This is a genomic window from Anabaena sp. 90 (assembly GCF_000312705.1).
In the GTDB taxonomy this organism is placed as follows: domain Bacteria; phylum Cyanobacteriota; class Cyanobacteriia; order Cyanobacteriales; family Nostocaceae; genus Dolichospermum; species Dolichospermum lemmermannii.
Genome location: NC_019427.1, coordinates 1,490,515 through 1,721,200 on the forward strand (window position 1 = coordinate 1,490,515; position 230,686 = coordinate 1,721,200).

A 230,686-nucleotide genomic window follows, 5' to 3' on the forward strand; every position below is an offset into this window, starting at 1 on the left:
ACTTTACAAGCGGCAATTAATCGTCTATTTATAATTGTTCCCAGCATCGTTTTTAGTTTAGCAATTGTGGCAACTGCAGGGGTTGAAAACAAATATTCCCGTTTCTTGAATCGTGCCAATAAAGGAAATCGGGAAGATGGTATCACCTTAAAAGGTGCTTGGAAAATTTTAACAGCTAGTCCCCAAACAGGCTTGTTTTTCACCTTTTTATTAGTGATGACTATTAGCTTGTTTATGCAAGATCCCATTTTAGAACCTTATGCGGGGCAAGTCTTTAAAATGCCCTTAGCAGAAAGTACCAAACTCAACGTTTTTTATGGTACAGGGATATTAATTTCCTATGGTATCACGGGTTTTTTCATTGTTCCCCGTTTAGGTAAAGCTCGAACTATCAAATTAGGTTGTATTTTAGTAGCATTTGCCGCTTTATTCATAGGTTTTTCGGGATTTTCTGCAAATCCATCTCTACTAAAATCAACTTTAGTTTTATTTGGTTTAGCTACTGGTTTTGTGACCACCGCAGCAGTAACTTTAATGTTAGACTTAACAATTGCCGAAGCCGCAGGTACATTTATTGGTGCTTGGGGACTTGCCCAATCTTTATCTAGAGGCATTGCTACGGTAATTGGTGGTACTGTTTTAGATTTGGGACGTAAGTTTTTACCAGATAATTTAGTATTAGCTTATGGTTTGGTATTTGTCTTAGAAGCTTTAGGAATGTTACTATCAATTTGGTTTTTGAATCGTGTTAATGTCAAAGAATTTCAAACTAATACCAGACAAGTTCTAGCCTCTGTTCTCGAAAGTGACTTAGATAATTAACAACTAACAACTGACAACTGTACGGGCGAAGCATTTGGAGAACTATTTTTGGCAATGACCGATAATTTATCTTCCAAATGCTTCGCCCCTACTAACAACTGACAACTGTACGGGCGAAGCATTTGGAGAACTATTTTTGGCAATGACCGATAATTTATCTTCCAAATGCTTCGCCCCTACTAACAACTAACAACTGTACGGGCGAAGCATTTGGAGAACTATTTTTGGCAATGACCGATAATTTATCTTCCAAATGCTTCGCCCCTACTAACAACTGACAACTGACAACTAACCAGGGATACATTCTATGAGTTACTACATTGCGCCTAGTTTTCTTGATAAACTTGCAGTTCATATCACCAAAAATTTCTTAAATATTCCTGGGATTCGCGTTCCTTTAATTTTAGGAATTCATGGCCGCAAAGGTGAGGGAAAAACTTTTCAATGCGAGTTGGTTTTTGAGAAAATGGGTATCGAAGTCACCTTGATATCTGGAGGAGAATTAGAAAGTCCAGACGCGGGAGATCCTGCGCGGTTAATTCGGTTACGTTATCGGGAAACAGCAGAATTAATCAAGGTACGGGGGAAAATGTGCGTACTGATGATTAATGATTTAGATGCGGGTGCAGGACGTTTTGATGAAGGAACTCAATATACAGTAAATACTCAGTTGGTAAATGCCACATTGATGAATATTGCTGATAATCCCACAGATGTGCAATTACCGGGAAGTTATGACTCCAATCCTTTATGTCGTGTCCCGATTATTGTCACCGGAAATGATTTTTCTACTCTCTATGCACCATTAATTCGTGATGGGAGAATGGATAAATTTTACTGGGAACCAAACCGCGATGATAAGGTAGGAATTGTGGGAGGAATTTTTGCAGAAGATGGTCTTTCACAAAAAGAAATTGCACAATTTGTTGATACTTTCCCTCATCAATCTATTGACTTTTTTAGTGCTTTGCGTTCTCGGATTTATGATGAACAAATCCGTCATTTTATCCATAAAATTGGTTTTGAAAATGTCTCTTTGCGAGTTGTCAATAGTTTGGAGGGTCCACCAGCATTTAAAAAGCCAGATTTTACTTTATCGCATTTAATTGAGTCGGGTAAATTTATGGTTGGTGAACAAAAACGGGTGGAAACTTCTCATTTAGTGGATGAATATAATCGTTTAAATCGAGGTAAAGGTTATCAAGCAACTTCACCTATTGCGGAAGTTCCTGTGAGTAAACCTGCGATTAATCAACCTACTCATTTAAGTTTAGAAACTCAAGCACAAGTTCGACAAATTTTAGCTCAAGGTTATAAAATTGGTATTGAACACATTGATGAAAGACGTTTTCGCACAGGTTCTTGGCAAAGTTGCGGTTCTTTTCAAATTGATGCCCATTCCGATGCTATTTCTACCTTAGAAGCTTGTTTATCTGAATATAGCGGTGAATATGTGCGTTTGGTAGGAATTGATCCACAAGCAAAACGACGAGTAGTAGAGACAATTATTCAGCGTCCCAATGGTAATTAAATAGGATTCTTGTCATGTAAAGAGGTTTCGTTAAACCTCTTTGCAAGGATTGAATTATTAACTAAACAGGAGTTAAAAATAGTTTAGCCTCTGCTTGTCTTCTCCGTTTCAATCCTGCTTCTACATTGCTACCAGGATTTCTGTATTTTAGAAAAGTTTCTTCAATTTCATCCCACTTTTTATCTCTCAACACTCTAGTCATACTTTTGAAATTGGAACTACCGTAAAAGTTAGCACCCAAGTTATAACCAAAGCTTAATAAAGCACCCTGTTGATTGGCGTTTAACTCATTCCAAACCGGAATTTTTTGCAGAGGTGGTAGATAGCTATTCTCTAGCTGAAGCATCAACAAATCATCTGCTTCTTGTTGAGTGATGCTTTCACCTAATTCCCAGTTACTACCATCTCTTTTTTTAGTAGTACCCCAACCAATAGTGATAGGTAAATTACCACTGAGAGGATCTCGATAAGCATTTAAATAACAACCTTCAAATTCTTTGATGAGAGGAACACCTGGAAGTGGTAGTTTTCCAGTTATCCCACCAAAACCTTTTGTAGGGGTGTTTAAAGTTGGAGATGATATAGATGATGCTGCGCTTGTTGTTGCTTGTCCAAGAGCATTATTTAAAGCATTTTGAGTATTTTTTCCGACTACACCATCTGCTTCAAGCCCTTTTTGACTTTGAAATTGTTTAACGGCTTTGACAGTATTATTGCCAAAATCACCATCTATTATTCCTGGATCTAGATTGAGTGCTTTTAAGATTTCTTGTAGTTGTTGAACTTTTTGTCCTTTCGCACCTTGTTTGAGAGTTTCGTTGCTATCGAGATTTAATTTGCTAGGCATGATGATATCCTGGTGACATTGATTTAATCAGTTTGGTAATTAGGAAAAAAGCCAATGCGAAATTTCCTGTTTACCTCTGGCAACAAGTAAATAATCCTCATACAATTAAATGTTCCTGCTCGATTTCCACAGTGCATTTCTTGTATATGAGTTTTTTATTTACTAGTTGTCTGTTTTCAGACTCATTTTATTCTTAACTTTTACTAACTAAGTATACAGTATAGATGTGTAAACAGATAGCGGTTTGTTCTGAAATATTACATAAATCACAAAAATATATGAATTAGCGGGAATACGATAACAAATCATGATATTTTAGACTAAATGAAACATTGCTAATCTAAAAATCCCGATCTGAAATATGCCTTGGTTTGTTAAAATTGAAACTGGTAAGCTTGATAAACCCACCTTTGACCAATATGTACCCGCTCACAGAGCCTATGTTCAAGAGTTGATTACTAAAGGACACAAAGCTAAAACAGGTTATTGGGCGCAAAAGGGTGGTGGAATGATGTTATTTGAGGCGGCATCAATGGATGAAGCACAAGCAATAGTATTGGCTGATCCCTTGGTACAGAACGATTGTGTCAGCTACCAATTATTTGAATGGCGAATTGTTGTGGAATAGTACACAAATTTTGAATTTTAGTGTTATGATGATGGAAGACCTGGATCTATGCAACTTCAACGCCCAAATCTTGTCAGGACCGGAAGGTAGCAGCAATAAGGGATGCTTGTGGTAGGCGTAGTCTCCGGGTCGCCTTATTTGTAGGAGCTTTCAGCAGCAATGCCTGGTTTTGGAGATATTGTACAAAAAGCTTTTTATCTCGGCGTTGGGTTAGCTTCTTACGCTGGCGAAAAAGCTGGCGGAAAATTAGCCGAACTGCGATCGCAAGTCCAGAAATTAGCAGATGAAATGGTGGCTAAAGGCGAGATGAACACAGAAGAGGCTCGTCGCTTCGTTGAAGATATGATGAAGCAAGCTCAACAGCAACCAACTTCTGGACAAACGCCTGAAAAAACACCCCCTTCCGAACCTCGTCGGATAAATATCATAGATGATGACGAAGAGCCTAGTGTGAAAGAGGCGAAAAAAGAAAATAAAGAAAATGGCGATAACGTAGATCATCTCCGCGATCAAGTGCTAGAACTACAGGAAGAGTTAAAACGGCTGCAACGCAAACCGTAAAGATAAAATTTTCACCTTGGGTATCAGTAACTTTTAATTCTAGAAAAATGACGCTATACCCAAGATGGTTTTAGTTGCAATTACTAACCGTAGACTCTATAACTTTCAGTCAGACGGCGTTTAGCATCATGTTTTCAGCCTTTGAGAGTATAAGTTATGGAAGAGTGGCAAAAAGACTTAATAGACATGATCGAAACCGTGGCTGATGAAGTAGAGCAGTTCTTCCTCGGAGTGAATGACATGATAGACGCTTTTTTTGAGGTTACGGAACAGATTACTGAAGAAGTACAAAGCGCATTTGAGGCTGATATTGATACTTTAGCTACGTTGCACGAACAGTTTTTACAAGATTTAGCCGAACCAATTTTGGAGATTTACTGGGAACTGGAAGATATCACCGAAGATATAGATCCTGGTTTTCCATATCAAGTAGAAGCTACACTAGAAAAAAATGCTGCTTGTATTGGTTGTAGTAACTATCATGGCCAGGTTTATAGCGGTAATTTGTTAGTCTGTGCTATGCACCCTCATGGTTGGGATGATAAAAATTGTCCTGACTGGGAAAAAGAAATTGAGTAGACCTCTCCGAAAATGAATGTAAAGACGTTCTATAGAACGTCTCTACAAGGGTTTCAAACCACGCACAATTACCGGAGATGCCTAGTAAATAACTCATTAAGCTGGAGAGAAATGTTAAAAACTGTTAAGTTAATAATTGTGAATCTCTGCATTTCTTTTTACTAATATAATGAGTAACTTTGCACCTGAAACTGTATCTCCAGTAAGTCAAGAAATGAAATATGGTGAACGCGAAATTGCGGAAGGGAAATTAATTACATTTCCGAACCCCCGCATTGGGCGACGCTATGACGTTAATATTACTTTACCGGAATTTACTTGTAAATGTCCTTTTTCCGGTTATCCTGACTTTGCGACCATTTATATTACATACATTCCAGATGAAAGGGTAGTAGAGTTGAAGGCACTCAAGCTTTATATTAACAGCTACCGCGATCGCTATATCTCCCATGAAGAAACAGCCAATCAAATTTTAGATGATTTTGTCGCTGCTTGTGATCCTTTAGAAGTCACCGTGAAAACAGATTTTACCCCTCGTGGGAATGTGCATACAGTAGTTGAAGTTAGACATCAGAAAGGTGTTTATAGCAGGAGTCAGGAGTCAGGAGTCAGGAGTCAGGAGTAAGAAAGGCAGTTAGAAAGAAGTTCTCTGGGTGGGGAAACCCCACCCCTACTAACTCACTAAAGCAGTGCGAGAAAAACCATTTTGTCGCGCTAATTTTTCTGCAATTAGCTTTTGATAAACTGCTTCATAACCATCAGTCATTTGCTGAACACTAAAATGTTCTTCCACATATTGACGACAAGCGTAACGATTTAAACTCCTGACTTGATCAATAGCATTAATACATTCTTCGACATTATCACAGAGAAAACCTGTTTCCCCGTTAACAATCACTTCTGCTGTTGAACCCATTCGCATGGCAATTACAGGCGTACCTGATGCCATTGATTCTACCATGACTAAACCAAAAGGTTCTCGCCAAGTAATTGGGAATAAAGTTGCATAAGCACCACCCATAAGGGCATTTTTTTGGAGATGATTGGCTTCACCTAAATATTCAATTTGCTGACCATCAATATGCGGTTTAACTTTTTGTTCAAAATATTCCCAATCTACCAAATCTACTTTACCTGCAAGTTTTAACTTCCGTCCAGTTTTTTTAGCAATTTCAATTGCTAAATGTGGTCCTTTTTCTGGAGACATTCTGCCTAAAAAAGCTAAATAAGATGGTTCTGTTGGTTGAGGATAAAATTCATAACTACTAACATCAATGCCATTATAAACAGTGTCTACATAGTTTAATCCTAATCTGGGTTCTTTTTGAGAATTAGAGATACTAATATAAGGCTGTTTTCGACAATGTTTAAATATTTTTTCATTGTCTGGTGTGAAAATGCCATGTAAGGTATGCACCGTAGGAGTTGTTACCAGGTTTGCAGATGTTAATGTTGCGACTCCCATGTGGGAATGAATAATATCGAAATCTGCGGCTTTTTCATAGACTGATGCTATTTGTAGAAATTCATAAATACTTGAATCTCTGATAGTAGAATCTAGCCTTAAAGCGCGGGGATGAACTGATATTAATTTGGCTAAAGTTAAAGAATCTCCTGATGCAAATAATGTCACTTCGTGTCCTCGACGGACTAATTCATCAGTTAATAACCCCACTACCAATTCTATTCCACCATAAGCTGGTGGTGGTACTCTCTCCCACAGTGGAGCGATTTGAGCAATTTTCATTATCAATCTCCTAAAATATCCGATTTCTATTTCCAGTTATTTGAAAATAAATTGAATAGCTAACAGGAAATAGCTAAAAGTAAAAAAACCGCCCTTATTCATGATTGTACTACCAAATCTTATGCTTTATATTTGATATATTTTGTCTATCTGAGGTAATGTCAATGTCTGATCCTTAAGAAATAAATTAGACAAAATATAATTGTTATATTTTGGATTTTGAACTTGACTTAAAAGACAAAAATAAGTATAATATATAACGATAAATAAATAGTTGCATATATTAGGTAAAATGAATATATACAAACAAATAAATAAACCGCGTGTTTCCTGGCAGGCAGTTTTTGCACTAGTTATATTTGTGTTTATGTACCTACCTATTTTGGTACTGGCTTTTTATAGTTTTAATCAGTCACCTTACAGTGCGAAATGGCAAGGATTTACCTTAGAATGGTATGGAAAACTGTTTAATGACGAACGGATTTTATCCGGGTTATATAATAGTTTGTTGGTGGCTTTTTGTGCAGTAGGAGTTTCCGCAGTGTTCGGAACATTAATGGCTGTGGGGTTGGCACGTTATGACTTTCTTGGTAAGAAATTATATCAGGGAATTGCCTATTTACCCTTATTAATTCCTGATATTGCGATCGCTGTTTCGACACTAGTATGTTTAGCAGCTTTTGCTATTCCTTTGAGTATCTGGACTATTATCGCTGCCCATATTGTTTTTTGTCTATCCTATGTGGGTTTGGTGGTTTCTTCGCGCATGAATAATATTAATCCTCATTTAGAAGAAGCAGCATTAGATTTAGGTGCAACCCCCATACAAGCCTTTATTTTAGTTTTATTACCGCAATTAATGCCGGGGATTATTTCTGGGTGTTTATTGGCTTTTGTATTGAGTTTGGATGATTTTTTAATTGCTAGTTTTACTGCGGGAAGTGGGACTAATACCTTACCAATGGAAATTTTTAGCCGCATTAGAACGGGAGTCAAACCGGATATTAATGCTTTAAGTGTGATGTTAATTTCTATGACTGCTATTGTGGCTTTGATAGGGGAATTGATTAGAACTGCGGGGGAAAGGAGAGAATAGGTTGAAATTAATTCAAAGTAGAAAAATGTTTTAAAAATTGCATAAAAGCAGGAATATGATATTTAGCATAATTACTCTGCTCTGAGTAAAATTTAGCTATTTGCCTTAATAATTCATCCCTAAATACCTCCTCTGTATTAGTCCAATCACTTGGTGGTTTAATGTCTTCCCAATAATCCTCTTGAGTTTTGTTATCCTTAACTTTTTTAAGCATTAATAAGGCATAAATTAACTCATTTTTGTGTGTTTCATCTGGAGAATTTTCAAACTGTTCTTTCCAGGAATCACGTAACTTTTCTAAATCTGTACAATCTAATCCTGAGCAATGACTAATGCGATTAGAGACGGTTGACAAGTTATTTTCTAAATCATTACTATTAATAATAGCATCTGCCATAGTAATATAAATATCTTCAAGAATAACTTTTTTACCATTATACTGTGGAGAATATATTGAAGTATTAAAAATTTCTTGCAGTTCAGGTATGATAAAATATGCTTCTTTGTGAATTAATCCTGTTACCCAAATGCGATGATTTCTGGTATTTTCTTCATTAACTTGACCTTGCTGATAAAGATTTGAGAAAATTTCTTCTGTATTAGAGAAACCGTAATTATCAATATTTTGGGACTGTAAATCTAAATCAACTATAGCAAACAGCTTATCAGGATTTAAGTATGACTCTCTACTACCTTCTTCATGTAATTCTAAAAGCTTAAAATAAGTATCTATAACACCTGTTCTACCTTGACAATTAAAAAATTCTGGTTTGTATGTTTTCCATGTCTTTGGAATGCATTTTATATAAAAATCTGCATCTGGCATTTGCTTCATTTTTCCGTAATTTACTGTTGTTTCGTCACTTAAGTTTAAAATACTACCTTGACCCTCGCACAAAACAACAATTCTCTGTCTAATGTTTGGATTTCCCAGAATTTCGTTACAATGTTGCATTAGTTTTTTTTGATAAGTATTCATAGTGGAATATTATTATCTGATTTGATAAGTTTTGGTTCTATTTCCCTGACATGAGCCGGTGTAAGCGCTCGACATAATTGATAAGAATGAGTTGCTAGAATATATTGATTACTAGGAGACCATTCTTCTAAATCTCTAATTATTTCATATTGCCAATCTGGATGAAATCCTATTTCAATTTCATCCATGAGAACAATAGCATCTTCGATTTTATTATATTTTAGCCACAGATAAATGCTCAATCTTTTTAACTCACCATGACTTAAATCTTCAGGATAAAGTTCAATATTTTCATTATTGGTATCTAACTTGAATGTGATTTTAGAGAAATCTGTAGAGATATTCACTTTTTTATTAGCTAACAATAAATTCAACTCAGCTAATAATTCTTTATATCTCTTACCATACTCACCTTCAGTTTCAATAGCAGTTATAAAATCTTCATCTCTAGCACTTGTGAATGCTTTAATTAATAAATCTACCGGAGCAAAATCATAAGTGAAAAATCCTGGTAGTTTTGATTTAGATAATTTTAAATCTGAATCGTAATTTCCACCACCATTTTTTGCAAATAATCGGTATCTGGACTCTCGAGAAATAAATAAGAAAACTTGAGTAATAGGAGCAGCTAAGAATATTTTATTTGATATTTCGTCTAACAAATCTTTTGCTTGATATCTATATAAATTACCACTAACTCGACATAATAAACGGTTTTCACCCATACCCACCGATAAAAAATAAGAACATATATATATTATGTGTTCTTGACGCAAAACGGGAGGATGTATCCCATTTCTATCATGGTATTCATCATCTAAATCTACTGCTATATCTTCAATAGGATAATCACCAACCAGAAATTTAATTTCAACTTCTTTTTCACCATCCCAAATATTGATAATAGCTAATACTCTGTCACTACCATCATTATTAAATGTAAACCCATGTAGTAAATTTTCTATATAATGGTGTCTTTCTGGATTTGTGCAGCAATGTAATAACACAAAAACTAATTGTAAAAGTGTACTTTTACCACCTCCATTGAGACTTCCTAAAGGAAAGATATTAGGGACAAACCTTCTATCAAACTTAATATCAACATCTTTCAAAACGCGGAAATCGGGTACTTGAACTTGTAGTAACTTCATGTGAATTTTCTTCCTTGAGAAATATTACATATTTGAATTATACCGTTAACACTGAATCACGGCTAACTTAATCATAATTTATTTAGGGTGGGCATTACCCACCACCATATTCTACACCTTAAACTTAGCGGTAATCCGTTTCATGGCTTCTTCCACATTTACCCGACTATTAAACGCAGAAATACGGAAATAACCCTCACCCGCAGCACCGAAACCAGAACCGGGAGTTCCCACAACATTCACGGTTTCTAATAACTTATCGAAAAATTCCCAACTGGATAAACCATGAGGAGTTTGCACCCATACATAAGGTGCATTTACGCCACCATAAACTTTTAAACCTGCGTTTGTGAGTTCTTCACGGATGATTTTGGCATTGTCTAAATAGAAGTTTACCAAAGCTTTGATTTGTGCTTGTCCTGCTTCTGAATAAACTGCTTCTGCACCCCGTTGAATAATGTAGGAAACGCCATTAAATTTGGTAGATTGACGACGATTCCAGAGTTTCCAAATTTCCACATTAGAACCATCAGCGGCTTTAGCTGTGAGAGTTTTAGGAACAACAGTTAAAGCGCAACGAGTTCCAGTAAACCCGGCATTTTTGGAGAAAGAACGAAATTCAATTGCACAATCTCTAGCACCTTCGATTTCAAAAATAGAATGAGGTAAACTAGGATCAGTAATAAATGCTTCATAAGCGGCATCAAAAAAGATAATTGAACCGTTAGCTTTGGCATAATTTACCCATGCTTGCAAATGTTCTTTGGTTGCAGTTGCACCGGTGGGATTATTAGGAAAGCAAAGATAAATTAAATCAACTTTTTGACTGGGAATTTCAGCGGTAAAATTGTTTTCAGCAGTGACAGGTAAATAAACTAAACCACCATATTCACCTTTTTCATTAGCATCTCCCGTGTTACCCGCCATAACGTTGGTATCTACGTAAACGGGGTACACTGGGTCTGTAACGGCGATGATGTTATTTTTGCCAAAAATATCGAGAATGTTGCCGGAATCGCACTTAGAACCGTCGGAAATGAAGATTTCATCGGCTTCTATGGCTGCTCCCCGTGCCTGGAAGTCGTGGGTGGCGATTTTCTCCCTTAACCAATTATAACCTTGTTCTGGGCCATATCCTTTGAAAGATGAGCGATCGCCCATATCTTCTACAGCTTTAATCATGGCTGTGCGACAAGCTTCTGGTAAGGGTTCGGTGACATCACCAATCCCCAGACGGATAATTTTAGCATCAGGGTTAGCTTGGGCAAAGGCATTTACCCGACGCGCAATTTCTGGAAACAGATAACCAGCTTTGAGTTTCAGGTAGTTGTCGTTAATTGTAGCCATAGTAAATTTTGAGAAAAAAGACAATCATACACTATCTTACTTTGAAGATAGCAAGTCTGAATCAGGATTTATAGGATTAGAGGATTTACAGGATTTGTAATTGGAAATTAATCAATCATATTAATATGATCTGATCATAAATAATAATTAAAAAACTTCATCCTGGACATCCTTAAATCTTGAAAATCCTGATTCTGACAAATAATAAATTAATAACTTTTTACCAATCCCCAATCATCTAATTTACAACTTGGCTACCATGACTGCGAGGATCATCTTGATTTCCATCTGTGGCGACTGAGGCGGAAAATTGCGAAGTTTTACCATTACCTTGAATATGGGGAAGGGTAGAACCAGTAATTAAAGCTTCTAAATTACTAGCCATAATGGTGCGGGGAATATCACCAATGGTTTCAGCGATGGTTTCTCCTTGTTTACCCAAAAATACAAAGTGCGGAATGCCATCTACTCGATATTTGAGCATTTCTGGCAACCATTTGGTATTATCAACATTCAACATCACAAAATTCAGGTTGTTATTGTACTTTTCTCTGAGTTTGGCCATGTCGGGAGTCATTTTCTGACAAACTGTACACCAATCGGCATAAAACTCGACTAGAGAAGGTTTTCCGTTGCTGAGGGCTACTTCTAAGGGAATAGCAGTTTTACCCAATTCCGCCAGGGAAACTGAGGTAGAATCAGTTTTAAGTCCCAGGAAGAGGGCAACTCCCAAAGCGATCGCTACAATGGCAATTAAGAAGTTTTTGATGCGGTTACTAGAATTTACAGGGGCTTGGGTACTCATAATCAATTTATTAAGACTTATTAACTTAGTTCATCTTACTGTTTTCTCACATAATGAAAAAAAGAGTTACCCTGACTTTTCCCAAACGGGCGATTCAAATGCCTGTTACCTACCGACTAGCAAAGGATTTTAATGTCGCTGCGAATATTATTCGCGCCCAAGTTGCCCCGAATCAAATTGGTAAACTGGTAGTAGAATTATTGGGAGACATTGATCAGTTAGATGCAGCAATTGAATGGATGCGATCGCAACATATTCATGTTTCCCTGGGTTTAGGTGAAATTATCATTGATGAGGATGTATGCGTTCACTGTGGTTTATGTACGGGGGTTTGTCCGACTGAAGCCTTGGCTATTAATCCAGAGACATATAAACTCACTTTTGTGCGATCACGCTGTATTGTTTGCGAACAATGTATTCCTACTTGTCCGGTACAAGCTATTTCCACTAATCTTTAGATATTATGAGCAATTCTATTTGATTTGTGTATCCCTTACGGGAAATGGAGGTAACGAACCACAGAGACGCAGAGAGCGCAGAGGAAGAGAGGGAAGAGAAATACCTGTATCTTATTTGGGATTGCTATATTGCTAATTTTTTTTATTTATGAAAATTCCTTCAGAAACATCTATCAAAACTCTTGGTGAAACTGCACATCAAGCCATTGAAAACCATTTTGAAAAAACCATAAAATGGGAAAAAGCAGTTAAAAAAGACGAAGATCCAGAACCACTCCACCAAATGCGTGTGGGAATGCGGCGCTTACGAACTGCTGTTAGTAGATTCGAGAGATATTTATTTTTACCAAAATTAGTTAGTGATAAAAATATTGGTAAACTTGCTAGAATTTTGGGTGGTCTCAGAGATTTAGATGTGCTTGCAGAAATTCTGGAAAAGAATTACAAACCGCATTTACTTGAAAAAGAACAAAAATCTCTAGAAACCGCTTTTAAGGAATTGCATAAACAACGAGAAATTGCCGTTTCTCATGTGCAGAATATATTTCAAGATGAAGTTTATAAATCTTTTAAAAATGAATGTGAACATTGGTTAAAAAATCCCAGTTATCAAAGTTTTTCATCAGTACCAATTTATCATGTGTTACCAGATTTACTCTCACCAGAAGTTAGTGAATTTTGCTTACATCCAGGATGGTTAATTGGGACTAAAATTGTTAAATCAGAAATAGTAGTGCAAACAAAATGGACACCCAAGCAATTAGAAGAACATCTGAAAATAGAAGGTAAAACTTTGCATAGTTTACGGAAACAAGCCAAAGGTCTCCGCTACCAAATGGAGTTATTTACTGAATTATATGGTGAGTCTTTTACCGCACATCTTCATGATATTAAAAGCATCCAAGAAATCTTGGGAATGATGCAAGATAATATGGTTTTACATGAATGGTTAGAAAATATATTCAAATCAGAACTGGATACTCAATTACGTGGGTTAACGACCCTATTAGCCGCAAATCGTTATCAATTATGGCAAGAATGGCAACCACTTCAACAACGTTATTTGCAAGCAGATACTAGACATAATTTGCATTTGGTGGTATTATAACCGACGTTGGTAAATCTTAAACAAGAAGAAAGAGATTAATTCATGGTATGTTTAAATATATAATAATCGGCATTCCGCACTTCAAAATGTCACATATTTATGCTTCAAAAATGTCACCAAATTAGGATAGTTTTATTAAGTATTAATCCTGATTTTTCCTGGTGGTAATGCGATCGCGAAGCGCGACCTAGGAATCGCTATCTGACCATTATTAGCCCGATATTGGTAATCTTGATGTATACTCAAAACGGCTTGATTGTTTGATTCTAAACGTAGGGGTTTAGCACTGCTAAACCCCTACACATCTGGGTTCTTTATCATTTGGCAAAAGTTTAAATCTCACCCGTGTTTAGTATATTACAAAATGAAGTGCGAAATGTGGGTTTTAACGCCAAGCTTGAGATAATATCCTGAATGCAGAGGATCTAAATTTGCTTCAACTTTATAATAAAATCTCTAATGGCTATAAGGATAGGTATGAAGCTCTTATTGATGATGAATCCGACAGAATAACGGAATTTATCCTGTGGGCGTTCCATCATTCTGAAACCGTAGCTAAATTTTGAACTAGCTTCAAAAATCAAACTGTCATGAAAAAGTCCCTGGCGCACTTGCATAGCCAATAATTTACTTGTTGGATTTGCCTCAATGCTTTGATGAATGGGTTCTGGTAGATCAATACCTAAAAGTTGTTGTGCAAGCAATAGACCCATCAAAAGCATTCGTTCACAACCGAGGGTTTTTGCTTGCTCGATTAGGAGTTTCCACTCCATCTGCTGATAGACTAGAACAAACTCAGCAACATCACAGATCCATCCCAGTCTTTCCCAGCCATGTTTGGAACCATGTACACAGAGAATTAACAACAAATCTTCGGGATGCAAGTTAGGTACTTCTGTGCCAAAAAGAGAAATTGGCTCAAGACGCTTCCATAGATATTCAAAATCAAGTTGAAATAGGAAAAAGCTTTTGCTGGTAATACTTTTGTGAATATCAATGTGGACTCGATTATCGATGCTGTTGAGGGGATACTCGTGGGCATTGTATTCAATATAGAGTTTGTATAGCGCAAGTCTCCTTAGCCCTGTTTGTATTAATGATGTTTTGGATGTTTGGTATCCCTGAGCAGTAAGGAGGTCAATCGCTGTCAGAAAATCTTTGCTGTCAACCCAAATATCTAAATCGCCGAATTGTCGTAGAGCCAAATTACCATAAATTGCAGCCGCTAGAACAGGTCCTTTAAAAGGAATAGCAGGGATATCATTATCTTGAAATAGTTTAAGAATTTTGAGAAGTTCTTGGGTAAGGAAAAGGTTGCGAGCCGCGTTGGTATGAAAGAAATTGCGGAGTTCGGACAGGACGGGTTTGGGGACGGCTTCTGGACAGAGGGTTTTAAGGTTTTGATAGAGGAGAGGGAGAACACTATGACGAGCTGCGATTTGGATAAGGTATGGCCAGTCGAGGGTTTGCTGAACTAGGGTTTGGATTTGTTGGCTGATTTCGGAAGAGGGTTGAGTTCTGGCACAGCAGAGCAGTAACTCGATTTCGGGCTGAGTGTCAGTTGCGGTTAGATTGAGAGATGAATGGTCAGTCATCTTATCATTTTTAGGTTAGTGTCTTAATTTAGGTACTGTCCTGAGTCAGTGGATAAGATACGTCAGAATGAATAGACTGACTGCCTTACAGAAATACGTCCACAGGTCTAGAACATTACTTGGGAATTGATCCTGATTCCCTTTGAGTTAAGGTTTTACTCAAAGATCTAACCTTTATTGGATCTTACCCATACTAACTTTGGCATCGATATCTGAAGCGATAAACTTAATTCCTGCTTGCTGTGCCAAACCTGCTAAGTTTTCATATCGGGTAAGCCAATCACCATAGGCATATATTAGAAGATTCTCGCAGTGTTTTTCAATTCGTTCTTTTAGTTTTGCTACTTTTTCAGCATCTTCTGCTTCAATTATTCTTCCAGGCATTAAAATGGCTAGGGCGTAATGACGATCATCAGCCCAAATGGAATCTTCTTCAAACACATCGCCACAAACAAGATTACTGACAAATTGAGGTAAAAGTTCTTGTCCATGTTGGATTTTACTAGGCTCAATTTCAATTCCAAATGGTATAGCTTGAGGATTGGCTTCATAAATTTTCTTCAATAAGGCTCCATTACCACATCCGATATCTAAAATATTGCCTTCCCTATTAGACAGTGTGGCTACTACGAGGGCAAGAATAGGGTTGTGGGCGTTATCCATACTAAAGCGAGAGCTAAAACCGTTATCGATAGCGTACCACTCTGGATATTTGATCGCCGTTGAGATGGGATTGTCTAAACCACGTTGAAATCCTGAAGAACCTGTCAAAAGTGGTTTTGGGGGAGTGCTGTAAGGAAAATTTAACCCTTTAGCACCTTCTAATGGGGCTGTTTCTCCCTTTCGCTTAACTACGTATTTGGTTGGTGTAGCGTCAGTACGGGTAGATACTTTTAAAATAGAGGTCTTAATTTCGGCAATTCCGTGTAGTGCAGACCACTCAACTGACCAACTTAAAATTTCTAGAAGCCAGTCCATTTCGGCATTGTAGCCAGCTTTTCTGCCAACTTCTATCAATTTTTTACCAAATTCTATGGTGGCCTGACAATTAAAGCTACAGGGTAAATGAGGAACTGCTCGAATCCCCATCCAACGCCATAAAATGTTGGCTTCTGGAGAACCAGTAATCTCAATATTTTTGACTTTTTCTGAGGTTAATGCGGTGTTGACTGCCATTGGCCAAGTTGTATCGACTAATTCCTGTTCTACCCAAGTTTCTTGGAAAAATTTGTTACAGCAAGAGGGAAAACCAAGTAGTCTGCCTATTTCTTGATCGTCGCTGGTATCAAACGCTTTTTGGAAAGCTGAAACATCTTGGGGAGTTCCTATTACAATACGAAATGCAAAGGGTTTACCTAACTCGGCTTTTATACTGGTACTTGAATAAGAATAATTAGATAGTCCCTGAATTTGCAAGGGAAGCGCATTTAGTCCTTGTTTTGCCCATTCTCCTGCTTTTGCGACAAATTCTTCGGGCGTTACAATTGTCAAACAGCAAGGACGTACTCCAGAGACAACTGACAACCATTCAATTTCTAGGAATGCCTTGGTAATTTGACTTATTCTTGGTTCCCAGACTTCTCTGGCATTATCGCTGACCCAACTTAGTCTAGTAAAGTCGGGTAGTACAAAGTCAAGCCGCTCCATTAGTTCCATAACAACCTCTTGTAATATAGTTAGTTTTCTGTGGATGATAGAGCTAATTCAGCTACACCATTATCTGTGTGATCTCCATTAGAGTTTCCGTGAGGGATGTCTTCATGAGAAGAATTTTGTGCTGAGTTGGATTGGCCTTGACTTAACCGTTGCAAAGCAGAGGAGATATTGATATTTTGTCCTTTTGCCCAAGTATCCAGGAAAATTTTTTCTAATTGTTTACGATCTGAACGAATCGAGATAGGAATCGATCCCTGAAGAATAGTCTCTTCTTCAAGATGCCGAAACAAACTCTTCCAAACCTCACAGTCTTGAGTACGATTGCGCCAATCCCCATCAATAGATGTGCCAGGACACTCTCCTTTACACATAAGAAAAAAGCGACAACCTTTGCACCCGCCGTACTCTTGAGGGGTATGATAGAGAGCTAAATATCTCTCAAAACCTTGGGTATTGGCTTTGGTAAAATCAATGCCGTCTTTATTAGTACGACCACAGTTACTACTTTGTCCGTTGCCTTCAACCCCTCTAACTGCTCTAGTAGTATAAGGGTCGCAAGCATTCCAAACACAAGTTGTATTATTATCCTTTCCAAGCAGTAAGTTACGCATATCTTGGAAAACATCAAATCTAAGCCGAGTCAGTTCTTGTTCTAACTTGGCAAAGCTAAAAAATGCCTCAATGTTTTCCTCAACGCTAAGTGTGTATTTGTCTTGAATTGACTTATTTTCTACTTCTAGAATATGTAACCGCACTGACGTAATCCCGATGCTTTCTAGGTGTTTAAACCAATCGTGCATTGCAGGTAATTTGTCCTTGGTAGCGTTACAACGATGGAGAGTCACAATTAAGCTTGGGGATATTCCTTCTTGGCAAAGTCGTTCAATTGCGGCTTCAGTTTTAGCGGTTGCTTTACGAGTACGTTCTAGACTGCCTACCCAGCGCACGTCGTTAAATTCTCCTGGACCGTCGATAGAAATACCAACACCAACCTTATATTGCTTGAACATATGGATGTGGTTGTCGTTGATGAGCGTTCCGTTGGTTTGAATTCCGTTATAGCCATATTTCTGAAATCCCCAAGACCAAAGTTCCTCTAAATCTGATTCTGGGACTAGCAACGCCTCTCCACCAAATAAACTGAAAGAGCCTCCTTCTTTTTCTATGGCAGATTTCATACTTTCCATATTGTAAGAATGGGGAATATTGCCCGCGTCTCGCTGAGGATTTTGGTAGCAATATTGGCATTGGATATTGCATTTTACGCCTAGCGGTCTAAGTTCTATGGTCACGTCACTTTGTTCCCATTCAAAATTATCAATTCAAAATTCAAAATTATTACTTCTGCCTAAAGTCAGAGGCTTGTATCCTTAATTAAACAATTATTAAATTAAATTATTAAATTTTTAATTCAAAAAATTGTCATTGATAATTCTTAAAGCTGGATATTGATTTGTTAAATCGCATTACTTTTTAGTTGATGTCTTTAGATTAAAAGAATTTGGGCGAACATTACCGCCATTCTTAGAAATGGTATTCTGGAGTCCATTTGACCATGCTGTCCAAGTTTCTTTTTGAATACTATTTCCAATAGTATGAAGAAGGTCAGTAGCTTTTGAAGTTCCTCTTGTGTAGAAAGTAACAGAACCATCAGTATTTTGATTAAAACCAAATTCTCTAGATCCGTTTTCTGGGTGTGTACCTTTTGTTTTAGTTGTAACAGTTGAAAATGTGAATGCACTTGAATATTTCTCAGTAAGCATTACAGAACCATTATCAAACCCATAGAAGATGTGTATATCAAAAATATCGCCTTTTTGTGGGTTTGCTTTTTTATCAAATTCACTGTTTTTGTTAAAAGTTTCATTGTTGACCGTTCCATTCATATCTCCTAACAGCTTAGAAAGAAAATTTTCTGGTGTTTCGCCTGGAGGCATTTTGTCAATAACAAAGGAGTATTCATCGAGTTTAGTGTCTCCATATCCATCAGCCAATTTCTGTAACGTTGCGTCATTATCTTTAAGGGCTTTTTCAATCTCTGAATCCTTAACCCAAGGTTCATCCTCCAGTCTTGTGTAAGTCTGTTGAGCTTGGGGAGAAAAACCATCTTGACCAGTAGAATCACTATGATTATCACTATGATTATCACTATGATCACTATAATTATCATTATGATCATTATGACCAGAACCAGCAGCTACTGCCTTCTGCTGTAATCCCACCGACAAAACCACAGGAACTGCCCATCCTGCCGCAATTAAGGCACGTCGAGAAAACTGTTTTTGCCGCCTTGCTTTAGTTCTTGTCTCAACAGACTCTAAATAATCAGCCTCCTGTTGATCTCCCTCTACCAAATTCTCTAAAGCCCATTCGTAGCAGTCAACAGAAAGAAATCTAGCATAGACAACAGCTAACTCTTCTGTCGCGTAAGTCCGAAGTTCATCTTCTTCTTGAGTGACCTCCAGAACTCCTGGAACCTCAGCGATAAGCGGTTCATTGGCACTTGATTGACCTTTTGCTTCGGATTCAGACCAAACCACAACTGTCTCATTTGGCTCAACCAAGCCTTTTAAAAGCTTTTGTGTAGTCTTTAAACGCACCCAATCCAAAGGAGCTTTTGCAAAAATACTGCCTTGAACTTGCCATAAATCAGTCAAACAAATTAAACCTGTTTTAGATTGACGATGAACAGTTTCTCCCTGATACAGAAAACTATTTGAATTAGTCATAATACAATCTCCATTTTTTCTATTAGATCGGTAGCACAACTACCATCATTAAAAACAAGGGTAAAAGTCGGTGTGGACTTTACTAACTCTGCGACATAAGATAACGCCTTTTCTTGATGCTCTAGAAAATTCAAACAATTTTGAAGTAAATCTAAGGCGGCATTAGCACGAGAGAAAGATAAAAGCTCAGTCGGAGAATTGTAACAATAATACGGAAAAATAATCGCCTTAACGGACATTGGCTTTCGACAGATTATTTCTGATTTAAGCTGAATATCAACTTGTTTCAGTTCATCAAGACAATCCGAAGATAACTGTTGATTGACATTCTCTCGTACCTTGGGCATTTGCGGAAAAGGAAGAAACTGACTCGTATCAATATTTAAAGGAAGAATATCATCCGATAAATAATTCCAGCCGCGATCGCATAGATTGACTACAAGCGTACTCTTTCCACGCCCCGAAAGTCCAGAAAACATAATTGCCGTATCCCCAAGAGCAACGGCTCCCGCATGAAACCACAAAAGGTTAGATCGTGCTTCCATGAGATGTCGAATAACTTCATATTTGATCTGGTAAATAAGATTGGACAAGGGCAACTCTTGTGCTGTAATTTGACCGTTCACCAAAAGTAGAAAAACATTGTTTTGCGAATAAACCTCCAAATAGGCTAAAGGTATCCCAGGTTCAGTGCTTAACATTTCTCGAAAGTAACGCTCTACTTGCCATAGGACTTCAGGACTCCTTGAAGAAATAGCGATTTGCTGACCGTCAAAGGTGATGTACAAAGTGCGCTGGTTCATTATGCCTTTAAATCTAGAATTTATAGGTTCACATTTGTGATGGATTCCTCCTTTAAGCCTAAAATACCGAGATCTTGTAACTGAAATATAGTCGAGACGATGTCAGAAAGTAACTCGTTAAAAACCAATTGATCCAGAGTAATGCCAAAAAGCTGAGCTACTTCCTGAGTAATGTCAATAACCCTTCGCTTACCATCACACAGTTGCCATATCGTTTTGGCAGAGTTGTTAAGCGAGAAGGCCATCTTGGATTCGGAATCATAAAGCAGTATTTCATCCAATAAATCAACGTCTGAAATACCATTTAATCGATAAGGTTTTAAATCAGGATCAATCAATTGTTCTGAACCTTGCTTATTATTCATAAGGTTTCTAGCTCCTAGACTTCAACCGAACCAACCCCAACTAAACAAACGCCGCCATTAACAGCGATCGCTCCTATTCAGACTGAAAAATTTACGGAACTTTCTCATTAATTTGTAAATTGGCCAATAAATTCCATACCTAGGCAACCCGATAGAAGAAATTTGCAGTTAACCCCCTTAATTCTTGGTATTTATTTGAATGCCTGGGTAGAAGTGAATATTTGAATTGAGTAATAGTTAAATACTATAATTAAGTATGGTACGTACTATGTTCATAAATATTGATTGCGTAACAAAACGTTACAAACCTGATTTTGGAATTCAAAATATAGTACAAAATAACTATTTTCTAGCCATTACCTCTGGCTAAAAAACAGCCGGTTGGGAAAATAAGTATAAATACTCAATAAAATAGAGGATTCCCTGACAAAGAAGGGGGGAAATCCAGTTCATCGTTCAGGTTTTAGAATATCTGTTTTTTCGGCATTGGTGAATGAAAGTATGAATTTGCCTCACACAAAGGCGCAAAGGCGCAAAGTTTAAGAGTTTCAGACATGGAATTTTTGCTTTTCATCCCTCAATTCAGCAACGCCGTTTTTTCTAGACAATACATTTGTCTGATATTTTCTGGTAATTTATCCAAATCATAATATTGTAAATAACCGATTTCTCGATTTTGATAAGAGAAAATACAGTAAATTAGAGATTCTTCTCCTTTGATTCTAGGTTGATAAGTTTCTATTACTTTTTCTAAATCATAAGGATTATCTGTACCACCATAAAATTGTAATACTTTTTCATCACTACGCCATTTTTCTATTAATTGATAATCATGGATATCATCTTTCATAGGACGAATGGTAATTTCATTTTTAAGAATCAACATTTGAACGCAGATAAACGCAAATAAACGCAGATGAATTAATAGATTTAATAATTCTGTGTTAAATGTTTTCCATGACAAACTACATGGTCGCTAATACAAATTCTCCCTCGTTAACAGAGTTATTTATTGATATATCATAAACCAAGCCTGTTTTCTCAGCATAAACATGAATAGTTGTGGGTAATTCACCGATTTTATTGAATGTCAGAACTTGATATAGCAAATCTCCCTGATTTACTGAAGTACCTAATGCAGCTTTAGATAAAATCATTCCTCCTACGGGACTCCAATATTTTTTTAGTTGACTAAGTGAACGAAAATTTGTTTGATGATATATAGTTTTTGATTGGGTTAAATCCTGTATTTCTAAAATACTTTTTTGAGTTAAATAATTTTTAATTCCGCTCACTCCTTTAGTTACTGAATCTGCATTCATTTGCATTCCCGTTCCTAATTCTAATGTCCATGCTTCTTTATCAAATCTCATTTTTTGTCCGGTTAATTTTAACAAAGCATTCTCTAAAGCTAACCAGGGTTTGATAAATGATTCATCAAAAGCATCACCATCATATTCATCGAATAAAATGCTATAATCTAGAAGAAATAAATTAGCACTATCTTCTCGATTTCGGAAATAATAAAGGTATTCTATTCCTTCTCCAGTGTGACTATGTAAATCAATTACGTAGTCTGCATCTAAATACAGAGATTGCAGCTTATAACGATATTTATCAGTTAATTGGACACTGCTAGGGGCATTTATTTTATCTAAAAGACTATTGAAACTAGTTTGAATTTTTTGGGAAAAGTTATATTTAATTGTATCTATATCTAAACCAATTTGAGAACGAGCAAATTCTTCTATATCATCATGTTTTTTTTCATAATCCCAAAAAATTCTATTCCAATTTTGACTATCGTAAACATTGAATCTACCTGTTGAAAAATTATGAGTTCGTTGGTTAACAGCTAAGGGATTACAAACAGGTACAAGCCAAATTTCTCCTATTATCTGAGTATTATTTAATGTCGTTAAGAAATCAATAATTTGGTAAATGACAGCATTACCAACAATTTCCGCACCGTGTAAGTTAGATTGGATATATACTTTTTTACCAGATTTAGCACCAACAAATTTATATACTTGAAGAGAAAGAAACTCACCAGAAGCAAGTTGAAAAAGGGGAATAGTGGAAATAGTAGGAATCATCAATCAAATCCCTAGTCAAACTAATAAACAGTTTACTACAAAATCCTAATTATTGAATTATTTTTGTATCACTATCTTGAGAATAAATGTCTAATTTATTTCAGATAAAGTTTTAAATTGTTCCTCACTAATACGTCCTGCTGCATATAAAGTTTCTGTAATTTCAGAAATTGTTAAAACTGCGTGTGCTTGATAACCATTTTCTCGCAATCTGTCTTTTACACCTTGTTCATGGTCCATAAATACTACAATATCATTGACATTTAATCCTGCATATTTTAACTTTTCTGCTCCTTCCATTACGCTTTTACCACTGATCAAAATATCATCAACAATGACAACAACTTCTCCAGGATTAAAATTACCTTCTATTACCTTGCGGGTTCCGTGTGCTTTTACTTCTTTGCGGGGAAAAATCATCGGGGAATTTAGATGTAATGATAATCCAGTAGCAGTAGGTAAAGAACCATAAGGAATACCGGCTATTCTATCATAAGTTAGGTCTTTAAGAATCCCTGCATAAGCAATTACTATCTGATGAAATATTTGGGGATTGGAAATGATTTTGCGGAGGTCTATATAATAGGGAAAGGTAGCACCAGAAGCTTGGACAAATTCACCAAACATGATACAACCAATGTCATAAAGTTGTAAAATTAAATCTAAAAGCGGGTGTTTATTTAACAAACAAACATCGGAAAACCAGACGGAACAAGTGGAGTTTTCTTGGGAAATTTCAGTTCTGAGATGATTAATTTCCGCCCTTAAAGATTGCAGTTGTGTACATAGATTTTCACTCCCTAACATATCTTGAGAAACGGGAAGAAGTAACCCATCACCATTATAATTTAATCCCGCTGATAGCAAATTTTTAAGATTACCACCTTCAGACCAAATACTGCGGGCTAAAATTACTCTTTCTGGTGCTTCTTTGCGAATTTTTGCTAAAATATCTGGTTGAATAGTTCCTACTTCTAAACCCAGTTGTTCAGGTGTTCCCCAATTTTTTGCTTCTTTGACTACTTGTAAATAAAAAGGGGATTCCGCTGTAGGGTATTGCTGCAAAATCACTGCACCTGGATTAGAAGTTGTACACAAAATAAAAACGGCTTTATCGGGATAAACTAAAAAGGGTGCTACGTGATCTTGTCCTGCATAAGGACTCAATGTAATCGCATCAATTTGCCATTCTTCAAAAACAGTTTTAGCGAAAATTGTACTAGTATTAAGATCGCTATGTTTGGCATCTAATATAATCGGAATATGGGCAGGAATAGCGTTTAAAGTTTTTTCTAATAATTCCCATCCCGGAATACCTAAAGCTGCGTAAAATCCCAGAGTTGGTTTATAGGCACATACTAAATCACTGGTTTGGGAAATAGTAAATTCTAACCAATCCCACAGACTATCAATCATACTTTTGGGATCTGATTTCTGGGAATATCGTTCAGGGAGCATTTCTGGATTAGGATCTAGTCCTACAAATAGTAAACTCTGATTTTGAGCGATCGCCCCATTCAATTTATCGTAAAATTTCATAAGTTCTCCTAGCAATATTTTAACTTTAAGGCATTTACTAAAATACTAACCCGTTTTCTCTACCATCATATCATTAATGGTAACACAATTATCCGTATATGCGTTAATCTGAGGTTAATATTATCATTCCCTCCCATTTTGCTAAAATCTTATCACTAATTCCTGGTACTTTATCAACATCTTGTAAAGAAGTAAATTTTTGCTGTTGACGCGCTATAATTATCCTTTGGGCTAACTTCTTACCCACACCAGGCAGAGTTTCTAGTTCTGCTTGACTTGCTGTATTGAGATTAATTTTAGTGTTAATCGAATTTACGAAAGATGATGGTTGTTTAATTTGGGGACATTTTTTAACTTCCGTATCAATTTTAGATTTAATATTTGCTGGTAGTCCAGGTTTTATTTTACCATAAAGTCGGTTAAATTCCCGTTGAAAATGATTCGCAACTGTAGGATTTTCAATCACTATTAATGTTTCATCATTACCATGATTAGCAGCTTCTGACCAATTATGTGAACCTGTAATAACAGTTTTGTTATCAATAACTGCAAATTTATCATGTAATAAATCTCCTTTAGGTAAAATTGGCACTCCCACAGTAGAAATGGGATTTTTCCAAGGACGGTTATCAACTTCATATTTACAGTTATCACTTAAAGCAAATCCCATCATATCTAACGCTTCACTGTAGGGACGATAGGCAAATTGTGGTGCAATTAAAGCCCGAATTTGCACATTTTGATGATGACGTTCTTCAAGAATATTGGCAAGTTGTTGATCTGAAAATACAAATAATGCTAAATCAACAGTTTTTGTACTTTTAGATAAAGTTTTAGCAATTAATCCATTACTGCTAATACTCCCAGGTTGAGTGGGAGAAGTTGGAGAAAAATGAACTGTGATTTTGCTTTTACCTAATATGATTGTTTGTGGGTTACGAACAGGTTTCTTAACACCAAATTTACTATCTAGTTTTCCTCCTATTCCGTCACCCCACATAATATTAAATTCTTCCGTGAGTAAACTTGCTAATTCAGAACTATCAATTTTTAGTAAATTATTGGCATTTCCTAAACTACTAGAATTACTAAAATCTCCAGACGTATCACTCAAAGTAAAATTGGCAGAAGTAATAATCACAAACCGATGATCAACAATGACAAACTTATGGTGCATTAAACTGCTACCCTTTGAACCATCAGCAGTATCATCAATCCAAGGAATATTGGCATTTTGAACAATAGCTAAACCATCCCGTTGACTAATTTCCTCCGGTGTGATTTGATGATCTTGATTAATATCCACAAATTTCCGAAATTCTTGATATCGTTCCTGTTCTTTTTTTCCTAACCTAGTTATTTCCGCAGCAGTAAAACTACTCCAAGTCCGAGAATAATTACTTTCTAAAATCAACCTTATTTTTACGCCATCCTTTTGTTTTTGTGCTAATATTTGAGCAACTTTTGGTAAACGTAACTCTTGGACAGCTATATCCACAGTAGATTTAGCTTGGGAAATAGTGTCAACAATCTGCTTTTCTAAATCATCCCCCAAGCGGGTTTGCTGACGATAAGTCTCTTGATATTCCGAAGATTGGGAATTATTGAAGTAAACTTGAATTAAAGAATCTTGAGGTAAAGGTGCTAAACGCTGATTTGATGATTGCACTTGTTGACAACCACCTAAAGTGAATAGCAATAAAAAGATATAAGAAAAATAGCGGATTTGTGGGAAAATAAACACAGTAATCTGATCAAAGTAAATTACAGCGATTTTAATGTATTTATATCACACCCTGCATTAACTTCTTTCTTCCTTTGCGTCTTTGCCCCTTTGCGTCTCTGCGCGAAACTCTTATTTATTAATTTTTATGCAAATATATCTAGATTACAGTGCAACTACCCCAACTCGTCCAGAAGCGATCGCAATTATCCAAAAAATCTTAACACAACAGTGGGGTAATCCTTCCAGTTTACATGAATGGGGCAACCGTGCCGCCTTGGTTGTGGAAACAGCCAGAATCCAAGTTGCAGGATTAATTAACGCAGTTCCCGAATCTATTATTTTCACGTCTGGGGGAACAGAAGCGGATAATTTAGCGATTATGGGAGTGGCACGATGTTACACTACTCCCCAACATATGATCATTTCCAGTGTAGAACATTCCGCCATTTCAGAACCGGCGAAAATGTTAGAAAATTGGGGTTGGGAAATTACCCGTTTAGGTGTAAATCATCAAGGAAGAGTCAACCCCGAAGACTTAAAAGCAGCTTTACGAGATAACACCGTGTTGGTATCTGTGATTTATGGACAAAGTGAAATAGGAACAGTTCAACCAATTGCTGAATTGGGGAAAATCACAAAAACACACGGCGCTTTATTTCACACAGATGCAGTGCAAGTTGCTGGACGTTTATCGCTAGATGTGCAGACTTTACCCGTAGATTTATTGAGTCTATCCAGTCATAAAATCTATGGCGGTTTAGGTGCAGGGGCGTTATATGTGCGGACTGGAGTGGAATTAATGCCGCTACTGGGTGGGGGTGGACAGGAGAACGGACTGCGTTCAGGGACGCAAGCAACGCCCGCTATTGCTGGATTTGGAGTAGCTGCGGAGTTAGCAGCCCAGGAATTGGAGACGGAAACAGGGAGATTAATCCTATTGCGCGATCGCCTCTTTGCCATTCTAGCAGATGTTCCCGGTTTAATGCCCACAGGTGACAAAATTCATCGTTTACCCCATCATCTCAGTTTTTATTTAAAACCAGCAGACGGGGAAAAAATTAGCGGCAAAACTTTGGTAAGACAGTTAAATTTAGCCGGAATTGGTATTAGTGCAGGTGCGGCTTGCAATAGTGGAAAATTAAGCCCTAGTCCCATTTTATTAGCAATGGGATATTCTCAAACAGCGGCTTTATGTGGAATTAGATTAACTTTAGGGAAACAGACAACGGCAGCCGATATTGATTGGACTGGGATAGTTTTGAAACAGATTTTGCAGAGATTAATCCCAGATTGATTTTTGGGATTCGTATTGATAATATAACGAATAGGTGATAGTAAGCAATTACCAATTACCAATTACCAATCACCAATCACCAATTACCAATCACCAATTACCAATTACCAATTAAACACCTAATAATTTGTAGATAATGTTATTGACAAGAGTAAGCGCAAAAGCACCTAAAATTGCGCTCCAAATGCCATAACGTAACCGGAAACCATCTACTAACCAAGCAGCAATACTAAAACAAGCAACAGCAATCATGAAAGTGAAGATACCAGATAATAAGTCAAAGGTGGCTAAATTTGGTATCACAAATAAAACTTTGAGAACTGGCTTAACTAGTGCTGTAATAATACCTAAAACTGCGGCGGAAAAAATTGCCTTTTCTGGAGTATCAATTTCCACTCCTAAAGGTAATTTACTAATAATCCACAAGCTAACAGCCGTGACTAACCAAACAATTAACAGCGTCGTAATATCCATTACCAGAACCCCACAAAACGTGAATGTTGATATGACGATAAATACCTGGTTGACTTGGTTTCTTGATCTAAAAATCTTTGTAGCTTAACCAATTATTTATAAATTAGCAGCATTTTTGATGAGAACTTAAATTTATTCTAGATATCTTTAGGTTTACTATAAACCACCAGATCCCCGACTTCTCTAAGAAGTCGGGGATCTGACTTTTGCACGGAATTCTTTGTCTTTTATTTACCACCGTAGAAAAAAGCAATTTCCTTTTCTTTTAAAGGTGCAAAACCAGCAGCAACTAGCTTTTGATCAAGTTCAGTTTGGGGAATATGTTTAGCACCAATCCGAACAATGCGAGAACGCATGGTATTGGATACACCGCTGCGTTGTCTGCTTGATTCTAAACCCATAACTTGTTCATATAGGTCTAATTTAACTATGGGAATAGGAGAACCATCAAAATCAATTCCCCTTGATATCGCTCTATCAATAGCATCAGCACCTGTGGTATTTTCAGTAGTCATGGTAACGTATTTTCAAAGATGTTGAAATATTTTACCAGGGAATAGGGAACAGGGACGGTTCAGCTAGAATAAATTTTTCCGCTAGTTCTGATATATAATTAACTTATCGCTTGATTAATTTACATTAATTTGCTATGGATTCTTTAAACCTACGCACAAAAGTTATTACAGAATTGACACTCCCCGGTCTAAAGACACGGGGATTCTACATTCATCGTCAGAATTTGCTCTAGCAGGTTTTCACCCTTACGGGTTCCTCAGTCGCTCATGGGGGAAACCCCCAAGACCGCGCTGAGTCACCAACTAGAGTAGAGATTCCAACTCCTGTAGCGTTAATTTGGGGATGCCCTCCCCTATTTTTTGCCAGATTAAGAATGTTAATTGCAGCATTTGTATCTCTGTGCAATTCGCAGCCACAAACACAATTATGGGTACGAGTTGATAGAGATTTTTTGACAATTACGCCACAGCTAGAACACTTTTGAGAAGTATAATGTGGTGCTACGGCCATAGCAATTTTGTCAAATTTAATCGCAAAATATTCTAGCCATTGCCTAAACAAATACCAACTAGCGTCACTAATTGATTTTGCTAAACAATGATTTTTCACCATATTTGAAACACGTAAATCTTCATAGGCCACTAAGTCGTTAGACTTGCATACGTTACGCGCTATTTTCTTAGCGTGTTCAATCCGTTGCCGTACGGGCGAAGCATTCGCGCTGTTGAGTCGTCGGTTGGTCGCATAATTTTTATAAGCGAATGCTTCACCCCTACCTTTTAAGTGTTTTTTAGCGTAAAGTTTTCTAGCTTTTTTTCTACAACTAGAACCTTTGACTTTTTTGTAAATCCGTCTTTGAGAATGTTTGATTGATTTTTCAGCCTTTCTCAAAAACTGAGGGTTAGGTTCATGATGTCCGTTAGAGTCAGTGTAAAACGACTCAATACCAACATCCAACCCGATTTCTTTACCTGTTTTTGGTTGAATATCTACAATATCAATGCCGATACAAAACTGAGCATAATATCCATCAGCACGACGGATTAAACGTACTCGTTTAATATCTTTAAGTTCGTAGGATTGAATATCCCATTTACCTAATAATTTGAGTTCACCAATCCCTTTTTTATCGGTAAAAGTGATGCGTCGCTTAGTTTTGTGTAATTTCCATCCTGATGTTTTATATTCAACAGAACGGCAATCTTTTTGAAAACGAGGAAACCCCTTCTTGCCAGATTTATTAGATTGACAATTGTTGTAAAACCTTCATATAGCAGACCATCCACGTTCTGCGGCTGATTGTACTGCCATTGAATTTAATTCAGCAGCAAAGCTAAATTCTTGGCGTAGTTCTGTTGAATACTTGTTAAGAGAAAACTTATCAATTTTGAGTTCCCGCGGGGCATCCATCCAATATCTAATCACTTTATTGCGAATGAATTGGGTGGTACGAATTGCATCGTCTATGGCGTTGTATTGATCTTGTTTACCTTTAACTTTGTATTCTAGAACTAGCATTGATTTAACCTTGAACAATCAACTTGATTTGGTTTCGACCTGCGTTTATTATACAATATATACAAAATGTCAGTGCAGGATAGATCCTGCAACTAGCCTTCATCCCGCAGCTGTTGCACAGGTGTGTCCTCCTGAGTCGGACACGCCTTCAAGGGTTTTCGGCATTCTCCTTATAAATTATAATGATGATATCTGTTACAAGGCTTGCTATAAATGGGCGGAGAATCATAGCTATAAAAATTGATCCTCAACATAGACTTTTTAAAAGACAATATGGCGGAAAACCCTACAGCCTAACTGCCAACAACGACTTTCATAGATTTGTTAGACTAAACACACCAGGATTATTTCAGTTACATCTATAGATAACGCCAGCAGACGAGGCACTTCATGCTTACAAACACCCTACTTCTCTCGAATCAACTCCCCAGTTTACAATATTCATCCACCACAGAACGCTTCGATGACACTTGGGAAGCCCCCCTGGCAACCCTTTTAGGACTAGGACGCGCCGCTGGGGCAGATTTTGTGGAATACTTCCTAGAACGCCGCAACTACATCAGTTGTTTAGCGGAAGATGACACCATTACCAGCATTTCCCCCAGTTTAGCCACTGGTGCGGGAGTGCGCGTATTTCGCGGTAAAGCTGACTGCTACGTTAGCACCAATAACCTCACATTTGCGGGTTTAAAGGCAGCTTTAGAAAAAGCGCTTTCCATTTTAGGACTACAATTACCCGGCCCTAGTGGTTTCATTCCCGAAATCAACCTGGAATTACTCAGGGACTACGCCAGCAAACGCGGTAAAGACGCTTGGCTACCCTTATGTAGTTCTATCCGGGAAATGGGAGAAGTTCTCCTTGATGGTACAGCCCAACTGAACAAAAAAGCTACCCACGTCCAATCTCGCCGCGCTTCCTACTTCCGTGATTGGCAAGAAGTATTAGTTGCTGCCAGTGATGGTACATTTGCCCGTGATATTCGCCTCACTCAGTCCGTGGGCTTTAATCTGCTTTGTGCTGACGGCGCTAACCGTTCCTCCATTGCTGAACGGGCGGGTAATACCAGTGACGCTAACTTCCTGAGAACCTGGGATTATCAACAAGCCTCCGAACAAATCGCCGAATCTGCTGGTAAAATGCTGTACGCAGATTACGTAGAATCAGGAACTTACCCCATTATCATGGCCAATCATTTTGGCGGTGTAATTTTCCATGAAGCTTGCGGACACCTTTTAGAAACCACCCAAATTGAACGCAAAACCACACCATTTGCTGATAAAAAAGGTGAAAAAATCGCCCATGAAAGCCTGACGGCTTGGGACGAAGGACGGGCAGAAAATGCCTTTGGGACTATTGACATGGACGATGAAGGAATGCCCGCTCAAAGAACATTATTAATTGAAAAAGGCATTCTCAAAAACTTCTTAGCTGATAGAACCGGTTCAGTGCGGACTGGACACCCTAGAACAGGTAGTGGCCGCCGTCAAAATTACACCTTTGCTGCTGCTAGTCGGATGCGAAATACATATATTGATTGTGGTGAACACACAACAGAAGACCTATTTGCCTCCGTTGATAAAGGTATTTACTGTAAGAAAATGGGTGGCGGAAGTGTGGGCGCAACAGGTCAATTTAACTTTAGCGTTGATGAAGCTTACTTAATAGAAAATGGCAAAATTACCAAACCATTAAAAGGTGCTACCCTCATCGGAGAAGCCAAGGAAATCATGAATAAAATTTCCCTATGTTCCCAAGATTTAGAACTAGCTCCCGGCTTCTGTGGTTCAGTCAGCGGCAGTATTTACACCACCGTTGGACAACCCCATATTAAGGTTGATTCTATTACTGTTGGTGGCAGATAAAAATCATCAGATGAAAAACAGATAAACCATACATATTATCTGTTCTCATCATTAATTCTTTTCTTCCTTTGCGCCTTTGCTCCTTTGTACCTTTGCGCGAAACTTTCATCTTAAAATGTAATCATGTCTAACATTCAAGAAATCGCAACCTACGCCCAAGAAAATGCTGCCAAACTTGGCATTAAAAAATTCGATATTTATGGCTCAACTGTAGATGATACCAGCGTTCAAGTTGACCAAGGTGAACCCAAACAAGTCAAAGCTTCCAATCGTTCTGGGGTAACTGTTCGAGTTTGGAATGAAGAAAATACAATGGGTGTTACCAGCACCACAGATGTAGATGCTCAAGGATTAGAATTAGCTTTAAAAACTGCTTACGAAGCCAGCTTTTTTGGAGTCAAAGAAAATGTTCCTGATTTTAGTCCAGAAGCAACTATTCCTATTCCTAATACACATCAAAAGAAAGCCCTACAAGCACCTGTTTCTGAACTAATAGAAAAACTATTAGTAGCAGAAAAAGAATTAATGGCAAAACATCCTGCGATTACAAGTGTGCCTTATAATGGTTTAGCACAAAGAGATATTGACAGATTTTATCTCAATAGTGATGGTGCTGTGAGAACTGAATCTCATTCTTTAGCTTCTATTTATTTGTACAGCAAAACTGAAGAGGAAAATAAAAAACCCCGCAGTGCTGGTGCTTATCGAGTTAAGGAAAGTGTAGCCGATTTAGATATTGCAGGTTGTATTCAAGAAACTGCTGATAAAACCATCAGTCATTTGCATTATGAAAAAATCAAAACTGGTAAATATCAAGTAGTTTTCTCTGCTGAAGCTTTTTTAAGTTTGTTGGGGGCTTTTTCCAATTTATTTAACGCCCAAAGTATTCTGGATAATCAAAGTTTATCGAAAACTGATGATATCGGTAAAGAACTGGCTTCACCTTTACTTTCAGTTTATGATGATGCTTTACACCCCGCTAATATTGGGGCTGAAAGTTTTGATGGTGAAGGGACTCCCACCCGGCAAATTAAGTTAATAGAAAAGGGCATTTTAACCAGCTTTTTGCATAGTGCGGGAACTGCAAAACGGTTAAATGCTCAACCTACAGGTAATGCTAGTATTGGCGCAAAAGTGAGTGTCAGTCCCAATTTTTATCACGTTTTTGCAGCAGGAACTCCAGAGAAAGAATTGAGTTTGGAAACTGCGGAAAATGTGATTTTAATTGATGATTTACAAGCTCTTCATGCGGGTGTTAAGGCTTTACAAGGTTCTTTTTCTTTACCTTTTGATGGTTGGTTAATTAATAAGGGTGAAAAAACCAGTATTGAGTCGGCAACTGTAGCTGGTGATTTCTTAGAACTTTTGAAATCAATTGTTTATGTAGAAAAAGAAGTTGAGTTAACACCAGGAGGAGTTGCACCGAGAGTCTGGGTGAGTGAACTTTCTATTACTGGAGATTAATATCTTTTTTTACTCTGTGCGTCTGCATGAATCTGTTGAAAACATGAAAATTTCTCCCAAACTTTGACATCATGGCCTCAAATTAATCAATTTGAGGCTTTTCATTGACATCAAACTTAGAGGATGTTTGAAAAGTTTTTAATGTATCAATAAACCCCTCTCCAAACCTCTCCCCGACGCGGGGAGAGGCTTTGAAACCCCCATTCCCTTGTAGGGAAGGGGGGAAGGGGGGTTAGGTTTCGGAGATTGTTGGTTTCATCTAATACTTTTCAAACAACCTCTTAGTCCAGGTTCTATCAATTTGCAGGTCTTGTTCTAGTTGCAATGCTTCATTTAATACTGCATTGGTGAAGTTTATACTTTTCAAGTAAGTTTGGCAAGCTGCTACTGGTATTGTCAATACATCACTCCAGGCTTGTTCTGCTTTGTGAAAATCTTGAATCTTTAAGCTATTTGCAAAAGATAAGCTACTATTTATTAAACCTAATTCCTGGATTTCTGATATTACTGATGGTTCTTTACCTAACCCATAATGATAGTCTCTAACGGTCAGAAGACAGTCATAAATTTGGCGCGATAGTCTGTTACCAACTGGCTGTAGCAATTTACAAGCTAACGCTGGGATAATGTGCCATGTTTCAGCTAATAAATCTTTTTCTAGTCCAGATATTTTCGCAGGAATTAGCAAATCTACATCACTGAGAAAATCTGTTTCTCCTGATAGCAACATGACAGAAAAAATTAGCCACTCCTCATTTGTATCTAGAATTGCTTCAGGTTCTTTGACAATCATTACATAGCGCGGTGGTGAGTTGCCTGCCAAAAAACTTTGTGCTGAGGAAGAGTAAAAAGTTTCTTGTTCTTGAGAGAATTTCAAAGGACTTCTTATTAAGCGACTCACTTCCCAAATTTCTCCAGGTTGTGGGATTGGCATATTAGACGCTTGCCTGTTTAAAAATGTGGATTTACTCAAGTTTACACGCATATATTTAGTTTCCCGACAAAAATTAACAATGAGCCGGGATTCTGGGTGTAGTCGCATCCAATCCCATATATTATGTAACGTTCGGACGCTTCTAAATATCAGGATTTACTCTCATTTCAATCAATTTGAGTATTTTATTCACTTACCACTGCTTTGTTGACCGATTGTATTCTCTCTTTTGCTGGCGATTTTCTTGCAGTTTGCCCTTGAAATCTTCAACTTTAAGTAGTCCTAAAGAATCAGCAATCCGTCCTAAAAGTTCCTGCCATCGTTTGGATATTTCACTCTGACTAACTCTCAATTCTCCAGCTAGTTGAGTTTGTGTTTTTCCATCAATTTTACCTTGCCATAATTTCAGATAGTTTTGGCGTGGATATTGTTGATCTAGTTGATAAATTTTCTCTATCGCTTTAAGAATTAAATCTGCCCTTTCTGTTGCTTCCAAAATATTAAATTCATCAGTAATTGTATCTAACAGGGCTATATCTGTTCCAGGGATATTGCAATCTAAACTTTGGCATTTTCGCAGATTTTCTTGACGGACAAAATCAATAATCGCACAGCGGGCTACTGTAGCAGCCCAGCGATAAAATTCTTCTAATCCTCCTTCTCTGAACTTGCCAGATTGCAGACCCTGAAATATTTTTAAATGGGCATTTTGAACCGCATCTTCCCAAGATATGCCTGTACCCCTAGTGTATTTGTTAGCAATTTTTTTTAATCTCTGGCGATAGTTTGAGTCAAGCCAAGTCTCTGAAGAATAAGACCATGATTCCTGCGCTGATAACATACAATATGTCCTTGATAAATAGGCTATTAACTAGGAAATAAATAATCTTTCCAATTCGCAAATTGCTGAATAACAGGATTATTTTTGTGAAAATTAGAGCGTAAATTCAACTTGATTGAATAACGCCTTCACCAACAAATATATAAATTCAGCATTTAGACTTTTTTCTCACATAAGGAAATGTAGAGAATGTTGATTAATACCATATAAATTTATGGGTTTGAAACCAAATCTTTTTTCTCTATATTTTCTTATTTACATTCCATGTCTCACACTAGCTGCATAGACGGGTCACAGCTTGGTCATCATAAAATATTCGATGATTGCAATTACCCGGATTTGATATCACCGCATTTTTATTTCGATTCTCCCTATTTAAGTCTCAATGCCAATCTATCCAACATCGTCTAAACAGTAGAGATAGAATTTAGCTTTTTTTATTACTCTAGATAGAGGAAAAATATAAAATTTATAATTATGCAACAGAAAAAAATATAGCAGTTCTTGATTGATAAAAACCTAAATACCATTAGTTGCGCTTGCTCAATACCTATTCAGCAAGGCTTCCAAATTTTCTTGCCAACTTCGGAATATTTTGTTTTGGGTGTTCGTTATAGAAAGTAAGGACAGTTCACCATCAAGTTCACAAAGAGGCAAGGAAGTTTGACCATTAGTAAATATTTTACTTTGGCTCTAAACTACACCTGCTAGTGAAGTTATCCTCCGGGAAATTGTTTCCTAGTTCTCAAATTTTTGAGTGCCTTTTTAATTGTGGAATTTAATCTTTTTCGTGAACTGTGCGAGCAATGTGTGTACCTTTCTGCTTGAGAAAAGTGCCACTTCATTCTTTATCTTCATTCTGTTAATTAAGGAAAAAACATCATGCAAGTTATCGAAAATAATGAATTGTTTAGCGAACTTTCCAATGAAGAATCTGCTAACGTTAGTGGTGGCACTGCTGTTGGTGGGGCGCAGGCACTTGCGGGATTTCTGGCAGCCCGTCCATTAGCCGCATTAAGGAATGAGGATGCAGTTGCATCAATAGTGACAACATTAGCTCCGTAGTATCTTTGTAGCTTTCCGTGAGTTTGTTCCATCAAATGAGGTCAAGAATGCGCCCCAGATTCCCAGAAATTCAAGCAGATACTCTCTACTTTAAATTGAGATGGGCGCATTTCTTAGACTTAGTAAAACCATAGACAATTTCCTCCTTAACTGTTCACTTCCCTACCCTTCAATTAATTTTTTCATAAGTTTTTCGGAAACTTTTCAGAGAGTAGGGGAGTGAATAATTACTTGGTTTTCTGATTAGATGTGCCTAATTAAGAAGAACACAATTATGTCAAAAATTAATAATCTCGAACATAAGGAACTGTTTACTGAACTCTCTTTGGAAGAATCCGCTACTGTTAGTGGTGGTGATGCTGCTGCTGCTGCTACCGCCCTCGCTGGATTCTTAGCTGCCAACGGTTCAGCACGTCTAACTCCTGCTCAAGCAGTGATGGTTATAGCAACAGCATTAGTATAATTTCTCTCTATTTAGGAATATTTAACTCTTGCAAAATAGCTATTTTGACTCACTTAAATATAAAGCCTCACTTACTAGAAACTTCTCTGGCTGAACAAATTTTGCTTTGCTTATTTGTTTGTCAGGGAACTTTTATATCAAGCCTGATATCTTCACTCATTCCCTCATTGCCTTTCTAATTGTCCTTCTAGTATTTGCCCGATTTTATTTCACCAAAATTATAACATCAAATCTCGGTGACTCCTAAATGAGCATAGATATAAAATTGATTAAATCCTTTCAAATAGCCAAGCTAGGGCTGCTCCGGTGGTTTCTGCTAAGATACTAATGAGACGATAAAGAGCGATCGCACTAATCACCAAAGCCGCCGGAAAATGATATTGTAACAGTAACATCGCTGTGGTTTCAAATACTCCTAAACCACCAGGCGCACCAGGAACAATTAACCCCAATACCCAAGCACAACTAAAAGCTCCCACTAATAAGGGTATTTGCTCCCAATTTACAGAAGTTAAAGCCAACATAGTTAAAATAAATCCAGCACACCTCAACCCTAAAAAAACTAATTCTCCTAATAATGGTTTCACCGGGTAACGTTTAATTATAAAACTATTAATTAATTGATTTTCTCCATGAGATTTTTTATTTTTCCACCGTTCTAAAAGTTTAATAGCTGGATTTAAAAATCGAGGATGAAGTATACCCAAGACAATTATTAAACTCAGAAATTGCAGAATCATGAAATTAAATTTCAGATTATTAACAACAAGTTCACTACCAAATAAAACAATAATAATTAAAGCTGCTGCTAACATTAATAATGGTTCTAATAAAACACTTAAAGTAGCAATATTAGTAGGAATATTAGCATTTTTAGCCGCCATAATTCGCCCGTAATAATGCCAAATATTCCCAGGTAAATATTTAGCAATATTCGTTTTTAAATAAACTTGAATAAATTCAATAGCAGATACAGATTGATTTAACTCCCTTAATACCCAAGTCCAAATCCAACCCGCCCAAATATGTGCCAGTAAAGTTATAAATGTAGCAGCTACTAATATTAACCATCCATTTGCACTAATCCGAATAGCACTAACTCCCAACCAATTATCTTTTAACGCTTTCAACAAAAAAAATAGCGTACCACCTAAAATCAACCACCGGACAATTTTCTTCATTTTAGATTTATTGAAATATTCAGATCCCCGACTTCTTGAAGAAGTCGGGGATCTGGTTAATTGTGCCAACTTTCTAACGCTAACCGATGAATTTCTCGCCAAGGAATATTATTTTGTCTTGCTAATTCTGCACAATCTTCATATTCTGGCTGCACATTAGTAATCACCTTTTCTGTAGCTTTTCCTGTCCAGGCAACTTTTACAGATATTGTCCCATAAACAGTTTCCACCTTTTGCATTTCCCTTTGTAAAAATGACCGTTTTTGAGTAGTACGACGAATCCCTAAAGTGCTAGTTTCTCGAAATAACACATCCTCACAACTAGCTAAATTTTCAGGATGACAAATCACAGTTAATAAAATTCCAGTTCGTGACTTTTTCATCCCTATGGGTTGAGTAAAAACATCCACCGCACCCGCAGCAAATAAAGCCTCAAACACATAACCGAATACTTGCGGATTTAAATCATCTATTTGAGTTTCGAGGACAGTAATAGTTTCTAGATTTGGAGAATATTCCCCTAAATCAGAGTTATCAGTCTGTAAAGATTCATTTTCACCGTACCAGAGCCGTAGTATATTAGAAATGGGTAAATCTAGAGAACCCGCCCCTAATCCTATCTGTTTGATAGTCATTGGTGGTGGAGAACCAAAGTCTTGTACTAAGGTAGTAGCGATCGCCGCCCCCGTTGGTGTTACCAATTCTCTGTCAATACCATTGCTATAAACTGGACAACCCCGCATTTCCCACAACTTTAACACCGCTGGTACTGGTACAGCCATTCTTCCATGTGCCGCATTAACAGTACCACCTCCCGTTGGAAATGCAGAACAGTATAGCAAAGGCAACCCTGAGCGATCGCAATCAATACCCAACCAATCCAACCCTAAGCAAGTACCAACAATATCCACAATGGCATCCACAGCCCCCACTTCATGAAAATGAACTTTTTCCGGTGCGATGCCATGAACAGCCCCCTCTGCCACTGCCAACTGTCGGAAAACAGCTAAACTCCAAGCTTCCGCCCGCACTGGCAAATTCCCCTTGAGAATCATCTCCTCTATTTCTGGCAAATGACGGGTGTGGTGGTGATCATGTTCATTATGAGAATGATGATGATGGTGATGAACCAAATCCACATCAACCTTAGTCGCTTGTTGACCTTGACGGTGAACCAATTCCGCCCGTAATCGGTATTCTGCCTCAATTCCCAAGCCATTGAGTTTTTCCACCAAATACTCCACAGGCACACCGAGACTGACTAACGCCCCCAAGCACATATCACCAGAAATCCCTGTTGGGCATTGAAGATAAGCGATTTTATTCATAAATTTATTTGTTAGTTGTCAGTTGTCAGTAGGGGCGAAGCATTTGGAAGATAAATTATCAGTCATTGCCAAAAATAGTTCTCCAAATGCTTCGCCCGTACAGTTGTTAGTAGGGGCGAAGCATTTGGAAGATAAATTATCAGTCATTGCCAAAAATAGTTCTCCAAATGCTTCGCCCGTACAGTTGTCAGTTGTTAGTAGGGGCGAAGCATTTGGAAGATAAATTATCGGTCATTGCCAAAAATAGTTCTCCAAATGCTTCGCCCGTACAGTTGTCAGTGGTAAAACTATTACCAATTACCAATTACCAATTACCCATTACCCATTACCCATTACCCATTACCCATTACCCATTACCAATAATCATTATGGCCAAAATATTCACCATTCATCCTGATAATCCTCAAAGCCGCCGAATAGAGGAAATAAAGTTAGCGCTATTAGGTGGCGCTATCATGCTCTACCCTACAGATACAGTTTACGCAATTGGTTGTGATTTGAATTCCAAGTCGGCGGTGGAAAGAGTGCGGCAAATCAAACAGTTAGCAAATGATAAACCACTGACATTTTTATGTCCCTCACTCTCCAATGTGGCGACTTATGCCTCCGTAAGTGATACAGCCTACCGGATTATGAAGCGGTTAATACCAGGACCCTACACATTTTTGCTCCCTGCTACCAAACTCGTACCACGACTAGTACAAAGTCCCAAACGCAAAACCACAGGAATTCGAGTGCCAAATCATCAGGTTTGTTTGGCATTAATGGAAGCATTAGGAAACCCGATTATTTCTACTTCGGCTCATATTAGAGCAAATGACGAAGACCAGGAAATAGTTGAGAACGGAAAACAACCAATTTTGACAAGGGTAGATTTATATGACCATTTGGATAAATTGGTAGATATCATTATTGACACTGCCGAAGAACCTACATATCAAGTGTCTACCATTTTAGATTTGACCGATGAAGAACCAGTTATTATTCGGAGAGGTTTAGGTTGGGAAGCCGTAGCTACTTGGGTTTAAGAATAAAGCTTTACAAGTGCAACCCCTTGTTTTGGACTCCGTTGCGCTAATTATATGATCACCTTACGCCAATTTTGAAATTGTCATCCTTCCAGGTGCTGTCATCCTTAGTCATGTAATCATGGCTACGCCATACAGGCTATCAGCCAATCTTACTATGACTAGGCTTTTGGCAATTTGGCAATTTGCCCTCACAGTGAATATCTTATATGCCATCTTTGATTTAGTTGCTAAAAACAAACCGACACAATTAACAAGCCCTTAACTTTGGAAATTTCCTACAGTATTTACATATCAGCAATCTAGTTGGTGAATTTTGAGGAATAAATCTCCAAAGATTTTCCCTCCTGAGACTGGCATTAAATACCGTATCTGCATTTGAGTTAAGGTGCAATACCAATTTTATAGAAAAGTCATGAAAGCTAACATCGCCAATCTGCCTAATTCTACATCTGCTTTTGATAGCTATATTTCTCTTGAAGAATTGTCTATTCCCACCAGTGATACATTGGTGCAACTTTTATCCCATGAGATGCAATCTCAAGTTAAATCCGCCACTTCAGGTGTACAAGATGTCGTTGGCCGCATAGCCAAAGAAGTAGAACGGATATGTGATAAAAGCTCTCGCATTCAAAACTCAGGACAAATTCAGTCTTGGCAAATTACTTTAGGAAGACATCGTTTACAAAAGTGTTTACGTTACTATCAACTTGGTTCTAAACAAGGACGGGTAGAATTACACAGCAGTTTGGGTGCAATTGTTTATCGTCACGTTACTGTTGCCGGCTCAGATTTAGGGTTTGAGGCTCGTTACAATCTGATTGAAGATTTTTTACAAGCTTTTTATATCGAAGCTATTAAAGCTTTTCGTCGAGAAACTGAATTACCTGAAAATTACACCCCTCGGACTCAGTTACAAGTAGCTGAGTATATGGCGTTTACAGAACAATATGCCAAACGTCGGATTAATTTACCTGGTGGTGCTAATCAGCAATTAATTGTTTTACGCGCTCAAGGTTTTGCCCGTCGTCAACCCCAAGAAACTACTGTAGATATTGAAATGGCTGTGGATTCTGCGAAAACGGAAGAAGCAGAATCTTATCAACGCAATGTGGCAGTGCAGCAAATTCGCTCACAAATGATTGCTAAACCTGGTTTTGACCCTTCTGAAGAGTCGGAACGCAATCGCGTGATTACCGAATTAATGAAATATCTGGAGTCTCAAGGACAATCTGATTGTATGAATTACTTGACTCTCAAACTCCAGGATCTTTCTGCACCGGAAATTGATCAAATTCTGGGTTTAACTAGTCGTCAACGCGATTATTTGCAGCAAAGATTTAAATATCACGTTGAGAAGTTTGCCAAACAGCACCAATGGCAATTAGTTCATCAATGGTTAGGTGCTGGTTTAGAACATAAGTTAGGTTTATCTTCCCAGCAATGGGATATTTTTTGGCATCAACTTACACCACAGCAACAGCAAATTTTTGAATTAAAAACTGCCTGTCAAAGTGATCTACTTATTTCTAAAGCTGTTCAATGTACTCCTAAACAACTCCAAAAACGCTGGACACAAATGTTGGAATTAGCATGGTCTATTCGTAACGGTCATGCTGAAGCTAAAAACAATTAAAGTCAATTCCGTAGGTTGGGTTGACGCAAGGAAACCCAACATTTTTATGGAAATGTTAGATTTTAGAATGTTGGGTTTTACCGTTTTTAACAATGTTGGGTTTTACCGTTTTTAACAATGTTGGGTTTTACCGTTTTTAACAATGTTGGGTTTCACTGTTTTTCACAATGTTGGATTTCACTGTTTTTAACAATGTTGGGTTTTACCATTTTAACAATGTTGGGTTTCACCGTTTTTAAGAATGTTGGGTTTCACCGTTTTTAAGAATGTTGGGTTTTACTTCGTTCTACCCAACCTACAATTTTTTATAAGAAGTTACTAATACTTCAGTAATTTTCCCTCGCTTTTGAGCATTAGAATTAATTGACCTCGCTGCTGATATGGTGTGAATATTAAAATCACTATAAAGATCACGAATAAATGGACAATCTGAATTAGATAGCATGACCTTTACACCTTTATTAGCTAATTTAATAAAAATATCTCTGAGTTTGATTTGCTGATTCTCGTCAAAACAAAAATTACTATAAGCTGTAAAATTGCTAGTTTTATTTAGAGGATAATAGGGAGGATCAAAATAAACAAATTCATTACTACCAGTTGCATAATTTAGCACTTCCTCAAAATTAGCTTGTTTAATTTCTACCTTCTTGAGTGCGACCGATGCCACTTTCAAAATTTCTTCTTGACAAATACCCGGATTTTTATATTTTCCCACAGGGACATTAAATTTACCCTGAGAATTAACCCGATAAAGTCCATTAAAACAAGTTTTATTCAGATAAATAAACCGAGCCGCTTTTTCTAAATCTGTCCCAGGATAAGAATTTCTGACATCATAATAATACTCTGAATTATGTCTTTGCTTATGTGCTTGCAGCAAAGTTATTAAGTCCTCAAGATCATCTCTAACGCACCGATAAGTAAGAATCAAATCTGCATTAATATCAGTTAAAACTGCTTTGGATGGTTGCAAATAGAAAAAAACTGCTCCCCCACCTAAAAATGGTTCATAATAAGTCTGATAATGCTGAGGAAAATAGTCTTTATATTGCGAAATTAATCTAGTCTTACCCCCAGCCCACTTTAAAAATGGCCGTGGGTAAGTTTGTTTAGGGATTTGACTTACCATCTACTTACGATTAAACTAAAAACTAACTAATCAATAAAGTTTATAATAAGGCAGTCTAAATTCAAATGTTTGATGGATTTTGGGATAACGTCTTTCGCTACCCTCGGTACTTGATTAGTATCGTCTTGGGTATTTTTCTAAACACCCTTGAGCCGCTGTTTCCATTCTTGAAACGTCCTGTGACGCTGATTGCTATTTTAGGCTTTTTTGCCGGTGGTCTTTTTTTCGTAACGCTTACCGTGCGGGCTATGCTGGGATTGAATCCAATCTAAACCAAAAGCCAGGAAAGGGTTGAGCTTATTGGACTGTTGCTGTTGATTTTATCACCTCAAGCACCGTCCACTCTAATTTGCATTTAGAATCATGTTATTAAACCTCTGTGAGAAGGCGGAATTTATATGGCTACAAATCGCCGCGTTTCCCGCGTTGCTGAATTAATTAAACGGGAAGTTAGCCAAATGCTATTCAACGGTATTAAAGATGACCGTGTGGGTATGGGAATGGTCAGTGTTACTGATGTGGATGTTTCTGGGGATCTACAACACGCTACCATCTTTGTAAGCATCTATGGAACTGAGGAAGCGAAGACGGAAACAATGGCTGGTTTAAAGTCAGCTACAGGTTACGTTCGCAGTGAGCTTGGCTCTAGGGTCAGATTAAGACGGACTCCAGAAGTAATTTTTGTGGAAGATCGTTCTATAGAACGAGGTACTAAAGTGCTGAGTTTGTTAAACCAACTGGAGGAAAAACGAACATTGTCAAGTATGGATGAGGGAGCAGAAGAGATTACCGAATGATTGATCTAAAGTTTCCCAAAATATCCATAAATCTGGAACTTGTTGCTTGTTAAAGCCATCTAGATGGGGATAATGGGCAATGCCTTGATTCCCTATTTTTAGAGAATTATGGGTATTACAAATCCTGTGTCTGAGGGTAGAGGTCAAACGCCATAAGCCTATATATACTAATACAGTTAACGTCACAGCAAATCTAGTATAACTTTAATAGTTTTTATACAAATTAATGTTAAAAAATGTTAAAAATAGAAATATCTAGGTTTGATTAGTAAACTTAACTGCTGTTATCTTAGGAATATCAAATTCAATTACCATGAATGTCACGCTTTCTTGACAAACTTAACATTTCTTTAGATAATTTAGAGGTGTATAGCGTCAAAATGATAATAGTTCCGTATAGCAAACTACAAAACCCCGAACACAGGTTTAATTATTGCCATCTTTGTTCCTCGTGCATAACAGGAACGCTATCTAAATGTATTTTTGATGTAATTTTGTGAGAAAAAAACCATGAGTGTGAATACGGTGCCTTCTATCAATTACAATTACTACTCTCTGAATGTTATTCAGGACGAAGCACGCCGACTGGTGGAAAGGGGAATGGTTGGCCGTCAGCAACCAATATATACACTTTGCCAGTTCATTCCAGCTAGAGAGTGGGTTTGTGTAGAATGTGAATTAGAGAAATGTGATTTTTTACTCCGCGATCGCATTGGTGATTTAATCGGACGTGAAGAGTGGGATAACGACTAATAATTTTGTTTTTTTAATAAACTACTGTTATTTTTAATTGTACTTGTTTGTAGTTTTTGGCTATAGACAGGTATATTTTTTTCTATTTTACTTAATTAATTTTATTTCGCAGGCGCTAAGGAGCAAAGGCGCAAAGAGGAAGAGAGAGAATTATTATTAGTCGGTTTTAACCGACTTTGGCTATTAGACAGGGAATTTATTCCCTGGATATCTGCTTTAACAATAAATATAGATTATGTAGGGATACGAATAGCTGTTATCCCTACATAAACACTTTTTAACGCAAAATACAGCTATACGTCAGCTGTAAGAGAATCATTTTCGCTTGCTAGTGCTACGTCGGGCTTCGCGGGTTTCGTCTTCGAGACGACGGCGATCGCGCCAATCTGCTAATGTTAGATAAACAACACCACCAGTGACTCCTACTAGCAGCACTACACCAAATACGGCTAAAATACCCAAAAATGGACTTTCCACGATGCCTCTATAGTCCGTTGCGTCCCCAAACTACCATAGAAATAGACCAAGTAAACACAACTAACAGCGATACCCAACCCAGTGTCAAAATCATAGTTCTACTTTTCAAATAATTACAAAACGGCTCTAATATTCATCATACTGGGAAAACGCAGTGGATTTATTAACTATATTGGTAGGAGAGTTAGAAAAATTATGGAATTAATGGCAGAACGGTTAGAATCCCTCAAAGCGGGAGCAATTGGTAGCGTATCTTTAGGTTTAGCTTTCCTTAGCACTAGCTTTATTAATGTTTTATGGCTGGATAAGTATTTTCCCTTGGTTATTTATGATAAAATTGATATAGTGAATTTACAGATATTATTAAATGGTGTTATCGCCGGGTTTTCTGGGTTTCTATTTGGTGTCACCTATCGCTATATTATCCGCGTAGATACCAATTCTCATCTCAAAACTGGTGGAGTTTGGGCTTTTGGTTTGGTGCGAGGTTTAACTCAAATAGAAGTTGGTTGGCATATAAATAATCCGGTTTTGCCTTTTTTAATCTTAGCAGGAGAAAGTATATTGTGGTTTGCCTTTGCTGCTTTTGCTTTAGATATTGCTATTTTACGAAAATGGCTCAAACCTTTTTCATGAATTTGTAAATAACATAAAAATCATATCCCCGACTTCTCAAAGAAGTCGGGGATATAATAAATTTACCAATTACCTATGAATCACTACTTTTTGATCATTGATCTTGAAGCTACTTGTTGTAATCAAAAGAGCATTCCCCGTCATCAGATGGAAATTATTGAAATTGGTGCGGTAATGCTAAATCGTCAAACTTGGGAAATTGATGATGAGTTTCAACAATTTATTAAACCTGTGAGAAATCCCCAACTTACAGCTTTTTGCACAGAATTGACTAGCATTTCTCAGCAACAAGTTGACGCAGCACAAAGTTTCCCAGAAGTGATGTCAAAATTAACTGATTGGATGAATTTATTTCCTAATAATATATTTTGTTCTTGGGGTAATTACGATAAATCGCAATTTTTACAAGATTGTAAATTTCATCATATTCCTTATCCGTTTGGTGCAGAACACAGAAATATTAAAACGGAATTTTCAGAATATTTGGGTGTGTCTCATAAGTTTGGTATGGCACAAGCTTTGGAACGTTTGGGAATGGAATTACAGGGTACACATCATAGAGGTATTGATGATGCTCGAAATATTACGGCAATTTATCGTTATATGCAAACTACTCATACTAAGTTAATATGAAGCTGACTAAAATAGGATTTCGATAATAATTAAACGCAGATGCACGCCGATAAACGCAGATGAATGAGGATGATTATTATTCTGTGCAAGCTTACATAAAGTTGGTACATAGCATTTCCTAGTCTAATGATGTACAAAATTATCTGTGTTCATCTGCGTTTAATTCTGATTTCTGTCATTCACGAAAAGACTGTTTAAGCAAGCCCTAATTAGGATTTGGGAATAGCATTGATAGTTTTTTCTAATGACTGTAATGATGCTAATAACTTGTCTTTTTGGGGTTTAGCAGCTTTGAGTTCGTCTGAAATCTCATCCATGCTTTTTTCGACAACTTCATAATTATCACGAGATTTAGCTTTAATGCCATCTTCTACTTCTTTCCAAGCATCTTCAAACTTGTCAAATTCTTTTTTGGCTTGAACAAAATTGCCAGCTTTAACTGCGGTTTTTGTTTTGGAGACTACAGCGAGTAAACCTGCATTACTTACTGTGGATTTTTGTCCTGGGACTTTTTCTGTAGAATTGGAAGTTGTGGCTGGGGTAGTTTCGGTGGCAGCTTGTTCGGGATTGTTACAACCTACTAAAGTCAGTAAGCTAATACTTGCAATAATTAACATTGGTTGGAAATTCTTCATTGTCAACTCCTAATGGATATTTTGATTTGTACCGCTAATATTTCCTAGATAAAACAGCAAATGTCAAGAACTTGGAAAGTGCAACTTGGCAATTTGCTGGGAAATACTTTGCAATATCAGTCTAATGATGGTCTGGTCAGGATAAAAATCGTTAAATGGGATGATTTTGTAGTTATGGAAGTGGCGGATACTGGTATTGGTGTCGCCTCTAATAGTGCAGCATGGTCATAAGCCTATGAGTGGGAATGCTCTGCTCAGAATAACAGTTTTAAGAGATTTTTAAGATAAATTTTGGGGATTTATTGGCGATCGCTATATGTACTCTGCACGCTACGTGGACGTGAAAACAAAACTTTTATCATGACTCATAAAATTGCACTCCAATCTATTACGGGGTTATCTGCATTAACCGCAGGTGATCGCCTCCAACAAGAAGGATATAATGAGTTACCATCTAGCAAACATCGTCAAATCTGGGAAATTGCCTTAGAAATCTTCAAAGAGCCAATTTTTCTCCTGTTATTAGGTTGTGGTATCATTTACTTGTTTTTGGGTGATGCTCAGGAAGCGTTGATTTTGTTAGGTTTCATCTTTTTTATTGTCGGCATCAACTTATACCAAGAACAAAAAACAGAAAAATCCCTGGAAGCATTACGGGATCTTTCTAGTCCCCGTGCATTGGTGATTCGTGATGGTGAACGTCAACGGATTGCGGGACGGGAAGTAGTTCGAGAAGATGTGATTGTTTTGTCAGAGGGTGATAGAGTTCCTGCGGATGCTGTGGTGATGTGGTCTACCCATTTGAGCGTGGATGAGTCTCTATTAACCGGTGAATCTTTACCTGTTCGCAAGCAATCAGTAGAAGATAGCACCGATTTAGAAAACACCATGAGAACAGCCACCCAGCACCGTCCTGGTGGTGAAGATCTACCTTTTGTCTATTCAGGAACGTTGATAGTTCAAGGTCAGGGAATTGCCCAAGTCTATGCCACAGGTATGCAGACGGAAATGGGTAAAATTGGGAAAGCCTTGCAAACTGTGGAACAGGAGGACACGGTTTTGCAACGGGAAACTCGAAAAATTGTCAGTAAATTGACCTTTGTAGCGATCGCTATTTGCGTGGCTGTCATCGTTATTTACGGTGCAACTAGGAACGATTGGCTACAAGGAATTTTAGCAGGTTTGGCGCTGGCAATGGCGATTTTGCCCAATGAAATTCCTGTGGTCTTGGCAATTTTCCTGGCTTTAGGTGCTTGGAGATTTTCCCAGGCTAGGGTGTTAACTCGGCGTGTTCCCGTAGTAGAAACATTGGGTTCAGCGACCGTTCTCTGTGTAGATAAAACTGGAACGCTGACTTTTAACCGGATGTCAGTGCAGCAATTATTTGTGTATCAACCGACAACCTTAATACCGCAATTTTACGATGTCGCCTTGCATGAACGGGAAGCCCTGCCCGAAACTTTCCATGAATTAATCGAATTTGGGATTTTAGCCAGTCGCAAAGACCCTTTCGACCCCATGGAAAAAGCCTTGAAACAGGTTGGTGATGACTATTTAGCCAGAACCGAACATTTACATCAAGATTGGGAAATACTGCGAGAATATCCCCTCACCGGTCAATTATTAGCCATGTCCTGTGTGTGGCAATCTCCAGAAGATAAATTAGTAGTTGCTACCAAAGGAGCGCCAGAAGCGATCGCTGATCTTTGTCATTTTAACACCCAACAAAGACAAAATTTAGAACAACAAATTAATAAAATGGCTGCTGCTGGTTTGCGTGTTTTAGGTGTAGCCAAAGTCATTGGCCAACATCAAAAAAATAAAACCCTCAAATCTCTTCCTGAAGCCCAACATGACTTTGAATTTGCCTTTTTAGGAATGCTAGGCATGGCTGACCCCGTGCGCCCAACTGTTGCCCCAGCTATTGCCGAATGTTACACTGCTGGTATTCGGGTAGTAATGATTACAGGTGATTATCCTGCCACAGCCCAAAATATTGCCCGCCAAATCGGTCTAAAACCCGCCACAGAAGTAATTACCGGGGCAGAACTGGAAACAATGCCAGAAGGTGAATTACTGTCTCGCATTCAAACCGTGAATATCTTCGCGCGGGTTGTTCCCGAACAAAAATTACTGATTGTGAACGCCCTCAAACGCTGCGGTGAAATCGTGGCTATGACTGGAGATGGTGTCAATGATGCCCCAGCTTTGAAAGCCGCAAATATCGGTATTGCTATGGGGGAAAGGGGTACAGATGTTGCCCGTGAAGCTGCGGATTTAGTTTTGTTAGATGATGATTTTTCTGCCATTGTCCAATCTGTGAGGCTGGGACGACGAGTATTTGATAACCTCAAAAAAGGGATGGCTTATACTTTGGCGGTTCACATTCCGATTGCGGGAATGTCCTTGATTCCGGTAATATTTCACTGGCCGCTGGTGCTACTGCCGATTCACATTGCTTTTTTACATTTAATTATTGACCCGGCTTGTACTGTAGTATTTGAGGCTGAACCAGAAGAAAGCAATATCATGAACCGTCCACCCCGCAACCCTAGAGAGTCATTATTCAGCCGTCAGACTTTGAAATTAGCACTGCTGCAAGGGGTAGGTGTGTTGGTGGTGCTGGTGGTTGTATTTGGTGTGGCTTTTTACTCTGGACATGGAGAATTTGATGCTCGCGCTTTGGCTTTTACTACTTTAATTGTCTCGAATTTGAGTATGATTTTGAGTAATCGTTCTTGGTCGCGGACTATTCCTGAAATGTTACGCACTCCTAATGCAGCACTTTGGTGGGTATTAGGTGGTGGTGTGGTGTTTATGGGACTGGTGCTTTATGTTCCTGTGTTACGCCATTTATTCCGGTTCTCTTTTCTGCATTTTGATGATTTGTTAGTTAGTCTCACTTCTGGGGTTTTTAGTATTTTGTGGTTTGAAGGATTGAAGGTTTGGCGACGTAGATAATTAAGATGTTTCGCGCAAAGAGGCAAAGGAGCAAAGGCGCAAAGGTAATAATAATCTCTTAATTCATCTGCGTTTATCTGCGTTCATCTGCGTTTAATAATTTTATTCTATTTCGGAGGATTACTGTGAAAAAAGCATTTCGTAAATATCATCGGATTATTGGCATTATTGTTTGTGTCCCACTTTTATTAACTGTGTTGACGGGAATGTTAGCTACTGTTGTTAAGGAATGGCCGATTAATATTGGACTTTCTTCTCGATTAATGTTGGAAATTCATACTGGGGAAATTTTTCATTTACAGGCAATTTATCCGATTTTGAATGGTTTTGGATTAATCGGTTTGTTGGTGACGGGTATGAGTATGTCGGGTTTGTTTAATCAAAGGACTAATACAATTAAACGCAGATAAACGCGGATAAACGCGGATGAATTAATGGATTTATTTGACTTCTGTGACTCGCCAGCTTAGTTTTAGGTTAACCCAAAAGTTCCAAATTGTGGCAACTGCGATCGCTATTAATTTGGCTATATACTGATTCATACCTAAGTTATTAAATAGGAAATTGACTACTAAGGTTTGGATGATTATCCCAGCTAAACAGACCATATTGAATTTTAAGAATCTTTTGAAACGCTGGCGTTTTCCTGTCTGTTTTCGGGAAATATCCCCAAATGTCCACAAATCATTCCAAAGAAAATTATTGAGAATTGCTACTTCGGCCGAAAAAATTGTACTGCGAGTTAAACCCATGTTAATCACGGTACGCATGATATGAAATATGGTTAAATCTACAAATACGCCACTAAGTCCCACTGCACCAAATCTGAGAAATCGTCCCATAGGGAAGTTAACTTTTTGACGAATTTTTCCTATTCTTCCAGTAGATAACCGTAATCTGATTAAGTGTTGAATATAGTCTACATATTGTTTCCACGTCACTTTGCTTTCTCCTTCTGTTCGTTCGCGGAACACATAACCAGCTTCGGCAATTTCTCCTACCTGTCCCCGACCAATGACTTCTAAAAGAATTTTGTACCCTATGGGGTTAAGTGTGGTATTGGCGATCGCACTTCGTCGTACCATAAAATAACCACTCATTGGGTCACTAACTCTCCCTAAAACTCCCGGTAAAATCACTAATCCTAATACCTGCGCCCCCCGCGATAAAAAGCGTCTAATTACACTCCAGCTACTCACACCACCACCGTCTACATGACGACTAGCTAAGGCTAAATCAGCCCCTTCTTCGATTTTCTGTAATAGTTGTGTTAATACTTCTGGAGGATGCTGCAAATCGCCATCAATCACGCCTAATACCCGCCCTGTGGCCGCTTGCCAGCCACGAATTACGGCTGAAGATAGTCCCCGTTCTTCTTGACGACGCATGACCCGTAATTGGGGATAATCTGATATGAGAGATTGTGCTATTTCCCAAGTTCGGTCAGGGCTATCATCATCTACTATAATGAGTTCATAATTACCAGGAATAGCTTTATCCAATAAGCCACTTAATATATTGACTACATTTTCGATATTGTCACGTTCTTTATAAGTAGGAATTACTAAAGAGAGGAGAATGGGATTGTTTTCAGCTATTTCCTGGGGTGTAAATTCAGAAATCCTCAATGCACCAATAGGAACTGTTAATAAAGAATTGGATGAGCTTGTCTTCATAAGGTACGTGATAAATCTTAAATTGCCAAATTGTCTGTATAAAGGTTGATTTTCCATAGAGTATCATACACTTAGTATGATCAAAACAATTAGTCAATATTTCCTTTGCTCAAAGGTGTCTCTCAAGCTCGTTGCTCTACTACTCCACTACCAATACCAATGGTTGTTTGACCTCCTCTCCGGTCTTCCTAAAAGAGCCGTACCCAAATTTAATCAAGCTAGTTTAAAAATACAAAATCCGGTTGATGTTGTCATAAATAATTCTAGCGTAGCTAAAACTTCGGGAGTACGTAATGGTAAAGTAACAGTTAGAGGTTGTTTGAAAAGTATTAGATGAAACCGATAATCTCCAAAAACCTAACCCCCCAGCCCCCCTTCCCTACGAGGGAAGGGGGGTTTCAAAGCCTCTCCCCGCTTAGGGGAGAGGTTTGGAGAGGGGTTTGTTTGTACATTAAAAACTTTTCAAACATCCTCCAAGGGTAAAGATGCACCTATTCCGTGAAAAGTATACTGCTATAACTAAAGAAGTTTTAAATTTTAGATAAACTGTTGAAAATAATAAGGTAAGAGCAATGGCTTATAGTGATTTTAGCTTAACTAAGTTTAAGAAAAATTTTAACATTACAATTGATGAAGAAGCTGATTTATTTGCGACTGTAGAACCTATAGAAATCAGCGAAAAGTTAATTAACACTTTAGAAGAAACTACAGAACTCGCGTTAGCAATAAATACGGAAAAAGCCCGCTCAGAAATGATTATTACGCCAATTTTATTAGAAGTTAGACGTAAAGCTAATTATCAAATTAGTTTATTTTCTGGTACGGATTTTAATGTTGATGTTGAGAGAGGTTTAAATGGTTATTGTGATTTTGTTATCAGTCGTTCTAGAGAACAGTTAACAATTAATGCTCCTGTACTAATTATTGTAGAAGCTAAAAATGAAAATATTAAAGGTGGTTTGGGTCAATGTGCAGCAGCAATGTTAGCAGCACAATTGTTTAATGAACAGGAAGGTAATGAAATTAAAACTATTTATGGGGCTGTGACAACAGGAGATATTTGGAAGTTCTTGAAGTTGGAAGGGACTGATATATTTATTGATTTGAATAATTATTATATTAAGGAGTTAAACAAGATTTTAGGTATTTTATGTCAAGGGGTTGAGGGTTAAAAGTTATTTAAACTAATTATTTTTAACAGCATATATGGGTTAGTTACATAAATCCCTTCCCTTTCGGTAGGTGTGGTGAGCGATTATCTCTTATCAAAAATTCTTTTAAATTGCTATAGTTAGTAACCACTTTTTTATAATTATTTAAAACTTGTCTATCAATTAAATTTAATGCTTTTTTTGCTTGCTTTATACTAAAGTATTTTGCTTCTAAATTATTATCCATTGAACCCCCCTGTATAAAAAAATTATTAGATGCCACATCAACAAACATAGCTTGTATATTATCTTTTCGTTCATAACCATCAATATATAAATTTAGCTCAAAATACTCTTTTATAGATAATAGAAACATAAATACTAACTCCGATGATAAACCTTTGGGAAGCTTGCCCGGTTTAAGTGAAGAACCATAATGTGCATTTATTTCAGCTACTAAATTAGTTCTTGTTTCAAAAGTATTACGGAAATCATAGTTTATCTGCTGAAGCAGTGCTTCACGTACAGATATTTTTGTAACTGAAGCATTATTTAAAATCTCCAAGTATTTAGTTATTCTGTCCTTGTAACTTTTATGAATAAAATCAAAGCTATCCCAGAAATATTTTATCCTATTAACAAAATATTCTTCAAGTTCTAAACTACCATTTAGCCATAACACAAAGTTTTTTAAAAACTCTCGGATTTCATTAAAATTTTCATTAATTGTTAGAATTTTCTCTTGTGGTGTAATGCAGAAATTACCTTGCATATTTTCAATATTGAATTGATCTCTTCCATTATTTTCATACTGAGGATTCATAACTTATCCTTTATGCGAATTAGAATATTATATTTTTTATTGTTTCCTAAATTAGAAACTTTAATTTTAAATACAGCACTTTGCAGAAAAGTTAGTATATCAACTGAAAAATTAATACGTAAGCTGTGCCAGATAGACGTGTAAAGTTCTATATGTAATTAAGTAATTTATTAACCTCCTAATTTCTGATTACCTTGCATATTTTCAATATTGAATTGATCTCTTCCGTTATTGATATAGCTTGAAGTAGATTTATTCTGCGTATAAATATTCGTAACTTGTTGAGCTATTTGGCGTATTTCAGTAGCGAAGTCATCATCTTCATTCATTTCTAAATCTAAATGCTTTGCAAACTTATCTAGTGCTTGTGTAGTTCCATGCTCCTTTACTTCTGCTAATGCTTTCTCTGCTCGTTCATTCCCTTTTAATTTACTCTCAATCTTATTGCGTAGATTTTTGACCAAATCAATAACACTGCCGATTGATTGTTTTGCTATTTCTCCTGCTCCAGATTTTACAAATTCACCTAATGCAAGTTTAGCAATTGCAAGTGCAGTTAATGAAGTTAAAGGTTCAAGCGACATAAGTATATTTCAAGGTTTAATAGTCAATATTAATTCTTTTAGTTTATTAAAACCTTCTTGTCAACTAGTAATTTTGTATTGAATTAACGAATGTATTATTTGACACTACACCAACGCAAAGAGCGATCGCTAAATTCCCCACTTGTGATAAATATCCAGCTTATTCACAATATAAAGCCCAGAGATTCTGAAGCGTTTAGCTGTATATCAAGGTGGCATTCTTTTGCTTAAAGGTGTCTCTCAAGCTCGTTGCTCTACTACTCCAGCACCAATACCAATGGTTGTTTGACCTCCTCTCCCGTCTTCCTAAAAGAGCCGCACCCAAATAATATTTAAAGGTTGCAAATTTCAATTTATTATGAAACTTAAATAAGTCTTTTATATTTGATTGATCACCAATGACTAATATAACTGTTGATTCTATTCTTGAGTCTGCTTTAACAGATAAAGATATAACCCCGGATGATGCGGTTTTTTTATTAAAACAGACCACTCCAGAAGCAGTTACACAAATTCAGTCTACAGCGGACCAATTAAGGCAAAAACAGGCTGGAAATACGGTTACTTACGTTATTAACCGAAATATTAATTTTACTAACATTTGTGAGCAACATTGCAGTTTTTGTGCTTTCCGCCGGGATGACGGTGATCCAGATGCTTACTGGTTAAATTCGGCGCAGATTTTGGAAAAAGCTACAGATGCAGTGCGTCGAGGAGCAACGGAAATATGTATGCAAGGGGGATTACACCCACAAGCGCAAATTAATGGTAAGTCTTTACCCTATTATCTCAAACTGGTAAAAACCATTAAGGACGAATTTCCTCACTTACATTTACACGCTTTTTCGCCCCAAGAAGTCCAATTTATTGCCAGATTAGATGGAATTTCTTATACAGATGTGATTACAGCTTTGCGAGATGCTGGTGTCGGTTCTATGCCCGGAACAGCCGCAGAAGTGTTAGATGATGACGTGAGACGGGTATTGTGTCCAGAAAAGATTAATACAGAGACTTGGCTAGAAATTGTCAGTACAGCCCATCAATTAGGTGTACCTACTACCAGCACAATGTTATCTGGACATATTGAAACTCCAGAACAGCAAATTGGCCATTTAGAAAAATTGCGATCGCTCCAACAAACAGCCATAGAAAAAGGTTATCCTGCAAGAATTACCGAATTTATTGTCTTACCCTTCGTTGGACAAGAAGCCCCCAAATCCCTCCGCAAAAAGGTAGGAAGAGACCAACCTGTTTTAGCTGATTCCCTGTTATTAACGGCTGTAGCCAGAATTTATCTCGGAAATTATATCCCTAATCATCAACCAAGCTGGGTAAAATTAGGGCTAGATGGTGCTACAGAAGCCTTAAATTGGGGTTGTAATGATATCGGTGGCACGTTAATGGAAGAACACATTACCACCATGGCCGGGGCTGTGGGTGGGACTTGTATGGAAGTGGAAACTTTACAAAGGGCGATCGCATCTTTAGAAAGACCTTACCAACAACGGGATACTTTGTATCGGGTAATGGGTGATTGGTAATGGGTGATTGGTAATGGGTAGGAGTTTTCTTGAAGTTTTAAGTTTTAACTCCTATCCCCCATATACCAATCCAAGATAGGATGGATTTTGATTTACTTGTTTTTTTACTTAATGCTTATGAAAAGCTATTGGTCGCGTCTGCTTTCTCTAGTTTTAGTGTTAGTTGTCGGTTTGGTTGGCTGTGGTGGTGGTAGTCCAGATAGTTTAACTGGGGATTATCGTCAAGATACCTTAGCTGTAGTCAATACTTTGAAACAAGCCCTAGAATTACCACAAGATTCTCCCGATAAAGCCGCCCTTCAAGCAGAAGCCCGTCTAAAAATCAATGACTTTTCGGCTCGCTACCAGCGGAATACTTCTGTTGCAACTCTTGGCTCTTTTACAACTATGCGAACAGCCCTAAATTCCCTTGCAGGACACTACAGTTCTTATCCTAATCGTCCCGTTCCTGAAAAGCTGAAAAAACGTCTAGATGCAGAATTTAAACAAGTAGAAGCATCGTTACGACGTGGTGCTTAATCTATTTTTCAAGGATTGTTTTTTAATAACTACAATTAAATACAAACTTCCTTGAAAGCAGGAATTAACAAAGTCAGAATGCGAATCAGGGGATCTCTCAAACCCAAAGATCCCCAACTTTAGTTATCTTGAATTAAACTGTTAGAAAAGCGCAGTCAAAGTGGTGATATGGCAATTCAGTCAACAGCAGAAATTTTATTTCAAACTGCTTATGAAAGTCGTTACACTTGGGATGAACACTTTCCTGGTTATGCTGCCGATGTGCAACTGTTACAGGAAGATGAAGTTTATACTGGTAAAATTCAGATTAATCGTAACTTGAATGTAGAAATTACAGGAGTTGCAGATAAACAAATAGAAGCCGGAATTGATATTCAGTTACAGGAAATAATTACCCGCTGTCAAAGAAGCGATTTTCAAAGTTTTTACCGTCAACATGAGTTTAGTTTGGGTGAAATAGCCGAAAAAGATGCAGTTACGGTTTTTGTAAAAAGTGAAAATACTGATTCTCACTATCAAATCCGTAACCAAAAAATATATCAGGAAGTTCGGGTAATGAGTCGGATGGCTTTGGAGATTAATTCTGGGGAATTCCTAGATACAGACTCCGGTTATATCCCTTCTGCTTATGATGTGGTTTTTCGTAACTCGCATACAGGTGATATTAATAGCATTCTCAAATTTACAGATACATATCAAAAATTTGGTAATCATTACATTTTAACGAAGCAGGTGGTCGCAGAATATGAAGATGGAAAAACTACAACTCCTCAATCAATTACTGAGTTTGTTTATTCCCATATTCAGCTACTGGAATAGGCAAGAGGCAAGAGGCAAGAGGCAAGAGGCAAGAGGCAAGAGGCAAGAGGCAGGGGAGAAAAATATTCTTTTGCAACTGACAACTGTACGGGCGAAGCATTTGGAGAACTATTTTTGGCAATGACCGATAATTTATCTTCCAAATGCTAACAACTGTACGGGCGAAGCATTTGGAGAACTATTTTTGGCAATGACCGATAATTTATCTTCCAAATGCTAACAACTGTACGGGCGAAGCATTTGGAGAACTATTTTTGGCAATGACCGATAATTTATCTTCCAAATGCTAACAACTGTACGGGCGAAGCATTTGGAGAACTATTTTTGGCAATGACCGATAATTTATCTTCCAAATGCTAACAACTGTACGGGCGAAGCATTTGGAGAACTATTTTTGGCAATGACCGATAATTTATCTTCCAAATGCTTCGCCCCTACTAACAACTAACCAATTATCCATTTCCAGCCTAAACTAGATAATTAGCAACTTGGATAATTACCAATTTATTTACTAAGCAGGTCTAAAAGAATGGAACTAACGCTAGAAAATGTAGAAACCGTATTAGACGAGATGCGCCCTTATCTCATTTCTGATGGTGGTAACGTGGAAATTGTAGAATTGGATGGACCAATTGTTAAGCTCCGATTACAGGGTGCTTGTGGTTCTTGTCCTAGTTCTACTATGACTCTGAGAATGGGAATTGAACGCCGTCTCAAAGAAATGATTCCCGAAATTTCTGAGATAGAACAAATCATCTAAATCACTGGTAATGGGGACTGGGGATTGGGGACTGGGTAATTGGGACTGGGGACTGAGCAATAGGAAAGATAAATATTCTCCCTACCTCCCCTACCTCCCCTACCTCCCCTACCTCCCCTACCTCCCCTACCTCCCCTACCTCCCCTACCTTCCTATACCTTCCCTACCTCTTCCCTGTTCCCTATTCTTTAAAAAACTCTATGTCTCATCCTTTGCACGTTGCGGTTATCTGGCATCAACATCAACCGTTGTACAAGTCTCCTGAAAATGGTAGTTCTTTGGTGACTAGTCAGCAATATCGCTTGCCTTGGGTACGGTTACATGGAACTAAGGATTATTTGGATTTAGTATTATTGTTAGAGAAGTATCCTAAGTTGCACCAAACTGTGAATTTAGTGCCTTCATTAATCTTGCAAATAGAAGATTATGTTGCAGGTACGGCTTTTGACCCTTATTTAACTGCTAGTTTAACGCCGGTAGAAAAGTTGACTCGTGAACAAAAGGAGTTTATTGTTCAACATTTCTTTGATGCTAACCATCATACTTTGATTGATCCTCATCCTCGTTATGCCGAATTATATTATCAAAGACAGGAACAAGGACAAAGTTGGTGTTTAGCAAATTGGCAGTTGTCAGATTATGGTGATTTATTAGCTTGGCATAATTTAGCTTGGATTGATCCTTTATTCTGGAATGATCCAGAAATTGCTGCATGGTTAGCACAAGGACGTAATTTTAGTTTAGGCGATCGCCAGCGCATTTATTCCAAACAACGGCAAATTCTCAGCCAGATTATTCCCCAACATCGGAAAATGCAGGACAGTGGACAATTAGAAGTTACCACGACTCCCTACACTCACCCGATTTTACCTTTATTGGCTGATACTAACGCCGGACGGGTAGCTGTGCCACAAATGACATTACCTAAACAGCGGTTTCAGTGGGTGGAAGATATTCCTCGACATTTACAAAAATCCTGGGATTTATATATAGATAGGTTTGGACAAGATCCTAGAGGTTTATGGCCTTCCGAACAGTCCGTTAGTCCAGAAATCTTACCGTATATTATTAAACAAGGCTTTAAATGGATTTGTTCAGATGAAGCCGTTTTAGGTTGGTCATTAAAACACTTTTTTCATCGTGACGCTGCGGGAAATGTCCAAGAACCAGAATTACTTTATCGTCCCTATCGTCTGCAAACTCCAGCAGGTGAAGTGGCGATTGTTTTCCGTGATCATAGACTATCAGATTTAATTGGCTTTACCTACGGGTCTATGCCAGCAAAAAAAGCCGCAGCAGATTTAGTGGGACATTTGCAAGCTATTGCTAAACAACAAAAAGAAAGTAACGACGATCAACCTTGGTTAGTTACAATTGCCCTAGATGGGGAAAATTGTTGGGAATTTTATCCCCAAGATGGGAAAGAATTCCTAGAAACATTATACGAAAGTTTGAGTAATCAATCCAATATCAAACTTGTCACTGTTTCCGAATTCATTGAAAAACACCCACCCACCGCAACTATTCCCGCTGCACAACTCCATAGCGGTTCTTGGGTAGATGGCAATTTTACCACATGGATCGGCGATCCAGTTAAAAACCGCGCCTGGGACTATCTCACCGCAGCCAGACAAGTCTTAGCAAATCATCCCGAAGCCACAGAAGAAAACAATCCCGCAGCTTGGGAAGCATTATACGCTGCTGAAGGTTCAGACTGGTTTTGGTGGTTTGGAGAAGGACATTCTTCCAATCAAGATGCCATTTTTGACCAATTATTTCGGGAACATCTCTATGGCATTTACAAAGCCTTAAATGAACCCATACCCCCATATCTGCACACTCCGCTGGAAATCCATGAAGCCCGTGCAGACCATAAACCACAAGGCTTTATTCATCCGATCATAGATGGTAAAGGTGATGAACAGGATTGGGATAAAGCCGGACGCATTGAAGTTGGTGGTGCAAGGGGAACAATGCACAATAGCAGCACTATTCAACGTTTATGGTATGGGGTAGACCATTTGAATTTTTATGTGCGAGTAGATTTTAAAACTGGCGCTGTTCCCGGTCAGGATTTACCACCAGATTTACACCTACTTTGGTATTATCCAGATAGAACAATGGTGAATAGTTCCATACCTCTAGCAGAAGTACCGGACAGCGCACCTTTAAATTATCTATTTCACCATCATTTAGAAGTGAATTTACTCAGTCAATCTGTGCAGTTTCGAGCAGCAGGAGACGATCATTTATGGTATCCTCGTGCTACTCGCGCCCAAGTTGCGTTAGGTTCTTGTTTAGAAATAGCAGTACCCTGGGCTGATTTGCAAGTCCCTCCAGATTATCCTCTGCGGTTGATTTTGGTGTCTTCTGATGATGGTTGTTTTTCTGGTTATGTGCCGGAAAATGGTTTGATTCCGATTGATGTTCCTTAGTGGAGATGATTCCCGGTTTTTTTGATCGGGAGTCTAAATTTTTTATCTCACGCGAAGGCGCAAAGGCGCAAAGGAAGAGTTATATTTTGTATTTTTGGTGAAAGTTGGACTAGAATCTTTGTTCAGCCGTCTTCATGCGGATTTTTTCTTGGCCATTTTCGGGCAGTTTTTGGGTTTTGTACAAGATGATTTATAATAATGATTATCATTTTTGGTGAGTTATATTATGTCGTCTGAAAACTCGTCTACGGATAACCTCTTGCATCTTTCTCAGCGTCCTCGTCGTCTCCGTCGGACTGAAACTTTACGGAAAATGGTACGGGAAACTACTTTAAGTGTGGATGATCTGATTTATCCCATGTTTGTTATGGAGGGGGAAGAAGAAAAAGTAGAAATTGCTTCTATGCCAGGATGTTATCGCTATTCTCTAGATTTACTCCTGGAAGCAATTGCGGAAGTGTCACAGTTAGGAATTAATGCTGTTGCGCTTTTCCCGGTTATCCCAGAAGATAAAAAGGACGACACAGGTACAGAAAGCTACAACCCAGAGGGATTAATCCAGGAAACTGTTAAAGCTATTAAAAAAGCAGTCCCGGAAATCTTGATTATTACTGATGTAGCTCTTGACCCTTTTACTACTCATGGTCATGATGGTTTGGTTGATGAAAATGGCAAAATTCTCAATGATCCAACTTTAGAAGTGTTAGTAAAAATGGCACTTTCCCAAGCAGAAGCGGGAACTGATTTTGTTGCCCCTTCTGATATGATGGATGGTAGAATTGGGGAAATTCGCACGGCTTTAGATGCTGAAGGTTATATCAATGTAGGGATTTTGGCATACTCCGCAAAATATGCCTCTGCCTATTATGGACCATTCCGGGATGCTTTGGATTCTGCCCCCAAATTTGGCGATAAAAAAACCTATCAAATGGACGCAGCTAACGCGAAAGAAGCTTTAAAGGAAATTGAATTGGATATTGCTGAAGGTGCAGACATCATTATGGTCAAACCCGCATTAGCTTATCTAGATATAATCTGTCAGGTAAAAGCAGCTACAAATTTACCAGTCGCAGCTTATAACGTGAGTGGTGAATACGCCATGATTAAAGCGGCTGCTCAATATGGTTGGATTGATGAGAAAAAGGTGATTTTAGAGACTTTAACCAGTATGAAGCGGGCTGGTGCTGATTTAATTTTAACTTATTTTGCCAAAGAAGTGGCTTTGATGTTGAGTTAAGGTTCTATTCAGGAAGTGGCAAAGATTTTTTGGCAAATAAATGACAAAATCATTTACATTCAGACTTTTTTTGTGTTAACTTGATAACGGTTATCATTTTTGTTAGCTATGGTCAGTTTATTCAGTATGACAAGGAAAAACTTGTCTTAAAAATTCACTTTTACCGTACTTTTTTTGTCAAGTAAAACCCAGATTTTCAGATGAATACAATCAGTTTAAACGCAAAAAATGCAATTCCTGAAATACCCAAACGCGGAATGCCAGTAAGTATAATTACAGGGTTTTTAGGAAGTGGTAAAACTACGCTTTTAAATCAGATTCTTCAAAACAAACAAGATTTAAAAGTCGCTGTCCTCGTCAATGAGTTTGGTGATATTAACATTGATAGTCAATTACTAATTTCTGTAGATGAAGCTATGATGGAACTTAGTAATGGCTGTATATGTTGTACAATTAATGATGGTTTAGTTGATGCAGTTTATCGAGTTCTAGAAAGAGAAGATCCCATTGATTATCTAGTTATTGAAACTACAGGTGTTGCTGATCCTTTACCAATCATTTTAACTTTTCTGGGAACAGAATTGAGGGATTTAACTAACCTAGATTCAATTATTACAGTGGTAGATGCTGAAGCCTTTGATGAAAAACATTTCGATAGTGAAGCAGCTTTAAGACAGATTACCTATGGAGATATTATTCTCCTCAATAAAATAGACCTTGTGAAGCCAGAAAAAATACAAGAATTAGAAGATTTTATCCATGATGTCAAAAGCGGAGCGAAAATTTTACATACTCAATATGGTGAAGTTGCTTTACCATTGATTTTAGATGTGAGTTTAACACCAATACATAAGTATATTGTCACTGATGATGAAGATCGTCATAACCATGAACATGAACATGAACATGAACATGAACATGACCATAAACATGACCATAAACATGAACATCATCATCACTCCGATCATTTAGATAATGATGGGTTTGTTTCAATTTCTTTCCAAAGTAATAAACCATTTAATGTCCATAAATTTGAGCATTTTTTGACTGAAGAAATACCGAAAAATGTATTTCGTGCTAAAGGAATTTTATGGTTTAGTGATAGTGAGTTGCGTCATATCTTTCAACTCAGTGGACCTCGTTACACTTTGCACGCTGACGAATGGCCTAATCAACCTAAAAATCAGGTAGTTTTTATTGGTAGAAAATTGGAGGCTAGTGAGATTCATACAAAACTTAACGAATGTTTGTTATTTTAGTTTAAAAGTCTTCATTAATTCTCAAATTCATCAAATCAAATTTAGTTAATAGCTATTTATAGATATAGTTTATGAAACTATTAACTTTGCTCATAAATCATCCCAATTAACCTAAAAAAATGACTTTATCTATTCGTCCAGAGCTAAATTCTACTGCTGACATTTCATCCTTATATCAGCAAGAATTACCAACTGTAACAGAAGCTGATATGAGACAAGCTGTACGCACTTTGTTGATTGGATTGGGAGAAAATCCAGACCGTGAGGGATTAAAAGATACTCCCAAAAGAGTTGTTAAAGCGTTAAAATTTCTTACAAGTGGATATGATCAATCTATAGATGAACTGCTAAATGGAGCAGTATTTACAGAAGATGCAAATGAAATGGTTTTAGTCCGGGATATTGATCTTTTCAGTTCCTGTGAACACCACATATTACCAATCATTGGCCGCGCTCATATCGCTTATATTCCTAATGGTAAAGTCATAGGATTATCAAAAATTGCCCGCATTTGTGAAATGTATGCTCGACGTTTACAAGTGCAAGAACGGCTGACTTTACAAATTGCTAATGCACTGCAAGGTTTACTCAAACCTCAAGGGGTTGCAGTGGTAATTGAAGCAACTCATATGTGTATGGTGATGAGAGGAGTGCAAAAACCAGGTTCTTGGACTGTTACCAGTGCTATGCGTGGTGTGTTTTCTGAAGACGCACGCACTCGTGAAGAATTTATGAATTTAATTCGCCACAGTGCTAATTTTAAATAGGCTTTGTGTGATGTAGAGATAAGAGATTTTTTATCTCTACATTATATTGATATTTGAACGCAGATAAACGCAGATAAACGCAGATAAAAAGGGATAAGTTATCATGATTGGAAATTTGAAATTTAATGAGCAAGGGTTAATTCCAGCTATAGCTCAAGATTATCTCGATGGTACTGTTTTAATGATGGCTTGGATGAATGCAGAATCAATTCAAAAAACCCTGGCTACAGGTGAAGTTTATTATTGGAGTCGTTCCCGTTCTCAGTTGTGGCATAAGGGGGCAACATCTACACATATTCAAAAGGTAAAAGAGCTTTTTTATGATTGTGATGGTGATACAATTCTCATCAAAATTGAGCAAGTTGGTGATATTGCCTGTCATACTGGAGTAAGAAGTTGTTTTTTTAATTCTGTGGGAATTTTACCTCATAAATTATAATTTATATTGATTATGACTTTACCAATTATTACCGTTGTCGCTGGATTATTTGGATCTGGAAAAACTACCTGGATCTGTCAACAAATTCGAGATATTAAATCTATTGAAAAAGTAATTTATTTTTCTCCAGGAACGGGGAATATTCCCATTGATCAAACTAAAATAGCTACTGAATTTCCTGATCTGAAAATATTTGGTGATGGTCAAGAAATTGAATTTCTATATCACATTCCCACAGCAGATAGTGTTTATGTTGAATTAGGTTCTTATCTAGAGTTAAATAGGATATCAAAAATATTAGATCATCTCACTTACCACGCTATAGCAATTATTCCAGAGGAGTTAAAAAACTCTGAATATGATAGTTGGGCAGATGAAATTATCTATGGCGCACCAGTTCCAACTATAATTGTAGAAAATTTATGGCGGGTAGAAACTACGGGGCAAGTAATTGATGAAAATAGTTTAGATGAATTTTGGTATGAAATAACTCACGGCGCTTATGGGATTGTTACCCGTGCTAAGGCAATTTTCGATGTTAATGATGGACGTTCTCTTTCCTGTGATTTTGTCTCTGGTGTTCCCCAAACAGACTTTTTAGAATTAAACGTACCAAGGTATTTAGAAGGTAGACCTCAGCGATTTAGTGGCATAGAAATAGCCGGAAAAAACTTAAATGAAACCGCTTTAAAAGCAACATTATCAGATTGCTGTTTATCTGAGTCCATGATTTTTCAATATCAACAACAAGTACAACAAATTTTATTAGAAGGTCAACAAGTATGAAAATAGCTGTCATGTCATGTATTCATGGTAATTACGAAGCCTTAGATGCTGTATTATTAGATATTGACAATCAAAAAGCTGAAAAAATATTTTGTGTTGGTGATTTAGTGGGATATGGACCCCACCCTAATGCGGTAATTAACCAAATTCGCTCCTTGGATATTCCTACCTGCGCTGGTTGTTGGGATAAAGATATTGTGGAAGGATTGAATGCTTGTGATTGTAGTTATCCTTCAATATTGGCAGAAAAAAGAGGACTAAAGGCTCACCAATGGACAAATCAGGAAATCCACCCGGAAAACCGGGAATTTTTGGCCAATTTACCCCATAGTCTCCAATGGCAAAACTTAGCCTTTGTTCACGGTAGTCCCCATAGCAACCATGAATATTTATTACCTGAATTGGATGCTTTTGTCGCTTTAGAAAGGGTACTTTCCACAGGTGCAGATGTGCTATTTTGTGGACATACTCACGTTCCCTATACTCGTAATCTTAATGCTGGTGAGTTACAAGTTCAGGTTAATAATCCAGCAGAATCACGGAAAATTAACTTTTCATCTGCGCTGAAAAAGATTGTTAATGTTGGTTCTGTTGGAGAACCTCGACATGGACGACCAAATGCAACTTATGTAATTTATGAAACTGATACTCAAGGGGTAACTTTGCGGGAAGTTACCTATGATTATCAAAAAACCTGTGCAGCAATTATCGAAAAGGGATTACCAGAAATCTTTGCTTGGCGTTTAGCGCATGGCTTAGAGTATGCTGAACGGGCAGAAGATCCAACTCATGTTTGTACCAGATAAAAGAACTAATCCAAAATCTAAAATCTAAAATCCAAAATTGACTATGTGGGCAATATTGAGTGGAATTGAAGGAAATTTGCCAGCCTATGAAGCTGTGATAGCTGATATTAAGCTGCAAAGCCGTTACATAGAGGTATTATATATTATCGGTGATTTAGTCGGTCCAAGGCGAGAATGTGAACAGTTAGTGGAAAGGGTAAAATCACCGCGACGGGGTGAATTAGAACCAATGGTTTGTAAGGGATGGTGGGAAGAACAGTGTTTGATTTTACATGGTTTAGGTCCGACTGGAGACGCACCGGAATTACTGGCAAAATATGGTGGTGATACTGTGCAGATGTTGTGGGATTGTGTTTCCCGTCAGACAGTACAATGGTTGAGAAACTTGGATTTTGGTTTTTTTGAATTAGATTGTTTATTAATACACGGTTCGACAGCAGGTGTAAATGATGAACTTACTCCCGATACTCTCCCTATTCAAATGCTAGATAGATTATCAAGAATGCAAGCAAATAACCTATTTTGTGGTCGTTCTGGGTTAACTTTTCAGTATCAGTTACAAGCTGGTTCTATTAGCAGTGAAATCACTACTCTTGATCATCAATTGTCTCCACAAACTGTCAATATTAACCCTCGTCAAGTGATTGGTGTGGGAAATGTAGGACGGACTCCAGGAGAAGCAACATATACTCTCTACAATCCTGGGACAAATCAGGTGAAGTTTAAAACCGTGTATTACGGACAAGCTAAGGGTTTTCAAAAGCGGCAGATTTGTAACTAAGGTCTAGAAAGACCTAATACTCGCCATTTTTCCCGACTGAGAAAAAAGCCAATCCCATTACTATTAGTACAAGTTAAACCAGTTTTTTGGGAAACACACTTAAAACCACCATTGTTCCAAGTCCGTCCATAAGCCAAAACGGGTTTATTTTTATCAGCGACAGTATCACTAATACACAAAATTTCTGGTCTAGCATCAGCAGGTAACAAAAAACCCATTCCCCAATCAAACCCGCAATATCCAGGGTAAGGTTGAGGCGGTTTGGGTTTTAGCGAAGTATTGATTTCACACCTTAAACTATTCTTTGCTCCTGGAATTAGCTCACAAAACATATTACCACTGGGGGATTGAAACCCTTTTGGTGCAGCAATACTTACCTGTGGCAAGACAGTTACTATGCTGGTAACTACAAAGATAATTGGTTTGATCAATTGTTTATACATAATTGGATCATATCTGAAAAGGTTGGGTTGGGAAACGGTTACATTCGCACGGCAAATGGTACGGAGGCGTTAGCCATAGTGTGGCAAAGCCATAACCCCACAAATGCGTATTTGTTGCGCTGTCGCTTAATCCAACAAAGCAAAAAATGGCGAAGGTATTGAGAATAATAAGATTATTTCTATAACTGTGAAAACGGGTCTTTAGATATGATATGTGTAAGTTGGAGTAAATTCCGTGCCAATGGATATTTAAAGGTGTTTTGACGGATAATAGCAAACTTCTTTGGCAGATTAAGCCGGATTTGTGACTTTCGCTGCTGAGAAGTTTTGACAACAAAAATTTGTAATTGTTTAGAAATTGTAATTTTAGGTTCGGGAATCTATGTTAACCAACGCGCAAACCCCCACTATCTCAAAAGATTCATCTGATGTTCTCCCTGGTGTGAATGCCCAGGCTAGAGTCAGTCAGTTTATGCAGAATCTGCAGGATGAAATTACCCAAGGTTTAGAGAAATTAGATGGTCTGGGGACGTTTCAGGAAGATAGTTGGCAGCGTCCAGAAGGGGGTGGTGGGCGATCGCGTGTCCTGCGGGATGGGGCGATCTTTGAACAAGCAGGGGTAAATTTTTCTGAAGTTTGGGGTTCTCATTTACCTCCTTCAATTTTAGCCCAACGTCCAGAAGCAGCAGGACATGGATTTTATGCAACGGGTACTTCTTTGGTGTTGCACCCACGAAATCCTTATGTACCTACAGTCCATTTAAATTACCGCTATTTTGAAGCAGGTCCAGTTTGGTGGTTTGGTGGAGGTGCGGATTTAACACCTTATTACCCCTTTGCTGAAGATGCAAAACATTTTCATAACACTTTTAAACAAGCTTGTGATCAACACCATCCTGAGTATTATCCTGTGTTTAAGCGGTGGTGCGATGAATATTTTTATCTGAAACATCGGGATGAAACACGAGGAATTGGTGGTTTATTTTTAGATTACCAAGATGGTCAAGGTTCTATCTATCGCGGCCCGGATCCTCATGGGGACGCAGCTATTTATAGTAATCAGGTAGGTCAATTACCGTCACGGAGTTGGGAAGATATATTTGCTTTAGTTCAAGACTGTGCTGGGGCATTTTTACCTGCTTATGCGCCAATTGCGGAACGCCGACAGGGGATGGAATACGGCGATCGCCAACGTAATTTCCAATTATACCGTCGTGGTAGATATGTAGAATTTAACTTGGTTTATGACCGAGGGACAATTTTTGGACTGCAAACCAACGGCCGCACAGAATCAATTCTCATGTCTCTACCACCTTTAGTTCGTTGGGAATATGGCTACAAACCAGAACCTAATTCTCCTGAAGCTGAGTTGTATGAGACTTTTCTAAAACCGCAAGATTGGATAAACTGGAAACCAAGTCAAGCATAAGCAGAGGTACAGGGGAGCAGAGGTGCAGAGGAGAATATTTTTCTTCCCCATCCCCCATCCCCAATCCTCAGTTATTTTCGTCAAATACTATGAATTTAAGTTACACTAAGGATGAGGTATCATCCTCTGTATATGGATTGATAGTTCCTGACTTTGTGAGTGTGTTGATTAGCAAATCTTAGCAAAAAAGTATCGGTTCAGTGATTAATATAGATCAAAAAACCTTTACAACTGAAGACGGTCATACCGTTATGGTATTGACACCCGCTGGTCGCTTAGATATTACTACTGCTTGGCAATTTCGTCTCAAGCTACAGGAATGTATTTCTAAACACAGTCCTCATGTTGTTGTCAATCTCGGCCAAGTAAATTTTATTGATAGTTCTGGGCTGACTTCTTTATTAGCTGGGATGCGTGAAGCTGATAGGGTTAATGGTAGTTTTCGGATTTGTAATGTTCATCCAGAAGCCAAGCTGGTGTTTGAAGTCACAATGATGGATACTGTATTTGAAATCTTTGAGACGGAAAAACAGGTTTTAGAGACTCGGCACCAGATTTTCACTGGTCCATAGGATTTATCAACTCCTTTTTGATCTGACTTTCGCTAATTAGCTCTGATTAGTTCATACTAGATAACAGGAATACGTCTTTACTAAAATTTTCTTTGTGAATAACGTCCGTACAGTATCTGATACAAAAAGAACCTTTTACACTCTTCATACCAGGCCGATTAATACTATTTACCGCCGGGTAGTGGAAGAGTTGATGGTAGAAATGCACCTACTATCAGTCAATGTTGATTTTAGCTACGATGCGATTTATGCCTTGGGCGTTGTCACAACTTTTGACCGCTTCATGGATGGCTACCAACCAGAACAGGACAAAGAGTCAATTTTCCGAGCAATCTGTCAGGCTGTGGAACAAGACCCCCAGAGCTACCGACAAGATGCCTCCAGATTGCAAGCTTTAGCTGCCAGTTTACCAGCTAAGGATTTGATTGCTAGTTTAAGTCAAGCAAGTCCCCTCAATCAAGATGCAGATTTGCAAAAGCAACTAGAAGCGGTGGCCGCAAATTCCAACTTTAAATATAGTCGTTTATTTGGCGTTGGTTTATTTGCATTATTAGTCCAGTCAGATCCTGAACTTGTCAAAAAAGATGAGCAAAGGGCTGAAGCACTAAAAGCAATCTCTAACGGGTTACATATCTCTGAAGATAAACTCATCAAAGATTTAGAACTATACAGTTCTAACCTGGAAAAAATGGCGCAAGCACTCATAGTCATGGCAGATATTTTGACAGCAGATCGGAAAAAACGCGATGCTTTAAAGCAAGCCTAACTATCAGCGCTATCCCGTACTAATAAATAATTTGGGAACGGGATATCCATGTTGAGAAATCCCCCAAATAGCAAAAAGCCCGCCTAACATCAAAGTGTTTAGCGGGCTTAAAAATTATTGAAAATTGAAAATGGAGCTTATGGGAGTCGAACCCATGTCCAAATTGGGTATTAACCCTCCACTCGTTCACAGGTTTAGCCTCTCTGACCCTCAAGGCGGGAATCGTTCATTATCCCGAACGTAGGATGCTCTGATTTAATCTTAGCCTTCAAGCCAACCAGAGAACGCTTGTTGGAGCATCCGTTGGGGGTTAGGTCTTTAATCCTTAACGGAGTCAAATTAAAGACGCTCGAACCTATTAGAGGTTTCTTAGGCAGCTACTAGAGCTTCCCGACGAGCAAATTTTACGATATTGTTCGCATTTACTTTTTTTTTGAGTCTTTGATTTGCGAGAGATGACTCGCTCTCGACCTGAATCACAGAGTAGCTTTCGCCAACCTGTCGAAACCGTTAAAGCCCCATGTACTTCACACTTTTATTATAGTACAGAATTTTGCAATTTGACAAATAAGTTGATTACCATTCCTGTTGCTGAAAACTGGCGTTGCTGATTAAGGGTATGAATTTTAGTCTATCCTAATTATGTAGATGCCGCTACACAACCAACTTCTTTTAAAGTTTATCCTCATTTTTATCGCCGGCTGCAATTAAATCGCAATAATCCTATTCATACTTTTTTGTGGTTAACCAGTGCTATTACTTGAGAAAAGATATATCAATATAGTCCCTATAAATTGCGGGTAAATCCGTCTGCGGGGGCTTTATACCCGACAGGAATTTATGTACAAATACGTGGGTTAGAAGGCATAATAAATGGCATCTACCATATAGAAGTTGAGAATAATTGTCTGACCTTAATTTATGAATTAGGCGATGATGGATTGGATAATTATGTTATACCAAATAAATGTATTAACGGATTCATCTTTTTAGTTAGTTGTGTTTATCATAGGTCTAGCTGGAAATATCAAGACAGGAGTTTGAGATATTGTTTGTTGGATAGCGGACACCATTTAGGTGCTATCGCTGCTTTTTGCATATCTTCATGAAAACAACATACAACTAGGCTTTGATTTTGATAAACTTATTCTCAATGCAGATTTGGGATTTGAGAATAAGGAGTTTATTACTAGTTGTGTGATATCACCAGAAGCGCAAGAAAAACCAGTCAGACGCTTAAGGCTACCTATTCCTTTTGTCTGTGGTACTGACTATTTTCAAGTTAATCAATGTGTTGAAGATGCCTATCAAACAACGTCTTTACAGCCTAGTCACCAGCAGCAGCTAGAACATCCTCAATTTAATTCTGACCGAGAACGGTTTTTGGAGAACGTTTGGAATAGGTGTCCGACTATTTGAGTTATCAAACGGCTATGCAATTAGCCGGATTTGTCGGACAGAGAGTGTATTTATTTAGCAACTATTGGGGAATAGATTGTAGTGGTATTGGTGCTTTCTATGATGATGAAACCCAAGCCTTTCTAGAAACCAATAAGGACGTATTGTATGCAATGGCAATTGGTAAATAAATAGGAAAATAACTGGAAATGGCGAGAAGAGAACATCAATTCCATGCTGATGATAAGCACCCTATACAGCCAACATCAGCAGATATTATGCTTCGACAACAATTGGAGCATTCAATTAGCAAATACTTTTATGAAGGATGCGATCGCATTATTCATAGTTTGTTGTCTAATTGTCGTTGGTATGCCACAACTCATGCGAGTATTTTGACTTTAGTAATTGAATGCCCTGACCAAGTTACTAACTGGCAAATTTTGCAACAAATTGTCCCTATGGCAAATGTTCTTTATGGCATTGTTAGCAGTGCCAAAATCCGGGTTTGTCCTCCCGATAGTCAAACTGTACCTTTTGAAATGAGAGTAGATGAGTTGCCAGTTTATCGTGATTGGATCTGATGCAATTGGGGATTTGAGATTGTTGATTAAGCCATCACATTCTGTTGGATAACTGTAATTAGTTCGGCAAAAACTAAATCAGCAGAACGTTGAACAACAGGACTTAATTCCAGTCCAAAATCCAGATTTGCAGCTTCAATTAAATAGACTGTCACCTCTTGGGGAAAATCATCTAAAAAGATTTTTCTCCCAGCAGCCAAGGCATGATCCCAACGAAAATCATGTAAGTTGTAACTAGGTTCGGGCAGTGCTTCTAGTTCTTTCCCTGGGACTTTAAATATAGCACCTGGTTCTGAACCTGTGCAACTAGCATCAAGAATAATTAATTTTTCGCTACCTCTCGCTTGAAACATCACTTCCATGCCCGCAGTTCCACTATCGAAAATGCGGATGTTGGAGTGAGGATTTTGGGCGAGATATTGCTGTAAACGTTGGGCGATAATTACGCCGACAGCATCATCATTCCGATTCAGATTGCCACAACCAATGATAGTTAGCATGGGATATTTATAATAACATGAATATTATCAACTTTGCACAAAAAATTAAAATTTACGGAAATTTTGACTACATCTTTGATCATTGACTTTATAGTAGCTATAGCGCACAAGATCCCCGACTTCTTGTGTAATCGTCTCCATAAACTATCAAGCAATGCTCAGAAGTCGGGGATCTGATGTTTATTTTCTCTGCGTTTATCTGTAGTGGTTAGTCAAAAATCATTCTTACCCATCAGATATAATTGCAATATGCTAGTATTTCGTGATACAGATACTAAAGGTAGAGGGATATTTGCCCAGCAAGATTTTGCTACAGGAGATTTAATTGAAAGAGCCGCTGTGATTGTTATTCCTAAACAGCAAGTTAAGTTAATTACTAAAACGGTGTTATTAAATTATTATTTTGGTTGGCATGGAGAAAGCGGGGCAATAGGTTTAGGTTTTGCTTCTCTTTTTAATCATTCTTATCATCCCAATGCGGTTTATATTAAGAATTTTGCTAAAAATGTAATTGATATTGTTGCTCATCAATATATTTGGGAAGGGCAGGAAATTACGATTAATTATAATGGGCAGGTTGATGATATTTCCCCTGTTTGGTTTGATGTAGAAGAGTAGGTTGGGTTGAGGTAAGGAAACCCAACATTTATTTTTATGATGTTTCCCCAAAATTTCATCTTTAGCAACCGCCAGGGAATGAATTCCCAGTCTCATAGCGAAAGTCGGCTCAAGCCGACTATATTTTTATGATGCTTTCCCAAAATTTCATCTTTAGCAACCGCTGGGAATGAATTCCCAGTCTCATATTGTCAGAATCAGGATGCTCAAGATTAAAGGATTAACAGGATTATTTATTGACGATTTATTCATGTTAAGTACATAAATTCCCATTTCTAATATTAACAATAAACATCCTGTAAATCCTTAAATCCTGTAAATCCTGATTCAGACAAAAGTTTATAATTCACTTACCTAAAAATCACTTTAACTTCCGCGTTTTTCTGGGTGGGAATTACCCACCCTACAAATCTATACACTCACACCATGTTTTTTAGCAATTTCCACAAGTTGCTCATATTGATGTTGTGATGCTTTAGCTAAAATTGCATCAGCTTCTTCTGGATTACTACCATCTTTAGGAATTAAATACTTAACATAAAGAGAAACAAAATCAACCACAGCAGCTAAACCTGTTAATTCGTGTTTATCGGCTTGTTTCCCTGCAATTACAGCCACCAAACCTGCTCTAATGGGGTCAGGTCTTACCTTCATAAATTGGTCAACTAATTGCTTAGAATAATCCGCTGGTGCTAAATTCTTTAACTTACTTTGATCGGGTTTAAATTCTAATCCTGCGGCTGTTGACTGATCCAACATACACCATTCTATAAATTCTTGCAATGCAGCTTCAGGAAGTTGAGGAAGATATTGATGTAGTTCTAAATTAGACACAATTAGTTACCATTTTTAGTATTTAGTAATTCCTAATTGATAATTCTTCATCTGATAATTAGGAATTATCAATTATTCCTTAAAATTCAGACTAACCCACTGATTTGGGAACTTTTGTACTGCACATAACAATTATATAGAACCCTGACTTATCGAAAAATAGATCCCCGACTTCTTGAAGAAATCGGGGATCTTAAGTAACATAAATTAAGCTGTTCTAAAACGAGCTAATTCTTCCCCAGTTTTCGCGTCATGGGCGTGAACAGTACACACTAAACATGAATCAAAAGAACGGGCGACATGACCCACTTCTACGGGGTCTTTAGGGTCTTGAATTGGTGTTCCAATTAATGCTTTTTCGATTGGTCCGAGTTGTCCTTCACCGTCACGGGGTCCGATATTCCAAGTACCGGGAGCGATAACTTGATAATTCTTAATTTTACCTTTTTCGATTTCTACCCAGTGACATAATGCACCTCTAGCGGCTTCCGTTGCACCCCAACCTTTACCATCTTTTTCTTCTGGTTTAATATACCAAGGATCGTTTAATTTGAACTCTCTTAAACAGCGTTCAGCTTGGCGATATAGTTTAACTATTTCGTGAACTCTTCCTAATTGCCGAAGATGAACACTAGCACCACCCATTTGCTTGAATGTGTCGAGAATAAATGGGTCATAATGTTGCCAAGATTCCCCATGATTTCCCCCGGCAACTAATTGACGGGCTAGGGGTCCGGCTTCTAAACGTCCTAAGTCTTGGTGAAGGACAGCACTTGACCAAGAATATGCCCCAGTAAAGTCTTTTTGGTTGTTATTAATTGGGTTAGTAGTGCGATCGCTTGGATGCCAATCTTCTGTACCCTCATCATACCAAGAATGGGTTAAATTCTCACGGGCAAATGCTTGATTCATCAAGGCATGAGTATCCGTGAAGCTATCATAAACACCGCTTTTCATAATCACAGCAGCGTTACGTCCTTCAATGGTGGGATGATTATATTTATCTTCATGGGGAATATAACCCCAAGTCACATATTTACCCACACCAGCACCATATCGATCTAAACCGATATCTAACCCCATGCGCCAATATAAACCCAAGTCAGATTCTCGATGTTTAACATCTTCATTTAACCACTTTTGAAAGTCTTCATAGGATTGAATTTCTTCATATCTTTCTAAAGAACAACCTAACCAAACTGGTTCTAACCAATTGGTGCGGAAATATTCCAAAATTGCCCAGGCGCGGGTAATATCAGTTAAAGTGGGGGCGCACATCACACCACCAGGCACCATATAACTGCTATGACAACAGGTGATATGCTGTAAATGTTCCTGAGTAACTTATTTTTAAAGTAATTTTGCTCAATCAGAACATTTTATTTTCACCATTTCAGCTTTTATAAATAAGGGAATATTTAGGGATTGACACTCTCATGTCTAAGAGGTTGTTTGAAAAGTTTTAGGTTGTGATTTTAGGCACTTACAGATCCCCCCTAACCCCCCTTAGCAAGGGGGGAACTAGAGTCAAAGTCCCCCTTTTTAAGGGGGATTTAGGGGGATCTGAAAATATTTGATACACCATGAGGGACTTTTCAAACACCCTCTAAAGACACTGAGATTCTGCGGACAGAGTAAAACTTTCGCTACGACCGTCAAACTTCGTCTACTTAGTCACTCTAAGTCAAGCTTAGGTTTCTATCTACTTTTTTGTTTCTAATACTTTCGGAGTCCATCACTAAGCCAAAACGCGGTACGCTCCGCAACCTGCCTTTGTTTGCTCCTTGCTCGTCATACTGTCGTTAGGACTTAAACCTAACCGTTGTTTCAGGGGAGCCGGGATTTCTCCGATACTAGGATGCTTCAACACGTAGATAGTTATTTCTACTCGTAATTTAATTGTACCACAAAAACCACAGCGATTTTAATCGCACGTGCCGTTTTCCTCTCAGGGCTAAAGCCGCTGAGTTTCCCACTTACCGCGAGGTTCTATGAGTCAAGGTAATTTTTATCCCTAACACTTACAGCAGTTTTCTTGTATTTGAACTACTATTATTAGACCTAATCCCCAGCCCCTTCCCTACCTCTCCCTAACCCTCTCCTAAGAGGAGAGGGAAAAAGAAAAACCTTTGTTGCTGGAAGGGGGGTAAATCAAAGCCTCTCTCCTTGCAGGAGAGAGGTTTGGAGAGAGGTCGGTTTGTGGTCTATTTACCTGAAAATAGCTGTACTGTAATATCGGAAACCTATCCCCCATCTCTACATGAGGATGCAAATGCAGACTCAAGGGACTGGTTCGCAGATATGTTTGCAGACTTTGAGCCGCAGAACACCACAGATGGCAGCTATAGAGGAACAATGGCGAAAATAAAGGCAACGGAATTACAGTATCAAGCAGTTTTTGAACAGAAGTTAATTGCAGCTAATAATAATTTAAAAAGAGAGAGAATAAGAGTTAGTATTAAACAAACTGGCAATTCTCTCCAATTACGAGCTACCTTACCTTTAAAACCAGGAGATTACAGTTTAGGTAAGACAAAAAAGCAGTATGATTTATCTCTAGGAATACCCGCAAATTTAGAGGGATTAAAAACAGCAATTGAAGAAAGTTATGAATTGGGTAAATTAATTGCTCGTCATACTTTTGAGTGGAATGAGAAGTATTTAGGAATTAAATCGAGAGAAAAGCAAGAAATCAAAACAATTGGGGAATTATTAGATACATTTGACGAAAAATATTATCAAACCCGTCAGAAAACTATCACTAGTCAAAATACTTTTGCTAACTATATATCTGTGATTAAAAGAAATTTGACTCTTACCCATTTAGCGACAAAAGAAAATTTTGAGGAAGTTATTAATTCATTTCAGGGTAATAAAAAAAATGAACTGATTGCGGTAAGTTCTGTTTTGATTAAAACCTTTAATTTAGGATTTCAACTTGATGTTAAACGAGATCATGTCACTCCTGCTTATCGAGAAATTCCTGAAGATGAAAAAATCATATCTGCTTTTGACCTTTTTGAAAAATTCGCCCTCAGCCGCAAAAATACAAATATTAGTGATGAGATAGACACCTGGGAAATGTGGCGTTGGGTATATGGAATGTTGGCGACTTATGGATTAAGACCAAGGGAACTATTTGTCCAACCAGATATTAATTGGTGGATGTCTCCGCAAAATATAGATCATACTTGGAAGGTGAATAAAAATACTAAAACTGGATATCGAGAAGTTATTCCTTTTGTTCCTGAATGGATAGAATTATTTGATTTACATAATCCCAAACCATTAAATATTTTAGAACAAAAGGTGGCAAAAATTGCATCTGTACAAAATATTAATTGGATGCGAAGAGATATATCGAGATGGTTTAGAAAGGTGGGAATTGAGTTTCAACCTTATGATTTACGGCATGGTTGCGCGATTCGAGCGCATCTTCAGGGAATACCAATTAAAGCCGCAGCAGATAATTTAGGTCATACTGTTGATGAACATACAAAAACCTATCAAAGATGGTTTGGGATTGAAAACCGGAAAAAAGCCTTTGGTGAGGTAATTAGTCAAAGGTCGTTAATTGAGTTGCAGAAGAATGAAATATTGGCGTTAAGGATGGAGAATGAAAGGTTAAGAAAAATTCTGGATATCAGCAAGAAATAAGCTCAAATTATTGGTGTTTTACAAAGTATAAGTAATTGTGAAGCGATCGCTGCATAACAAATCATTGGAGCGGACAATATTATGATATTTTAGTTTTGAGTTGGGGGTGATGTTTTATCGCTCAATTCAGCCGTTATGCCGCTCAGGTTGTCTGTGATAACGTTAGGTGAAAGCCTGTCTGTTGACATTTATGGGTCAGTTGCGTTGAAATTATTGATAGACCGATCTGTTTATGGTGGGATAAAATATCAGTGGATAAAGTAAATGAATAACAATGAGACAGAAGCCCGCGAACTCACGACATCTCCTGAACGGTTACGAGAATTATATCGATCTGCTATAGAAGTTCACCGTACTGTAGCTGCTAGAGAAGTTCACCGTACTCTAGCAAATAACCCAAATACACCGATCGATATCCTACAACTTCTTGCATGCGACCGTGACGAGTATATTCGTTTCTTTGTAGCAAGAAATCCCAGTACACCTGCTGACACGCTTGAGATGCTGGCTCATGACCATGCATTTGTTGGATCTTCCAGAACATCTTATGTTCGCGGTAATGTTGGTCTGAATCCAAATACACCTAATAGAATACTAGAGTTACTCGCTCAAGATATTGAATGTAGTGTTCGGAGGTGTGTGGCACAAAATCCTAATTTACCCATTGCTCTTCTAAGAACTCTTGCCCAAGACGAATCTGTTCGCTCTAGTGTGGCGAGCAATCTCAGTACACCCGTTGATCTCTTAAGGCTTTTCGCGTCGGATAAATGCGAATTTACTCGCCGTTATGTAGCAGAAAATCCAAGTACATCTGCTGATATTTTAGAAATCCTATCTCAAGATCGACTTCATACAGTTCGCACTGCGGTAGCTGGTAATTTTCATACTTCGGCTAGCACACTTGAAAGACTCTTTTCCAACTGTCAAGCGATTGGCAACTCCTTTAAGAATAGAGGTACTATGATTTCTGATTTAGCTAAAGTCAACTTCCAAGCTACAGGTTTCTTCGACCCTGATATTTGGTTTCAAGAATACGAAAACTTTATCCTAGCAATTGCCAAAAATCCTAATACTCCTCTTCATATTTTAAGAATTCTTAATTGTTATCCGACTGGACCTATGTTAGCAGAAGCACTTCAAAATTGTGTCGCACGAAATCCTAACTGGAATTCAAACTAAGTGCGATCGCTCAAAATCCATTGTTTTGTGATTCTTTAACTGCGATTAAGTGCGATCTCATGGGTAAGCGATTCCTACGGAGCGCTTCGCTATCGCTTAAAATCCATTTTTTTGTGCTTCCTTAACTGCGATAGTGCGATCGCTAATATTGGGGAAATGCGATCGCTAATATTGAGTTAGTGCGATTCCTACGGAGCGCTTCGCTATCGCTCAAAATCCATTGTTTTGTGTTTTCTTAACTGGGATTAACTGCGATCGCTAATATTGAGTTAATGCGATTCCTACGGAGCGCTTCGCTATCGCTCAATATCCATTTTATTGCGCTTCCTTAACTATGATTAAGTGCGATCGCCGATCTTGTAGGGTGCGTTAACGGAGTGTAACGCACCTTATGTATAATTATTTACTGATTTTCGGTGCGTTACGCTGTCGCTAACGCACCCTACTAATCGTCCCAATATCCTTGAGGTTTTTCCTTTCTGCTATCTTTACCCCAATCGGTTGGATAAATTCCCTGAGCGATAAACCGATGAATACTGGAATACTGCCAATCTTGGGGATTTTCACACAATCCATGTCGAGCCGGATTATCATGAATATAATCACAATGGAGCGCAAAATCCCGTTCATCCCGAATTAAATGCTCCCAAAACCGACGTTGCCAAAGATTACTTTCTCCTCGCTTTTGTCGTGATTGAGAAACCTCCCGATTAACCCCTAATGCTTGTCCATAATGTTTAGTAACATAGGTTTTAATTAGGCGCAATCTCACCGACAAATATTTATCATCAGGGGGTAAAGTCCACAAACAATGAAAATGATCAGGTAATAAAACAAAAGCATCAATACAAAAAGGATATTTTTCCCTTACTTTTTCTATTGCTTCTCGGAGAGATTTTCTCCCTATATCAGTACAGAGCCAAGATTCTCTTTGATAAGTGACTTGTGTGATGAAATATGTACCTCCAGAAACATTAGGTCTTCTATAATTAGGCATTATGGAGTTAGTATGGGTGAAATTAAATTTATTTTTTATTTATTGTATTGTCATATTGCAAGCAGTTCGCTCAAAATCCATTATCTTGTGCTTCCTTAACTGTGATTAACTGCGATCTTATGGGTAAGTGCGATTCCTACGGAGCGCTTCGCTATCGCTCAAAATTCATTGTCTTGTGCTTTCTTAACTGCGATTAACTGCGATCTTATGGGTAAGCGATTCCTAGGTCGCGCTTCGCTATCGCTCAAAATTCATTTTATTGTGTTTCCTTAACTGTGATTAACTGCGATCGTTCATGTTGGGTTAGTGCGATTCCTAGGTCGCGCTTCGCTATCGCTTAAAATCCATTTTTTTGTGCTTCCTTAACTGCGATTAATTGCGATCTCATGGGTAAGCGATAGCGAAGCGCTGCTGCAAGCAGTTCGCTTGTGCTAAAGTAGTTCTCAAGTTAATTCAAGATTGTGATGAGCCTGAGAAAGATATTGAAACAATTCTTAATAAAACTACCTTTGACTAATCTCGAATACCAAGTCAGATCTGTAAAAACACACATCAAACGCAAGAAAAAAGTTCATGTGTCCTAGTATTAACGGTGCATACTTATCTTGTGTCCAAGCAAAAGCCAAATCCACAGCAGGAAATTGTTCAACAGTGGCTTTCACAACTAATGCACGAGCTTCAAATCTAGCTAAATTACCGCCTAATGGCAAAGACAACCTTTGATTTTCCCAGACTGCGCCTAATGCTAATCCCATTTCATAAGGCAAGACATTAACACTAGAACCAGTATCCAACAGTCCCGAAACATTCAAAGATTGATTTTGATACGTTAATGTCAGTGGTAAATAAGGAAGTGTACTTAATGCTCCAAGACTGGGATCTACCTCAGTGAAGGCAAATCTTACTTTATTAACCATGAGTCAATTCTTGTGTCTCTTTTAATGCTTGAGCTAAAATGGCAGCAGCCTCAAAAGAGTCATGTAAACCTTGTCTATGGACATCATCTTGAATAGACATCGGTACAATACCAGACTCCCTGAGCAACTCAGCTACAAGGAAATTAAGTAATAAAAGCTTATCGGAGTGAGATAATTGCCTAAGTATGGGAGCGAACTGAGTGGTTGTTAGCATAAGTTCAACGACAGATACAGATTCTAGTTTTTTGCACTCTGTCTCATTGTAACACTCTCTTAGGGGCAAATTTTCTTGTGCTTCCTTAACTGGGATTAACTGCGATAGCGTAAGCGCTGACTTGTCAGTTCGCTAATATTGGGTTAGTGCGATAGCGAAGCGCCCCGCAGGAATCGCTCAAAATCCATTTTCTTGATCAACCAGGAGGAAATTTAACTTAAATAGAAATATGGGGACTTGATTAACTGATGTAAAAAACAAAGGAGGCTTTATGAAAGCTGTTGAGTTAGTAGGGACAGTAAACACAAATGGGCAGATTAATTTAGACCAAGCATTAACATTTCCTTACGGCAGTCGTGTTAAGGTTATTGTCTTATTACCTGAGTTGATTGATCAGGTAGACGGTGATCAGGAGATATTCCAACCAATAAGCCTAAACGACCCTAAACTAATTAATACATTAAAAATGCGGACTTTGATTGAGACAAGCTTAACTGATATGGCAAATGATCCAGAGATCCAAAGAGAGATAGGTCTAATTAATGCTGAGTTTGAAATCTCTGAACTGGATGGAATAGAAAGGTTATGAGCGTTCAGCGATCTGAAATTTACTTCGTCAATCTTATCCAGTTCAAGGTAGAGAACAAGCAGGAGAGCGTCCTGTTTTAGTGCTTTCTGTAGATGCTATTAATCAATTACCATTAGTTGTTACAGTAGTTGTTGGTACAAAAGGAACAAATATCACCAAAAACTATCCAACAAATGTGAGGTGTCTACCTGAAGAAACTAGATTATTAATCGAGACAGTATTTCTTTGCTTTCAAATTCGTTCACTTGATTTAAAGCGTTTTCCTAGCCAGCCTTCTGGCAAACTCTCAGATGCTAAAATGCAGGACATAGAAACCGTAGTTCGCTATTGTTTGGGACTTTAGTCTCGTTTCAACAGCAGTCTGTGAGGTACAGTCTAACGGGGCTGTTAAACATCTTTGAGAAAAGCGATCAAAGCGATCGCTCAAAATCCATTGTCTTGTGCTTCCTTAACTTCGATTAATTGCGATCTCATGGGTAAGCGATTCCTACGGAGCGCTTCGCTATCGCTCAAAATCCATTTCCTTGTGCTTCCTTAACTGCGATTAATTGTGATCTCATGGGTAAGCGATCGCGAAGCGCTGCTGCAAGCAGATCGCCGATCTTGTATTTACCGTCTTGATTATCAAGTGATAGAATAAAAAAAGGAATAACAACTACTCACCCCAAGAACATCTTTTAGACTGCACAGTATCAGAAGAGAAAAAATAATGGCTGAACTCAAACTAAGATCAAAAGATCCAGATTCCCTCAGACGAATTATTGAAAGTGCTTTATCAGAAAGATTACAAAGTGTAATAGCAGGAATAAAAAGAACAGAAGAACGAATTATAGAATTGGAAACCAAGTATCAATTATCAACAAAGGAATTTATAACCCGTTTTAATAATGATGAATTATCCCATAATTTTGATTTTGATGAATGGATTGGCGAATCTCGAATGTTGACACATTTACAACAAATGAAAGAGTCTATAGAGGAGATTGATTTTGTTAATTGAAAATTATTTTCAACAGATTCAGCTTTTAATTGAATCTTCAGAAATTGTCAAAATATTCAAGATTGAAAGTGAAAAAAGAGGAATATATGAAGGATTGATCAAAGGAAAAATTGATTTTGAAGATAATTCTTTGCTGCATTTACGAGAATTTGTCTATGTTGAAATCTCCATAGATCGAAAAATGTATAGTTATCAATATATGGATTCAGAAAATAAACTAATTTTTCGTTATGACAATACTGAACATCATCGAAAATTAAATCTCCCTACTTTTCCTCATCATAAACATGATGGAAGTGAGGATAATGTGATTAAATCAGATGCTCCTTTTTTAAATGAGGTACTCAATGAGGTTAAAAAAATATTAGGATAGTGCGATAGTGAATAGTGAAGCGCGACATAGGAATCGCTCAATATCCATTTCCTTGTGCTTCCTTAACTGGGATTAACTGCGATAGCGAAGCGCTGACTTGTCAGTTCGCTAATATTGGGGAAATGCGATAGCGAAGCGCGACCTAGGAATCGCTTAAAATCCATTGTCTTGTGCTTCCTTAACTGTGATTAAGTGCGATAGCGTAAGCGCTGACTTGTCAGTTCGCTAATATTGAGTTAATGCGATCGCTCTTACGTTTCCTTAACTGGGATTAACTGCGATCTCATGGGTAAGCGATTCCTAGGTCGCGCTTCGCGATCGCTAGTTGTGGTTTGAGTGCGATCGCTCTACTTCCTTTTTTTGTACTTCCTTAAATATTATTAAATGCGATCGCTAATATTGAATTAATGCGATAGCGAAGCGCTCCGTAGGAATCGCTCAATATCCAAACAAATCAATAATAAAGATGTGTGCAGAGTGTGTTTTATATTCAGTGGCAGGGTAAAAATTAGAATTGCTCCTCTATGCAAAGCTATAATGTGATTGAAGTCAAAAAACTATAATCAGATATGTCAACCATTGAACAAATTGAAGCAGCTATTTTAACGCTTACACCAGAACAATTTCAGCGACTTAGGCAATGGATCTTAGACGTAGACTACCAACATTGGGACGAGCAACTAGAACAAGACATCGCAGACGGCAAATTGGAGGCTTTAGCAGAAGAAGCGATAGCGAAGCGCGACCTAGGAATCGCTGAGTTTAAAGCGGGACATTGCCGAGAACTCTGATGCACTACACAACGCGAAGATTTTGGAAATGCTATGACGAGTTATCCCCTCAAGTTCAGGAAACAGCAGATCAGTGTTACGAACTTTTGAAAGCTGATCCATTTCATCCATCATTACACTTCAAGAAGATTGGTAAAAAATACTGGTCAGTTCGAGCAGGATTAGACTATCGGGCTTTAGGAGTTGAGGTAGAAAGCGGTATTTCTTGGTTTTGGATTCCTACGGAGCGCTTCGCTATCGGAACTCACGCAGAATATGACAAGCTCATTGGTAAGCTTTAACCAGCAGGCCAGCCGATTTTGTAGGGTGCGTTAATAGAATGTAAAGCACCTTATAACTTCACCGTTGAACATCTTTGAGAAAAGCAATATCGCTCAAAATCCATTGTCTTGTGCTTCCTTAACTGTGATTAATTGCGATAGCGTAAGCGCTGACTTGTCAGTTCGCTAATATTGGGTTAGTGCGATAGCGAAGCGCTCCGTAGGAATCGCTCAAAATCCATTGTCTTGTACTTCTTTAACTGGATTAACTGCGATCGCTCTTGAGGCTTATTGAACTCTCACATATCAATTTAGGATTGCTATACTAGCTTTTTGGAGATGTCTATTGTTCCATTGGGAGTTTTATAGAAAATTCCGTTTAATACACTAAATATGGATGTTATACGGAAAAATTATGTATTACAATACAATAGCGACATGAAAAAGAAGTGTGAAAGGTAGTTGAGCATTCATTTCATTACCCGCTAGTTATACTTGGAAAATCATACTTAGCCTGAGTCATATGGAAAACCTTGAAGAAAAAATAGCCTTGCTCGAACAAGCAGTTTCAGATGAGAGAAGAAGACTTTCGTCAGATAGGCTCGACATTTCTTTTGGAGAGTTGATCAACCTATACAAAAATGATGAATTAATAATTAGACCAGAGTATCAAAGGTTGTTTCGATGGTCAGAAACACAAAAAACTGCACTTATAGAATCCATTCTACTCTCGATTCCAATTCCTCCAATATTCGTAGCTGAAGATAAAAATGGTGTATGGGAGTTAGTTGATGGATTGCAACGTGTTTCTACTTTTATAAGTTTCTTTGGTGAGCTAAAAGGTGATGGATGGGAAATCAATCATCCAGAAGAGGATGTTAACTCATCAGTGGAAGAGAGAGAAGAAATTGAAGAAGAAAACGGGGAAGAAACTGAAGAGGGAAAAACTATAAATAAATGGATTTTGCAAGAAGGAGGATTAGTTAACAGCTTACAAGGTTTTAATGTTGATACTCTTCCAACTAATTTAAAAATAAATCTAAAAAGGGCTGTTTGTAGAGTCGAAATTTTGAGAGGGGAAAGCAGCACTTCTATGAAATATGAGTTGTTCAAACGACTCAACTCTGGAGGTTCAAAATTAACTCCACAGGAAATAAGAAATGCAATTTATCGAGGAGTAGATCCTCGGCTTAATGAGCTTTTACTAAAAATTAGTCAAAACGAGGTTTTCAAAACACTTACCCAATTAAGTCGTGGCAAACTTAATGAATTATATGATCAAGAACTAGTTCTTAGGTTTTTCGCTTTCTATCAAAATGCTGAAAACGTAAATGAAAACATGGAGAAATTCTTAAATAAATTTATGGAGGAAACCGTCAAAAATGCTGATTTTGACTACAATAATTATGAATTTCTTATCATAAGAGTCTTAGAATTAATTAACCAAATAGGAGATAATAAGATATTCAGAAACGAGGGTAACTTATTTGTTCCAGCTTATTTTGAAGGCATATTAATCGGAGTTGCTCAAAATATTGATAAATACGCTGAAGACATTGAACTTTTAAAATCAAAAATAACACAATTGAAAAGTGATACAGATTTCAAGAGATATTCTGGTACTGCTTCTAATAGCAGAAGCCGGATTAGAAATCGTCTTAAAAGAGCAGATGAGATTTTTCAATAAACTTAGCAATCAATTATGCATGATTTTGATATAGCATTGCAAGAAATTATTGAGGAGCGAGTATCTGTTCTTTTTGAAATTGAGAGAGCAATTTTCACGAAAAGATACTCTTTATCTTCAAGACATAAAGATATTTTCTCAACCCAATCAATAGCGATGATTTATTCCTAAGATTACGCAATTCTGTAGCTCATGGAGGTGATTTAGTTTCCCCTGATAGGATTGATCAGGCAGTCTATACCAGATTCAAGAAATTGCTGACAGATTTAATGTACGAAATCCGATTGAAGATGTTGTACGGTCTTGAACATCAAACATTCTTAAAGTTACGGCAAAATAGTTTAACAAATGACTAGTAATCTTTTTAAATTAAAAGAGTTCCTTTCCATATTTCTAGTGCGATCGCGCGATCCCTGCTGCAAGCAATTCGCTCAATATCCATTTTCTTATGTTTCCTTAACTACTATTAACTGCGATAGCGTAAGCGCTGACTTGTCAGTTCGCTGATATTGGGGAAATGCGATAGCGAAGCGCTCCGTAGGAATCGCTCAATATCCAAATAAATCAATACTTATATACTCAAGCCAAGCTGTAAATATTCTAACTTTTATACTAAAAATTACGTATTTATATTGAGAAAAAACCGGGTTTATATTTCAATAAAAAGAAAAAATTATACTTAACTATTTGCCTTTAACTTCCTGAACAGCGATTAAGGGAAAAATTAGGTAACGTCTGAAAACACCAAATAACTAAAATAAATGGACTTATGATATGGATGGGGTGGATTTATGGCCTCATTTAAGGAAAAACCAGGGAATAATTAAATCTAATCTGAATAATCCTGACTATATAAGCAATTCCCTAATTTATTGCCATATAACTGCTGTGCGGCCATTGTCCACCTAATAAAGCGTAGATTTCTACAGGCTTACTGGAAATTGTAATGCCGATTTCATAGGATTTACCTGTGAAGGCAGCAAAACGCCGACAAGCCTCATCATAAAAATGACTCCGGCGATAATTTTTATTAGTTAAATCAATGGCAAACAAGCCATAAAAGTAGCGGGGAATACTTTGGATTGTTTCGACAATTTGACCTAAGTTTCTCGCTAAAATTGCATTTCTAGGAACTTCTGTTCCCCAAGCTGTATCCAACGCCCAAGAGGCAGAACTCAGGTGAGAACCGCCACAAATTCCACAAATTCTAGGAGTAACAATTAAGCCGGCTTGAGGGTCTTTTCCGCGTAAAATTATTTCAAAGCCGCGAAAAAGTTCAGCGTGAGTCCAAGCGTTTGTGACATATCCATTTTCGATTTCGACACGCACATCTAAATCACCCTCGACTCTACCGACAGGTGAAATATCTAAGGTTTGAATTGGCATATTTGTCCTTTGTTAGTTGTCATTAGAATTTTTGTTTCGCGCAAAGACGCAAAGGGGCAAAGGCGCAAAGAATATAATTGTGGCAATAATTCTCTTAACCACTGACTAATGACTAAGTGGGTGAACACAATAGAACCAATCTGTGTAAAGAAAAGTAAAATCCCCCAAACCCTCTTCACTATTGCCTATTGCCTCTTACCTTGCCATAAGGACGATTTTCAATGCTAACCTACTTACTGACCAATGACTAAACTGTAAAAAAGTCTTCGTCTGCCCATTTTGGGGCTGTGTTTTTGGCAACAACGGTGAGGACGGCGTAATCTTTGTGGTTGACTCCAGGGGGTATTTCTTTGGGTACTCCCATGACGGTTTGGGTTTTAAAGACTGTTCCGGGTTTGAGGTCGAAAAAGGGAAATTCGGGTTCTGTGCAGCCTAAACAGGGCATTCCGGCGCGGGTTTTGGAGGAGACGCGATTCCAGAGAATGCGGTTACAGGAGGCATGAGTCATGGGACCACGACAACCTAAGTCGTAAAATAGACAACCTTTGCGTTGTCCAAATTCGGTGGTTGTGGCTTTGTATGCAAAGTGAATGTTGCGGGTACAACCGGTTTCGGCGTAGGTGTTGAAGAAGGTTTGGGGACGGTGCAGTTCATCAAGAACTATATCATCAATTCGTCCAGTGGCGATCGCTACTAATATCTGCGTTATCCAGTCGGGGTGTGCGGGACAACCAGGAATATTAATTATCGGTAAGCCGGCTTGACTGACAAAATCTTTACCTAAAAAACCGCCTTCTTCCCGTTTGAGAAATTGCAGTCCTTTGGAGTCGCTGGGGTTGGGTGACATAGCGGGAATTCCTCCCCAACTTGCACAGTCTCCCACAGCGACAATAAATTTCGCAACTTTGGCTAAATCGTTTAACCAATCTTTCATGGGACGGTCGGCAAATCGGTTCCATTCTCCTGTACCATTAGGGGCGTTAACTACGCTACCTTCAAATACCAAAATATCTACAGGAATTTTACCAGAAATACAGTCCCATAAAAGGGTTTTGACGTTTTCACCTAATTCTACACCCAAGGAAGGATGCCAAAGTATTTTCATCCCAAAATCAGCAATTAAATCACAAGCTGTTGGTTCTTCGGCATTCAGAAACGACATGGTGTCACCCGAACAAGCACCACCTTGTAACCAGAGTACATTAGTCATTAGCTATGTCTTTTTATATATGTTGACAATGCACAATTAAAGAAGTTCTGTAGGGGTATAATTCCCCTTTTGAGAGGATTTACTTGTAGAGAATGACCTATTGATCAATATTTATTATTTTAAATCAAGGTGTTATTTAAAGCAATTAATTTTTTGGAAATAAAAATTAAGAATTAGCATAATTGGATGTTATGGTCGGAAAAGTAGTGAGGGCAAAATCATAGATATCGAAATTAATCAACGGTATCTGATAGTATTTCCCCAACTTTTAAAGTTTTTCCTGCTACTGTTACTTGATCATCATCTCCTAATTTTCGTCCTCTGCGCGTTTCCACTACACCATTAACTTTAACCTCACCATCAACAATCATCCATTTAGCTTGACCTCCGGTAGAGGTGATACCGGAAAACTTTAAAAACTGGTCGAGTTTAATCATTTGCTTTTACCCACTACTTAAAAAGTATTATTTATAGCAATATATCAGAATTTAGGATTTTGGCAACAATTTAAATTCTTGCAAAGCCGGTAAGAAGTTTTTATTTTCATGGCTAGGACGACTCAGTTTAATCAAGGCAAAACGCTGTAAAATAGTTAAGCTTGCCCATGCCTCAGTTGTGATAATCACACCTATTTCCTGGGCTTTTTCCTGAATACTGCTGGGAATAGCGGTATTATCCATCCATGCTGGATGAGTTTCAATGGGTAATTCGGCTACTGGTTTACCAGTGAGTTGCAATACCAACTCTTGAATATAATGTCTGTAATCATGAATTTGACCATCTGTATCGCAAGGTAATATCGCTAAATTTTGACGTGATTCTTGATTCATCTGATTCCATTCTGCTAATTTTAGCTTAATACCGCAAGTGTCTAATTTATAGCGCACTTGCATAGGAATACAACGCCAGGAATTAACAAAATCTGCTTCAAATTCAAAAAAAATTGTCATAAAATTGATAATATTTATAAATTATAGATTTATATAATTATTGTAACCGATTTATGAGAAAATACAGTTAATTTTTATTAAATAGAATCCAAATATTATGAATATTGATTTAAAGCGTGATGTTACTACTATTGTTTTAGCAGGTGGTAAAAGCACTCGCATGGGTAGAGATAAAGCCTTAATTCCTATTCGAGGTGTACCCATGTTGCAATTAATTTGTACTATTGCTGAAGCTTGCACTGATAAAGTTTATATAGTAACTCCCTGGCCAGAACGTTATCAAGAATTACTCACATCTAAAAGTCAATTTATTCGAGAAGTTCCTTTATCTGGGGAAACTGGAAATGAACCCCGCACCCATGGACCCCTTGTAGGTTTTATGCAAGGTTTAGCAGCAGTAGAAACAAATTGGGTACTTTTATTGGCTTGTGATTTACCAAATTTGCGGCTAGAAATATTACAAGATTGGATATCTAAATTAGATACAATTCCCGAAAATAAAATGGCGGCTTTGGTCCAAAATAATCAAATCTGGCAACCTTTATGTGGTTTTTATCGCCGTCGTTGTTTACCGGAATTAAGTCAGTATGTTGAACAAGGTGGACGTTCTTTTCAACAGTGGTTAAAATCTTATTCTGTAGAAGTATTACCTTTGGAAGATTCACAAATGTTATTTAATTTTAACAAGAATATCCCCGAATAATAAAGCACCACTGCCTAGTACACTGGCAACAGTGAGTCCGGTTAAAAGGGCAATTTTCTGCAAATTCATAATAATACTCTGAAAAACAAGGTAAATTTGAGAGCAGCAAGCTTGAATGAAAGCTACAGTCAAAAAAAATTATTATTGAAAATAGTAACATTATATAGTAGGATTGGTCAAGTAATTTTACTGCATGGCTATAGTCTATTACCTTTATGTAATCTCCTTGATTATACTCAAGATGGCTGAATCCTTGGCTTCTATACAGGTAGGGATTTAGCAATGCTAAACCCCTACACATCTGGATTTTTCGTAATCTTGTAAAAATTCAAATCTCAGCCGTCATGAGGATAAATTCCAGTAAATTGCAGGTAAATGAGGTACAAATCTTAATCACAAAGCCTTGCACTTAGAGGGCTTTACCGCTGATAGCTGCTGTAATTATAAACTTTGCATTGAAAAGGAAGACTAGCATCAATGAATTTTAGAGGTATCAAAAAAGGTATTAATTACTTTATTTTCTCTTCTGTCAAGAACTTCAGGGCATTTTTCGGTCGAGTTAACTGGGAAGGTCTTTTATCAAATACTAGTGACTTGACTGGTCTATTACCGATTATTGGCTATGGAATTGTGATGATGTCATTCATAGATTTTATCTATGTGATTGTCCCACCTCAACTCCAAAACCCTGAATGGGAACTCAATGCCATTAGTCTCTTCACTGAGCATAGTTGGATTTTTTTGATTGGCTTAGGGTTTATTTTTACTCGTTACTTTCGTGAAAATAAAAATGATATGCGCTTCCTAGAAATTGTTTTTTTGAGATTTATCCGCTGGGTGATTCTGCTCATGGGAATCGCCTTTTTTGCCTTAATTCCCCTGACTTTATTAGATACGCAACGAGTCCTAAAAGTGGTCAATGATCAAATCACCCAACAGAAAAATAACAGTGTTGAACAAATAACCCAAATCGAAAAGCGTCTTGCTTCAGGGGTTAGCGCAGAACAGATCAAGCTGTTCGCTAAAAATATCAACATGAGTCCAGATGACTTAAATTTACCAACTCCTCAGCTTAAAAATACAATTCAAAAAAACTTAGCCAGTGCAAAAAAGAGAGTCTCCCAAGAAGCAGCCAAAAACCAGCAAGAGCAGTGGAAGAATAGATGGAAAAGTAGCTTGAGAACAGTTATTGCTCTCCTAATTATTGGTGTTACCTTTGTGATTGTTTGGCTTCAAATAGGACGGGCTTGTATTTAGAATGTTGAAAACGATATTAGCAATGACAGGTAAAATGGAAAAGTTTAGGGAAGTTAATTTTCTGAATTATACTTTCCTCATTCTATTTATTTTTGGGTTAGTAACTTCAACTCACCTAACACTCCACTGGCGAGTTGAACAAAATCTTAATGACTCGTTTTTCCAACTATTGTTATATGCAAGTGTCATATTCCACATTTACGAGAGACGGAATAACCTTGTTTTTGCGAGCCAGTTTCCTGCTAATTTTGTTGGTTGTTGTTTAATTATTATTCCCTACATCAATGCGAAATTTTCAGTTCAAGAAATCTCTATTTTTTGGTACTGTCTCCCTTTGGTTAGTGCTATTGGGTTGGCTTTATTAGCATCAGGATTTCCAGGAATTAAACAATTTAAGCGAGAATTAGCAGTAATTGCGATATTTCCCTTAATTTTCGTCTTTGTCAAATTATTGGGAATGCTGATTCGGATTACGGTAATCTCCGCCAAACTTACTTCTTATCTTTTATGGTACTTGGGCTTTAATTCCGCTACTCAAGGCTCTCTTGTTTCTGTTAATAATGGGGTAATTGATATTTTATCAGAATGCACGGCGATACCACTTCTAATCATCCTATTAAAATTTTCTTTCGTGCTGGCCATTCTTTTTCCCTCTTATCTGAAAAATATTTATTTGCCTTTTATTCTTTCAGTGCTTATTAGTGTTATTTTGTCCGTGATCCGATTGGTTGTTATAGCGCTAGTGGTGACAGATAAACCTGCATTTAGTTATTGGCATGGTTCTCAAGGTGGTGATATTTTTGCTTTACTTTCGTTCCTATCCTTTGGGGCGGTGATTCTTTTCCTATCACCCAGTCAAATTCCATCGTCACTGACAAAAGCCCCCCCTCAAAAGTCTCAGCCAGTATCCTGGTTAATTGTACTAACAGGTATCGGTTTGATCATCATTTTATTTAATTTTTGTATCCATCCCAACGCGGGCTTGAGTCAAACCGCCGTCTATCGTTTTCCGTCACAAATTCCTCTCCCTGGTTGGCAATTCACGGCTAGTGAACCTCTATCTTTATCGTCAAAGCAACTAGCCCAGGAGAATAATCGTCCTCTACTAAACACAGATATCGAAACCGATAAGACGAAGGATATCTTGTCAGGACAAATTTATCATTACCAAAAAGCCGGTCAGGGCTTAACTGCTAACTTTTACTATGTCCCTTCTAGCTTAGGTGATGTCAAGGACTACTATCAGCAATTTAGTTATCTACCTAATTTACCTAAGCTGATAAAGCCCGTTGAAAAAGTGAACCTCAAAGGTGATCATTTAGAGTTTTTTGATCAACAAAACCGCTATTTGACAGCCTGCATTAATTCTCTGGGAAAAAGTACAGTGACAGTATCTCAATTCGCTGCCCATTTTTATCGTCCTTACCTAAATCCCTCTCAATGGTTGAATCTATTTAACGGTAAACAAACTCTCCGTGACCGTCGCTGTATCTGGGGGCAACTTTCGTTAACTAAGGCTGATACTAGTGATGTTGAATTAGAAACTGCTTGGCAGGCTTTATTATCTTATTGGCAGGATAATTTTCCTAAGTTGAAACTCTAGTAATTAGACATCTCCAAAAATTAAATATGCGTGACCTGTAGAGACGTTCCATGGAACGTCTCTACAATCTTTACGGGAGATGTCTATTACCCATATATGAGTGGGTTTTTTATTCTGGTTTTAATTTTATGCCAATTTTGACAACTGTTAGATAAATCACGAAGTTGAGGATAGAAAGGAAACTCCTTTTATTGGTAAATTCACTCTAGATTTTTATAACCCAATTGTTTTATATTGGAGAGTATTAATGTTATTGCCTTCTCATGTAGTTCACCTCCAAATGAGAGCGTAGCCTGGCGTAAGCCGTATTCACAAGTCTAATAGCCAAATTAGCTCGCCTCCGAATTCATTCGGAGTCTCATAGCGAAAGTTGTCTAAAGACGACTAAAAGAAAATTCTAGTCCGTTTTAACGGAATTTAGTTATTAGCCCTGATAGCGAAGCGTGGCGTAAGCCATACTAAAGTTCAGGGTGGGGGGTTATATCTAGAACGAAATTGGGGAATCTGTATCAACTCGAAAACTGCGTAAATCGGCTTAGTTAATAACCCTAATATATGGGTGATCATAACTCCATTCCCCAGGCAAATTTATGACTTCTAGTATTACAGATTCATTTGTGAAAGCTGCTATTGCGTCCATATCTTCAGAGTCAGCAACAACAGCCGAAAAAATCCAAATGCTGATAGAAATAGCACAAGGTTTTCAGAAAAAGCCGAAAACAGCCCAAGATTTACACAATGCAATTGGGCTATTTGACCGCGCTTATCAAATGTGTGGGGATGACTATGTTTTACTGAAAGCACGGGCTAAGGTGGGCATGGCAGGGTCATTACAGATGATTCCTGATGGGGGTTCTCAATTTTTGCAACAAGCACGGGCAGATTATCAGGAAGCTTTGCCGATTTTACAACAATTGGCAACGGCGGAGGAAGTAGCCGCAGTGCAGATGAATTTGGGGTTAGTTTTCCAATCTTTAGTTCCCTATAATTTAGCCCAGATAACTGAGAGTATTCATGCTTATCATGAGGCTTTGCGGGTGTTTACTTGGGAAGATTACCCCCAGGAATATGCGATTTTACATAATAACATAGCGATCGCTTATCTTTCCATGCCCATGTCGTCGGCACAGGAATCTTTGCGTCAAGGTTTAGCGGTTCAGTCTTTTGAAATTGCCCTCAAACATATTAACTTAATTGACCATCCTAGAGAATATGCAATGTTGCAAAATAATTTAGGAAATGCTTTACAATATTTAGTAAGTTCTCATCCTATCGAAAATAATTTACGGGCTGTTTTAGCTTACAATGAAGCTTTAAAAGTGCGTAATTTGCAAGATACACCGTTAGAATATGCCAATACAATTTCTAACAAAGCTAACCTTCTCTTCAACTTACCTGACGACCCCGAAAAACCAGAATTAGGGAATCCCCAAAATCTCTTAAAAGCAGAAGAATACTATCAAGAAGCTTGGCGAATATTTACAGAACATCAGCAATTAGAACAAGCCGAAATAGTAGCCAAAGCCCTCCAAGATTTAACTGCGGAAATTCAAGCATTTTCATTAAATTAAACCCTAAATAGGAGAATATCTATGTTTGAATTAGTAAATGATCCAGTATTTCTCAAATTTCTGCATAGTTTAAATACAGAATTAAATCTCACTACAGGATTTACTTGGTTAATCATTGCTGTGATTTTATCAATGATTGGTGGTGCAATAGGAGGAATTATCCTTGCGGGTAAAGATATCGGATACCAATTTGCAGCCATAATTGGTAGTTTATTTGCACCAGCAGGGGTAATTCCTGCGGTAATTTTAGGGTTATTTGTCCTGAATTTATTAGCCAATCATTAGGAGCATATATGTTAGCATTAACTTGGTTTTCTATGCAGTTATTTTTCAAGGGTAAACTATTCCGTGACCCTATATATTTTCTGCGTCAAATTATTATTGCTAGTGGTATTGGTACGGTTATATTAGTATTATTAGCACAAGCGTCAATTCCTCTTTGTATTCCCGTTACTGTGGCTAGTTTGACGACAGGTGCAATTATGCCTTTTTTGTTGCAAGATTTTAGAATGAAATGATTTACAGTAGGTTGGGTTGACCCCAGGAAACCCAACATAATCATAATGTAAATTCACATTTGGGTTTTCCGATAAACAAGTAGGTTGGTTTGACCCCAGGAAACCCAACATGATCATAACATAAATTCACATTTGGGTTTTCCAATAAACAAGTAGGTTACAACATTTTCAGGAATTTGTTGGGTTTCGCTGTCGCTTAACCCAACCTACAAATATCTTACGATTATATGCTATTATGAAAAGAAGATTAATAAATAATTTCCAGGGATTATGTCTGATTTTAATAACTACATCCAAGATTTACAAGAAAATATTAAACGCGGTGGAGAACGCAGTCATTACCCCAGCCTACAACGTCTAATTGAGGGTTTAATGATTGGTGTTAATGCCAGAATTGAAGAAAAAGGCAACCAAGCAGGAATCCCTGATTTAACTATCAGAAAAAATGATCGAATTTTGGGATATATAGAAGCTAAGGATATTAATATTGACTTAAGTAAAATTGGAAAAACTCCACAACTTAAACGTTATTTAGAATCAAATATTGGTTATAACTTGATTTTAACTAATTATCTAGAATTTCATTGGTATGTCGACGGAGAATGTGAAAAAACTGCTAAACTAGCTGATTTAGAACAAGGTGAAATTATTCTGGTTAATGATTTACAACCTATTACAGAATTACTCCAATCATTTCTGAATCAAAAAGCCAAAGATATTAATAACTATTATGATTTGGCTAAAGAAATGGCAGCTTATACTAAAACCATTAGAAACGCAATTCAATCATCTTTAGAAATAGAAACAACTACAGAAGAATTAAATCAATTAAAATCAACATTTAAGAAATTACTACTTTTAGATATAGATAATGATAAATTTGCAGATATGTATGCCCAAACTATTGCTTATGGGCTATTTACTGCGAAAATTGGTCATGCACAAAACCCTGGACAATTTGCATTTAATCGCACAACCGCAAGTATTTATATTACTGATAGAATCCCTTTTTTGAAAGGGTTATTTGATTTGGTTTTAGGAACTGATAGCGTTAGTAAAATTCACAAATCAATCGAAAATTTAATAGACTTATTTAACACAATAGACATGACCAATATTTTAGAAAATTTTGGTCAGGAAACCCGCACGGAAGACCCAGTTATTCACTTTTATGAAACATTTTTAGCTGCTTATGAATCTTCATTAAGGAAAAGTAGAGGAGTTTATTATACTCCTGAACCTGTAGTTAATTTTATTGTTCGTTCTGTTGATGATATTTTAGATAAAGTCTTTGATTTAGAATATGGTTTAGGAAATCGCAAAGTCACAATTCTTGACCCCGCAACTGGAACAGGAACATTTTTATATGCAGTTATTAAACAAATTCGTGATAATGTTGCTAAATTTGATATCCGTCAATGGAATAATTTTTTAAGAGGTGCAAGACTTTTAAACCGTCTATTTGGATTTGAATTATTAATGACTCCTTATACTATAGCGCATTTAAAGTTAGGTTTATTATTAGGAGATTTAGGTTATAAATTTGTACCAGAAGAAAGATTAAAAGTTTATTTAACCAATGCGTTAGAAGCAGGAATCAAAGAAGGTGATTTAATTCCTGGTATTACTCAAATTATTGCGGAAGAATCCAGTCAAGCAGGAAAAGTAAAAACGGAAATTCCCGTAATGGTGGTATTAGGAAATCCTCCTTATTCTGTCAGTTCTCAAAATGCTAGTAAACGCAAAAGAGTTTTAAATCAAGATGAAAGATATTTAGCAGATATTGAATATACTGGTTCAGCTTGGAATCGGATTTATAAAACAGGAAAAGCGGGGAAAACCATTACGGAATTAACCCATATTGGGGAACTTTTAGAATTATATAAAGGTAGAGTCAGATTAGAAAAAGAAAAGAATATTCAACCTTTAGATGATGATTATATTAAATTTATTCGTTTTGCTCAATATCAAATTCAAAAAACACCTAAAGGTTATGGTATTATTGGTTTTATTACTAATCATTCCTATCTCAATGGTTTAATTCATCGAGGTATGAGAGAAGAATTATTAAAGTATTTTGATACTTTATATATCATGGATTTACATGGTAATTCTTTATTAAAAGAAACCACACCAGAGGGAAATGTTGATCAAAATGTTTTTGATATTCAACAAGGTGTAGCGATTTTAATTGCTGTGCGCGAAAAAAGCGAACCTGATTATTTTTCTACGGCTTATAAATCCAGAGATGGAATGAAGGAAATGGCTAAGGTGTTATATTATGATCTGTGGGGAAGTCGTGAGGATAAATATAAGTTTTTAGAATCTGCAAGTTTAGATAATGTTAATTGGATAGAGTTACAACCAACTGAACCTAATTACTTTTTTACAGCTATAAATTATTCTTTGGATATAGAAAAAGAATATAAAAATTCATGGAATCTTCAGGATATATTTTTAGTATATTCTAATGTAATAGAAACAGGAAAAGATGATGTTTTAATTTCTTTTGGTAAAAATGGAATTCAAAAATTTATTGAACAATTATCCAATCCTGATATTTCTGAGAAAAATATAGCTGATATTTATAAAATTGCAGATTCTCCTAACTGGAATTTCTTTAAATCTCGATTATTGATTATCAAAGATGGTATACAAGAACATCTAATTCAACCGATATATTATAGACCATTTGATATAAGATTTACATACTATCATAGTATTCTTAGAAGAATGCAAGAAAAGGTTTTAACAAATTTAACTCAAGATAACCTGGGACTATTAGCAATGCGACAAGTAGCTTCAGGAGATAATCAATATACACATTTTATGGTCTGTAATCAAATAGTTGATAATCGTAGTTTTTTTAGTAATAGAGGAAGACCAAGTGTTTTTCCTCTCTACACATACCCAAATACAGAAAATGATCAAACAAATCTTTTTCTGGAAAAAACTCCCAACCTATCCCCAAAATTCCTAGAAGCTATCAAAGAAAAACTTGGTAAAATACCAACTCCAGAAAAAATATTTTACTATGCTTATGCTATATTTCACAGTCCAACCTATCGTACTAGATACGCTGAATTTCTAAAGATAGATTTTCCGCGTCTTCCCTTAACCAGTAATCAAAAACTCTTTCATGAATTAGCTATCAAAGGAGAAGAATTAGTTAATTTACATTTAATGAAATCTGATAAACTCAATACCTTAATCACAACATACCAAGCAATAGGAGATAATCAAGTTACTGAAGTTACCTATAATTCCGAATTACAAAGAGTTTATATCAATAAACAGAGTTATTTTACCGATATTCCTCCACATATTTGGGAATTTAAAATAGGAGGATATCAAGTATTAGATAAATGGTTAAAAGACCGAAAAAATGCTAATAGAAAATTATCTGTTGAGGAAATTAACCATTATCAAAAAATTGTCATTGCTTTAACAGACACTTTACGATTAATGCAAGAAATTGATAAAATTATTCCAGGTTTCCCCATAGAGTAAAAAAATGTTATAATTAATATGTATTGTCTTGTAAAAACCCAAGCAGTAAAATTACTATAGTCCTTCTATTTGAGGTAAAACTTATGTTACAGCTACAAATTAAATCCGATTCTCCTGACGTTGAAATCGTACAAAACCTGGTTCAGTCAGCCATTGATTCCGAGATTAAAAACTTAAAACGTTCAATAGAAAAAACCAATAAATTACTAATGGAATTTGAAGCAAAATATCAAGTTTCATCAGAGTTTTTTTTCGCCAATTGGACAGCAGAAGACCTTACAGGTGGTGACGAAGAATATGTAAGTTGGGCTGGAGAGATAAAAATTAAAAAAAAATTAACTAATTCTCTACAAAAGTTAGAAGCAATTGAATATGTTATAAATGATTAATATAATTTAATATCAAAAAAATAGAGAATTATAAGTTATTTTATCAAATAAATAAACATCCTGTAAATCCTTAAATCCTATAAATCCTGATATGGCTACGCCACGCTACGCTATCAGACAAAAATTATTAAGGATTTTGTTGGGTTTCCTTGCGTCAACCCAACCTACGAAATGTTTAACTCATTAAATCTTGAAACATGGCGGTACTTAAATAGCGTTCACCAAAGGAAGGTTGAATCATGACTATTAATTTATCCGCATTTTCTGGGCGTTTTCCTACTTCAATAGCAGCAGCTAAAGCCGCACCCGAAGATATTCCTGATAATAAACCTTCTTCTCTGGCTAATCTCCGTCCATAGTCCATTGCTGCTGCGTCGTCAATTTGCACTATTTCATCAATTAAATCTTGACGCAAAACATCAGGAATAAATCCCGCGCCAATACCTTGAATTTTGTGAGAACCTGCTTTACCACCAGATAGAATTGGACTATTACTAGGTTCAACCGCAATTACTTGAAAACTGGGTTTGCGTTGTTTAATTACTTCAGCAATACCAGTAATTGTACCGCCCGTTCCTACCCCAGCAATTAAAATATCAACTTCTCCGTCAGTATCCGCCCAAATTTCCTCAGCGGTGGTTTCTCGGTGTATTTTCGGATTCGCGGGGTTAGCAAATTGTTGTAACATAAAAGCGTTGGGAGTATTCGCCACAATTTCCTCTGCTTTGTTAATTGCTCCCCGCATTCCTTGAGTACCAGGTGTTAATTCCAAACTCGCACCGTAAGCCCGCAGCATGGCGCGTCTTTCTTGACTCATGGTTTCGGGCATGGTTAAAATCAATTTGTAGCCCCGCGCGGCTGCTACCATGGCTAAAGCAATACCTGTATTACCGGAAGTTGGTTCGACTAAAACCGTTTTTCCTGGTGAAATTAAACCTTCAGCTTCAGCGGAAAGAATCATACTTACGCCAATTCTGTCTTTTACAGAGGCCGCAGGATTCATACTTTCTAATTTGACAACTATCCTAGCTACCACTCCCTCGGCTTGGGGAATTTTATTCAACTGAATTAATGGAGTTTTGCCAATAAGTTCTGTTACGTCTTTAGCAATTCGCATTTATTAACCTCTAAAATTTATATATTAATCTATTTTGGTTAAGTATTTATCTGATTGAGTTTTGATATCAGCCATAGCCATTTTAGCATCATCTCTGTCTATTGCTATAAGCAAATCTTCCCAATTGTTGAAAATAATAAGATAATACTTTCCTTAGAATATCTTAATTTTGTTTCTGAGCTATTCAAGATATCTTAGGTCTAGCCTTGTCATGAGATGCTGTGATTTGAGTACAGTTTGTACTTGTGAATCTTCCTTTCAAAATATCTCAAACCAATAGCCCATCTTAGTTTGAGTTTGAGTACAAAATCCCCCGTCCCTTCCCTCAAAAATGCTAGTACCCCACTCAATAAATACTAGCACCTCTACACCAAATATTTTTTTAAATGCTTGCACAGTCAGGATTACAGGCTGTGAGTATTGTCGTAATTATCTTAATAATATTAATTGGCATCCCTTAAAGCTAGGACCTGAAAGGCAACTGATATAAACGATATAGGATTTACGCAGAGATTCCCCTCTACCCCCCGAAGTTCCTAAGATGAAAGTCTGACGAATCAGGGGGGACTTCTTAACTTCTATATCTCTCAAGATTCATCTAAATACTATCTGTATTACTCCATACAGAAAGGACATAATTTTATTTTTGAGGAGATTTTGATCAGCATATTTTGAATAACAAAAAGGTGCAAAAATCAATCTAATAGGAATTTTATTTCTATCTAGGTAATCTATACCTGGCAATGGAGAATAAATATGAAAGTCAAACTTTTAAATGTGCTTACCGTAAGTTTGGTAACTTTAGCATTAATTTCTCCAGGGGTAGTAGTATTTGCTATAGTTTGGGGACAACATAGAGAGTTCGTTAAAACACAGAATTTATCCTGTGAATTGCCGAAAATAAATATAGCATCTCCTCAATTAGTTCCCCAACAAAAAATTATCAATACTCAGCCATCTTTAGTCAAGGTTAAATTATCTAACAATAACTTTCTACATCAATTAAAAATTGCTGCAAGAAAATATAAATTAGCAACAATTTTGCAATGGATATTTTTAATCACACCGATTTGTACTGGTATAGGAATTATTGCTTATGACAGATATCTTGTCTATCGTGCTGCTGTATTAAAAGAACACATTGCCATGTTGGAAAGAATGTGGCAACAAAGCATCGAACAGTAATTTTTCAAGTTAATCATTCACCATAAACTAAATTATCATGACAGACGAACGCCAAACACAGTATTTTAATTTAATTGATGAACTTCTCCAATGTCCTAATGGTCAAGAACCAGAAGTTTTGGAAGCACAACCGGAATTAATTGACTCTGGTTTAGTGCAAGCAATGTTACAAGTAGCCACAATGTTTGCCCATCAAGGTAATCAAGATGGAGCGCAATTTCTATTTTTTGTTGCTAAACAATTAGCAAAGGAATTAGGTTTATACCCTGAAGTTTCTAATCAAGTTGTCACTCAGGAGTAATGATGCTATTGACTTCAACTGATGCTGGAAAAATATCATTAGAATTTCTTTTGGCAGATTGGAATATTGCTGATGATTATAGAGATTGGTTTACAGTGATTAATTCTCGATTAATGGGTGAGAGTTGGTACATTGTAGAATTGGGTGTAGAGGGATTACCTGATAGATGGTTTATGCAGGTTTATGACACAGGAGTTTGTGACCCTAACTATACTTTTATTTCCCCAATTTCTGGTTCAGAAGGATATACCGATTTGAAAAGTCTACCAGATATTATTGCTGATGTTTTAGTAGCAGAACGTAATTCTCGATAAAAACTTGAGATATTTAGATCCCCGACTTCTTAAAGAAGTCGGGGATCTGGTATTTTATTATTAATTTTGTCAGATTTAAATGACAATTATATGTTATACTAAATAGAGTTATGGAAGCTACAGAAGAATCAGTCAAATGATTACTGAAGACATCCTAGCCCAAGAATTTATTAGAGTCGTAAATGACTATTATCCCTCCGTGGGAGAACTTTTAGAAGGCTGCCACGTGAAAGTTATCACTTGCTTTTGGGGACGACCTGCAAAACGGTTTCGATATATAGGAATTTATTGTCGAGAAGACATGATGCCCTGTATTCAAGCCAAAAAAGAAATCCTCAGAGAATTAGCCGAAAATATGGGGTTAATTCAAGTAGTTTGTTTCAATGCTAAACGATTGCTACGTGACCCTATGTCGAAGTTAAAACAGTCTGAACCTCGATTATGGTTGGAGTTGCAATTAATGGCAGCCTAATCTGATATTTGGTCAACAATGAAAACAGGACTTTTCTGCAATTACGAAAATCATCACCTAGATGCTAGACGCACTATCTTTGAGCAAGTTTTATTGGTCAAAGAGGCTGAAACTTTAGGTTTTGAAGAAGCTTGGGTAACAGAACATCATTTTAATGAGTTCAATCTCAGTTCTTCAATTTTGCTGTTATTGGCACATTTGGCAGGTGTGACTTCGCAAATTCGTCTAGGAACTGCCGCTGTATTATTGCCATTTCATCAGCCAATTCGCGTGGCTGAAGATATTGCTACGTTGGACAATCTTTGTAGTGGTAGGCTGGCTTTTGGGGTAGCTAAAGGTGGTCCATTTCCGCAGCAAAATAAACATTTTGGGGTGACAACTCAGGAATCTCGCACCAGAATGTTAGAGTCAGTAGCATTGATTCAAAAGCTTTTATATGAGACTAACGTATCATTTAATGGCCAATATTATCAATGCGAAAATCTCACAATTCATCCCCAACCATTGCAAAAACCAATTCCTATATATGTTGCTAGTGGTGATCATGATGCAATTGAATTTGCTGCTAAAAATTCCTTTGGAATCATGGGTGGTCCACCTTTTTCTTTAGAAAGACTCAAGAAGACAGTCAATAAATATCGGGAATTTAATTCCAGTGGTGCTGATAAGTTCCTGTTAGCGCGGTTCTTTTTTGTGGGTAAAACTCATGATGAAGCGGTAAATGAAGCATTGCCTTTTATTCGCCATTTCAGCAAAGAAATGACAGCTAACTCGACTCAAGTAATGCAGAAAAGTCCTCAACAACCAGCATTTGATCGGACAAATATCTGTTTTGATGAAGACTATTTGATTGAGAATTCAATTATCGGTGATGTCAACGGTTGTCGTGACAAAATCAAGAAATTTCAGGACGAATTAGATCTCAGCACATTAGCGTTAAAACCCTCATCTTTTTCTTTACAAAAAAATCGAGAAAGTTTGCAACGCTACAATCAAGAGGTGCGGAATTATGTCTAAACTTTCTTTGCTTCCTCCCGATGATTTACCTCCTACAAAGGTAACAAAAGAGGATGGAATACTGCATTTGGAGTTGGAACAGTCTATAGGTAGATGCTTTTTTTATGCGTGCGATCGCATTACCCAAGTATTACTATCTAATTGTCAATGGTACATGACTACAAATAATACTACTTTGATGTTAATTGTAGACTGTCCCGATATAGTGGCTTATTGGCATATAGTCAGCAATATTCCCCAATTGGGAAATAGACTGGAAAGATTTACTAAAAATGCCAAAATTCGCGTTTATCCTCCTTTTGGAAAAGGATCACCTTTTGAAATTGGAGTAACCGAAATTTCAGCCTATCGAGATTGGTTGTAAGTCCTAAATTATATTTTAATCACTAAAATCATCAGATCCCCGACTTCTTAAAAAGGTTGGGGATCTATCTTGTTATAATAAAATAAATACAATAATATAACAGTCATGGTTAGCAACTTTGTCAATAATAAAAAAGAATTATTTGACCGTTGGGCAAATAGTTATGATTGGGCATTTCCTTCTTTTATTTATCAAGCAATCCATAAAAGATTACTTACAAAAGTTGAATTATCACCTCATGCAAATATTTTAGATTTAGGTTGTGGAACAGGCAGATTATTAGATAGATTAGCAAAACAGTTTCCAGAAATTACAGCCACGGGTTTAGATTTGTCTCCCCAAATGTTGCGGATAGCTAGACAAAATAACCGTTATCGTCCCCGATTAATTTATCTTGAAGGTAATGCGGAAAATCTCCCCTTTGCTGAGGGACAATTTGATGCAGTTTTTAATACTATCAGCTTTTTGCATTATCCCCAACCAGAACAGGTTTTAAATGAGGTAGCAAGGATACTTTCTCCTCGTGGTAAGTTCTATTTAGTGGACATTACTTTTAATAACTCATCACCATGTCAAATTACGCCCCATTCTCCCACAGGAATTAGGTTTTATAGTCAGAAACAAAGAGAAGAAATGGGGAATAATGCCTGTTTAAATTGTGTAGGTCATTATGACTTATTAGGATTTGTATTATTAACGGTTTTTCAGAAATAAAGCCAATTTTAGTAGAGTGGGCAATGCCCACCCTACAAAACAATGAAAAATAAATATGAATTAAGCATTTTCTATTCTCTCTGTGTCCTCTGTGCCTCTGTGGTATGGCTAACGCCACGCTTCGCTATGGTAAAAAAAATATTAGACTCAACACAAAGCATATTGATTTATAGAGAAATTAAATTAGCTGAATTATTCACCTTTTGACTTAACCACCCATACCAATCTTCCAACCCTTCCCCAGTAGTAGCAGAAACTTGGAAAATTTGGATTTTGGGATTTACCTGTTTTGCATATTCAATACAGCGTTGAACATCAAAATTGATATAAGGTAATAAATCAATTTTTGTCAAAATCATGATTTCACTATTGCGGAAAATATGAGGATATTTAATAGGTTTATCTTCCCCTTCTGTCACCGATAAAATTACCACCTTAGCGGCTTCTCCTAAATCAAATAAAGCCGGACAAACCAAATTTCCGACATTTTCAATCATCACCACAGAATTAAGAGGAGGATTCAATTCTTGTAAACCCCTTTCTATCATTGATGCGTCTAAATGACAGCCCGTACCCGTGTTAATTTGTACGACTTTACAACCTGTCTGTTTAATCTTTTCCGCATCATTAGTAGTTTCTTGATCACCTTCAATCACGCTAATAGTTAATTTATCTTTTAAATCATTAATAGTGCGAGTTAATAAAGTAGTTTTTCCTGCACCTGGAGAACTCATTAAATTTAAAGCCAGAATATTTCGACCTTTAAACCAGCCGCGATTTTGGGCAGCTAATAAGTTATTTTTACCTAAAATTTCTTGTTCTAAAGATATCGTTGTATTATGAATTTTAGCGTGAATTTGGGGTGCTTCTTCATGATGATGAGAATGGGTTATTACAGTTCCATCTGCTAAAGTATGGGTATGATGATCTGCATTTTCCATATTTGTAATTGTCGTTTGATTATCGTCAGAACAACCGCAGGTTACACACATAATTCCTCTACTTCAATTTCTTTGATTTTTAATTCTTCACCAGCTATGATATCTAATTGCACACTACCACATTGACAAATTCCAAAAGGTTTATCTATCAAAAATATTGTCCTACATTGACGACATTTAGCCATTCCGGGTATTTCTAAAATTTCTAATCTTGCCCCTTCGACTATTGTATCTTGGGAACAAATATCAAAACAGAATTTAATCGCATCTGGCATAATAGCTGATAATTGACCAATTTCTAATAATACTCTTTGGACTTTTTTGTTTTGGGCGTTTTCGCTAACTATAGCGATGATGTTTTGGGTGATTCCTAATTCGTGCATATACTTTTTTTAAACGAACCACTCCAGGCACAGAGGACACAGAGAAAAGAAGTGAATTTGTAGGTTGGGTTAAGCGATAGCGCAACCCAACAAAACCGCAAAAATGTTGGAAGCGTTGGGTTTATTTTGTCAACTCAACCTACGTAATTTATAGATTCTAACAAATTCTTGGAAGTTGGTCGCCGACTAGCATATCTATGATTCTTTCTGCACCAAAGGCGGTTTTTAAGAGGACTATTCCTGGTGGTGTGGGAATAATTTCACCTATGATAGATGCTTGTTTTCCTGTGGGGTGGTTTTGCATTGTTGCTAAAATTAAATCGGCTTTTTCTGGAGGTGCAACTATGACTAATTTTCCTTCGTTGGCTAAATACAAGGGTTCTAAACCTAAGATTTCACATACTCCATTTACCTCTTCTCTGATAGGAATTGCTTTTTCATTAATGCGTATTCCTACGTTTGCTGTGTGGGCAAATTCGTTTAATACTGTGGCTAAACCTCCTCTGGTTGCGTCTCTCATGGCGTGAATTTGCGGGCAAACTTTGATAATTTCGGCGACTAATTCATGCAGTGGTTGACAGTCGCTTTCTATATCTGTTTCTAATGCTAATTCTCCTCTGGCAATTAATATTGCTGTGCCATGATTGCCTATTTCTCCATTAATAATTACTACGTCTCCTGGTTGAATATGGCGGGGAGAAATATCAATGTTTGGAGGAATTATGCCAATTCCGGTAGTATTAATAAATAATTTATCGGCACAACCACGATTAACAACTTTGGTGTCTCCTGTAACTATTTGCACTCCGGCTTTTTGGGCTGCTTTTTGCATACTGGCAACTACACGCCGTAATGTTTCTACTGGTAAACCTTCTTCTAAAATGACGCTACAGGTAAGATATAAAGGTTTTGCACCACTCACAGCTAAATCATTAATTGTGCCATTTATGGCTAATTCTCCTATGTCTGAACCAGGAAAAAATAAGGGGTCTACTACATAGGAATCTGTGGTAAATGCTAATCTGTTTCCATATTGGGAAAGATTGGCTAAATCAAATGTGGCTTGGTCTTCTAATTGGGAAAGAATGGGATTATCAAAACTTTTCACAAAGATATCGGCGATTAAATCTCTCATGGCTTTACCACCGCTACCATGGGATAAGTTAATATGAGTATCTCTTACCTTTCCTTGACGACGACGGATTTGTTCAATTTTTTGGAAAAGGGGATTTTGATGAGAGTTGATTGTCATTTTAAAATTGTTTTGTAATTATAATGTTTTCTTGTGGGACAGGCAAGATGCCTGTCATTATTAATTAATTACCTACCCGTTTCTTCATGTCTACCATTATGTTTATCGTAATGTAAAACGCCACCAACTGCCCAATCTTCCCGTTCAAATTCATCAATATGAATAGTTATCCATTCGGGTTTTGTTCCTAAGGCAGAAACTAAAGCGTCAGTTACAGCTTTAACTAATTTTCGCTTTTTTTCTATGGAGTGACCTTTACCAATTTGGACAGTTACAAAAGGCATATAATTTTCCTCAAATTGTGCAATTTAGACTGATATAGGTTCGGTTGATACACCTGATTTATCTCTTTTTGCCAGAGTTGAAAGTCGCCCATATTTGTAATATGCTGCACAAGCACCTTCGGAGGAAACCATACAAGTTCCTATGGGTGTTTCTGGTGTGCAAGCTGTTCCAAATACTTTACATTGCCAAGGTTTTAAAACTCCTTTGAGAATTTCTCCACATTGACAAGCTTTATGATCTGCTACTTTTAAATTAGGAATTGTAAATTTAGCTTCTGCATCAAATTGGGCGTATTCTTCGCGGATTTTAAAACCGGAATTGGGGATTTCTCCTAAACCTCGCCATGCAAATTTTTCACGGACTGCAAATACTTTATTTATGGCTGTTAAGGCGTTTTGATTTCCTCTAGGTTCTACTAAGCGATTATATTGATTTTCAACTTGGCAACGATTTTCTACTATTTGTTTTAATAACATCCAAATTGATTGGAAGATGTCTAATGGTTCAAAGCCAGAAATAACGATGGGTTTATGATATTTTTGGGCAATAAATTCATAAGGTTCTGTGCCTATGACCATACTTACATGACCAGGACCAACAAAACCATCAAGTTGTAAATCGGGATTTTCTAATAATGCTTCTAATGCGGGAATTACTAATACATGATTAGAAAACATACTAAAGTTAGTGATATTTTCTGCGGCTGCTTGGAGAATGGTAAATGCGGTGCTGGGGGCGGTGGTTTCAAAGCCTAAACCAAAGAAGATGATTTCTTTATGGGGGTTTTCTTTGGCTATTGTCAGGCTATCTAAGGGTGAATAAACCATGCGAATATCTGCACCTTGGGCTTTGGCTTGTAATAAGCTGGTTTTTGCACCGGGTACGCGCATTGCGTCGCCAAATGTGGTAAATATGATGTTGGGTAGTTGACAGAGTGCGATCGCATCATCTATTCTCCCTTTAGGCATTACGCAAACTGGACAACCAGGACCATGAATTAATTCAATATTATCTGGTAATATTTCTTCGATTCCATATTTAAAAATAGCATGAGTATGTCCTCCACATACTTCCATTATTTTTAAATGTCTGTCTATTTTTTGGCTGAGTTTTTTGATTTCTTTTTGTAAGGCTTGGGCTTTTTCTGGGTTACGAAATTCATCTACATATTTCATAATTTTTGTTTCGCGCAAAGGCGCAAAGGTGCAAAGACGCAAAGGAATAAAGGAGATTTTAAGGATAAAATTGGGCTATTTCTTGTAATAATTTTAATGTTTCTGCTGCTTCTTGTTCGTTGATTCTGTTCATGGCAAAACCGACGTGGACTAATACCCAATCTCCTATACAAGTTTCTGGGGGGTGTTGTTCGTCAACTATACAGGCTATGTTTATTTGGCGTTTGACTCCTCCAATATTAACTATGGCTAGTTTATGTTCTGGGTTGGTTATTTCTGTGATTTGTCCGGGTATTCCTAAGCACATTTTAGTTTTCCTTTTTTAATATTTATTTCACGCAGAGGTGCAGAGACAACAGAGGTTTTTATGTTATTTCTTTTAAGTATTTAGCGGCTGCAATTACGGCTTGTCCTAGTGATAATCCGCCATCATTTGTGGGTACTATACTATGAGTTAATACATTAAGTTCTAATTTTTCTAGTCGCATTTTTACCTGTTGTAATAGAATTTGGTTCTGAAATACGCCTCCTGTTAATGCTACTTGATTAAATTGATGTTCTTGTCTAAGTTGTTGAACCATTGTTACAATAGCAATAGCTAAACTTTTATGAAATCCCGCAGCTATTATTGATGATGAGATGTGCTGTTTAATATCATTAAGAATTTCTCGCCATGTTGGGGATGTATCTATATAATAAATACTATCTAATTTTTCAAATTTAAAGGAATAATTTAGACTTTCTTTATCATTGTTTAAAATATTGATATCAGTTATTGCTTCCATTTCTATGGCTGCTTGTCCTTCATAACTGCATTGTTCTCGACAAATACCTATGGCGGCTGCAACTGCATCAAATAATCTTCCTACTGATGATATTACGGGTGAATTAATACCTTTTTCTATGATTTGATTGAGTAGTCTAGGGTTTTTATGTTCTAAGAATTTGATTATTTCTAAATCACTATATTTTTCTTTAAGTTCTTCCCAGGTGAAAGCATTAATTAATTGAGAGTATGTATTTCTCCAAGGTTGATAAATTGCCTGTTTTCCTCCTATCATGGGCATAGGTTTAAATGTGGCTAAACGTTGAAAATTTTGATAGTCTGCTAATAAAAATTCTCCTCCCCACAGTGTACCGTCTTCACCATACCCTAACCCATCAAATGCTATTCCTAAAATGGGTTTTGTATCTAAAGAAATTTGATTTTCTGCCATACAAGCAGCTATATGGGCATGATGATGTTGAATTTCTGCTAATTTAATTTTGTTACCTGTTGCTAGTTCTTTGCCAAGTTTAGATGATAGATATTCTGGATGTTTATCAATAGCAATTATTTCTGGTTTATGGGAAAATAAATTGAGATATAAATTCAATATTTCTTGATAAGCATTAAAAGCAGCCGCATTTTCTAAATCTCCTAAATGTTGTGATAAAATCGCCTCATCTTCTCTTAATAAACAAAAGGTATTTTTTAACTCGCTACCCATGGCTAAAATTGGCGGTATTTTCTCAAATCCAGGTGGTAATTTAATCGGTGCTGGTGCATATCCCCTAGCACGTCTAAGGGTTTGTATTTGATTATCAATAACTCTAACTATGGAATCATCTACTCTATTAATAATATCTCGATTATGTAAAAGAAAATAATCAGCTATTTTTGATAATTTATCTTTTGCATCTTCATTATCTCTACATTGTGGTTCATCAGAAATATTCCCACTAGTTAAAACTATGGGTACTTTCATTCTTCTGAGAATTAAATGATGTAACGGCGTATAAGGTAGCATGAAACCCAGGGTATTTTGTCCTGGGGCTAGGTCAGATGCTAATTTACTATTATCTTTAATATTTAATAAAACAATAGGTGCAGCAGGACTTGTTAATAATTCTTTTTCCAACTCATTAATATAGCAATATTCAGAAATAATATTAATATCCCTTGCCATTAAAGCCAAAGGTTTATGATAACGCTGTTTACGATTTCTGAGTTTTAAAACTGCATTTTCTAAAGTGGCATCACAAGCTAAATGAAAACCGCCTAAACCTTTAATAGCAACAATTTCACCCTTTTGTAATAAAGTACAAACAGCATCCACATCATCTAACATAGAAAACATATCAGAGATAACAGGTTTACCGTCAGCCCTTTCTAACCATGCACGCGGTCCACATTCAAAACAAGCCACAGGTTGGGCATGAAAACGACGATTTTCGACATCTTGATATTCCTTTTCACATTCCTTACACATTGAAAAATTCACCATGCTAGTGTTATTTCTATCGTAAGGAATAGCCCGAATAATACTCAACCTTGGACCACAATGAGTACAATTAGTAAAAGGATAACGAAAATAACGACTAAAAGGATCAAAAATCTCCCTTTGACATTGGGGACAAGTTGCAGCGTCAGGAGAAATTTCCGTTTTCACCACACTATTAACACTGCGAGAAATCACAAAATCATTAAAATCAAACTCCCCCAAATATGGACTTCTAATCACCTCATTAATTCTTGCTAAAGGAGGACATTCTTGATATAATTGATTCACAAACTCCGCTATTTCCTCCTCACTCCCAGAAACACGAATTAACACCCCTTCACCATCATTACAAACATCACCTTTCAAACCAAAAACCTTCGCCAAACGATACACAGTAGGACGAAAACCCACCCCTTGCACAATACCACAAACCCGAATTTCTTCTATTCTCATCTTTGCGTCTTTGCTCCTTTGTATCTTTGCGCGAAATAATTAAAACTTCCAAATCAAAACGCGATTATTCCCAGAATCAGCAACTACCGCATTCTCACCACAAACCTTAATTCCATAACACCAATTTAAACTTTGTCGTGTTGGTAGTCCAAAATTCCGATTTTCACTTTTATTTGTAAAGTTATCTTGTCCCATCACACCATCAGCATCTGCACCCTGTAATAATAGAATAGATTCTCGTTTTTTCCATCCTACTAAACGCGAATTAGCTGTATCAGCAACTATTAAATAATCTCCCCAAATATCTACCCCATAGGGCATACTTAAACTACTAGCATTAGGTAAATAAAAACCTTGATTCAATTCCACAAAATTGAAGTTTTTTTGTCCTAAAACCACTGCACAAGGGGCATTATTTGCTGTGGGAATTCCTTCCCAAATCATAACCCGATTATTACCTGCATCTGTGACAACTAAATTATCTTCCCAAAGGGTGATATCATGACACCAACGCATACTAGCAGCAGTGGGAGAACCACCCCCATTTTCATTGCGTGATATCATATCTGGTTGTCCCAAAACTATATCCGCAGGTTGTCCATTTTCTGTGGGTAATTGATTCCAAATTAATAAGCGACGATTGCCAGTATCAGCTACAAATAACTTACCTTGATGATAGAAAATACCATAAGGCCAATGTAAAGTATTTGCCGCAGGTTGTTGATTTCCTCGGTTATGTAAATTATCAATAAAGTTAGATTGTCCTAATACTAAATCTGCGGGAATATGACTATCTGTAGGGATATTATACCAGATGAGAATGCGATGATTCCAAGCGTCTGCAACGGCTAAACCATGACCACATTTGCAAATACCTGTAGGGACACTAAATGTAGATTTTCCTGGTGTTCTTTTAGCGTTTTGTCCTTCATGAAAAAAGTCAGGTTGTCCTATTATCCAGTCAGCAGGTTGATGATCTTTTGTGGGTAAATTTCGCCACCCTAATAAACGATGATGTCCTGTATCTGCTACCCATAATGGTCCCGTTGGTGATAATAAACAAGCTGCACGGGGTCCAAACATTGTTGTGGGAGTAGGTGCAATAGGTATTGCTATTTGTTCTGGTGTAATATTGTTTCCTAATATTATTTTTGCACCATGAGGGGAGAGGGGTAAATGGGGGATATTTTGGGTTTGCAATGTAGATAGGGAATTAATATTTACGCTATTTACTCCAATACGGTTTAGTTAATAAAATTGTAGGTTGGTTTAAGCGATAGCGCAACCCAACAAAGTTTGGAAAATGTTGGGTTTCCTTGCGTGAAACTCATCTACTTAGATTATTGGAAAACCTGGAATAATTCTATCAATTTCCTGCATTTTTCGTAAAGTTTCTGTTAAAGCAATAACAATTGTTTGATACTGGTTATAGAAAAGCTTGCCTCAGCATGAATTATGATATAATTGTATTACTTGATAGAGTTGAGATTACTTTGTTAAATTATGTTGATAAAATAAATACTATGCCAGCTAAAGACATCTATCACAATACTGTAAAAAATGCACTTATCAAAGATGGTTGGAAAATTATCCATGACCCTTTACGAATTCGTTTAGCAAGAGGTAAAAATCTATTTGTTGATTTAGGTGCTGAAAGATTATTAGCAGCAGAACGAGAAACAGAAAAAATAGCTGTTGAGGTGAAAAGTTTTACTCGTCCTTCGGATATGAAAGACCTGGAAGACGCTGTTGGTCAATTTGTTTTGTATGATCATTTATTAGCACGTTATTATCCTGAATATAAGTTATTTCTGGCTGTGAGTGAAAGCACTTGTAAAACAGTTTTTGAAGAAGAAGCTGGTCAAACTTTAATTGAAGATGGTGTAATTCGTTTATTTAGTTTTGATGCTGAACAGGAGGTAATTGTCAAATGGATTCCTTAACTAATCAATATCGTCAAATCATTAAAAAAATTCTTGAAGAATATGCTGATTTTCTTGGCAATGATGAACAAGTTAAAGTTGAATTGGTGTTAGATGAGAAAAATGATCGTTATTTATTAGTAGAAACTGGTTGGAAAAATGGTTATCGGATATATGGAACTTTATTACATCTTGATTTAATTGATGGTAAGGTTTGGATTCAACATGATGGTACTGAGGAGGGGGTTGCTAATGATTTGGTTGCTGGGGGAATACCAAAAGGACATATTATTTTAGGGTTTAAAGCGCCTGAAGTACGGAAATATACGGAATTTGCGGTTTTTTAGGTAAGTTTTGACTTTACAATAATTTTAAATTTCACACTGTTAAATCAGTATTAATACAGTTGCGACTGTTTTCAAAAGCAACATATATTAGTTATAATGTTATTTAAATTGCTAACTCATTCTTGAGAAAAATAAATTAATAGTACAAATATACCAAATTTGTAGATTATCTACATTTGCAAAATAAGCATTTTAATTGATTAGTTTTTGAGGAATTTATGGCATCTAAGGGTCAATTACAAACAATTTTAATGGAAAAATATGGAATTAATAAAAATATCAGTGCTGCGTTGAATAAAGAAGAGTGCGAACAAATTATTGAGATTCTTGATAATGAACCTATAACAGTTAAGTTAATTGAATCATTTGCTGAAAAAAATGCTAGTCTTCGTAAAAACAATGCTTCGCTTGGAAGTAGACGTTATCAAGCTGAAACGAAACTTTTATCTTTACAAAATGAATATTTAGAACTGCAAGAATCTATTAAAAATATAGAACTACTAAAATCAGAATCAACTTTGAAAAAGAAACAATTAGAACAGGAAACAAGAAAAATAGAAGAGGATATTCAACAAGTTACAACAGAAAATAAAAATCTCAAAACTCAATTAGAAGTATTAAATCAGAGTAACCAAAATTTAACCAATGTGAATTTACAATTAGAAAAAGAAAATGAAGAATCAAAATTATTAGAAAATGAATTATTCTTGTTGCAGAGAGAATATAAAGAGTTACAAGAATCCATTGATAATATAGAAATATTAAAATCAGAATCAACTTTACGGAAGCAAGAACTACAACAAGAGACAAGAAAACTAGAGGAAGATATTAAACGCATTACTAAAGAAAATAAAAGCCTTAACACTCAAGTAAAAACATTAAGCTCTAATAATCAACAGTTAACTGAAGCTAATAGTCAGCTACAAAAAGATAATAAATATTTAAAAAATATAGTAGATCAAATCAGATTGAAATTATCAATTAATATGAATAGTTTATTGAGATTAGAAGATAGTGAGATTCGCAAAGGTCTAATTAAGTTATTACAATCTATACAAGGTTAATAATTTTTATGATTAATAAGAAAAATAGTAAGAAAAGTTTTCAAGGAATGACTTATCGTGAACTTCAAAAACATAACTCACAAAATAGAATTAAATTATCTCCAGAAGATCAAAAATGGTTAAAAGAAAATGGTTATAAAAATCTTGGTTGGGATCATGTTATTAATCTATATAACAGGGTTCAAGATTTTTTAGTGAAGTATCAGGTAGAAAATTTGACCCTAGAAGAATTATTTTTAGAAGCGGATCATATTGGTAATAAATATCTGACGGAGGATGAAATACAAGATTTTCAGCAAAAACTAGCAAAAGAAGTGAATGAAATTGCAGAAGAGATAGATAGACAGTTCCCACAGACAGAAATGGAAATTATTGATTTTAGTCAAAATACTAAATCTAAACATACAAAAAAGCGCAATCATAAAACATATAGAACTACAAAATTATAGGAAGAATATGAACTTAGAGAATAAAGATATTGGGGAATTATTTAAAATTGCAGATAAGATTGGTAAAAAAAGATATCATAAACTGACTGAACAAGATTTTGAGAATTACAGAAAATTTGATCGTTGGAGATATATTAATGGTGATTCAGAATGTGGAACAACTGAAGAAAGTAAAATATGGGTAAGAGATAATTCCGATTATTATTGTCCAATTTGCGATGATAAATACAGAGAGGATAATGGAAGAAGTATTGATCATAAGTTACCAAGATCACAATATCCTTGGTTATCATTAGATTTTCAAAATTTATGGGTCATTTGTCGAAATTGTAATTTGGAAAAAGGAGAAATGCACTGGTATGAATATGAACTTTATATTTTTACAAAATATCCAGAAATTTATTCTTTTATAAAATCTGTACGTCCTAAAAGTTTGCTTCAGTCTTTAAAGGAATAAACTAATTTAAGTAAATAGCGAAGCGATCGCATTTTTGATATAGAGTTAAGAGCGATTATCATTTATAATGAAGATATTGCAACAGTCAATGTCACGAGGATTAAAAAAATGGACGTTACACAAATTAGTAACAAAACAATAGAACTATCTGACATTACAGCTTGGGATAAAAACGGAAATAAACTTTTAGTATCAAAAGTTAGAGCTAGAAATATTGTAGAAGATATTACTGCCAAAGTCGAAGATATCCTCAAGTTTGAGTATGAACATAATAAAGTTATAATTCCTTATGCTATGACAGCTACCCGTGAAGAAATTAAGATTTTTCAATGGGATGGTGAAAAGTTAGAAAATGTCTACACCTTCCTAACTCATGAAGTTTTGTCTGAATATGATCCAGAATTTAGTCATAAAAAGAGGATTTTTGAATACTATCTGGAAACATTAGTTGAAGGATGGTTGAGAGATTTGGCTGATAATTGGAAAACAGATAATCCACCAAAATCAGAAGAACTAACTCAGATAGGCTTTGTAGATAAAATTGCTGATGCAGCACAATAAAGGTTAGAAAATTTAATGATTACGCTTTATATAGAAACTAATTTTTTTATTGATTTTGCCAAAAATCAATAAAAAAACTGAGAAGTTAGTCTATCCCCAAGATCCGGAAGCAACAGCAATACTTAATATAGCAACTCCTGCAATTTGTTGTATGGAATCTCTTTCTGTACTAGAAAGTGACGTTATTCTCTCTCATTTTACCAAAGTGATAAAATAATTAAATTTATCTAAATAAATATAATTTTAACTGTTAAATAGTAAATATGGGAAATCCCCAATATTCCAGAACAAATGGGATTAATTACCTATTATGCAAATTGATACAAATAGCTTTTCATGGTTTGATGTAGCAGATGATGTCAAAGAATTATTAATATTAGCTGCACAGACTTGGGAAAATACAGAAGAATCTACAAAATATATGCAGCAAGCGTTAGCTAAAACAGGAGATAACACAGATGTTTTAGTTGCAGCTTATAGATATTTTTACTACAAAAATAATTATGTCTTAGCACTGACAACAGCAGAGAAAATAACCGCTAAAATAAAAAAAGCGGAAAGTCTACCTGATAATTGGCAAGAACTTAAACCTATCCTAGTTAAACGTCACGAAGAATCTCAAATCAGATTGTACTTAACTGCTTATGCTGCTTCTGGTTTGGTATTAGCTAAACTAGGAAACATAGAAAAAGCAAAGGAAATCAGTATCAGAATAAAAGGTATTGATGACAAAAATGATTTTGGTGCTGGTATTCTTCTCGATATTTTAACTCGTCCACCAGAAGTAGATGATTAAATCTGGAAATAGGGAAAACTCCTTACAAATGACAACTACAAGCAATCAACAAATTACGAATCATGAATAATTGGTTATCTTTCAACTCAAATTCCCAGCTAATATCGTCATTTTCTACCCAGAATACTGTGATTCTACCAGGAATGCCTACATCTCCCTTGACTCCTGTAACTAAAATGCCTCAAACATCTCCTCCTATAATTTTTTTACCTAATTCTGCACAGTCAATATTTTAAAATTTATGCAAGGTCAGGATTTATTTGTTGCTGAAAATGGAGAATATCAAGTTTGTAAATCAGCAAGATCATGGGATTTATTGCGTGATAATTATCGTCTCTATCGCTTTTTAACTGAAGTCGAAGACGTTCTCAAAAATGTCGAAGATGAATCAACACGACTACCAGAAATTAGAATGTTGGTAAGACGATTAATGATAAATTCCTATTGGGTACAAAGTCAACCTTTACAACCTGATCCAAAAACGGGAATCTCTGTTTTACTATTATATGATGAATTAGGATTTCCTTTAACTGTACAAACAGTAACATTTGCACCGGGAACAACTTCTACTATTCATAACCATGGAACATGGGGAATAGTGGCAATCTTAAAAGGTCAGGAAAAAAACACCTTTTGGCGACGGAGTTCTCATCCAGAATTTCCTGATAAAATTGAAAAAACAGGCGAAGTAAATTTATCCTCCGGTGATATTATCAGTTTTACACCTGAGACAATACATCAAGTTCAAGCCATTGGTAAAGAACCAACAGTAACATTTAATATTTATGGAGAAACAAACCCAAAACAGAGATTTGAATTTGACGTAACTAATCACATTGCTAAAAAATTTTAAAGGTAGTGGCAAAAAAGGAAATAACAGATTATGCTGATAAATATTATAGAAAATAAGATCCCCGACTTCTTTTTAGATATTGTTAATAAATGAATAATTAATCTTAGAAGTCGGGGATCTAAGTGTTAGCTATCAATCAAAATAATCATCTTCTCTCTGCGTTTATCTGCGTTAATCTGCGGTTAATTATTTCCTATCCAAACATCCAACTATAACCTTATAGGAGAAACAGCAATGGCCAGAGTAATTTTCTATGAAAAACCAGGCTGTAAAGGTGGTACAAAGCAAAAAGTTTTGCTAACAGCAGCAGGTCATGAAGTAGTAGTATATAACCTATTAACAGAACCTTGGACAGTGGAAAAATTGCGGTCATTTTTTGGCGATCGCCCTGTCATAGAATGGTTCAATAAAGCTGCGCCTAGTGTAAAATCAGGAGAGGTGAATCCCGAAAACATCACCGCTGAAAATGCCTTGGTCATGATGCTGAGAGATCCCTTATTAATCCGTCGTCCCTTGATCCAAGTAGGGGATAAAAGAGAAGTAGGCTTTGATGTCGAGAAAATTGACGCATGGATAGGCTTGAAAGCCGCAGATGAGTCTTTAAAACCAATGAGTGAAAACCTCATGCAGCAAGACCTCCAGGGCTGCTCTCATGGAAAAGATCACGACCACCATCATGGTAAAGGTGGTTGTAAAAATCACTGACAAGGACATGAGGTATTAAAAAATCTCTACCCGCTTCTTTCTTAGTTCTCAAAGTTATTCAGAGAAAAAAGGCGGGTAAAAACAATAATTTATCGGTGTTGCTGATTAAGGGTATGAATTTTAGTCTCACGCCAAGGCGCAAAGGCGCAAAGGTAAGATAAAGGTTAAATTTGGGAATTTCATACCTCAATTCAATATGGCTACGCCACGCAGGCTATCAGCAACGCCATTTATCTATAATCCTGTCTTTGAATGTTCCGTAATCTCGCTGCATCACGCATACCATAATCAGTGCGAGTAAAGCGATTTAGCTGCATTTCAAAAAATTCCCGATTTGCTTGTAAATGCTGGGGATTTTCATCATCTAAAGGATACAACAGGGCAGTTCTTAAAGCTTGAATTACCGCCGATGTGACATTATACATCGAACGTTGAAAAGTAATCCCCAATTGAATCAAAATATCCTCTTCTCCTCGACAATGTTCTTGGTAATAATCAACAAGATATTGAGGCAAAAAGTGCAGCATATCTTGCATTAATAATGTTGGCGGAATTCCGGCTGTACCCACAGGAAAAACATCAGCGTAAAGAATCCCATAATGGAAGTCTTTTTGATCTTCTGGAACTTGTCCTGCTTGGGCATTATAAGACTTTGTCCCTCTAAATGGTGCTGTGCGATAAAAAACAGCTTCTACATAGGGTAATGCGGCTTCATATAGCCAAGTAAAACCTTTAGATTTGGGGATGATTTCATAACATTCACCATCAATATAAACATGATGATAAATCGGACGACCTGCAATAGCAAATATACCATTTATGAGAAAATTCATGGCATCAGGTACACTTTTGAAACCACCTTCATCATAAATATCTGACATTTCAAAAAATACTGGTGCCATGACTTCCCAAAAAAGTCCTAAATTAGAATAATAGGACATCATCCGGCACTGTTCCAAAAACATATCAGGAAACAGTTTATAAAGTCCCGACATGAGGGGGTTTTTCCGAAAATAAGCTTTAATGGCTTTATCAGCATTAGCTTTATATTCTTCGGAATCTAAATAGGCATCAAATTGATTAACAGGTGCATACATTTTGCGATGCCAAAACATAGCCTGCATACAGGCTTCCGCAAATTCCATGTTAATTCTGTCATGGAATAAATGATGGAAAATTTTCGGCATTTTGGTAGTTTCACCCTTTTGCATAAATGCCAAAAGTTCTGGGTGTGCAGTGGCTATACCTCGCCAAATTCTTAAATCAGCATCATCCCCGGCATAGTGATTATGTAAGTCTAGATATTCTTGGGGTAGGAAATATTTAAAAGCTGGCAAAGGATCTAAAAATACTCTTTCGGCAATATAAAGTAAGTCTCGCCAATAGAAATCCATTGGTACAGCATAAGCTTTATAAATACCGATAATTTGCATTAAGTTTTCTGGGGTATCTGGTAACATTGAACCGCCAGCTTCTAAACGATGAATAATTTCTGCAAATTCGTGTTTTGAAGGTGGGATTTTTGTATTTGGTTTAGCTGGAGTTTGTACCATAATATTTTTGTTTTGGGTTTATTTGTTGGCTTCCACACCCGCCTGGAACTTAAGTTCCAGGCTAATAGCTAAAGTTTACTAAAGTAAACTAGGGAATTTCTCGTTCCCATACTCTGTGTGGGAATGAATTCTAGAAGGCTCTGCCTTCAATAATATTAGAATTAGAGGCAGAGCCTCTGTGATAGCATTCCCAGTCGGAGACTGGGAACGAGATATTGATCATAACTACTTCAAGGCAATTACGGTTTTTTCGATAGTGGGAACTGCCGCTACCATAGCGGTAGTTGTGGTTTCACTCCAACGCACTAACCAGGTGGGTTGTACTCCCAAAAAGATAATTAAGAATGCCAAAATTAGCGCGGGAACTTTTTCATTCCATAATACTCTGGGATAGTAGGCTAGGTTATTTTGCAGTTTGCCAAAACAGGTACGGTTGAGAAGAATAAGAAAATAAACTGCGGTTAAACCAGATGCTACTACACATAAAATTGTGGAAATGGGAAAGCTGGAAAAACTGCCTTGAAAGGAAATAAATTCCGCAATGAAACCTGTTAAACCGGGAATACCAGCACTAGCCATGCCACTTAAAACCAGCAAGGCACTAATTAATGGTAAACCGCGAATAGGACTCATTAAACCACTAAGTTTATCTAATTCTCTTGTCCCAACTTTGGTTTCAATAACTCCGACTAAATGGAAGAGAATAGCGAGAATAATTCCATGACTAAACATTTGGGCGACTGCACCAACTAATGCTAAAGGCGTGGCGGCTGCTGCTGCTAGTAAAATATAGCCCATGTGGCCGATAGAACTATATGCTACCATGCGTTTTATGTCTGTTTGGGCGATCGCTACAACTGCCCCATAAATCGCGCTAATTGCCCCCCAAATTGCTAAAGTTGGGGCGATAATCTGCCAAGTTTGAGGAAACATTCCCAAGCCAAATCGTAATAGTCCATAAGTTCCCAGTTTTGCTAAGACTCCACCTAGCAAAATAGCGATAGGTGCAGAAGCTTCAACGTAAGCATCAGGTAGCCAAGTATGGAAAGGAATTAAAGGAATCTTAATGCCAAAACCTAAAACTATTCCTGCTAATAATACTAATTGCATTCCCGCAGAAATGTTTTGAGTCGCCACAGCATCAAAGGCAAAACTATGAGAACCTGTTAACCATACCATGCCTAAAAATGTGGCTAAAATTAAAGCCCCAGAAATGGCTGTATAAATCAGGAATTTCATGCCCGCATAGGCTCGTTTTTCTCCTCCCCAAATGGAGATTAGTAAATAAAAGGGAATTAATTCCAATTCATAAAATAGGAAGAACAAAAGCAAATTTTCTGATAAGAAAGCACCAGCAACGCCACCACTAACAAACAAAATCAGGGAATAAAATAACCGAGGACGTTCTGTATCTTTGCTGCTGCTGTAAATAGCAATCCAAGTGAGGAAGCTATTTAATACCAACATTAATATTGATAATCCATCAACTCCTAACTGATAATTTAAACCTAATGTTTCATTCCAAGGTAGATATTCTGTAAACTGCATCCCTGGATTGCTGATATCAAATTTTAACAAAATGAAAATATTCCACAGCAAAACTAAACCTGTGACGATTAAAGATACTAACCGAATCTGACTTGCAGGAACATTTTTTGCTGGATAAAAACCGATGATTATAGCGGCTATAATTGGTAGCCAAATTAAAACACTCAACATATTTATTAATTGGTAATTGGTAATTGGTAATTGGTAATTGGTAATTGGTAATTGGTAATATAGCGGTTCTCGATTGAGTGAGATACAAGAACCCCATCCCCAACCACCTCCAATATCAAAAGTTTATCCTTTTCTTCCCCCCGCTGTGGGGTAGATTATTATCAGCAATCTAAATCATAGATATTTAGAAAATTAAATTCATGAACTGAATTCCCCAGAAAGGCCATGTCACCCAAGCACCTAAAAAACCGACTCCTAACAGAACTGTTAAGGCATAAAATTGAGTTTGTCCATTGTTACTATATTTCAAGCCTTCACCACCCAATAGAGAGAATAAACCCACAGAGTTGACAATACCATCTATTACAAATCTGTCCAGCATATCGGCAAATTTAGAAAGTTGGGCAACGCCGAAAATAATGGTAACTTTGTAAATTTGAGGGGTGTAAAAATCGTAAGCAAATAAATTTTGTAAACCTTGCCAGGGTAAACGAATTGGTTTGGGAATGTTGCCTAAATAGATGATGCTACTAATACTACAGCCGAAGATACTTGACCAAATTAATAGCAGGGCTACGTCTTTATTTAATGTTGCCCAGTCTGGAAGTAATGACAAACTTTGCAACACTAAAGGCAGGTGTAAAACAAAGCCAGATAAAATCATCATTGGTAACACCATTAACCAAATAGCTTCAGGAGAACGTTCACTCATTTGTTTGGGTTTACCACCAAAGATTAAACCAAATTCTCTAGTTAAACTAAATGTAGTTAAGGCATTAACAAAAATTACTATTCCTACTAAAGTCGGATGTGTTTCCCATAACCCATCAGCTAATTTAAATAATGCCCAAAAACTACCTAAAGGGGGAAAACCAATTAAACCCAATGTACCGACAATAAATGCTATCCCGGACATGGGACGACGTGACCACAATCCACCTAATTGGGTAACATCTTGGGTAACACTATTCCAAACAATGCCCCCGGTACTCATAACTAATAATGCAGCGGATACGGCATGAGTGAGAACTAATAATAATGCGGCTTCGTTCTGCTGTGTGCCTACCGCAATAAATACTAACCCCATGTAAACACTGACAGAATAGGATAAACAGCGTTTGATGTCAATTTGAGAGATCGCAATTAACGCCCCACCAATCGCTGTCACCGCCCCAATCGCCACTATCGCCGAAGATGCCACAGGTGATAAACTAAACACAGGTTGTAATTTAATTAACACCCATGCCCCACTGGCCACTACCACCGAACTCCGCAAAATTGTACTGGGAACAGGTCCCTCCATCGCCTCATCTAACCACAAATGCAAAGGAAACTGGGCGCATTTACCCATAGGTCCAGCTATTAACCCCAAGCACACTAAAGTAATAATTGTCGGGTCAACATTCGCCGTGGCCGCCCATGCAGTTAACTCTGTATAATTCCAAGTTCCTGAGAGTGTCCACAGTCCCAACACACCCATTAATAAAAACAAGTCTCCCACCCGTTTAGTCAAAAAAGCATCACGCGCCCCAGTCACTACCAAAGGCTGACTAAACCACAAACCTACTAATAGGTAAGTTCCCAATGTGAGGACTTCCAGAATTACATAAGTGGAAAATAAATCGTTACACAAAACCAAAGCACAAAGACCAGCTTCAAATAATCCTAATAAGGAAAAGAAGCGTCCCCAACCCCAGTCCATTTCCATGTAACCAATAGCGTATATCTGCGCCAGCAAGTTCAAGCCGGTAATAATAATTACTGCCCCGATGCTGACAGCAGAAAGTTCTAAATTAATAGTCAGATTTAAACCTGCTGTTGATAGCCAAGGAATAAATACTTCTTTAGCTGGATGATTCCAAATAGCAAAGAAAGCAAAGACGGCATGGAAAAAGGAGATAAAGGTCATCACCACGTTGACATATCCCGCCGGTCGAGGACCAGTTTTGCGAATGATTCCCGGCGACCAAGGTATAGCTAAAAGCCCACCTATCAAAGCATAAACCGGAATTAGCCAAACAGTGTCTACTAAATACTGATCCATTAAATTACCTCTATAGTTTGCAGCAAAAATTAAAGAAAACACACCAAGTAGCGTTGATCCCTATCAACTTAGTGATGACAGACAATGAAAATTTATCTTTATTTAATATTGTTAGAAATAGCTTACCTTTATCTGTGCCAAAAAAGAATTACCTAATTAGACAAATTCACGATATTTTCTGTAAAGAATTCTTATATTTCAATAGATTGAATTATTAAATGGTAACTATTATTTTGAGTCTATGGATTGTATTTGTCTATAGTATCTATAGTATAGGGGCGGTATTTTCCACCCCGATCAAATTCACACTTTAGCAATTATGTCAAGTTGCAAATTGGGTAAATTACTTGACGCAATGATTACGACTGGGCTGAGTTGACTAACGGGCGCTGGCTTCATATCCCGATAATCAATAATTTGGACAACGATTAGGTATGCGATCGCTAGTAGAATAGAAATTGCCCCTGTAATAATCGCAACTATCTGAGAACGGTTCATAAGTATTTCCTACAAATTAAGTTATTGAGAGACTTATATATCTAGATTGCCATAAACTATAAACAGGTTTATGTATCCAGCAAAGATAGTATCAATATATAGAACTTTGCTTAAAATCAACAATTATGTCCCTAACCGAAGAAATTCTTTCCCAACTCCCAGGCGATGTTTTAGGCGGCTTGCGCCGGACTGACAGCATATTAGCATTGTTGCGAACAGGTAACGCACCCATACCCAACGTAGTTACAGAAAATCCCAAAAATTTAGAATCTGTAGAATTTGATGTCATTATCTGCGGTGGAACTTTAGGAATTTTGATTGGTTGCGCTTTAGCTGTACGTGGTGTGGGCGTAGCCTTACTAGAAAGGGGAATTTTGCGCGGAAGAGAACAGGAATGGAATATTTCTCGCAAAGAGTTAGAAGTATTTCGGGAATTGGAATTGTTGACAGCAGACGAATTAGCACAAGCTATCGTCACTGAATATAACCCCGCAAGAGTTAGCTTTCAAGGAGGTACAGAAGTTTGGGTAGAAGATGTTCTTAACATTGGTGTCAATCCTATTTATCTCCTCGAAACCTTAAAAACCCGCTTTCTTAAGCTTGGAGGAAAGTTATTTGAAAATACACCATTTAGCGATATTGTAGTTCACCCAAATGGAGTCATAGTCAATAATCAATTTACTGCAAAATTGTTACTAGATGCTATGGGAAATCTTTCTCCCATTAGCCAACAAGCGCGTCAAGGAAAAAAACCAGATGCACTTTGTTTAGTTGTGGGAACTTGTGCTAAAGGATATCCAGAAAATAACTCAGGAGACTTGTTGTTATCTTTCACAGCTTTGGAAAATCAATGTCAATATTTTTGGGAAGCTTTTCCAGCTAAAGATGGTAGAACTACATATTTATTTACCTATATGGATGCAGATCCACAACGGTTGAGTTTAGAAACTTTATTTGATGAATATTTACGCTTGTTACCAGAATATCAAGGTGTGGAAATTAATCGCCTAAATTTTCAACGGGCGTTATTTGGTTTCTTTCCTAGTTATCGTCAAAGTCCTCTGCAAACCCCTTGGAATCGGATTTTACCTGTGGGAGATAGTAGCGGGAATCAATCACCTTTAAGTTTTGGTGGTTTTGGGGCTATGGTACGTCATTTACAAAGGCTAACTTTGGGAATTGCAGAAGCACTAAAAACTGATCAATTATCTGCCCAATCTTTGGCAATATTGCAACCCTATCAACCAAGTTTAAGTGTAACTTGGTTATTCCAAAAAGCGATGAGTGTAGGTGTAAATCAGAAAATTGATTCCAATCAAATTAACCAATTACTCTCCGCTGTATTTGCCCAAATGCAGCAGTTAGGAACACCTATTTTAAAACCTTTTTTACAAGATATTGTTCAGTTTTGGGCGTTAACAAAAACTTTGTTAAAAACTGGTTTATCTCATCCTTTATTAGTTGCGAAAATCATTCCCCAAGTTGGTTTATTGAGTTTGTTGGATTGGATGTTACATTATGTGAATTTAATTGTGTATACTAGTTTGTTCTCTCTAAGTCCAAGATTAGAACCATTAGTTAATAATCTATCACCAGAAAACCGATATTATTGGCATCGGTTAATAGATAAATGGAAGTTTGGTTCTGGTAGTGATTATTCTGAATAATACAGCACTTTCCGGTGTGATGAGGTACATATCCAGCGGGCAAGACTTGTACTGAGCTTGTCGAAGTATGCCCGCACTACAAGAGTTTCATAATTCAAGTTTGTACCTCATTAGAGCGGAATCTGCTGTATCTGGTAAATGGTTATGAATAGAGGTTTTATGATTTTATAAACTTGGATAAAACAAGTTTGTAGTCTAAAGTCCAGCTATAAATGGTTTGATTAGTCCTATATATTTTTCAGCTATGAAGACAATGGCGGATTTTTTGCATCTCCGTTGTCGCTAAACCTAAATACATTTGCTGTAATTCTGTGGATAAATCAGGGTTTTTGATCAAATGTTCTATCCGGCTTTCAACAGTAGCAATCAAGTTATCTAAGTTTTCGTCAGCAACTATATGTTGTTTCTGTATCTGCTTTAAGTCTGGCTGTAGTGGTAGTTCGGTGGAGTTACTTTGGTTATGGAAAGATTTAGCTTTTTCGGTTTCTAATTGAGCTACAGTTATTTGTAATGTTTCTATGACTCCATACATCTCCAGTGGATCAAATATTCGCAACAAGCTGGTTTGAGTGACGATCGCTAACTTTGCTCCCCAATCCCAGGATACAACTAATCGCTGCACTCGTCGCTGCTGCATTTCTTGATGGGCAGACCAGAGGGAATCTTCTGGACTTAGCAAAAATAAGGGTGTACTCATCACTGTTTTTGCCTCAATTTGAGCCAAATTTAATCCCAATGCTTGAAATTGTACGATGTCTCTTTCTGTCACAATTCCTACTGGTTTAAAGGCTGATAAGACATCGTTCCAGGAATCTGTTTTGACTATCACCACGCAACTAACTTGATTTTCCGCCATCATCTGCGCCAAACTGAGTACGGAGGCTGTAGGTGGTGCATGAATTACCTGAGTTGTCATTACTTCTGACACCCGCCGCATTTTCAGCAAGTTGGTGGGGCGCAAAATTTGTCTAATACTTTCTGGGGAGACAATCCCCACGAGTTGTTCCTCTGCATTGACTATCACTAAGTGGCGAATGCGATATCGTCGAAACAAAAACAGTGCGGCAAAGATATCCCGAAATGCAGTTTCCGCCAAGGTTATGACTGGATGCACCATGACATCAGCTATTTTCACATCAGCAAAATCTCTACCCGCCGCTGTAAGTTTGACAATATCTCGCTCTGTGAAAATACCCAGTATTTCTGTTTCTTCCATGACTAAAATACAACTTGAACGCGTACCTCCCATGGAACTAAAGCCAATTGCTGAATCAAAATCAGGTAATAAACAACTATTACCTCGCGTCTGATTCATTAAATTCACAACATTAATTAGGGAAGTATGGGGCGCAACAACCAGTGGATGCCTATCTATCGCCTCTTCTAAGCAGGGAACGCCAATGAGTGGGTCATCAATTTGCATGGTTGACAATAGCTGATAAAGTTAATTTATGAAGTTTTGTAAAGTTTTTTGTCATATACATATTATTTCTACAAATTTCAGTTATGATATGAGGGATGTAAAGGATAAATCGAGGAAACAGTTTACATATAAAGGGTTTAACGATTAAAAGGTAAACGGAGGATAAAATTTAAAGTTGTCTATTCAAATAGGGCAAAGAAGACATTTTTACGTTGTGGTTCTAAATCAGAGCCAATGTGGGCATCAGTCTTCGTCCATGCCGGAAATTCTTTGTATTTTACCATACAGCCTGTCTAAAACCCTTTTAACTGATACAGGTTGCCACTGACTGCCTCGCTTGGTTGTATATCCTTGCTGGTTAAGCCACGCGGCAATTTGTGGAAGTGATTTTCCTGACTTGTGGTGACGGCGAATTAATTCAATGATCTGTTGTTCAGATGGATTCTCTACTAGTTCACCATTAACTGACTGTTGACCAAAAGCAGGTGAACCATAGCCGGCATAGCCGCCACTGGCAGCTTTCGCTTTCCTGGCTTGGTCTAGCTTTTCCCACAGGTAAGAGTCTTTTGATTTTTCAGTTGCCATAGTTTTGAGAATTCAATCACCTCTGTAGATATGATATCTCAAATATTGGCTATTCCTAGAGGAATCTTATATTTGGGGATTGTATTGGTTGTTGATTTCATCTCATCTTAGGTTGGAAATAGGGGGTGTTTGAATGCGATTGATTTTCTTGGGAGTACCGGGTGCTGGCAAGAGTACCCAGGGGGCAGCACTGTCAAGCCAATGGCAAATTCCGCATATTTCCATGGATGATATATGCCGTCAGGCGATCGCTAAAGAGACTTCTTTCGGCTTAAAAGTCAAGCCGTATATAGAAAGAGGTGATTTAGTTCCAGATGATTTCATTCTTGATATCATCCGCCAACACTTCAGTCATTCCTCTGCCCAACGGGGTTGGATTCTGGATGGATTTCCTAGTAATTTATCCCAGGTGAAACTTCTTGATCAATTACTATTAGAAATCCGGGCTAAAGGCCACACTGCATTATCAGAACGGCCTTACGACCAAGTTTTTAGCTTTTATGTCCCAATTGATGTTTTGGTACAAAGGTTACTGCAACGAGGTCGCTTAGACGATAATCATGAGGTTATTTATCGGCGAATAGAAGTCTATCAGGAGCATTCTACTCCCTTAATTCAGCATTATCGCCAACAAGGTTGTTTAACTGTGATTAATGGCGATCGCCCAGTCGAAATAGTAACTCAGTTTTTACAAGATTCTTTTTCTAAGTCTCGTTTAATAGGAAACAAAAAAACTTTAAATGCTAGAAAAAGATTAATCAAAGCAGGGAAACAGATTTTATCTGCATGACACAAAAATAAAGTAAAAGTCCTGAGTATTTTATGCGAAATAAAAGAAAAATCAAAAGATTGAAATTTCTATGGCATCAGGGTTATAGCACTTCTGAGATTGGCTTTACCTCAACAAATAACTTAACTTATGGACATTCCATCTTATCCTTGACAATTTTCCATTTCCCAACCACATAATCACCAATTTTAATTTTTACTGGAGAAACCTATGGCTACTTCTGAAAGTCCGAATGAAACTCTTGTTCAATATATCCAAAAATCAGACTTTGAATCGCTCTTAGAGGCGAAAGAGTTGTTTGTCATGGACTGCACCGCAACTTGGTGCGGACCTTGTAGGATGGTTGCTCCTTTAATGGATCAACTGGCCCAAGAATACAAAGATCAGGCAAAAGTAGTCAAATTAGATGTTGGTGATGGCGAAAATCAAAGCATTGCTAAAAAGTACGGTATTCGCAGTATTCCCGCAGTTATGTTTTTCAATCATGGCGAATTATCAGAAATAGTTGTTGGGGTAGTTCCCTATGAGAAATTCACCACAGCTTTAAACAAAATACTTTCACCTTCTTGAGGGGGTTTCTCCATGCAGAGAGCGTATATATTTCCATGTCCTAATTGCGGTAGTGAAGCAAAACGTCAGTTTTTAACTGATGGAAAACTAGCTCACAAGCATTCTTTGATGAATCAAATTATCCGTACAGAGTGTCCAGTTTGTGACTACCTGATGGTAATGCGCTCTCTGGATGGAAGTGTCATTGAAGCTTACGCACCCGGAATACCAAGTAATTTTCAACCATTAACTACATCTAATCTTTCTCCAAAAGTGTCTGAGCAGCAAATCTTAGAAATGAGTGAATCTATTTCCATCTGCTCCATATTTAGACATTTACCCAATCAAAGTCCCACAGACTCATACCCATTACTTTCAGGATTTTAACCATGATCAAAGCTGAAGACATAATGACCACAGAAGTTGTCACAATCCGTGGTTCAGCAACCGTAGCCGAAGCCGTAGCACTGATGAAAGAACGCCATTTGCGATCTTTAATTGTCGAACCTCGCACAGAAAATGACCCCTATGGCATGATCACTGAAACTGATATTGTTTATAAAGTTGGTGCTTATGGTAAAGACTCCAAACAAGTGCGAGTTTATGAAATTATGACCAAGCCTTGTATTGTCGTCAATCCTGAACTTGGTGTGGAGTATGTAGCCCGCTTATTTGCCAATACAGGCATCCGTCGCGCCCCTGTAATTAAAGGTAAGCTATTAGGAATCATCTCAATTACCGATATCCTCAGAAAAAGTGACTTTGTGGAAAACCCAAAAAGCTATTTTGAGATGTATTGTCAAGAATTTCCCAATGCTTTAGAAGCCAGAATTTACGAAGATTAAATCCAAGAATTCATCGTTTTGGCTCAGTTAATCATACTAATTTACCCAAGAATAATGGGCAAATTGAAAAAAGATAAAACTTGATCTTTGCAAATTTATTACATTTCATTTCACAAGTTACCCAAGGCAATTTTCAATCCAACTATTGATAGGAACTTATAAACCGATGATGAAAGCTGAAGACATAATGACCACAGAAGTTGTCACAATTCGTGGTTCAGCAACCGTAGCGGAAGCTGTGGATTTGATGAAATATAAAGGTTTGCGATCTTTAATTGTGGAACCTCGTACAGAAAATGACCCCTATGGCATGGTCAGTGAAACTGATATTGTCTATAAAGTTGCTGCTCACGGTAAAGACTCCAAACAAGTGCGAGTTTATGAAATTATGACTAAGCCTTGTATTGTCGTCAATCCTGAGCTTGGTGTGGAGTATGTAGCTCGCTTGTTTGCCAATACCCGTATTCGTCGCGCTCCCGTAATTAAAGGTAAGCTGTTAGGAATCATCTCAATTACCGATATCCTCAGAAAAAGTGATTTGTTTGAAAATCCAAAACGCATCTTTATTGAGGACGAAATAGAAGTTGCACGGGAAGAAGCGAGAACAATTTGTGCAACTAAGGGCGATTCTTCTCGTGAATGTGCAGCAGCTTGGGATATTGTGGAAGAACTTCTGGCAGTAGCATCTGACCAAAGATTAGTGAAGGAGAATGTTGTCGAATAAATATTATTTGCCTTGCCTGATTTGCCCAAAATTCTCATAGGGGTAAAGGTTTTTTCTTGCCTTTGTCCCTTTAAATAACACCTATGGGGATAGTTTATTTGTCCATTTTTTGGATAGGATGAGTCAGGATTTAGATTTAACTTCTATTTCTCATATCCAAAAACTTCAATTGTTGATATAAACAACGAATTTGCTGCAAATTTACACCTGCTAATTCTGCTTTTCTTAATGGATTACCAAAAATTGCTTCTAATTCTAAAGGACGTTTTTCATCAAAATCAATTTTCATGCTGGTGCGGTAAGGTTTCATTTTCACGGTGTAATCTAACATGGTTTGAACGAAACTTTCAGGAATAATTCTGCCCGTACTTTTTGCCCCTATAACTACTTCCCACATCAAACTTTCTACTAACTGACGAGTATATATATCTGTCATTAATTCATCGGTTCTCCCATCAAGAATCACAGATAAGCCATTATAGGGAATATTCCAAACTAACTTTTTCCAACGTCCTAATAGTAAATCTTCTAATAGTTCTATTGATATACCGGCATTTTCAAAATCTGCGGCAATTTCTCGCATTTTTTTAGTAATGCCAATTGATTGATAATTAGATGTATATTCACCTAATGTAATTTGTCCATAATCTAAATGATGAATATGTCCTGGTGCAACTTTATTAGAACAGAGAAAACATAAACCCCCAATAACGTGGACATTATTCACAATTTCCGCAACTTCTGCTTCTATACCCAATCCATTTTGTAATACCAATACTACCCCGTCATCTTTAACTATTGGCGGTAATAAATCTGGTAAAAGTTGATTTTGGGTAGTTTTTAGTGATACTATAACCACATCACACTGTGGCATCTTGTCTACATTGTTATAGGCATTAACTTGAGAAAGGGTAAAGTCACCGTCTTTAGACTCAATAATTAAACCTTGTTCGCTTACCTGTTGATAATCACTTTTGAGTAGATAATGAACTTCTAAACCGGATTTTTGCAGTTTTGCACCATAAAATCCACCTAATGCGCCGGTTCCCAATATTGCATAAGTGCGTTTATCCATTTTATGTATAAAAAAATATTCAGAAAATCATCAGAATATATTTTACCAGAATTGTCATTAATAAAACTTAAACATGATTTACTATTTTTTAGAACCTTTGGTAGATGAGAGGTAAAGTCAATGCCTGATATTGTTGATATTGCAGTTAGTAATGATGCGTTTAAAACTTTAGTGGCGGCTGTCCAAGCTGCTGGGTTAGTGGAAACATTAAAAAGTCCTGGTCCATTCACCGTATTTGCACCAACTGACGACGCTTTTGCTAAGTTACCCCCAGGCACGATTACAACTTTATTACAAAATATTCCTCAGTTAGCAAGGATTTTAACCTATCACGTCGTGCCTGGTAAGTTAACAAAGGCTGATTTAGCAAAACTTGGTACTGTAACTTCTGTGGAAGGTTCTCCTATTAAAATTAATTGTGATGATGGTTTTGAGGTAAAAAATGCCACAGTTTTAGCAGCAGATATTGATGCTGATAATGGCGTGATTCACGTTATTGATACTGTGATTTTGATGGGTTAATCGGAGAGAGTTTTTCATCTGGGAGACATTGTAGAGACGTTTCTGACAGCGTCTCTATCATTAATAAATTTAGTTGCCAAGGCTAATTCTTTAAAAATTGTTACATAAATGGCGTAATTACTCACTTTTAAGGTACTATGATTTTATTAATGATATTATTGATAATAAAACTTAATAATAAGAACCTACAATTATCCCCAAAAATTAATGTTAGATTTCAACACCTTAATCGAATTTTCCCGCAACAACTGTATAGGCATTTGTGCCTTTCTTGTTCCAGCTAATATCCTGACAACCTTATTCACAATTGTCCTCACCTTCCTAAATCGTCCCATGCTTCAGGTGTGGATATCTGTTGGATTTGCTTGTCTGTTTGCTAGTATCATGCTTCTGCACGTTTACACTTGGTTCATGATTGGTGTAGTTATGCCACCAACTTATATTTTGTTATCCCTAGCAATTACCTGTTTATTAACTAATCTTTTGGTAATTATGTGGCGAAAAAATTCTCCACAATTGTTTTCTTTTGGTAAGTAATTACAACAGAAGTCAGAATTTCACGATTGCTATAACCTACAGGAAGTAGTGGAGATATTTGGATATTAGTCATGATAATTCCTCCTTGATATCTCGTCTTGATCAAATACAATTTAATAGTCAAAATAGTAATAAAAAATAAAAATTACTATTTTGACTATTCGTAATAGCTGTGAATTAACTAACAGCAGCAACCCCAGCAGCAACAGTTCTTATAACCACCATAACCTCTACCATAACCACCATAACCTCCACCAATAACATTTTGTACTTCCTCATTAGCTAGTTCATTGAGAAAACTAGCGGGATCATTAAATAAATCATAACCGATAGGAAGTAGTGCAGATATTTGGATATTAGCCATGATAATTCCTCCTTATTATATATTGTCTTGATATCAAACAAATGAGATTAGACTTGATATTGACTAACCTTACTTTTGATTCTTCCAAAAATAATCCATAAATTCAAGGCTTTGATCTCAATGGATAAGACTTTATTGAAATATTTTTGTCTCGCTATTGATAACAATTAATGGTTTATTTTCATTCGTTAAACGACATTTTAGATTGTTTTTTGCTATATGGTAGAGATGTTTCATGCAACATCTCTACAAAAGATGTAATTTTCTTGTGGATGATATTTTTGAGAAAATACCGACTTAATTAAGTTTGTTTTGTCTAAACTATAGCAAATAGACAACATATTGAAAATACAATTTTCAACTCTTTTTAATTGGTGAATTCTGCCCGTAATTGGTTGACAACTCGATCTAATCCCACAGAATGGGCTGCTTTGAATAATAAGCGATCGCCTGTTTGCATAAATGTTTTTAATCTTGTTACCAAATCGGTATGATTAGTGAAACATTCACAAGATATATTATCGGCACTATTAGCCATAATTTCCGCATCTTTACCATCAACTAATACTAATAATCCATCAAGATGCAAACTTTTGACCATTTCCCCGACTTTTTGATGAAGTTCTGGGGATCTTTCTCCTAATTCCTTCATTGCCCCTAAAACCGCAATTTTCCGCTTTCCTGGTGTGTCTGCTAACAACTGCAAAGCCGCTAACATGGCTTCTGGGGCGGCATTATAGGTTTCATCTAAAATCACCACATCATTAGCTAAAGTGAAGCGTTGACTTCTACCTGTGGGCATATTTACCATGACCCCAGATTGTAATAATTGCCAATCAATTTCTAATACCTGAGCTACTGCTAAAGCTGCTAAAAAATTGGTAGCATTATGACGACCAGGTAAAGGTAAAGGTAAACGGATGCCGGCAACTTCTACAGTTTCACTATCAATTAATTCTCCTTGGATATCACCACCAGAAAAGCCATAACTGATAACTTTACCCTGCCAAAATTTCGCTGCTGTTGTCATTAATAGGGGGTTATCATGATTAAGAATGGCGATACTATCATTTGGCATTGTTGCTAATAATTCACACTTAGCTTCAGCAATGGCTTCTTCTGAACCAAGTAACTCAATATGTGCAGTTCCCACATTGGTGATTACCCCAATTGTCGGTTTAGCAATTTCTGTCAGTTCGGCAATTTGTCCCCTGCCTCGCATTGCCATTTCAATCACAGCAAAGTCATTTTCTCGACCCATTTCTAACAGGGTTTTGGAGACTCCTATTTCATTATTAAAATTCCCGTAGGTTTTATGAACTTTTCCTTTTGTGGCTAAAACTGCGGAAATTAATTCTTTAGTTGTGGTTTTCCCTACTGAACCTGTGATGCCAATTACAGGAATAGTAAAGCTTTCACGCCACCATTTAGCAATTTGTTGATATGCCTTTAAAGTATCTTTAACCCGCAAAACCGGAAAACCGGGATTTTTGTAAGCATGATCAACTATGGCAACTATAGCCCCTTTAGCGATCGCTGTCGCGACAAAATCATGTCCATCAAACTTTTCTCCTCGCAAAGCCAAAAAGACTTCACCCGGTTGCAAAATGCGAGTATCTGTTTGTATCCCCATCCCCAACTGAGTTAAGGTAGACGCAGATACATTCACCGATTCAGCTTGAAGTTCTTCAAGCAGTTGAGAGATAGTCATAGAGACTGACATATTGATAAATGACAGGGTATTTTAAAGCTATTTACATTAACATTTTTTGTGTCATTTTCAATAAAATTTAAAATCTCCACCTTGGCGGCATTTTCCTTATAAACCTATATTAGGGTTATTAGGGTCATTAGATTTTGGTGCATCGAAAAGCTCTAATTGATTAGTAGTCGAATTATATCGGTATTTTAGACCAGTTAAAGGAGGTCTAGGCTCAACACAGTATTCTTTATTGCCAAACATAATTGATACTACTTGTCTCCCAGGTTCACAAGCTGTAGGATTGTATCCGAAATTTTGAATAATCTGCAAATTTCGGTCATTGGAGGAGATTTTTGCTGGCTCAGATTGGGGGATTGTCTCCGTGTCACTTGAGATAACTTTCCCTTTGGTTAACTGCAAATAAGTTTTAATAGGAATGCCGGCATTAAATCCCGATTTAGTAGCATCTGCAAGTCCGTGAATGGCTACAAGATTGCCATTAATATCAAATACACCTCCTCCACTATTACCAGTCAAAGTATTGGCATCATAAACCAAACTATAGCCATTTCGGAGATTCTGATTAAAAACAATTCTCCCTCCTGTAAAAGCAAATTCTCTATCTGCACCTTTTCTGCCAAATACGGCTGGAAAACCAGCAACAAAAATGTCTGTACCAATTTCCAATGGCTTATCTTCAATAACAACAGGACGATAATATTCTGAGTCTGGAGCTTGAAATGTAATAATTGCTAAATCAACTCCATTTTGATCTGTCTGTAAAACTTGACGATTTTTCATAACATACTCTTTCCCTGTGTAGGTACGAATTGAGTAATTGATATCTTGAGAGCAATTAATCTTCCCTGGTCGTTTTATGGCACTACAAACAACATGATTGGCAGTTAATACAGTGTAAATATTATTTTCTTCGTCAATAATCACTCCTGAACCTCCAGGAGAACCATTATCTTTGCTATTGATTTGGACTATAGATTCTCTGACATTTTCGGCGATTCCTTGAGGTACACTGTTAGCTAATGCTGGAATAGTCATAGCCATTGCTGTTATTGCCGATATCCCCAAAAACACCCTAGTTAATTGATTAGTTATTAAAAGCATATTCAATATTTTTGATTTTTTTTCAGTAATTATGTAAATTTTGCTCAACTAGATTTTGTGTCTCCATAAAATCAATGACTTTAGTAATAGGAATAGCCCAACTTAAAGAGTCTATTTTTGCATAAATTTGTTGATTAGGTACAGAACCATCAGTAAAAGCCTTAATCCCCTGGAAGGGATACTTTAATAAGCCATTAATTGCTATTAATTCTCCTTTTTGATTTAAAAGTGGTCCACCGCTCATCCCTTGCCTAACATCATTAGTATAACCAACTTGGTAACCTCCAGGAAGTGTTTTCGCAAGTTGCATTTCGATCTTTCCCGTTGTTAAATGAAAAGCTCTAATTCCCCAATTACGAGTTTCTTCAAATCTGGTAATTTTGTTTCCTTCTCGGATAAAATTCCAGGCCGGAAACCCTGCTGCATATACTTTTTCTCCCTCTAGTATTTTTGGTAATTTCTGCAATTCTACTACTTGATAGTTTTGTTGGCTAGTAAATTCTACCAATGCCAAGTCCAAGGTCGCAATTTTAACTTGAGTCCTATCCCGTGCTGAATACAGCTTACCATCAACCGTCATGACTTGATAGCCATTTTTAGGGTTATCTGCCACTACATGATGATTTGTTAGTGCTAGATAAGTTTGCCCATAACGCTTAATAATTACTCCTGATCCAGAACCAAACTTAGTGATAATTCTGACAGTTACTTGTTTGGCAATTTCTGAGGCATTGACATTGATTGTCTGGACTGAATTTCTCAAATCTTGCTCAGATAAAGTTACAGCTTGAGCATTTGAGTCCAGAACAAACTTACTCATAAATATAGTCAGGAGTAATCCTAAAAAAGATTTTTTATATAAGAAAAAAATATGATTGATCATGCAATAATTTTCCGAAAATTGATAAAAAATGACAAAAAAATAAGTAGGAATCAGGGTTCAGTATTTTTCGCTAAACCCTGACAAAATAATCAACTAAAATTTTGGAGTTGCAGATTTACGATTTGCATTACCCATAGTTGCTTTTTCCCAATCTCCTAAATTTACTTGAACCCGATTGTCAGTTGTTTCTAAAATTGCAGTCGCGCTCGAACCTTCACGGCTAATTTTCACGATTTGGGACAGAATTTCTTCTGCTTTTTCAGCATTTTCCGGTTTCAGCGTCAGCAGAACATTGTTTTTATTACAACCACTATCTGTCATCGAGACTACACAGATTACGGTACTACCATTAACCTTGCCAGTCATTAAAACGACATCTTTTAACCTACCACCACTGTCAGCTACAGCTTTATTCAATTTTGGTGTGACGATACCGCAACGTTTTTGTGGACTATATTTGCCACCAAAAGCATCAGCACCCTTTTTAGTCCAAATAATTAAAGGAATTGGCTGTCCACCGGGACGTTGACCAATTGTAGCCACGTTACCATTATTTTCCGCAACGCAACTAAATTTAGTACCATTGACCGCTGAATCACTAACCCCTGCATTATCAACGGGTACATTATTGACTGAATTATCTACAGGAGGCTTGGCTTGGACTGTGGACGTTAATCCTAAACCACTAGATAGAGTTAAAGTTGCAATTAATACGGGGGCAGCTAATGGAAATTTCATAAGAATATCCGGTAAGTGGGAAACTCAGCGGCTTTAGCCCTGAGAGGGATGGTATGGCTAACGCCACGCTACGCTATCGACATGGCTCACCAGCCACGGCACGAGCGGTTTTAACCGCCTTGAATATTTTTTCATTACCGCCTTGGAGTTGGTAAATTCGGTGTACTTTTGTAATGTACTTTCAACGGGACAATTACCGATTCAAAATTCCCAACTCTGTACGCATAATGAATGTTTTGCTCCAAAGAGCCTCCCATTTCTGGGGTAATGTTAGCTTAGACCAGTTATAAGAGCTTTTTAGACTTGCAACACTGTTTCAGTGACCTTAAAACTGTTTAATTGCAAATGACAGAGCAGGGAACTAGTGAAGCAGCGCGGTCTTGGGGGTTTCCCCCATGAGCGACTGCTGAACCCCGAAGGGGCTACGCATTCCGGGGTGTCGTGACTCAAATAACGGCTACCCTTCGACTATGCTCAGGGTGGTCTGGTCAGCACGGCTTGCTTGATTACTCTTGCAAGCCCAGTCCCTTTAGGGCTGGGTTACTGACAGTTTAATCCTAAATCTTACAAATGTAGAAACGAAGTTTTTGGGTACAACTTTTCCAGAGAAAATACTGCATCAATATTTTAATACACAGAGGCAACAGATTGATTTATAACTTAGATAATTACTAGCCTCTTTTTCGCGGAGGATGGCATTGCAGCGAAGTTAAGAGTCTGAGTTTACCATAAGTCCGATTATATTGGTAGCTTCCCGCAGTTAAACCAGGATGGGGGTTAACACAGTATTGTTTGCTATCAATAATAATTGTAATTATACCATGTCTATGTTGAAAACCATAGTTATTGAAAGTAGTGAAATTTCTGCGTAAAGCTTTGTTAAGATTGCAGCACCAATTCACGTTCAGAATTTCCCCATTGGTTACAAACCATTTATGGGTTATGAAGGCACAAATCAAATCACGGATTTAATCTACAATTCCTTCACTTTGGGAATGGAAGATCACCTTTTAGAAATCTTTGGTGGACACGATACAAAGGAAGTAATTACCAAAGGAATTTCTGCGGAGTCTGGTTTGAATTGGACAAAAGATGGACAAGCAGAATTGAATAAGATTCCTGGTTTTGTGCGCGGGAAAGTGAAGCGAAATACCGAAAAGTTTGCCCGTGAACGTGGGTTTAAGGATATCTCGGCTGAGGTTTTGTATGCAGCTAAGGAATCTGTAGGGGCGTAGGTTTGATGGTTGGTTGAGAAGATTAAGGGGTAAGGATTCATTGATTATCTTTAGCCCTTAATTTTGTTAATAAAAATACTTTCAGAATATCTATTTAAAATTTTTAAGCGGGCTTTAATAAAGTCATTGGACGAAACCAAACATCATAATAGTAGTGGATACCGTGTTCTCGTTTGCTGTGAATAATCCAAGATCCGTTTGAGACATTAATCTCATAAGTATGACTACCGTTCTTTCTTGCTTTGCTGATGTCTGTAGCTTTAGCGTGTGTTAGCTCTATTACTCTTTCTAGTTTGCAGTCTACTTCAACTGGAAATTTAGAACATCTCAGATTGAGTTCCGTTTGCTTGTTTTTCATATTGTTCACTCACAGTAAATTTTTTGATAAATTTGACTTACTATAGTTTTACACATACTTTTAGCTGTGTCAATCTCTAGTAAACAAAAAGTTTCTTTTGTTTACTACCAGGAAAAGAAATAGTATATAGTACATATATACTGTAAAATTATGCTAGAAAACCTATCTGCTAAGTTATGTCTACTAAAACCTTGGGTCAGAGACTACACCTAATTAGGAAAGAACAGAACCTATCCATGCGTTCAGTCGCTCGTATGGCAGAAATCTCTGTTGCATATCTTTCTAAGATTGAACATGATGAAGCCAACCCCACTGTTGATGTTTTAGAAAGGTTAGCAAAAGTATTGGGTTTAAGTTTGGAAGAGTTAACGGTTGATGTAGGTAGGGAGTCATCCCCCAAACAAGATCAACCTGAAAGCTTGCAAAACTTCATAAACGAATACAAAGATAAGTATACCGAACTAAATCAACAGGATTGGCAAAAAATGCTTTGTAATATTCGCCTCAGAGGGCAATACCCTGAAAATACAGAGGACTGGTTGATGATTTTTTTAGATATAAGGAGGGCGTTATATTAGAAATGTTACGTCGTTTTGAGATAGATGTATGATAGACAGAGACCCAGATTTAGAAGATATCAGGCGTGCTTTTTTGAAATATGTAGAGAGCTTTCATTCTAAACATGAATATACTTGTGATCCTGAAGCTCTTGCAAAGAGTCTTGGTATTCGAGTTCGCAAGGGAGACAGCAATCAAGCAATTAAGCACCCGACAACAGGTGAACGCTTAATTCTAATTGATGAAACTGTTGCGCCTAACCGATTTAAGTTTACTATCTGGCATGAATTGAGCCATCATCTTTTTGATATGGCTGAAATTGATAATATTCAAGCGGGTGATCTTGCTGTATATCTTAGGGAACACACACTTCAAAATTTAGAGACTCGTCAAAAGATCGAAGATGATTTTTGTGATCAAGCCGCAGCAACTCTTTTGATACCAACACCAATACTGAAAAAAGTAAAAAATAAAAATGGTTATTCACCTCTTACAGTATTAGAGTTCATGGAACGTACAGGGGCTTCTGCTCAAGCTTCTTTGGCGAGACTTGTTTATTCTGAAAATACAAATGTTCATGGATTAGTGATAGACAAAACGGGTAGGATTCTCTACAGTATTGCTCACGGCGAAAAACGCAAAAAATATCCGGTTGGGTCGGGTTTTAAACTTGAGAGTAATCATCCTCTAATTACAGATAAATATAAACCTCTTGAAGAGGAACGTTTTGAGGCATATATACCATTTAAAGGAGGTAAAAGAAAGTGGAAAAGTAAAGTAGTTGCCGCCGCAAACTCTAATTGTAATAGGATTGTGGCTTTATTTTTAGATGCTTACCCACATCACTGCTCAAATGACGTAAAGCAACTTTCGCTGTTCTAGGAATTAAATACATTTTTTAGATTATCTTTGTCACTAGAAGAAACCGCCTCAGAATGAATTCTGAGGCTAATAGCAAAAGTCGTCTCAAGACGACTAAAATAATTAATCATTGAGTCCGTTTTAACGGACTTCGGCTATGAGTCTGGGAATTAATTCCCAGACGGGTTAGAAAGCTAACTGATAATATTAAAAAATATCAGCTACAGCATGAGGAAAAATCCCACCATGTCCAACCAAACAAACCTAACAGATGCTCGTAATAACCTAGCTGAAATCTGCGCTCAAGTAGTTGCAGATAGAGAAGTAATGATTATTACCCAACCTGATGGTGAAAACCTCCCCCCTATTGCTGTTGACGAATTAGAAAGTTGATTAGAAACAACTCATTTACTGCGCTCATCTCAAAATGCAGCGCGTCTTCTAACTGCTTTAGAAAGAGCAGAAACCAGAACTTTAAAACCGCAAAGTATCAACGAAATGTAAATATTGCATAATAAAATGAACCTTAGTGTAAATTTTAAGTTAGATAAATCAGATTTTTGTGAAAATTACTGAAAAATTAAACATTAAGTAACTTTAAAGACAGAAAGAAGTAGCAAATAATACGAATTATATTTAATTAAGACTAATATTGTAGACACAGAGGAGCGAAAATAAATGTTCAAAAAAGTAGTCATTATTGGGTGTTTAACCCTATTTCTGTTGGTAGGGTTATTAACAGGAAATGCCCTTGCAGAAGCCGCTGCTGCACCCCCTCCTAATTCAGGTGATACAGCATTTATGCTAATTTCATCAGCCTTAGTATTGCTAATGACACCGGGATTAGCCTTCTTTTATGGTGGGTTTGTGCGATCGCACAATATCCTCAACACATTGATGATGAGTTTTGTGTTGATGGGCATTGTCGGAGTCACCTGGATTCTCTGGGGTTATAGCCTTTCATTTGCACCAGGTAACTCCATCATCGGTGGTTGGAATTGGATACTTGGAAATGTGGGTTTAGAAACTCAAGGCTATTTACCCCACATGGGCTATGAAGATGCCCTCAAAGCCGCAGATCCAGCCTACGCTGATATGAATTCCTATGCTGGAACAATTCCCCATCAAGCATTCATGATCTATCAAGCCATGTTTGCAATTATTACCCCAGCCTTAATTTCAGGAGCGATCGCCGAACGGATGAGTTTCCGCGCCTATTGCTTATTTGTCCTGCTCTGGTCAACTTTCATCTACACACCCCTGGCACACATGGTTTGGGCAAAAGGAGGATTTTTAAGTTTATATGGCGGCATCGGCGCTCTAGACTTTGCTGGTGGGACAGTAGTGCATATTAGTTCCGGTGTGTCAGCATTGGTAGCAGCAATTGTTCTCGGCCCCAGAAAAAACTATCCAGATCGTCTTAGCCCGCCCCATAACGTCCCCTTTATTTTGTTAGGTGCTGGCTTACTTTGGTTTGGCTGGTTCGGTTTTAATGCTGGTAGCGCCTTATCCGCAGGAACAGTAGCTACAGTTGCCTTTGTTGCTACCAATACATCAGCCGCCGCTGGGGGATTAATGTGGTTAATTTTAGAAGCCACATTACGGGGAAAACCCACCGCAGTAGGCGCGGCCACAGGTGCGGTAGCTGGTTTAGTTGGGATCACCCCAGCCGCCGGATTTGTCACACCTCTAGGAGCAATTCTCATCGGTTTTATTACCGCCTTCTTCTGCTTCTATGCTGTCAGTTTCAAGCACAAATTGCGGATTGATGATGCCTTAGATACCTATTTCGTTCATGGTGTTGGTGGGACGATTGGCGCAATTTTAACAGCTATTTTGGCGACAACCGAAGTTAATAGCGGCGGTAAAGATGGGGTATTGCGTGGTAACTTCGGTGAATTATTTGTAGAATTAGGAGCGATCGCCCTAGCCTATATCATTGCGGCTGTCGGGACTTGGATCATTCTCAAAATTATTGCGGCTACAATTGGTTTACGAGTTCCGGATCAAACTGAAGATCAAGGTTTGGATATTAACGAACACGGAGAAGAAGGTTATAACTCCGAGTTTGCAGATCGAATTTCTAACAAATAGATATACATAATGTAGAGACGTTACCTATAACGTCTCTACATTCAGAAATAAACCGCATTTTCTCAAAGAAACTAGATTCTGAGCCGTTAATCCTATAATCTTGATCTCAATTACCAATTAGAAAACTCCACCAGAAATTTTGGCAGATTTTTTATTTGTGTATCTCTCTTACCAGATTTACAATGAAGTTTAATATTGGTCATTTTTATCAGTCGTGTTTAACCGTGTAAAAACCTTTCCTGCTTGGGGATTCTTGTCACTGTTAACTAACCTTATCCTAATGTTAGCGGTCATTTTATTGATTTGGCGACAGCAAAAAATAACCCCTGTGGTAGCAACGACAGCTATCCCAAATCCCCCAGAACCAGTTAACCTTAACTGGAAAAATCAATATGTACCACCAGAGTTAGGCTCCCGTCATCAACTCAGTTATCCCCAATGGTTGGATATGCTCAAGCAAGAAGCTAAAATAACCGCTGACAAAAATCCCCAACGGTTAACCATACTAGCGGGAGATTCTCTGAGTTTATGGTTTCCACCAGAATTATTACCGGAAGATAGAAATTGGCTAAATCAAGGAATTTCCGGGGAAGTTAGCAATGGACTGTTACAAAGATTAGATTTCTTTGACCGCACCCAACCAGATATGATTTTGGTGATGGTAGGTATTAATGATCTAATTCGCGGGCTAGAGGATCAGGAAATTCTCACTAATTATCGCCAAATTATCAGCTATCTACGCAGAAAACACCCCCAAGCAGAAATTGTCATTCAGTCAATTTTGCCACATGGTGCGGGGGGGACAACTTGGGAAGGAAAAGAAAAACTCCTAGCTATTCCCAATTCTCGAATTCGCAAATTAAATCAGGAACTGAATAACATCGCTACTAAAAAAGGCGCGAGATATCTCAATTTACATCCCCTATTCACCGATCAACAAGGTAATCTTCGTTCAAATTTTACCACCGACGGTTTACATCTGAGTCCCCCTGGTTATCTAGTTTGGCGGACTGCTTTGCAAATGTATACTAACCAACAACTAACACCCCAACTTCCTCAACCACAAAAGGTAAAGTCAACAAATAGGATATAAATCCAAAATTTCTATCTAAATCGGCTCCAAGCGCGAGAAAATCAAAAATAGTAATTATTAGTGGTCAATCTCAAATGGATACAAAAGCTTTTAAACGCAGCCTCCAACATTCAGCCAATTATAATCGTAAGGGCTTTGGTCATCAGGCGGAAGTAGCCACTCAGTTACAGTCTGAGTTTCAAAGTAACTTAATTCAGGAAATCCGCAATTCTAACTACACTCTCAACCGTGGTGATGTCACAATCCAACTAGCCCAAGCATTTGGCTTTTGTTGGGGTGTAGAAAGGGCTGTAGCCATGGCCTATGAAACCCGTCAGCATTTCCCGACAGAACACATTTGGATTACTAACGAAATTATTCACAATCCATCTGTGAATAAACGAATGCAGGAAATGCAGGTAGAATTTATTCCCGTTATTGATCAAGTAAAAGACTTTTCTGTTGTTGGTAGCGGTGATGTGGTGATTTTACCAGCTTTTGGTGCCAGTGTTCAAGAAATGCAAATTCTCAATGATAAAGGTTGTCAAATTGTTGATACTACCTGTCCTTGGGTTTCTAAAGTTTGGAACACTGTCGAAAAGCACAAAAAAGGTGATTACACTTCAATTATTCACGGAAAATACAAGCACGAAGAAACCGTTGCGACCAGTTCTTTTGCTGGGAAATATTTGATTGTTTTAAATTTACAAGAAGCAGAATATGTCATTAACTATATTCTCAATGGTGGCAATCGTCAGGAATTTTTAGCTAAGTTTGCTAAAGCTTGTTCTGCGGGATTTGATCCTGATCAAGATTTAGAACGGGTAGGTATTGCTAACCAAACAACCATGCTCAAAGATGAAACCGAAAAAATCGGGAAAATGCTAGAGCGAACCATGATGCAGAAATATGGACCAGCAGAGTTAAATCAGCATTTCCAAAATTTCAATACTATCTGTGATGCTACTCAAGAACGTCAAGATGCTATGCTGGAATTAGTGGAAGAAAAGGTAGATTTAATGATAGTTATTGGGGGGTTTAATTCATCAAATACTACCCAATTACAACAAATTGCTTTTGATCGGGATATTCCTTCCTATCACATTGATTGTGTGGAACGGATTCAATCAATTAATAACATTGAACATCGGCAATTAACAGGAGAATTGGCAATTACAGAAAACTGGCTTCCAGTAGGGAAAATTAAAGTTGGGGTTACTTCTGGCGCTTCGACACCGGATCAGGTAGTTGAAGATATAATTGAGAAAATTTTTGCCCTCAAAGCCACAGCCACTTTAGTTTGACAATACCTTAGCTAAAGTAAAAAAAGCCTGAATTCGGAGGTTGGGTTTGGCTTGGCTTAACCCAAACTCCCAAAAAATGGCGAATAATTGAAGGAATCTACAAAAATGTCTGGTAATACGTCTTTTGATCAACTCCAACCTGCAAATCAACAACAAGCTACCGTCTATTTACCTTATATTCAGGGTAGTAAGCGAAATTTATTACCCTATGCCATCAGTCTTTATAAAACACGTGAGTTGGAGGGACAGCGTAAAATTGAGGGTGGTAAGAATATTTCTTTTGTTGCGACTTGGAATGATGCCACTTTACCTTTAGATTCAACCATTTGCCGAATCCAGTTTGACACTAACTCTGAACTAACTTATGAAGTAATGATGCCAAGTTTTGAATTTATTAGTTTTTTAATTGAACTAATGGAAAACTCTAAGCGAAATAGCATCAGCGATTTTCCTACATCTTTTTACCGCAAACTTTTACACTTAGACGATTAAAGCAGAAATAGATATAGTCAGGGGTATACCTACGCATACCCCCATTTTCAAAATTCAAAACTAACTAAGAAATATCTTTCAACTCAGCGGTACGAACCGAAAGCATCTGTGTCTGATTACCTCTTTGCACTTTCACTTGCAACGCTTGACCAAGGGTACTGTCTTCTACTACGCCTTGCAACTGTTCAGCACTAGTAATAGGGTTATTGTTAATTTGCAAAATCACATCTCCGCGACGGATACCCGCAGTTGCAGCCGGAGAATTAGGAACAACCCGCATGACTAAAACACCCGCGACTTCAGGAATTGCAAACATGGAATTAGGATCATTGTTATTTTGTTTTGCTAATTCCGGTGTTAGTGTCACCATTTGCACACCTAAGTAGGGATGAGCAACTTTGCCATCACGTTGCAATTGAGCAGCGATTACTTTAGCTTTATCAATAGGAATTGCAAAGCCAATCCCCATCGCATCGGCGCGAATTGCAGTATTAATGCCAATCACTTCTCCCAAACCATTTAATAATGGTCCACCGGAGTTACCGGGGTTAATAGCTGCGTCAGTTTGAATGAAGTCTAACCGTTTATCACTGATTCCTACTTGAGTGCTGGAACGTTTGAGGGTGCTGACAATCCCCAAGGTGACGGTATTATCAAATCCTAGCGGATTACCCACAGCGATCGCCCAATCTCCTACCTGAACATGATCAGAATTACCTAAATCTGCAACAGGTAAAGCCTTACCAGCATTAATCTTAACTACAGCCAAATCTGTAACTTCATCAATGCCTTGAACTTTACCTTTAAAGGTGCGACCATCTTTCAGACGGACTGTGACTTTATCAGCCTTATCAACTACGTGAGCATTGGTGAGAATTACGCCACTTTTATCAATAATAAAACCAGAACCTAAACCCCGTAACTGTTCAGTCGGTGATTGTTGGGGAAAGCTATCACCAAAAAACCGCCGAAAAAACGGATCTTCCATCATCGGATCATTTCGGCGCGTAATCGTTCTTTCTGTATCAATTCTCACCACTGCTGAACCTACCCGATTGACCGCTGCTGTCACAAAACTATGACTACCAATCACAGCCGTAGCGGGAGAAGGCTTTTGAGCAATTTTCGTGAATGACTCAGTGACAGGATTCGGACCCGGTTCTGCGGCTGAAGGTAATACCCGCAGGGAGGTGAAAGTCAACATCACTCCTATAAAAATCGCTAAAATATGGGTACTGAGTTTTCGGATAGACCGGGACATTTGGGACAATCGCATAATCACAACCTAATCTACAAGTCTAATTTTTGCTGTTTCTTGATAAATCTATCTACACCTATTTTTACAGATTCAGATCAGAATTCTGGTTTATTGACATTTTCGCTCATTTAAAGTTTCTTTGATTTCACGGAATCTTGGCTCAAAGTGCAGGATATTTTTTCATCTTCCCCCGCGCTCTCTGGGCTAAAATATTAATTAAAGCCAAAATGGCTAAAAAATATGCAGAGAATACCCATGAATGGAGCAAACCCAGTAACTAACGAATCTTTACCTACATCAGATCACAACCATCCAGATCATACACACAATCAGGCTGATTCTGTTCATCCTCATGTCCACAGTGAAGAGTCATTACGGCGGATTGTTAACCGACTATCGCGCATAGAAGGTCACGTTCGCGGAATTAAAACAATGGTACAGCAAAATACCCCTTGTCCTGATGTATTATTACAAATTGCTGCTGTGCGTGGGGCATTAGATAAAGTAGCCAGAATTGTCCTAGATGAACATTTAACTGAGTGTATCGGTAGAGCCGCCCAAAAGGGGAATATAGAATTAGAGATTGAACAATTAAAAGCTGCTTTAGATAGATTTTTACCTTGATTATCCATAAATATCAATTTCACTATTATTTAAATCATCAACCAAACAAACCAATAATTCTGCTTTTACATGGGTTCATGGGTAATATTCATGAATTTGATCAAGTTATAAAATTACTATTTGCTGATTTTTCCTATCTGACCATTGATTTACCTGGGCATGGCAAAACTCAGGTTTTAGACGATGAATGCTATCCTATGGCATCTACAGCCGCAGCTATTATTCAATTATTAGATGAATTAAAAATTGACCAATGTTATTTAATTGGTTACTCAATGGGAGGAAGATTGGCTTTATATTTGACTTTGCATTTTCCCCATAGGTTTATTAAAGTCATTTTAGAATCTGCTTCTCCAGGTTTAGCAACAGAAACCGCAAGATTAGCCAGAATTAAAGGTGATACTCAAATAGCCAGAAAACTATCTAGAATCATCAATCAAGATGATTTTTATAACTTTCTCAATAATTGGTATCAACAGCCAATTTTTGGTGATATCAAAAATCATCCTCAATACCAATCTATGATATCCAGTAGATTAACAAATCATCCTTTAAACCTAGTCAAGTCATTACAGTTTATGGGAACAGGTTCTCAACCAAGTTTATGGGAATTGCTAACTAAAAATACTATTCCTCTATTATTATTAGTTGGTGAGAAAGACGAAAAATTTGTTGATATTAATATCGCTATGACTGAAAAATGCAACTTGGCTAAATTACAAATAATTCCTCAAGTCGGACATAATATTCATCTAGAAAACACTGTAGCATTTGTGCAAAATATACAAAAATTTTTAGATCCCCAACTTCTTTAAGAAGTTGGGGATCTTGTTGTTGACTACTTGCGATATAATTTTCCATCTTTAACTTGCACCACAGGATGATGACACAACTTGACGTTAAGTTTGTCGTTCTTCGTTGTGAACTGTTTCCGTATTGCCGTTGAACTCAGAACTCCCAACGATTAACATCTTTCCTAGTCCAACGATAAATCAAGGATTTGTAAACGAACTCTGGTAAGGCTAACATTCGTTGCCACCGCCAAGGTTCTTGATATAGTCTATATAGCCATTCTAAATTATTGTTTGCTAACCAACGGGGAGCGCGAGTTTTTATTCCTGACCAAATATCAAAACTACCACCAACACCTACCCAAATGGAGTGAGGACACAAATGACGGTGTTCAGCAATCCATAATTCTTGACGTGGTACTCCCAAACCAACAAATATTACTTGTGGCTGTAGTTGAGTCAGAGTTTGCAATAACTGTTGTTCTTCTGCTGGGGAATGATAACCAGAATGTGTGCCGGATATTTTGAGAGTGGGAAGTTGTTTTTCCCATAAATCTGCTGCTTTTTCGGCTATTCCTGGTGCGCCTCCATAGAAAAATATTGAAGCAGATGTTTGTTCTTGATCTATTATTTGTAAAAGGCTTTCTGCTAATTCAATTCCGGGAAACCGTTGCACTTTTTGTCCTAATAAATATTGTAAATAGAGAACTACTCCTGCGCCGTCGGGAATAACTAATTCAGCATTTTTAATGATTTTTGCTAATGGGAGATTGCGCTCTGCTTGCATAGTCATTTCGGCATTGAGGGTGACTACATGAGTCCCTTGACCTGCTTTTAAGCAATCTAATAACCAGTTTGGATAATTACTCATTATATGCACTGGTAAACCTAATACGGGAAATACTTGAGGGAATTTAAACATAGTTTCTTGAAAATCAGACTTTAGGCGGATGTTTGATGAAAGGTTAGGGTATCAAATTTTTTCCTGAATAAATAACAATAATTTGTCAAGGAAAACAGTTTAGGGGTTAAGATCCTCTGGACGATCAATATCTGCTAAAGATTGCAGATAGCCAATTGATAAATTTAACTTTTGAGCAATTTCTACTGTTTTTACGAATACTTGAGCAGTTCCCCAGGAAATATTCATAAATAATTCGGCTATTGGTTGTTGTAATCCAATTAAATAATAACCACCGTCCAGGGCTGGACCCAGGACAAGATTAAAAACCTCTAATTGCTCGAAAGCGGTTGTTAAAATTTGCGAGTTTAGATCAGGGCAGTCTGTACCAATGATGATGACTCGTTCTGCTTTTTGATTAAACGCATTGATTAGCGATCGCTCCATTCTTTTACCTAAATCTCCCTCACCTTGAAATTGATATAGTAAATCATTTCCTAACCAATTTAGCATTACTTGTAAATCGCCACCCGTAAACCGTATTTCTACAGATGTCTTAGACATTTTTTGTAATTCCTTAACCTGAGAAATAGTATCTTCAGTCATCTGCTTTTGTAAATTAGCAGCACCAACATCACCCAAAGCAGGTATTAACCGGGTTTTTGTTTTCCCTGGTTCTGGGTAGCGGGTAAAAATAATCAGATGTTGTTTTGATGGTTTTAAGGAGATCATTCAAAATATGCTGCTATTAAAGATATCGCAACTATGGGTGCGGTGACTGCGCGAAGAATCCGACGACCCAAGGAAATGGGCTGAAATCCTGATGCTATGGCTATTTCTAGTTCTTGATTTGTCCAACCTCCTTCTGGTCCAATGGCAATAATTATCTCATTTGCAGTTTTATTGATTACCTGCTGTAGATGAGGATAATCCCCACGGGCTTCACAGATATAACGATGAGTGGCAGTAGTTTCTTTTATGGCAGTGTTGAAAGCTACGGGTTGGAGGATGGTGGGAACAACAGCCCGTTCTGACTGTTCAGCGGCTTCTGAAGCTATGCGCTGCCAGCGTTCTAGTTTTTGGGGACTGGGATTTAATAGGGTGCGATCGCTCAAAACAGGTGCAATAGAAGTTACTCCTAACTCCGTACAACACCGGACAATTTCATCAAATCCATTTCCTTTTGGTAATGCCATCATCAAGGTAATAGCCACAGGTAATTCAGTTTTTACCTCCAGCGGTTCTAAAACCTCTCCCTGTTCCCCTTGTAACCGCGCTAACCACCATTTCCCCATACCATCCATGATAATAAATTTATCACCATCTCGCAAGCGCAATACCCGCAGCAAATAATGTTGTTGTTGAGGTGTTAATAAAAGCTGGTTGGCTTGAAGTTGCTGGGGATGAATAGTAATGCGTTGAAGTTGGGACATAGGGGAGGAGTCAGGAGGAAGAAGAAGAAGAAGAAGAAGAAGAAGAAGTAAAAGTGGTGTTTGATAGCGCAGAGTTAACTATTTTCGTTATTGTAATAATGCTTGAAACCGCTGTTCACCCCGAATTTTATCAAAATCCGGGTCAGTTTTCGCTAAGTCTTGATATTTTTTGGGGACAAATTGAATAGCTTTTTTGAGGTTATCAATTGCTAGTTCTAGATTATTTTGTAAGGCATAATTACAAGCTTTGTTATAATATGCTTGATGTAAATTAGGCTGGATAGTAATTGCTTGATTATAAGATGCTAAAGCTTCTTTGTAGCGTTGTAATTTAGTCAGAGCAATGCCTCGGTTAATCCAAGCCTCATGTTTATTAGAGTGAATAGCGATCGCTTCATCATAAGATCTTACAGCTTCTTCGTAATTTCGTAAAGCCGTTAAAGCATTACCACGATTATACCAGGCCTCATCTTTATTTGGGCGAATAGCGATCGCTTTATCATAAGATTCTACAGCTTCTGGATACTGTTGCAACGCAATCAAAGCATTGCCGCGATTTACCCAAGTCTCCGCACTATCGGTTTTAATAGCTATCACCTGATTATATACCCCTAAAGCTTCTTGATAACGATGGGTATCTAACAAGCCATTTCCCTGTAGTAATAAATTTTCTGCTTTTTGACTATCTTGTACCTCTGTAATTAGTTGATTAACATTGCTTTCTTGAACAACTTGTTTGGTATTATCTGGTGAAGAATTTGCCAAATCACTACAGCCAATCGCCAAAAAACTGATTAAACTAGAGGTAATTAATTGTCGCCAAATTATCATACTGCACCTAAAAAAATCATACAATTATCCTAAAACTGATGAGAAGTTAAAAGTCGTATCAAAATCAACTAATTGTGCTTAATTGTTCTTTGATTATGTAAACTCAAGATGAAGATTTGGATAAGGTTTTCATCAGAAGTTATGAATACAATACCATACTCGTAGTCAATAAATCAATTATTGGTAAGTACAAACTTAGCTGAACTAGATCAATCTGGTTTAATCATCCTAAAAAAGAATCATCCCACACAAAAATTTTAAACGATCTGTGATAAAATTTACTGCTTGTTGCTTAATGGAGACACAGAATCATAATTATTGGTATTTATCTGCGTTTATCTGCGTTTATCTGCGGTCAAATATTCTAAAAATCTGATTTTATCCAGCTTTATCTTAATTTGGTATTAGAAGTATATAATACTGTAAATGTAAGTATTTTTACGGCGTGGAAATTTATAGTGAGACGATGGGAGGAAAATAAAAATTATGACAATTGAACCTGACTCATCTAACTCAGAAATAAATCAAGAAGATGAATTAGAAACTGGTGGTAGTGATCACTTATTACTAACAGAAGGATTAGAAAAAAAACAAATATCTGGACAATCTGCCTTCAAAACAAATATGATCAGAGGAACTGCGTTTCTGGTTGAGAGCAACTCCAGCCTGCAAACTGCTATCACCCCCAGAATTTTATTATTCACTAGTTTGGCGATCGCCACAACTATCATTAGTATTGTCATTAATAACTCATTTCTGGGCATTTTGGGAACTTTGGCAACCTTAGCGTTATCACTGTTCATCCTCTTTCCGTGGTTGCGAAATGTGATCCAAGAGTGGTTTTCACCTCAAGATAGAAATGTATTTGTGGGTTTAATAGGAGTAATAGTCGGAATAATTGGCTTATTCAGATTTACTAATTTAGGTAGTGGCTTACTGCGTTGGGGAAGAAGAGTTAACTGGGATGCCTCTGGTACTTTAGCAGAATGGTTTGGAGCATTGGGACAAATTGCCATTGCCATTATCGCCGTTTATGTAGCATGGCGACAATATGTAATTTCCAAAGACTTAACTATCCAACAAAACCTACTGACTGTACAGCAAAATATCATTACCCAACAACAAACCATAGACTCCTACTTTCAAGGAGTTTCCGACTTAGTATTAGATGAAGAAGGATTATTAGAAGACTGGCCGCAAGAAAGAGCGATCGCTGAAGGACGCACCGCTGCTATATTTAGTAGTGTAGATGGCAGTGGTAAAGCCAAAATTCTGCGGTTTCTTTCCCGTTCCAAATTACTCTCTCCTCTCCAGCGCGATCGCCGACTAGGAAGAGCTATTCTAGATGGTAGTGGTGGTTATGCCGAAGATCGTTTAGAAGGAGTGCGCGTCATTGACTTAGGTGTCATGTTAGCAGGTGCAGATTTAGCCGACAATGATTTGCGCTGGACAGATTTAAGTGAAGCCAACCTCATTCGTGCTAATCTCAGCAATTGCGATTTAGTCAAAGCCAACCTTTCCCGCACAATCTTATATGATGCCAATTTGACCAACGCTGACTTAAACGGAGTGCGCCTATTTTATGGTTTACCTGAACAGGCATCCCCCCGCAGTCGCACCGAACCACCCAACTACGAAACAGGAGAACACACCGGCGCAGTTGTGGAAAATGCCGACTTCACCAATGCTCAAAGAATGTCCGAATCTACCCGTTACTATTGCTGTACCTGGTGTGGAGAAAAAACCAGACGGACAATTCCCGGTGGTTGTGAAGGAATTCCCAATAAATTAGGAAGATAAGAGTTAGGAAAATGACCATTCTTTAAGTTTCTAAATCTTTAAAGAAATAATTATACTAAGACGCTTCTCTTTGACCTATCTAACAGGAAATTGACAATTCTTAATCTTCAAAAATCTTGGAACTAAATCTATAAACCACAAGTCAACAGCCATACCCATCAATGGGTAAAAAAAACTCTTTAAAAAAAACAGACTAAACCTTAACTAATAAGTTTGAGGATAATTTAATTTGATGAAAAATTCCAAATTTCTGCAAATATCTAGTGCGGCTTTATTGAGTTTGGGAATCTTCCAAAACATAGCTTTTGCTCAACCAATTCAACGCCAAATAAGAATTCCCGCTTCTCCAACTGTAGAGAGAAATTTATCTCAAATAAAAATCAATCCCCTTTATCTTGAACGAGAACAAAAAGCTCCCTTAATCATTAAAAATCAAATACTGGAATTACGCCGTGATATCCAGTCAAAAAATCTAACTTTTGAGGTAGGTTACACCACAGCCTTAGATTATAAACTAGAGCAACTAGCCGCCACCAAAGCACCAGATGATTTACCAACACAGGCTAATATCCAAAATGCCGTTGCTGCACAAATCTTAAATATTGATTTAGCCGAACGCGAAAAATTTGAACGCATTAATCCAGGAGTAATCCCTGAATTACAATTAATTAAAGCTCGTGGCTGCTTTGCTTCCGCAAAATCCTTTGATTGGCGGACTTTCAATAAAGTTACCCCAGTTCGGAACCAAGGAGGTTGCGGCAGTTGTTGGGCATTTGCTACCTTGGGAGCTTACGAAGGTAGTAACCTTATTCGGAATAACACTGCTGCTGATGCTTCAGAACAGCAAATTATCAACTGGGGTGGTTCAGGTAGTTGTGGTGGTGGTTGGTGGTCTAAAGCATTTGATTTCCTCATTAGCAAAGGCACAGCTACCGAAGCTACTGTACCCTATACAGCAACCAATAATCCCTACAACCCCAGCATAGCCACTCCCTACCGTTCCATAGCCTGGGGATATGTCAAACCTGATGGTGGAATTCCCACAGTTGCAGAAATGAAACAGGCTATGTGTAAACATGGACCATTAACAGTTGCAGTGCGGGTTACTCCTGCTTTCCAAGGTTATGTTAGCGGCGTATTTAACGAACAAGCACAAGGACCTATCAATCATGGTGTCACCCTCATTGGTTGGGATGATCAAAAACAAGCTTGGTTAATCAAAAATTCTTGGGGTACAGGTTGGGGTGACAATGGTTATATGTGGATTGGTTATAACAGTAATAGCATCGGTTATGGCGCAGCTTGGACTCAAGCCAGAAGCAACTTCTACAAGCTTTCTCCTGACTTGTTGAAAAAAATCAACATCTTCCAAATCAATCCAGAATTAATTAAAGTTAATTCCAAAAACATCTCTCGATAATTTTTTGATTTTAGGTTGGGTAAAGCGCAAGTTTTATCTGACCTAAATTGATTTTTTTGAATTCACTCGACAAGGTAGATTAAAATTATGACTTTTACCAAGCGAGTCTTTTTGATTATTTCTCTGCTAACTACCTTGACCATTATTTTTCAAGTTAGTAATGCTGCTACTCCTCCCATGTCTAACTCAGAAATCACTGTCAACGATACTAACAATAACAGTCAGATTATTATTCAAAAAGGTAATATTATGATTGTTGAATTGTTAACCAACCCAGGAACAGGCTATAGTTGGCAAATTATTAAAAATGATCCTGATAAACTCAAATCTTTGGGAGATTCAGTATTAAAACCAATAGAAGCAGAAGCCCCAGGAGCATCTGAAAATCAAGTTTTCCGGTTTTTAGCCCAAAATTCGGGCTTAACCATGCTAGAACTTCACTATTTACGTCCCTGGGAAAGAAATCTTCCACCATTAAAAACTTATAAAATTAACGTCCAAATTCGTTGACAATAAAAAGCATTTTCTCCTTCTTCCTTCTTTCTTCTTCTTTCTTCCTCCTGACTCCTGACTCCTGACTCCTGACTCCTGACTCCTGACTCCTGACTCCTGACTCCTGACTCCTTCTTTCTTCCTCCTTCTTTCTTCCTCCTGACTCCTGACTCCTGACTCCTGACTCCTGACTCCTGACTCCTGACTCCTGACTCGGTGACTCCTGACTATAAATTTTCTGGCAAAGTCAGAATTTCTACGCCATCTTCCGTGACAGCTATGGTATGCTCGAATTGAGCAGAAAGTAAGCGATCGCTTGTTACCGCAGTCCAACCATCATTCAGCATTTCGGCTTCGTGAGTGCCTTCATTAATCATTGGTTCAATAGTAAACACCATCCCGGCTCTAAGTTTCTTGCCTCTACCTCTGATGCCATAATGGGGAACATCCGGTGCAGTATGGAAAATATTACTGATTCCATGTCCCACAAAATCCCGCACCACAGAAAAGCCGAAAGACTCCGCATACTCTTGAATTGCTGCCCCAATATCCCCAATTTTTGCCCCTGGTTTTACTTCTGCAATCCCCAACCGCAAACACTCTTGGGTTACCTCTACTAACTTTTGGGCTGTGGGGGAAGGATTACCCACTAGAAATGTTTTTGATGTATCACCATGATAACCTTCAACAATAGGCGTAACATCTATATTAATAATGTCCCCATCCTTGAGAATTTGTTTAGCATTGGGAATACCATGACAAATCACCTCATTCACACTGGTACAAATAGATTTAGGATAACCTTTATAACCTAAAGGAGCGCTTTTTGCTCCATGCTTTTGAGTCCATCTTTCCGCTTCATCATTCAATTGTAGAGTGCTAACTCCCGGTTTAACCAAAGGTTCTAAATGTTGTAATAACTTGGCGGCCAAGCTGCCAGCACGGCGCATTTTTTCGATTTCTCGTTGGGATAAAATGACTATGGTTTCGATTTTCATTAATTTTCTATCTACTCTTTTAAAAATATAGTTAATCCAGTTGTTGCCGCTCTGTGTGCAGCATCTGCTACCTTGAGAGCATATAAGCTTTGTTCTGGGGTGATATATAAGGGACTACCATCAAATAGATGGTCTAATACCATGGTTGTATCTTTGGCAAATAAACCCCGTCGCGTTCCCACTTCAATCAACTTTGTTCCTGCTGCTAAGACTAACATTCCGGTATCACCATCGAGAATTATTTCCCCTTTTTCACCTTGAACTTCTAATTTGCGTTCTGATTGCCACAAAGTTTCCCCCTTACCATAAATTACCTGTGCCAATAATCCACTGTCAAAGCATAATTGGGCTGAACATAAACAGGTTTGGTAATAATCAGACTCAGTTTGCCAATATCGTTGGTGACAATTGACAGTGAAGACTTCACCGAACAAATCAATCAGACGATGTAACCGAGATAATGCCCCAATTAGGGGAAAGCCAAACATCCCATGATTATAAGTCCACTTACGCGGCGCTGGATGCTGGGGATTCAGGGTACTATAGCGAATATAAAACAAATCACCAATTTGGTCTAGGTATTGTTTTAAAGTTTGATGCCAACCACCCAATAATTCAATGTGTTCGACGTGCAGAAGCTTGTTGACTGTTTTTGCTAAAGCAATCAGTTCTTCAGCTTCTTTGACATCTACAGACAAAGGATATTCAACAATGACGTGTTTACCGCTAGATAGGGCAGCATGAGCAATTTTACCATGATCTTGATTAATGGTGCAGATCACCACCATATCTAAATCGTCTCGTTCTACTAGCTGTTGCCAAGAATCCATCGCTTCAGTTGCGTATTCTTGGGCTAAAACCGCTGTCCTTTCGGGATTGCCAGTTATGGCTATTAAATCAGTTCGAGGATCTTGTAATAACGCCTCAGCCCTGAGTTTAGCCGCATAGCCTGTTCCCACTAAACCGACTCTGAGATTGTGTGTACATAAAGGTAGTTCGTTATTGTCCATGAATTTATCACCAGTTTTCAATGTTTCGGTTTAATGCCATTAGTATTTTATCAACAAGCCACCATCAGGAAATATCTAATACCACTAGGGTATTTTTCATCAATGTAAAATATTATGGCTCTTTGGTAATTTTGGAAACATTACCATAAATATAATACAGCTTAAAAATCGTGTAAAAATCAGGATAAACAATTAATTAAACGATTTTAAATTTTCAGAGCTATTTTTTTATGTTTTTTGAGCATTTTTCTTTGAATTTGTCATAAATTCGCGTTTGTAAATAATTAGGTTCTGTTATAGGTTTTACATGATATGCTACATAAATTAGAAAATACCAAAAGAAATTATACATCTTGTGTATAAAATATGTCTATTTTCTCCTTTAAATATCAAATCCCCGGATAATTTTCAGAAGTATCTACTAGATTTCTATTTTTCCAATATCTAAGATGATTATACAAATCCAAAATCTGCGGATTTTTTATCCATTCCTAGTGCCATTTATCAGCTCATCTCAGATTTATTGGTTATATATACTTTCGGCTTTGTTACTAGCTTTGATTATATATAAATTAGGGTTATCTCAACAAGATGAACAGATAAATGTAAGACAGTATCTTTTGCCAAAAGCAGTTTATTTACATCCTTCAGCGATCGCTGAATACAAGTATTATTTTTTATCTTCGCTCTTAGAAATATTTGTAATATTGCCAGTTATATTATCTCTACCAAATCTAGCAAATATCATTTGTGATTATTTAACAGAAATTACGCACCTGACAACGCCTTTTTTAATTACCAATCCTCATTGGTACCATTATGTCATATTGAGTATTTTTGTGGCTTTAGCGGGGGATTTTGCCTATTATTGTTACCATTACTTAGCTCATAGAAGTTCATTCTTTTGGGAATTTCATAAAGTCCATCATTCTGCGGATGTATTAACTCCAATGACTGTTTATCGCTCTCATCCCTTTGATTTAATATTAAGTATGATCTTTGCGACGGTAATGCTGGGTTTTACGACAGGAATCTGGATTTATTTATTTGGTAATCAAGTCTCCCATTTATCCATTTATGGAGTTAATTGGGAGATATTTCTCTTTTATTTAACTGGTGCTAACTTACGACATTCTCATATTTGGTTGAACTACCCCTATAAAGTTAGTCATGTGTTGATGAGTCCTGCTCAACATCATATTCATCACAGTGTTGAGCCAAAGCATTATGACAAAAACTTTGGTTACATTCTGTCTTTTTGGGACTGGATATTTGGGACTTTATATGTACCGAAAGGTTATGAAAAGCTGGATTTTGGTCTGTCAGATGGGGAATCAAGTTTATTTAATAATCCAATTAATTTATTAGTACAGCCATTTAAATCTATTTGGCAAAGTTACAACCAAAAGATAAGTAGGGAATAATTTTTTATAGCAGTTCCCATGCAAGTGAGGGACAAGAAGTAATTATGGAACGCAGATAAACGCAGATAAACGCAGATAAACACAGATAATTTTGTACCTCATTAGATTAGAGGTTGTTTGAAAAGTTTTAGGTTGTGATTTTAGGCACTTACAGATCCCCCCTAACCCCCCTTAGCAAGGGGGGAACTAAAGTCAAAGTCCCCCTTTTTAAGGGGGATTTAGGGGGATCTGAAAATATTTGATACACCATGAGGGACTTTTCAAACACCCTCTTAGAAAACGCTATATCAGGAATCTAAATACAAATTCAATCAAAAATTAATTGGGAATTATAGTGATGAATAACATGAAATTAGATTTGAGTTCAGATTTATCAAGTACAACTACAATCATCAATGATTTGCCAGAAAATGGTGTTTGTATCCATGATTTATTTGCAATTCAGGTAAAAGCAGCACCAGATTCAGTAGCGACAATATTTGAAAATCAGCAACTTACCTACCAAGAATTGAATGCTAAAGCCAATCAGTTAGCACATTATTTACAGAGTATTGGTGTAGGTGCTGAAGTCATGGTCGGCTTGTGCGTAGAGCGATCGCTCGATCTGATTATCGGTATTCTTGGTATTCTTAAAGCTGGAGGCGCTTATGTACCTATAGACCCGGCCTATCCCCAAGAACGCATAGCATTCATGCTGGAAGATACTAAGTTGCAATTTGTGGTGACACAACAACAATTGGTAGTATCTCTTCCTGAAACTTCTACAACAATTTGTCTAGATACAGATTGGCAAAAAATTGATTGTCAAAGTTCCCATAATCCAGTGAGTGGAGTCACAGCCGAAAATCTCGCTTATTTAATCTATACCTCCGGTTCTACTGGTAAGCCGAAAGGTGTACAAATGCCCCATTCCAGTGTAAATGCTTATTTACAGGCGATCGCTAAAATCCTACCAGTTAATCATCAAGATATTTATCTCCATACAGCATCTTTCTCTTTTACTGCTTCAGTCAGACAATTATTTTTACCTTTATCCCAAGGTGCAACCAGTATTCTTGCTACTCGTGAACAAACCAGAACTCCTTTAAGTCTATTTGAGTTAATTCAAAAACGTGGTGTTACTATTTCTGATGGTGTACCCTCTGTGTGGCGTTATGGACTCATTGCTTTAGAAAGTTTAGACCAACAATATACAGAATCTCTGAGAGAATCAAAATTAAGATTAATAGTATTTGGTGGCGAATTACTACCCTATCAACTAATTAAAAAGTTACGCAACCTGTTTAAAACACCACCCCAGTTTTTTAATATTCTTGGTCAAACAGAAAGTATTGGCCATGGTTTTTATACTGTTCCTGAAGATTACGATCTTGAAGATGGCTATGTTCCTGTTGGTCATCCTTTAGCAAACATTCAACAAGTTTATGTCCTTAACTCCCAACTTGAACCAGTCAAAACTGGTGAGTCTGGAGAAGTCCATATTGCGGGTTCTACCTTAGCACGAGGCTATCTGAACCGCACCGAGGCCAATGAGGAAAAATTCATCATTAATCCTTTTAATCCTCAACAACGACTCTTTAAAACCGGGGATGTTGCTCGTTATTCAAGTAATCAAAATTTAGAAATTCTCGGTCGGATGGATTTTCAGGTAAATATCCGCGGAATGCGGGTTGAATTGGAAGAAATTGAAGCAGTAATTAAACTCCATCCCAGTATTCGAGAAGCTGTGGTTTCTGCCAGAGAAGATGTCTCTGGTGGTCAGCGGTTAGTGGCTTATATCGTAGTGAATAACCAAGATTTTAATTCGGGAGAATTACGCAATTTTCTTGCCAGCAAACTACCAGATTATATGATTCCCCATACCTTAATGGTGATGGAGAAATTGCCAGTTTTACCTAATGGAAAGTTAGACAGAAAAAGTTTACCCGAACCTGATTTATCAGCAATTCAAAGTGAATTTATCCCTCCGCAAACACCCACACAAGAAATCATTGCTAAAATCTGGGCAGAAGTTTTAGGCATTGAAAGAATTGGTATCCATGATAATTTTTTAGAATTGGGTGGACATTCCCTATTGGCAAGTTTAGTTATATCAAGATTGCGTGAGGCACTATCCCTAGAATTATCAATTGCCAGTTTATTTGCTGCGCCAACAATTGCCACATTTAGTGAACAAATTGGATCTTCTGCCCAGAATTTACTGCCAACCTTAGAACCAGTTTCTCGAAATAGCGAATTACCACTTTCATTAACCCAGCAGCGTTTTTGGTTTCTCGATCAAATGGAAGGGTCAAATCCTGCTTACAATATTGTCAGAGTCCTGAATTTACAAGGACTGCTTAACTTTACAGCACTTGAAGGGGCGATCGCTACAATTATTAATCGTCATGAAACCCTGCGTACCAGTTTTGGAATTGCCGATGGTAAACCCATTCAAGTTATTGCTGATAAATTAGCATTTACCTTACCCGTAATTGATTTACAAGAATTAGCAGAAGATCAGAAAACGACTGCGGCACAAAGATTAACTACTAATGAATATCTTCGCCCTTTTGCCCTAACTGAATCATCTCTCTTAAGAGTGACATTGATGCAATTGGGGGCAGAATCCCATCAGTTATTAGTAATAATGCACCACATCATTTCTGATGCCTGGTCAGCAGGGAATTTTCTCCAAGAATTATCGGTTATTTATTCAGCTTTAACAGCGGGTTTACCTTCTCCCTTAACTGAATTATCAATTCAGTATGCGGACTACGCTTATTGGCAACGACAATGGCTGGAAAATCAACCCGCGCTTGATTACTGGAAACAACAATTAGCAGATATTCCCGCAGTAATTGAATTACCTACTGATCGATCACGAACAGCAATGCAAACCTTTCGCGGGGATCTCCAAAAATTTCAATTTGATTCCCAACTTACTCACAAACTTAAAAACCTCAGTCAAAAATCGGGTTCTTCCCTATTTATGACACTTCTAACTGCCTTTGTGATCTTACTTTCTCGCTACAGTGGACAGGAAGATATTATCATTGGTTCTCCCATTAGCGATCGCAATCGTGTCGCATTAGAGCCATTAATTGGCTTTTTTGTGAATACCTTAGTTTTACGAACTCGTCTCGAAGGAAATCCCACATTTATAGAATTACTCCAACAGGTACGACAGATGGCACTTGACGCTTATGCTCACCAAGATGTTCCCTTTGATCAACTTGTAGAAACCCTCCAACCTCAGCGCCACCTCAGCCATAGTCCCTTATTTCAAGTCATGTTTGTATTGCAAAATTCTCCAGTTTCAAAACTGGAATTAGGAGATTTGCAAGTTACCCAAATAGAATTAGCAAAAGCCACAGCAGGGGCAACTTTTGACTTAACCATATCAATGCAGGAAAAAGATTCAGCATCAGGAACTGAATTAATAGGTGCATTTGAATATAATGCTAATTTGTTTAATGCTGATACTATTGCCAGGATGGTGGAGAGTTTTCACACCTTAGTTGAGGCAGTTGTGGCAAATCCTCAAGAGCGGATTAGGACATTACCTTTACTAACAGCATCCCAAGAACATCAGTTATTAGTGGAATGGCATCATCCGCAAACTGATTATCCCCAAAAATCCATTCATCAATTATTTGAGGAACAAGTAGAAAAAACACCTGATGCAGTGGCATTAGTATTTGAAGATCAGCAATTAACCTACCAACAATTAAATTCACAAGCTAACAAACTAGCTCATTATTTACAGTTTCTGGGTGTAGAACCAGAAATATTAGTGGGTGTTTATTTAGAACGTTCATTAGAAATGATAGTAGGATTTTTGGGCATTTTAAAAGCTGGTGGTGCTTATGTGCCACTCGATCCTAACTATCCCCCAGAAAGGCTTAATTATATGGTGGCAGATTCACAAATGTCCATCATCTTGACTCATTCTTTATTACTCCCACATTTATCATTAACCCTAGAGCAATCACAAACTAAAATTATTTGTTGGGATAAAGATTTTGAAATTGAAATTGCCAGCCAAAGTTGCGATAATCCTATTAATAATTTCACCCCGGAAAATTTAGCTTATGTCATCTATACTTCTGGTTCTACAGGAAGACCTAAAGGTGTACTAATTCAACATTCAGGACTATTAAATTTAGTGTTCTGGCACTTAAATAATTTTCAATTAACATCATCAGATCGAACTACACATTTAGCCGGAACAGCCTTTGATGCTGCTGTTTGGGAATTATGGCCTTATTTAGTAGTCGGAGCGAGTATATATTTAATTAAATCAGAATTTCTGTTGTCAGCAAAAACACTTCAAGAGAAGTTGATATCACATAATATTACTATTAGTTTTATCCCCACACCCTTAGCAGAACAATTATGTCTTTTATCCTGGTCAGAAAATACAAGTTTGCGAACTATGTTAACTGGTGGAGATAGACTTAATTATTATCCATCAAATAAGTTACCATTTAAGTTTTTTAATAACTATGGTCCCACCGAAAATACAGTGGTTACAACTTCTGGACAAATTTTACCAGAAGCATCAAATAGTAAATTTCCACCTATAGGTCGTCCTATTGCCAATACTCAAGTTTACATTCTTGATCGCTATCTTCAACCCCTACCTATTGGCGTTTATGGAGAAATCTACATTGGTGGACTAAGTTTAGCCAAAGGCTATTTGCATCGTCCTGACTTAACATCTGAGCGATTTATTGCTAATCCTTTTGTGGAAAATGAACGAATTTATAAAACTGGAGATTTAGGACGCTATTTACCAGATGGAAATATTGAATTTCTGGGACGCATTGATCACCAAGTCAAAATTCGGGGTTTTCGGATTGAATTAGGGGAAATTGAAACAGTATTAACCCAACATCCTCAAGTTCAGCAGGTAGTAGTAATTGTCCGCGAAGATCATCCAGAAAACAAGTATTTAACGGCTTATATTGTTGGTAAAACAGAAACATTGACTAGTAGCGAATTACGTCAATTTCTGAAAGGAAATCTACCTGAATATATGATACCTGCGGCTTTTGTCATGCTCAAAGCCTTACCTCTGACTCCTAATGGTAAAGTTGACCGGCTGGTTTTACCAAAGCCAGAAACAACGAATTTAGAGCTAGAAACCGCTTTTGTTGCCCCTGGGACTGCCCTAGAAACAAAATTAGCCGAAATTTGGTGTACAGTATTAAATCGGCAGCAGGTGGGCATCTATGATAACTTCTTTGAATTGGGAGGACACTCTCTCCTAATCACATCTGTAATATCTCGCATTCGAGAACATTTTTCCATAGTTCTGCCTCTGCGTTCTCTATTTACAGCCCCCACTATCGCTGAACTTAGTCAAGTAATAATTACACATCAACTGGATGCCATAACAGTTGATACCTTACCACCGCTTGTCCCTCAAGCACGAGACACTTGTATCCCCCTGTCTTTTGCCCAAGAGTCTATATGGCAGTTACAGCAATTAGCTCCTGAAAGTTGTGCCTACAACAGCTTTTTTATTTTACGTTTCACTGGCTCTCTTTCTGCAATTGCGTTGGAGTCCAGTTTCAATGAAATAATTCGTCGTCATGAAATATTACGCACGGCTTTTACTATATTAGAAGGTCAACCTGTACAAGTAATTAGCCAATTTCTGACTATCCCATTAGAGATTATAGACTTACAAAACCTCCCTTTGATAGAGCGAACGTCTGAAGCAGAAAGACTAGCTGCGCTGCAATATAATCACCATTTTGATCTGGCTTTAGTCCCTCTGATCAAAACAACTTTACTGCGACTAACTCCAGAAGAACATTGGTTGACATCAATCGAAGCCCTCTGCCGTTCTCAAAGGGTCAGCATCTTTGCGATTATTCTTACTGCTATGAATATACTTTTGTTCAAATACAGTAGTAAGAACGATATTTTAGTAATAACAACTATTGGTAATCGGAGTCCGGTGGAAACTGAAAAAATGCTCGGTTGCTTCATCAATGATGTCATTTTGCGATCGCATCTTTCCTCTGAACAAACTGGACAAATTCTTTTAGAACAAGCTCAAGAAACTCTCACAGAAGCTATTAATAATAAAGAAATTGCTTCTCACACAGTCATTAACACTATCACCAGTAAACAACCACTGAATATCTCAGCATCCCTAACTATGCTACCTCCACAAAATTGGCATAACTGGATGTTAGATGTAGATTTTGTCACAATTAAGCGCGATCTCGACTTGTGGGATGGAGAAATTCCTTTAGAAATTTATGTTTCTTCACCTTCAGTAAATAATCCCACGATGGAAATTAAGGTTTTCTACAGTACGGAGTTATTTACCAATGAAACTATCGAGGTTTTGTTCAACTATTACCAGCAAATTCTTCAGCAGCTTGCCCAAGATCCAACTATTCAAGTTTGTGAATTTTTTGATTGCTGAACATTGCAAGAGTCAGATCCCCGACTTCTCTAAGAAGTCGGGGATCTTATTTGACTACTTATAATGAGAAATAAATGTTACATTAAACCATGCGGCTTTGCCACAAATTAACTAATAATCACTATTGCTATGTTAGAAAACAGCCCACCAGAGTTGAAACAACAACCCAGATTTGGATCATCTTTATTGAGATGGACTGAGTATTTCTCCAACCCAGAAGGAGAAATAACTCAAAGCATGAGCGTGTTTATCTTGATCTGGTTTGGTCAAGTGTTGTCTCTGGTTGGCTCGCGGACAACCAATTTTGCACTCAGTATTTGGGTCTATCAACATACGAATTCCACAACTCAATTTACACTGCTGATTCTCTCTACAACCCTACCGACAATTTTGATCTCTCCCATTGCTGGTGTGATTGTCGATCGCTTTTCTCGGCGCTGGATTATGATTATTAGTGATTTCTGTGCAGGGTTATGTACCTTACTGATTGCTTGGTTATTTATCAGTAATCACTTAGAAGTTTGGAGTCTGTGTGTAGTCAGTGCGATTAGTTCCAGTTTCAGTGCTTTTCAGGGACTAGCCTATTCTTCTGCGACTACATTACTTGTGCCGAAAGCACAACTTGGTCGTGCCAGTTCGATGACACAGATCAGATTAGCGATCGCTGAAATTCTCTCCCCTGTATTAGCCGCAGCCTTATTAGTAACTGTACAATTGTCAGGCATTGTCATCATTGATTTATCTACATTAGTCTTGGCTTTAATCTGTTTACTTGTAGTTAAATTTCCTGAAATTTCGTCCACAGAAAATCCCGATGCCGAAACCAATTCATTTTGGCAAGAAATCACCTTTGGCTGGAAATATTTAGTAGCACGTCCTGGACTACTTGGATTAGTCATGTTCATTGCCATTATCAACTTTCTCGTTGGTAGCGCAGAAGCTCTCACTACACCCTTAGTGCTTTCCTTTGCTTCCGCACAATCACTAGGAGCTATCTATTCTATTTCTAGTTTTGGACTATTACTAGGCAGTGCCGTGATCAGCATTTGGGGCGGACTAGAACGCCAGATCAATACCATATTTGTGTCTATGGCATTTTTGGGCATCTCCTATGTATTAGCTGGATTGACTGCTTCAACAGTTATATTTACGATCGCCAATTTCTTGATATTTCTGACAATTCCCATCATTAATGGGTCAATTCAAGTCATCTATCAGAAAAAAGTAGCACCAGAAGTACAGGGAAGGGTCTTTGCTTTTCGCAGTGCTGCTGTACAGGGGTTTTTACCACTTGCCTACCTAACCTGTGGAGCATTAGCTGATCAATTTTTTGAACCAATCATGGCAAAAGATGGAGCTTTAGCCCATAGCATTGGCCAGATTATTGGGGTTGGTCATGGTCGCGGTATGGGTTTAATGTTTATCATCATGGGTCTGTTTTCTCTAGTCGCAACCTTAATTGCCTACTTATATCCGCGTCTCCGCTTTGTAGAACATGAACTACCTGATGCAATTCCTGACGAACCAGAAGTTTCATAAAGCCGATATAACAAAGATGTCACCAAGACGCTCTTTGACATCTATCTCAGTGGGTATTTCATATAACAAAAACTTATGGGTAATAAGTAACTAAATTTCATTACTAATCGGGGTCAATTTTCTGTTATAACTTTTAGCTTTTCCCTTAGTATCAGAATTGAAGCAAATTTAAACCAGCGGCTAATCCCATCAGAATAGCTGTAAGGTCTGCTTAAAAATCACTTATACTGCCGATTTCACAACAGAGGATAATTAAATGGCTACTTACAAAGTTACTCTCATCACTCCAGACGGTACTAAGACTATAGACTGCGATGACGACACTTATATTTTGGATGCAGCAGAAGAAGCTGAATTTGACTTACCCTTCTCTTGTCGGGCTGGTGCTTGCTCAACTTGTGCAGGTAAAATCATTTCTGGTACTGTTGACCAATCTGATCAATCCTTCTTAGATGATGATCAAATCGAAGCTCAATATGTATTGACTTGTGTTGCTTATCCTACTTCTGATGTCACCATCGAAACCCACAGAGAAGAAGACCTTTACTAAACTTTAGTCACAAGAATTTAGTCCAAACAAGGGATTGGGGATTGGCGACTGAGTAGGAGTTTTACCAATTCCCCAATTACTTGCTTACTTTAATTTTAGTCCCCGGATAATAGAACTCCAGAATCTTGGCACTAGACCAACCTAATTTGGCTAAATTCTGAGCGCCTGTTTGGCTTAAACCCACTCCATGTCCTAAACCACCACCAATAAAAGCATATCCCCAGAGATTGGTTTGACCTTTATTCAATGGTTGAATGTAAAATAGCGTGCTAATGGGAGCAGCAAAGGCACTGCGAACCTCGTCTTTTTGTAAGGTGAAAACCCCAATATCAGTTTTCACAGCCAGTTTTAAAATCCGGCCACTGGAACTGCGTTCAACCACAGACATGGCTTGAATTTTTTTGAACTTGCTATAGGGGCTTTTTTTGGAATGTAAGAATTTCTGCAAGTCTTGGGTAATTTTATTGATATCCGTTTCTCTGTGCCAACGGAATACATCCCATTTACTCTCATTAAATCCCGCTTTAAGATTGATAAATTTCTCGAAGTTCTGATCATTTGCTAAATTCTGATGTGATAAGTTCCAAAGATTTTGATTAGCAGCATCTATGACAGGTTTTAAATAAGGACGATCTTCTCCATTCCAGATATCACTAAAGTTAGCGGTAACACCACCTGTAGTAGAAGAATATAAAGCATCAACTATTTCGTTATTATAAGTGAGTACCTGACCTCTGGTCGAGGCGATCGCCTGATCTGTATTTTTAGCAACTCCGCTGAGTCCTTGATAAACTTGACAGTGAGTGTCAGCACATAACTGATAATTATCTACCGCAAATCTGCGGAGGTTTCGCAAGGCATAGGTGCGAGCAATAATTGCTTGTGCTTCTAGGGCTGCCATTGGCGCATTTATCCCAATTTCATGGGGTAAAACTCCCCGCACATAAGTTTCCAATGGGACTGTATTTACTAAAGTATAATGCCCATAGGCGTTGGGCTGCAAGGTCATTTTTCCCGGATAAACACGCTTTTGTTGAGGCTGTTCATCTGTATTCACCTTAATTGAGTCTTTACCAGCAGTTATTTCTAGATAATTAGGACTATAATTTTTACCATTTACTACCCAAGTAATTTTTGGTACTTTTGATAAAATGTTGGTTGCCAAGTAAGCATTTTTATCACTGGATGTTTCTATACTTTTTAATAGTAACCGGCGAATTAAGGGAGTGCTGTAAACGTCCCGTTTTGCCCATACTTGCCAACGTTCTGGTTGGGATATTTCCACTTCTATCCCCAGGGAACGCCAGTGGTTAGCGTTATCTTCCGCTGTTTCAAAGGTGCGAAAGTCACCCAGCACTAAGACTTCCTGAACCACTGTTTGGGTTAAGGGCTGCATGACTGTTGTTAACTGGATGGGTTTGTCGGTGACTAGGGTTTGTTGCTGAGTACCCACTGTAAATTTTAATGTTAAGCGATCGCCTTTTGTGGGTGCTAATTCTAATTTGTCTGTGGGTTTAGCCCCAAATCGTTGGACAATACCAATTTGCAATTTTACATCCTGGTTGTTGCTTACGGGTTCTGATGCGGCAGCCAATCCCAATAGGCACAAGGTTGTTATTAATCTGTAGGAAGAAGGCCAAATAAATATTTTCATGAAAACTAATTCTAATTGCCCTTATGCTGTCGGAGTGGTTTTAAGTTAATTAACTCAATTTACTAATGATAAGAAGATACAGGGCGGCAGGATGAATCACAAATTACTAATAATCAAGTTAGATAATTAGTAACGGGGAATATTATATATTTTTAACTTACGCGCTTCTATAATACCATTACGTCTTTTTTTCAGCACACTTGCAAATCAAACTCATTATGAGTATGATTTAACTAAATCTTGCTTTATCACCCATATTTTATGCTGGAAATTGATTTTACCAAGAATTTGCGAAATTTAATGCAAACAGTCGGTTATGAGAGTTTTAAATCTTTAAGTCGTGCTGCTGGTGTTTCACAATGGCAAATTTTGCAGTTGCGGAGGGGAAAAATCGGACAAATGCGGATAGAAGTATTGATAAAACTGTCAGAGATTTTACAGATATCTTGGACTGAGTTGGTAGAAAATTTCAGCGTTGATGGTTTATCTTCAAGTTTCCACAAAACTCATTCCTCTCATAAAAATATAGACTTATTAAAGCAAATTACAGATTTACAAGTTGAGTATGAACGATTAACATTGTCAATGTTAGAACAAAGAGAAGGATTAAAACAGGAATTTCAGCGGTCAAGTTTACAAATATTGGAATCTTTAATATTACAATGGCCAACAGCAGCACATAGAGCCAGGGAAGATCACCAGTTATCAGCAGTAAAGATATTACCTTTGGTAGATACGCCTTTAAAAAGATTATTACAGGATTGGAATGTGGAAGCGATCGCTTCTGTAGGCACAGAAATCCCCTATAATCCTCAATTCCATGAATTATTAGCAGGAACAGCACAACCAGGAGAAATTGTTAAAGTCCGTTATATAGGTTATATGCAACATGATCAGCTTTTGTACAGAGCTAGAGTAAGTCTCTTATAAACTCTTCTAAAGTTTATGCTCTTTTGAGTTTGATGGTTATTTGCTGATGAATTTATTGAAAATTACTCCATATTTTTGTGTACTAAATATCTTTTTATAATCTAATGTTAGGATATACTAATAAAATTAAAATCAGCACATTCTTAAATAAATCAAAATTAGAATATCATGAATCAGCAGGTGAAAGTGATTGCAATCAGTGGGAGTTTTAATGCTACTAACTCACAAAATTTTCAACAAAGTATTAAAGAAGTAATTGATAAGAGAATCTCCATTGTGTTGATTGACTGTCATCATGTTACCTTTATGGATAGTTCTGGATTAGGCACTCTGATTTTAACATTTAAAGCTTTACAGGAATCGGGAATAAAGATGGTTATTTGTTCAATTAATGAGCAAGTTAGGATGCTATTTGAATTAACTGGTATGGATGGCAAATTTACAATTGTTCCTAGTCAAGAAGCATTTGAAAATATTTTGCTTTCTGCTACTTGATTAATCAAATTTAACTTGAAGAATAGATAAATCATCCTCAAATGTCTCTTTGGAGTTTAAGTTAATTAGGTAATCCAGGATATAATCAAGTTGGTTATCAACAGAATACTGTAAGCTAATTAAAATCTGAATGAAACCTTCTAAACTCCAAAGAGTACCATTTGATTGAGTGATTTCGTAAGCACCATCACTAAAAATATAAAGGATGCTAGATTTTTCAATCTGACAATAAGCATCTGTATATTTAGCTTCAGGAAACATTCCTACAGGCATTCCTGGAGTTTTTAATCTTTTTACTTCTGTATGAGTAGGAGAATTGCCAGAGAGGATAATAGCTGGTGGATGTCCAGCACTAGAGTATGTTAATTGACGGCTAACTCGATTATAAACTCCATACCAAATTGTAAAATATTTATCATTTTGATAATTCATTTGAAAGGTATTATTTAAAGCTGCCAATACCTCACTAGGTTGATAGTAATTTAAATCTTTGAGCGCGCGGGAACGTAAGAGATTTAGTACAGAAATTGAAGGTAGAGTAGCTTTAAGTCCATGACCGGCAACATCTAGTAGGTAAATAGCTAAAGTATCAGCATCAAGCCAATTATAATCAAAACAATCCCCACCAAGTTGCCGTGATGGCAAAAACTTAAACTGAATACTCAGGGGCTTATTTACAGGCAGGGGTAAAAGGGATTTTACATATTCTGTAGCTTCGGCTAATTCTGTTTCTAAAAGTAGCTTTTGGGTCTGTAAATCCTGACTTAATTGATGCAGACGTAACCCGGCTCTAACTCTTGCCTGTAGTTCATTGTGTTCGATAGGTTTGGAGATAAAATCATCAGCACCAGCATCTAATCCCTTAACTCTATTGGCGACGGAATCTAAAGATGTTAATAAAATAAAAAATGTGGTAGATAATTTGGGATCTTTTTTAATGATATTACATACTTCTATACCACTTAATCCCGGCATAATCCAATCACATATAATTAAGGCTGGAGGTGAATCCAGCGTTCTTAAAATTCCTTCTTCTCCTGTACTCGCAGTGATGACTTGATAACCTTGTTTTTCTAAGATTCTTTTGAGAAACATTTGGATGGATCGGTCATCATCAATGATTAAGATTTCAAACATGAGATTATTAAGAAAGGGGATTTAACCAAAACAATATAACTTGTTTTAATTGATTTAAATCTCGATAGACTTCTTGCTTTAACCATTGTCCTAAAGCATCAAAAGGACTAAAAGAACTTCCTGGTTGCCATTTAATATCTTGCCCTAAAGGTGTGGTATGAGTGCCTAATAAGGTTTGTGTTGTCACCATATTAGGAAAGAGTTCTTGTAAAATTGTTGTTAAGTTTGCTGATTGATCCAGGGTATCTTTATTAAATCTGATTACTAAATTCCGCCGAATCTGATAGCTGTCTTGAATTATTTGGTTAGTTTGTGCCGGTGTAGGTGTAAATTCAATGTCTAATTGGGAATTTAACTGAGAATTTAACTGTTCTACTAATGGTATGGCTTCATTGGCAGCAAAGTTATTAAAGGATATTAAAATGTTACCAGCCCGTTGGATTGGAAACAGGCTACCAATTAGTAAATGGAGTTTACAACCCATGCTATGTCCGACTCCATAGGTGGGAAGGTACAGCTTGCGGAGTTTTCCAGCGTCTTGTAACTTTTCTAGGGTATATTCAAATTTAAGTTGGACAGATTTAGCGATCGCGATATGATCTAATGTATTGACAAAAGGTGTGGCAATAATGACGTATCCTTGATCTGCTAAGTTTTCCAGTAACCAACGATAAGTTAAATGTGGTAAAGTGGCGACAAATGCACCACCTAAAAAATGAATGATCCCAATGGGATTACGGGGAATAAGTACCCAATTGCCTCTAATTTCTTGCCAGTTCATGTTAAAATAGGAGTCAGGAGTCACCGAGTCAGGAGAAGAAAGAGAAGGAAGAAGAAAGAGAAGGAAGTATTTTCTATAGATATATTTTACATTTACATCTAAACATATATCAAGTATTAACTCTGACTTTGCAAGTTTTTCATTTCCTGCTGTACATCTAGGGAAATTTGCAAAGCTTCATTTAATAATCTACCATGTTCGGTTGCCTCTTCAGTAACTTGCATTGATGCCAAAGCGGCTAAATTATTGGTAAATAAATCAGAATTAGTGATAATAAAACTTTTATTTTCTCGCAAAATTCTCTCTGTTTTTAAAGCGCGGATTAAATCATTTCTAGTTAATTCAAGTGCTAATAATACTTTTTCTCTTGCTTGTATACTTACTCCTAAGTTGCCAACATCTTCAATTTGGTCGTTAATATCTATAGCTTTAATCACGGAATTATATCTTTCCACATCATTTAGTAAAATCCGTAAAGAATTTGTCATATTCTGTTTGAGAAACTTACTTTTGCCTTTCCATAATAAATATAATAGAATTTGTATACTCCCACCTGTCCATAAAACAAAGATAATTAATGATAGCCAAGATGATAGTTTTACTAACAGGTAAGTACAAACAGAAATAGCAATTCCAGCGAAAACCACAGTAGCAATTTCTGTTTTTTGAGCTTTCTTTAGCAATCTTATACCGAATTGCTGAATAACATCAGTAATAATTATTAATTTATTATGAACAGGTAAGTTAGTCGCATCTTGAAGTTGATCATGACTAATATCCAATCCCTGTAAATCATCTCGCACAGTTGCTAAATCCTTAACATACTATTGATTTAGTCTAATATAACAAGTGGATTTCCAGAATGGCAATTAATCGGTGATTTTAGGGGTATTCAATGTTGATAATGTGTAAGAAATAAATGTTTATACCATCAAAAACCAACCACTTTTCAAGTTCTACATGATTCTTCCCTCTTCCCTCTTCCCTCTTCCTCCTCTTTCTTCTTTCTTCCTTCTTCCTTCCTTCCTCCTCTTTCTTCTTCTTTCTTCTTCTTTCTTCCTTTCTTCCTTTCTTCCTCCTGACTCCTGACTCCTGACTCCTGACTCCTCCCTTAAGTTACTTGCAACAAATAGCTCATGCAGTTACCCATTAAAAAATAAACTACTAGCATTGCTGCTGCGGCTAATGCCACTAGTGTACCAGCCAGCATGAGAGAAAATTCTTTATGCTCATAAGCTTTTTCCATCAGGTGTAGCGACCATGCTACAAGTGCCACATCAAAGATTAAAATAGGAATCAACATATTTCTTAATATTTCTTCATAGAAGTACGATTATCTTAACACTGTTTTGGATAACTGTGTTTTATCTTCAACAGATGCAGTTGGTCGCTTTCTTATGTCTGATATCAAGTAGGAAGACGGACCCGAACATGGCGTTCTTGCAAATAAGTTTTAATTTGTGCTACACTCAGTTTCCCAAAATGTAACAAAGACGCTAAAAGTGCGGCTTCAGCTTTACCTTCCGTTAATGCAGTGTGAATGTGTTCACAATTTCCCGCACCACCAGAAGCAATCACGGGAATTTCTACAGCATTAGCGATCGCTTTTGTCAAGTCCAAATCATAACCAGCTTGAGTACCATCAGCATCCATACTTGTCACCAACAATTCTCCAGCTCCCCGTCTTGTGACTTCTTCCGCCCACCATAGAGCATCAATACCAGTATTTTCTCTACCACCGCGAACGTAGACATCCCAGCCAGGATTCTCAGGATCAAGTCTACGTCTAGCATCAATAGCTACAACAATACACTGATTACCAAAGCGATCGCTGGCATGATTAATTAAATCTGGATTTCTGACCGCCGCGGAATTAATACTAACCTTATCCGCCCCGGCTCGTAACAAATCTTTAACATTTTCTAAGGTTTGAATCCCACCACCCACAGTCAGGGGAATGAAGACCTGTTCAGCAGTCCGGTAAACCACATCAATAATCGTGTCCCTGTCTTCATGAGTAGCCGTAATATCTAGAAACACTAACTCATCTGCACCTGCTTCATTGTAAACCTTGGCCAGTTCTACAGGATCACCTGCATCCTTGAGATCCACAAAGTTAATTCCCTTCACAACTCTGCCCGCCTTGACATCTAGACAAGGTAAGATTCTTTTAGCCAACATAATGACGTTTTCACTCCCGGTAATTGCTAGGAATTTAAATTGTAAAGGCAATTGGGGAATAGTTGACAAGATAGGATCAACATATAACAGGTCTTGTCCAGACGAAAAACTAATTAAACAAATATACAGGCAAGAGGCAAGAAGCAAGAGGCAAGAGTAAAGAGTAAAGAGTAAAGAAGTTTTCAGCGATTTTACATTTCTTTACACAGTTTGGTTTTATTGTGTTCACCTACTTAATGAAATAAATATTTATATTGTGAAAATAGTATCTGTATTCTCAACTAACCCCAAATATCCTATACTAATTTTACTTATGAACTGCTAAATCCCTATTTCTGTACTTCTGAATCCCTGAAAATTATGGCGATTATCTCTTCCAAAAAACAGCCTCCAGAACCCAATGGAGAACCCAAACAGCAAAGGGAATCAGCAAAAGTAGCCCCCCCCGCAGAAAATCTGTTACAATCGGAAGCGGCTATTAATGAACAAGGGAAACCAGAAGAGAGTATTCGTCCCCAGCGCTTTGCTGATTACATCGGCCAAAAGGATTTAAAAGACGTTTTAGATATAGCCATTAAAGCAGCCAAGTCTAGAAATGAAGTCATGGATCATTTGCTGTTGTATGGACCACCAGGCTTAGGTAAAACCACAATGGCAATGATTTTAGCATCAGAAATGGGGGTAAGTTGCAAAATTACCAGCGCACCAGCTTTGGAACGGCCACGGGATATCGTGGGGTTATTGGTAAACCTGAAACCAGGAGATGTGCTGTTTATAGATGAAATTCATCGGTTATCACGGATGACAGAAGAAATTCTCTATCCAGCGATGGAGGATTATCGCTTAGATATTACGGTGGGTAAAGGTTCTAGTGCCAGAATTAGAAGTATACCTTTATGTAAATTTACCTTGGTAGGAGCGACAACTCGCGTCGGAGCTTTAACTTCCCCATTGCGCGATCGCTTTGGCTTAATTCAAAAGTTGCGTTTTTATGAAGTAGAAGAACTGACTAAAATTGTTCTCCGCACTGCTGAATTATTACAAACTCCAGTTAATCCAGATGGGGCTACAGAAATCGCCAAACGTTCACGGGGAACACCAAGAATAGCCAATAGATTATTAAAAAGAGTCCGTGATTATGCGGAAGTAAAATCTTTTCTGGAAATTAATGCAACTGTTGCAGCAGAAGCATTACAACTATTTCAAGTAGATCCTTGTGGATTAGACTGGACAGATAGAAAAATGCTCAGTGTGATTATTGAAAACTTTAATGGTGGGCCAGTGGGTTTAGAAACCATCGCTGCTACCACTGGGGAAGACACCCAAACCATTGAAGAAGTATATGAACCATATTTAATGCAAATAGGTTATTTAAGCCGGACACCCAGGGGGAGAATCGCAACTAAAGCAGCCTATCAACACATGGGTTTTAAACCCCCTAATGAGCAATTATCATTACTCTAGTAGTCTGTCAAGAACTAATTGACGGGTAAATAAATTTTTCCTCTTCCTTCTTCCTTCGCGCTCTTTGCGTCCTTCGTGGTTCATTTCTTCTTTATCCGTCAAAATTTATTTGACAGACCACTAGAGGAGAGACAAAGTATTTATTGCGGGTTTTCCCGCTTATGAATCAGAAAACACAGTTCAACAATTCACACTCACAACAGGTAGAATAGTGCTAGTTCTAGAAAAAGCCTTAGAAAGAGGATATCAAATAGGATATACAAACAAACTTGAAAAAGGTATGAGTGGAGGACCATTATTAAATGAAAATGGTCAATTAATCGGTGTTAATGGAATGCACGCTTATCCATTATGGGACGTTCCCTCAGTATTCATAGATGGTACACCAGCAGATGAAAAACTGCATCAACAAATAGTCCGTTTAAGTAGGTTAGCATTGAAAATCGTCGTTATGGCACTAGGCTTGAGGCAAGAGGCAAGAGGCAAGAGTGAAGAGGGTTTGGGCGATTTTACTTTTCGTTACATATTTCGGTTTTTTTCCGTTCACCTACTTAAATTGGGCTATAGCCATAGATAAACTCAAACCTTCTCCATAGTCAACTTCCTTTTTAGGTGTTTGTATGAACTATAAATACACTATTCCCACACTATTTATTTTTACGTTTTTTACCATAATCCAACCAACTACAGCTAAGAATTTATCATGCAATAAAGAAGTAGATGAAATAGCCCAAAAAATCACGGTTTTAATTGATATTAATAATAAAGATAATGGTTCGGGAATTTTAATTAAACAAGAAGGTAATACTTATACTGTTCTCACAGCTTTTCACAATGTTAAAAATACTAGTTTAAAATACACCATTATCACCCCCGATGAACAACGTTATCCCATTCAAGGGGAAAATATTAAACCACTGGGAACAGGGATAGATTTAGCTGTGGTGAAATTTGTTAGTAGTAAAACCTATCAAGTAGCTAAATTTGGTAATTCTGACTTAATAAAACGTGGGGATAATGTTTATGTTACTGGGTTTCGTCTTTCTACCCCTAGTATTCCTGCACCGCTTTATGATTGTTTTGATGGACAAGTTTCCGCTAATGAAAGACAGAGGACTATAGATGGTGGTTACAATTTAGTTTATACCAATTCCACTGTCAAGGGCATGAGTGGGGGACCGGTGTTAAATCCCAAGGGTGAGTTGATAGGTATTCATGGCAGAGGTGATGAATATGACAATAGGGATAGAGATAGATTTGCTGGTATTCCTATTAATACTTATATGCGGATTGCAGCAGGTGTTACTGATAAGCCCAGCATTAGGGGTTTAACGGCTGATGATTATTTTAAGTTAGGATTTAAGAAGTATGAACAAAAAGATTATCGAGAGGCAATAGTAGCTTATACAGAAGCTATCAAGATTAATCCTAACAATGCCGATGCCTACTACAACCGGGGAAATGTCCGTGATGATTTAGGAGATAAGCCAGGAGCAATAGATGATTACAACCAAGCTATCAAGATTAATCCTAACTATGCCTATGCCTACCACGGACGGGGAAATGCCCGTTCTGCTTTAGGAGATAAGCCAGGAGCAATTAGGGACTTGCAGCAAGCAGTAAAATTATATCAACAACAAGGTGGTAATGAGAAATGGTTGAGAGCAGCCCAAGATAGAATTAGAAAATTACAATAATAATATTTTGTCAGAATCAGGATATCCAGGATTTAAGGATTAACAGGATGTGATTTTTTGATGGTCTATGAATTATTGAGATTTTGCCTCGTTTTCCCTCGTTCCCTGGTTCTACCGGGGAATGCTCAGGGGAGGCTCTGCCTCCACTATATTCATTGTATTTGAGGCAGAGCCTCAAACTCCCATTCCCAGCCGGAGTCTGGGAACGAGTTCAAAATAATATTGATACTATAGATTAATTTAATCAATCTGTAATGATTTTATCATATCTTCTACAGGTTTGATCAACTTATCATAATCATCTATGGGTGCAGTATAGGTAATTAAATAAGCTTGATTTTTTCTCAAAGTCATAACATACATATTTTTGATTTTTTGTTGTTCATTTTTACCAGTGACAATTATTTTTTGTCCTGTTTGATTTGCGATAATAGTTGAACTTCTTTCTATGATATTTGATGATTCTAGGTTACTTTTGATCATCTTCTCCTGGTCTTTTCCGTAATTTTCTAAAGTTCCCGAATATTCAGAACTACTAATAATCAATCTAGCTTTTTGTTGAGGTTGAATAAATGTAACTATTTTACCAATACCAATGACTGAGATAGGAGTTTCGTCCGCGTCCCAACATTTAGGATATTCAATTTCTATATTATGTTCCTTATTTTTATAAGTTGCTAATTTTCCATCACATTCAGAAATAGGACGGTTTGAAAATACAATTATTCCCATGATTACGATTAATCCTAAAGGGGCAATTTTCAGGAATAAATGATAAATTTTAGGTGGTATTAATGGACTACTTATAGATATTTTTTGTAATGCTGTTAATACTTCTGTTACTGTCTGATAACGGTCCCTATGATCAGATTTGACCATTAGACCTCTCCGAAAATGAATGTAGAGACGTTCTATAGAACGTCTCTACAAGGGTTTCAAACCACGCACATTTAATTACCGGAGATGTCTATTTTATCTAAAATGTCTGCAAGTTGATCACTAACTTTGATTCTACTATAATAACGCCAACTTATTTCTTGGTTATTGTTATCATTATTTATATCTTTAGCCTCTATTCCTGTAAGTGCTTGAATTACAATCATTCCTAGAGAAAAAATATCACTATTGAATTCTGGTTTACCTTCTCCTTGTTCCCTGGGTGCATATCCTTTAGTGCCAATTCTTGTAGGATTATAATTACCATTCTCTTGGTTAATAAGTTCATTACCAATTATTTGAGTATCATCTTCTTGGTTATTAATTCGTTTGACAGGTTTAACTATCCCAAAATCAATGATGACTATTTTATTATCTATTTCTTGTCTCATAATGTTACTTGGTTTTAAATCACGATGAATTACACCTTCACCATGAATATATTCCAATACTTCCAGAATATCTTTTAATAATTTAATAACAAATGGTTCACTGATATTAGTATTGGTAGATGTAGGTGGTAATTCTTTCGTTAAATCATGTCCTTTAATAAATTCTTGAACTATGAAAAACTGTTGATTTTCCGTAAAAAACGCTAAAAGTTTGGGTATTTGTGGATGATTGAGTTTTTGTAAAATTCCTGCTTCTCGTTCAAATAATTCTTGAGCTTTTTCTAATTGCTCTGGTTTTGTAGTTAATGGTGTAAAGTGCTTAACCACACAAACAGGAGAACCAGGAAGTTGGGTATCCTTTGCTAAATAAGTAGTTCCAAATCCACCCTGTCCTAACCTGGTAGTAATACAATAGCGTCCGCCTATAGTCGTACCTATCATCAGATTCACACCCCACCTGATTCCTTGTTTCGGGAAATATGCAGTTAATTATCGCACATTCGTCGCCATATTGGCGAAATTATTTGAGAGGTTAATTAACTTCAAATCCCCAACTCCTTAAAGAAGTCGGGGATCTAAATTAAAGATATAAAAATACTAATTTAGTCTAAACTCCAGTTGCTACTAGCTGTTGATTAGTAACAGGAGCAAAAATATCTTCGTAATTTTGGAAAATTTCAAATACTGAATCAAGCTGGGTAAGTTCCAAAATCAACTTAACTGGAGCTTTGACATTACAAAGAACTAACCGGCAACCACTTTGACGCGCTGATGTAAGTCCCTTGACGAGGGGTACTAATCCAGAACTATCCATGAAATCTACTTCTGATAAATCTATAACCCAGAGTTGGTGATGCTGAGGTTCAATTGCAGCCATCTGTTCGCTCAAGATAGTACCACTATCCAGGTCTATACTACCTTGGGGTTTGAACAAAATTACTTGGCGTTCTTGTGTAAGAGTCATAAATTTAACTTTGTATTTGAAACACTGATAAAGGAAAAATTGACATCAATACTGTTTATAATTCAACCGCATAATGACTGTTTTCGCAAATTTATGGGAATTAACAGTAGCACAGTTGAGAAAAAGTTTTTTCAGTATTTATGCCGTATAATTTGTTGACAAGTCTTTCTAGTATAAGCATAATTTACTGCTAATTTCGGTAACGAACTTATCATTATCTAAAATTATCTATAGCAATCCGGTTTGATTCATGAACTTACTTGTAGAGATAGGGAACAGGGAACAGGGAACAGGGAACAGGGAACAGGGAAGGAATTTTCTTCATTCTTCATTCTTCATTCTTCATCCTGACTCCTGACTCCTGACTCCTGACTCCTGACTCCTGACTCCTGACTCCTGACTCCTCCTATTGCGGTTTGATTGACACCCTAGCCAAAAACAAGCAAAGATATGGTAAAGGTAAAAATTTGTAAACTCGGTGGTGCTGGATGTCTTTTGAGCTACTTTCACTAGAAAACATCCAAGAAATTGCTCATAATTATGGTTATTTAGCGATTTTTTTGGGAATATTGCTAGAAAATTTGGGCATTCCTCTTCCTGGAGAAACCGTCACGATTGTTGGTGGTTTCCTTGCTGGTAGTAATGAATTAAATTACTGGCTGGTTCTCGGTAACGCTATTGGAGGTGCTGTAATTGGTGGTAATTGCGGCTATTGGATTGGTAGAGTTGGCGGTTGGCCTTTTCTGCTCCAAGCTGGCAAGATTTTCCGCATTTCCGAAGTCCGACTGCTGAGTATTAAAGAGCAATTTACGGAAAACGCCGCTAAAGCTGTATTTTTTGGCCGCTTTTTTGCCTTATTGCGGATTTTCGCTTCACCACTTGCGGGTATAGCAGAAATGCCCTTTGGTAAATTCCTGATTTATAACGTAGCTGGGGCGACTGCTTGGGGTAGCGTCATGGTGACATTAGCTTTTTTCGCGGGAAGGATTATTTCCCTAGAACAATTGGTGGCTTGGGTAAGTAAATTTGCAATTTTGGCGTTACTTATTTTAGTTGCTGTGATTGCTATACCAATTTGGTTAGAGTCCCGCGAAGTTAAGCAGCAAACAGAAGAGTAGTAAAGATACCCGGCTTCTTTAAGAAGTCGGGTATCTGAATTATTACTTATTCTGCTGCGCCCAAATGCGAGTAGGTAGTCCCCAAACGTAGATAAAGCCTTCTGCGGCTTTGTGATCAAATTGATCTTCTGCGCCGTAGGTGGCTAAATCGGGAGTGTAGAGGGAATTATCACTCCAACGGCCAACTATGGTGGCGTTACCTTTGAAAAGTTTTAACCGCACGACACCAGAAACTTTTTCTTGTGTTTGTTGAATAAAAGCATCTAAAGCTGCTTTGAGTGGGCTGTACCAAAGTCCGTTATATACGAGTTTGGTATAGGTTTCTTCCATACCTCGTTTGTACTGACTGACATCTGCTGTTAAAGTGAGGCTTTCTAAGTCACGGTGAGCGTTAATTAGAACTATCATTGCTGGTGATTCGTAAATTTCCCGTGATTTGATTCCTACCAAGCGGTTTTCAATCATGTCAATCCGCCCAATCCCATGATTACCAATGATTTTATTGAGTTGTTCAATTAACTCCACAGGCTGTTTTGATGTGCCGTTAATGGTGGTAGGAAGCCCTTTTTGGAACCCAATTTCTAGATATTCCGGTTCGTTAGGAGTATCAATTATGGCTTTGGTCATTTCATAGATTTCTTCTGGCGGCTCATTTGCTGGATCTTCCAATGTACCAGCTTCAATACTGCGACCAAGCAAGTTTTTATCTATACTGAACGGAGAAGATTTTTTCACCGGTGCAGGAATACCACATTTCTCACCATAGGCTATGGTTTCCTCCCGACTCATACCCCATTCTCTCGCTGGTGCAAGGATTTTGAGGTTGGGGTTGAGGGCTGTACAGGAGACATCAAAGCGTACTTGGTCGTTGCCTTTGCCTGTGCAACCGTGAGCGATCGCATCTGCACCATATTTTGCAGCGGCTTCCACTAATATTTTAGCAATCAAAGGTCGAGCCAGGGCTGTTCCTAAAGGATAGCGATTTTCATAGAGGGCGTTGGCTTGAATCGCTGGAAACGCGTAGTCTTTAACAAATATATCCTTAACATCCACTACCAAGGATTCACTTGCACCGGATTTCAGGGCTTTTTCTCGAACTGGTTCTAATTCATCTCCCTGACCTAAATCTGCTGCTAGGGTAATTATCTCTTCTACTCCCCACTCTTGCTTTAAATAGGGAATGCAAACAGAAGTATCAACTCCACCAGAATATGCTAGAACAACCTTTTTAGCGCGACCCATGAATTTCTCCACTTAGGAAAACAAAGAATGAGTTATTATTATATCTGACTTGCCTAGCGTATATTTTCTTGTGCAACAGTAACTTTGTTATATTTGTCTTATTCTCAATATGGCCAGTACTTTTTTTGGGTGAAACTGTGTTTTTTAGTATTGTCATTCCTACTTATAATCGCTTACCAATTCTGGAAAAGTGCCTCCGCGCTTTAGAGAGTCAGGAGTTCAGCAACAAAAACTATATAGAAGGTTATGAAGTTGTATTGGTAGATGATGGTTCTACTGATGGTACTTTGAACTGGTTAGCAGTACACAAAGATGAGTTTTCTCATGTCCGCTGTTTTGAGCAGGATCATGCAGGTCCGGCTGCGGCGCGAAATTTAGGTGTGGAAAAAGCCCAAGGTGACACAATTATTTTTATTGATAGTGATTTAGTGGTTTTGTCTAACTTCCTGCAAGCTCATACAAATGCTTTGGTACAAGGAAAAGAGAAATTAGGAAATAACTGTTTTTTTACTTACGGTGCTGTAATAAATACTTGTAATTTTGCCAATCCCACCGCTGAACCCTATAAAATCACAGATTTTTCCGCTGCTTTCTTTGCTACGGGTAACGTGGCTATTCCTAAACGTTGGTTAGAAGAAGCTGGTTTATTTGATAATAGATTTCAACTTTATGGTTGGGAAGATTTAGAATTAGGTGTGAGGTTAAAAAAATTAGGTTTGCAATTAATTAAATGTCCTGAAGCTGTTGGTTATCATTGGCATCCACCTTTTAGTTTACAGCAAATTCCTAAGTTAATTGATCAGGAAATTCAACGGGGAAGAATGGGAGTTTTGTTTTATCAAAAACATCCTACCTGGGAAGTAAAAATGATGATTCAAATGACTTGGTTTCATCGTTTATTATGGGGGATTCTTTCTGTAAACGGGTTATTGAATGAAAAAACTATGTCCCCATTTTTGCAATGGTTGATTGATTTGGGTAAGCCACAATTGGCTTTAGAAATTGCCAGAATTTTCTTGAATTGGTATAATGTAAAGGGTGTTTATGCGGCTTATTCTGAGATAGAAAGTAAATAATTAAATAATTGTTTCGCGCAGAAGAGCAAAAGTAGGAAGGATATAACAACCCAAAAAACAAAACCCCGTCTAAAAGAATAGAAGGGGCATTGTTGTTAAATAATAAACCTGGCATCGAGCTATTTTCACGGAGGGCTACCCCTAAACTATCGTCGCCGCAGCAGCGTTTCACCTCTGAGTTCGGGAAGGGATCAGTGTGGTTCCACCGCGCCATAGACACCAGGAAACAATTAAAAATTAAAAATTCAGAATTAAAAATTAATTACCGATTTTTAACTTAGGGTATTCACAACCCTGAAGACTGCAAAAAGAACGAGAATCAGCAGTGATAATTAACCACCAAAAACCTTCATTTTTAATTTTTAATTATCAATTTTTAATTGAATTAGAGGTCAAGCCCTCGGTCTATTAGTACTCCTCAGCTTCATACATTACTGCACTTCCACTTAAAGCCTATTAACGGGTGTTCTGCCCGTGACCTTACCTACAAATTGTAGTGAGAGTACTCATCTTGAGGTGGGCTTCCCACTTAGATGCTTTCAGCGGTTATCCTCTCCGCACTTGGCTACCCAGCGTTTACTGTTGGTACAATAACTGGTACACCAGCGGTGCGTTCCTCCCGGTCCTCTCGTACTAAGGAGGACTCCTCTCAATACTCTTGCGCCTGCACCGGATATGGACCGAACTGTCTCACGACGTTCTGAACCCAGCTCACGTACCGCTTTAATGGGCGAACAGCCCAACCCTTGGGACGTACTTCCGCCCCAGGTTGCGATGAGCCGACATCGAGGTGCCAAACCTCCCCGTCGATGTGGACTCTTGGGGGAGATCAGCCTGTTATCCCTAGAGTAACTTTTATCCGTTGAGCGACGGCCATTCCACTCTGCGCCGTCGGATCACTAAAGCCTACTTTCGTACCTGCTCGACTTGTCAGTCTTGCAGTCAAGCTCCCTTTTGCTTTTACACTCGTCGCACGGTTTCCAAGCGTGCTGAGGGAACCTTTGCGCGCCTCCGTTACCTTTTAGGAGGCGACCGCCCCAGTCAAACTGCCCACCTGAAACTGTTCCCCAACCGGCTGACGGTCGTGGGTTAGAATTCTAGCTTCGCCAGAGTGGTATCTCACCGTTAGCTCCCTATTCCCCAAAAGGAATAGTTCACCGCTTCCCACCTATCCTGCGCAAGCGAAGCCCGAACACAATTCCAGGCTACAGTAAAGCTTCATAGGGTCTTTCTGTCCAGGTGCAGGCAGTCCGTATCTTCACAGACATTCCTATTTCGCCGAGTCTCTCTCTGAGACACCATCCAGATCGTTACGCCTTTCGTGCGGGTCGGAACTTACCCGACAAGGAATTTCGCTACCTTAGGACCGTTATAGTTACGGCCGCCGTTCACCGGGGCTTCAGTCGCCAGCTTTACTTTCGCTGACCAGCTTCCTTAACCTTCCGGCACTGGGCAGGCGTCAGCCCCCATACGTCCTCTTGCGAGTTGGCGGAGACCTGTGTTTTTGGTAAACAGTCGCCTGGATCTCTTCACTGCGACCCACGTCTGAGGTGGGCACCCCTTCTCCCGAAGTTACGGGGCCATTTTGCCGAGTTCCTTAGAGAGAGTTATCTCGCGCCCCTTGGTATTCTCAACCTCCCTACCTGTGTCGGTTTCGGGTACGGGTGTTCTATCTTCATCACATAGCGAGCTTTTCTTGGCACTATCCTTCACCACTCGGAGTTCGTAAACTCCTCCCAAACCAATCAGGGTATGGCTATCTTTGATGCGTCCCTCTCTATGCTCCCACAGAACAGTAAGTGACTATTGACACTTTGTCCATCGACTACGCCCTTCGGCCTCGCCTTAGGTCCCGACTAACCCAGAGTGGACGAACCTGGCTCTGGAACCCTTAGGGTTTCGGGGTGTATGATTCTCACATACATTTGCGCTACTCAAGCCGACATTCTCACTTCCGTTTCGTCCACAGCTGCTCGCCGCTACTGCTTCAACCTACGACGGAACGCTCCCCTACCGATTAATAATTTAATATCAATCCCACAGCTTCGGTACATCGCTTAGCCCCGTTCATTTTCGGCGCAAGATCGCTTGACTAGTGAGCTATTACGCACTCTTTCAAGGGTGGCTGCTTCTAGGCAAACCTCCTAGTTGTCTAGGCAATCTCACCTCCTTTATCACTTAGCGATGATTTGGGGACCTTAGCTGGTGGTCTGGGCTGTTTCCCTCTTGACAATGAAGCTTATCCCCCACTGTCTCACTGGCAATGTCTTCTTCTGGGTATTCTGAGTTTGTCTCGATTTGGTACCGGTCTCCCAGCCCGCACCGAAACAGTGCTTTACCCCCCAAATTTAACCATTACCGCTGCGCCTCAACACATTTCGGGGAGAACCAGCTAGCTCCTGGTTCGATTGGTATTTCACCCCTAACCACACCTCATCCGCTGATTTTTCAACATCAGTCGGTTCGGACCTCCACTTGGTGTTACCCAAGCTTCATCCTGGACATGGTTAGATCACCAGGGTTCGGGTCTATAAACACTGATTTATCGCCCTGTTCAGACTCGGTTTCCCTTTGGCTCCAGCATTCTCGCTTTAACCTACCAGTGCCTATAAGTCGCCGGCTCATTCTTCAACAGGCACGCGGTCATCCGTTAAATCGGACTCCCACTGCTTGTAAGCTTATGGTTTCATGTTCTATTTCACTCCCCTTCCGGGGTTCTTTTCACCTTTCCCTCGCGGTACTTGTTCACTATCGGTCACACAGTAGTATTTAGCCTTACGAGGTGGTCCTCGCTGATTCACATGGAATTCCTCGTGCTCCATGCTACTCGGGATTCAGCTACTATCCTTTGACTTTCAACTACGGGACTTTCACCCCCTCTGGTACAGTATTTAGCTGTTTCGTTTAGTCTCTAGATTCGATCTCGCTGTCCCACGACCCCAGAAGATAAATCCTCTGGTTTAGGCTCTTCCCCTTTCGCTCACCACTACTGAGGGAATCTCTAGTTTGATTTCTCTTCCTCCAGCTACTAAGATGTTTCAGTTCGCTGGGTTGGCTCTTTCCTGTCTATATATTCAACAGGTAGTACATAGGGTTGCCCCATTCGGACATTTCCGGCTCAAAGTTTGCTTCCAACTCCCCGGAACATTTCGTCGGTAACCACGTCCTTCATCGCCTCTGTGTGCCTAGGTATCCACCATTAGCCCTTATTAACTTGACCACATTTCTTTTTGTCTGCTTTCACGAAACAAGTTCATGTCTGTGTCCGCCTGCTAATTCTCGTTCTCTTATGCAGTTTTCAAGGTTCTGGCTGGAATTTAACCCAGCAGTCAAAAACTATCATTAATAGTTTCAGTTGCTGTTTTTTTCCAAATGTGGAGGTTAGCGGACTCGAACCGCTGACATCCTGCTTGCAAAGCAGGCGCTCTACCAACTGAGCTAAACCCCCAAAAACAATTAAAAATTGATAATTAAAAATTAAAAACAAAGATATTCTGCATTTTTAATTCTTAATTTTGCATTTTTAATTGGTTCAGGTGGGCCATCCTGGACTCGAACCAGGGACCTCACCCTTATCAGGGGTGCGCTCTAACCACCTGAGCTAATAGCCCTTATCGAACCAAATCATAGTTTGAAAGCTTTACTTCAAGTCTGCGACCGACCTAGGTTAGACCAATTTAGGCTCTATTAGCAATTTTCATTGCTGTCGAAATTCTAAATGGATTAGGTCTCCCTAAAAGGAGGTGATCCAGCCACACCTTCCGGTACGGCTACCTTGTTACGACTTCACCCCAGTCATCAGTCCTACCTTAGGCATCCCCCTCCAAAAGGTTGGGGTAACGACTTCGGGCGTGACCAACTTCCATGGTGTGACGGGCGGTGTGTACAAGGCCCGGGAACGAATTCACTGCAGTATGCTGACCTGCAATTACTAGCGATTCCTCCTTCACGAAGGCGAGTTGCAGCCTTCGATCTGAACTGAGCTCCGGTTTATGAGATTCGCATCACATCGCTGTGTAGCTGCCCTTTGTCCGGAGCATTGTAGTACGTGTGTAGCCCAAGACGTAAGGGGCATGCTGACTTGACGTCATCCCCACCTTCCTCCGGTTTGTCACCGGCAGTCTCTCTAGAGTGCCCAACTTAATGCTGGCAACTAAAAACGAGGGTTGCGCTCGTTGCGGGACTTAACCCAACATCTCACGACACGAGCTGACGACAGCCATGCACCACCTGTGTTCACGCTCCCTAAGGCACTCCCAACTTTCGCCGGGATTCGTGACATGTCAAGCCTTGGTAAGGTTCTTCGCGTTGCATCGAATTAAACCACATACTCCACCGCTTGTGCGGGCCCCCGTCAATTCCTTTGAGTTTCACAGTTGCCTGCGTACTCCCCAGGCGGGATACTTAACGCGTTAGCTACGGTACAGCTCGGGTCGATACGAGCTACACCTAGTATCCATCGTTTACGGCTAGGACTACTGGGGTATCTAATCCCATTCGCTCCCCTAGCTTTCGTCCCTCAGTGTCAGTTTTGGCCTAGCAGAGCGCCTTCGCCACCGGTGTTCTTCCTGATATCTACGCATTTCACCGCTACACCAGGAATTCCCTCTGCCCCGACCATACTCTAGCTTTGTAGTTTCCACTGCTTTGATCTGGTTGAGCCAGACTCTTTAACAGCAGACATACAATGCCACCTGCGGACCCTTTACGCCCAATCATTCCGGATAACGCTTGCATCCTCCGTATTACCGCGGCTGCTGGCACGGAGTTAGCCGATGCTTATTCCTCAGGTACCGTCATTTTTTTCTTCCCTGAGAAAAGAGGTTTACAACCCAAGAGCCTTCCTCCCTCACGCGGTATTGCTCCGTCAGGCTTTCGCCCATTGCGGAAAATTCCCCACTGCTGCCTCCCGTAGGAGTCTGGGCCGTGTCTCAGTCCCAGTGTGGCTGATCATCCTCTCAGACCAGCTACTGATCGTCGCCTTGGTAGGCTCTTACCCCACCAACTAGCTAATCAGACGCAAGCTCTTCTTCAGGCAGCAAGCCTTTCACCTCTCGGCACATTCGGTATTAGCCACCGTTTCCAGTGGTTGTCCCCAACCTGAAGGTAGATTCTTACGCGTTACTCACCCGTCCGCCACTAAATCCCTAAAGATTCCGTTCGACTTGCATGTGTTAAGCATACCGCCAGCGTTCATCCTGAGCCAGGATCAAACTCTCCATTTTGGTTCGTCTGTAGCTCTTTCTTAACCGTTTTTACAACCACGGTCAGGTTATTTTATTTTTCTGACGCAGGGTACTTGTTGTATTCTGGCTTTCAAACTATAATATTTTCAAGGTTCGGTGCGACTTAGGCGCGGCGTTTGTTTCGCTTCGCTTCAGGCACTTATTTAATATATCGAACCTGCTTTGGTTTGTCAACTACTTTTTCAAACTATTTTGGAATTTGTTTTTTATTCGCCTGAAAACTGCTTACTATGCTGGGTTTAGTCCACAATAGGTTAGGAATTGTTGACTCAAGGAAGAGTAGATAGTGAATTTTCAGTCGGTAATAGCGGTATTGCATCAGTTTTGGGGACAGCGTGGCTGCTTGATTGCCCAGCCCTATGATATGGAGAAGGGCGCGGGTACTAAGAATCCCCATACTTTTTTGAGGGCTTTGGGTCCTGAACCTTGGGCTGTGGCTTATGTTGAACCTTGTCGTCGTCCTACTGATGGACGTTATGGCGAAAATCCGAATCGGTTTCAGCATTATTATCAATATCAGGTTTTGATTAAGCCTTCACCGGATGATATTCAGGAAATTTATCTGGATTCTTTACGGGCATTAGGGATTCGTCCTGAAGACCACGATATTCGGTTTGTGGAGGATAATTGGGAAGATGCGACGGTGGGGGCTTGGGGTACTGGCTGGGAAGTTTGGTTAGATGGGATGGAAATTACTCAATTTACCTATTTCCAGCAATGTGGCGGTATTGATTGCCGTCCTGTATCTATTGAGATTACTTATGGGTTGGAGCGATTGGTGATGTATCTCCAGCAGGTAGAGGCTATTACTAAGATTCAGTGGACCGATAACATTACTTATGGTGATGTTCATCTTCAGGGTGAGATTGAACAGTGTACTTATAATTTTGAAGCGTCGAATCCTGAGATGTTGCTGACTTTGTTTGGCTTATATGAGCAGGAAGCTACTCAATTAACAGAGCGAGGATTGGTTTTACCTAGCTTGGACTATGTAATTAAGTGTTCTCATGCTTTTAATTTGCTGGATGCCAGAGGGGTAATTTCGGTGACGGAACGGACTCGTTACATTACCAGGATTCGACATTTGGCTAGAAAGGTGGCTCATTTATATGTTGAGCAAAGGGAAAAGTTGGGTTTTCCGTTGCTGAAAGATACCGTAAGATAAGATTTTTGGCGTTGCCTAATTGAAGTATGAATAAGCTCACGCAAAGGCGCAAAGTCGCAAAGGTAAGAGTTTTAAACATGAAAGCCAAAGAATTCATATTTAAATATGGCTTCGTCACGCAGGCTATCAGCAACGCCAAATTTTTCACCCCTCCAGTGTAGGAGGGTTGCAGATGTTGATGTTAACAATTGTGGTGTGTGTCAGATGATAAATGTAAGTGAAGTTTTAGAACCGATTGCGGGTTGGTTTCGTTCTCTAGGTGTTCCTGAAGCGGTTGTGCATTGGGGACATCCAGCGATGATGGGAATTGTGATTTTTGTGGTAGGGACTTTTGTGGGGGTGACGGGTTGGCGCGGAAAGTTGCTGGAGGGGAAGGATAAGGATGCAGCTATTCAAAGCCGTAATGCTCATCGTCAATTAGCTCCTTGGTTGTTTGTATTTTTGGCAGGTGGCTATACTGGTGGGATTTTATCTTTAGTGATGCAGCAAAAACCACTGTTTGAAAGTCCTCATTTTTGGACGGGTTCACTGGTACTAATACTGTTGTTAATTAATGGTGTAATTTCTCTAAGTGGATTTTTTGGAAATAAAGCTGGTTTGCGTGCAGTTCATGCTTATTTAGGGTCTACAACTCTTTTGATTATGTTTGTTCATGCTGTATTAGGGTTAAATTTAGGCATTTCTTTGTGATGTTATTATTGCCAAAGTCACCAAAGATAAATTATATCTTTCCAAAGCAAGTTAAATATTGATGCTATATTTTCTGGTTTGGGCGCTTTGGCAATTATTTTGATTTATGATGCAGACGAGTGGAATAATTATCTGTCTTAGTTATATTTTGGGTTTGCTATTTACCGCAATTCCCTGGGGCGGTATATGGATTTTGCTATTGGGTGTGGTGGGAGCGGTTTTGTTTCGCCGCATATATGCTAATTTGCGGCAATTTGCTCTCAAAAAAGAAAATGCCGTTGCGAAACAGAAAACAGTAGTTAATAACTGGGCAGGTACTCCCCATCCTAGAATATGGTTAATAGCTGGTGTGGTGGGTTTTTTGGCTACTGTTTATTTACAATTCCGAGTCCCTCAACCGGGAATCAAAGATATTAGTCAATTTGCGGCTGGGGATAATAGTAATCTTGAACAATTGGTAATTGTACGCGGTTTGGTGGATAGTAATCCCCGGATAACTCGTAGTCAACGGGGACAATTTTGGTTAGCAGTGACTCAGTTGGATGAAGTTAAGAGTGTTACAGGATCTCTAGGGAGTAGCAAGGGGGTGACGGGTAGGTTATATGTGACTGTACCGATACTCCAATCTACTGGGTTATATCCTGGACAACAAATTGCGGTGACTGGATTTTTGTATAAACCGACTGCGGCTTCCAATCCTGGTGGGTTTGATTTTCAGAAATATCTGCGGCAGGAGGGGACCTTTGCGGGTTTAATTGGTAGACAGATTAATATTCTTGATGATGAACGTCCTTGGGGATGGTGGCAAGTTCGTGAGAAAATTGGGCGATCGCAAGCTCGTTTATTAGGTGTTCCTGAAGGTCCCCTTGTCAGTGCAATGGTTTTAGGTAGTAAAGCCGTTGATTTACCTTATGATATCCGGGATTTATTTGTCAGGACTGGTTTAGCTCCTGCTTTGGCTGCATCTGGGTTTCAAACTTCTCTAATTTTAGGTGTAGTTTTACAGCTAACAAGACGTACAAATAAAGCGACGCAGATTACCCTGGGTGGCTTGAGTTTAATTGTGTTTTTGTTTTTAGTAGGTTTTGAACCTGCGGTGTTAAGAGCGGAAATTATGGGTTTTGCGGCTTTGCTGGGTTTGGCTTTGGAAAGAAATGTTAAGCAGTTGGGGTCTTTGTTAATAGCGGCTACTTTATTATTGTTGTTTAATCCTTTGTGGATTTGGAATTTAGGTTTTCAATTGAGTTTTTTAGCGACTTTGGGATTGGTTGTCACTGCATCATCTATTACTCAACGTTTAGATTGGCTACCTCCTGCGATCGCTTCTTTAATTTCTGTACCTTTAGCAGCTACAATTTGGACTTTACCTCGATTGCTGGATTTTGCTTGTGTGATTATAGTTTATAGTGTGCCTCTCAATATTTTGACGACACCATTTATTTCTGTGATTAGTATTGGGGGAATGATTAGCGGTTTGGTAAGTTTAATTTCACCAGAGTTAGGTGGCACTTTAGCCAGTTTTTTATATTATCCCACCCATTGGTTAATTCAAATGGTGGAATTTTTCGATCATTTACCAGGAAGCCAGATACCAGTTGGTAGTATATCAATTTGGCAAATGTTGACTATCTATCTTTTAATTATTTTAGTTTGGTTAGTTAAATGGTGGCAAAAACGTTGGTGGTTTGCAGGTTTAATTGCAGTTGGTTTGATACTTGTTCCTAGTTGGCATTCTGCTAATAATTTGGTGAGAATTACTTTGTTAGATACTAAAAATGAACCTGTTTTAGTAATTCAAGATCGGGGGAATATTACGGTCATTAATGGGGGGAATGAAGGGACTGGTAGATTTACTATTTTACCATTTTTAAGGCAGCAAGGAATAAATCAGATTAATTGGGCGATCGCTAGTAAGTTTCCTGGTTATACCAATGATGCTTGGTTGGAAATTATGCAAAGTTTACCAATTAAGAATTTATACGAATATACTCCTAAGTTAGCAGACAATATTACAACTCAATTACTACAAAAGGAACTGCAAAAACAGCAAGGAATCTATCAAAATTTAGCAGTTGGTCAATCTATAAATAATCCGACAATTACAGCACAATTAATTAATGATGAAGTACCGATTTTAAAGTTACAGATTTTTAATCAGAATTGGTTATTGGTAGGAAATATTAAGTCTCAACAAATTGCAGAATTGATTAAGAGTGGGGATTTATCTTCTCCCCAGGTGTTATGGTGTCCATCAGAATCTTTGCAGGATTTAGTTTTAGCACTCAAACCACAAATAGCGATTGCTCCTGCTAATAATCTAGATAGTAAAGTATTATCTTCTTTGAGTAAAGGAGAAACAAAACTTTTCTCGACTGGCAAAGATGGTGCAATTCAATGGACACCCAATGGGAATTTTCAAACTTTCATTCAGACGACAGAAAATAAATCTTCTGTTTTGTAATAAATCTTGATTTTGTTTCGCGCAAAGACGCTAAGGAGCAAAGACGCAAAGGAAGAAAGAGATATAATCTATTATCAAAAGTTGAAAGTCAAACACAAAGAGACTTTCAACTTTTCTGCTTAAGCATCTTGGGGATTAAGACGACTCATTTGCCATGTGGTGTATGTACCTATGGGACTCCAAAGTAAATAGGGCAATAATAGTAATGCTGCCCAGAAGGATACTGATAAGACTGCAAGTGTGATTAACAGACAAATGAGTAATCCTGTACCACCGAGGATTGTACCAGCGATGAGACTGCGAAAACGTAACATTACAGGGCTGTAAGCTATAGTAAATATCTCTAGTAGTAGGTACAAACCCATCATTAAACGGGTTATATCAGTATTTGGGCTGTGTTCCCAAATGATGTAAGCTGACCAAGCACCACAGATAAAAATTATAGTCCAAATCAGGGGAATTACTGATTCAAAGGTTAACCATTTGGGTCTTTGTAAATGCCGAAACCATTGGCTCTGGTTGGGTGTAATCCAGTTACCGATAAAGCCTACTAAGAATGCGATACTGCCAATTATCATCCAAGATTTAATCATTATTTCCTTAGTGTTGACTTCGGGGAAAGTCTGACGCAATGATATTACACTAGTAAAGTATTATGAACATAGATCCAAACCTACTACAGTGATCTGCGTTGAATCTATGGGGCAGTTTTCTGGTATATATCATTATAAATAAGGAGAAAACACGATTATGACTCATTATGGCTTAATGTGTCCCGCCTCAACTGGACATTGGAACACAATACTACCTCTGGGAAAAGAACTACAACAGCGTGGACATCGTGTTACCTTAATTGGTATTCCTGATGCCCAATCCAAAGCACAAGCAGCCGGTTTAGAATTTCAAGTTATTGGTGAATCTGAATGTCCCCTGGGTTCAGCAAAAGCATCTTTTGATAAATTAGGAGAATTAAGCGGACAGAAAGCACTAAAATATACCATCTCTATTTTTAGAGATATTACTAATGTTACCTTCAGGGATGCCCCAACAGCTATCAAAGACGCAGGTATAGAAGCACTATTAATAGATCAAACTATGTCCTATGGAGGGACTATTGCAGATGTTTCTGGTCTTCCCTTTATTACTGTTTGTAGTGCTGTAGTTTTAAATCGAGAGCCAAGTGTTCCCCCCTTCATGACAAATTGGTCTTATAGTCCAGCTTTGTGGGCAAAACTGCGTAATAAATTAGGTTATAAATTATTAAATCGGGCTACTCGACCTATCACAGAATTAATAGAAAGCTATCGTCGAGATAAAAATTTACCTGCATACTTTGACCCAAATCAACGTTATTCTCAACTAGCTCAAATTAGTCAACAACCTGCTGAATTAGAATTTCCTCGACAAAATTTACCTAATTGCTTTCATTTTACCGGACCATATCATAGTGCAACTGGTAGGGAAGTTGCTGATTTTCCCTTTGATAAATTAACAGGACAACCCTTAATTTATGCTTCAATGGGAACTTTACAAAATCGGTTGTTACCAGTTTTCCAGAATATTGCCGCAGCTTGTCAAGAGTTAGATGCACAATTAGTAATTTCTTTGGGTGGTTCGGCTAATCCTGAAGTTCTCGAAGGAATAGCAGGAAATCCTTTAGTGGTTCGTTATGCACCACAATTACAATTATTAGAAAAAGCAGATTTAACTATTACTCATGCAGGAATGAATACCACATTGGAATGTTTAACGAATGGTGTACCAATGGTAGCTATTCCCATTGCTAATGACCAACCAGGAGTAGCTTCGCGGATAGTTTGGTCAGGATGTGGGGAAGCTATTCCTGTGAAGAAAGTTAATGTTAATAATTTGCGGACTGCTATTAAAAAGGTGTTGACGGAAGATTCTTATCAAAAGAATGCTGCTAGGTTGCAAGCAGCAATTCAGAAATCAGGGGGAACAAAGCGAGCAATTGATATTGTCGAACAGGCTGTATCTACTGGTAAGCCTGTTTTAGCGACAATAAAGGAATCTTGATCTAATTCCAAGTATCTGCCCTAATTCTTTGAATATCTTCAAACAAAGCTGACTTGAATTCTAATCCAAGTCAGTAAGTACCATTGATCTAGCTTCTTCTGCCTGCGTTGGGCTTAACACATCAGGAATGAGAACATAACCATTTCCTTCTATAATTTCGTATGTCAAACTTAAAACGTCTTTCATGGTAAATGCTTCCCTAACAACAGGTTATTTTACTAAAAAACTCTACCCTGAACTAACGCGCTTTTTGCAAAATAGGCTGATTTTTCTCTCTTTTCCCCTTCACAATCATTTTCACACCCCCACATGGACCCAATAAAGCCCCCTTCCGTGCCGGTTGTACTGGTTGAGTATCAGCCAATTCTAGATTCCAATTAGATAGCACATTTGCCAAGACAAGTTTCATTTCAAATAAAGCAAAAGCCATGCCAATACAGCGACGATTTCCACCACCAAAAGGTACAAACTCAGTAGGAGAAAATTGCCGTTCTAAAAAACGCTCTGGTTTAAACTGTTGAGAATCAGGATATAAATCTTCTCGATGATGAGTGAGATAAATACAAGGAATAACAATAGTTCCTGCTTCTAAATTATAACCCATCAACTCAAAGGGTGATTTTACCAATCTATTTAAAGCCAACATGGCCACCGGATATATTCGCAATGTTTCTGAACAAACAGCATTTAAATAGGGTAATTTAAAAATCTCATTCGCATCTGGATTTTCACCTAAATTATCCAATTCTTGCAATAATTTTGCTCGTACCTGTGGGACATGATTAATCCAATAAAGCGCCCATGTTAAAGAAGTTGCAGTAGTTTCATGACCAGCTATCAATAAAGTAATCAATTCATCTCGTAATTCAACATCACTCATAGGTTGACCATTTTCATCTCTAGCAGCCATCATCAAAGATAATATATCACTGCGAGATGAATCGGGTTTTTCTTGACGTTCCTTAATTTCCGCATAGATAACTTCGTCAATTTCAGCTTTTAACTGTAAGAATTTGTGCCAAGGACTCCACGCACCTAGATCCTTTTGCAAGAATGGAAAAACTAACATCATGGCTCGCAAAAAAGGTTGTTTAGGATTGAGAATCTTTAATAAGAATGTCTTCAATTGCTCATAATGTGAGCCATTCTGTAAACCAAATACAGCTTTTAAAATCACTTCAAAAGAGATTTCTTGCATAGAATAAAGGATATTAAATGTTTGTCCAATTTGCCATTTATTAGTAACTTGCTGAGTAATTTCGCTAATTAAATCACCATAAGCCAACATTCTTTCTCCATGTAAAGGAGGAGTTAATAATTTACGTTGACGTTGATGAGGTTTCCCTTCTAATGCTAATAAAGATTGTCTTCCCAATAAAGGGGCTTGAACTCCTGCTGGTTCACCGGAATCTAACTGTTTGGTATCTGTGGTGAAAATCTGTTGAATCCCTTGGGGGTTGCTAATAAATATCTGCGGAGTGAAAACTGGACCAACTCTCAAAGTAAAAATATCACCATAGTTTTTAGCACATTCTTCCATATATCCCAAAGGATCTTTTAACCATTGATATGTCTGTATCCAAGGGTGGGTTTTTGGTCCATCAGGTAGTTTTAAATTAGACATTTTGATGAATTTCCTATGATTACAAATTAAATGAATATCGGGTAGGTAATGAAAAAAATCTCATTTAATGAGATCACAATTCTAATTTAGAAATTGTCCTAATTGTTAATTCTTGGACATTATTCAACACTATCTTTGCCCCAGCTTGTATTAGGTTCTGTGTATAAGCTTCACATCCTTCTACTGTTTCCTGAACATGGGGAGGTAAAACTCCTACACCTAACCAAGTCCGAGAATTATCTACAGCTTTTGCTTTTTCCACAGTGTGCATATCTGCTACCGTATCACCTACATATACAACTGTTGGTTTTTGATTACTACCATTTTCTAATATATTAATAGTAGCAAAAAGTCCAGTCGGATCTGGTTTACCAGGTGCGTCTTCCATAGCAATTAAAACAGGAGATTGTAAACCCAAACGGTTTTCTAAAATATAGTTAGCACTCAAACGAGTAGCACCACTAAAAAAACCCCAAGCAATACCAGATTTTGTTAATTCTTGAAAATAACTCGGCTGCGCTAATAAAGGTTCATGACAAATATAGCCATTCCAATTTTTGGTATCTGTACCGCGATAACGGCTTTGAAAATAAGTAACTATGTTGGCATAATCTAATTGTATTTCTTGCCGCTGCTGTCCTTGACTGATAAAATGACGGTAAATTAATTCCTGGGAGGCTTCCCAATCGTTATTCCAAATTCCTTCAGATTTGAGGTGATCAATGTCTACAGGTGTGGGACGATAGGCTTGGGTAGTGAAATACTCTACTGTATCGGAGATAGCGCGACGATATGAACCGCTCACGTCACGGATAACCCCGTCTATATCAAATATAACTATTGCTTTTGTGTTTTCGGTCATGGAAGAAATTGGCAAAGGATGATTTATAAAATTCTATAGTAATCCTATTTGATTTTTTCAGCAGCGTCATGCCTCAAAATAAAAGAGATCCCCAGATAAAAAGTAACAATGCTGATATAATAGACCTACAATTTTGATTAAATCAGTGGCAAACAACATAAAAATGGTAACTATCGTTGTCCTGATTAATATCCTTATTTCCCTCATGCTCCTTTATCTAGCTCAACAATTACGAAAAGCAAAAGATACTTTAGCATTTATAACAGATACATTTAATCAATATGAACGTGCTAGTTATGCAGCCCTACATACAGTACCAGATAATATTTATATCGGTAAAGAAAAAATTCGCAATCTCCGATTAGAGAACCAAATACTTAAACAGCAAATTCAACAAATGCGCCAAATTCTTAGTTTGATTCTCTTAGTTAGGCAAATTTCCCAAGGATCATTTTCCTTTCCATCTCTAAAATTGAAAAATCCGAGTAAACTGGGATAGAATCTCCAGAGTTATCAATTATGCTTAAACGTTCTAAGTTCGAGACAACTCAGTCTCAAATCATGCACCGTGCAGAAGAATTAATTAGTGCTGCATCAAATCGCTATCGCATTACGGTACAAGTTGCAAATCGTGCTAAACGGCGACGTTATGAAGATTTTGAAAATAACGAAGATTCCATAATGAAGCCTGTTCTCAGAGCAATTATCGAAATGTCTGATGAATTAAATCAGCCAGAAATTATTGGGGAACTATAAAAGGTAAACTAATCACCGTCATACCTGTAAAGGGTTTGGCGGTATTTTGGATAATGAAGAAAATACTAATTTATTTTGAGTCTTCATGATTAAAATATTTTACTTTACTAGATATGGCGGATAAAAATTTAGAAGCTTTAATCGTCAAAATTGTCAAAAAGGTAATTAGAAAAGAGATCAAAAATCAAAATCAGGATAATTTGCCAATTGTCTTGGCTGATTCTAATTCTCCATTAGATAATTGGCAAAATGCAAATGCTACAGAAGAATTGATTGATGATTTAGAGATTAGTCCTTATACCAGATTACCTGATAAAGAAGATATAGAGCTTGAGCGTAAATTACGAGAACTCAAGTTTAAACAAGAATTGAGAAAAGATTGGATTTCCTTTTTAGTGAAAGATGTAATTGTTTATTCTGCAACTACGATTTTCATTTTTACACTTGCTGGCTTTTATCTATTTCGTATTCCTAGCCATTAGACATCTATGAAATATCAATGTGTATTTTTTGAAATTCTTATAGAGACGTTATTTGGAACATCTCTATTTTAAATTATTTACCGCCTATTATTGATTATTCACTGATTTTAATGGTACTACCGCAGCAGGTAAATGTTTATCCATCCAATTAACTAAATCAGTGATTACCTCAACATAATTAATATCGTAGTGTAAATCATGATAGCCTCCAGGGTACTCAATTCTTAACTTGTCTGGATAGGTAACATTTTGATAAAAAGTTGCACTTCCTGCTGGTAAAGCGATTCTATCAGCACCACCATGTAAAATTAATAGAGGTATTTGCCATTTTTCAGCGTGAGTATGAATCCAATCTACTGTAGTAAAAAACTCTGTAGATAACCTAGCAGTAGCGAGAGTATGGCGTAATTTATCTTGAGTATAGGAATTTAAAATTTTCTGATCTCGTGAACCTGCGCTAAAATCCAAACCAATATTCAAGGAAAAACGCGGCCACACCTGGGAGAGTAACTTACCTAAAACTACACGACTCAGCGGTACTCCTACTTGACCAATACTGGGTGCAAAAGCAATCACACCTGACAACTCAGATTTATTTTGTACATAATGAAGAGTATAATCTAATGCAATCACTCCCCCCATACTATGTCCCAATAGAAAAATTGGGCATCCTGGTTGTTGTTGTTGAATCAAATTGAGGAAACTTTGCAAGTCATTACGAAATTCTGCCCAGGTATTAATATAACCTCTTTGACCAGATGAACGTCCGTGACCACGTAAATCAAAACCATAGATAGCATATTCTTTCGGTAACAAATGCTCAACTATGGTCTTGTAAAGTCCGCTGTGTCCTCCGAGTCCATGGACAATGGCTAAGATTCCTTTAACTTCACCTCCAGGATGCCAGCTTTGGTAATACAAATCAAGTCCACCCACACCTGGAAATTTGCCTTCTTGACGAGATGCAATTGTGTCGCTGTGATCAATCATAAAGTTAATTTTTACTTCCTTCGCCAGTAAGCTACTAGCTCATTAACGTATATTGTAGATAAAATTGCTTCTAACTGTAGGAAGAAATACAGATAATTTCTCTAAAAACTATTATGTATAGAATAGATCCCCGACTTCTTGAAGAAGTCGGGGATCTGGATAAAGTAGTGACTTACATGACAATATTTGATATTGAAATAGATTAATATTAAACATTTAGTAATTAGTTATTGCTCATATTAATTCTTAATGCAGCTTCACAAAATTACCAGATTAAGCCTTTTTTCCTTGAGAAATTAGTTTTATCAGGCTTACATGAAATTGGGATCACTCAATAAAAAAAACAACTAACAAAACTGACAAATTATGAAATTTTCCCTAGCTGCAAATGCTGTGCAAGCGCGTCAAACGAAAGAGAGATTTGCTAAACCAGAAGAACAATTATCCTATGAATTGGGTAAAGCTGTACAGGAATTACCACCGCTTTACACAAGATTATTAGCGGGAACAATGAGTTTTGTGATATTTGGAACAATTTCCTGGGCGCATTTTTCAGAAATTGATGAAGTAGCGACAGCAACAGGAGAATTAATTGCTTCTACTCAAGTTAGACCAGTGACAGCTTTGGGTAATGGTTCTATTTTAGCAGTGAAAGTGAAAGAAGGCGATCGCGTGACTAAAGATCAAATTCTCATTCAACGTGACCCCAATTTTCAACAAACTGATGTTAACCGTCTAGCTAAATCTAGTAAATTAATTGAAGATGATTTACAAAGATTACAAGCTGAACGTTCTGGAGGAAAAACTGCGGGAACAATTTTGCAAGATGAACTTTTAAACTCCCGGTTATTAGACTATAAAGCCAAACAAGCAGCAGCAGCAGCAGAAGCCAAACGTCAACAATCAATACTTAATCAAGCCAAAGTTCGGTTGAGTCGCTTACAAGAAAATTTGGCAAATGCTAAAGTCAGTTTTACCAATGTTCAAAAAAACTTAGAGAATGTCAAAAGTCTCCGTTCTATGTTAGATAATAATTTATCTATTGCTCAACAACGAGAAGAAAATCTTCGTACCTTGGTTGAACCAGGGGCTTTAACGAGAGTTGATTATCTGGATGCTAAAGAAAGATTAAATCGTGCCAATGCAGATATTATCAGAAATTCCGATGAAATTACTAAAAATCAAAATAATTTAACAGAAGCGAAAGATAAAATTGCTTCTTTAGAAAAAGACGCGGCTGCTCAATTTCAAGAAATTAATCAAGCAGAACAGGCTTATCAAACAGCGCGTAATCAAAATATCCGGTTAACCTCAGAACGTCAAAGCGAAATTCTCACCCAAATCAACAAACGCAAAGAAGAATTAACTACTGTTGCTGGTCAATTAGAACAAGCTAGACAACAAAAAGACGGAGAAACTATCAAAGCCCCTGTTGCCGGCACAATTTACAAAATTAAAGCTACCAAAGGTCCAGTCCAATCTGGAGAAGAACTACTATCAATTTTACCAGAAGGAGAAGAAATGCTCCTAGAAGTAAAAGTTCTTAACCGTGATATTGGTTTTATTAACCAGGGAATGAAAGCAAAAGTCAAAATCGCCACTTTTCCCTTTCAAGAATTTGGTGTAGTTGAAGGTGAAGTATTACAAATCAGTCCCAATGCCGTAATTGATAAAGACTTAGGTTTGGTTTTTCCGACAAGGATTAAGTTAAGTAAACATTCTTTGAATGTGCGCGGACAAGAGGTAGAATTTAATCCAGGTATGGCTGCTAATGCCGAAATTGTCACCCGGCAAAAATCAGTTTTGACATTCATTATTGAACCAATTACTCGACGGTTTAGCGAGGCATTTTCTGTGAGATAATTGACTGAAAACAGTAATTAATTTTGAATTTTGTAGGGTGGGCTTCTAGTCTGCCCTATTCAACAAATGTTAAAATCTCTAAATTCTTAATTTAAGGTATTTTTTATCTCCCATACTAGCCATTCTTTCTCTTGTTGTGTCAAAAATGCACCAAATCGAAAATGTCTCTTTTTTTCAAAAGTTTGAATATTTTCTCCATTTTTATCTGAAGAATAGGATCTGACAATATAAAGAATTAGAAGATTAGAAAATTTATAACCCATCATACCATTGAATCCCACACTAATAATATCTGACTTGGGAATTTTTATTTCCGGAATACACCAACCAAGTAACCATATTTCTATGCTGATATAGTCCTGATCAATTTGTAGCAGTGTAGTTGATACAGAATTCATAAAAGAAGTAATGAAAAGAGATAAAGGTTTGGAGAAGATTAGTTTATATAATAATTTTATGACAGGGATGATTAATCCAGGTATCACAAATAATGGGACTAATAATAATGATAGTAATATTAATAATCCCCACCCACCGAGATAATCAACAACTATAATCCAATAAATTAGCACAAAAACACTATAAAAAATTATAGAAAAAAATAAAAATAGAAAACTGTAATTGTTGTAAAAACACCCTGGAGGAATAGTTATAATTAAACTATTCTCCGTTTTACTCAAAACTACATTACTTTTCTTTGGTTGCCGAGGTATGAGTGCTATTTGACCTAATAATGTTGCTAAGGCTGCCTCCGCTGAAGAAAAACGGTCAGCACTGACTGGTTCTAACATTTGTTCTAACCAGTTGGCAAAATCTTTAGAAATATCAACGTAGGGACGAAAATCAATTTTGAGTTGACGCTGTGGTAAATCAGTGGGTGATTTTCCCGTTAACAAAAATAGTAGCGTTGTTCCCAAACCATATAAATCAGTAGATGGAAAAGCTTGTCCACGGAACTGTTCGGGAGCCATATAACCGAAAGTTCCTACTACTGTACTGCCGCCAGTCACAGTATTATGATATGTGTCAGCTACTGCTCCAAAATCTACTAAGAATAACTCCTTTTTATCATGACTTAAAATAATATTTTGTGGCTTAATATCACGATGAATAACTGGCGGTGTTAGAGAATGTAAATAAGTCAAAATTTCTAACATTTGAATAGCTATTTGTTTGATTTTTCCTTCATCAGGAAGCCAACCATTTTCTACTAACGTTGCCAGAGAATTTCCAGGTGCTAATTGTTGAACAATATAAAAGGAACGGTCAGAGTTAGTATCTATTTGAAAATAATCCAAGTAGTGAGGAATTGCTGAATGGTTAAGTTGAGATAGAATTTTTGCTTCTCTTTCAAATAACTCTATCTTTTTCCAGTCACTCATGCGGCGTAATGATAAAACTTTCAGAGCTACTTCTTCGCTGTTTTCTAAGTCAATAGCTGCATAGGTAATCCCAACTCCACCCTGTCCCAATATACGTAGAATGCGATATCGTTGATTGATAATTTCTCCAGCTTGGTGCAATACTTCCATATTTTTGTTTGTGGTATTTCGTTAGATTGATCATTACTTTACAGTTTTGTTCCTCGCACGTTCTATCGCACGTTCTCCTCTTTCTTGCTCTGGAGTGTTACCATTGTGGTTTTTGGCATTGACATCAGCACCCCTAGCGACCAGCAGTTCTACTATGTCTAGTCGGTCTACCAAGTGTAATGGAGTGTTACCATCGTTATTCGTGGAATGGATATCAGCACCCTTAGCAATCAGAAGTTCTACTGTGTCCCTATTATCTTTTTGTGCTGCCAAATGCAGAGGAGTGTTACCATCGTTATTCGTGGAATGGATATCAGCACCCTTAGCAATCAGAAGTTCTACTGTGTCCCTATTATCGTTTTGTGCTGCCAAATGCAGAGGAGTGTTACCATCGTTATTCGTGGAATGGATATCAGCACCTTGCTCAAGCTGCTGTTTTACTATCTCCTTGTTACCTTGTTTTGCTGCTATGTGAAGTATATTCCCGCCAGCAATATCCGTAAATCTAATGCTGCTTAAAATATCCCACTTATATAAATTTAACAGCGTAACAGCAGTAACAGCAGTAATACCAACTCCAATTATTTTTTTCCACTGAAGAGAAATAGAGTCATTCGATTTTACAGTCAGCTTACCCTTACCCTGCAATACTTCCAAAGCATTCTGTGCCGAAGAAAAACGATCTTCTGTATCTGGCTCTAACATTTTCTCTAGCCAGTCGGCAAATTCTTCACTAATCTGCACATGGGGACGGAAATTAATTTTTAATCCATCACTCTCCAAATCTGCGGGGGAGCGGTGTGTTAAAAGAAATAATAAAGTTGCTCCTAAAGCATACAAATCAGTGGCAGGTACAGCTTGTGATCGAAACTGTTCGGGAGCCATATAACCATAAGTTCCTACTACTGTACTTCCACGCATAAAAGTGGTGTAATAGGTATGTTGTACAGCCCCAAAATCTACCAAAAACACCTGCCCATTGTCACCACGAATAATATTATGTGGCTTGATATCTCGATGAACGACAGGAGGCTTGAGGGAGTGCAAATACACTAAAATTTCTAATATTTGGATAGCAATGCGCCGCACCTCATCTTCACTGGTGCGCCACCCACTCTCTACCAACCCCGCCAGTGTCTTACCTTCTGCCAGTTGCTGGGCAATGTAAAAATAACGGTCTTCGGGGGTTTCTACTTGAAAATATCCCAAATATTGAGGAATACCTGGATGATTGAGTTCGGAGAGAATTTTTGCTTCTCGCTCAAACAATTCCATCATTTTCCAGTCAGTCATTCGGTGGAGCGATAAGGCTTTGAGAGCCACTTGTTTAGTGCTTTCTAACTCTTCAGCAAGGTATGTTGTCCCACTTCCACCTTGTCCCAAGGTATCTAGAATGCGATACTGATGGGCAATGATGTCTTCTTTTTGGTGCAGCAGTTCCATTCAGCTTCAATTTTGGGTTGAGGGTATTGATAAGTATATACAATAATACATTTGTGGATTCCGGTTTTCTTACTCGCCCTTGTTTAGCAGTTATGGATAAACAAAAATTTAAAAAACTACTTATTGGTGATTTAACCTGGAAGCGAATGTTAAAATCTCTAATTTTTATTTACGCATTTTTTGCTGTCTATGTTTATTTTCGTGCTGACAGCATGATTTTTGTGCCTCAACCATCTAGTTATCAAGATAATCAAGATATTCTCAAAATAAAAACTGGAGATGATAAAAATATTTCGGCAATTTATTTACGAAATCCTCAAGCTAAATACACTATTCTTTATGCTCATGGTAATGCTGAAGATTTGGGATATATTAAATCACGGTTAGAAAAAATCCGAGATTTGGGTTTTAGTGTCTTTGCTTATGATTATCGGGGTTATGGAACAAGTGAAGGAACTCCTACAGAAAAAGCTGCTTATCAAGACATTAATACTGCTTACAATTATTTAACTCAAACTTTAAAAGTTCCTCCCCAAAAAATTATAGTATTTGGGCGTTCCATTGGTGGTGGTTCAGCCGTAGATTTAGCATCAAAAAAACCTGTAGGTGGGTTAATAGTTGAAAGTAGCTTTACTTCGATTTTTCGGGTAGTTGTTCCTGTGCCACTTTTACCTTTTGATAAGTTTACGAATCTGGCAAAAATCAAAAAAGTCAAATGTCCAGTTTTGATCATTCATGGTAAAACTGACGAAATTATTCCTTTTAGTCATGGAGAAAAATTATTTGCTGCTGTATCATCTCCCAAACTTTCTTTTTGGGTAGAAAAAGCCAGCCATAATGATTTATCTTTTGTTGCGGGAGAAAAGTATTGGGAAATATTAAAAAAGTTTGCTGATTTAGTTGAGAAAAATCCTACCAAGTAGGTTGGGTTCAGCGACAGCGCAACCCAACAAAAGAATTGATAATGACAATGTTGGGTAACATACGTCAACCCAACCTACTCAATTAGGAAATCCAAATACCGTGGAATCCATAGGGTACACGTTGAGGAATCATTACCCGCGCTATCGGTTCGCTGGTGATATCTTGCGCGTTGATAACTACGAGTTCTGATGTTTGGGAATTTTCATCATAAATAAATGTTACCAGCCATCCTTTGTCTTCTACTGTAGAATTAGGATCTGGTGCAAATACTGCTTCTCCCCCATAACGATTTTTGCCAAATTCATGGGTTTGGGATTTACCATTTTCAAAATCGTATTTGATTAGACCATCAAATAAGGGATTTGGATTATTTGCCATTTTTCCCACATAGCCATATTGGGTTTTTCTTCCTAACAGTTTTTCATTGACACGGGGAAATTCTCCCGGTACATCATCTAGTTGTTCTTCTGTAACTACACCTGTGCTAAGGTTAAAACGCCAACGGTGTAAAAAAGGAATGTCTCCTTTGGGATCACTGTGTGTATCCTGGGAAATCAGGACATTAGTGGAATTCATGCGACAAGCAATCAGTAGCACTTCGTCTCCGGCTTCATAAGCATTGAGGGTGTGGAAGACATAGCAAGGAGGACATTCAAACCAGCGAATATTGCTGCTGTCACCATGACGAGGCATTATACCAAACCGACTGGGGCGATCGCTCTCAAACATCATCATCGGTTCTCCCCGCATCATTCGTTCCGCACTAAATGTCAGGGGTAAATCCATGAAAATGGTATAATTTTCCGTAATGGCGAAATCGTGCATCATTACCGCTGTGGGTATTTCTATGGGTACTGTTCGTAATAACTCACCTTGGGCGGAAACTACGCCATATTGTAGATAAGGTGGTCTAAAACCGTAACCAAAAAACATCATTTCCCCCGTAACTGGATCTACCTTGGGATGGGCGGTAAAGGCGGAAATTAGTTTACCATTATAGGTATGTTCCCCAATAGTCGCTAAGTCAGCAGTGTTGATGTGATGAGGCGCACCTCCTTCCCATAATGCTAAAAGCTGTTGATTGTGCCATACGAGGGCTGTATTAGCGGTATTTTTCCCCGGTCCGTGGGGGTTGTCCATTTGCGGTGGTTCTAAAAGTCCACTCCACACAGCTTTACCAGCTTCATGTTCAATATTCCAGCCCCTAGTTCTCACATAGCGATTGTGATAAGTGGCTTTACCGTCGTTGATTTGTACACCATGTAACATTCCATCGCCATCAAACCAGTGATATTGACCAATGGGACTCCATTGTGGGTTCGGTCCATTGCGGACAAACATCCCTGATAATTCTGGAGGGATTTCTCCGATAACTTCCAAGTTGTCAGTGCTGACTTCTGTGTTTATGGGGGCAAAATTGCCTGCTAAATAAGGATTTACTGCGGTTGAGGCTATGGTCATAGTCAGTGAGCTAGATAAAGATACTGTACTTAATATAATTATGGTTTGCGATTTGTGCTAGGGAAGACAATTTTTATCATTTCCATAAATATGCAATAATTAATGTATCTCTTCTCTAAAAGAGAATGGTGTTGCTAATCAAATATATGAATATGCCTCACGCAAAGGCGCAAAGGCGCAAAGAATAAAGGTTGCAAAGGTTAAATTTACCAATTTCATATTTCAATTTAGCAACGCTAAGAAAATTTCCATCAAAGTCAAAATAATCTATTAATCATAACTGTAAACAATGCAAGTAGAATCACAAGTCTCTAATATTGATAATAATATTTTTACTGATTTCGGTGGGGTAATGATTCCTCAAGCACCGGATGGGTTTAAATCAGGTTTTATTGGCATTATCGGTCGGACTAATGTGGGTAAATCCACTTTAATGAATGAATTAGTCGGACAAAAAATAGCCATTACTTCCCCAGTATCCCAAACTACTCGCAATCGGTTAAAGGGGATTGTAACTACAGAAACAGCCCAGTTAATTTTTGTAGATACACCGGGTATTCACAAACCCCATCATCAATTGGGAGAAGTGCTGGTAAAAAATGCGAAAATTGCCATTGAATCGGTAGATGTGATATTATTTGTAGTTGATGGCACTGTTGCTTGTGGTCCAGGCGATCGCTATGTGGCAGAACTACTAATTAATAGTCGAACACCTGTAATTCTGGGGATTAATAAAATTGATGAACAACCAGAAGATTATCAAAAAATAGATGATAGTTATATTCAATTAGCTAATAGCTATCAATGGCAAAGTGTGAAATTTTCTGCTAAAACTGGAGCGGAATTATCGCAACTCCAAGATTTATTAATTAGTCATCTCGAACCAGGACCATTTTACTATCCACCCGATTTAGTTACAGACCAACCAGAACGGTTTATCATGGGTGAATTAATTCGAGAACAAATATTATTATTAACCCGTCAAGAAGTTCCCCACTCCGTAGCCATAGGCATTGATTTAGTCGAAGAAAGCCCAAAAATTACCCGTGTTCTCGCCACCATCCATGTTGAGAGAGATTCTCAAAAAGGTATTCTTATTGGTAAAGGTGGAACAATGCTCAAATCTATTGGTAGTGAAGCTAGACAACAAATTCAAAAGCTAATTGCTGGGAAAGTTTATCTAGAATTATTTGTCAAAGTTCAACCTAAATGGCGACATTCACGAGTGCGGTTAGCAGAACTGGGTTATCGGGTAGAAGAATAATAAATAGGGGTAAATTATGCCTTTGATTAGTCTCATTGCTGCCATTTCTGAAAATCGAATTTTATCAGACTCGACAAAAGAACATATTCATGCGGGTATTCCTTGGAATATTCCCAGTGATGAACTTTATTATCGGGAAACTATCCGACGACATCCTGTCATTATCGGGCGCAAAAGTTATGCCACTTTTAATAAACCAATTCGTAATTGTACAACTATCATTCTTACCAGAGACACCAATTTTCAAGCCTTTGGTTGTGTAGTTTTGCATTCATTACCAGAAGCAATTGCATGGGCGAAAATGAGTGAAACAGAAGAAATATTTATCGCTGGTGGTGGACAGATTTACACTGAAGCAATCAAATTGGCCGATAAACTTTATTTAACCATTGTTGAAGGTAATTTTGTGGGAGACATATACTTTCCTGAATTTGCCGATTTTGGAAAAGTCACCAAAGAGAAGAAAATGCAGGAAAATGGCTTTAAGTTTAATTTTGTGGAAATTGAAAAGTGCGTTAATTAGGTAACGCCACCTTCAATAATTGGCTAAGTAATGGGACACAATTAATACACAACTGATTTTTATGTTCCCCGTTCCCCGTTCGCCGTTCGCCGTTCCCCGTTCCCCGTTCCCTGTTCAATTTATTGTAATTTCAAAAATCTATCCAAAGCTGCTACCATACTTGGTGGCCAGCGACGGATATTCGTTACCCAATTCATATCCTTATAACGGGTATCTAGTCCATAAGCAGCTACCCAATTACTTTCTGCCTCTCCCTTATTTCCCCTCACCCAATAAGCGGCTGTTAAAGCGGCACGCATATCAGCAAATCGAGGATATTTACGGACTATATTCCGCATCTCGCGGATAGCTTTATCTGATTGACTGGTTTCATATAAAGCCAGGGCATAATTAGCTCTAGCAAAGGCAAAATTGGGGGTAATTTCTGTGGCTTTTTGGAAATCTAAAATCGCTTCTTGCCATTTCCCTAAACCTGTTTTAGCATTACCACGATTATTATAAGCCATAGCATCTTGAGGATCTAATTCTAATACACGATTATAATCAGCGATCGCTTCATCCCATCTTCCCAAACCTTCTAATGCTGTTCCCCGATTCAAATAAGGGTCTGTCACATTGGGAGCAAGTTTTATAGCTTGGTTATAGTCTGTCAATGCGGATTGTAACTTATTTTGACTGACACGAGAATTACCGCGATTACTCCATGCGCCCGCATTGGTAGGAAATTTTTCAATAATTTCTGTCCAATAAGCCTCCGCTTTCACAAAATCACCCTGATTTGTGGCTGCAAAAGCCTTAGTCGCTAATTCATCCCCTGCTTGCAACTCCTCGGCGGTAATGGGTTGAGATTCTGCCATAACTGGTGTATTCCAGCCAAAAACCAGCAACAGACTCAGGAAAATACCAATTAGTTTAATCATAAGAACACCCGGTAAGTGGGAAACTCAGCGTCTTTAGACCTGAGAGGGAAACGACACGAGCGGTTTTAACCGCTGTGGATATTAAAATTGAAACCAGATTTTTGATTGGAATCTGGAAACCAACTCCCATTTCTGGGGTAATGTTAGCTTCGACCTGTTATAAGAGCTTGCTTGAGCTTGCAACACTGTTCCAGTGACCTTAGAACTGTTTAATCACAAGCGACAGAGCAGGGAACTAGCTTCGCATTCCGGGGTGTCGTGACTCAAACAACGGCTACCATGAGAGTAAACTCAGGGTGGTCTGGTCAGTACGGCTTGCTTGATTACTCTTGCAAGCCCAGTCCCTTTAGGGCTGGGTTACTGACCTAACTCTGACGTGATATGCAACAAAATTAATGATATAGCAGATCACGAAACTCAGATTAAAAGAGGGTTTTACTCATTCTTCCCTCTTCCTTCTGACTCCTGACTTCTCCGACAACAGAAGATTCCCAAATTTCTTCACTCATTGGTCAATTATTCAAACATTGAGTTAAAATAAGGGGTCGCAAACTTAGTAAGTAAAACCCGGATATTCCCCGGAGGTGTAATTGACCAAGTTCATTTTAAAAATTCTCTGGTTAGACGAAAACGTCGCCCTAGCAGTTGATCAGGTTGTTGGTAAAGGATCTAGCCCCTTAACCAAATACTTTTTTTGGCCCAGAAATGATGCCTGGGAAGAGCTAAAAAAAGAGTTAGAATCCAAACACTGGATTACAGATGTTGATCGGGTGGAGTTACTCAACAAAGCCACAGAAGTGATTAACTACTGGCAAGAAGAAGGCAGAAAACGTCCAATGGCAGAAGCACAGTTGAAATTTCCAGAGGTTGCCTTCACAGGTAGCGCCTGATGATTTTAAGTTGGTAATTGGTAGTTGGTAATTGGTGATTGGTCATGGGTAATTAAGTAAAATTATCACCTATCACCAGTCCCCTTTGCCACAATTTGATTGTCTTGTCCTTACTACCACTGGCAATCAATTTTGCATCATGACTCATAGCAACGCTAGATACTGAGTCTGTATGACCTACAAGACTAGCAATTTCTTTTTTTGTGCTGATTTGCCAAATTTTTACCGTTTTATCCCAACTGCCACTAATCAGCGTTTCTCCGTCAGCACTAAAAGCTACAGCCACCACTGACCAAGAATGACCTGAAAGTGTGCTAATTAATTCACCAGTGCCAACATCCCATAATTTAATTGTATTATCACCGCTACCCGTTGCCAAAATTTGACCATTGGGACTAAAAGCAACTGTTAAAACTGCCCAAGTATGACCGGAAAGAGTTGTTAATAAGTTAAATTTTCCGTCTTCTAATTGCCAGATGCGAACTGTGCGATCATAACTAGCACTTGCTAAAAGTCGTCCTTGGGGACTAAAAGCTACAGCATTTATTTGTAATTTATGCCCAGTTAAAGTATTCAGTCCTAAACCTGTATTCACATCCCAAATTTTAATAGTTTTATCCCAACTTCCACTAGCTAAAATTTGCCCTTGGGGATGAAATGCTAGAGATTTAACAGCGTGTGAATGTCCAGTCAGAAGATGAATTTTTGCTAATGTCTTCACATCCCACAAATTCATAGTTTGATCATCACTAGCTGTGGCTAAAATTGTATCATTGTGATTAAAAATAACTGATGTTATAGCTTGAGTATGTCCGAAAAAATTTGCTATTAATTGCCGATTGTTTAAATCCCATAATTTAATACTTTTATTATCTTCTCCACTGGCTAATATTTTACCATCATGACTTAATGCCACAGTATTAATAGAACTATTGATTTGATTTTCAAGAGGATAGGAAAGTTGCCATAAAGGATGATTAATTGGGGATAATAAAGGCAAATAATGATCTTTAATTCCCAAAGTATAAATAAGTTGATCTGCTGATTGCCAGCGTTCTTGTAAATTATATTTTATAAGTTTATCAAGGGTTTGTCCTAGATGTTCGCTAATTTGATTGGTGAGATAATCTCGCCATATCCAGCTATTATTAGTAATATCAAATAATTCAAAAGGTGGTATTTGAGTTAGTAGATAAATACAAGTTATACCTAAACTATAAAGATCACTGACAAAAACAGCTTTACCTTGTATTTGTTCTGGCGAAATATATTCTGGACTACCAACTAAATCATCTTTAGATTCATTGATATTGACAAATTTCATTGCAGCAAAATCAACTAAAACTAGATTATCTAATAAATCTTGACTTTGATTTACAGTCCGCAAAATAATATTTTTTGGTTGAATATTCTGGTGAATAATTTGATGATCATGAATAAACTTGAGAACTGGTAATAAACTTTTTAAAACTTGCCAAATCTGAGTTTCATTAAAAACACCTTGCTTTGCTAATAAACTAGCTAAATTATCACCTTCAATAAATTCTTGAATTAAATAGTAATATTCATTTTCTTTAAAATGTGTGATTAGGGAAGGAATTTGCGGATGTTTACCTAATTCCGTTAATTTCTCTACCTGATATTGAAAATTTTCCAGTGTTTGATATTGAGATGAAAATTGGTGAATAACACAAGGAATTGGCGGAAATTGACTTTCATCTACAGCAAGAAATGTTTGACAAAATCCCCTTTTACTAATCTGCTTGATTAAATGATAATCTTCTTTAATTAACACAATTTATTTTCTAGATTCCTTTTTCTGTTTCTGGATGATAAAAATAGTTCCCATTGTAATAAGTAGGTGAACGGAAAAAAACCGTAGACGCGAAGCGGCTTCTCGAAGAGTAATATGTAACGAAAAGTAAAATCTCCCAAACCCTCTTGCCTCTTGCCTCTTGCCTTGCCATAGCGACGATTTTCAATGCTAACCTACTTACTCGTTAGGTTAAGGAAATGTAGGTTGGGTTGAGTGATAGCAAAACCCAACATTATCAAGAGTTTTGTTGGGTTTCCTTCTGCCAGCCCAACCTACGACATAACTATTTTTAACCTTAACCTAATCAAAACCATATTTTGATTTTTAAGCTATAATAGACATCTTTAAGCTATAATAGACATTGGGTTTACCACTTCTATGCCTAAAAAAATCAATTTTCAGTCCCGCAAATTTCCTAAAGCTGTAACTTTTTCTTTGTATCTCTTCGGTGTTATGGCTGTTCTGATAGTGTCTTTTCCTTGGCTTTATGAAATCAAAACAAAAGCCGGAATTAATATCTCAAAAAAGTACAATACTGGATCTTTTTTAGAAAAACATACTCATGGACTCTTTAAATGTCAGTGGCTGTATCCGTACCATTGTAAACCTCCCCAAGATTAAACTGTAAGATTAGGGTGGACATTGCCCACCCTACAAATTTAAATCAATTTATCTAAATAGGGCTTGCTGAATAAACCGAAAACCTAGATAGATTAAGAGTTTCCCGGTTAAAAAAGTGAATTAGGTGCAAGGAATAAGGATTGAAACCATTAAAAACCTATCACTTTCTGAAATTTGAGACTATTCTTCTCTCCTTCTAATTCTTCCTCCTGACTCCTGACTCGGTGACTCCTGACTCGGTGACTCCTAGCCCTCACGAAAAGACTTTTTCAGCAAGCCCTAAATAAGGACTGACATCAACCGCTAATTTTTGTCCTAATTTTAGCAATTGACGACATTGAATAGTTTCGGCTTCATTATCAATACTGGTAATTCGTGGCAATATTTGACTGTGTAAACAACTCCAGTAAAGTTCTTGAGAATGGTTTAAATTAATGCCAAGATGTAATTTATGACCAACATCAATCAATCGTTCTAAACGTTGGATATCTGTATCTATTTTGCTATTGGCATCATACAATAATTGCCACAATAACCGGACTATCAATTGTTCTAGAATTTGATTACCATCGGGGATATTTAATTGACAACGGAGATGTTTGGCTTCAGTAGCGATCGCTTCTAATTCTACAATCAGATTCCAGCTTAATTGTAGTTCGCTAATATCTTGTTCTAGGGATTTTAAAGCTGTTAAACAACGATAACCCAAAGCAATCTCCGCTGCTACCTGTAATTCTCGTGGTACTTCCAATTCATCCCGATGAAAGGCCATAATTACACCGTAATTATCCCTATAGGCTTGAGTATATAACTGGTCTAATCGTGCCAGTGTTTCCTGACTCAACAACCGCATAATGCGGTGACGTTCTTCCGCAAATAAAGTTTGCAAACTAAAGGCTTCATCACCAAATAGTTGAGTCATCACCAAAATAACATGAGCGATACTAGCCTGTTGCAAGGCTGCAAACAGCTTTTCTCTGATTTGACTATAGTTACGTCGTCCTTCAAACTTTTGAATACAGCAATGAAAATCCCAACCACCCAAATGCAAAACCGCAAATACTAAATTTTCATTTTCCCAAGTAATATTTGACACTAGCTGCAAATGCCCCACCGCCATAGTTAATGGTCCCAGGCTTTGCTTATGATAATCTAGCTCATGAGCATCATAACAATAAACACGCTGATGATGATTATGAGGGTGTTTATCTGTCTCTTGTCCAGGGGCAGTATTTTGGTGATGATTAAATAGGGAAGTAATGGCGTAATGGGCAGCAACTTGTTTAAAGCCAATTTGGGCAGTTAGCACCAACCGACGATATATCTCAGCCCCATGTTTAAACTCCTCTACATTGCTAGGAGCTAAACCTAAACGTTTAAGAAAATCCTTTTCTAATTGGATACCTGCCACATCTCCGGCTAATTCTAAAGCACGGGAGGCATAACGCAAAATTTGTGTTCCCTCTGGACGGGAAATTTCCTCAAAAAACCAGCCGCAACTGGTAAACATCAGTAAAGAGTGACGCTGCATTTCCAACAAGCGTAAAGCTTCTACCTGTTCAACCGCTTGGAGTTTGCGAGTTTGATGGCGGGACAGAAACCGGTTAATATTAGCGGGAGTGCGATCGCCCATGATATGAACATATTCGTCCCGCGCTTGCCAAGGATCACGAAATAATGTACCGCCATATTCCTCATAAACATCAATTAACTGATCCCGCAGCCAATTTAAAGCATTTCTTAACGGCCGTCGCCATTTTTGATGCCACACGCCTCCTTCACCACCACAACCACAATCATCTTGCCATCTATCCACACCATGGGCGCAACTCCAAGCCGTCACAGACTTGATTTTTACTTCCCAAGAGGGAGGATTTAAACTCAAATAATGGGCAAAATTGGTGACAGTCCAACCATGACGGGGAAACTCACCAATAAAAGCATAGGCTAAAGTCTTTTCTGTGCCTTTTTTGTGATGTCCAAAGGTTTCCCCATCTGTAGCTACAGAAATTAATTGGGACTGACGATGATCCCCGCGAATAGCTGCCCCAATGCGTCCCGCAAAATGATGGGAATTGTAGACAACATCACTAAAACCCATATCCCGCGAAATCGGACCATCATAGAAAAAGATATCAATATAGGCAGTTGATTTGTTTGCAGATTCATCGCTATCTAAATAACAGCGATAAGGACGAGTAGGATCAATCTGATTACCCCCCACCTCATGCCATTGACCACCAGAATCATCTCCTGTGGGGATTAGACGACAACGCTGGGCTTGAGAAGGGGCTAAAATGATAAACTTAATCCCTTCTGCTACCAATGCTTCTAAGGTGGCATAATCTACGGCTGTTTCTGCCAACCACATTCCTTCAGGATCACGGCCAAAGCGAGAATGGAAATCTTCCTTACCCCAGCGAATTTGTGTATGTTTATCCCGTTCATTGGCTAGGGGAAGGATAATGTGATTATAGACTTGAGCGATCGCATTCCCATGACCATTGAGGCGATCGCAGCTTTTAGCATCAGCCTCCAAAATCCGCTGATAAACGGACCCATCGTAGCGTTCTAACCACGACATCAGCGTTGGACCAATGTTAAAGCTCATGTATTCATAATTATTCACAATCTTCACAATTTCACCTCGGTCATTTAAGACTCTAGCAAAGGCATTAGGACGATAGCACTCCCAATGAATGCGCTCATTCCAGTCATGAAAAGGACTAGCACTGGGTTGACGTTCAATCGCATCAAGATAAGGATTTTCTCTAGGAGGTTGATAAAAATGACCATGAACCGTGACATAAACACCCTGAGCAGTTTTCAGGGGATCATGTTCAGGACTGGATTTAGGCTCTTGATCTAATGGTAATATTGAGCCAGAACTACTGGGTTTTTCCGCTGCCAAAGTCATATATTTTTATCCAAATAAATGTGTAATTTTGCAGAATATTCTTACTATATCTACATTTCTACAATTGTTTTCTCATAAAATCAGTTATAAATAACACCTCTAAATTTTAATAGAAGTCAGGAGAAAAAAGGGGAATAATATCGAACCCCAATTACCAATTACCAATCACCATCCTTGACAGATATGATAGGTGTTCAAATGCACATAATGTTTTAGTCCCTGTGCAGATATCCCCTGAACTAAAGGTAAAAATGTCAATCAAGAACATTATTTTCAGCGTGCTGCTGTTGTTTATACCCATATCTCTAACAGCCCACTTTTTAGGATGGGGAGACTTGATAGTTTTCATCACCGCTGCATTAGCTATACTCCCCCTAGCAGCTTGGATGGGTACAGCTACGGAAGAAATAGCTGTAGTTGTTGGACCAGGAATAGGCGGATTTTTAAACGCGACTTTTGGCAATGCCACAGAATTGATTATTGCCTTAGTTGCCCTGAATGCGGGCTTAATTGATGTCGTCAAAGCCAGTATAACTGGATCAATTATCAGTAATTTACTCTTAGTCATGGGTTTATCCATGTTATTAGGCGGAATTCGTTACAAAGAACAAACATTTGAATCAGTTATAGCTCGTGTAAATGCTTCTTCTATGAATTTGGCGGTAATTGCCATTTTGTTACCAACAGCAATGAACTATACCTCCATAGGGATTAGTGAAAAAACCGTACAGAATCTTTCCCTAGCTGTAGCTGTCGTCTTAATTCTAGTTTACGGCTTAACACTGCTATTTTCCATGAAAACTCATGCTTATTTGTATGATGTTGGTGTGGCAGATATTGAAGAGGAAGCAGAAGCAGTTGTCCATAAAAAACCAAATGTTTGGTTATGGAGTGGTGTCCTTTTAGTTTGCACCCTGTTAGTTGCCTTTGAGTCAGAACTACTAGTTGGTTCATTGGAAGTCGCTACATCTCAACTAGGTTTAAGCGCCCTATTTACCGGGGTAATTTTAGTTCCTATTATCGGTAATGCTGCTGAACACGCTACCGCAGTTACCGTAGCCATGAAGAACAAAATGGATTTGGCTATGTCTGTCGCTGTGGGTTCAAGTATGCAAATTGCCCTGTTTGTGGCCCCGGTTTTAGTAATTGCCGGTTGGGTAATTGGCCAACCAATGGATTTAGATTTTAACCCCTTTGAATTAGTCGCTGTTGCTGTATCAGTTTTAATTGCTAATAGCATTAGTTCTGATGGTAAATCTAATTGGTTAGAAGGGACATTACTCCTAGCTGCTTATACTGTCTTGGGTTTTGCCTTCTACTTCCATCCAGTTGCCAACAGTATCGGTTAAAATATCTTACCTGATCAAAAGTCTAAAATTCCCGATCTCATAAATTGGGAATTTTTCTCTTCTACCAAGTCCTAAATATTTTTTTAATGATTTTAACTCCCTTAAGATAGATGAATGAAATCAATAATTCTTATAGTGTCAAATCAGATCATTCTTTTGATATCAACCTATAGATTTATGATACATCAATATCCCTAAATATTTTTTACTATTTGATCATAGTAATTACATATATAGGACTAATATTTGATTTTTCAAAAAACTCAGTGCCAGTTTATATCCGTTCTTCTCTGCTTTTGCCATTTCCCATTTTATAAATAAATACAATTATAAAAGACAATGAATGAAATCGGACTGCTGATGATGGGTGTATTTAATCAGAAATCACTAACTATACCCCATTTTCCATTAAACCAAACCTTGTTTCACCTAGAAAATGGTGTACAGCCAACAAATCATCAATCAAATAAGTTAGTTTCTTCTGCTCAAATTACACCACCAGAATTTATCCACATAAATGAAACTTCCCCAAGTAATCTCTCAATTCTCTCATTCCGACGACACCAAATATTTAAGCAAATCACACAAAAACAGATATCCAGCAGTTCTTTTGAATTAGCTGATGCTGGGAATATCCCTATGACCAATAAAAAAGGTGTTCAATTATCAACAGGATATCGCACAACCCAGAATAAACCTATGCCCGTAATTGGTTTTGGTAATTCAGGCATATCTGTGAAAGTTTTACAAAAATTGTTAATGTCTAATGGTTATGGACTACCTATTGATGGAGTTTTTGGACCAGTTACCGAAACTGCTGTCAAAGCCTTTCAAAATCGTCGAAGTCTATCAACAGATGGTGTGGTTGGTCAAAAAACTTGGTGGGAACTAACAATTTAATTTGTCATTTGTCATTTGTCGTTTGTTAGTTGTCATTTGTCATTTGTCATTTGTCATTTGTCATTTGTCATATAAATCATCTAAATCAAAAGAATCATAGTTAAAGATGATTTCTATCAGTCAAAATTTCATACCCACTATCTGTCACTAATACAGTATGCTCAAACTGAGCAGATAAAGCATTATCAACTGTTACCGCAGTCCATCTATCAGCTAAAATTCTGGTATTTTTAGAACCAGCATTTAAAATTGGTTCAATTGCTAAAGTCATTCCTGAACGCAATTTCACATTCGGTATTTCACGAGTTCGATAGTTAAAAACCGCTGGTTCTTCGTGTAAATTTCTACCCACACCATGACCAGTAAATTGTTCCACCACTGTAAAACCATTGGCTTTGACATGATCTTCAATTGCACCGGCGATTTCCTCCAAATGTACACCAGCTTTTACTTGTTCAATCCCTTTATATAGAGACTCCTCGGCTATTTTAATCAGTCTTGCGGCTTCACTCGTCACACTACCCACAGCGATAGTAATACAGGAATCACCATGAAAACCTTGATAATAAGCACCTGTATCAACTTTTAATACATCTCCTGTGTGAATTACCTTTTTATGGCTAGGAATTCCATGGACAACTTCATTATTAATGCTAGAGCAGATGGAAGCGGGAAACCCATGATATCCTTTAAAGCTAGGAGTTGCATCCATTTCGCGGATGCGTTTTTCCGCATAAGCATCTAAATCGGCCGTGGTCATTCCTGGCTGAACTAGGTCAGAAATTTCCTTGAGAACAGTTGCCACAATCTTCGCTGATTGTCGCATAATTTCGATTTCACGGGTTGATTTAATTTCAATCCCTCCGCGTTGTCGTTTTTCGGGTTTTGGCTGGGCTGGTTGAGAAAGTAAGTTAGCGAAAATATTCATCATGAAGTTTAGGAATTAGGGGTGCTTTTACCGGTTAGCTGTGAAGTTGTTGAGATTTATTGGCAAAAAATATCTATATTTAAGTTAACTTATTTTGCGCTTCTAGAGAAACACAGATATTCATCCTGTAAATCCACAAATCCTGTAAATCCTGATTCTGACAGTGAAAAATGATCACCTAATCACAATTTCTCCTTTCATTCCTGCTTCTGCGTGTCCAGCTATAGTACATCCTAAAGCATATTTACCTGGTTTCATGGGGACAAATACCCATTCTGCTTCTGCACCAGGTTTAAGTTCTAATTCGTGAATATTCCCTTTAATTTCTACATTGCCGGCTTCGACTTTTTGAGTCCAAATTGCATCAGCAAAGTCTTTAGCGGTAAAATAATGTTTTTGTGAGCTAGGATTATTTAACTTGAGATTGTAGCGTTTACCAGAGGTAAATTCTAAATGATTTGGCTCAAATTTTAATTCATTAGCAACATTACCCAAGCTAACTGTAATCTCTATTGGTGGTTGTTTGAGGAGATTACTAGATAGATTCTCTGCTGTTGCTGGAGAAGTACCCATTATTACTATACTCATTAGCAGAGAGAATAAACAAATCAAAAAGTTACTCATGGCTCAATGGATAATTGTCAATCACACCTGTTCCCATTATCCATGAACCACATTCATTTAATCTTTTTATGTGCCAGAATTTGTGGCCCTGCGGTGACAACAACAATTTTATCAGGGTGAAGTAATTCACGAGCGGTTTGATTGACTTGATTGAGATTGACTTGTTCTATTTTGCTGATAAATGAGCGCAATTCTATCTGATTCAACCCGTAAACTTCATTCATCACCATTCTCTGGCTTAACTGTTCGGGATTGGCCAAAGAAATATTATAATTGCTGATTAAATTGCGTTTAGCTGTTTCTACTTCCTGTGCTGTCACACCTTGTTGATGAACTTGCTTCAGGAGGTTGCGGGTACTGGAAATTGCTTTGCGTGCGTCTTCTGGACTGGTTTGCATTTCAATGAGAAATGTACCAACATTCTTACCTGTGATGAAATTGCTATAAATTCCGTAGGTTAGGCCTTGGCGATCGCGCACTTCTGCCCCTAGTCTACTCGATAATGTATCACCGCCGAGAATTTGATTCAAGATCATCGCCGCATAAAATCGTTTATCTTGACGGTTAATGCCGGTGTAACCCATGTAAGTTATCGCTTGGGGTTTACCAGGGACAACAGGATTAACATTAATTACATTTTTTGGCATCCCCACATTGGGATATTTTACCGTTGGTGGTTTGCCGTTTACTTGCCAATTTCCTAATTTTGCTTGAATGAGCGATCGCACTTTGGTAACATCAAAATCGCCGACGATTGCTAAAACTGTGGTATCAGGACGATAATGTTGGGCTTTAAAAGCCATTAGATCTTGACGTTGAATTTGTTCAATACTTTTCGCAGTTGGGAAGGTATGTAATGGGTGTTTTTTCGGATAAATAGACTGCACAAAGATACGATTTGCAACCTTATCAGGATCATCTAAATCTGAATCTAGGGAAGTTAAAGCTTGTTGACGTGAAAGTGCAAACTCTTTTTCTGGGAATGTACTATCTCTAATTACATCCGTCAATGTCCCCAGCAAAACTGGTAAATCCACCGCTAAACTACTACCTTTAATCCGTACACCTTCACGAGAGGCTTCAAAGTCCAAATTTGCGCCTTTTGCATCTAATCCTTGGGCAATAGTTCGCATATCTTTGGTTTTCGTGCCATTCATCAGATTTGCTGCCACTAAAGACGCTAATCCTCCTTGATTATCTGCCTCAAATTCTGTTCCCGCTTTGATATATCCGCTCAAAGTCACTGTTGGTGTAGTTTTGTCTGGTAACAGTAACACGCGTAACCCATTAGCAAGCTGTAACTGTTGGGGGATTTGTCTTTCTGGCGTTTTGGGTAATATATCTAGAGGTGGTAAATACTTCTTGACTTCCGCTGGAACTACAGCCACATCAACAGCAAAATTATCTTCTGTTTGCGTTGAGTAAGATGAACTTTGGTTAGTTTCTGCTTGCTGAGTAGGTTCAAAAAATCCGACTTTTCGGGCTGCTGGTTGTAGATATTTATTGATGACATTCATCACATCAGCAACTTGGACTTTCCGAATATTTACTAAGTGCTTTTCTGTATATTGATAATTATCCGTCGTGATTTGATCATTACCCAATTGCATAGCTTGATTGGTAATATCACGGTTATTTAAAATAACTGAAGCTGTTAATTGAGTTTTTGCTCTTTCTATCTGTTCTTCTGTCACAGCGACTTTGGCAAGTTTTCCTAACGCCTTTATTACCGCTGCATCAATTTTATTTAAGTCCTGATTTCCTGAACCTGTTACTAATATTTCATACCAACCACCCCCACGTAAACTAGCAACATTTCCCGAAACATTATTAGCTAAACCCGATTCTACTAATTCCTGATACAAGTAAGCATTTTTACCCGCAGTCAAGATATAATCCATAACTTCCAAAGCGGGAATATCTGGTTGATTGATTTGGGGAAGTGGGTAAATTAGTTGGAGTAATGGATTTCCCCCCGGTTCTTGTAATTTAATTGCAGGTGCAGGAGTAGCGGCAGGTAATGGAGTTATGAGATGATGGGGTGAATATTGGCGTTTGGGGATTTTCCCGAACACAGTTTGCACAGTTTTCAAAGTTGGTGCGGTGTCAAAATCTCCCGCAATTACCAAAACAGCATTGTCAGGACTATAGAATTTTTGATAATATTCTCGCACTTGCTCAACTGTGAATTTCTCCACATCAGCCTTAGTTCCCCCAATAGGTAATCCATAGGGATGATCTGGAAAAACAGACAGCATCACAGCGCGATTTAAACGATATTCGGGGCTATTTTCATAACCTTGTAATTCAGAAATAACTACTCGCTTCTCACTAGCTAACTGTTGAGGATCAATCAGCGAGTTTTTCATTCTATCTGCTTCTAGCGTCAACAGAGCCGTGAGTTTATCCCGTTCCGCAGTATTGTAATATGCGGTTTGGTCATAACTGGTAAAAGCATTAGAATCACTGCCCAAAGCACTAAATAACCGCCCAAATTGGATAGGACGATTGCTAGTACCTTTAAACATGATATGTTCTAATTGATGGGCAATACCATTTACCCCAGATGCTTCCTGACCTGATCCAAATTTGTACCATAATTGCACTGTCACCACAGGAGCATTATGAACCTCCTTAGTGATCACAGTTAAACCATTATCAAGGACTGTTTTATGAACATTTGCTGTAATAGCGAGATTTGGTGTTTCTTTAGCGACTAATGTTTTCTGAGATTTTTCTGGGTTGGAGTTGTGGGAAGAGGTGGAAAAATCCGCCCTTTCTCCGCTAAAAGCAGCATCTTGATTTAACACAAAAACGGCTATGATCCAGATACTCAAGATGACTAAAGAAAAGCGATGTCGTTGGGCGATAGAGAAAAAAGACATATCTTTGGCGAATAGATATATGTAATTTAAGTTACATATATTGAGTGACTAAAAAATTGGGCAAATGTTTCTGTACCTCATGGAAACTAGAAATGTACCTGAAAAGGAAAAATATTGTATCACCCCAAGGGCATAAATACTAATTTACAGCCTATTTATGCAAAAACCGTAAAAATTCTAGAGGTAATCCGTCAAAATCAGCGATAAATGCGACTTCTAAGATTTTATCGCCAATTTGCTGCTGTGTAGGTTCTAAAAGAATTTTCAGAGGTGGTAAATTTTCTATTGTCGCTAACCGTGTTTTTAAGCTTTCCAACCAAGTTGGTAAATCTGGTGTGATCTGAGTCACATCAAAAGCAAGATGATAATAGCCGACATAATGTTCATCATTAAAAGCATCTGGGGCTGGTTTGGGTTGAGGAATTTGGATGAGTTCAATTCTCCCGCCCAAACCTTCCATCCAGCAAGCTAGAGTATAACCGGTGGTGAAGCGATCGCCCACCGTAAACCCTATCTGCTCATAAAAAGCGATCGCTAGATGGATATTTGCCGTTCTAATGGAAGCATGGTGCATAATTTTGTCAGTTGTCAGTTGTCGGTTGTCGGTTGCTAGTTCTTTATTACCACAAACCACAAACCACTGTACGGGCGAAGCATTTGGAGAACTATTTTTGGCAATGACCGATAATTTATCTTCCAAATGCTTCGCCCCTACTGACCACTGACCACTGTACGGGCGAAGCATTTGGAGAACTATTTTTGGTAATGACCGATAATTTATCTTCCAAATGCTTCGCCCCTACTGACCACTGACCACTGTACGGGCGAAGCATTTGGAGAACTATTTTTGGTAATGACCGATAATTTATCTTCCAAATGCTTCGCCCCTACTGACCACTGACCACTGACTATTACTCAAACAACCGGAAATATGGGTAACGCACTGGTACACCAGGTTCTTTATCCAAATCAAAGTTAATCACTTCCCAGCAAGGTTCTGTGGCTGAATCAGGGCTAAACTCTACAGGTAAACCATATAACCGCGCCCCCGTAGCAACTTCCCCTTGTCCAGAACGCCAAGGTGTACTCCGTTCCAAATAGCCACTCATTAACTCCTGATAACGGTTAGCGACAATTATCCTCGTAGCCCGATAACCTTGAGTATAAAGCTTGTCTAAAGCTTCGTGAATTTCAAACCGAATCCCATCAGGATGAGTATGTTGACGATACCATTCACCATCCCATCTGCGCCAATGACGACCAGACTGTAAATGGACTAACTCCCCAGTTTTGGGTTCAGCTTCAAATGCGCCATGACGAGGACATAGATAAGTATCCGTCAATGTTAAAGCCGAAATAATTTGGCGACAGTGAGGACACTGTATTTCAGGGCCAAATATCGGGTACTGAAAGCCTGGATTTATCATGAAGTGCGTATAAACATAGTATTGTTTTTTGCCAGCACCAGTAGGTTTAAGATTACACTCCTGCTCCACTACTTTAGATAACTTGCTCACTGCTACATAAAAATGAAGATAGTGCCTGAGAACAAGTTTCACAACCGTCTGATGATAGAAGTCCAACGCTGTGATATTCTGGTTTGGCAACCAGCCCTAAAGGTTGGAGTTTCTCCAGTGTTCCTGGGTACCATATCCATATTCTATCGTGTCTATCTCTTGTGACTGGAAATCTGCTGAATTTTCTCAAGCTGCTTTTGTGGCAGCCAACGCTGTAATCATTGGTTCTGTAAGCATAGCAGCCAGAGCCAGCGTTTGGTATGGATCTGTGGTTAGAGGTGATGTAGAACGAATTGAAATTGGCGAATGTACAAATATCCAAGACGGCGCAATTCTCCATGGTGATCCAGGCGTACCCACAATCTTAGAAGATCATGTCACTGTCGGCCATCGCGCTGTGGTACATTCTGCTCACATTGAAAGTGGTAGTTTAATTGGTATTGGTGCTATTATCCTAAATGGTGTAAGGGTCGGTACAGGCAGCATTATCGGCGCAGGTGCAGTAGTCACTAAAAATGTCCCTCCCGGTTCTCTAGTCATGGGTGTTCCCGGTAAAGTAGTCCGTCAACTCTCAGACACAGAAATCACCGAACTCATAGAACACGCTGAAAAATACTATCAATTAGCCCTGCTTCATGCTGCTAATGGGTGATTGGTGATTGGTGATTGGTGATTGGTCATTGGTGATTGGTCATTGGTCATTGGTCATTGGAATAAACTTCTTACCTGCTCCCTGTAACCTGTCACCTGTCACCTTTTCCCTGACTTTTAATCAAACTTTACATAGAAGCTTGAAAAAATTCCCCACTTCAGATCACAATAAAAGTTGAGAACTGTTGATAAAACTTAAGATTTTTGAATTTAGAGAGGATTTCTCGATATGGACTTTGATAATCGTGTATTAATTGTTCTAGCACCTGTAGCGATCGCTGCTGGTTGGGCTGTTTTCAATATCGGTGCTGCTGCTCTTAGACAAGTCCAAAACTTTTTGAGCAGAGAAGCATAATTTTAGGTAATGGGTAATAGGTGATTGGTAATGGGTAATAGGGAACAGGGAAGTTATTTATCCAAAATACCAATCACTAATCACCATGAACGTAGATTCTTTACTCCGACCTTTTCAGCATTTTGGTGTGAATTTGGGGTTATCCCGGATTGTCGATTTATTGGCAAAGCTGGGAAATCCCCATCACCAAGTACCAATTATTCATGTCGCTGGGACTAACGGAAAAGGTTCTGTTTGTGCTTACCTGTCTGCGGTACTTACTGAGGCTGGTTATCAAACTGGACGCTACACCTCTCCCCACTTGATTGATTGGACAGAAAGAATCTGTGTTAACGAACAACCAATTGATAGTAATGAACTGTGTGAATTAATACTACAAGTTCAAGCAGCTATTAACCCAAAGGAAGAATCACCTACCCAATTTGAAGTAATTACCGCTGCGGCTTGGTTATATTTTGCCCAGAAACAAGTTGATATTGCCATCATTGAAGTAGGATTAGGAGGGCGTTTAGATGCCACCAATGTCTGTGATAATCCTTTGATAACAGTTATTACTTCTATTAGTCGAGAACATTGGCAACAACTTGGACCCACTTTAGCCCATATTGCCAAAGAAAAAGCGGGAATTATCAAACCAGGATGTCCTGTGGTTATGGGTTCATTGCCAGCCGATGCCGAGAAAGTCATGCAATCGCGTATTCTAGAATTACAATGCCCAATTTTTACCCCGCCACCATCTCGACAAATTAATCAAAATTGGGCAGAATATCAAAAAATAGAAAGTTCTGAATTTATAAAATATCCATTACCATTACAGGGACAAATTCAATTACATAATTCAGCTTTAGCATTAGCAGCTTTGGAAATATTGCAAAAACAAAATTGGCAAATTTCTGAACAAGCTATTATTCAAGGAATGGCTAAAACCAAGTGGCCAGGGAGAATGCAATGGATAACTTGGAAAAGTCATAAACTCCTCATTGACGGCGCACACAACCCAGCTTCAGCCACAGTTTTACGTAATTATGTAGATAGTCTCAACACCAAAAATATAACTTGGGTAATGGGAATGTTAACCACTAAAGATCATGGTGAGATTTTTCATGAACTTCTTAAACCAGGAGATAAATTATATTTAGTTCCCGTACCAGATAGTAATTCAGCAGATTTAGCAGAATTAGCTAAGTTAGCAACATCAATTTGTCCAAATTTAAATTTTTGTCACACCTATTCAGATGTGTTGTCAGCCTTAGATGCTGCTTTTATTGCTACAGATAATCAAGTTGTATTATGTGGTTCTTTGTATTTAATTGGTTATTTTTTGGCAAATGGAATTTAAAAAAAAGAAAGTAAGCGATGTTTTTGTCAGAATCAGGATGTCCAGGATTTGAGGATGTACCAGATTGTAATTTATGAATTTTTTGATTGATATTTTCTATCATTAAAAAATCCCTATTTCCAATAGTCTCATCAACAATAACATCCTGTAAATCCTTTAATCCTGGTTATCCTGATTCTGACAATTACCAATTACCGATTATCCCACTGCTGGGCAGCATCTTCCACAGCTTTATCTACAGTTTTTTGTCCTAACATTGCCGCTTGTAAATTTTCGTAAATTGATTTTTGCAAAACTTTAAAATCTTTGAGTTTGGGGGTTAATACCTCAGCCTGTTTTAATTGTGTCGCACTAATTACCCGCCCCTTTTCCGCTGTCGTAGCATTAGCGGGAACTTCCTTAAAGTAAGGATCCGACAAAGCCTTAATTGTCGAAGGTAGGACGTTAGCAGCTTTAGCAAAGGCTAATTGGTTTTCGTCATTCGTAACAAATAAAGCAAATTTAACAGCTTCATCAGGATATTTACTATCACGAGGAATCACGATATTCATGACAGCAACATTTTTCTTACCTGTATCACCCGTAATTTGTGGGGCAATTGCGGAAGCTTGGGCAACCTTGGGGGCATTATTAGCAATGGTTTTCAGAAACTCAGGCCCAGAAGCTAAAAAAGCCGTTTCTCCAGATTGGTATAAATCTATGGCATGACGATGCCCTTGGGTTAAAGATTCTTTCGGTAACAAACCTTTTTTATACAAATCTACCCAGTATTGAAAAGCAGCTTTTCCTTTATCCGTATTAAAACCAGCTTTACCTTCAGCATTAACTAGGGTGACACCCATTTGTACCAAGGATTCCAACACCTCACCAGAGTCTTGGGGAACAAAGGTAGCGAAGAAAGCATACTTACCAGTTTTATCTTTAATTTGTTGCGCTGCTTGCCCTAATTCTGCATAAGTGGCAGAAGGTTTCGTAATACCCGCTTGTTTTAGTAAATCGGTGTTATAAATAGTTAGTCGCGTGGTGAGATACCAAGGAATGCCAAAACTCTTACCATTGAGGCTACTTGCTTGCCAAATATTTGGCAAATAGGTGGAACGGACTTGACTGGGAATTTTGGCATCCAAATCTAACCAAGCATTTTTACCCGCAAGTTGGGAAGCAAAGTCGGGATTAAGGTTAACAACATCTGGTGGGGTTTTTGCGGAGACTGCTGTTAAAATCTTATTCTCCATTGCCGACCAAGGCACATCTACCCATTTAACTTTTATACTTGGGTTTTGTGATTCAAAAGTCGTAATTAGACTTTGAAAGTAGTTGGTAAATTGCGGTTGGAGTTGCATTGTCCAAAACTCAATCGTGACAACTCCAGTTTTAGCAGGTTTGGGATTATTGCCAACATTACCTATGCCGCAGCTAACCAGCCAACTAGTAAATAAGCCTAGTAATGCCCAACAAACCAGTTGTTTAAATTTTTGCAATCGAATCATCGTAGTAGGTGATAGTATTTTTAGAATTAATCTGGGTAAGAAAAAGGATAGTGAATTGTGGAGACTATAGGATATATCAATTTTGGTAATGGGTAATAGGTAATGGATAATAGGTAATAGGTAATGGTTAAAAATTCTTGCCTGACAACTGACAACTGTACGGGCGAAGCATTTGGAGAACTATTTTTGGCAATGACCGATAATTTATCTTCCAAATGCTGCGCCCCTACTGACAACTGACAACTGTACGGGCGAAGCATTTGGAGAACTATTTTTTGGCAATGACCGATAATTTATCTTCCAAATGCTTCGCCCCTACTGACAACTGACAACTGTACGGGCGAAGCATTTGGAGAACTATTTTTTGGCAATGACCGATAATTTATCTTCCAAATGCTTCGCACTGTACGGGCGAAGCATTTGGAGAACTATTTTTGGCAATGACCGATAATTTACCTTCCAAATGCTTCGCCCCTACTGACAACTAACCTTAATATTTTTCTTTGTAATCTAGCGGGTAAAACTATGGTTAAAGCCTTCACTAGTTTCTTTGGTAAATCCAGTAAAGGTATTGGTATTGAACTAGCGCCGGAACGGGTAAACGTAGTCCAACTACGTAAACACCGCCAAAACTTAAAAATCGAATCCTTGACAACAGTACCAGTACCAGAAGGTATATTTATTGATGGTCAAATTGCTGATTCTGTGGGAATGTCCGAAATTATTCAGCAAGCGATCGCTGAAAGCAAAACTAAAGCTACCCGTGTTGCTACTTGTATCCCAGGACGATACTCCATTGTTCGGTTGATTCCTGTCCCATCTGAATTAGATGACAAGGAGTTGCGGGACATGATACTCAACCATGAAGCAGCTTTATATTTACCCTATCCCAGAGAAGAAGCTGATGTTGATTATCAAAAACTTGGGTACTTTATGGACGAAGACGGCATTGAGAAGGTGCAGGTTTTGTTAGTTGCGACTCGTAAAGATATCACGCAAACCTATTTGAATACCTTTGAACAGGCAGGATTAACAGTTGATATCTTAGAAATTAACAGCTTTGCCCTGATTCGCACTGTTCGTGATCAACTGCGGCTATTTGGACCAGAAGAAGCAGCGGTCTTAGTTGATATTGAGTTTGATAGTACAGAAATAGCCATCATTATCAATGGTGTCCCAGAATTTTCTCGAACAGTACCGATTGGCACTTATCAACTCCAAACTGCATTGTCAAGGGCTATGAAGTTACCAGCATCACGGGATATGGATATGTTGGAGAGTATGACTATTCCCAATAGTGGGGTGACAGGTAGTAATCCAGGGATGGCTTCTATGTTGAGAGTTCTCGAAGAATTAGTTGATGAATTGCGTCGTTCCATTGATTTTTACCTCAATCAAAGTAAAAATCTGGAAGTCGCGCAGATTCTTTTAGCCGGTCCTGGAGGAGGATTACCACAAATTGATGAGTTTTTCACTCAAAGATTGAGTTTACCAACTACCCAAATAGATCCAATTACTTCTTTGTCTTTGGAGGTAGATGCTGAAAAATATCCTTTAATTAAACGTCCTGGGTTGGGTATTGTCCTGGGTTTAGGAATGCGAGGGTTGTAACAAAATGTATAGTCTAGATATTAACTTCCTTAAAGATCGGCCAGAATATCAAAGTAAAAGTGTTCAAAGACCATCTATTCAACTAGGGAATTTAATCCCAGTTTATATAGGAGTAGGAGTAGGTTTAGTATTCCCAGCTTTGGTATTTATTGGTTTATCAATCTTAGAAGGGAAAACCGCGGAAGTAACCCAAGAAATCGGAAAACTAGAGGAGGAAGGTAAGAGTTTAGAGAGCATAATAGTCAATCTTAATAAAATTAAGGCGGAAACAGCCGGCATTAATAGCCAAACGAAAGCTTTAGTAACGGTGTTTGATCAAATACGTCCTTGGTCAGCAATGTTACAGGATTTGCGCGATCGCATTCCTAGTAAAGTGCAAATCGAAACTATTAAGCAAATTGCCGCTCCTCTTCCTAGCAGAGAAGTTGTAGCTGCCACCCCCAGTAAAACCAATACTAATACCAATACCGCTGGATTCTTAGAAATTTCTGGTTTTGCTATTTCCTATGCCTTAGTCAACGATTTTGCCTTAAGTTTAGGACAATCTAAATTTTTAAATCCAGAAGAAACCAAAATTATCACAGCAGAATTAGTAGATGCACCAACCGTTACAGGTTTTCTTCCCCCAAAGGGTGGTAAATCTAATGAAAAAATTAAACCTATTCAAGTAGTTAAATACACCATTAAAACAGGCTTGAGTAGTGTGCCAGCATCTGATTTAATTCAAGAGTTAGAGAAAAAAGGCACAGTCGGACTAGTAGATAGACTTCGTAATATCAAAAAAGTAGGAGTCATTGCCCAATGACATTTAGTGATGATTTAAATTTTGCCAATCAAGATACAGATACTCAAGATTCTGGTCCTGTTGTTTTTGGTGTCACCTTAACACCAACTATTATTGGTGGTGTAGTCGCAGTTTTAGGTTTATTAGGTGCAAGTTATATGCTATTTAACATGGCAATGCCCGCTTGGGATAACTATCAAGAACTACAAACTAAACGTGAGCAACTACAAACAGAAGTTAATCAAAAGAAAATCCAAGCCCAACAAATCGGTAAAATAGAAGCAGATTTGGCTGAAGCTAAACAACAACAACAACAAGTTTTAGCTTTATTTGCAGATGAAAAAAGTTTAGATACCCTATTACTAGATACCAGTCGCTTGATAGATTCTAGCAATGGAAAAGCTTTTGGTAATGCCATTAGAGCCAAGATGAAAAGATTTGTTCCAGCTTCGGAAAAACCTGTTGTGGTAGATGATGGCAGTTTTGGGGTAGAAGTTAACAACAAACTTAAACGCAGTATTGTCAATGTAGAAATTGAGGGGAATTTTGAACAAACCCGATTAATTATGCGAAACATTGAACGATTACAACCTTTATTGTTAGTTAAAAACTATGACTCCAAATTGTCTCCACCAGAGATGTCAGACAATAAAGATAACCCTGTGCAAATTGGTATCGGTAAACTGACAACAACTTTTGCATTAGAGGCTTTAATGCCACTAACTTCTGAAGAAACGGCAGATTTAGCCGCTAAAACAGCAGCAGCTAAAGCACCGGAAAAATAATCAAATTTGAGGCAACAGGCAACAGGCAAAATAAAATATTCTCCCTATTCCCTATTCCCTGTTATACGTTACGATTTAGACTTTTATTTTATGTGAGGAATGAACTGTGAAACAGCTTCATAATAGTGTTTTCGGATCAAGTGTGGCAGCTTTTGTACTCTTAGCAGCCCAACCAGTGTTAGCAAAGATTACACAAATTACTGATGTTGAACTCAGTCCCATTGCTGGGGGAGTTAGTGTAATTTTAAAAACTGCGGCGGGAGATCGTCCCCAAGTATTTACCACTAAAAAGGACAAGTCCTTAGTTGCGGATGTAATTAATACCCAACTCCGTTTACCCAAGGGTAATAACTTCCTGCAAAAAAACCCCGCACCAGGAATTGCATCTATTGAAGTTAAACAATTAGACGCTAATAGCATTCGGGTAACAGTTACAGGTATTGATGATGCACCGAGCAATCAGCCCGTCATGGGAAAGGATAATAATATTACCCTGGGCTTTACCGCTACCACAAATTCAACAGCATCAACCGCCACTAAGCCTACAGAAAAGGTAGCAGTAACACCAGCTACTACCAAGCCTACGGAAAAGGTAGCAGTAACACCAGCTACCACATTTGAATATA

228 protein-coding genes, 2 tRNA genes, 3 rRNA genes, 2 other RNA genes and 5 pseudogenes (2 of these 240 running past the window's edge) are annotated in these 230,686 nt (G+C 37.8%); 132 read left to right on the forward strand and 108 right to left on the reverse strand.

All coding sequences use genetic code 11. The annotated features are described in order from the left end of the window. On the forward strand, positions 1-822 hold the 3' portion of the coding sequence (locus ANA_RS06640) for a BCD family MFS transporter (protein WP_041458282.1). The gene continues 615 nt to the left of window position 1, outside the view; only the last 822 of its 1,437 coding nucleotides appear in the window; its start codon lies off the left edge, out of view; it ends in the stop codon at positions 820-822. Here ANA_RS06640 and ANA_RS28125 read toward each other — a convergent pair. Then, positions 819-944 (reverse strand): hypothetical protein, encoded by a 126-nt coding sequence (locus ANA_RS28125; protein ID WP_256370248.1) that lies wholly within the window; start codon positions 942-944, stop codon positions 819-821. The two genes, ANA_RS06640 and ANA_RS28125, sit on opposite strands and share 4 nt — an antisense overlap. A 185-nt stretch (positions 945-1,129) precedes the next feature. Between ANA_RS28125 and ANA_RS06645 the strand changes: the two genes are divergently transcribed. Next, entirely contained in the window at positions 1,130-2,353 is a 1,224-nt protein-coding gene (locus ANA_RS06645) for a ribulose bisphosphate carboxylase small subunit (RefSeq protein ID WP_015079288.1), read from the forward strand. A 61-nt stretch (positions 2,354-2,414) separates the two neighbouring features. Here the strand turns inward: ANA_RS06645 and ANA_RS06650 are convergent, their stop codons facing one another. Beyond that, positions 2,415-3,200, reverse strand: coding sequence for a glycoside hydrolase family protein (locus ANA_RS06650; protein ID WP_015079289.1), 786 nt, complete (start codon positions 3,198-3,200; stop codon positions 2,415-2,417). 361 nt (positions 3,201-3,561) lie between these two features. Here ANA_RS06650 and ANA_RS06655 point away from each other — a divergent pair, with 361 nt between their 5' ends. The 5 genes from ANA_RS06655 (at position 3,562) to queF (ending at position 5,593) form a co-directional block, all read left to right on the forward strand. Further along, complete coding sequence (locus tag ANA_RS06655; RefSeq protein ID WP_015079290.1) at positions 3,562-3,828, forward strand: YciI family protein; 267 nt, start codon at positions 3,562-3,564, stop codon at positions 3,826-3,828. Between the two features lie 37 nt (positions 3,829-3,865). Beyond that, an RNA gene (ffs, locus tag ANA_RS24255) (signal recognition particle sRNA small type) lies at positions 3,866-3,962 on the forward strand. 25 nt (positions 3,963-3,987) lie between these two features. Next, positions 3,988-4,389, forward strand: a complete 402-nt coding sequence (locus ANA_RS06660) for a phasin family protein (protein ID WP_015079291.1) — start codon at positions 3,988-3,990, stop codon at positions 4,387-4,389. Positions 4,390-4,545: 156 nt separating this feature from the next. Then, positions 4,546-4,968 carry a hypothetical protein gene (locus ANA_RS06665; RefSeq protein WP_015079292.1) on the forward strand — a complete coding sequence of 141 codons (423 nt, stop codon included), beginning with the start codon at positions 4,546-4,548 and terminating at the stop codon, positions 4,966-4,968. A 169-nt stretch (positions 4,969-5,137) separates the two neighbouring features. After that, positions 5,138-5,593, forward strand: a complete 456-nt coding sequence (gene queF, locus ANA_RS06670; RefSeq protein ID WP_015079293.1) for a preQ(1) synthase — start codon at positions 5,138-5,140, stop codon at positions 5,591-5,593. Between the two features lie 48 nt (positions 5,594-5,641). Here the strand turns inward: queF and ANA_RS06675 are convergent, their stop codons facing one another. After that, positions 5,642-6,715, reverse strand: coding sequence for a glycosyltransferase family 4 protein (locus tag ANA_RS06675; protein WP_015079294.1), 1,074 nt, complete (start codon positions 6,713-6,715; stop codon positions 5,642-5,644). A 367-nt stretch (positions 6,716-7,082) separates the two neighbouring features. Here ANA_RS06675 and ANA_RS06680 point away from each other — a divergent pair, with 367 nt between their 5' ends. Continuing rightward, a complete protein-coding gene (locus ANA_RS06680) occupies positions 7,083-7,811 on the forward strand; it encodes an ABC transporter permease (RefSeq protein ID WP_041457785.1) in 729 nt (242 codons plus the stop codon). A gap of 7 nt (positions 7,812-7,818) precedes the next feature. Here the strand turns inward: ANA_RS06680 and ANA_RS06685 are convergent, their stop codons facing one another. The 4 genes from ANA_RS06685 to ANA_RS06700 form a co-directional block, all read right to left on the reverse strand. After that, positions 7,819-8,790, reverse strand: a complete 972-nt coding sequence (locus tag ANA_RS06685; RefSeq protein ID WP_015079296.1) for a hypothetical protein — start codon at positions 8,788-8,790, stop codon at positions 7,819-7,821. Next, a complete protein-coding gene (locus tag ANA_RS06690) occupies positions 8,787-9,941 on the reverse strand; it encodes an AAA family ATPase (RefSeq protein ID WP_015079297.1) in 1,155 nt (384 codons plus the stop codon). The genes ANA_RS06685 and ANA_RS06690 overlap by 4 nt, the downstream gene beginning before the upstream one ends. Positions 9,942-10,052: 111 nt before the next feature. Continuing rightward, positions 10,053-11,288, reverse strand: a complete 1,236-nt coding sequence (locus ANA_RS06695; RefSeq protein ID WP_015079298.1) for an LL-diaminopimelate aminotransferase — start codon at positions 11,286-11,288, stop codon at positions 10,053-10,055. A 238-nt stretch (positions 11,289-11,526) separates the two neighbouring features. Continuing rightward, positions 11,527-12,093 (reverse strand): thioredoxin family protein, encoded by a 567-nt coding sequence (locus ANA_RS06700; protein WP_015079299.1) that lies wholly within the window; start codon positions 12,091-12,093, stop codon positions 11,527-11,529. A 53-nt stretch (positions 12,094-12,146) separates the two neighbouring features. Between ANA_RS06700 and ANA_RS06705 the strand changes: the two genes are divergently transcribed. Further along, entirely contained in the window at positions 12,147-12,551 is a 405-nt protein-coding gene (locus tag ANA_RS06705) for an NIL domain-containing protein (protein ID WP_015079300.1), read from the forward strand. Positions 12,552-12,699: 148 nt separating this feature from the next. Beyond that, a complete protein-coding gene (locus ANA_RS06710; RefSeq protein WP_015079301.1) occupies positions 12,700-13,659 on the forward strand; it encodes a CHAD domain-containing protein in 960 nt (319 codons plus the stop codon). A gap of 425 nt (positions 13,660-14,084) precedes the next feature. On the opposite strand, the gene ANA_RS06715 is transcribed toward ANA_RS06710, so the two are convergent. The 10 genes from ANA_RS06715 to ANA_RS06760 all read right to left on the reverse strand — a co-directional run bounded on the left by ANA_RS06715 (position 14,085) and on the right by ANA_RS06760 (position 26,186). Next, on the reverse strand, positions 14,085-15,254 hold the full coding sequence (locus ANA_RS06715) for a nucleotidyltransferase domain-containing protein (RefSeq protein ID WP_015079302.1): 1,170 nt from the start codon (positions 15,252-15,254) through the stop codon (positions 14,085-14,087). A gap of 174 nt (positions 15,255-15,428) precedes the next feature. Beyond that, positions 15,429-16,910, reverse strand: a complete 1,482-nt coding sequence (locus ANA_RS06720; RefSeq protein ID WP_015079303.1) for a methyltransferase domain-containing protein — start codon at positions 16,908-16,910, stop codon at positions 15,429-15,431. Between the two features lie 20 nt (positions 16,911-16,930). After that, entirely contained in the window at positions 16,931-18,202 is a 1,272-nt protein-coding gene (locus ANA_RS06725; protein WP_015079304.1) for a radical SAM protein, read from the reverse strand. 174 nt (positions 18,203-18,376) lie between these two features. Then, positions 18,377-19,639: a KilA-N domain-containing protein gene (locus tag ANA_RS06730; protein ID WP_015079305.1), complete on the reverse strand. Its 1,263-nt coding sequence runs from the start codon at positions 19,637-19,639 to the stop codon at positions 18,377-18,379. Then, entirely contained in the window at positions 19,636-20,442 is an 807-nt protein-coding gene (locus tag ANA_RS06735; protein ID WP_015079306.1) for a PEP carboxykinase-like protein, read from the reverse strand. Before ANA_RS06735 ends, ANA_RS06730 begins: the two co-directional genes overlap by 4 nt. Positions 20,443-20,462: 20 nt before the next feature. Continuing rightward, on the reverse strand, positions 20,463-20,807 hold the full coding sequence (locus ANA_RS06740) for a PqqD family protein (protein ID WP_015079307.1): 345 nt from the start codon (positions 20,805-20,807) through the stop codon (positions 20,463-20,465). Positions 20,808-21,384: 577 nt separating this feature from the next. Continuing rightward, complete coding sequence (locus ANA_RS06745; protein ID WP_015079308.1) at positions 21,385-21,771, reverse strand: hypothetical protein; 387 nt, start codon at positions 21,769-21,771, stop codon at positions 21,385-21,387. A gap of 1 nt (position 21,772) precedes the next feature. Then, positions 21,773-22,903 carry a succinylglutamate desuccinylase/aspartoacylase domain-containing protein gene (locus ANA_RS06750; protein ID WP_015079309.1) on the reverse strand — a complete coding sequence of 377 codons (1,131 nt, stop codon included), beginning with the start codon at positions 22,901-22,903 and terminating at the stop codon, positions 21,773-21,775. Between the two features lie 90 nt (positions 22,904-22,993). Next, complete coding sequence (locus ANA_RS06755) at positions 22,994-24,442, reverse strand: bifunctional orotidine-5'-phosphate decarboxylase/orotate phosphoribosyltransferase (protein ID WP_015079310.1); 1,449 nt, start codon at positions 24,440-24,442, stop codon at positions 22,994-22,996. Between the two features lie 103 nt (positions 24,443-24,545). After that, positions 24,546-26,186, reverse strand: coding sequence for a DUF655 domain-containing protein (locus tag ANA_RS06760; RefSeq protein ID WP_015079311.1), 1,641 nt, complete (start codon positions 26,184-26,186; stop codon positions 24,546-24,548). Between the two features lie 127 nt (positions 26,187-26,313). Between ANA_RS06760 and ANA_RS06765 the strand changes: the two genes are divergently transcribed. Then, positions 26,314-27,462 (forward strand): cysteine desulfurase family protein, encoded by a 1,149-nt coding sequence (locus ANA_RS06765; RefSeq protein WP_015079312.1) that lies wholly within the window; start codon positions 26,314-26,316, stop codon positions 27,460-27,462. A gap of 111 nt (positions 27,463-27,573) precedes the next feature. Here ANA_RS06765 and ANA_RS06770 read toward each other — a convergent pair whose 3' ends face one another. The 3 genes and pseudogenes from ANA_RS06770 to ANA_RS06780 all read right to left on the reverse strand — a co-directional run bounded on the left by ANA_RS06770 (position 27,574) and on the right by ANA_RS06780 (position 29,970). Continuing rightward, entirely contained in the window at positions 27,574-27,936 is a 363-nt protein-coding gene (locus ANA_RS06770; RefSeq protein WP_015079313.1) for a phage holin family protein, read from the reverse strand. Between the two features lie 227 nt (positions 27,937-28,163). After that, on the reverse strand, positions 28,164-28,451 hold the full coding sequence (locus ANA_RS06775) for a small RNA NsiR4-regulated ssr1528 family protein (RefSeq protein ID WP_015079314.1): 288 nt from the start codon (positions 28,449-28,451) through the stop codon (positions 28,164-28,166). A gap of 265 nt (positions 28,452-28,716) precedes the next feature. Next, positions 28,717-29,970 (reverse strand): annotated as a pseudogene (locus ANA_RS06780) (RNA-guided endonuclease InsQ/TnpB family protein). Positions 29,971-30,360: 390 nt separating this feature from the next. On the opposite strand from ANA_RS06780, the gene ANA_RS06785 reads away from it, so the two are divergent. Beyond that, entirely contained in the window at positions 30,361-31,833 is a 1,473-nt protein-coding gene (locus ANA_RS06785; RefSeq protein WP_015079315.1) for a TldD/PmbA family protein, read from the forward strand. A gap of 123 nt (positions 31,834-31,956) precedes the next feature. After that, the gene (locus ANA_RS06790) at positions 31,957-33,297 is read left to right on the forward strand and encodes a TldD/PmbA family protein (protein ID WP_015079316.1); all 1,341 of its coding nucleotides are present in this window, start codon (positions 31,957-31,959) and stop codon (positions 33,295-33,297) included. 259 nt (positions 33,298-33,556) lie between these two features. Here ANA_RS06790 and ANA_RS06795 read toward each other — a convergent pair whose 3' ends face one another. Further along, positions 33,557-34,231 (reverse strand): hypothetical protein, encoded by a 675-nt coding sequence (locus ANA_RS06795; RefSeq protein ID WP_148279028.1) that lies wholly within the window; start codon positions 34,229-34,231, stop codon positions 33,557-33,559. Positions 34,232-34,424: 193 nt separating this feature from the next. Next, positions 34,425-35,072 (reverse strand): sigma-70 family RNA polymerase sigma factor, encoded by a 648-nt coding sequence (locus ANA_RS06800; RefSeq protein ID WP_015079318.1) that lies wholly within the window; start codon positions 35,070-35,072, stop codon positions 34,425-34,427. Between the two features lie 882 nt (positions 35,073-35,954). Between ANA_RS06800 and ANA_RS06805 the strand changes: the two genes are divergently transcribed. Beyond that, positions 35,955-36,137, forward strand: a complete 183-nt coding sequence (locus ANA_RS06805; RefSeq protein WP_015079319.1) for a hypothetical protein — start codon at positions 35,955-35,957, stop codon at positions 36,135-36,137. A 274-nt stretch (positions 36,138-36,411) separates the two neighbouring features. Continuing rightward, entirely contained in the window at positions 36,412-36,600 is a 189-nt protein-coding gene (locus tag ANA_RS06810; RefSeq protein ID WP_039201479.1) for a hypothetical protein, read from the forward strand. Positions 36,601-36,869: 269 nt separating this feature from the next. On the opposite strand, the gene ANA_RS06815 is transcribed toward ANA_RS06810, so the two are convergent. Beyond that, positions 36,870-37,781: a lysylphosphatidylglycerol synthase transmembrane domain-containing protein gene (locus tag ANA_RS06815; protein ID WP_015079321.1), complete on the reverse strand. Its 912-nt coding sequence runs from the start codon at positions 37,779-37,781 to the stop codon at positions 36,870-36,872. 56 nt (positions 37,782-37,837) lie between these two features. Next, the gene (gene larC / locus ANA_RS06820) at positions 37,838-39,109 is read right to left on the reverse strand and encodes a nickel pincer cofactor biosynthesis protein LarC (RefSeq protein WP_015079322.1); all 1,272 of its coding nucleotides are present in this window, start codon (positions 39,107-39,109) and stop codon (positions 37,838-37,840) included. Between the two features lie 22 nt (positions 39,110-39,131). Between larC and ANA_RS06825 the strand changes: the two genes are divergently transcribed. From ANA_RS06825 to ANA_RS06835, 4 genes are all read left to right on the forward strand, one after another. After that, positions 39,132-39,332: a hypothetical protein gene (locus ANA_RS06825; RefSeq protein ID WP_085929740.1), complete on the forward strand. Its 201-nt coding sequence runs from the start codon at positions 39,132-39,134 to the stop codon at positions 39,330-39,332. Positions 39,333-39,477: 145 nt separating this feature from the next. Then, positions 39,478-40,137 (forward strand): L-threonylcarbamoyladenylate synthase, encoded by a 660-nt coding sequence (locus tag ANA_RS06830; RefSeq protein WP_041458287.1) that lies wholly within the window; start codon positions 39,478-39,480, stop codon positions 40,135-40,137. A 121-nt stretch (positions 40,138-40,258) separates the two neighbouring features. Then, entirely contained in the window at positions 40,259-40,402 is a 144-nt protein-coding gene (locus ANA_RS26470; RefSeq protein ID WP_158310511.1) for a hypothetical protein, read from the forward strand. Positions 40,403-40,552: 150 nt separating this feature from the next. Continuing rightward, entirely contained in the window at positions 40,553-41,773 is a 1,221-nt protein-coding gene (locus ANA_RS06835; protein WP_015079324.1) for a HetZ-related protein, read from the forward strand. Between the two features lie 295 nt (positions 41,774-42,068). Here ANA_RS06835 and ANA_RS06840 read toward each other — a convergent pair whose 3' ends face one another. After that, the gene (locus ANA_RS06840; protein ID WP_015079325.1) at positions 42,069-42,905 is read right to left on the reverse strand and encodes a DNA adenine methylase; all 837 of its coding nucleotides are present in this window, start codon (positions 42,903-42,905) and stop codon (positions 42,069-42,071) included. 65 nt (positions 42,906-42,970) lie between these two features. Between ANA_RS06840 and ANA_RS24260 the strand changes: the two genes are divergently transcribed. From ANA_RS24260 to ANA_RS06850, 3 genes are all read left to right on the forward strand, one after another. Further along, complete coding sequence (locus ANA_RS24260) at positions 42,971-43,177, forward strand: DUF751 family protein (RefSeq protein ID WP_015079326.1); 207 nt, start codon at positions 42,971-42,973, stop codon at positions 43,175-43,177. Positions 43,178-43,303: 126 nt separating this feature from the next. Next, complete coding sequence (rbfA, locus tag ANA_RS06845) at positions 43,304-43,702, forward strand: 30S ribosome-binding factor RbfA (RefSeq protein WP_015079327.1); 399 nt, start codon at positions 43,304-43,306, stop codon at positions 43,700-43,702. 510 nt (positions 43,703-44,212) lie between these two features. Further along, positions 44,213-44,455 (forward strand): DUF4327 family protein, encoded by a 243-nt coding sequence (locus ANA_RS06850; protein ID WP_015079328.1) that lies wholly within the window; start codon positions 44,213-44,215, stop codon positions 44,453-44,455. Between the two features lie 315 nt (positions 44,456-44,770). On the opposite strand, the gene ANA_RS26965 is transcribed toward ANA_RS06850, so the two are convergent. After that, a complete protein-coding gene (locus ANA_RS26965; RefSeq protein WP_015079329.1) occupies positions 44,771-44,932 on the reverse strand; it encodes a hypothetical protein in 162 nt (53 codons plus the stop codon). A 7-nt stretch (positions 44,933-44,939) separates the two neighbouring features. After that, entirely contained in the window at positions 44,940-45,026 is an 87-nt protein-coding gene (petN, locus tag ANA_RS24265) for a cytochrome b6-f complex subunit PetN (RefSeq protein ID WP_013189847.1), read from the reverse strand. A 101-nt stretch (positions 45,027-45,127) separates the two neighbouring features. Between petN and ANA_RS06855 the strand changes: the two genes are divergently transcribed. Together ANA_RS06855 and ANA_RS06860 are read left to right on the forward strand one after the other, a co-directional pair. Further along, positions 45,128-45,568 carry a hypothetical protein gene (locus tag ANA_RS06855; protein WP_015079330.1) on the forward strand — a complete coding sequence of 147 codons (441 nt, stop codon included), beginning with the start codon at positions 45,128-45,130 and terminating at the stop codon, positions 45,566-45,568. 75 nt (positions 45,569-45,643) lie between these two features. Then, entirely contained in the window at positions 45,644-46,201 is a 558-nt protein-coding gene (locus ANA_RS06860) for a 3'-5' exonuclease (protein WP_015079331.1), read from the forward strand. Between the two features lie 209 nt (positions 46,202-46,410). Here ANA_RS06860 and ANA_RS06865 read toward each other — a convergent pair whose 3' ends face one another. Continuing rightward, on the reverse strand, positions 46,411-46,836 hold the full coding sequence (locus tag ANA_RS06865) for a hypothetical protein (RefSeq protein ID WP_015079332.1): 426 nt from the start codon (positions 46,834-46,836) through the stop codon (positions 46,411-46,413). Positions 46,837-46,896: 60 nt separating this feature from the next. Here ANA_RS06865 and ANA_RS25710 point away from each other — a divergent pair, with 60 nt between their 5' ends. The 3 genes from ANA_RS25710 (at position 46,897) to ANA_RS06875 (ending at position 50,207) form a co-directional block, all read left to right on the forward strand. Continuing rightward, positions 46,897-47,067 carry a HAMP domain-containing histidine kinase gene (locus tag ANA_RS25710; protein WP_148279029.1) on the forward strand — a complete coding sequence of 57 codons (171 nt, stop codon included), beginning with the start codon at positions 46,897-46,899 and terminating at the stop codon, positions 47,065-47,067. Positions 47,068-47,196: 129 nt separating this feature from the next. Beyond that, positions 47,197-49,797, forward strand: a complete 2,601-nt coding sequence (locus ANA_RS06870; protein ID WP_015079333.1) for a cation-translocating P-type ATPase — start codon at positions 47,197-47,199, stop codon at positions 49,795-49,797. Between the two features lie 125 nt (positions 49,798-49,922). Beyond that, the gene (locus ANA_RS06875; protein WP_015079334.1) at positions 49,923-50,207 is read left to right on the forward strand and encodes a hypothetical protein; all 285 of its coding nucleotides are present in this window, start codon (positions 49,923-49,925) and stop codon (positions 50,205-50,207) included. Positions 50,208-50,237: 30 nt separating this feature from the next. Here ANA_RS06875 and ANA_RS06880 read toward each other — a convergent pair whose 3' ends face one another. Then, on the reverse strand, positions 50,238-51,473 hold the full coding sequence (locus ANA_RS06880) for a glycosyltransferase (RefSeq protein WP_015079335.1): 1,236 nt from the start codon (positions 51,471-51,473) through the stop codon (positions 50,238-50,240). Positions 51,474-52,045: 572 nt separating this feature from the next. Between ANA_RS06880 and ANA_RS06890 the strand changes: the two genes are divergently transcribed. Further along, complete coding sequence (locus ANA_RS06890; RefSeq protein WP_015079337.1) at positions 52,046-52,645, forward strand: hypothetical protein; 600 nt, start codon at positions 52,046-52,048, stop codon at positions 52,643-52,645. A 43-nt stretch (positions 52,646-52,688) separates the two neighbouring features. Here ANA_RS06890 and ANA_RS06895 read toward each other — a convergent pair whose 3' ends face one another. Together ANA_RS06895 and ANA_RS06900 are read right to left on the reverse strand one after the other, a co-directional pair. Then, positions 52,689-53,447, reverse strand: coding sequence for a hypothetical protein (locus ANA_RS06895; protein WP_015079338.1), 759 nt, complete (start codon positions 53,445-53,447; stop codon positions 52,689-52,691). Between the two features lie 170 nt (positions 53,448-53,617). Beyond that, entirely contained in the window at positions 53,618-54,031 is a 414-nt protein-coding gene (locus tag ANA_RS06900; protein ID WP_015079339.1) for a hypothetical protein, read from the reverse strand. A gap of 398 nt (positions 54,032-54,429) precedes the next feature. Here ANA_RS06900 and cofH point away from each other — a divergent pair, with 398 nt between their 5' ends. The 3 genes from cofH (at position 54,430) to ANA_RS06915 (ending at position 56,910) form a co-directional block, all read left to right on the forward strand. After that, positions 54,430-55,572 carry a 7,8-didemethyl-8-hydroxy-5-deazariboflavin synthase subunit CofH gene (cofH, locus tag ANA_RS06905; protein WP_015079340.1) on the forward strand — a complete coding sequence of 381 codons (1,143 nt, stop codon included), beginning with the start codon at positions 54,430-54,432 and terminating at the stop codon, positions 55,570-55,572. 111 nt (positions 55,573-55,683) lie between these two features. Continuing rightward, entirely contained in the window at positions 55,684-56,091 is a 408-nt protein-coding gene (gene psb27 / locus ANA_RS06910; protein WP_015079341.1) for a photosystem II protein Psb27, read from the forward strand. Positions 56,092-56,259: 168 nt separating this feature from the next. Continuing rightward, positions 56,260-56,910, forward strand: coding sequence for a DUF3386 domain-containing protein (locus tag ANA_RS06915; RefSeq protein ID WP_015079342.1), 651 nt, complete (start codon positions 56,260-56,262; stop codon positions 56,908-56,910). Here ANA_RS06915 and ANA_RS26835 read toward each other — a convergent pair. Beyond that, positions 56,895-57,053: a hypothetical protein gene (locus tag ANA_RS26835; RefSeq protein ID WP_162471192.1), complete on the reverse strand. Its 159-nt coding sequence runs from the start codon at positions 57,051-57,053 to the stop codon at positions 56,895-56,897. The genes ANA_RS06915 and ANA_RS26835 overlap by 16 nt on opposite strands. Positions 57,054-57,439: 386 nt before the next feature. Between ANA_RS26835 and ANA_RS06920 the strand changes: the two genes are divergently transcribed. The 9 genes from ANA_RS06920 (at position 57,440) to ANA_RS06960 (ending at position 66,180) form a co-directional block, all read left to right on the forward strand. Next, positions 57,440-57,670: a NifU family protein gene (locus ANA_RS06920; RefSeq protein ID WP_015079343.1), complete on the forward strand. Its 231-nt coding sequence runs from the start codon at positions 57,440-57,442 to the stop codon at positions 57,668-57,670. Between the two features lie 200 nt (positions 57,671-57,870). After that, positions 57,871-60,105, forward strand: a complete 2,235-nt coding sequence (locus tag ANA_RS06925) for a glycosyl hydrolase (RefSeq protein WP_015079344.1) — start codon at positions 57,871-57,873, stop codon at positions 60,103-60,105. Between the two features lie 226 nt (positions 60,106-60,331). Beyond that, positions 60,332-61,342 (forward strand): porphobilinogen synthase, encoded by a 1,011-nt coding sequence (gene hemB, locus ANA_RS06930; RefSeq protein WP_015079345.1) that lies wholly within the window; start codon positions 60,332-60,334, stop codon positions 61,340-61,342. Between the two features lie 200 nt (positions 61,343-61,542). Next, entirely contained in the window at positions 61,543-62,601 is a 1,059-nt protein-coding gene (locus ANA_RS06935) for a CobW family GTP-binding protein (protein WP_015079346.1), read from the forward strand. Positions 62,602-62,720: 119 nt separating this feature from the next. Next, the gene (gene folE, locus ANA_RS06940) at positions 62,721-63,368 is read left to right on the forward strand and encodes a GTP cyclohydrolase I FolE (protein ID WP_015079347.1); all 648 of its coding nucleotides are present in this window, start codon (positions 62,721-62,723) and stop codon (positions 63,366-63,368) included. A gap of 103 nt (positions 63,369-63,471) precedes the next feature. Then, complete coding sequence (hisI, locus tag ANA_RS06945; RefSeq protein ID WP_015079348.1) at positions 63,472-63,807, forward strand: phosphoribosyl-AMP cyclohydrolase; 336 nt, start codon at positions 63,472-63,474, stop codon at positions 63,805-63,807. A 12-nt stretch (positions 63,808-63,819) separates the two neighbouring features. Beyond that, positions 63,820-64,593, forward strand: coding sequence for a hypothetical protein (locus tag ANA_RS06950; RefSeq protein WP_015079349.1), 774 nt, complete (start codon positions 63,820-63,822; stop codon positions 64,591-64,593). Continuing rightward, positions 64,590-65,399: a metallophosphoesterase family protein gene (locus tag ANA_RS06955; RefSeq protein WP_015079350.1), complete on the forward strand. Its 810-nt coding sequence runs from the start codon at positions 64,590-64,592 to the stop codon at positions 65,397-65,399. The genes ANA_RS06950 and ANA_RS06955 overlap by 4 nt, the downstream gene beginning before the upstream one ends. 37 nt (positions 65,400-65,436) lie before the next feature. Further along, positions 65,437-66,180 (forward strand): hypothetical protein, encoded by a 744-nt coding sequence (locus tag ANA_RS06960; RefSeq protein WP_041457798.1) that lies wholly within the window; start codon positions 65,437-65,439, stop codon positions 66,178-66,180. On the opposite strand, the gene ANA_RS06965 is transcribed toward ANA_RS06960, so the two are convergent. Continuing rightward, on the reverse strand, positions 66,177-66,623 hold the full coding sequence (locus ANA_RS06965) for a DUF6636 domain-containing protein (protein WP_015079352.1): 447 nt from the start codon (positions 66,621-66,623) through the stop codon (positions 66,177-66,179). The genes ANA_RS06960 and ANA_RS06965 overlap by 4 nt on opposite strands. Positions 66,624-67,005: 382 nt before the next feature. Between ANA_RS06965 and hemF the strand changes: the two genes are divergently transcribed. The 3 genes from hemF (at position 67,006) to psb29 (ending at position 69,390) form a co-directional block, all read left to right on the forward strand. After that, entirely contained in the window at positions 67,006-68,052 is a 1,047-nt protein-coding gene (gene hemF / locus ANA_RS06970; protein WP_015079353.1) for an oxygen-dependent coproporphyrinogen oxidase, read from the forward strand. Positions 68,053-68,252: 200 nt separating this feature from the next. Then, a complete protein-coding gene (locus ANA_RS06975; RefSeq protein ID WP_015079354.1) occupies positions 68,253-68,624 on the forward strand; it encodes an STAS domain-containing protein in 372 nt (123 codons plus the stop codon). A 94-nt stretch (positions 68,625-68,718) separates the two neighbouring features. Further along, a complete protein-coding gene (psb29, locus tag ANA_RS06980) occupies positions 68,719-69,390 on the forward strand; it encodes a photosystem II biogenesis protein Psp29 (protein ID WP_015079355.1) in 672 nt (223 codons plus the stop codon). Positions 69,391-69,518: 128 nt separating this feature from the next. Here psb29 and ssrA read toward each other — a convergent pair. Then, positions 69,519-69,910, reverse strand: a transfer-messenger RNA (tmRNA) gene (gene ssrA / locus ANA_RS24275). Positions 69,911-70,025: 115 nt separating this feature from the next. On the opposite strand from ssrA, the pseudogene ANA_RS06985 reads away from it, so the two are divergent. Both ANA_RS06985 and ANA_RS06990 read left to right on the forward strand, forming a co-directional pair. Next, positions 70,026-70,979 (forward strand): annotated as a pseudogene (locus ANA_RS06985) (SagB/ThcOx family dehydrogenase); the annotation flags it as partial. Between the two features lie 18 nt (positions 70,980-70,997). Then, positions 70,998-71,372 (forward strand): hypothetical protein, encoded by a 375-nt coding sequence (locus tag ANA_RS06990; RefSeq protein ID WP_015079356.1) that lies wholly within the window; start codon positions 70,998-71,000, stop codon positions 71,370-71,372. A gap of 26 nt (positions 71,373-71,398) precedes the next feature. Here ANA_RS06990 and ANA_RS06995 read toward each other — a convergent pair whose 3' ends face one another. Then, positions 71,399-71,872: a hydrogenase maturation protease gene (locus ANA_RS06995; protein ID WP_015079357.1), complete on the reverse strand. Its 474-nt coding sequence runs from the start codon at positions 71,870-71,872 to the stop codon at positions 71,399-71,401. Between the two features lie 249 nt (positions 71,873-72,121). On the opposite strand from ANA_RS06995, the gene ANA_RS07000 reads away from it, so the two are divergent. Beyond that, positions 72,122-72,490, forward strand: a complete 369-nt coding sequence (locus ANA_RS07000; RefSeq protein WP_015079358.1) for an SET domain-containing protein — start codon at positions 72,122-72,124, stop codon at positions 72,488-72,490. 411 nt (positions 72,491-72,901) lie between these two features. On the opposite strand, the gene ANA_RS07005 is transcribed toward ANA_RS07000, so the two are convergent. Both ANA_RS07005 and ANA_RS07010 read right to left on the reverse strand, forming a co-directional pair. Then, positions 72,902-73,324: a hypothetical protein gene (locus ANA_RS07005; protein WP_015079359.1), complete on the reverse strand. Its 423-nt coding sequence runs from the start codon at positions 73,322-73,324 to the stop codon at positions 72,902-72,904. 207 nt (positions 73,325-73,531) lie between these two features. Further along, a pseudogene (locus tag ANA_RS07010) lies at positions 73,532-74,632 on the reverse strand (nickel-dependent hydrogenase large subunit); the annotation flags it as partial. Positions 74,633-75,625: 993 nt separating this feature from the next. Here ANA_RS07010 and ANA_RS07015 point away from each other — a divergent pair. Continuing rightward, positions 75,626-76,981: a site-specific integrase gene (locus tag ANA_RS07015; protein ID WP_371260401.1), complete on the forward strand. Its 1,356-nt coding sequence runs from the start codon at positions 75,626-75,628 to the stop codon at positions 76,979-76,981. A gap of 264 nt (positions 76,982-77,245) precedes the next feature. Then, complete coding sequence (locus tag ANA_RS23450; protein ID WP_015079362.1) at positions 77,246-78,160, forward strand: leucine rich repeat variant-containing protein; 915 nt, start codon at positions 77,246-77,248, stop codon at positions 78,158-78,160. Between the two features lie 445 nt (positions 78,161-78,605). Here ANA_RS23450 and ANA_RS07025 read toward each other — a convergent pair whose 3' ends face one another. The 3 genes from ANA_RS07025 to ANA_RS07035 form a co-directional block, all read right to left on the reverse strand. Continuing rightward, complete coding sequence (locus ANA_RS07025; protein WP_015079363.1) at positions 78,606-79,157, reverse strand: REP-associated tyrosine transposase; 552 nt, start codon at positions 79,155-79,157, stop codon at positions 78,606-78,608. A gap of 503 nt (positions 79,158-79,660) precedes the next feature. Continuing rightward, complete coding sequence (locus tag ANA_RS07030; protein ID WP_015079364.1) at positions 79,661-80,074, reverse strand: hypothetical protein; 414 nt, start codon at positions 80,072-80,074, stop codon at positions 79,661-79,663. After that, positions 80,067-80,288, reverse strand: a complete 222-nt coding sequence (locus tag ANA_RS07035) for a hypothetical protein (RefSeq protein WP_015079365.1) — start codon at positions 80,286-80,288, stop codon at positions 80,067-80,069. Before ANA_RS07035 ends, ANA_RS07030 begins: the two co-directional genes overlap by 8 nt. Before the next feature lie 271 nt (positions 80,289-80,559). Here ANA_RS07035 and ANA_RS07040 point away from each other — a divergent pair, with 271 nt between their 5' ends. The 7 genes from ANA_RS07040 (at position 80,560) to ANA_RS07070 (ending at position 84,988) form a co-directional block, all read left to right on the forward strand. After that, on the forward strand, positions 80,560-80,877 hold the full coding sequence (locus ANA_RS07040) for a hypothetical protein (RefSeq protein ID WP_015079366.1): 318 nt from the start codon (positions 80,560-80,562) through the stop codon (positions 80,875-80,877). A 79-nt stretch (positions 80,878-80,956) separates the two neighbouring features. Further along, positions 80,957-81,220: a type II toxin-antitoxin system PemK/MazF family toxin gene (locus ANA_RS07045; RefSeq protein ID WP_015079367.1), complete on the forward strand. Its 264-nt coding sequence runs from the start codon at positions 80,957-80,959 to the stop codon at positions 81,218-81,220. A gap of 366 nt (positions 81,221-81,586) precedes the next feature. Continuing rightward, positions 81,587-81,877, forward strand: a complete 291-nt coding sequence (locus tag ANA_RS07050) for a hypothetical protein (RefSeq protein WP_015079369.1) — start codon at positions 81,587-81,589, stop codon at positions 81,875-81,877. Continuing rightward, positions 81,867-82,250 (forward strand): toxin-antitoxin system TumE family protein, encoded by a 384-nt coding sequence (locus tag ANA_RS07055; protein ID WP_015079370.1) that lies wholly within the window; start codon positions 81,867-81,869, stop codon positions 82,248-82,250. The genes ANA_RS07050 and ANA_RS07055 overlap by 11 nt, the downstream gene beginning before the upstream one ends. A gap of 569 nt (positions 82,251-82,819) precedes the next feature. Then, positions 82,820-83,041: a hypothetical protein gene (locus tag ANA_RS07060; protein ID WP_015079372.1), complete on the forward strand. Its 222-nt coding sequence runs from the start codon at positions 82,820-82,822 to the stop codon at positions 83,039-83,041. Then, positions 83,041-83,322, forward strand: coding sequence for a hypothetical protein (locus ANA_RS07065; RefSeq protein ID WP_015079373.1), 282 nt, complete (start codon positions 83,041-83,043; stop codon positions 83,320-83,322). The genes ANA_RS07060 and ANA_RS07065 overlap by 1 nt, the downstream gene beginning before the upstream one ends. 502 nt (positions 83,323-83,824) lie before the next feature. After that, on the forward strand, positions 83,825-84,988 hold the full coding sequence (locus ANA_RS07070; protein ID WP_015079374.1) for a DUF262 domain-containing protein: 1,164 nt from the start codon (positions 83,825-83,827) through the stop codon (positions 84,986-84,988). A gap of 876 nt (positions 84,989-85,864) precedes the next feature. Here the strand turns inward: ANA_RS07070 and ANA_RS07075 are convergent. The 4 genes and pseudogenes from ANA_RS07075 to ANA_RS07090 form a co-directional block, all read right to left on the reverse strand. Further along, positions 85,865-86,374: pseudogene (locus ANA_RS07075) on the reverse strand (nickel-dependent hydrogenase large subunit); the annotation flags it as partial. Between the two features lie 247 nt (positions 86,375-86,621). Beyond that, positions 86,622-87,584, reverse strand: coding sequence for a hydrogenase small subunit (locus ANA_RS07080; RefSeq protein WP_015079375.1), 963 nt, complete (start codon positions 87,582-87,584; stop codon positions 86,622-86,624). A 233-nt stretch (positions 87,585-87,817) separates the two neighbouring features. Continuing rightward, the gene (locus ANA_RS07085) at positions 87,818-88,021 is read right to left on the reverse strand and encodes an RNA-binding S4 domain-containing protein (RefSeq protein ID WP_015079376.1); all 204 of its coding nucleotides are present in this window, start codon (positions 88,019-88,021) and stop codon (positions 87,818-87,820) included. A 51-nt stretch (positions 88,022-88,072) separates the two neighbouring features. After that, positions 88,073-88,534 carry a nitrate reductase associated protein gene (locus ANA_RS07090; RefSeq protein ID WP_015079377.1) on the reverse strand — a complete coding sequence of 154 codons (462 nt, stop codon included), beginning with the start codon at positions 88,532-88,534 and terminating at the stop codon, positions 88,073-88,075. Positions 88,535-88,631: 97 nt separating this feature from the next. On the opposite strand from ANA_RS07090, the gene ANA_RS07095 reads away from it, so the two are divergent. The 8 genes from ANA_RS07095 (at position 88,632) to ANA_RS07130 (ending at position 98,085) form a co-directional block, all read left to right on the forward strand. Beyond that, positions 88,632-89,237, forward strand: coding sequence for a molybdenum cofactor guanylyltransferase (locus ANA_RS07095; RefSeq protein ID WP_015079378.1), 606 nt, complete (start codon positions 88,632-88,634; stop codon positions 89,235-89,237). Between the two features lie 477 nt (positions 89,238-89,714). Then, a complete protein-coding gene (locus tag ANA_RS07100; protein WP_015079379.1) occupies positions 89,715-90,494 on the forward strand; it encodes an HpsJ-like protein, cyanoexosortase A-associated in 780 nt (259 codons plus the stop codon). A 34-nt stretch (positions 90,495-90,528) separates the two neighbouring features. Further along, positions 90,529-92,097 carry an archaeosortase/exosortase family protein gene (locus ANA_RS07105; protein WP_235082018.1) on the forward strand — a complete coding sequence of 523 codons (1,569 nt, stop codon included), beginning with the start codon at positions 90,529-90,531 and terminating at the stop codon, positions 92,095-92,097. A gap of 590 nt (positions 92,098-92,687) precedes the next feature. Next, positions 92,688-93,668 carry a hypothetical protein gene (locus tag ANA_RS07110; protein ID WP_015079381.1) on the forward strand — a complete coding sequence of 327 codons (981 nt, stop codon included), beginning with the start codon at positions 92,688-92,690 and terminating at the stop codon, positions 93,666-93,668. Between the two features lie 21 nt (positions 93,669-93,689). Beyond that, the gene (locus tag ANA_RS07115; protein WP_015079382.1) at positions 93,690-93,953 is read left to right on the forward strand and encodes a hypothetical protein; all 264 of its coding nucleotides are present in this window, start codon (positions 93,690-93,692) and stop codon (positions 93,951-93,953) included. An 8-nt stretch (positions 93,954-93,961) separates the two neighbouring features. Then, positions 93,962-94,186 (forward strand): hypothetical protein, encoded by a 225-nt coding sequence (locus ANA_RS07120; RefSeq protein ID WP_015079383.1) that lies wholly within the window; start codon positions 93,962-93,964, stop codon positions 94,184-94,186. A 270-nt stretch (positions 94,187-94,456) separates the two neighbouring features. Then, complete coding sequence (locus ANA_RS07125) at positions 94,457-97,696, forward strand: type ISP restriction/modification enzyme (RefSeq protein ID WP_015079384.1); 3,240 nt, start codon at positions 94,457-94,459, stop codon at positions 97,694-97,696. A gap of 83 nt (positions 97,697-97,779) precedes the next feature. After that, positions 97,780-98,085 (forward strand): hypothetical protein, encoded by a 306-nt coding sequence (locus ANA_RS07130; RefSeq protein WP_015079385.1) that lies wholly within the window; start codon positions 97,780-97,782, stop codon positions 98,083-98,085. Positions 98,086-98,260: 175 nt separating this feature from the next. On the opposite strand, the gene cysK is transcribed toward ANA_RS07130, so the two are convergent. Beyond that, positions 98,261-99,202 (reverse strand): cysteine synthase A, encoded by a 942-nt coding sequence (gene cysK, locus ANA_RS07135; protein WP_015079386.1) that lies wholly within the window; start codon positions 99,200-99,202, stop codon positions 98,261-98,263. 756 nt (positions 99,203-99,958) lie between these two features. On the opposite strand from cysK, the gene ANA_RS07140 reads away from it, so the two are divergent. From ANA_RS07140 to ANA_RS07170, 7 genes are all read left to right on the forward strand, one after another. After that, positions 99,959-100,387 (forward strand): hypothetical protein, encoded by a 429-nt coding sequence (locus ANA_RS07140; RefSeq protein WP_015079388.1) that lies wholly within the window; start codon positions 99,959-99,961, stop codon positions 100,385-100,387. Between the two features lie 37 nt (positions 100,388-100,424). Next, a complete protein-coding gene (locus ANA_RS07145; protein WP_015079389.1) occupies positions 100,425-100,688 on the forward strand; it encodes a hypothetical protein in 264 nt (87 codons plus the stop codon). A gap of 2 nt (positions 100,689-100,690) precedes the next feature. Next, entirely contained in the window at positions 100,691-101,002 is a 312-nt protein-coding gene (locus ANA_RS07150; protein ID WP_015079390.1) for a hypothetical protein, read from the forward strand. 136 nt (positions 101,003-101,138) lie between these two features. Further along, on the forward strand, positions 101,139-101,474 hold the full coding sequence (locus ANA_RS07155) for a hypothetical protein (protein ID WP_015079391.1): 336 nt from the start codon (positions 101,139-101,141) through the stop codon (positions 101,472-101,474). An 18-nt stretch (positions 101,475-101,492) separates the two neighbouring features. Continuing rightward, positions 101,493-102,491, forward strand: coding sequence for an LLM class flavin-dependent oxidoreductase (locus ANA_RS07160; protein WP_015079392.1), 999 nt, complete (start codon positions 101,493-101,495; stop codon positions 102,489-102,491). Beyond that, a complete protein-coding gene (locus tag ANA_RS07165; RefSeq protein WP_015079393.1) occupies positions 102,484-102,855 on the forward strand; it encodes a hypothetical protein in 372 nt (123 codons plus the stop codon). The genes ANA_RS07160 and ANA_RS07165 overlap by 8 nt, the downstream gene beginning before the upstream one ends. A 105-nt stretch (positions 102,856-102,960) precedes the next feature. Next, entirely contained in the window at positions 102,961-103,569 is a 609-nt protein-coding gene (locus tag ANA_RS07170; protein WP_015079394.1) for a class I SAM-dependent methyltransferase, read from the forward strand. 167 nt (positions 103,570-103,736) lie between these two features. Here the strand turns inward: ANA_RS07170 and hypB are convergent, their stop codons facing one another. The 8 genes from hypB to ANA_RS07210 all read right to left on the reverse strand — a co-directional run bounded on the left by hypB (position 103,737) and on the right by ANA_RS07210 (position 111,522). Further along, a complete protein-coding gene (gene hypB, locus ANA_RS07175; protein WP_015079395.1) occupies positions 103,737-104,561 on the reverse strand; it encodes a hydrogenase nickel incorporation protein HypB in 825 nt (274 codons plus the stop codon). Next, positions 104,552-104,893 carry a hydrogenase maturation nickel metallochaperone HypA gene (gene hypA / locus ANA_RS07180; protein WP_015079396.1) on the reverse strand — a complete coding sequence of 114 codons (342 nt, stop codon included), beginning with the start codon at positions 104,891-104,893 and terminating at the stop codon, positions 104,552-104,554. The genes hypB and hypA overlap by 10 nt, the downstream gene beginning before the upstream one ends. 157 nt (positions 104,894-105,050) lie before the next feature. Beyond that, positions 105,051-106,145: a hydrogenase expression/formation protein HypE gene (gene hypE, locus ANA_RS07185; RefSeq protein ID WP_015079397.1), complete on the reverse strand. Its 1,095-nt coding sequence runs from the start codon at positions 106,143-106,145 to the stop codon at positions 105,051-105,053. Positions 106,146-106,213: 68 nt separating this feature from the next. Then, a complete protein-coding gene (locus ANA_RS07190) occupies positions 106,214-106,429 on the reverse strand; it encodes a tautomerase family protein (RefSeq protein WP_015079398.1) in 216 nt (71 codons plus the stop codon). Positions 106,430-106,453: 24 nt separating this feature from the next. Further along, positions 106,454-107,605, reverse strand: coding sequence for a hydrogenase formation protein HypD (gene hypD, locus ANA_RS07195; protein ID WP_015079399.1), 1,152 nt, complete (start codon positions 107,603-107,605; stop codon positions 106,454-106,456). 58 nt (positions 107,606-107,663) lie between these two features. Continuing rightward, positions 107,664-107,912: a HypC/HybG/HupF family hydrogenase formation chaperone gene (locus ANA_RS07200; RefSeq protein WP_015079400.1), complete on the reverse strand. Its 249-nt coding sequence runs from the start codon at positions 107,910-107,912 to the stop codon at positions 107,664-107,666. A gap of 58 nt (positions 107,913-107,970) precedes the next feature. After that, a complete protein-coding gene (gene hypF, locus ANA_RS07205; RefSeq protein WP_015079401.1) occupies positions 107,971-110,322 on the reverse strand; it encodes a carbamoyltransferase HypF in 2,352 nt (783 codons plus the stop codon). Between the two features lie 39 nt (positions 110,323-110,361). Continuing rightward, positions 110,362-111,522, reverse strand: a complete 1,161-nt coding sequence (locus ANA_RS07210) for a hypothetical protein (RefSeq protein ID WP_015079402.1) — start codon at positions 111,520-111,522, stop codon at positions 110,362-110,364. 323 nt (positions 111,523-111,845) lie between these two features. Between ANA_RS07210 and ANA_RS07215 the strand changes: the two genes are divergently transcribed. The 9 genes from ANA_RS07215 (at position 111,846) to ANA_RS07260 (ending at position 117,476) form a co-directional block, all read left to right on the forward strand. After that, complete coding sequence (locus ANA_RS07215) at positions 111,846-112,265, forward strand: XisH family protein (protein ID WP_041458292.1); 420 nt, start codon at positions 111,846-111,848, stop codon at positions 112,263-112,265. After that, positions 112,253-112,591 carry a XisI protein gene (locus ANA_RS07220; RefSeq protein WP_015079404.1) on the forward strand — a complete coding sequence of 113 codons (339 nt, stop codon included), beginning with the start codon at positions 112,253-112,255 and terminating at the stop codon, positions 112,589-112,591. The genes ANA_RS07215 and ANA_RS07220 overlap by 13 nt, the downstream gene beginning before the upstream one ends. Positions 112,592-112,809: 218 nt before the next feature. After that, positions 112,810-113,655, forward strand: coding sequence for a hypothetical protein (locus ANA_RS07225; protein ID WP_015079405.1), 846 nt, complete (start codon positions 112,810-112,812; stop codon positions 113,653-113,655). Positions 113,656-113,663: 8 nt separating this feature from the next. Next, positions 113,664-114,104 carry a hypothetical protein gene (locus ANA_RS07235; protein WP_015079406.1) on the forward strand — a complete coding sequence of 147 codons (441 nt, stop codon included), beginning with the start codon at positions 113,664-113,666 and terminating at the stop codon, positions 114,102-114,104. A 7-nt stretch (positions 114,105-114,111) separates the two neighbouring features. Then, a complete protein-coding gene (locus tag ANA_RS07240) occupies positions 114,112-114,561 on the forward strand; it encodes an HNH endonuclease (protein WP_015079407.1) in 450 nt (149 codons plus the stop codon). Between the two features lie 108 nt (positions 114,562-114,669). Further along, positions 114,670-115,122 (forward strand): hypothetical protein, encoded by a 453-nt coding sequence (locus ANA_RS07245; protein ID WP_015079408.1) that lies wholly within the window; start codon positions 114,670-114,672, stop codon positions 115,120-115,122. Between the two features lie 310 nt (positions 115,123-115,432). Further along, complete coding sequence (locus ANA_RS07250) at positions 115,433-115,918, forward strand: hypothetical protein (RefSeq protein WP_015079410.1); 486 nt, start codon at positions 115,433-115,435, stop codon at positions 115,916-115,918. A gap of 241 nt (positions 115,919-116,159) precedes the next feature. After that, positions 116,160-116,771 (forward strand): cysteine dioxygenase family protein, encoded by a 612-nt coding sequence (locus tag ANA_RS07255; protein WP_015079412.1) that lies wholly within the window; start codon positions 116,160-116,162, stop codon positions 116,769-116,771. Positions 116,772-117,005: 234 nt separating this feature from the next. After that, a complete protein-coding gene (locus ANA_RS07260) occupies positions 117,006-117,476 on the forward strand; it encodes an ArsC/Spx/MgsR family protein (protein WP_015079413.1) in 471 nt (156 codons plus the stop codon). Between the two features lie 230 nt (positions 117,477-117,706). Here the strand turns inward: ANA_RS07260 and ANA_RS07265 are convergent, their stop codons facing one another. The 4 genes from ANA_RS07265 to ANA_RS07280 all read right to left on the reverse strand — a co-directional run bounded on the left by ANA_RS07265 (position 117,707) and on the right by ANA_RS07280 (position 123,290). Next, positions 117,707-119,029 carry a CO2 hydration protein gene (locus ANA_RS07265; protein ID WP_015079414.1) on the reverse strand — a complete coding sequence of 441 codons (1,323 nt, stop codon included), beginning with the start codon at positions 119,027-119,029 and terminating at the stop codon, positions 117,707-117,709. Between the two features lie 225 nt (positions 119,030-119,254). Then, positions 119,255-120,748 (reverse strand): NADH-quinone oxidoreductase subunit M, encoded by a 1,494-nt coding sequence (locus tag ANA_RS07270; protein WP_015079415.1) that lies wholly within the window; start codon positions 120,746-120,748, stop codon positions 119,255-119,257. Positions 120,749-120,932: 184 nt separating this feature from the next. Beyond that, positions 120,933-122,792, reverse strand: coding sequence for an NAD(P)H-quinone oxidoreductase subunit F (locus tag ANA_RS07275; RefSeq protein ID WP_015079416.1), 1,860 nt, complete (start codon positions 122,790-122,792; stop codon positions 120,933-120,935). Positions 122,793-123,095: 303 nt separating this feature from the next. Beyond that, the gene (locus ANA_RS07280) at positions 123,096-123,290 is read right to left on the reverse strand and encodes a hypothetical protein (protein ID WP_015079417.1); all 195 of its coding nucleotides are present in this window, start codon (positions 123,288-123,290) and stop codon (positions 123,096-123,098) included. 125 nt (positions 123,291-123,415) lie between these two features. On the opposite strand from ANA_RS07280, the gene ANA_RS07285 reads away from it, so the two are divergent. Beyond that, positions 123,416-124,957 (forward strand): FAD-dependent oxidoreductase, encoded by a 1,542-nt coding sequence (locus tag ANA_RS07285; RefSeq protein ID WP_015079418.1) that lies wholly within the window; start codon positions 123,416-123,418, stop codon positions 124,955-124,957. A gap of 238 nt (positions 124,958-125,195) precedes the next feature. On the opposite strand, the gene ANA_RS07290 is transcribed toward ANA_RS07285, so the two are convergent. Further along, positions 125,196-126,380, reverse strand: coding sequence for a CBS domain-containing protein (locus ANA_RS07290; protein WP_015079419.1), 1,185 nt, complete (start codon positions 126,378-126,380; stop codon positions 125,196-125,198). A 243-nt stretch (positions 126,381-126,623) separates the two neighbouring features. After that, entirely contained in the window at positions 126,624-126,965 is a 342-nt protein-coding gene (locus ANA_RS07295; RefSeq protein WP_015079420.1) for a recombinase family protein, read from the reverse strand. A 133-nt stretch (positions 126,966-127,098) separates the two neighbouring features. On the opposite strand from ANA_RS07295, the gene ANA_RS07300 reads away from it, so the two are divergent. From ANA_RS07300 to ANA_RS07320, 5 genes are all read left to right on the forward strand, one after another. Continuing rightward, the gene (locus ANA_RS07300; protein WP_015079421.1) at positions 127,099-127,755 is read left to right on the forward strand and encodes a nucleoside monophosphate kinase; all 657 of its coding nucleotides are present in this window, start codon (positions 127,099-127,101) and stop codon (positions 127,753-127,755) included. A 210-nt stretch (positions 127,756-127,965) separates the two neighbouring features. Further along, positions 127,966-128,325, forward strand: coding sequence for a thioredoxin family protein (locus tag ANA_RS07305; protein ID WP_015079422.1), 360 nt, complete (start codon positions 127,966-127,968; stop codon positions 128,323-128,325). Positions 128,326-128,337: 12 nt separating this feature from the next. Beyond that, positions 128,338-128,691: a hypothetical protein gene (locus ANA_RS28460; protein WP_015079423.1), complete on the forward strand. Its 354-nt coding sequence runs from the start codon at positions 128,338-128,340 to the stop codon at positions 128,689-128,691. A gap of 2 nt (positions 128,692-128,693) precedes the next feature. After that, a complete protein-coding gene (locus ANA_RS07315) occupies positions 128,694-129,149 on the forward strand; it encodes a CBS domain-containing protein (protein ID WP_015079424.1) in 456 nt (151 codons plus the stop codon). Positions 129,150-129,315: 166 nt separating this feature from the next. After that, positions 129,316-129,873 carry a CBS domain-containing protein gene (locus ANA_RS07320; RefSeq protein WP_015079425.1) on the forward strand — a complete coding sequence of 186 codons (558 nt, stop codon included), beginning with the start codon at positions 129,316-129,318 and terminating at the stop codon, positions 129,871-129,873. Positions 129,874-130,009: 136 nt separating this feature from the next. On the opposite strand, the gene ANA_RS07325 is transcribed toward ANA_RS07320, so the two are convergent. After that, positions 130,010-130,948, reverse strand: coding sequence for a putative 2-dehydropantoate 2-reductase (locus ANA_RS07325; RefSeq protein ID WP_015079426.1), 939 nt, complete (start codon positions 130,946-130,948; stop codon positions 130,010-130,012). A 120-nt stretch (positions 130,949-131,068) separates the two neighbouring features. Here ANA_RS07325 and ANA_RS07330 point away from each other — a divergent pair, with 120 nt between their 5' ends. Next, on the forward strand, positions 131,069-131,470 hold the full coding sequence (locus tag ANA_RS07330) for a fasciclin domain-containing protein (RefSeq protein WP_015079427.1): 402 nt from the start codon (positions 131,069-131,071) through the stop codon (positions 131,468-131,470). Positions 131,471-131,677: 207 nt separating this feature from the next. Next, the gene (locus ANA_RS07335) at positions 131,678-132,007 is read left to right on the forward strand and encodes a hypothetical protein (protein WP_015079428.1); all 330 of its coding nucleotides are present in this window, start codon (positions 131,678-131,680) and stop codon (positions 132,005-132,007) included. A gap of 181 nt (positions 132,008-132,188) precedes the next feature. Here ANA_RS07335 and ANA_RS07340 read toward each other — a convergent pair whose 3' ends face one another. The 5 genes from ANA_RS07340 to ANA_RS07360 all read right to left on the reverse strand — a co-directional run bounded on the left by ANA_RS07340 (position 132,189) and on the right by ANA_RS07360 (position 136,816). Further along, positions 132,189-132,371, reverse strand: a complete 183-nt coding sequence (locus ANA_RS07340) for a hypothetical protein (RefSeq protein WP_015079429.1) — start codon at positions 132,369-132,371, stop codon at positions 132,189-132,191. A gap of 367 nt (positions 132,372-132,738) precedes the next feature. Further along, positions 132,739-134,094: a UDP-N-acetylmuramoyl-tripeptide--D-alanyl-D-alanine ligase gene (gene murF / locus ANA_RS07345; RefSeq protein WP_015079430.1), complete on the reverse strand. Its 1,356-nt coding sequence runs from the start codon at positions 134,092-134,094 to the stop codon at positions 132,739-132,741. 96 nt (positions 134,095-134,190) lie between these two features. Beyond that, positions 134,191-135,195 (reverse strand): S1 family peptidase, encoded by a 1,005-nt coding sequence (locus tag ANA_RS07350; RefSeq protein WP_015079431.1) that lies wholly within the window; start codon positions 135,193-135,195, stop codon positions 134,191-134,193. 22 nt (positions 135,196-135,217) lie between these two features. After that, positions 135,218-136,015 (reverse strand): S1 family peptidase, encoded by a 798-nt coding sequence (locus ANA_RS07355; protein WP_148279031.1) that lies wholly within the window; start codon positions 136,013-136,015, stop codon positions 135,218-135,220. Positions 136,016-136,171: 156 nt separating this feature from the next. Then, positions 136,172-136,816 carry a COP23 domain-containing protein gene (locus ANA_RS07360; protein ID WP_015079433.1) on the reverse strand — a complete coding sequence of 215 codons (645 nt, stop codon included), beginning with the start codon at positions 136,814-136,816 and terminating at the stop codon, positions 136,172-136,174. Positions 136,817-137,700: 884 nt separating this feature from the next. Here ANA_RS07360 and ANA_RS07365 point away from each other — a divergent pair. After that, positions 137,701-138,051 (forward strand): annotated as a pseudogene (locus ANA_RS07365) (ferredoxin:protochlorophyllide reductase (ATP-dependent) subunit B); the annotation flags it as partial. Between the two features lie 103 nt (positions 138,052-138,154). Here ANA_RS07365 and ANA_RS07370 read toward each other — a convergent pair. Then, positions 138,155-138,409: a hypothetical protein gene (locus tag ANA_RS07370; protein ID WP_041457809.1), complete on the reverse strand. Its 255-nt coding sequence runs from the start codon at positions 138,407-138,409 to the stop codon at positions 138,155-138,157. 176 nt (positions 138,410-138,585) lie between these two features. On the opposite strand from ANA_RS07370, the gene ANA_RS07375 reads away from it, so the two are divergent. From ANA_RS07375 to ebsA, 7 genes are all read left to right on the forward strand, one after another. Next, positions 138,586-138,987 carry a helix-turn-helix domain-containing protein gene (locus tag ANA_RS07375; protein WP_041457810.1) on the forward strand — a complete coding sequence of 134 codons (402 nt, stop codon included), beginning with the start codon at positions 138,586-138,588 and terminating at the stop codon, positions 138,985-138,987. A 28-nt stretch (positions 138,988-139,015) separates the two neighbouring features. Further along, complete coding sequence (locus ANA_RS07380; RefSeq protein ID WP_015079436.1) at positions 139,016-139,849, forward strand: ImmA/IrrE family metallo-endopeptidase; 834 nt, start codon at positions 139,016-139,018, stop codon at positions 139,847-139,849. Between the two features lie 225 nt (positions 139,850-140,074). Beyond that, a complete protein-coding gene (locus ANA_RS27445) occupies positions 140,075-140,221 on the forward strand; it encodes a type II toxin-antitoxin system Phd/YefM family antitoxin (protein ID WP_235081971.1) in 147 nt (48 codons plus the stop codon). A gap of 285 nt (positions 140,222-140,506) precedes the next feature. Further along, positions 140,507-141,922, forward strand: coding sequence for an ammonium transporter (locus tag ANA_RS07390; protein ID WP_015079438.1), 1,416 nt, complete (start codon positions 140,507-140,509; stop codon positions 141,920-141,922). Between the two features lie 280 nt (positions 141,923-142,202). Then, positions 142,203-143,015 (forward strand): SGNH/GDSL hydrolase family protein, encoded by an 813-nt coding sequence (locus ANA_RS07395; protein ID WP_015079439.1) that lies wholly within the window; start codon positions 142,203-142,205, stop codon positions 143,013-143,015. A 74-nt stretch (positions 143,016-143,089) separates the two neighbouring features. After that, positions 143,090-144,298: a 4-hydroxy-3-methylbut-2-enyl diphosphate reductase gene (locus ANA_RS07400; RefSeq protein ID WP_015079440.1), complete on the forward strand. Its 1,209-nt coding sequence runs from the start codon at positions 143,090-143,092 to the stop codon at positions 144,296-144,298. 105 nt (positions 144,299-144,403) lie between these two features. Then, the gene (ebsA, locus tag ANA_RS07405) at positions 144,404-144,790 is read left to right on the forward strand and encodes a type IV pilus biogenesis protein EbsA (RefSeq protein WP_015079441.1); all 387 of its coding nucleotides are present in this window, start codon (positions 144,404-144,406) and stop codon (positions 144,788-144,790) included. A gap of 64 nt (positions 144,791-144,854) precedes the next feature. Here ebsA and ANA_RS07410 read toward each other — a convergent pair whose 3' ends face one another. Further along, positions 144,855-146,066, reverse strand: a complete 1,212-nt coding sequence (locus tag ANA_RS07410; protein ID WP_015079442.1) for an HhoA/HhoB/HtrA family serine endopeptidase — start codon at positions 146,064-146,066, stop codon at positions 144,855-144,857. Positions 146,067-146,303: 237 nt separating this feature from the next. Here ANA_RS07410 and ANA_RS07415 point away from each other — a divergent pair, with 237 nt between their 5' ends. Both ANA_RS07415 and menH read left to right on the forward strand, forming a co-directional pair. Continuing rightward, entirely contained in the window at positions 146,304-146,672 is a 369-nt protein-coding gene (locus ANA_RS07415) for a metal-sensing transcriptional repressor (RefSeq protein WP_015079443.1), read from the forward strand. Next, positions 146,669-147,487: a 2-succinyl-6-hydroxy-2,4-cyclohexadiene-1-carboxylate synthase gene (menH, locus tag ANA_RS07420; RefSeq protein WP_015079444.1), complete on the forward strand. Its 819-nt coding sequence runs from the start codon at positions 146,669-146,671 to the stop codon at positions 147,485-147,487. Before ANA_RS07415 ends, menH begins: the two co-directional genes overlap by 4 nt. A gap of 133 nt (positions 147,488-147,620) precedes the next feature. Here the strand turns inward: menH and ANA_RS07425 are convergent, their stop codons facing one another. The 4 genes from ANA_RS07425 to ANA_RS07440 form a co-directional block, all read right to left on the reverse strand. Continuing rightward, a complete protein-coding gene (locus tag ANA_RS07425; RefSeq protein ID WP_015079445.1) occupies positions 147,621-148,385 on the reverse strand; it encodes a WecB/TagA/CpsF family glycosyltransferase in 765 nt (254 codons plus the stop codon). A gap of 99 nt (positions 148,386-148,484) precedes the next feature. Continuing rightward, entirely contained in the window at positions 148,485-149,096 is a 612-nt protein-coding gene (locus ANA_RS07430; protein WP_015079446.1) for a TIGR04282 family arsenosugar biosynthesis glycosyltransferase, read from the reverse strand. Continuing rightward, positions 149,093-149,797, reverse strand: a complete 705-nt coding sequence (locus tag ANA_RS07435; RefSeq protein WP_015079447.1) for a 16S rRNA (uracil(1498)-N(3))-methyltransferase — start codon at positions 149,795-149,797, stop codon at positions 149,093-149,095. Before ANA_RS07435 ends, ANA_RS07430 begins: the two co-directional genes overlap by 4 nt. An 87-nt stretch (positions 149,798-149,884) precedes the next feature. Beyond that, a complete protein-coding gene (locus ANA_RS07440; protein ID WP_015079448.1) occupies positions 149,885-150,628 on the reverse strand; it encodes a tetratricopeptide repeat protein in 744 nt (247 codons plus the stop codon). Positions 150,629-151,114: 486 nt separating this feature from the next. Here ANA_RS07440 and ANA_RS07445 point away from each other — a divergent pair, with 486 nt between their 5' ends. The 3 genes from ANA_RS07445 (at position 151,115) to ANA_RS07455 (ending at position 154,358) form a co-directional block, all read left to right on the forward strand. Next, the gene (locus tag ANA_RS07445; protein ID WP_015079449.1) at positions 151,115-152,428 is read left to right on the forward strand and encodes a pentapeptide repeat-containing protein; all 1,314 of its coding nucleotides are present in this window, start codon (positions 151,115-151,117) and stop codon (positions 152,426-152,428) included. A gap of 232 nt (positions 152,429-152,660) precedes the next feature. Next, entirely contained in the window at positions 152,661-153,848 is a 1,188-nt protein-coding gene (locus ANA_RS07450; protein WP_015079450.1) for a C1 family peptidase, read from the forward strand. Positions 153,849-153,935: 87 nt separating this feature from the next. Continuing rightward, positions 153,936-154,358: a protease inhibitor I42 family protein gene (locus tag ANA_RS07455; protein ID WP_015079451.1), complete on the forward strand. Its 423-nt coding sequence runs from the start codon at positions 153,936-153,938 to the stop codon at positions 154,356-154,358. Here the strand turns inward: ANA_RS07455 and ANA_RS25720 are convergent. The 3 genes from ANA_RS25720 to ANA_RS07465 are packed head-to-tail and all read right to left on the reverse strand — an operon-like array spanning position 154,323 to position 156,348. Continuing rightward, positions 154,323-154,673 carry a hypothetical protein gene (locus ANA_RS25720; protein ID WP_148279032.1) on the reverse strand — a complete coding sequence of 117 codons (351 nt, stop codon included), beginning with the start codon at positions 154,671-154,673 and terminating at the stop codon, positions 154,323-154,325. The two genes, ANA_RS07455 and ANA_RS25720, sit on opposite strands and share 36 nt — an antisense overlap. Continuing rightward, on the reverse strand, positions 154,568-155,338 hold the full coding sequence (map, locus tag ANA_RS07460) for a type I methionyl aminopeptidase (protein WP_015079452.1): 771 nt from the start codon (positions 155,336-155,338) through the stop codon (positions 154,568-154,570). The genes ANA_RS25720 and map (ANA_RS07460) overlap by 106 nt, the downstream gene beginning before the upstream one ends. 11 nt (positions 155,339-155,349) lie before the next feature. Then, on the reverse strand, positions 155,350-156,348 hold the full coding sequence (locus ANA_RS07465) for a Gfo/Idh/MocA family protein (protein ID WP_015079453.1): 999 nt from the start codon (positions 156,346-156,348) through the stop codon (positions 155,350-155,352). A 494-nt stretch (positions 156,349-156,842) separates the two neighbouring features. On the opposite strand from ANA_RS07465, the gene ANA_RS07470 reads away from it, so the two are divergent. The 4 genes from ANA_RS07470 to ANA_RS07485 all read left to right on the forward strand — a co-directional run bounded on the left by ANA_RS07470 (position 156,843) and on the right by ANA_RS07485 (position 166,288). Continuing rightward, positions 156,843-157,772: a sterol desaturase family protein gene (locus tag ANA_RS07470; protein ID WP_235081972.1), complete on the forward strand. Its 930-nt coding sequence runs from the start codon at positions 156,843-156,845 to the stop codon at positions 157,770-157,772. A 337-nt stretch (positions 157,773-158,109) separates the two neighbouring features. Next, positions 158,110-164,199 carry a non-ribosomal peptide synthetase gene (locus ANA_RS07475; protein ID WP_015079455.1) on the forward strand — a complete coding sequence of 2,030 codons (6,090 nt, stop codon included), beginning with the start codon at positions 158,110-158,112 and terminating at the stop codon, positions 164,197-164,199. 129 nt (positions 164,200-164,328) lie between these two features. After that, positions 164,329-165,738 carry an MFS transporter gene (locus ANA_RS07480; RefSeq protein WP_148279033.1) on the forward strand — a complete coding sequence of 470 codons (1,410 nt, stop codon included), beginning with the start codon at positions 164,329-164,331 and terminating at the stop codon, positions 165,736-165,738. 256 nt (positions 165,739-165,994) lie between these two features. After that, complete coding sequence (locus ANA_RS07485; RefSeq protein ID WP_015079457.1) at positions 165,995-166,288, forward strand: ferredoxin; 294 nt, start codon at positions 165,995-165,997, stop codon at positions 166,286-166,288. 76 nt (positions 166,289-166,364) lie between these two features. Here the strand turns inward: ANA_RS07485 and ANA_RS07490 are convergent, their stop codons facing one another. Next, positions 166,365-167,942, reverse strand: a complete 1,578-nt coding sequence (locus tag ANA_RS07490) for a SpoIID/LytB domain-containing protein (RefSeq protein ID WP_015079458.1) — start codon at positions 167,940-167,942, stop codon at positions 166,365-166,367. A gap of 261 nt (positions 167,943-168,203) precedes the next feature. Here ANA_RS07490 and grpE point away from each other — a divergent pair, with 261 nt between their 5' ends. Next, the gene (gene grpE / locus ANA_RS07495) at positions 168,204-168,872 is read left to right on the forward strand and encodes a nucleotide exchange factor GrpE (protein ID WP_015079459.1); all 669 of its coding nucleotides are present in this window, start codon (positions 168,204-168,206) and stop codon (positions 168,870-168,872) included. A gap of 168 nt (positions 168,873-169,040) precedes the next feature. Next, positions 169,041-169,367 (forward strand): STAS domain-containing protein, encoded by a 327-nt coding sequence (locus ANA_RS07500; RefSeq protein WP_015079460.1) that lies wholly within the window; start codon positions 169,041-169,043, stop codon positions 169,365-169,367. Here ANA_RS07500 and ANA_RS07505 read toward each other — a convergent pair whose 3' ends face one another. From ANA_RS07505 to hisF, 5 genes are all read right to left on the reverse strand, one after another. Further along, a complete protein-coding gene (locus tag ANA_RS07505; RefSeq protein ID WP_015079461.1) occupies positions 169,368-170,504 on the reverse strand; it encodes a PP2C family protein-serine/threonine phosphatase in 1,137 nt (378 codons plus the stop codon). It lies immediately after the preceding gene. A gap of 7 nt (positions 170,505-170,511) precedes the next feature. Beyond that, entirely contained in the window at positions 170,512-171,285 is a 774-nt protein-coding gene (locus tag ANA_RS07510; RefSeq protein ID WP_015079462.1) for a DUF1350 family protein, read from the reverse strand. A gap of 116 nt (positions 171,286-171,401) precedes the next feature. After that, positions 171,402-172,088 carry a hypothetical protein gene (locus ANA_RS07515; RefSeq protein WP_015079463.1) on the reverse strand — a complete coding sequence of 229 codons (687 nt, stop codon included), beginning with the start codon at positions 172,086-172,088 and terminating at the stop codon, positions 171,402-171,404. Between the two features lie 308 nt (positions 172,089-172,396). After that, positions 172,397-172,588, reverse strand: a complete 192-nt coding sequence (locus tag ANA_RS07520; protein ID WP_015079464.1) for a hypothetical protein — start codon at positions 172,586-172,588, stop codon at positions 172,397-172,399. A 104-nt stretch (positions 172,589-172,692) separates the two neighbouring features. Then, positions 172,693-173,466, reverse strand: coding sequence for an imidazole glycerol phosphate synthase subunit HisF (hisF, locus tag ANA_RS07525; protein WP_015079465.1), 774 nt, complete (start codon positions 173,464-173,466; stop codon positions 172,693-172,695). A gap of 360 nt (positions 173,467-173,826) precedes the next feature. Here hisF and ruvB point away from each other — a divergent pair, with 360 nt between their 5' ends. The 3 genes from ruvB to ANA_RS27450 all read left to right on the forward strand — a co-directional run bounded on the left by ruvB (position 173,827) and on the right by ANA_RS27450 (position 176,627). Further along, positions 173,827-174,930: a Holliday junction branch migration DNA helicase RuvB gene (gene ruvB, locus ANA_RS07530; protein WP_015079466.1), complete on the forward strand. Its 1,104-nt coding sequence runs from the start codon at positions 173,827-173,829 to the stop codon at positions 174,928-174,930. A gap of 142 nt (positions 174,931-175,072) precedes the next feature. Then, complete coding sequence (locus ANA_RS23460; RefSeq protein WP_085929741.1) at positions 175,073-175,507, forward strand: trypsin-like peptidase domain-containing protein; 435 nt, start codon at positions 175,073-175,075, stop codon at positions 175,505-175,507. A 43-nt stretch (positions 175,508-175,550) separates the two neighbouring features. Beyond that, a complete protein-coding gene (locus ANA_RS27450; protein WP_015079468.1) occupies positions 175,551-176,627 on the forward strand; it encodes a tetratricopeptide repeat-containing S1 family peptidase in 1,077 nt (358 codons plus the stop codon). A gap of 240 nt (positions 176,628-176,867) precedes the next feature. On the opposite strand, the gene ANA_RS07545 is transcribed toward ANA_RS27450, so the two are convergent. The 4 genes from ANA_RS07545 to ANA_RS26475 form a co-directional block, all read right to left on the reverse strand. Beyond that, positions 176,868-177,506: a PsbP-related protein gene (locus ANA_RS07545; RefSeq protein WP_015079469.1), complete on the reverse strand. Its 639-nt coding sequence runs from the start codon at positions 177,504-177,506 to the stop codon at positions 176,868-176,870. 71 nt (positions 177,507-177,577) lie between these two features. Beyond that, positions 177,578-178,396 carry a serine/threonine-protein kinase gene (locus ANA_RS07550; RefSeq protein ID WP_015079470.1) on the reverse strand — a complete coding sequence of 273 codons (819 nt, stop codon included), beginning with the start codon at positions 178,394-178,396 and terminating at the stop codon, positions 177,578-177,580. Between the two features lie 166 nt (positions 178,397-178,562). Continuing rightward, positions 178,563-178,919, reverse strand: coding sequence for an STAS domain-containing protein (locus ANA_RS07555; RefSeq protein ID WP_015079471.1), 357 nt, complete (start codon positions 178,917-178,919; stop codon positions 178,563-178,565). A 342-nt stretch (positions 178,920-179,261) separates the two neighbouring features. After that, positions 179,262-179,429 (reverse strand): hypothetical protein, encoded by a 168-nt coding sequence (locus ANA_RS26475; RefSeq protein ID WP_158310512.1) that lies wholly within the window; start codon positions 179,427-179,429, stop codon positions 179,262-179,264. Here ANA_RS26475 and ANA_RS07560 point away from each other — a divergent pair. Continuing rightward, positions 179,408-180,037, forward strand: coding sequence for a DedA family protein (locus ANA_RS07560; RefSeq protein ID WP_015079472.1), 630 nt, complete (start codon positions 179,408-179,410; stop codon positions 180,035-180,037). The two genes, ANA_RS26475 and ANA_RS07560, sit on opposite strands and share 22 nt — an antisense overlap. Positions 180,038-180,079: 42 nt before the next feature. Here the strand turns inward: ANA_RS07560 and ANA_RS07565 are convergent, their stop codons facing one another. After that, complete coding sequence (locus ANA_RS07565; RefSeq protein ID WP_015079473.1) at positions 180,080-181,279, reverse strand: argininosuccinate synthase; 1,200 nt, start codon at positions 181,277-181,279, stop codon at positions 180,080-180,082. 137 nt (positions 181,280-181,416) lie between these two features. Between ANA_RS07565 and ANA_RS07570 the strand changes: the two genes are divergently transcribed. After that, positions 181,417-182,355, forward strand: coding sequence for a glycosyltransferase family 2 protein (locus tag ANA_RS07570; RefSeq protein ID WP_015079474.1), 939 nt, complete (start codon positions 181,417-181,419; stop codon positions 182,353-182,355). Between the two features lie 106 nt (positions 182,356-182,461). Here the strand turns inward: ANA_RS07570 and rrf are convergent. From rrf to ANA_RS07595, 5 genes are all read right to left on the reverse strand, one after another. Beyond that, positions 182,462-182,579 (reverse strand): 5S ribosomal RNA (gene rrf, locus ANA_RS07575). A 164-nt stretch (positions 182,580-182,743) separates the two neighbouring features. Continuing rightward, a 23S ribosomal RNA gene (locus tag ANA_RS07580) occupies positions 182,744-185,575 on the reverse strand. Between the two features lie 155 nt (positions 185,576-185,730). After that, positions 185,731-185,803, reverse strand: a tRNA-Ala gene (locus ANA_RS07585). Positions 185,804-185,892: 89 nt separating this feature from the next. After that, positions 185,893-185,966 (reverse strand) — tRNA-Ile (locus tag ANA_RS07590). Positions 185,967-186,091: 125 nt separating this feature from the next. Then, positions 186,092-187,580 (reverse strand): 16S ribosomal RNA (locus tag ANA_RS07595). Together the 16S, 23S and 5S rRNA genes with 2 tRNA genes alongside form the textbook arrangement of a ribosomal RNA operon. Positions 187,581-187,887: 307 nt before the next feature. Between ANA_RS07595 and glyQ the strand changes: the two genes are divergently transcribed. The 3 genes from glyQ (at position 187,888) to ANA_RS07610 (ending at position 191,917) form a co-directional block, all read left to right on the forward strand. Further along, entirely contained in the window at positions 187,888-188,766 is an 879-nt protein-coding gene (gene glyQ / locus ANA_RS07600) for a glycine--tRNA ligase subunit alpha (RefSeq protein WP_015079475.1), read from the forward strand. Between the two features lie 204 nt (positions 188,767-188,970). Continuing rightward, on the forward strand, positions 188,971-189,456 hold the full coding sequence (locus ANA_RS07605; protein ID WP_015079476.1) for a DUF4079 domain-containing protein: 486 nt from the start codon (positions 188,971-188,973) through the stop codon (positions 189,454-189,456). Between the two features lie 106 nt (positions 189,457-189,562). Next, a complete protein-coding gene (locus tag ANA_RS07610) occupies positions 189,563-191,917 on the forward strand; it encodes a ComEC/Rec2 family competence protein (protein WP_015079477.1) in 2,355 nt (784 codons plus the stop codon). A 119-nt stretch (positions 191,918-192,036) separates the two neighbouring features. On the opposite strand, the gene ANA_RS07615 is transcribed toward ANA_RS07610, so the two are convergent. Next, positions 192,037-192,510: a TspO/MBR family protein gene (locus ANA_RS07615; RefSeq protein ID WP_015079478.1), complete on the reverse strand. Its 474-nt coding sequence runs from the start codon at positions 192,508-192,510 to the stop codon at positions 192,037-192,039. Positions 192,511-192,667: 157 nt separating this feature from the next. Here ANA_RS07615 and ANA_RS07620 point away from each other — a divergent pair, with 157 nt between their 5' ends. Beyond that, positions 192,668-193,954 carry a glycosyltransferase gene (locus ANA_RS07620; RefSeq protein ID WP_015079479.1) on the forward strand — a complete coding sequence of 429 codons (1,287 nt, stop codon included), beginning with the start codon at positions 192,668-192,670 and terminating at the stop codon, positions 193,952-193,954. Between the two features lie 238 nt (positions 193,955-194,192). Here the strand turns inward: ANA_RS07620 and ANA_RS07625 are convergent, their stop codons facing one another. Continuing rightward, the gene (locus tag ANA_RS07625) at positions 194,193-195,578 is read right to left on the reverse strand and encodes a cytochrome P450 (protein WP_015079480.1); all 1,386 of its coding nucleotides are present in this window, start codon (positions 195,576-195,578) and stop codon (positions 194,193-194,195) included. Positions 195,579-195,651: 73 nt separating this feature from the next. Beyond that, positions 195,652-196,440: a TIGR01548 family HAD-type hydrolase gene (locus ANA_RS07630; protein WP_015079481.1), complete on the reverse strand. Its 789-nt coding sequence runs from the start codon at positions 196,438-196,440 to the stop codon at positions 195,652-195,654. A gap of 145 nt (positions 196,441-196,585) precedes the next feature. Here ANA_RS07630 and ANA_RS07635 point away from each other — a divergent pair, with 145 nt between their 5' ends. From ANA_RS07635 to ANA_RS26970, 3 genes are all read left to right on the forward strand, one after another. Beyond that, complete coding sequence (locus ANA_RS07635; protein WP_235081973.1) at positions 196,586-196,939, forward strand: hypothetical protein; 354 nt, start codon at positions 196,586-196,588, stop codon at positions 196,937-196,939. Positions 196,940-196,959: 20 nt separating this feature from the next. Then, entirely contained in the window at positions 196,960-197,196 is a 237-nt protein-coding gene (locus ANA_RS07640) for a DNA-directed RNA polymerase subunit omega (protein ID WP_015079483.1), read from the forward strand. Positions 197,197-197,309: 113 nt separating this feature from the next. Next, positions 197,310-197,678 (forward strand): hypothetical protein, encoded by a 369-nt coding sequence (locus ANA_RS26970; protein WP_015079484.1) that lies wholly within the window; start codon positions 197,310-197,312, stop codon positions 197,676-197,678. A gap of 87 nt (positions 197,679-197,765) precedes the next feature. Here the strand turns inward: ANA_RS26970 and ANA_RS07650 are convergent, their stop codons facing one another. Next, complete coding sequence (locus tag ANA_RS07650) at positions 197,766-198,668, reverse strand: alpha/beta hydrolase (RefSeq protein ID WP_015079485.1); 903 nt, start codon at positions 198,666-198,668, stop codon at positions 197,766-197,768. A gap of 366 nt (positions 198,669-199,034) precedes the next feature. Here ANA_RS07650 and ANA_RS07655 point away from each other — a divergent pair, with 366 nt between their 5' ends. Next, positions 199,035-200,531, forward strand: coding sequence for an HlyD family efflux transporter periplasmic adaptor subunit (locus ANA_RS07655; protein WP_015079486.1), 1,497 nt, complete (start codon positions 199,035-199,037; stop codon positions 200,529-200,531). 86 nt (positions 200,532-200,617) lie between these two features. On the opposite strand, the gene ANA_RS07660 is transcribed toward ANA_RS07655, so the two are convergent. Then, positions 200,618-202,063: a serine/threonine protein kinase gene (locus ANA_RS07660; RefSeq protein ID WP_015079487.1), complete on the reverse strand. Its 1,446-nt coding sequence runs from the start codon at positions 202,061-202,063 to the stop codon at positions 200,618-200,620. A gap of 33 nt (positions 202,064-202,096) precedes the next feature. Then, positions 202,097-203,506, reverse strand: coding sequence for an ankyrin repeat domain-containing protein (locus ANA_RS07665; RefSeq protein ID WP_015079488.1), 1,410 nt, complete (start codon positions 203,504-203,506; stop codon positions 202,097-202,099). A gap of 92 nt (positions 203,507-203,598) precedes the next feature. On the opposite strand from ANA_RS07665, the gene ANA_RS07670 reads away from it, so the two are divergent. After that, complete coding sequence (locus ANA_RS07670) at positions 203,599-204,429, forward strand: alpha/beta hydrolase (RefSeq protein WP_015079489.1); 831 nt, start codon at positions 203,599-203,601, stop codon at positions 204,427-204,429. Positions 204,430-204,511: 82 nt separating this feature from the next. On the opposite strand, the gene ANA_RS07675 is transcribed toward ANA_RS07670, so the two are convergent. Continuing rightward, the gene (locus ANA_RS07675; RefSeq protein ID WP_015079490.1) at positions 204,512-205,891 is read right to left on the reverse strand and encodes a carotenoid oxygenase family protein; all 1,380 of its coding nucleotides are present in this window, start codon (positions 205,889-205,891) and stop codon (positions 204,512-204,514) included. A 289-nt stretch (positions 205,892-206,180) separates the two neighbouring features. Between ANA_RS07675 and era the strand changes: the two genes are divergently transcribed. Further along, a complete protein-coding gene (era, locus tag ANA_RS07680) occupies positions 206,181-207,155 on the forward strand; it encodes a GTPase Era (protein WP_015079491.1) in 975 nt (324 codons plus the stop codon). A gap of 16 nt (positions 207,156-207,171) precedes the next feature. Beyond that, positions 207,172-207,678: a dihydrofolate reductase gene (locus tag ANA_RS07685; protein WP_015079492.1), complete on the forward strand. Its 507-nt coding sequence runs from the start codon at positions 207,172-207,174 to the stop codon at positions 207,676-207,678. A 119-nt stretch (positions 207,679-207,797) separates the two neighbouring features. Here ANA_RS07685 and ANA_RS07690 read toward each other — a convergent pair whose 3' ends face one another. Further along, on the reverse strand, positions 207,798-208,598 hold the full coding sequence (locus ANA_RS07690) for a tetratricopeptide repeat protein (RefSeq protein ID WP_015079493.1): 801 nt from the start codon (positions 208,596-208,598) through the stop codon (positions 207,798-207,800). A 590-nt stretch (positions 208,599-209,188) separates the two neighbouring features. Between ANA_RS07690 and ANA_RS07695 the strand changes: the two genes are divergently transcribed. Next, positions 209,189-209,488, forward strand: a complete 300-nt coding sequence (locus ANA_RS07695) for a 30S ribosomal protein PSRP-3 (RefSeq protein WP_015079494.1) — start codon at positions 209,189-209,191, stop codon at positions 209,486-209,488. Positions 209,489-209,540: 52 nt separating this feature from the next. On the opposite strand, the gene ANA_RS07700 is transcribed toward ANA_RS07695, so the two are convergent. Together ANA_RS07700 and ANA_RS07710 are read right to left on the reverse strand one after the other, a co-directional pair. Next, on the reverse strand, positions 209,541-211,283 hold the full coding sequence (locus ANA_RS07700) for a WD40 repeat domain-containing serine/threonine-protein kinase (protein ID WP_015079495.1): 1,743 nt from the start codon (positions 211,281-211,283) through the stop codon (positions 209,541-209,543). Between the two features lie 895 nt (positions 211,284-212,178). Continuing rightward, a complete protein-coding gene (locus ANA_RS07710; RefSeq protein WP_015079497.1) occupies positions 212,179-214,842 on the reverse strand; it encodes a DUF3536 domain-containing protein in 2,664 nt (887 codons plus the stop codon). A gap of 251 nt (positions 214,843-215,093) precedes the next feature. Between ANA_RS07710 and cax the strand changes: the two genes are divergently transcribed. Both cax and ANA_RS07720 read left to right on the forward strand, forming a co-directional pair. Next, positions 215,094-216,191 (forward strand): calcium/proton exchanger, encoded by a 1,098-nt coding sequence (gene cax, locus ANA_RS07715; protein ID WP_015079498.1) that lies wholly within the window; start codon positions 215,094-215,096, stop codon positions 216,189-216,191. 339 nt (positions 216,192-216,530) lie between these two features. After that, entirely contained in the window at positions 216,531-217,091 is a 561-nt protein-coding gene (locus ANA_RS07720; RefSeq protein ID WP_041457820.1) for a peptidoglycan-binding domain-containing protein, read from the forward strand. A 100-nt stretch (positions 217,092-217,191) separates the two neighbouring features. Here ANA_RS07720 and map (ANA_RS07725) read toward each other — a convergent pair whose 3' ends face one another. The 6 genes from map (ANA_RS07725) to ANA_RS07745 form a co-directional block, all read right to left on the reverse strand. Next, positions 217,192-218,019, reverse strand: coding sequence for a type I methionyl aminopeptidase (gene map / locus ANA_RS07725; protein ID WP_041457822.1), 828 nt, complete (start codon positions 218,017-218,019; stop codon positions 217,192-217,194). Positions 218,020-218,193: 174 nt separating this feature from the next. Beyond that, positions 218,194-218,607: a cupredoxin domain-containing protein gene (locus tag ANA_RS07730; RefSeq protein ID WP_235081976.1), complete on the reverse strand. Its 414-nt coding sequence runs from the start codon at positions 218,605-218,607 to the stop codon at positions 218,194-218,196. Between the two features lie 89 nt (positions 218,608-218,696). Further along, positions 218,697-221,528 (reverse strand): M16 family metallopeptidase, encoded by a 2,832-nt coding sequence (locus tag ANA_RS07735; protein WP_015079502.1) that lies wholly within the window; start codon positions 221,526-221,528, stop codon positions 218,697-218,699. A gap of 151 nt (positions 221,529-221,679) precedes the next feature. Next, positions 221,680-222,102, reverse strand: coding sequence for a VOC family protein (locus tag ANA_RS07740; RefSeq protein WP_041458305.1), 423 nt, complete (start codon positions 222,100-222,102; stop codon positions 221,680-221,682). 115 nt (positions 222,103-222,217) lie between these two features. After that, on the reverse strand, positions 222,218-222,361 hold the full coding sequence (locus tag ANA_RS27460) for a hypothetical protein (RefSeq protein WP_235082058.1): 144 nt from the start codon (positions 222,359-222,361) through the stop codon (positions 222,218-222,220). Positions 222,362-222,439: 78 nt separating this feature from the next. Next, positions 222,440-222,955, reverse strand: a complete 516-nt coding sequence (locus ANA_RS07745; protein WP_041457824.1) for a TIGR02652 family protein — start codon at positions 222,953-222,955, stop codon at positions 222,440-222,442. 238 nt (positions 222,956-223,193) lie between these two features. Here ANA_RS07745 and ANA_RS07750 point away from each other — a divergent pair, with 238 nt between their 5' ends. From ANA_RS07750 to ANA_RS07760, 3 genes are all read left to right on the forward strand, one after another. After that, the gene (locus ANA_RS07750) at positions 223,194-223,697 is read left to right on the forward strand and encodes a gamma carbonic anhydrase family protein (RefSeq protein ID WP_041457827.1); all 504 of its coding nucleotides are present in this window, start codon (positions 223,194-223,196) and stop codon (positions 223,695-223,697) included. Positions 223,698-223,925: 228 nt separating this feature from the next. After that, on the forward strand, positions 223,926-224,051 hold the full coding sequence (locus ANA_RS07755) for a photosystem II protein Y (protein ID WP_015079507.1): 126 nt from the start codon (positions 223,926-223,928) through the stop codon (positions 224,049-224,051). Positions 224,052-224,136: 85 nt separating this feature from the next. Further along, a complete protein-coding gene (locus tag ANA_RS07760) occupies positions 224,137-225,390 on the forward strand; it encodes a bifunctional folylpolyglutamate synthase/dihydrofolate synthase (RefSeq protein ID WP_041457829.1) in 1,254 nt (417 codons plus the stop codon). A gap of 191 nt (positions 225,391-225,581) precedes the next feature. Here ANA_RS07760 and ANA_RS07765 read toward each other — a convergent pair whose 3' ends face one another. Next, positions 225,582-226,880, reverse strand: coding sequence for an ABC transporter substrate-binding protein (locus tag ANA_RS07765; protein WP_015079509.1), 1,299 nt, complete (start codon positions 226,878-226,880; stop codon positions 225,582-225,584). 26 nt (positions 226,881-226,906) lie between these two features. Further along, on the reverse strand, positions 226,907-227,140 hold the full coding sequence (locus tag ANA_RS27465; RefSeq protein WP_235081979.1) for a hypothetical protein: 234 nt from the start codon (positions 227,138-227,140) through the stop codon (positions 226,907-226,909). A gap of 265 nt (positions 227,141-227,405) precedes the next feature. Between ANA_RS27465 and pilM the strand changes: the two genes are divergently transcribed. The 4 genes from pilM to ANA_RS07785 all read left to right on the forward strand — a co-directional run. Further along, a complete protein-coding gene (gene pilM / locus ANA_RS07770) occupies positions 227,406-228,491 on the forward strand; it encodes a type IV pilus assembly protein PilM (protein ID WP_015079511.1) in 1,086 nt (361 codons plus the stop codon). Positions 228,492-228,495: 4 nt separating this feature from the next. Continuing rightward, the gene (locus ANA_RS07775; protein ID WP_015079512.1) at positions 228,496-229,296 is read left to right on the forward strand and encodes a PilN domain-containing protein; all 801 of its coding nucleotides are present in this window, start codon (positions 228,496-228,498) and stop codon (positions 229,294-229,296) included. Beyond that, positions 229,293-230,060, forward strand: a complete 768-nt coding sequence (locus ANA_RS07780; protein ID WP_015079513.1) for a hypothetical protein — start codon at positions 229,293-229,295, stop codon at positions 230,058-230,060. Before ANA_RS07775 ends, ANA_RS07780 begins: the two co-directional genes overlap by 4 nt. Before the next feature lie 106 nt (positions 230,061-230,166). Beyond that, on the forward strand, positions 230,167-230,686 hold the beginning of the coding sequence (locus tag ANA_RS07785; RefSeq protein WP_015079514.1) for a type IV pilus secretin family protein. Its footprint extends 1,781 nt past the window's final position; the window shows 520 of its 2,301 coding nt (coding positions 1-520); it begins with the start codon at positions 230,167-230,169; its stop codon lies off the right edge, out of view.

Coding starts and splice junctions, on each gene's coding strand:
- ANA_RS06865 (WP_015079332.1), bottom strand. CDS start 46,836: ATGAAGAATTTCCAACCAATGTTAATTATTGCAAGTATTAGCTTACTG.
- ANA_RS07155 (WP_015079391.1), top strand. CDS start 101,139: ATGATTACTGAAGACATCCTAGCCCAAGAATTTATTAGAGTCGTAAAT.
- ANA_RS07375 (WP_041457810.1), top strand. CDS start 138,586: ATGTCTACTAAAACCTTGGGTCAGAGACTACACCTAATTAGGAAAGAA.
- ANA_RS06700 (WP_015079299.1), bottom strand. CDS start 12,093: ATGAGTACCCAAGCCCCTGTAAATTCTAGTAACCGCATCAAAAACTTC.
- ANA_RS07380 (WP_015079436.1), top strand. CDS start 139,016: ATGATAGACAGAGACCCAGATTTAGAAGATATCAGGCGTGCTTTTTTG.
- ANA_RS06685 (WP_015079296.1), bottom strand. CDS start 8,790: ATGAATACTTATCAAAAAAAACTAATGCAACATTGTAACGAAATTCTG.
- ANA_RS23450 (WP_015079362.1), top strand. CDS start 77,246: ATGAATAACAATGAGACAGAAGCCCGCGAACTCACGACATCTCCTGAA.
- ANA_RS07550 (WP_015079470.1), bottom strand. CDS start 178,396: ATGATAGGTACGACTATAGGCGGACGCTATTGTATTACTACCAGGTTA.
- ANA_RS07085 (WP_015079376.1), bottom strand. CDS start 88,021: ATGATTAAACTCGACCAGTTTTTAAAGTTTTCCGGTATCACCTCTACC.
- ANA_RS06965 (WP_015079352.1), bottom strand. CDS start 66,623: ATGTATAAACAATTGATCAAACCAATTATCTTTGTAGTTACCAGCATA.
- ANA_RS07040 (WP_015079366.1), top strand. CDS start 80,560: ATGAAAGCTGTTGAGTTAGTAGGGACAGTAAACACAAATGGGCAGATT.
- hisF (WP_015079465.1), bottom strand. CDS start 173,466: ATGTTGGCTAAAAGAATCTTACCTTGTCTAGATGTCAAGGCGGGCAGA.
- ANA_RS07235 (WP_015079406.1), top strand. CDS start 113,664: ATGATTAATAAGAAAAATAGTAAGAAAAGTTTTCAAGGAATGACTTAT.
- ANA_RS07500 (WP_015079460.1), top strand. CDS start 169,041: ATGAATCAGCAGGTGAAAGTGATTGCAATCAGTGGGAGTTTTAATGCT.
- ANA_RS07630 (WP_015079481.1), bottom strand. CDS start 196,440: ATGACCGAAAACACAAAAGCAATAGTTATATTTGATATAGACGGGGTT.
- ANA_RS06770 (WP_015079313.1), bottom strand. CDS start 27,936: ATGGATATTACGACGCTGTTAATTGTTTGGTTAGTCACGGCTGTTAGC.
- ANA_RS07370 (WP_041457809.1), bottom strand. CDS start 138,409: ATGAAAAACAAGCAAACGGAACTCAATCTGAGATGTTCTAAATTTCCA.
- ANA_RS27445 (WP_235081971.1), top strand. CDS start 140,075: ATGTCCAACCAAACAAACCTAACAGATGCTCGTAATAACCTAGCTGAA.
- ANA_RS07120 (WP_015079383.1), top strand. CDS start 93,962: ATGTTAGCATTAACTTGGTTTTCTATGCAGTTATTTTTCAAGGGTAAA.
- ANA_RS07165 (WP_015079393.1), top strand. CDS start 102,484: ATGTCTAAACTTTCTTTGCTTCCTCCCGATGATTTACCTCCTACAAAG.
- ANA_RS06955 (WP_015079350.1), top strand. CDS start 64,590: ATGAAAATAGCTGTCATGTCATGTATTCATGGTAATTACGAAGCCTTA.
- ANA_RS07335 (WP_015079428.1), top strand. CDS start 131,678: ATGTTAGATTTCAACACCTTAATCGAATTTTCCCGCAACAACTGTATA.
- ANA_RS07190 (WP_015079398.1), bottom strand. CDS start 106,429: ATGCCTTTTGTAACTGTCCAAATTGGTAAAGGTCACTCCATAGAAAAA.
- ANA_RS06805 (WP_015079319.1), top strand. CDS start 35,955: ATGCAAGTTATCGAAAATAATGAATTGTTTAGCGAACTTTCCAATGAA.
- ANA_RS07330 (WP_015079427.1), top strand. CDS start 131,069: ATGCCTGATATTGTTGATATTGCAGTTAGTAATGATGCGTTTAAAACT.
- ANA_RS06950 (WP_015079349.1), top strand. CDS start 63,820: ATGACTTTACCAATTATTACCGTTGTCGCTGGATTATTTGGATCTGGA.
- ANA_RS07435 (WP_015079447.1), bottom strand. CDS start 149,797: ATGTCCCAACTTCAACGCATTACTATTCATCCCCAGCAACTTCAAGCC.
- hypB (WP_015079395.1), bottom strand. CDS start 104,561: ATGTGTGTAACCTGCGGTTGTTCTGACGATAATCAAACGACAATTACA.
- ANA_RS07200 (WP_015079400.1), bottom strand. CDS start 107,912: ATGTGCTTAGGAATACCCGGACAAATCACAGAAATAACCAACCCAGAA.
- ANA_RS07745 (WP_041457824.1), bottom strand. CDS start 222,955: ATGATAAATCCAGGCTTTCAGTACCCGATATTTGGCCCTGAAATACAG.
- hypF (WP_015079401.1), bottom strand. CDS start 110,322: ATGAGAATAGAAGAAATTCGGGTTTGTGGTATTGTGCAAGGGGTGGGT.
- ANA_RS07355 (WP_148279031.1), bottom strand. CDS start 136,015: ATGAGTAAGTTTGTTCTGGACTCAAATGCTCAAGCTGTAACTTTATCT.
- ANA_RS07250 (WP_015079410.1), top strand. CDS start 115,433: ATGCAAATTGATACAAATAGCTTTTCATGGTTTGATGTAGCAGATGAT.
- ANA_RS06775 (WP_015079314.1), bottom strand. CDS start 28,451: ATGACTACTGAAAATACCACAGGTGCTGATGCTATTGATAGAGCGATA.
- ANA_RS07445 (WP_015079449.1), top strand. CDS start 151,115: ATGACAATTGAACCTGACTCATCTAACTCAGAAATAAATCAAGAAGAT.
- ANA_RS07215 (WP_041458292.1), top strand. CDS start 111,846: ATGCCAGCTAAAGACATCTATCACAATACTGTAAAAAATGCACTTATC.
- ANA_RS06785 (WP_015079315.1), top strand. CDS start 30,361: ATGCTTACAAACACCCTACTTCTCTCGAATCAACTCCCCAGTTTACAA.
- ANA_RS06750 (WP_015079309.1), bottom strand. CDS start 22,903: ATGATTCCTACTATTTCCACTATTCCCCTTTTTCAACTTGCTTCTGGT.
- ANA_RS07025 (WP_015079363.1), bottom strand. CDS start 79,157: ATGCCTAATTATAGAAGACCTAATGTTTCTGGAGGTACATATTTCATC.
- ANA_RS07225 (WP_015079405.1), top strand. CDS start 112,810: ATGGCATCTAAGGGTCAATTACAAACAATTTTAATGGAAAAATATGGA.
- ANA_RS07105 (WP_235082018.1), top strand. CDS start 90,529: ATGGAAAAGTTTAGGGAAGTTAATTTTCTGAATTATACTTTCCTCATT.
- rbfA (WP_015079327.1), top strand. CDS start 43,304: ATGGCTACAAATCGCCGCGTTTCCCGCGTTGCTGAATTAATTAAACGG.
- hypA (WP_015079396.1), bottom strand. CDS start 104,893: ATGCACGAATTAGGAATCACCCAAAACATCATCGCTATAGTTAGCGAA.
- ANA_RS07115 (WP_015079382.1), top strand. CDS start 93,690: ATGTTTGAATTAGTAAATGATCCAGTATTTCTCAAATTTCTGCATAGT.
- ANA_RS07610 (WP_015079477.1), top strand. CDS start 189,563: ATGATGCAGACGAGTGGAATAATTATCTGTCTTAGTTATATTTTGGGT.
- psb27 (WP_015079341.1), top strand. CDS start 55,684: ATGCTTATGAAAAGCTATTGGTCGCGTCTGCTTTCTCTAGTTTTAGTG.
- ANA_RS07760 (WP_041457829.1), top strand. CDS start 224,137: ATGAACGTAGATTCTTTACTCCGACCTTTTCAGCATTTTGGTGTGAAT.
- ANA_RS06920 (WP_015079343.1), top strand. CDS start 57,440: ATGGAACTAACGCTAGAAAATGTAGAAACCGTATTAGACGAGATGCGC.
- ANA_RS07475 (WP_015079455.1), top strand. CDS start 158,110: ATGAATAACATGAAATTAGATTTGAGTTCAGATTTATCAAGTACAACT.
- hemF (WP_015079353.1), top strand. CDS start 67,006: ATGTTAACCAACGCGCAAACCCCCACTATCTCAAAAGATTCATCTGAT.
- ANA_RS07440 (WP_015079448.1), bottom strand. CDS start 150,628: ATGATAATTTGGCGACAATTAATTACCTCTAGTTTAATCAGTTTTTTG.
- ANA_RS06650 (WP_015079289.1), bottom strand. CDS start 3,200: ATGCCTAGCAAATTAAATCTCGATAGCAACGAAACTCTCAAACAAGGT.
- ANA_RS07650 (WP_015079485.1), bottom strand. CDS start 198,668: ATGATTGATCACAGCGACACAATTGCATCTCGTCAAGAAGGCAAATTT.
- cax (WP_015079498.1), top strand. CDS start 215,094: ATGTCAATCAAGAACATTATTTTCAGCGTGCTGCTGTTGTTTATACCC.
- ANA_RS07555 (WP_015079471.1), bottom strand. CDS start 178,919: ATGACTCTTACACAAGAACGCCAAGTAATTTTGTTCAAACCCCAAGGT.
- ANA_RS07615 (WP_015079478.1), bottom strand. CDS start 192,510: ATGATTAAATCTTGGATGATAATTGGCAGTATCGCATTCTTAGTAGGC.
- ANA_RS07450 (WP_015079450.1), top strand. CDS start 152,661: ATGAAAAATTCCAAATTTCTGCAAATATCTAGTGCGGCTTTATTGAGT.
- ANA_RS07000 (WP_015079358.1), top strand. CDS start 72,122: ATGCTAGTATTTCGTGATACAGATACTAAAGGTAGAGGGATATTTGCC.
- ANA_RS07245 (WP_015079408.1), top strand. CDS start 114,670: ATGGACGTTACACAAATTAGTAACAAAACAATAGAACTATCTGACATT.
- ANA_RS07505 (WP_015079461.1), bottom strand. CDS start 170,504: ATGTTTGAAATCTTAATCATTGATGATGACCGATCCATCCAAATGTTT.
- ruvB (WP_015079466.1), top strand. CDS start 173,827: ATGGCGATTATCTCTTCCAAAAAACAGCCTCCAGAACCCAATGGAGAA.
- ANA_RS07145 (WP_015079389.1), top strand. CDS start 100,425: ATGACAGACGAACGCCAAACACAGTATTTTAATTTAATTGATGAACTT.
- ANA_RS07640 (WP_015079483.1), top strand. CDS start 196,960: ATGCTTAAACGTTCTAAGTTCGAGACAACTCAGTCTCAAATCATGCAC.
- ANA_RS07455 (WP_015079451.1), top strand. CDS start 153,936: ATGACTTTTACCAAGCGAGTCTTTTTGATTATTTCTCTGCTAACTACC.
- ANA_RS06710 (WP_015079301.1), top strand. CDS start 12,700: ATGAAAATTCCTTCAGAAACATCTATCAAAACTCTTGGTGAAACTGCA.
- ANA_RS07015 (WP_371260401.1), top strand. CDS start 75,626: ATGTTTGCAGACTTTGAGCCGCAGAACACCACAGATGGCAGCTATAGA.
- ANA_RS07690 (WP_015079493.1), bottom strand. CDS start 208,598: ATGATTAAACTAATTGGTATTTTCCTGAGTCTGTTGCTGGTTTTTGGC.
- queF (WP_015079293.1), top strand. CDS start 5,138: ATGAGTAACTTTGCACCTGAAACTGTATCTCCAGTAAGTCAAGAAATG.
- ANA_RS07395 (WP_015079439.1), top strand. CDS start 142,203: ATGTTAGCGGTCATTTTATTGATTTGGCGACAGCAAAAAATAACCCCT.
- ANA_RS07400 (WP_015079440.1), top strand. CDS start 143,090: ATGGATACAAAAGCTTTTAAACGCAGCCTCCAACATTCAGCCAATTAT.
- ANA_RS07160 (WP_015079392.1), top strand. CDS start 101,493: ATGAAAACAGGACTTTTCTGCAATTACGAAAATCATCACCTAGATGCT.
- ANA_RS06870 (WP_015079333.1), top strand. CDS start 47,197: ATGACTCATAAAATTGCACTCCAATCTATTACGGGGTTATCTGCATTA.
- ANA_RS28125 (WP_256370248.1), bottom strand. CDS start 944: ATGCTTCGCCCGTACAGTTGTCAGTTGTTAGTAGGGGCGAAGCATTTG.
- ANA_RS07415 (WP_015079443.1), top strand. CDS start 146,304: ATGAATGGAGCAAACCCAGTAACTAACGAATCTTTACCTACATCAGAT.
- ANA_RS06880 (WP_015079335.1), bottom strand. CDS start 51,473: ATGAAGACAAGCTCATCCAATTCTTTATTAACAGTTCCTATTGGTGCA.
- ANA_RS07735 (WP_015079502.1), bottom strand. CDS start 221,528: ATGTCTTTTTTCTCTATCGCCCAACGACATCGCTTTTCTTTAGTCATC.
- ANA_RS07090 (WP_015079377.1), bottom strand. CDS start 88,534: ATGACAATTTTTTTTGAATTTGAAGCAGATTTTGTTAATTCCTGGCGT.
- ANA_RS06925 (WP_015079344.1), top strand. CDS start 57,871: ATGTCTCATCCTTTGCACGTTGCGGTTATCTGGCATCAACATCAACCG.
- ANA_RS07390 (WP_015079438.1), top strand. CDS start 140,507: ATGTTCAAAAAAGTAGTCATTATTGGGTGTTTAACCCTATTTCTGTTG.
- ANA_RS07565 (WP_015079473.1), bottom strand. CDS start 181,279: ATGGGTCGCGCTAAAAAGGTTGTTCTAGCATATTCTGGTGGAGTTGAT.
- ANA_RS06705 (WP_015079300.1), top strand. CDS start 12,147: ATGAAAAAAAGAGTTACCCTGACTTTTCCCAAACGGGCGATTCAAATG.
- ANA_RS07625 (WP_015079480.1), bottom strand. CDS start 195,578: ATGTCTAATTTAAAACTACCTGATGGACCAAAAACCCACCCTTGGATA.
- ANA_RS07265 (WP_015079414.1), bottom strand. CDS start 119,029: ATGGTACAAACTCCAGCTAAACCAAATACAAAAATCCCACCTTCAAAA.
- ANA_RS06665 (WP_015079292.1), top strand. CDS start 4,546: ATGGAAGAGTGGCAAAAAGACTTAATAGACATGATCGAAACCGTGGCT.
- ANA_RS07325 (WP_015079426.1), bottom strand. CDS start 130,948: ATGGATAAACGCACTTATGCAATATTGGGAACCGGCGCATTAGGTGGA.
- ANA_RS06690 (WP_015079297.1), bottom strand. CDS start 9,941: ATGAAGTTACTACAAGTTCAAGTACCCGATTTCCGCGTTTTGAAAGAT.
- ANA_RS07060 (WP_015079372.1), top strand. CDS start 82,820: ATGTCAACCATTGAACAAATTGAAGCAGCTATTTTAACGCTTACACCA.
- ANA_RS07560 (WP_015079472.1), top strand. CDS start 179,408: ATGTCTTTTGAGCTACTTTCACTAGAAAACATCCAAGAAATTGCTCAT.
- ebsA (WP_015079441.1), top strand. CDS start 144,404: ATGTCTGGTAATACGTCTTTTGATCAACTCCAACCTGCAAATCAACAA.
- ANA_RS07485 (WP_015079457.1), top strand. CDS start 165,995: ATGGCTACTTACAAAGTTACTCTCATCACTCCAGACGGTACTAAGACT.
- ANA_RS06855 (WP_015079330.1), top strand. CDS start 45,128: ATGGAATTAATGGCAGAACGGTTAGAATCCCTCAAAGCGGGAGCAATT.
- ANA_RS07100 (WP_015079379.1), top strand. CDS start 89,715: ATGAATTTTAGAGGTATCAAAAAAGGTATTAATTACTTTATTTTCTCT.
- ANA_RS07780 (WP_015079513.1), top strand. CDS start 229,293: ATGACATTTAGTGATGATTTAAATTTTGCCAATCAAGATACAGATACT.
- ANA_RS06695 (WP_015079298.1), bottom strand. CDS start 11,288: ATGGCTACAATTAACGACAACTACCTGAAACTCAAAGCTGGTTATCTG.
- ANA_RS06755 (WP_015079310.1), bottom strand. CDS start 24,442: ATGAAATTTTACGATAAATTGAATGGGGCGATCGCTCAAAATCAGAGT.
- ANA_RS07035 (WP_015079365.1), bottom strand. CDS start 80,288: ATGCTAACAACCACTCAGTTCGCTCCCATACTTAGGCAATTATCTCAC.
- ANA_RS07520 (WP_015079464.1), bottom strand. CDS start 172,588: ATGTTGATTCCTATTTTAATCTTTGATGTGGCACTTGTAGCATGGTCG.
- ANA_RS07280 (WP_015079417.1), bottom strand. CDS start 123,290: ATGAACCGTTCTCAGATAGTTGCGATTATTACAGGGGCAATTTCTATT.
- ANA_RS06720 (WP_015079303.1), bottom strand. CDS start 16,910: ATGGAACTAATGGAGCGGCTTGACTTTGTACTACCCGACTTTACTAGA.
- ANA_RS07125 (WP_015079384.1), top strand. CDS start 94,457: ATGTCTGATTTTAATAACTACATCCAAGATTTACAAGAAAATATTAAA.
- ANA_RS06895 (WP_015079338.1), bottom strand. CDS start 53,447: ATGAATCCTCAGTATGAAAATAATGGAAGAGATCAATTCAATATTGAA.
- ANA_RS07730 (WP_235081976.1), bottom strand. CDS start 218,607: ATGAGTATAGTAATAATGGGTACTTCTCCAGCAACAGCAGAGAATCTA.
- ANA_RS07655 (WP_015079486.1), top strand. CDS start 199,035: ATGAAATTTTCCCTAGCTGCAAATGCTGTGCAAGCGCGTCAAACGAAA.
- hypE (WP_015079397.1), bottom strand. CDS start 106,145: ATGACAATCAACTCTCATCAAAATCCCCTTTTCCAAAAAATTGAACAA.
- ANA_RS06740 (WP_015079307.1), bottom strand. CDS start 20,807: ATGAATAATAAGCAAGGTTCAGAACAATTGATTGATCCTGATTTAAAA.
- ANA_RS06800 (WP_015079318.1), bottom strand. CDS start 35,072: ATGTTATCAGCGCAGGAATCATGGTCTTATTCTTCAGAGACTTGGCTT.
- ANA_RS06935 (WP_015079346.1), top strand. CDS start 61,543: ATGAATACAATCAGTTTAAACGCAAAAAATGCAATTCCTGAAATACCC.
- ANA_RS07740 (WP_041458305.1), bottom strand. CDS start 222,102: ATGCACCATGCTTCCATTAGAACGGCAAATATCCATCTAGCGATCGCT.
- ANA_RS07220 (WP_015079404.1), top strand. CDS start 112,253: ATGGATTCCTTAACTAATCAATATCGTCAAATCATTAAAAAAATTCTT.
- ANA_RS07150 (WP_015079390.1), top strand. CDS start 100,691: ATGCTATTGACTTCAACTGATGCTGGAAAAATATCATTAGAATTTCTT.
- cofH (WP_015079340.1), top strand. CDS start 54,430: ATGACTAATATAACTGTTGATTCTATTCTTGAGTCTGCTTTAACAGAT.
- ANA_RS06990 (WP_015079356.1), top strand. CDS start 70,998: ATGGCGAGAAGAGAACATCAATTCCATGCTGATGATAAGCACCCTATA.
- ANA_RS07130 (WP_015079385.1), top strand. CDS start 97,780: ATGTTACAGCTACAAATTAAATCCGATTCTCCTGACGTTGAAATCGTA.
- ANA_RS06835 (WP_015079324.1), top strand. CDS start 40,553: ATGAAAGCTAACATCGCCAATCTGCCTAATTCTACATCTGCTTTTGAT.
- ANA_RS06860 (WP_015079331.1), top strand. CDS start 45,644: ATGAATCACTACTTTTTGATCATTGATCTTGAAGCTACTTGTTGTAAT.
- ANA_RS27450 (WP_015079468.1), top strand. CDS start 175,551: ATGAACTATAAATACACTATTCCCACACTATTTATTTTTACGTTTTTT.
- ANA_RS06715 (WP_015079302.1), bottom strand. CDS start 15,254: ATGACTGACCATTCATCTCTCAATCTAACCGCAACTGACACTCAGCCC.
- ANA_RS07065 (WP_015079373.1), top strand. CDS start 83,041: ATGCACTACACAACGCGAAGATTTTGGAAATGCTATGACGAGTTATCC.
- ANA_RS07340 (WP_015079429.1), bottom strand. CDS start 132,371: ATGGCTAATATCCAAATATCTGCACTACTTCCTATCGGTTATGATTTA.
- ANA_RS07350 (WP_015079431.1), bottom strand. CDS start 135,195: ATGCTTTTAATAACTAATCAATTAACTAGGGTGTTTTTGGGGATATCG.
- cysK (WP_015079386.1), bottom strand. CDS start 99,202: ATGCGAATTGCTAAAGACGTAACAGAACTTATTGGCAAAACTCCATTA.
- ANA_RS07050 (WP_015079369.1), top strand. CDS start 81,587: ATGGCTGAACTCAAACTAAGATCAAAAGATCCAGATTCCCTCAGACGA.
- ANA_RS07320 (WP_015079425.1), top strand. CDS start 129,316: ATGATGAAAGCTGAAGACATAATGACCACAGAAGTTGTCACAATTCGT.
- ANA_RS07295 (WP_015079420.1), bottom strand. CDS start 126,965: ATGGCAACTGAAAAATCAAAAGACTCTTACCTGTGGGAAAAGCTAGAC.
- ANA_RS06830 (WP_041458287.1), top strand. CDS start 39,478: ATGGCCAAAATATTCACCATTCATCCTGATAATCCTCAAAGCCGCCGA.
- ANA_RS07685 (WP_015079492.1), top strand. CDS start 207,172: ATGCCTTTGATTAGTCTCATTGCTGCCATTTCTGAAAATCGAATTTTA.
- hisI (WP_015079348.1), top strand. CDS start 63,472: ATGATTGGAAATTTGAAATTTAATGAGCAAGGGTTAATTCCAGCTATA.
- ANA_RS07360 (WP_015079433.1), bottom strand. CDS start 136,816: ATGAAATTTCCATTAGCTGCCCCCGTATTAATTGCAACTTTAACTCTA.
- ANA_RS07545 (WP_015079469.1), bottom strand. CDS start 177,506: ATGGTCAAATCTGATCATAGGGACCGTTATCAGACAGTAACAGAAGTA.
- era (WP_015079491.1), top strand. CDS start 206,181: ATGCAAGTAGAATCACAAGTCTCTAATATTGATAATAATATTTTTACT.
- ANA_RS06655 (WP_015079290.1), top strand. CDS start 3,562: ATGCCTTGGTTTGTTAAAATTGAAACTGGTAAGCTTGATAAACCCACC.
- hemB (WP_015079345.1), top strand. CDS start 60,332: ATGTCGTCTGAAAACTCGTCTACGGATAACCTCTTGCATCTTTCTCAG.
- ANA_RS06810 (WP_039201479.1), top strand. CDS start 36,412: ATGTCAAAAATTAATAATCTCGAACATAAGGAACTGTTTACTGAACTC.
- ANA_RS07410 (WP_015079442.1), bottom strand. CDS start 146,066: ATGCGATTGTCCCAAATGTCCCGGTCTATCCGAAAACTCAGTACCCAT.
- ANA_RS06660 (WP_015079291.1), top strand. CDS start 3,988: ATGCCTGGTTTTGGAGATATTGTACAAAAAGCTTTTTATCTCGGCGTT.
- ANA_RS07765 (WP_015079509.1), bottom strand. CDS start 226,880: ATGATTCGATTGCAAAAATTTAAACAACTGGTTTGTTGGGCATTACTA.
- ANA_RS06995 (WP_015079357.1), bottom strand. CDS start 71,872: ATGCTAACTATCATTGGTTGTGGCAATCTGAATCGGAATGATGATGCT.
- hypD (WP_015079399.1), bottom strand. CDS start 107,605: ATGAAATATGTAGATGAATTTCGTAACCCAGAAAAAGCCCAAGCCTTA.
- murF (WP_015079430.1), bottom strand. CDS start 134,094: ATGTCAGTCTCTATGACTATCTCTCAACTGCTTGAAGAACTTCAAGCT.
- ANA_RS07305 (WP_015079422.1), top strand. CDS start 127,966: ATGGCTACTTCTGAAAGTCCGAATGAAACTCTTGTTCAATATATCCAA.
- ANA_RS25710 (WP_148279029.1), top strand. CDS start 46,897: ATGTCAAGAACTTGGAAAGTGCAACTTGGCAATTTGCTGGGAAATACT.
- ANA_RS07110 (WP_015079381.1), top strand. CDS start 92,688: ATGACTTCTAGTATTACAGATTCATTTGTGAAAGCTGCTATTGCGTCC.
- ANA_RS06840 (WP_015079325.1), bottom strand. CDS start 42,905: ATGGTAAGTCAAATCCCTAAACAAACTTACCCACGGCCATTTTTAAAG.
- ANA_RS06915 (WP_015079342.1), top strand. CDS start 56,260: ATGGCAATTCAGTCAACAGCAGAAATTTTATTTCAAACTGCTTATGAA.
- ANA_RS07170 (WP_015079394.1), top strand. CDS start 102,961: ATGGTTAGCAACTTTGTCAATAATAAAAAAGAATTATTTGACCGTTGG.
- ANA_RS07675 (WP_015079490.1), bottom strand. CDS start 205,891: ATGACCATAGCCTCAACCGCAGTAAATCCTTATTTAGCAGGCAATTTT.
- pilM (WP_015079511.1), top strand. CDS start 227,406: ATGGTTAAAGCCTTCACTAGTTTCTTTGGTAAATCCAGTAAAGGTATT.
- map (WP_041457822.1), bottom strand. CDS start 218,019: ATGAATATTTTCGCTAACTTACTTTCTCAACCAGCCCAGCCAAAACCC.
- ANA_RS27460 (WP_235082058.1), bottom strand. CDS start 222,361: ATGCTTCGCCCGTACAGTGGTCAGTGGTCAGTAGGGGCGAAGCATTTG.
- ANA_RS07620 (WP_015079479.1), top strand. CDS start 192,668: ATGACTCATTATGGCTTAATGTGTCCCGCCTCAACTGGACATTGGAAC.
- ANA_RS06675 (WP_015079294.1), bottom strand. CDS start 6,715: ATGAAAATTGCTCAAATCGCTCCACTGTGGGAGAGAGTACCACCACCA.
- ANA_RS07660 (WP_015079487.1), bottom strand. CDS start 202,063: ATGGAAGTATTGCACCAAGCTGGAGAAATTATCAATCAACGATATCGC.
- ANA_RS07710 (WP_015079497.1), bottom strand. CDS start 214,842: ATGACTTTGGCAGCGGAAAAACCCAGTAGTTCTGGCTCAATATTACCA.
- ANA_RS07260 (WP_015079413.1), top strand. CDS start 117,006: ATGGCCAGAGTAATTTTCTATGAAAAACCAGGCTGTAAAGGTGGTACA.
- petN (WP_013189847.1), bottom strand. CDS start 45,026: ATGATTTTGACACTGGGTTGGGTATCGCTGTTAGTTGTGTTTACTTGG.
- ANA_RS07270 (WP_015079415.1), bottom strand. CDS start 120,748: ATGTTGAGTGTTTTAATTTGGCTACCAATTATAGCCGCTATAATCATC.
- ANA_RS07290 (WP_015079419.1), bottom strand. CDS start 126,380: ATGCAAATTGATGACCCACTCATTGGCGTTCCCTGCTTAGAAGAGGCG.
- ANA_RS28460 (WP_015079423.1), top strand. CDS start 128,338: ATGCAGAGAGCGTATATATTTCCATGTCCTAATTGCGGTAGTGAAGCA.
- map (WP_015079452.1), bottom strand. CDS start 155,338: ATGAAAATCGAAACCATAGTCATTTTATCCCAACGAGAAATCGAAAAA.
- ANA_RS07670 (WP_015079489.1), top strand. CDS start 203,599: ATGGATAAACAAAAATTTAAAAAACTACTTATTGGTGATTTAACCTGG.
- ANA_RS07775 (WP_015079512.1), top strand. CDS start 228,496: ATGTATAGTCTAGATATTAACTTCCTTAAAGATCGGCCAGAATATCAA.
- ANA_RS07490 (WP_015079458.1), bottom strand. CDS start 167,942: ATGAAAATATTTATTTGGCCTTCTTCCTACAGATTAATAACAACCTTG.
- ANA_RS27465 (WP_235081979.1), bottom strand. CDS start 227,140: ATGCTTCGCCCGTACAGTTGTCAGTTGTCAGTAGGGGCGCAGCATTTG.
- ANA_RS07465 (WP_015079453.1), bottom strand. CDS start 156,348: ATGGACAATAACGAACTACCTTTATGTACACACAATCTCAGAGTCGGT.
- ANA_RS26970 (WP_015079484.1), top strand. CDS start 197,310: ATGGCGGATAAAAATTTAGAAGCTTTAATCGTCAAAATTGTCAAAAAG.
- larC (WP_015079322.1), bottom strand. CDS start 39,109: ATGAATAAAATCGCTTATCTTCAATGCCCAACAGGGATTTCTGGTGAT.
- ANA_RS07285 (WP_015079418.1), top strand. CDS start 123,416: ATGTCCCTAACCGAAGAAATTCTTTCCCAACTCCCAGGCGATGTTTTA.
- ANA_RS26470 (WP_158310511.1), top strand. CDS start 40,259: ATGGCTACGCCATACAGGCTATCAGCCAATCTTACTATGACTAGGCTT.
- ANA_RS06890 (WP_015079337.1), top strand. CDS start 52,046: ATGGCTTATAGTGATTTTAGCTTAACTAAGTTTAAGAAAAATTTTAAC.
- ANA_RS07080 (WP_015079375.1), bottom strand. CDS start 87,584: ATGACTAATGTACTCTGGTTACAAGGTGGTGCTTGTTCGGGTGACACC.
- ANA_RS07480 (WP_148279033.1), top strand. CDS start 164,329: ATGTTAGAAAACAGCCCACCAGAGTTGAAACAACAACCCAGATTTGGA.
- ANA_RS06735 (WP_015079306.1), bottom strand. CDS start 20,442: ATGAACCAGCGCACTTTGTACATCACCTTTGACGGTCAGCAAATCGCT.
- ANA_RS07665 (WP_015079488.1), bottom strand. CDS start 203,506: ATGGAACTGCTGCACCAAAAAGAAGACATCATTGCCCATCAGTATCGC.
- ANA_RS07720 (WP_041457820.1), top strand. CDS start 216,531: ATGAATGAAATCGGACTGCTGATGATGGGTGTATTTAATCAGAAATCA.
- ANA_RS07095 (WP_015079378.1), top strand. CDS start 88,632: ATGAATATTGATTTAAAGCGTGATGTTACTACTATTGTTTTAGCAGGT.
- ANA_RS24260 (WP_015079326.1), top strand. CDS start 42,971: ATGTTTGATGGATTTTGGGATAACGTCTTTCGCTACCCTCGGTACTTG.
- ANA_RS07275 (WP_015079416.1), bottom strand. CDS start 122,792: ATGGATCAGTATTTAGTAGACACTGTTTGGCTAATTCCGGTTTATGCT.
- grpE (WP_015079459.1), top strand. CDS start 168,204: ATGCTGGAAATTGATTTTACCAAGAATTTGCGAAATTTAATGCAAACA.
- ANA_RS07240 (WP_015079407.1), top strand. CDS start 114,112: ATGAACTTAGAGAATAAAGATATTGGGGAATTATTTAAAATTGCAGAT.
- ANA_RS07140 (WP_015079388.1), top strand. CDS start 99,959: ATGAAAGTCAAACTTTTAAATGTGCTTACCGTAAGTTTGGTAACTTTA.
- ANA_RS06850 (WP_015079328.1), top strand. CDS start 44,213: ATGAGTGTGAATACGGTGCCTTCTATCAATTACAATTACTACTCTCTG.
- ANA_RS07605 (WP_015079476.1), top strand. CDS start 188,971: ATGATAAATGTAAGTGAAGTTTTAGAACCGATTGCGGGTTGGTTTCGT.
- ANA_RS06680 (WP_041457785.1), top strand. CDS start 7,083: ATGTACCTACCTATTTTGGTACTGGCTTTTTATAGTTTTAATCAGTCA.
- ANA_RS06795 (WP_148279028.1), bottom strand. CDS start 34,231: ATGCCAATCCCACAACCTGGAGAAATTTGGGAAGTGAGTCGCTTAATA.
- ANA_RS07300 (WP_015079421.1), top strand. CDS start 127,099: ATGCGATTGATTTTCTTGGGAGTACCGGGTGCTGGCAAGAGTACCCAG.
- ANA_RS06900 (WP_015079339.1), bottom strand. CDS start 54,031: ATGTCGCTTGAACCTTTAACTTCATTAACTGCACTTGCAATTGCTAAA.
- ANA_RS07755 (WP_015079507.1), top strand. CDS start 223,926: ATGGACTTTGATAATCGTGTATTAATTGTTCTAGCACCTGTAGCGATC.
- ANA_RS06645 (WP_015079288.1), top strand. CDS start 1,130: ATGAGTTACTACATTGCGCCTAGTTTTCTTGATAAACTTGCAGTTCAT.
- ANA_RS06815 (WP_015079321.1), bottom strand. CDS start 37,781: ATGAAGAAAATTGTCCGGTGGTTGATTTTAGGTGGTACGCTATTTTTT.
- ANA_RS07430 (WP_015079446.1), bottom strand. CDS start 149,096: ATGATCTCCTTAAAACCATCAAAACAACATCTGATTATTTTTACCCGC.
- ANA_RS07315 (WP_015079424.1), top strand. CDS start 128,694: ATGATCAAAGCTGAAGACATAATGACCACAGAAGTTGTCACAATCCGT.
- ANA_RS06765 (WP_015079312.1), top strand. CDS start 26,314: ATGCAAATATATCTAGATTACAGTGCAACTACCCCAACTCGTCCAGAA.
- folE (WP_015079347.1), top strand. CDS start 62,721: ATGACTTTATCTATTCGTCCAGAGCTAAATTCTACTGCTGACATTTCA.
- ANA_RS07070 (WP_015079374.1), top strand. CDS start 83,825: ATGGAAAACCTTGAAGAAAAAATAGCCTTGCTCGAACAAGCAGTTTCA.
- ANA_RS07510 (WP_015079462.1), bottom strand. CDS start 171,285: ATGAACTGGCAAGAAATTAGAGGCAATTGGGTACTTATTCCCCGTAAT.
- ANA_RS07255 (WP_015079412.1), top strand. CDS start 116,160: ATGCAAGGTCAGGATTTATTTGTTGCTGAAAATGGAGAATATCAAGTT.
- ANA_RS07030 (WP_015079364.1), bottom strand. CDS start 80,074: ATGGTTAATAAAGTAAGATTTGCCTTCACTGAGGTAGATCCCAGTCTT.
- ANA_RS07425 (WP_015079445.1), bottom strand. CDS start 148,385: ATGTTTAAATTCCCTCAAGTATTTCCCGTATTAGGTTTACCAGTGCAT.
- ANA_RS06730 (WP_015079305.1), bottom strand. CDS start 19,639: ATGACTAATTCAAATAGTTTTCTGTATCAGGGAGAAACTGTTCATCGT.
- ANA_RS06790 (WP_015079316.1), top strand. CDS start 31,957: ATGTCTAACATTCAAGAAATCGCAACCTACGCCCAAGAAAATGCTGCC.